The following is a 229,268-nucleotide window of genomic DNA, read 5'->3' as shown; positions in this document are numbered from 1 at the left end:
GGGATCACCTGACCAACCGGACGAATCAACTACGCGAAACACCCTGGCCTCCGACCCAAGACGCGATCGCGCCCGCTCCTTCCTCCTGGTTCGCAGCGCACGGCTCAAAACCGGTTACGTCAGTGGTATCGCGTTGTAACAGTCTCGGCGGAGGCTCATGGCGCACCTCCGGTCTCCTCAGTAACTCGCACCCCCCACGTGACCGGGTTGATCGAACGACCGCTCCCCGGCCGGCGCGCGCCCCGGGGTGCGGATGAGGAGGAATTGATGGCTGCAGAGCAGTCCCCAGGATCCCGCCGTACCTTCCTGAGATCCGTCGGCGTCGCGGGGGGCGCCGGAGTGCTGTACTCGGCGATGGGCGCACTCGGGCTCGCCCCGGTGCCAGACGTGCGGGCGGATGAGTATCGGGCGCCCCAGCGAAGCGACTTCGCGCTCACCGGGCGTGGCGGCAAGAAGGTGCTCGTGCTCGGCGGCGGCATAGCCGGCCTGGCGACGGCGTACGAGCTGGGCAAAGCCGGTTACGACTGCCAGATCCTGGAGGCGAAGGACCGCCCCGGGGGCCGCAACTGGACGGTCCGGGGCGGCACGACGCTGACCGACCTCGACGGGCGTACGCAGACGGCGTCGTTCTCCAAGGGCCAGTACATGAACGCGGGCCCGGCCCGGCTGCCGCAGTCCCACGTCACACTCGAGTACTGCCGCGAACTCGGCGTCGAACTGCAGGTGTTCACCAACCAGAACGCCAACGCGTACATCTACCACGAGAGCAGTGCCGCCCTCGCGGGCAAGCCCATGCGCTGGCGCACGGCGAAGGCCGACGTCTACGGCTACATCTCCGAGCTGCTCGCCAAGGCCACCGACCAGGGCGCCCTGGACGCACGGCTCACCGCGCAGGACAAGGAACGACTGATCGCGTTTCTGCAGAGCTTCGGCGCCATCAAGGGCAAAGCCGACGGCTACGCCTACACCGGCACCGACCGGCGAGGCTACTCCGTCGAGCCCGGCGCGGCCTTCGATGACGGCACGGTCCTCGGCCCGGTGCCGACGCTGTCGGACGTCATCGCCAGCGGCGTGGGGCAGCGCTTCGCCTTCGAACTCGGCTACGACCAGGCCATGCTGATGTTCCAGCCGGTGGGCGGCATGGACGCGATCCCGTACGCCCTGGCCAAGGCGATCGGCCAGAACCGCATCACCTATGGCGCCAAGGCGCTGGAGGTCAAGGACCTGCCGGACGGTGCCGAGGTCACGTACAAGGACGTCGGCGGCCGTATCCGCACCAGGCGCGCCGACTTCGTTGTCGCGGCCATGCCGCCGATGGTCATGGCCCGCCTCAAGCACAACCTGGGGACCGACATCACCGCGGCGCTGAAGTACGCCGTCCCGACCCCCGTCGGCAAGATCGGGCTCGAGTACCGCAGCCGATGGTGGGAGACGGACGAGCACATCTACGGTGGCATCACGCCGACCGACACCGACCTGGCCACCATCTGGTACCCCTCCTACGGCCACCAGGGCCGCCGCGGCACACTCATCGGCTACTACCACTTCGGTGCCGACGCCGTCGCGTACAGCGATCTGCCGCACGCCCAGCGCCTTGCGCGGGCGGTGAGCCGGGGCGTGAAGATACACGGCGACAAGTACCGCACCGAACTCGATCACTCCTTCAGCGTGGCCTGGCACCGCACGCCTCATATCGAGGCCGGCTGGGTGGACTGGCCCTCGCAGACCGGTTCCGAGTACAAGCTGCTCAACCGGCCCGCCGGGCACGTCTACTTCGCCGGCGACTGGCTCAGCCATGTCATCGCCTGGCAGCACGGCGCGTTCACCTCGGCCCGCAAGGTCGTGACCGACATCCACGAAAGGGTGATGGCCGCATGAAGCGACGCACGAAAGTTGTGGTCGGTACGGCCCTGACTGCCTCGCTTCTCACCGGCGGCACCGCGCTCGCCGAGGGCAGAGGCTGGTGGCCCGGTCCCAAAGAGGTCCGCGCCATGCTGCCCGAGGGCCAGTCCAACCCGGCCATCGCCACCGGAGTGGCGACCGGCGGTGAGGTGGCGATCTACCAGAGCAGCGGCCTCGGCCCGACCGCGCTCAACCCGTCCGCTCCGGCCGGCTCACCCGAGGTCTACACCGACCCGGCCCTCACTCAGGGCGCCACGGGGGTCACGGTCACCGAGGCCCAGGCACTGGTCGTCCTGCGCAACATCAAGACCAACCTCGAAGCGGTGGGCCTGACCCTGGCCGACGTCATCACCATGAAGTGTTACCTGATGAAACCGCCCGGCGTCGAGACCGCCGACTACGCGGGATGGAACCGCGCGTACCGCCAGTACTTCGCCAACATCGACCTCACCTCGAAGGAGGTCGTCCCGGTCCCGATGGGCACCTCCGCCCTCAAGGCACCGCTGGTCGCCAACAAGGCCCGGCCCGCGCGTGCCACGATGGAGGTGGCGTCGCTGGCCGTCAAGGGCTGGCTGGTGGAGGTCGAGGTCACCGCCGCGTACAAGGCGCGCTGACGGGCACAGACCCGCGGGGCAACCGCAGCGAGGGGCCGGGCCCCTAACCGGGCGCGGCCCCGAAGCGACGCTGCCCCTGCCGGGCGGCGCCCCCAGCCAGTCGTCGAGGGCGCTGCCGGCCGCGCGGGGCGCGGACACTCACGGCGAAGCACCCGCTGCGGGAGCGGCTGCGCATCATGTTGATGCTGGCGCTCTACCGCGGCGGCCGGCAGGCCGAGGCGCTGGGCGTCTACACCGACACCCGCACACGCCCCGGCCCGACCAGGGCAGGGGAGCGGCCCGTGACCGCTGATGGATGCAGACCGGCCAGCGTGTGGCCGATCTGCGCCTTCACTCCGTCCTGGTATCGGCGCGGGTCGAGAATCGGGGGAGCGTTGGCACCCGATCCGGGAGGGACCGCGTTGACCGACTTGCACCAGCTCTTGAGGCCGCTCGACAGCTACCCGGACGATTGCCCCCGCCGCGCCAGCGCGGCGACGTCAATCTGGTGGGCCTGCTCAGCGTCGCCGACGACCTCGCCACCAGCCTGTCGGCGCTGAAAACCCGGGTGCAGCCCTACGACCCGAAAACCGCGCTCGTCAGCCCCCAGAAGGCGCGCGAGAAGACGGCACCACCGGCTGCGTCGCCCACATCGTCGAAGCCACCCGCCGGACCGTGGCCGACCCGGCCGGCCGCAAGGTGCTGCTCGCCTTCAGCCGTGACGACGAAGGAGAGGAGACGCCACCAGCCGCGCAGAGGCGCTGTCAGTAGTCATAGAGTGCGATGCGTACGTTCTTGACGCCACTGTTGGCGCCGAACCCTGAGACTTGCACCGACTCGCCTCGGACCAGGAGGGCACTCTGCGATCTCTCGAAGGAGCCGCCGACCTTGGCATCGCCGGTTACCTCGAGCGTGTGCCATCCGCTGCCCGAGCAGGTTCGCGTGATGCTGCCGGTCAGGCTGTAGCCGTACCAGCCGGCGGTGCCGTCGCTCCAGTAGGTGTAGTTGCCGGTGAACTTGGCGCAGGCGCTCGTGCGGGTGATGCTGCTGGCCGGGGCCGCCTGAGCGGTGGTGGCCAGGGGGGCTGTGAGTGCCAGGGCGGCGCCCCCGGCCACGGCCAGCGCGGCAATCTTGTTGCTCATGTGACTCCCCTTGTCTTCTCTTGAAAGGTGATGTGGGCCGAACGGTAAACGGGAACCGAGCCGTCCTATTGGCCACTTCTGTGATGGAACAACCGTGCATCGCCGGGCTTGGCGGAACCTTGTCGGTGGTGGTTTTGATTCCGGTTCCTGGGCAGCCACTGCGGTATTCGACGACCCGTCAAGGGCCGGCCTACCGCTGGTGCGCCCGGAGTGCTCGGCGGCCAATGTCCATGCCACGGCGTGGTGTAGACGCATGGCCTCCGATATCGGTCCACGTACTGCTGGGCAGAGACGACTTCCGTGTCCCGCGCCAACAACTCGGCGCTTAGGCCAGTACGTCGTGGCTGAGGACTGTTTGACTGCTCAGCTCTCAGAATGCCGGGCGCGATGGCGCGCCGCCTTGTCATTCCGCGCAGAGTTATTGCCGATTCGTGCACGCTGCGGGCGGCAGGTTCCTGTAGTCCCGTGGCGGTATCCCGTAGGTGGCCCGGAACAGGCGGCTGAAGTGGGTCGGGGGTGAAGCCCCAGCGTTCGGCGATGGCGTGGATCGGGTGGGCGTTCAGGTGGGGGCTGGCCAGGTCGAGTCGGCAGCGTTCCAGCCGGCGGTGGCGTATCCAGGCCGCCGGCGACGTGTCGTCCTCGGCGAGCAGCTGCTGGAGGTGGCGCAGGGAGATGTGGTGGGCGTCCGCGATCGCCTGGGGAGTCATGTCCGGATCGGCGAGATGGTGCTCGACGAACGCGTGGAACTGGGCCCGCAGGGCACTCCTGCGGGCCTCCGGCGTTAGAGCCTCCTCAGCCTCCAGGCAGCGGGCGAGTGCGGACGCCAGGAGATCCAGGGTGACCGACGCGAGGGTGGGGACGTCGGCCGGGTGAACTCGTCAGCGCGCGCGTTGAGGTCGGCCAGTCAGCGGGTGAACACCCCACCCATGCCACGGCGCCCGCTGATCGGGACAGCGAGCAGGCGCTGGACCACCTTCGCCGGTAGCGGCAACAGCCCGCGCGGACACTGCACGGTCACATGCGACCACCTGCCCGTTCGAGCCAGTCGACCTGAACCTGACCGATCCGACCAAGGGCTACCTGAACCTCGTCCTCTACACCGAGGCGCGCCTCGGTGTCGCCTCGGGATCGCTGAACGCCGAGGTGTCCATCGAGGCGCCCCAGAGCCGTACACCCCACTTTCAGGAGTGGCTGAGCAGGCTGGTGCGCTGTGAGCCGAACGCGATGCATGCACGCTCGTTAGCAGGCGCAGATCCCGGCCCTGTTCCACCCGCGCGTCACGGAGGACAAGAACAGCCCGTCGGCCGTCGGCGGCTCGGGCTGTGTGTGCCGCCGGGCCTCTACGACCCCGAGTTCGGGCTGCCCGTCGTCGGCGAGCACTTCAAACACGTCGGCGAGGGAAGCACGGACCAGTGGACCTACCAGACGTACGCTCCGCTCGATCAGCGTCCTGACGACACCTTCAGCTCCTTCATCACCGGCCGCGGCCTGTTCTGGGCCCGGACGGAGAGCTGACCGACGCCACGCGCTGACGCCCACGGACCCGATACCCGTGAGCATCAGCGCCTCACCCTGCCCCTCTCCGTCACCTCCAAGACGTGCGCGTCGGCCGCGTCCCGGCAGGCGCTCCGGCGACTCCGTCACCCGTCCCGCGAGACGGGGCGCGCCGCCGGCCCGGCGTACCGGGCGGTGTGCCCGCGCCGCGCACGCTGTCGACCACGGTCGGCACCCAGACAATCGCGGAGCGTGAGCGTCGGGCTACGGGGCGCTCGCCATTTTCCGCTGCCGTTCCCCATCGGTGTGTGCCTTGCCCATCAGCGAGCCTTCTTCCTGCTCGTAGTGGGACAGGGCGAGGCCGAGGCAGAAGAACGTGGGCGCCCACTCACCCACGAAGATGCCCCACCGGTCGGCACGGTCGAGACCGGTACCGGGTTCGGCACGGAGGGAGGCGGCCCAGGTGAAGACCGACAGGCCAATGGAGGCGACGGCGGCGGTGTAGGCGTGCTCCGAACGCAGGCCGATGTCGTGCAGCTTCTTGATCACGGCGGTGCTCCTTCGGGAGTGCCCCCCTTATGTCCACCCTCGTATGCCCACGCTTCGGCGAGTGACGCAGGACGGGGCCAGGACGCGGGCCGCTTCTTCGCCGGAGCCTTCTTGGCGGTCGTCGTCATCGCTAGGTCTGTGTTCGAGCCGCACACGATCACCGGACACGGACTCCTCTGCGCTCACGGTCCGGTGACGGCTGACACGGGGGTCTGTTCGCGCAGGCACCAGTCGAGCGCGGCCGGCCATGGCCCGTATCCGTCTGCGGGGGTGATGTGGCCGGCGGCGGGCAGGACGTCGCACTCCAGGTCGATCGCGGCGCTCCACGCGCGTGCGTCAGCGGGCGCGTATGGATCGGTCGCCGAGACGACCACATGCGGCGGCTTGGCCGAAGCGGCGGCGAGGAGCTCACGGTCGATGCGCTCGAGCTTGAACTCTTCATTGCCGTTGGCCACGGTGAACGCTTGGTCACCGAGCGGGGACACCAGCAGCACCCGGGTGACGCGTAGGTCCTCAGGCAGGGTCTGGGCTGCGCGCAGCCACAGGGCGCAGCCGAGGGAGTGACACACCACGACGCGTTCCTGGTCGCCGAGTTGGGCCAGCTCGGCGTGCAGGAGATCGATCCATTCACTCATCGACGGCTGCTCCGGCGTGGGGAACTGCGGATAGAGCACCTGCTCGCCCCGCTGGCGCAGGGCCTCGGTCAACCACCACAGCCAGTGGTGCCGCGGGCGACGGTGCTGCACGCCGTGCACCATGAGGAAGCGCCGCGCCGGCGGAGGCGAGCTGGGTATCTCGGTCATCAGTCTCCTTCGCCCCGGCCCTGATCTTCAGCTTGTCGGTGAACTGGTACGGCCACTGTACGGACCCATGGGTGATCCTCTTCCCTTGGCATAGCTGCTGACCAGCCCAAAAGAGGAGAACTGCCCGCGAATACATGAGGATTGGCCGCGAGGCCACTAGCCTCGATCTTTCGTAAGGGTCCGTCGACGGAGTCGGCGGACCTTTTCGCTTTCCGGGACGGGTGGTGGGCTGACCGGTCGTCGGCCTCTGAGCCTGTTGCGCGAGCTCGGCAGTTGGCCTGACCTGATGATGTGGAGTCCTTCCTGAGACAGCGGGGCGACCGTTCCTCACGCGTCCAGGCGTCGATCGACGTCGTGCGGAGGAACGGCCGCCGGCCGAACCGTTCGGGAGCCGTCTCATGCGCAGCGGGATGTGCCGGGCCCCGGACCGGCACGGGAACTCCGTCAGCCCACTGTGGGGGCAGCCGCTGTCGGGCGGGCACAGACTGGTGCCCTCGACGGCGACCGTCCGCGGGCCCAGCCGGATGGCGCCGGGGTCTGTGGCGGCAGGGACAGGCGATCGGTCTGCTGCAGGGTGCCCTTGCCGGCGCGTGTCCACCGCTCGCGCCGACGAGCAATTCAGGCCGCTCGTGCTGAGTGATACCGGCCGCCCGGTGGGACTGCGTGGTGTGGCCACCTCCTGGTAGTCCTCCAGCCAGGCTCGGGGTGTCGTCGATCACCTCTTCCCCGCCCACCGGCCGTGGCGCGGGACCATGATCCGGTGTTCAGCGGGGCGCGGCGGGGGAGATGCCCATTCGGCCGTTGCGAGCGGTCAGGTTGCGCGCCGGGTGGTACGGCGGGGGATGAGGGTGGGGGCGAAGGTTCGGGTTTCGGCGGGTGCTCCGGTGATGAGGCCGATGAGTTGGTCGACGGCTGCCGTGGCGATGGCATCGAAAGGGACGCGGACCGTCGTCAGCGGTACGGGCAGACGGGCTGCCAAGGGAATGTCGTTGTAGCCCACCACCGAGAGGTCGTCGGGGACGCGCAGGCCCGCGCGCTGGACAGCCGAGAGGACACCGATGGCTGTGTTGTCGTTGACCGCGAAGACCGCTGTCGGTCTCGGTGCGAGGTCGAGCAGGTGGCGGCCCGAGTTCTCGCCGCTTTCCATGCTGAAACTGGAGGGCAGGATCAATCGTTCGTCGACAGGGATGCCGGCTTCCCGTAGTGCGTCCTCGTAGCCGGCGCGGCGGCCCAGTGCGCTCGAGGCATAGACAGGGCCCGCGACCAGGGCGATGTGCCGGTGACCGAGGTCGATGAGGTGGCGGGTGGCGAGATAGCCGCCCAGGCGGTCGTCGCCCACCGCGGCCGGGCTGCCGCCGTGGGCCCGCAGTGCCAGGACGTGCGCCACGCCCTTGTCCGCCAGTTCCTGGCAGAAGCCGCCGTCGGTACGGGCGGTGGTGAGGATCAGGCCGTCGACGCGGCGCTGGAGCAGGACGTCGCCGCTCTCGTGTTCGCGGGTAGGGTCATCGTGTGTGGTGGCGACGAGGGTGTGATAGCCGCGTTTGAGGCCGGCGGTGGCGATCTCCTCGTAGAGCATGGCCATCACGGTGTCGGTGAGCCGGGGTACCAGCACGCCGATGGTATTGGTCTGTTGACGGCGGAGGTTGGACGCCACCGGGTTGGGCGCGTAGCCGATGGTGTCGGCGACCTCACGGATCCGTGCGGCGGACGGGCTGCGGTAGAAGCGGTGCTCGCGGTTGAGGGCGCGTGACACCGTGGAGGGGCTGACGCCTGCGGTCCGTGCCACGTCGGCGATGGTCGGCGGTTTGCCCCCGTTGGCCGCAGGCGCGGAGTCCCCGGTCTCGGGCCTGTCCATCGTCCTGGTGTCCCCTCCGTCGGCTCCTCGACGCGACAAGCCTATCTACTGTGCAACCCGGAGAGGAAACGATTGCACGAAAGGGTGTGCGCGACTCTCGACGGGTGCTCGTGTGCCGCCCGTGGGCGGCACAGGGCGGTGTGGCGATCGCTCAGGGTGACAGTTCCTCCAGGACTCTGCCCTTGGTTTCGATGGCGAAGACCGTTGTGACCAGGCCGCCGATGAGTGCCACGGCGGCGAAGGCGGTGAACACATAGCGGATGCCGAGGTCCGCGACGATCCAGCCCACCATCAGCGGACCGATGGACGACCCCGCCCGCAGCCACGCACTGCCGAAGCCGGTGCCGATCGCACGTAGCCGGGTGGGGTACAGCTCGGCGGAGTAGAGGTACAGGGAGAAGGCGATGGTCTGCAAGATCGCGTAGGCGATGGGGGCGAAGACGACGACCTGGGTCGCGGTGGTGGCGCCCAGCGCCGTGAGGACGAGGAGCGGCACGGTGGTGACGAAGAAGGCGATGGCGTACCACCGCTTGCGGCCGACCTTGTCGATCAGCAGCGCGCAGATGACGGAGGCGATGACGCCCACGCCCGAGGTGATCCAGCCATAGGCGAGGCTGGTCTCCAGAGGGAGATGAAATGCCTGCTTGTAGAGGGTGGGCAGCCAGGTCACCAGGCCGTTGTTGATCATGTAGACACACACCCACAGGACCCAGATCATGAGGGTCCGCTTGAGGTAGATGCCTTTGAAGAGCTCGCGCCAGTCCGACCGGGCCGCGGACAACGTGTCCACCGGGCGGACGACCGGCTCGGGGAGCGGCAGGCCCTGTTTGGTGGCGTCGGCCTCCAGTTTCCGTACGACGGTCTCGGCTTCCTCGTGGCGGCCCTTGGCAGCGAGCCAGCGGGGGGACTCGGGCATCAGCCAGCGCAGCGGGATGGCCAGGGCGGAGGGGATGAGACCGACGACGAACAGGGCCCGCCAGCCGAACACCGGGGCCAGGAAGTAGGCGGCGATCCCGGCGAACATCAGGCCGGCGGGGAAGATGACCTCGTACATGAGGAAGAAGCGGCCGCGCTTGCGGGCCCCGATGAACTCGTTGATATAGGCGCTGGCCACCGGTACCTCGCCTCCGGTGCCGACGCCCTGCACGAATCGGAAGATCATCATGGACGCGCCGCTCCAGGCGAAGAGGCACGCGATGTCCATCGAGACGAACAGCACGATGGTGATGAGCAGGGTGTGCAGGCGGCCGATCTTCTCCGCCAGTGCTCCGAAGACGAGTGCGCCGACGAGCTGGCCGAGGTATCCGGCCGAGAGGATGAAGCCGACCTGGGAGGAACTGAGGTTCCACTCATCCACCAGTTGCGGCATGGCGAACGCGATGGCAAGGACGGTATAGGCGTCGAAGAAGGTGGCGCTGCCGACGATGACTCGGATCAGGGTCAGGCGGCGTGTGACGGGAAGTCGTTCGAGGCGGGCTACCAGCGCGGCGTTCGCGGCCTTCGCTGCTCCTCCGTCGGCGACAAAGGTTGTCATGTCTGTCGTTCCTCGCCGGTGAGGGGATGCCGGCCGCGGGGAGCGGTGCGGGCCGGCGGATGGGGACACAGGATCGGCAGCTCCTGCTGCCGATCCTGCCAGGCCCGACGGAGAGGCTCCGGCCGGGCGGGGACCATGGGCCCCTGCGACCGAGCGATGGGGAGCGGACTCGGCCAGGCAGGGGGGGCGGAGCGCCGGTCAGATGAGCTGGGCCTGCTTCAGGGCGAACTCGATTTCGGCGGCGGCCCGCTCGCCGAGCGGCTGGAGCGGCTGGCGCACGGTGGCGTCCCTCAGGACCCCGCGGGCCTTGAGGCCGATCTTGAGCGCGACGGTGCCCTCCATGTGGGATCCGCGGTGGTAGACGGCCTTGGTCACCGGCAGCAGCCGGTCGTGGATCTCCCGGGCCTTGGCATAGTCCTTGGCCTTGCCCGCGGCGATGAGCTCGACCAGCGGCTCGGGGGCGAGGCCACCGTAGCCGACCAGGGCGCCGTCGACGTCGAACATGGTGTGCAGCAGGTATTCGTCGTGGCAGGTGAGGATCTGCAGATCGGGGAACTGCTCACGCAGGACCGGGATCTCCGTGTCCCAGCGGCGCATATTGCGCACGCCGTTCTTGGTGGCGACGGTGCCGGGCTGGGCGGCGATCTCCAGTTGGGTCTCCAGGTCGTAACTGGCCTTGGTGGCGTCCGGGTACTGGAAGAGGATGTTCTGCAGGCCGGACTCCTCGTGGATGGCTCGGTAGCGCTCCTGTGGCGCACCCTTCTGGAACCCGAAACGCAGCCAGCCGTGCGAGGGGTATACCAGCGCGCCGACCGCCCCGGCGTCCGCCGCCCGCTTCGCCTCCAGAGCCGCGGTCTTCGTGCCCTCGGTGGTAATCCCCGCGATGATCGGCACCCGACCCTCGACCGCGTCGACGAGCGTGCGGATGAGCGTGACCTGCTCCTCCGGCGTCAGGTACGTCCCCTCGCCGGCATGCCCCAGACACACCAGCCCCTTCACGCCCCGCACGGAGACCAGCCAGCGCGCGAGATCGGCGTTGGCCGCGTGGTCCACCTCGCCGTCGGCTGTGAACGCGGTGACGGGGGCGGGGACGAGGCCCCGCAGATCCATGGGACTCATGACACACTCCTTGTGCAATCGATGACGGAATCGATTGCACAACTGTCGTCGGTCGTACGTCAAGGGGTAGGACACCGCAACATGGCGCCCGCGGTTGTAGGCGCACGCCGACGGGGGCACCGGCGGCCTCGGCGGCGAGGAACGAGTCGAGTAACGCCGTGGGGCCCCAGCGGTGGGCATACTCGCGCGTCCGGGGGACGAATGCCGCCCCGGCCTCGGCCAGCTTGCGCGGATCCACGTCGGACAAGGCGGCCACCGTCGGGCGCGGTCCGATCCCGCCGACGAGAGTCTCGGCGATGTCCACACCATGACCGGGCGTCGCGCGGCCGGACCCGGATCCGGTGTCCATACGTTGACGGTCAGCCAGTCGGCTCCGGCCGGAGCCACCTCGGGGCCGAACGGCTCCTGCGGAGGGGGCGTCCGGGCGGCGCCCCGGCCGACCACCTGGTGGCGGGGAAGAGGCTGCGGCGGGCGACTGGGGAGGTGAGACGTGGCATCAGGCGTCGAACCGCACCCCGCCGAGCCACGCGACCTTTTCGGGGTCGTGGTGGTCGAAGATGTGGCTGCGGCCGGTGTCCAGGCCGGCGATGCGTGTCATCTCGTCGTCGGTGAGCTGGAATTCGAAGACGCCGATGTTCTCTGCCATGTGTTCGGGCCGTACCGACTTCGGGATGACGACGATGCCGAGCTGGACGAGCCAGCGCAGGGCGATCTGGGCGACGGACTTGTCGTATGCGCGGGCGATGTCGCTGAGCACGGGGTTGTCGAAGAAGCCCCGGCCGCCTTCTCCTCGACGATGCGCAGCACACCGGGCCGCACGGTCGCCTTCTTCGGCCGGCGCCGTCCACGGGCAGAGCCGGTGCCTGCCACCCGTGCCAGTGCGTACAGGTGGTCCCGCTCGGTGTCGTCCAGGCGCAGAGCCTGGGCGAGGGCGTCCAGGACGCTGTCGGAGGCCCCGGCGAGGTTGCCGCGCTCCAGGCGTGTGTAGTACTCGACGCTCATCCCGGCCAGCATCGCGACCTCGCCCCGCCGCAGCCCGGGCACCCGCCGCTGCCCGTACACCGGCAGGCCCGCCTGCTGGGGTGTGATCTTGGCGCGGCGGGACTTGAGGAATGCGCTGACTTCGGCCTGATCGTCCATGGTTCCCAGCGTAGGAAGACCAAGCGGCCGGTGGGGGTCCCTGTCGGTACCCCTCGCAGGCGAGCCGCGAAACGTGGCCGTGCCGTCTCGGCAGACCACGGCGGGCGGGAGGTGACTGGCTGAGCAGATCGAACACCTAACGGTGACGGGGGCGAGTACGGCGTACGTCGTCGCTGATGGTCTGCGGCTGCTTCTGCGTTTCGGCCCAGGTCGCCAGCAGGGTGAGACCGTCAGCGCTGGCCGTGCCGGGGTCTGCGGTGTAGGTGGTGATGGTGACGTGCGGGTCGCCGGGCAGCGCGAAGTCGTCGTACGCGAGGTCCATCGTTCCGACGGCCGGGTGGTGGACGGTCTTGCGTCCGCGTGAGTGGCGGCGCACGTTGTGTCTGGCCCAGCGGGTGCTGAAATCGGTGCTGCGGGCGGAGAGCTCGCCGATGAGGCCGGTCACCTGCTTGTCCAGCGGGTCACGCCCGGCGGTCGCGCGGAGTACCGCGACCAGCAGATTCTTCGCCTCGTCGATGTCGGCGTAGAAATCCTCGGCACGCGGGTCGAGGAACACGTACCTGGCGAAGTTCGGTGGCTGCTGGCCCATGGTGAAGAGGTCGGCGTACAGAGCGTGGCCCAGGTCATTGGCCGCGAGGAGGTCGAGACGGCCGTTCTGGACGACGGCGGGCACACTCATGGAGTCGAGGACCTGCTGCACCGACGCGGTGATCGGTGAGGTGCGCTTGGGGCGCTTGCGGCGTGAGCCGGGCGCTACGTTGCGGGCCAGGTCGTACAGGTGGGCACGCTCGTCGTCGTCGAGTTGCAGCGCTCGGGCGATCGCGTCGAGGACGCTCTCGGACGCGCCACCGAGCTGGCCGCGCTCCATGCGGGTGTAGTACTCGACGCTGAGGCCGGCGAGCATCGCGACTTCCTCGCGCCGCAGTCCTTGGACGCGGCGGTTGCCTCCGACATGGGGCAGCCCGGCCTGCTCGGGTGTGATCCGCGCCCTGCGGCTCATGAGGAAGCCCCGGATCTCCTGCTGAAACTCCATGCCTTCAAGGCTAGGACGCCTGTTTCCGTTGTGGGGGTCCCTGAGAGTGCCTGGCAGGCATCCGCGAGGCGAGGCACGGTGACTGGGCAACCCAGAAGATCTGTGCGAAAAGGAATGTCTGCCAAGTGCGTGGAGCTGTCATGTATGCCCCGGGCGATGTCCGGGTGGAAGAGCGCGAGAACCCCGCGATCGTCGCGCCGACGGATGCGATCATCCGCGTGTCGGCGACGTGCGTCTGCGGGTCGGATCTGTGGGACTACCGCGGCATCAACGAAGTGACACAGCCGACCCCGACGGGTCACGAGTACGTCGGCGTGGTCACCGAGATCGGCGACGAAGTGAAGAGCGTCGCGGTCGGTGACTTCGTCGTCGGATCGTTCTTCGCGTCGGACAACACCTGTGAGATCTGCCAGGCCGGCTACCAGTCACGGTGCGCGCATGCCGAGTTCGTCGGCGCCGGCGGGGCGCAGTCGGAGTACCTGCGGGTGCCGCTGGCCGACGGCACCCTCGTTGCCACCCCCGGCATACCGGACGACGACCTGATCCCCTCGCTGCTGGCCGCCTCCGATGTGCTGGGAACGGGCTGGTTCGGCGCCGTGGCCGCTGAGGCCGGGCCGGGCAAGACCGTGGCCGTGGTCGGTGACGGAGCCGTGGGTCTGCTCGCTGTCCTGGCCGCGAAGCAGCTGGGTGCCGAGCGAATCATCGCCATGTCGCGGCACGCGTCGCGGCAGAACCTCGCCCGCGAGTTCGGCGCGACCGACATCGTCGCGGAGCGCGGCGACGAGGGCGTGGCTAGGATCAAGGAGCTCACCGGCGGGTACGGCGCCCACAGCGTGATCGAGGCCGTCGGCACCCAGGAATCGATGATGCAGGCCATCCGCTCCACCCGCGCCGGTGGACACGTGGGATACGTGGGCGTGGCCCACGGGGTTGAGCTGCCGGGCGAGGAACTGTTCTTCGCCGAAGTGCATCTGCACGGCGGCCCCGCTCCCGTGCGCCGGTTCCTGCCCGAGCTGATCCAGCTCATCTGGGACCGCACGATCGACCCGGGCAAGGTCTTCGACCTCACCCTCCCGCTCGATCAGGCCGCAGAGGGGTTCAAGGCGATGGACGAGCGCCGTGCCATCAAGACTCTGCTGAAGCCCTGACCCCTCATTCACCGGTTCCAGCCGTCCTCGCCCGGGACCTCCAAGCGCCTGGGCAGGTTGCGGAACCCCCTCTTTGATTCGACAGGAGAACATCATGAACCCCACCTACGACTTCTCCGGGCAGGTGGCCCTGGTCACCGGCGCCGCCTCGGGCATGGGCCTGGCCGCCGCCCGCGCCTTCGCCGACTCCGGCGCCGCCGTGGTCCTGGCCGACCGCGACCCCGATGCCGTCCGCAAAGCGGCCGAAGAGATCACCGGCAGCGGCGGACGGGCGATCGGTGTCGTCTGCGACGTCACCGACGAACAGCAAGTGGAAGCGGCGGTGCGGCACGCGGTGACGGAGTACGGCCGCCTGGACATGGCGTTCAACAACGCCGGCATCCAGGTGCCGCCGACCGACGCGGCCGACGAGACGGCCGACTCCTTCGACCGGGTCAACGCCGTCAACCTGCGCGGCGTCTGGGCGGCGATGAAGCACGAACTCCGACAGATGCGAGAGCAGGGCGGCGGCGCCATCGTCAACTGCTCGTCCCTGGGCGGGCTCGTCGGACTGCCCGAGCGAGCGGCCTACCACGCCTCCAAGCACGGCGTCATCGGCCTGACCGGCAGTGCGGCGGTCGAGTACGCGCCCCGGGGCGTGCGCATCAACGCTGTATGTCCCGGCGTCATCGACACCCCGATGGTCGCCGACATGGTCGAGAACCAGGCCGAGGCCATGGCAGGGATCATCAAGGAACAGCCCATCGGCCGACTGGGGCGAGCGGACGAGGTCGCGGCAGCCGTCCTGTGGCTGTGCAGCCCCGGTGCCAGCTTCGTCGTCGGAACAGCTCTCCCCGTCGATGGCGGCTTCACCGTCCACTGATGCGAGTCTGCCGTCATAGCGTAGAGACGTGGCCGCAGCGGAAGTTGGGGCTCGTGTCGAAGCGGAGGCAGCGGGATGTGCGTGGGGGCTGTCCGCCGTCGGACAGGCACTTCCTGTTCGCCGACTGCGGATGCCCCGTGAAGTGCCCCTTGGAAGCAACCGCCATCCCGAGCGTGTCCGGTGGCCCTCTGACGGGGTCCGGAGGCTCGGACACAGCTCCGTGGCAGCTCGCAGACGGCACCAGGCCCCATCGGTCGAGCACCATCCGCCGCCGCGCCCAAGGCATCGACCGGCGCGGCATCGGGTCAAGCGGGAAGCACGGATCGCGCCACATGCGGGAGCAGGGCAACGGCGCGATCGTCGGCGGCTACACCGCCCAGTAAGCACCACCTGGGCCGGTCCGTCACCTCAACCGTCTACACACCGGGTGTCGCCAAGAACCCGCTTCACGCTCATACGGCCCCTGAAGTCCGTATCAGCCTCCTGGCCTCCAAAGGCATCCGGCCATGCCCTCTCCCGCACGGGCGCCACCGCTGTGCTGTTGACCCTCTCCACGACACGAAGGTCTCCCCACATGCCCACCGATCCCGTCCCGCACGAATCCGCTGCCATACCCGCCGAGCCGGAGTCGCGTACAGCGCCGACCCGGCGCACCTTCATCGCCACCGACCTCCTGTCGCAGCCCGAAGCGGCAGCTGCCGCTTCGGCGCCCTCCAGCCGCCTCAACGTAACCGTCACCACCTTGTCCACCCTCAGCCGCCCCTGGCGCCGCGGCGGTCGAGGCGGCCGATGGCCTGGGCTGTGGCACTCTGACCGTCAGCCAGCTCGACCCCACGCCGGAGGCCCGGGGCGTCCGGGTCCGGGGTGTCGGGGCTGGAGGCGTCCACGGCTACGCGGCGGGGGTGGCGGCGTGGGTGTGCTTGAGCCGCATCCGCGCGGTGACGAGGTCCGGGCCCTCGAAGTTTGCCCAGAAGGCGTGGGTGACGACGGTGATGGTCGGCTCCTGCTGCCGGTGCCGCAGCCGATGTACCTCCTTCTGGTCCTCCTCGGACCAGCCATCGGTCGCGGGGCGCTGCCGCGGGCGCCAGATGTCGGGGTCACTGAATCCCGGGTGCGGCTCAACGGACCACGGAAGGCCCTCGAGGAGCGCGGTGAGGGCGGCGGCGACCTGGTGGAGTTCGTCCTGCGCGGCGAGCAGGTCCGGGGGGAGGTCGTAGGCTCTGGCCATAGCCGGAACCATACGCCCGTTCGATTCTTGTGGGCGGTGAACCGGCGCCCGGAGTGGCAGTCATTGGGCCTGAGCGCTCGGCCTGGCCCGTGAGTGCTTCAGGTGGCCCGGCTGAGTGTGAGAGGTGGCCTGGCCCTCCGCAGGTTGGTCACGCGTCGGGGCGCCCCGGGTTGAGGTCGCTGACGGCGATGTTCACCGCGTCGGCGGTGGCGCTGAGGTGGGGGTGTAGTGGCCGCCGCCGTGGCGCAGGGCGTTGGCCGCGAGTTCGGAGACCACCAGGGCCAGGGTTTCCGCGGTCTCGGGGGCCGGGGCCGGGCCGGGGCTGTCGGTGAATGCACGGGCGACGTCGCGGGCGCGAGGGATGCCGGCGGGGCTGTCGTCTTCAACGACGACAGGGGGCCTGGGGGCTGTCGTGCTGGTTGTCGTCGTGTCATTCACGCGCTCACACCCCGCCTGGGTCGGTTGTGCCGCCGGGCTGAGCTTGTGCCCGCTGGGCCATTCTGCAACCCCGGATGGCACTCTTCCGGGTGCGTACGAGGTAGAAGTCCCATCGCTGGCTGTTGAGAAAATCTGTCATGGCGAGAGTAGACATGGATGTGTGCAGGGGTTAGTGTTTTCTCGTACCCAAGAAGTCGAAGAGGGCACGGCAGAGATGAACTGCCGTGCGAGCAGGTCGAGCAGGACGCGGAACGGCAGTGGAGTGGCGGGGCCGGACAAGGGGGTTCCTTCACTGGCTGCCGGGCCGAGCGGCCCCAGGGGCCGCATGCAGTGCCCGTGATATCCAGCAGTACAACCGTGTAACCGAATGAGGTAAGGAGCAGACGCCATCAGGATCGCCCGGGCGAGGCAGAACACCGCTCGGGTACCGCAGACCCCGGATTGGAAGGTGGTCCCCGGTCACGCAGCCGCGATCCCCGCGCCTCCGCCCTCCCAGGCGGACCAGCGGAACAAGAAGGCCGGCGCGGTCAGCTGGCAGATGGTGTTGAAAGCTCGGGGCCCGGGTGCCAGTACGGCACTCGGGCCCCTCGACGCGTCCCTATGGAAGAAGAGGTCTATGCCCCCTCGCAGTACCCGCCCCGTCGACAAGCTCGACGACGACGACTACCCCGCCTACACCATGGGCCGGGCCGCCGACATGCTCGGCACCACCCCCGCCTTCCTCCGCGCCCTGGGCGAGCACCGCCTGATCACCCCACTGCGCTCCGAAGGCGGCCACCGCCGCTACTCCCGCTACCAGCTGCGCATCGCCGCCCGCGCCCGCGAACTCGTCGACGCCGGCACCCCTGTCGAAGCCGCCTGCCGCATCATCATCCTCGAAGACCAACTCGAAGAAGCCCAGCGCATCAACGAAGAACTGCGCACCCGCGGCGCCACCTCGTAACGGCGTCTCGAGACCGGCCTGCCCAAGCTGATCACCGCTGCGCGCACGACCTGACCCGCGACGGCGGACGTTGCCCCCCGGCCGGGCCTACAGCGTGAACCAGGCCCATCCGCCGCACCGTGGTTCATGAGCCTTGCATCACTTGGCCAACTCTTCACACCCCAACGCATGGCCGACCGGCGGGCCGGGCCAACTATCACGCTCAGTCGGGCAACCTGAAGCACTCACGGCCAGGTCGAGCGCTCAGTCACGTAATTGTGGCTGAGTGCTTCGCCTGGCGACCGGCCGAAATGGCGGATTGAGCGCCCGCAGCCTGGAATTGATCACATGATATCCGTACTTGTAACGCTATGAGTTCGACCTCAAACAGCTCATGGCGTCAGCGGCATGCCGCTGACGTTTTCTCATGGACACGTCCAGGGGTGTGCGACGATCACGAGGTGGCCACACCTACCCCTCCACCGTCCGATGCGCCGCGCTCGCCCATGCGTCCCGCGTCGGCCATGTCCGTGCTGGCCGCGCTGCTGGACCGCTCAGTGGAACAGATGGTGGAGGCCGCGACAGACGTCCGCCTGTTCGACCGGGAAGCTATTCGCGCGGCATCGGATGTGTGGGACAACAACCTGTTTCCACTGTTCTGGGCCGTAAGCACATCCAGCGCCGGTGAACGCGAGCGACGGGCGATGACCGTACTGGAGTGGATGGCCGGTCTCGGCGAGCGGCGGCGCACGTGGATGACCGAGCAGGCCGCGATCGCCGGGTACGCGATCGAGTCGCTCTTGCCACCGACCAAGCCGCACACCCCAGGCCGCGACTACCGCGGACACGTCATGACACCGCAATACCGGCTTACGCGCCAGAACGTGGATGCGCTGGTCGCCGACTACGATCTGGCGACGGCGTCCGTCCGCCACCTCCAGGTAGAGCGTGCCGGTACTCGCCTGACCGCTTTTCTCCAGTTTGTCGCTGATCGCACGTTCGCCGTCGATGAGCCCGCGCCGCCTGCCCTGCTGAACGTGTGGCTGGATGGCGTCACAGACATCTCCTTCGACCTTTCCGACACGCTGGGAGTGATCCTGGAAGCAGGAGTGCCGGAGATCGGGATTTTCCTGGGTCCGGGCGGTCGGCTCCGCGCCGCCGGTGGCGAGTATCGCCTGGACGACCGCTCATGGCACCTGTCGGCCGCCGGTCGACGCGCGGACGCGGTCACTCCTCCCCGCACCAGCCGGTCGGGCCGTCCGCGTCGGCCGCCAGGCGGAGACCTGGGCTCCGACGCGCACGCTGCCGCCGTACTTCTACGCCACGCCATGTGGGAACTCCGCTCGGTGCGTTACGCCGCCCGCGCCGATCACGTTCCTGTGCTCAAGCTGTGCCGAGCCTTCTCAGGAGCGGGTGAAGCGATCCTGGCCGCCGGGGCGCAGCGCGGCGCCCGCCGCCGTGAGGCGGCCTTCCGCGACGTGGTCCGAGCCTGGGCCGGCCGAGGCGGCCCGGACCTCACCCGCTGGTTCGCCGCTGTTCTCAGGGAACACTCAGGCCGCCCGGAGATCATCGAGACACCCCGGACTCCCGAACGAAGACCTCCCTCCCTCGCCGGCGGCTCGCCCGTGTTCGGTATGCCCCCGCAGGCAGGTCTCGTCATGGCCGCCTGGACGGCAGCGCACACCGACTACCAGACAGAGCGTCCGGCCGCCGCGCAGCTCCAGCTCGCCCTGCCGCCCCGCATCGACGAGAACTCTTCAGGGCCCTGGCGACTGCGTACCCTCGGCTGTGCCGATCCCGATACCTTCCACCTTCGCACCGATGCCTTCCAGGGCCCCGGCTCGCTCGTCCAGGTGGGGGCGCCCACTGGTGCCTGCAGCCTTGACCTGTGCCAGGGGGCCTTGCTCGTCGCGGCCGGAGCCGGCTGGAGTGCGTCCGTGAGCTGACCCTCGCGTGGTGCCGCCATCTGCTCAGCCGGTTTCATGGCGGGCCAGGAGCTGGCGGACGTCGAGGTTCTCGCCCTGCGCGACTTCCAGGGCGTTGCGGAGCTTCGTCACCGCTCCGGCGGATCCGCACCCACATCCTCAGGCTTGACCTGCTGACGCAGCCACGAGCGCGTCGCCACTGTGCGTAGCCACGCCTTCGGGTAGGCGATCGACAGGCCGGGAGCACATATCTGAGTGAAGGCGGCCTGAGCGGCATCCTGCGCCTCCGCCTACGAGGCACCCTGCAGCAGCAGGAAGCGCACCAGGGCCGGGAACTGGTCCTGGTGGAGCCCTTCCGCGAGTTCCCGACCGGGCAGAGAAACCGCAACCGTCTCCAGCGGTTCAGCAGACGACGCGACAGCCCACACCTGGTGCCCCTGTGCGGACTCCTGTATCGCCCCTCGGGAGGCAGCCGAACGGACGCGCTCGGTCAGCCCCGCCTCGGCGATACGCGCCAACTCCACCTGCTGCTCCAGCCATCGGTGAGCGAGCTTCACCACACCGCTGACCAAGCTGGCGAGAACGGTCATGACCGCTCCCACCAACGCCGGATCCACACGGAAAGTGTGACTCGCGCAGGTCGGAGCGGGCGGGGCCCGTCACAGCCATGGTCGGGTGCATCCGCCAGGTTCTGGCCACGCTGGTATGAACAACGAGGAAAAAGCTCCGCGGCTGCCCCTCGACGGGCGACGACGCTCACGAGGGCCGTGAGAGGCATCGCCACCATGCCGACGTTGAGGGTGCCGATGAGCCCGAGCTGGCAGACAGCGCCGGCGGCGACGAGTGGGCCGATGAAGCGGTGGCGAGGCTGCGTTCCCTCGTCGCCTAATCAGGTGTGCTGACGCCGGCTTCGGGGACGACGGCACGTGCGGCGGGACTGCCGTAGACCACATACGCCAGCCAGGTCGGGTCCCCTCCCTGGTCGCGGATGGCCTGCCGTGCTTGCAAGGATGCCTGCCCCAGTGTCCGACCCCGCGTCACCAGTCGGTTGTAGAAGGTGTCAGCGAACGTGAGCGCCGAATCCGAGCGCACCGGCCACAGCGTGCCGATGAACGCCCCGGCTCCGGCATGCAAGAACTGAGGTGCCCACCCCAAGCTCGTCGCGAACCAATCGATCTCGCCGGCGCTGCGGCACGCGTTGAAAAAGATCAGCGGGTGCGTGGTCCGCAAGGCACCGGACTGGGCTGCGTAAGCGAGATCAAGCGGGTCGAAGGGGCCATCGGCCATGGTGACGCGGGAGCCGGAACTGGTGAAGGTGTTGTGGCAGGCGAAGTGCAGCAACCCGGCCGCCCCCTGATCGATGAGGTCGCTCACCACGCTGCGTTGAGTCAACGTGCCGAAGTCGGCGACGGCCTTCCCCAATCTGTCGCGCAGGGCAGCCACTTCACGTTCCGCCTCCGGCGGTGAGCCCGGGGGGACGACGAACGCGGCCCGGTGCAGCGGCAGTTCACGTACTCGCTCCTGACCGAAGACCCGCCGCACCACGGGCAGCCATTCGGCGAGGAAGCCATCCCCTTCCTGATCGCGGTCGCGCGGATACAGCAATTCCCACGGCACCGCATCGTGCTCACCGAGCACGGTCAGTGAGGTGATCCGGTCGGCCTCCTCCCAGAACTGGCGTCGTACGGCGTCCGGTACGGCGCTCGCCCACAGCTGCACGCCGAGGTTGCGCAGTCGCCGATGCGCATGGGCCTGGTCTGTAGCCCCGCCGGGTCCGGCCGCCGCAGCAGTGCGACGCAGCTCGTCGTAGATCAGCTCACGGGCACCATGGGCATTCCCGGCCACGAGGCGGAAGGACTCGGGCGCGTAGGTGGTCTCGCTGAGCAGCTGGAAGCTGTGGGCCCCATCGGATCCCTTGAGGACCTGCAGGGTCACCTCACCCGGGTCGAAGGCCAGTGTGGTCAGCGGTGCGCTACGGGTCGGGCCGTCGCGGGCGGGCGTGTCGGCCTGTACGGAGATCTGGGCTCGCAATTCGCCCAGGAAGGTACCGCCACGAAAGGCCCGCACGGTCACGGTGTGCAGCCCCGGCGCCGTGGTCCGCAGACCGAAGCGCACCACATCCGAGTCTCGGCCTGGCATCACGGTCACCTCCTGCTGCAGATCCCCCAGCGCCAACAGCCCCGGCGCGTGCACGGCGATGACCAGCCGTGCCCCCTCAGCTGGAACATGGAACTCGCGCAATGCCGCACCGGCACCCCCAGCGCCCCGGGTCACCTGGACCTGCAAGGGCACCTCCCGGCCCGGTGGTGCCTGCTCGGCGAGTTCAGCCGTCAACCTGTGCGGTTCACCAGGTTCGGTCTCCGGCATGACACCTTGGCCGTCAGGAAGAACGGGACCGTAGCTGCCCAGGGAGCCGCTGGGCCAAGTGCCGCTGCCGGCCCCGCCGGAGGAAACGGCGGGCGGTTCCGCCCTGTGCGTGTCGGGAGGGACCTCTGATGAATGCGCCCACTCATACCGGTCATCCCTCGTGGTACCGGCTACCGCCGCGTCGCGGACATGGCGTTCCATGCTGTACCGCACAAGCTCCGCTCGCTGGTGCAGCTGGAGCCTGCCGATCGCGTTCTGGACGTGGTTCCGCACCGTACGATGCGCGATGACCAGACGCTCGCCGATCTGCTCGTACGTCAGCCCTTTAGCGAGCAGGCGTAGTATCTCGGTCTCGCGATCAGTCAGGCGCGGAGCCGTCGGCTCCAAGGCAACCGAGACGGTGGGCTCGGAAGCGAGACGGCGGTACTCGCCAAGGACGAGGCCGGCAAGGCCGGGCGTGACGACCGGGTCCCCGACGGCCGTGCGGCGCACGGCGCCGACCAGCTTCGCTCGCGATGCCGACTTCGCAAGGCACCCGATGGCACCAGCCATCACCGCCTCCAGCACGTCCGCGTGCTCCCCGCCGGCCGACAGAACGAGGATCCGCAGTCTGGGATGGGCCCCGACCAGCTCCCGGCAGACGTGGACGCCCGACTTGGCGGGCAGGTTCAGGTCGAGTACGACGACGTCAGGGGTGACGTCCTGAGCACGGCGCACCGCCTGTTCGCCGTCGCTCGCTGTGGCGACCACGTCAAAACCGGACTCGACCAGATCACGGGTGATGGCATCACGCCACATGGGATGGTCGTCAACGACCATCACCTTTACGCTGCGTGCCACGGCTTCGGCCCCTTTCCTGTTGGTGAGGTGTTTCCGGCCGGCCGCTGACCGTCACCGCGGAATCGGCGTCGGCCGATGACGGTCATCTTCGGGCTGTTCCTATTGATCGGCCATCGCTGTGCTGATCTCCGATGCCACCGACGGCAGGTCCCAGTAGGAGGAGTGCGTCCACACGCCAGTGCTTGCCGGGTGCGGCACACAGATATCCACGGGAGCGCTGCCGTCGTGGAGCTGGAACACCCCGGCGGCGACGAAGGCCAGCATGTCGAGTGGTTCCCAAAGGTTCGTCCAGCGGGCCAGCGAAGGAGGCAGGACGACCGGCCGATTGCCCGAGTAGGGCAGGATCTGACCGCCTCGGGGGTCGCATGCGTGGAGGAACGCCGCCTGGGAGCCGAAGGTCACCAGTGAGGACGTCCACAAGGGGGTGGCTGCGGTGGCCATGTCGACCGCGATGACTCCGCCAAGGCTGTGGGCGGCCACTCGCACCGGACGGTCGGATGTGCGCCCGAGGGCGGGGTCCACGCTGTCGATGGACTGTCGCACCCGGGCGTGGATCGCCTCCCGGTGGCGCTGGTAGACCAGAACGTCCCCAAGAAACCGTGTGGTGCCGGGCCCGAACTTGGTGCGCAGCGCGTTGTTCAGGCGTCCTGCGGCCGCCTGGATCGCGGCCCCGGCGACCCGGTCCAGGTCGCGCAGCCGATTGCGCACCATCCTCCGCAGCCGCCCCTCGCCTTCGCCGCCCGCGCGCAGTCCATCGTACGAACCGGCTCCGTCAGCCCAGAGGCCGGCGGCCTCGATGAGGGCCTCGGCCAGGGACCGGCCTGTTTCGAAGAGCAGGATGGGGTCGTCAGTACGCCGTAGCCACTCGGTCGTGCGCCATTCCTCGGCCAGGTATTCCAGGATCTCGTCCGCGTCGCCGTGGTGTGGACCATCCCGCAGGCCCGAACCGGCCTGCTGCTCCGCGCTCGCGAGTCGCTCACGCACGGCGGTTTCCACCCGTGTCCACTGGTCGGGTGCCTGGGGGTCCGAGGCCGGCGCCGAGGCGAGCGCCGGCTCTGGTACGACGGCGCTCGGTTGTTCGTTCACATCCCGCAGTCCGCCGCTCTTCCGGGCGCCCGGCAGCGTCACAGGGCGGGTCGGGAGCGCCGCTGTGACGAAGCGGTCGTCGGCTCCGAGATCGCCCCAGTAGACCGGCACCATGTCGAGGCCGGAGGCGGTCTGCAAGTCGGCGACCGTTGCTGCGAAGCCCTCCTGGTCGCGGTTGGCCACCCCATGAATGACGAAGACGGGATCATCCATGCTCTGCCGCTCCTTGACGAGTTGACGCCGGTGCTGCCAGGAATGGTGAGGGGGCACGATCTCGCAGCCCTTCCGGCGTGTTCATCCAGCGCGCCACCCGTCCAGCCGACGTGTTGGGAACCGTGCGATGGTTTATGGCCCGGACAGCACGCCCGGAGGTATCCACAAGCACGCTGCCGAAGAGCCCCGGCACGAACACAACAAGGTCATCCCCCATGCCCGAACTATCCCACGAACTGACCGTGCTGGTCGGCTTCGACCAGGACCTCGCGGCCGAGGCCACCCGCACCGCCAACCGGATACGCGGCCTGCTCGCCCAGTTCCACCCCAGCCTGGAGCGCGTCCTGGGGCCGCGCCTGGACCACCCCGCAGCGACCTGGCTGCTGGAACGCCACGGGTCTCCGACTGCACTGCGAAAGGCCGGGCGACGCGGGCTGGTCGAGGTGATCCGGCCCAGGGCCCCGCGCATGGCCCAGCGGCTCATCGACGAGGTCTTCGACGCGCTCGACGAGCAGACCGTCGTCGTCCCCGGGACCGGCACGCTCGGCCCTCGATTCCGGGGGCGCGGTCAGGACCGCCGCCACCTTGCTGGTCACCGTCGGCGACGGCTCCGGCTTCCCCACCGCTGCCCATCTGGCCTCCTACGCCGGCCTCGCCCCTACGACCAAGTCCTCCGGAACGTCGATTACGACCGGTGGGCCATCACAGTCCGGGAGCCCGGCGACGACGGGTTCTTCCCTCGTGGCGGCCCGTCTTCTCCGTACCGGGTGGCGGAGGCGGAAGCGGTGCCACGAGTTGGTGGGAAGCCACGTATATGACGGCTTGAGTGCGGTCCCGCAGACCCAGCTTCGCCAGGATCCGGGAGACGTGTGTCTTGACCGTCTCGTCGCCGATACCCAGGGCGCGTGCGATCTCCGTGTTGCTGTGTGCCTGGGCCACGAGCATCAGGACCTCGTGCTCGCGGGCCGTCAGTCTTTCAAGCTCGGTGGAGGACGCGGGCGGCGCGATGCTGCCGGCGAAGCGGGAGATGAGACGGCGCGTGACCGAGGGATCGATGAGGGCATCACCTCTGGCGGCGATGCGGATGGCCGCTATCGTCTCCTCGGGAGGGACGCTCTTCAGGAGGAATCCGCTGACTCCCATGTGGAGGGCGCTGTAGACGTAGCCGTCATCGTCGTAGGTGGTGAGCACGATGACTTTCGTGGTGTTGCCCGGCCTGCCGAGGATGCGTTCCGCCGCGCGCAGTCCGTCCAGTCGCGGCATGCGGATGTCCAGGATGGCGACGTCGGGTGTCAACCTGATGGTCTCTTCGACCGCCGCCTGGCCGTCGGCCACTTCCGCGACACAGCACAGGTCGTCCTGGGTGCTCAGGACCGCTTTGAGTCCCGAGCGGAACATGGCGTGATCGTCGGCCAGGAGAATACGCAGACTCATGTGCCGTCCATGGAGAAGGTGGCGGATATCTTCCAGTCGGCTCCGCCGTGTACCGGTCCGTACGAGACGAAGCCGTTGAACATGCCGACCCGGCTGCTGATGCCCTCGAGGCCCCGGTGTGGGGAATCCTCCACGAGTCGCCCCGCGGCGGCGATCGGGTTGACCGCGGTGACCGTGATGCGCGAAGTGCCGTAGCGCAGGCTGATGTCCACGTGGCCGTCGCCGTGGCGCAGGGCGTTGGTCAGCATCTCCTGCACCACACGATAGACGGCGATGTCCAAGGACCCTTCCAGTTCCTGCCGGGCGCCCTGGACGCTGACGTTCGTCTCGAGGCCGGCGGCTGACACGGCCTCAATGAGTTGGTCGAGGTCGCGCAAACCCGGTTGCCGTGCGCCTTCAGCTGGGCTGTCGTGCAGGAAATCCAGCAGACGGCGCAGGTCCAGGAGGGCCGCTCGGCTGGAGGTCTCCACCGCCGTGAGCGCCGTCGACACCGGTGACGCCTCCTTGACGGAGAGTCCCAGACGGGCGGCTCCGGCATGCACACCGATGGCGCTCACATGATGGGCGATGACGTCGTGGAGGTCCCGGGCGATGGCACTGCGGTCCTCGGCGATGGCGTTCGCAAGATCTTGCCGTGCCATCTCCCGCTCCCGGACGGCCCGTTGTTCCAGTTCGGCGATATGAGCGCCGCGGGCGGTGGTGTAGCGGCCGACCAACCAGGCGAGGAGGGTCTCTTTCACCGCGCTCAGCAGGATGGAGCGCCATTCGGTGAGATCGGTTGCGCCGCCGAGTGTCCTGGCCCCGATGGATCCCGCGGCCAGGTAGAGGAGAGCCAGGACGGCCGGTCGGCCGTTCAGCCAGGCTCCGGCCCGATAGGCCGCGATGAGCAGTCCGGCGTCGTTCATGTCCGGCGGTGGGCTGCCGCTGGGCAGTACCAGGGCACCGGCCACGGCCAGTGCCGCCTGGGCGAGAGCGACAACTCCCGAAAGACGGGCTGAACTCGCGAGTGCCGCATCCACCAGGGCGATCCCTGTCAGCAGGCACCAGTAGGACACGGGGGGATACACATGCGAACCCTCGAAGGAGAAGCTGAGCGTATCCGCGAGCAGGCAGAAGCCCGCCACCATGAGGGACTGCCGGGTCAGGGACCCACTCGGGTCCCGATTCGAAACGGACAAGGCCCCTCTCTCAGGATGTCCGCATGCCCGCACCGCGGGCATGCCGGAAGGCGGAGTGTGCGGTCGGAATGCCACCTTGTACGGGGCCGGTCGAACCAGGCATGCACTTATGGTGCACGAGCGCCACAGAAAAGCCTTCCTGCGCCCGGGGGAGGCGCTGTCCCCCGCGCGGGGGACCTGACGTGCCTCGGGTGCGTGATGACACCGCGGGGCGGCGGTTTTTAGTGTCTGCCGCGTGAACGACAACGCACCCCCCGTATCCGTTCGCGGCAGATGCGCCGGTCGGAATGGCCTTGGCATGTCATGCGCGGCGCGAGTGTTCGCACGAGTGGCGGCCGCCGTGCTCTGTGTCCTGGGCCTGTCCGTCACCGTGGAATCCCCCGCATGGGCGGATTCCACGGCCGGCGGCGACCTGCAGGTTGCGCAGACGCTCGGCGACCGCGACCTGACCTTCATCCTGCGGCGCGTCACCGGGCTGCCGGGCCCGCTGCATGTGGATGTGCTCACCCATCAGGGCACTGCCGCGGGGACCCTGCGCCTGGGCACCGTTCCCACGGGTGCGTCGGCGGATCGGGCGGAAGGTGCCTCGGCGGGAACCACCACCAGCAGCGCCTCGGTCAAGCTCGACAGTACGCCGGGGTCCCACAGCGCCGCCCTGGACATCGATCGAGCCGGCCCCTGGGAGCTCGTCGTCGACGACGGATCCCGCACGGCGCGGATTCCCTTCATGGTGCCGGGCCAGGTCACGTCTCCGCCGGAACTCGCCGTGTTCGGCGGTTTCGTGACCGCCGGTGTGCTCATGCTGGTGACCCTGTTCGTCGCTGTACGGGCCCGGCGTGGAGTCTGGGTACTGCTACCGGCAGGAGGTGTCGTGGCCGCGCTCGCGGTAGCCGTGACCGCCGCGCTGCTGTCCACCTCCTTGCCTCTGCCGCCCGAGCCGGGCGGGCAGGTGGATGCCACGAACGACAACGTCAGCGATCCCTATTCGGTCGTCCGGCCGGTGACGAACGACTACTCCCGGCCGCCCGCCTCGCTCGAGATGGGTTCGTACCCGGCCAGGGCGGCGGAACGGGGGACGCTCCGGTTGAGCGTGACCGACGGTGCCACCGGCCTGCCCGCGGACGATCTCGTCGTCCACGACGGTGCCCTGATGCATCTGCTGGTCATCGGACCGACCGGTGAGCTCTGGCACCTGCACCCCGTACGCACCGCGCCCGGCAGCTACGAGGTCCAGCTGCGGCTGCCCGCTGCCGGCCACTACGCCGTCTCTGCGGAGTTCGCCCGCCGCGGTGGCGGAGTCCAGCAGGTGCGCTCGGCAACCGGCCTGACCGTCGCCGACGGCTCCGCCCGCGACGACGCCCCGGCCCCGCGCGCCGAGCTCGCCCCGCGGGGGCCGGGAACGCGGACGATCGACGGTGTATCGGTGCGCCTGTCGGCGCCCACGCCCACAGCGGGAGAAGCGAGCACCCTGACCGCGCGCGTCGGCGACACACCGACGCTCCAGCCCTGGCTCGGCATGGTGGGCCACATGATCGTGGTCGGGCCGATCGACAGGGCGGACGCAACCAGCCCCACACGTATGGGACGGGCCGCCCAGGACGCACCCGTCTGGGCCCATGCGCACTCCATGGGCGGCGATATGAGCGGCCACTCCGCACCCGACGTGGGAGGCGGCCCGGCCCACGACAAGGCGGCCATGCGGCACGGGACGCACGCCAACGGGGGAGCGGCGAAGACGAGTTCGATGAGCGGGCTGATGCCCCTCAACGGCGACAGTCCTGCGGACGAGACCGTGGCCGCCTACGGGCCGGACGCCTCCTTCGTGTACACCTTCTCCCGCCCCGGCTACTACCGCGTGTGGATACAGGCCGAGCGCGACAGTGCCATCCTGACCATCCCCTACCTCCTGCACGTGTCCCCGGCGGGAGGAGCGAAGTGAGCGCCCGCACCGCCTCCCGTACCCCCATGGTCCGGTTTCTGTATGGAGTCGCCGCCGCGCTGCTGACGGTGTCCCTCGCCCTGGTGGCCGTCGGTTTCCTTCCGTCCTGGACGGACGACGCGGTCTCGCTGACCGCGGGCAGCGCCACCGACGAAGTGACACTGACCGTGGCCCGGCCCCGCACCGGCGCCACGGACGTCGATATCCGCCTGACTCCCCGCCGAGGAAAGCGAAGCGGACGTCCGCCCACCATCACCCTGCAGGCCGTCATGCCCACTCACGGACACGCGACGCCCGCGGCACACGCGCGGGTTCAAAGCCCGGGCAGCTACTCCACCGCCGTCCACATGATGATGCCGGGGCGCTGGACCTTCCACGTCAGCGTCGACTACGGCACACGGAGCGACCAGTTCGACTTTCCTCTGGCGATCTCCGGCTGAACAACCGACCACGCAAACGCCAGTAACCGCTCGCACGGTCATGAGAAAGGCATTCCCGTGAGCACAGCACTACCCGTCACCGGTGGCAGGGCATCCCAGTCATCCCTCGCCGTCAAAGTCTCCCGCGACGGCAGGACCGGCCCCATAGCCGCCAACACCGTCCTGGCCGGGACCATGATGTCCCTGTTCGGTATCAGCTGGGACATCCAGTGGCATGTCGATGTCGGCCCGGACACGTTCTTCACGCTCTCCCACCTCATGCTGTACTCCGGCAGCGCCGTCGCAGGCATCGCCAGCCTGGCCATGGTTTTGATCGCGACGGCCGCCCAGCGTGCCGGCCAGTCCGTGGACCGGTTCCCCGGCGGCACACCCGTACGCGTCCTCGGCGGGGTCTTCCGGGCCCCGCTGGGCTATCTGATCACCGGCACGGGGGCCGCCCTGTTCCTTCTCTTCGGGCTTCTGGACCTGTGGTGGCACTCGCTGTACGGCTTCGACGCCGTGCTGGACTCTCCGCCCCACATCGGGCTGTTCCTCTCGATCTCCTTCTCCATGGTGGGGAGCGTCATCGTCTTCGCCGCGGAGCGCGACACCCGGTGGGGCCGAGCAGGTGTGATCCTCAGTGTCCCCGTGCTCATCGTCTTCAGCCCCATCACCACGAAGGCATTCGGCGCACTGCCCCTGCCAGTGGACCCCGATCTCGTCGGGACCATCTTGTTCTCCACCCTCCTGCTGATCCTGGGGACGCTCACCATCGGCCGGCGGATCACCGCACTGACGATCGCCGCGGCCCTCGGCGTCCTGCAGTTCATCCTGTGGTGGTTCTCCCCCTGGGCAGCCCGCGTCTACGCCGATGCGACCGGTCTGCCGCTGCGTGACAACCTCGGCGACGATCCGCCCGAGCTGCCCTCCGGGATTCCGGTATTCATGCTCTTCGCGGCAGCGGCCATCACAGCACTGCTGTGGCTGAGCAAGAAGCGGGGCTGGTCGGGCCGGATCGCGCCGCAGATCATGGGCGCCGGAGGCGGAGCCGTGATCGGACTCTCCCTCCCCATCCAGAGCGCCCTGCTCGGCGATTCCGGCCCGACATCGGCCGAACTGCTGAAGATGACGGCCGCCGGTCTGGTGACGGGCGTCCTCGCGGGCTACCTCGCCGCTCGACTCGCCGTCCTGCTGCGCGAGCACTCCACCGCATCAGTCACGAAGGGCCGATGACCCATGCGTTCCTCACGTTCACCGCTCCTCCTCGCCGTGGCCTTCGCATCCGGGTGGGTGGGAGACCACGCACGCCGACTGGCGCTGGCCGCGGCCGCCGCACTCGCGCTGGTGGCGGTGTCGACCGCGCCGGCTGCGGCGTACGCACCGGTCGGCGTGGTCCATACCGAGCGGGTACAGGCAGGGCCCTACACGGTCACCGTCGGGTTCTCCGAGTGGCCCCTGCGGGCCATGCAGTCACTCGACTTCACGTTCGTTCCGGCCGATGGCATCGCGGGAAAGTCGGGCAGGCTCACCATCGACGGGCCCGGCCTCGACGCCGAGGACCGGGAGACCCCGTTGAGCAGGCACCCCCGCAAACGGGATGTTTGGGGCCTGGACGTCCAGGCCCTGCCGGAGCCCGGCACATGGAGCTTCACCTTCGACATCGACGGCCGGGCCGGCCACGGCCGCGGCACCCTGCGGAACGTCACGGTGCTCGACCAGCCGGGCCCGCCCCTGGCCATCAGCTGGACCGTCTGCGCCATCCCGCTCGTCGGGATGCTCGCCTACCTCGCTGTGGGCTGGCGGCGCAACAAGCCCTCCGAGAGGGTGGCCGCACTCGTCTGATCCGCTGTCCGTAAAGTCAACGCGGGCCTCGCGCTCTTCGCGGCGGGCGGCGCCACTGGCGGAGTCCGTCCAGGGCGGTGGAGCGGTGGAGCGGTGTCAGGAGTAGAGCTGTGCTCGCCGGTCTTCGGATCGACGGTATGGCGCAGGCGCGGCCACATGGTGTCGGCCGACGGGCCCAGCTTCATCTCCGGCCGGCTGTCACGGTCCCGGCCGATCCACAGGAAAACCTGCCGTGATGGGCCGGTCCGTGTCGGAGCCAGATGGATCGAGTCCTCCGGGCTCTGGATCCCGGGGGCAGGCTGTTTGACCGTCATCGGCGTGTAGAGCCGGGCCACGCCGACGTTGTCCGGGCGGCGCGCACGAACTTTGCGTCGGTTCCCGTGGTCAGCCCGCCGTGGCCGGGACCAGGAGGTCGCCCGGGATGCCCGCCTTGTCCGGGGCGTAGTAGTCCTTGATACCGGCGACCCAGACGGCCACCTGGATCTGGTCCAGGTCCGAGGGGCCGAAGGCGTCGAAGAGTGCGTCGATGTTCGGGCGCTTGAAGCCGATCGCCCTCATCAACGCGACGAACGCGGGGCGTTCGATGAGTCCGTCGCCGTCCGGGTCGCCGAGCGCGGCGAGCGCCTCGGCGAACACACCGATCGTCGAGTCGAAGCGCTCGGGTGAGAGCACGCAGGCCACATACTCTTCGTAACTGATCTTGCCGTCGTCATTCGCGTCCAGTTCCGTGGCGAGGGTCGTCCAGTACCGGCGGAATGCCGCGCGCATCGCGTCCTTCGCTGCCTCGTCCGCGTCGGGCGCGGCCTCGATGACGTTGTTCGCCATGAGGTCGAAGTCACCGGCTTCGAGGACGCCGTTGCCGTTGGCGTCGAAGAGGGAGAAGACGTGTGCGACCCGCTGGGTGGCCTCCGTGCGCATGAATGTTGTCACCCTTCTTCGATCCGTGGGCTGTTCAGGGCGGTTGGGCGGAAGACAGGAACATCCGCCGTGTTTGGTCGCGGCCGGAAGTTCGTATCCGGCTGCCTTGCTCACTATTCGGCCGACCGCTTGCTCATACGGTGGGTATTCCTCTTTATTCACTCGAAAGATGGAATCGCCCTGAAACTTGTGTATGCCGGAGAACTGGTGGCCGTTGTTCGAGAGGGCGACGAGCGGCGCCGGCTGATCAATCTCGCCTACCGGCTGCTCGGTTCGCCGGCCGAGGTTGAGGACGCCGTGCGGGAGACCTGTGCCCGCTGGTACGCGATGTCGGTGATCGCCTACGGCGGCGGACTGATCGCTCGGCCCGCTCATCGCTTTGCGGCGGGCGGCTGAGGGCAAGCCCCAGACACCGCGTACGCGAACAGCACGGCGATCCCGGCCCACCACGGAAGCGGGAAGTATCCGGCGCGGGGCGCGCAGTGGGCGACGACCTGCGGATATTCGATGAGGGTCTGCTGGGCGGCGAAACCGGCGGCCGGAGTGACCCGCGGCAGCCACTGTGACAGGCCGTCGGACAGCGGCGGGAAGGAGGCCACAACGTACTGGACCGCGATCGCCAGGACGACGACGAGGATCGAGCCAGGTGCGCCGGAGCAGGGCGCCGAGCGCGAGGGCGAGCACGGCGGCGAGGGCGAGCACGGCGGCCGTACCGACGACGACCGGCTTCGTCGCGAGCCCCGGCGGGTGACCGGCGCGCCGCGCTCCAGCCCTCGGCGGAGGGGTGCCCTTGAGAACGACACTGTCGCTCGCCGTCGGCGGACTCGTAGCCGGTGATGGCCTCGCCCGACCGCGTCAGCCGCAGCCATCGATGATCCCGGCCTTCGTCCACGGCACCAGGCCCGGGACGATCTGGTCATGGTCCGGTGGCGGGTAGGTGATCGTGCCCGTCACAGACGGAGACCGGCGATTAGCGTCAACAGCCGCTCGATCGATGGCGAAGGGAGCGCGGCGATCACCTTCGCCACGGCCTCCGTGACGTGGCCGTCGGCCAGCGTCTCCAGCAGCACGGCTGGGCGGCCACTTCTGCGGGCTGTACGGGCGCGACGGCCCGAACCTCGCCTGCGCGCAATGCGGTCAGCCGGTGGCCGCCCGTACAGACGACTGTTCGCTGTGGCAGTCGATGCGGTTCGCCCCGGACGCCGTACGTGCCCTGCCGGACAATCAGCCCACCGGCTGGACCACCGATTGGGAATGGCGGAAGTGGCAGGCCGTACCCGCCGGCCGCCCCGGATGGCAGCTCGGACCCACGATGGGCCGCGGCCGTGGGGGCCGCACCGGCACACCTGCTGGCAGCCTCGGAAGGCACACCCATGGCTCTTCCCAACGGCCCGATCACGGATACGTTCGGCCACGCACTCGATACGCTGCTCCCCGCTGCCACGCCGGCCAAGACCGTGGCGCCGGCCGGGCCGGGCCTTCCGGCCCGGGAATCGGCGCGCCGCATTTCGCTGGTGCCGCAGCACCCACAGACGGGGAAGAGATGGCTCGCGTCCACTACCGCCAAGACCGTACCCATGCCCGCTGATGCATGGAAGCAACTGGCCTGTCGTGGCGAACCACGCCTGCTCCCGGTGACAGGTGGACTGCCTGATGGTGTTCAACGCGACGATCCGCTGCCGCGGCATCCGTGGGAGCCACTTCGGCCCGACTGGGGCGTATTCCTCCACACGCCGGCACGGATCCCCGCTGTCCGGGAACCGTGGCTGCGCAGGATCTACGACCGGGTGCAAGACCGCCCGTACGCTCGCCCGTTCTCGCAGGAGCCGAGGATCCGGCTCCTGGCGCGGAGCAGGGTGCCGGTGAGGGCGGCGGCCACGGTGTCGGGATGGATGAGGACCGGGAGGAGGGAGCCGGCGCCGGCGGGCTGGCGGCGCAGGACTCCGCGCCGTCTCTCAGTGGCCGTAGGGCGGCTCGAAACAGCCGGTCTCCATGACTGGCCCGTTGGTCTTGACCTCGAAGTTCGTCTTCTGCACGAACGCCGTGACGCAGGCGTCGTCGTGGACGCGAATGCCTATCAGGGCTCCTTCGGGCGTGACGTTGTGGTCGACCTCGTAGCGTGGATACATCTCCCGTACGGTGAGCGTTCCGCCGAGGCGCTCTCCCTTCGGCCCGGTCCGCTCCGCTTCGTACCCCAGTTCAAGTAGTGCCGCGCGCACGCTCTTGGGGTCCCACCTCTTCTGTTCCCAGAGTCGCTTGAGCACGGGCTCGATGCGGTCGGCTTCCTTCCGCGCGTCCCTGGCACTGGCAGCGGACATCTCGCCGGAGCGACGGTAGGCATTGTTGTCGCCGTGGTGCGGGGCACCGTCGACGGTCCCGGGCTCCACGTAGGGGGAAGCGCCCGGGGAACTGGGACTGGAACTCGGGGATGTGGTCGAGGAGCCGGCCGCCACGTCCGTGCCGCGCTGTTCACCGCAGGCGGTCAGAGACACGACAGCACCCAGGAAGAGGGCGGTCGCAACGAAGTGTCTGCACGCCCCTGGCGTTAAGGTCCGCATGCGCATGACTCTGCCATGGCGTGGACGGCTGCGCTGGGATCCGGAGCTGCTTCGCGGAAGCACACGCCCTTTCGACCGAATGCCTGCCGACGAAAGACCGAAGCTGTCCTGGCCTTGATGCCGGAGCGGCCAGGTCGACGAGCTCGCTGCTGGGCAGGATGCGGTGGCCCCGAGGTGGCAGATCTGCCGCTCCTCGGGGCGGAGCGTGGTGAATTGGGCGGGAGAGGCTGTGGTGCGGCCGTTCGCGGTGGCCCACCAGCGGCGGGCCCATCTCACCGTCGCTTTGCGCCGGTTCCTTGATGTCGTGGATTCCGTGTATCGCGGGCGTATGGGAAATCGCATACGCCACCGCAACGGCCCTCCGTCCCCAATAGGGGTATGAACCACAACGCATCCCTGTCAGCACCGTCAGTACCGCCCCGCCGCACGCGCAGGAGCGTGCTTCTCGGCCTGGTGATCCTCGGCATGGCGGGCGCTGTGTTCGTCGTGCGGCGGCCGCTCATGATGTCCGCTCCGAGGTGCATGGCCGGGCGGTGGCACGGCTGCTTCGATACGTTCAATGGTGTGGTGCTCATGACGTTGGTCGCGCTGCCGCCCGCCGCGCTGGTGGTGTGGGCTCTGGCGCGGCGTCGGCGTGCCGTCGGCGTCACATCGGCGTGGCGGATGTCGCTGGCCGAGGTGGGCATGGTGCACGGGACGGTGCCGTTCCTGTGGCTGACCCTGATGCCGGGTGCCGAGGTCGGCACCGTCCCGCCGCGGGTGAGCCTGGTGCCGCTGCGGGACCTGGTCACGATGGGACCGCTCGGGATCGTCGGCAACCTGCTGGTCTTCGCGGCGCTGGGGTTCTTCGCCCCGATGCGGTTCGCGGCGCTGGCGTCGGTGCCGCGGATCCTGGCGCTCGGGGCGGGCTGCTCGGCCCTGGTCGAAACCGCACAGTACGCCCTGCGGCTGGACCGGGTGTCCTCCGTGGACGACGTCCTGGTCAACACCGTCGGCGCCGTGCTGGCCGCGCTGGCGTCGCGCCGCTGGTGGCGCACCACGGCGGAAGCGCCGTCCGATCAGCCCGGCCCCGCGCCGGTACCGGCGGGCTGAGTCGCGTGTCCGGTGTGCACACGTCGTCGCATACGCCGGCGATAATTTGCATACGTCGGCGATACGTTGTGCTGCCTAGGCTTCAGACATGCGCGTGCTGATCGTGGAGGACGAGCCCTACCTGGCCGAAGCCGTCCGTGACGGTCTGCGGCTGGAGGCGATCGCCGCCGACATCGCCGGCGACGGCCACTTGGCCCTGGAACTGCTCAGCATCCACTCCTACGACCTCGCGGTCCTCGACCGCGACATTCCCGGCCCCTCCGGCGACGAGATCGCCCGGCGCATCGTCGCTTCCGGCAGCGGCATCCCGATCCTGATGCTCACCGCCGCCGACCGGATCGACGACAAGGCTTCCGGGTTCGAGCTCGGCGCCGACGACTACCTCACCAAGCCGTTCGAGCTGCGGGAGCTCGTCCTGCGGCTGCGGGCGCTCGACCGCAGACGCGCGCACGCCCGGCCCCCGGTCCGCGAGATCGCGGACCTGCGGCTGGACCCCTTCCGCCGGGAGGTCTTCCGCGACGGACGCTATGTCGCGCTCACCCGCAAGCAGTTCGCCGTGCTCGAGGTCCTCGTCACCGCCGAAGGCGGTGTCGTCAGCGCCGAAGAGCTACTGGAGCGGGCCTGGGACAACAACGCCGACCCCTTCACCAACGCCGTCCGCATCACCGTCTCCGCCCTGCGCAAACGACTCGGCGAACCATCGCTCATCGTCACGGTGCCCGGAGTCGGCTACCGCATCGACACCGGCATGGACACCACCCACCCCGGCGGCACTCATGCATAGACGCCCAGGGCTCAGTGCCCGGCTGAGACTCACCATCAGCTACGCCGGATTCCTCCTCCTCGCCGGTGCTCTCCTGCTGGCCGTGGTCTGGGTATTCGTGCTGCGCTGGCTACCGACCGGCGACCCCAGATCCATCCAGAGGACGTTCGGCGCGGTGATCATCACCGGGCCCAACCGCTCCGACCTCCTGCGCGGCTTCGCCCCCGCCGCGGCCACCGCGCTGGCCTTCCTCCTGGCGTTCGGCCTCCTGGGAGGATGGATCCTCGCCGGCCGGATGCTCGCACCACTCACGCGGATCGCCTACGCGGCACGGATGGCCGCGAACGGGTCACTGTCCCACCGGATCCGCATGAAGGGCCGCCAGGACGAATTCCGCGAACTCGCCGACGTGTTCGACACCATGCTCGAACAACTCGAGTCCCACGTCGCCGAGCAGCAGAGGTTCGCCGCGAACGCCTCCCACGAACTGCGCACCCCGCTGGCAATCTCCCAAGCGCTCCTCGACGCCGCCCGCAACGACCCCACGCGGGATCAGGGCGAACTCATCGAACGCCTCCACACCGTCAACACGCGGGCGATCAACCTCACCGAGGCCCTCCTGCTGCTCAGCCGCGCCGACCGCGGGAGCTTCACCCGCGAGCCCGTCGACCTCTCCCTCATAGCCGAAGAAGCCGCCGAAGGGCTGCTTCCCCTCGCCGAAAGGCGCCAGATCACGCTCGACGTCACCGGCGAGACGGCACAGACCATCGGCTCCGCCGCGCTCATCCTGCGGATGGTGACGAACCTCGTACAGAACGCCATCGTCCACAACCTCCCCGCGGGCGGCACCGTAACGGTCCACACCGAAGCTCGGCACGACACGAGCGTGCTGCGGGTCGAGAACACGGGCCATCCGCTCCCATCGGAACGAGTACCGGCCCTCACCGAACCCTTCCAACGCGGAACAGAACGCCTACGCACCGACGAGCATGCCGGCGTCGGCCTCGGGCTGGCCATCGTGCACAGCATCGTCCGAGCACACGACGGCACCCTCGACCTCACGCCCCGCCCCACCGGCGGCCTCCTCGTCACGATCCGACTACCCGGCACGCCGCAGGCGGCGTCCCCGCGCAGGGCCCACTACCGGTAAGTCTGCCCCATAGTTCGGCAGCCCGTTGACCGGGAAAAGTGTTCCGCTGTTGACCGAATGCCGAAACAGTAGCGGGAGCGAAGACTCAGTAACCGCCAGTTCCACAGGACAAAGGGAACAAGAGGAGACTTGCATGCCACCTGCTGCTTCCACCCGTCTGTCCGTTGTCATCGATACGGACCCCGGGGTGGACGACACCTGGGCGATCTTGTTCCTGGCCGCCCAGCCGGACGTCGAGATCGTCGCCGTTGGAGCCGCGCACGGCAACGTGCCCACTGCCGTGGCGGCCGCCAACGCCTTACGTGTGCTCGACGTCGTCGGCCTGGATCAGGTACCGGTTGCCGTGGGCCATCCGGCTCCTCTTCAGCAGCCTTTGCAGACAGCAGAGTTCGTCCACGGCGCGGATGGCCTGGGTGGCAAGGCGGGGCCTCCGTCACCGCGACGGGTCAGCGCGGAATCAGCAGCGGAGCAGCTGGTGCGCCTGGCCAGGCAACGGCCGGGAGAACTGACGTTGCTCGCCCTGGCGCCGCTGACCAACATCGTCCTCGCCCTGCGGATGGAGCCGAACCTCCCTCGACTCCTGCGCCGTGTGGTGTTCATGGGAGGTGCGTTCCACGTGCCGGGCAATGTCACTGCCTGGGCCGAGGCGAACTCCGCTCATGATCCGGAGGCAGCGGAGGAGGTGCTGCGCGCGGGGTTCGACCTGATCGTGGTGCCGCTGGACATGACCGAACACGCATGGGCTGACGCATCCTGGCTGAAGCGGATCGCGGATGCGGCCGCCCCGGCTGCCCGCTTCGCGTCATCGGTGCTCGAGACCTACGTTGCCCTCTACAGTGACGCTCACGGCACCGTCGGCTGTGTCCTGCACGACCCACTGGCTGCGGCCATCATGGTCGAGCGGAGCGGTCGCTGTCGCCGGAGCCCACTTCGCGAGGCTGCTGGGCCTGGTGTTCACCGCCGTCGTACCGGCGAAGACCTCTGCGGACGTCCTGGCCAGGATCGAAGGGGAGGGCGGACGGTGGCAGGTGGGCGAGCAGCCGCCTGCGGCGGTGCAGGAGGAGGCGAGGGCGTTGGCCGAGCAGCTCGGCGGCCACTTCCTGGACCACTTCAGCGACGCGGAGCGGGCGGTGGCCGGGTGTGGTGAGCCGACGATCGCCGACGAGATCTTCGATCAGATGAGCGGGGAACCGCACCCCATCCCGGAGTGGATCGTCACCGGTGCCGGAACCGGGGCGACTTCGGCAGCGATCGGACGCCACCTGCGGCGACACGGTCATCCGACGCGGCTGGCCGTGGTGGACCCGGAGAACTCCGCCTACTTCCCCGCGTGGGCGAGCGGGTGTGGCGACTACACCACGGGGATGCCCTCGCGGATACCTGGCATCGGTCGCCCACGCACCGAGCCCGGCTTCCTGCCGGCGGTGATCGACTTGATGATCCCGGTACCGGACGCGGCGTCCATTGCGGCCATGCGGTGGCTTCGCACTGCTGCCGGGATCGAAGCCGGACCGGCGACCGGTACCAACTTCTGGGGAACGTGCCACCTCGTGGCACGGATGCACCAAGCGGGGATGCGGGGCAGCGTCGTCACCATCATCGGCGACGTCGCTGATCCGTACCGGAACACCCACCTCAATACGGAGTGGGTGCGTGCGCAGGGCCTCGACCCCGCGCCGTACGAGGCCGACATCGAGCTGTTCGCCCGCACCGGGGACTGGCCGGTCAAGTAGCGACCCGCGTGACGGCCGGGCGCGGATGCCCCTCAGACCTCTATCCCGGCTGGATTGGATGAGACGGAGACTGACTTCGCCGAGAAGGGTCATCACGGAAAGCGAGCCAGAACCGAATCTGGTGAACAGAGCCAGTGGCGCCGTGGCTGCGGTTGCGGGTGCACAGCGTGCAGGCGCGGACGGGCGGCTGCCCGGCTCGAGCCGGCCAGTGCGCGGCGGCCTCGGTGCTGTGGGCGTTGTCCTTGGGGGCGAGGCGGGGCAGGGCGCGGGTTAGGTGGGGGAGTGGGGTGCGGGCCAGGACGGCGAGGTGGCAGGCGCGTCCGACCTGGAGCAGCGCGGTGGTTTTCCCGGTACCGGCGGGGTCGGTGACGATCAGGGACGGACGTGCGGTGGCGGCCGAGGGTCATCAGGGTGCGCACGTTCCTGGCGAGCGCGTCGATGGCCGGGGTGCGCACCGTGACGAACCGCGAGTGATAGGCCAGGCGTTCGGCGAGGTTGCGCGGCTCTGTCCCGCGAGGGGGAGGAACTGCCACCGGCGTGGCGGCGAAGGCTTGGGAACCGTCCCAGGTGGTCACCGACTGCTGCCGCGCCTCAGTGGCGTCTCCGGCGGTGCTCGCCGAGGTACCGGGAGGCCGGTCCGCAGCCGATGGGGAACTGGTGGTGGGCACCCCGCCTGTGCCCGGTGGGTTTTCACCATTGCTCGGCCTCTGCTTCGGCGTCCCACAGCCCGTACCCGCCTGCCTCGGCCGGCCGCACGCCCGCGCCCTCCGGCTCGCTCGTGTCAGTCTTGGCCGTCGCGTCGATGTCGATGAGGTCGTCAAGGCTCTCGCTCCAGTCCGGAGCCGGGGCCGGTGCGGTCTCCGTGTCGAGGGCGCGCCGCTGGCCCGGCAGATCGGGCAGCTGTGCTGCCGTACTTCCGGAGCGGGGGTTCTCCGGCGGCGGGTGTTGTGCTGCGGCCGGCGGGGTGGCGGGTGCGGCGCAGGAGCTGGTCGAGGGCGTCGGCGAGGTCGGCTTCGTGCGTCTCGCGGTCCCCGCGTTGTCCGACCTCGGTCTGGATGTAGCGCCGGAGGGCGTCGTTGAAGGGCTGGTGGACGTGGTCGCGGTGGATCCAGCCGATCTCGTGGAGCTGTCCGTCGGTGAGGCGGACCCAGATTTGGCGGTCGTCGTGGGGGTTGTGGTGGACCTCCCACTTGCCGTCTTTGCTGGCGATACCGGAGCGCTGGCCGCGGTGGGGGTCGAGGACTTCGTGGTTGTAGGTGCGGTAGTCGAGGCGGATGCCGCGTTCGGTGATGGACTGCCAGCCGAATTTACCGACCGTGGGAGCTCGTGTTGCGGCTCTGACCTGCGGTTATTCATAGAGTACATGTCCGTCACGGTCGGGTGGGGTCGTTGTTGTAGCTCGTCTGGGTGGTCTCAAGCGACGGCCCGTCCACCGGAGCGGTGGACGGGCCGTGGGGCGGTTGCTGAGGCAGGATCACATGGGCAGTCTGGGCCTCTCCAGTATTCCGTGTACGTTCCCCGTGTTGCTCGAGATCATGACGCGGAGCTGACGAGGCGTATGTCGGACGAGTGGATGTTGTTCTGGACCAGCCAGGGTGGAGCTTGGGCTGACCTGGAGGAGCGGGGAAAGCGGCTCGGGTTGCGAGATCGACAGCCGATCACGGTCTGGCCCGAGTACCGGGCGGACCCCGGCTCAGCGAGTTCTTCCGTCGTTCGAAGTTCGCGCAACGCTCGCTGGGTACCCAGGAGTCGTACGCGCTGGACCATCGGCTGCTGTTCACTTTTCTGTGGCAAGCGCTGCGGGAGAAGTTGGCGAAGATCACCCAGGAACGTGACGACTTCAGGGCGAGCAACGAACAGTTCGCCCGCGTCGTCCACGTCTTGGAGGTCGAAAACCAGCAGCTCCGCGCAGCCGCCGCCGAGCCGGACAACGCTCGCCCATCGCACCGCCCCACAACGTGATGTGCCGGTAACCCGGGGGACGGACAGGACCATCCCCTGGCGCGGGCTTCCCAGGGGGTGGCACGGACAGTCAGCGGAACAGGCGGAAGAACCCGCGCACCTGCTTGACCAGCGACTCCGGCTGCTCCAGCGCGGCGAAGTGGCCACCATGCGGCAGCTCCTCGAACCAGCGCAGGTCGGTGAACCGCAGCTCGGCCTCCCGCCTCGACGGGCGGGATATGTCGCGCGGGTAGACCGACAGCCCGGATGGCGCGGTCACCTTGTCCCGGAAGTTGGCGAAGCTCTCCCAGTACAGGCGCGCCGACGACGTGGCCGACGCGGTGAACCAATAGACCGAGATCTCGTCGAGGATCGTCTGCCGCGACAACGCGTCCTCGGGATGGCCGTCGTTGTCCGTCCACGCCCAGAACTTCTCGGCGATCCAGGCGGCCTGTCCCGCCGGGGAGTCGGTGAGGCCGTAGCCGAGCGTCTGCGGCCGGGTCGCCTGGATCGCCGAGTATCCCCGGCCGGTGCGCTGCATCTCCTTCTCGGCCTCGAGATTCGCCAGCTCCGCGGGCGTCGGGTCGTCGAACGTGCCCGCCGCCACGGATCCCAGGTTCAGGTGCACGCCGGCGACCCGCTCGGGCGCCACCTCGCCCAGCACCGCGGACACCGCCGAACCCCAGTCACCGCCCTGCGCGCCGTACCGTTCGTAACCCAGCGAGACCATCAACGTGTCCCAGGCGCGCGCGGTGCGAGTGATGCCCCACCCGGTCGTCGACGGCTTGTCACTCCAGCCGTACCCGGGCAACGACGGCGCGACCACGTGGAACGCGTCCGCCGGGTCACCGCCGTGCGCGCGCGGGTCGGTCAGCGGGCCGAGGACCTCCAGGAACTCGAGCACCGAACCCGGCCACCCGTGCGTGAGCACGAGCGGGAACGCGTCCGGCTCCGGCGAGCGGACGTGCAGGAAGTGGATGCCCAGTCCGTCGATCGTGTCGCGGTACTGCGGGAACACGTTCAGCCGCTCGGCGAACCCGAAGTCGTAGTCCTCGGCCCAGCTGCGGCAAAGCTCCTGCGCATACGCCAGCGGCAAACCCTGTGACCAGTCGTCCACCGGCTCGCGCTCGGGCCACCGTGTCCGTCGCAATCGTTCACGCAGGTCCGCGATCTCGGCTTCGGTGATGCTGACCTCGAATGGCTCGGCGGACATGGCAAGGCTCCTTACTGGTCAAGGCGCTATCGGATCAGATGCAGGTGGACCGTCATCGCGGGCTCCCACGGGTGGCGTCGGGTTCGGGGCGGCGGTCGGCGGTAGGGCGCCGGGTCAGGCTGAGGACGAGTCCGGCCAGGGGGAGTGCCGCGAGCACGGCGAGGGCCACCGGCACCGGCACGATGCCGGACAGACCCGCGACAGCGGCCGGACCGATCCCGCCACCCAGGGCGTTCATGAAGTTGAGCAGGCCCTGTGCGGTGTCGCGGTCGTCCGCGGCGACCAGGTCCGGCGCGAGGCTCACCAGTACGGCTTGGGCGCCGGCGAACCCGCACACGGTCAACGCCGTGCCGACGACAATCGGGATCGGCCCGGTGGAGATCGCGACCACGAGCACGCCGACGACGGTGAGTGCCGCAAGCCCGGCCGACACCTGCCAGCCGGCGAACCGGTCGGTCAAGGTGCCGACCAGCCGCCCGGCCAGCACCGAGCAGGCGGCGGCCGGGACCAAGAGCACGCCGGCTTCCAGGGGGCCACCGCCCGTGGCCTGCTCGATCAGGGACGGGGCGCGGAACAGCACCCCGTAGTAGCCGGCGAAGACGGTCCCGCCGATGAGCCCGGCCGCCAGGAAGCCGCGGGATGCGATCACCCGCCGAGGCACGAACCCGTCGGGCGTGCTTCGCACGCGCCACCACAGTCCCACGGCGGCGAGCGCCCCGGCGCTAGCCACGACGAGCGTGACCGGAGCGGGCAGGCCGACCGAGTGTGCCTGCAGCAACGTGATCAAGGAGCCGGCGAATACCGACAGCACGGCCGCGCCGACGATATCGAGTCGCCCGGTCGAGCCGTTTCGCTCGCCGCTACCGCTCCGCGTCAGCGCGCGCCTACTCGGCAATGCGGCCAGCAGGAGGGGCAGCGCGAGGACCGGGATCGCGAGCACGGCACGCCACCCGAGCCATGCGGTCACCGCCCCGCCCAACAGTGTCCCGCACCCCGACGCCGTCGCGCTGGCGGCCGCGATGATTCCCAGGGCGCGGATCCGTTGCCGCCCGGGAAGGGCGGTGGCCGCGGCAAAGACGGCGATCACGGTCGCGCCCGCCCCGGCGCCGCCGATCAGCCGGCCGACGATCACGACGGACAGTGTCGGCCCGGCTCCGGCGAGCGCGGAGCCCGCGGCGAGCGCCACGACCCCGGCGACGAGGACCTGGAAGGGGCTCCAGCGGACCAGCAGCCGACCCGCGACCGGCATCGCGAGCGCGGAGGTCAGCGACCACGCGGCGAGAATCCATGCGGTGGCCCCGAACGGCACCGCGAGTGCGCGGCCGATGGCCGGCAGGGCCACCGACGGCGCTCCCAGTGCCACGTACATCGGCAGCACCAGCATCCCCAAAGTCAGCCCCAGCCGACGCCCGTCCGGGGCGTCGGCTCGCTCCGGTGCCGGGGCCCCTCCAGACGGGATCGTCTGCGGCGTCGTCCCCTGCCGGGTATGTTGTGACATGCTAAAGCTCCTTTGGGTGTAACATTACGAGGCAGTGAGGAGATACGTCAAATGCAGGATGCGTATTACAGCCCATCGGTGGTCCAGACCGCCGTCGACCTGGCCAACACCTTGAGGCCGATCAAGGGAGAGGACGCGCTCGAGACCGTGGAGCAGCTCCGGGACTTCCTTGACGACCATCCCGCGGCTGAGCCTCCGAGTTCGGCCGCGAACCAAGGGACCGGTCCGCGGCATCTCACCCGCGCCGACCTGGCGGAAGTCCGCGCGCTGCGCGAGACGGTGCGTGAGGTGCTCGAACGGGCGAACGTGGACGCGGTCGAAGCCGCGGCTCTGATCAACGACGGTCTGCGTCGCAGCCGCGCCACCCCGGTACTGCGCCACGAGGATGACCGCTGGTGGACCGAGGTGACCTCCGACACCGACCGCTGCTCGGCGCACCTTGCCGCGACTACGCTCAGCGCACTGGCCTCCGTGATCGCCACGCTCGGTCCCGCTCGTCTCGGCGTATGTGCCGGGCCGACCTGCCGGGCCACTTTCGTGGACCTCTCGCGCAACGGCTCGAAGCAGTACTGCACCCGAACCTGCGCACACCGGGCCAGCGTCGCGGCCTACCGGAGCCGGCGCAGCCCGCGTTGAGCGCCGGCACCTGACCCTGCCAGGCCGGCTCCGGGGTTTCGTCCGAGCCCGCCTTCGGCGAACTCGTTCGGGCCTCCGAGGGCGTTCCTCGTGATGCGATCTGCATCGCAGCGAAAGCCGCAATGCAGGCCCGGGACCGCAAGATCTCCGTTCCGATCGTCCAGGACGCAGCGCGAGCCTGGTATCAGTCCGACAAGGCGCGTGCTCTCCGCGCGTATCCCGAGCCGGACCGACTCCTGAAATGGCTCATCGACGATGTCATCCGAGCCAACGCGTAGAAGGCGCATAGGTTCCTCGTCAACGAAAGCGACGTCGACAACCCCGTTCTTCTCGCGCTCTTCGACGCCCGAGGAAACCCAGCGGCCGATGTCGAGATCGTCGATCCAGAGCTTGAAGCCCTTGTGGAACCACTTGTAGCTCAGCGGCCGATGGCCGTCGCGGTCGCGGATGTTGGTGGGGAACAGCGCCATCTGGGCGCGTTCCTCAGCGGTGCGCGTTTGTCCAGTTCATGGTCGGAGCGTAGAAAGCTCCTGGAGGCGATGACCATGTGGGCCGTCTAGCGGCGGCCTCCTCCCCGAGACGTGGGGTAGTAGCTGCGCCATTGGACAGGGTGGAGGCTCCCAACGGGTAGGGACAGCGCCCCGAGGTAGAGCTCGATTGATCCGGCCAGGCCCCAAGAACCGGTACCTGATGCAGCGGGACGCACGGAGGGTCCGTGCCCGACTTCCGGGACGGACCCTCCGCATAGCCGCCACCGGCATCGACTTTGATGGCGGATCTGGCGCAAACCGTCGACACCGGCCTTTGCCACCGCTTTGCCTTCGTGCATGCTGGTTCCGAGCCTGGTAGCCGCCGGCCGGACCGCGTTCAAACGGGTCTGCATTGCTCAACGGGGGAAGCGATGATCGAGACGGTGTTCCGGACCGAGGATGTGCCCGCAGCCGACCGGTTCGAGGCGTGGCGTGAGCAACTGGCCAGGACGCATGCGCCAGTGGAAGTCACCCGCCGCGAGACTGCGGATTACCATGCACACCAGCGCGTTTTCGAACTCGGAAGCGTGGTCGTGTGGCCGACTGGCATGCAGCCGATAGACCTTCGACGGACACCGAAGCTCATCCGGCAGTCGGACCCCGAGATGTACCACCTCTCGCTGATCACTCATGGGTCGGTGGGGTTCGCGATGAGCGGCCGGGATGCCGTGTACCACCCGTACGATCTGCGTACCAACGATACGTCGCGGCCGTTCGAGATCCACATGGACGAGCGCCAGGACCAAGTCACCTGCGTGGGCGTCGAAGTGCCCAAAGCCCGATTGCACTTGCCCGCGCGCCAGGCCCACCAGGTGATCGGCCGACGGCTCACGGGACGCCACGGGTTCGGTGCCCTGCTGGCGGGATTCCTCACCAACCTGGTCAAGGACACCAGCTCCTACACAGCCGCCGATGGCCCTCATCTGGAGACCGTCCTGGTCGACCTGCTGTCCGCGCTGCTCGCCCGTGAAGTCGACTCCGCCGAGTCGCTGCCGCCCGAGAGCCACAGACGGACCCTCGTGCTGCGTATCCGGGCGTTCATCGGGCATCGCCTGCATGACCCCGACCTGACGCCGGGCACCATCGCCGCCGCGCACAACATCTCGGTCAGCCACCTTCACAGACTCTTCCAGGGCCAGGACGACACGGTCGCTGCCTTCATACGCCGAGAGCGCCTGGACCGTGTCCGTCGTGACCTTGCCGACCCTGCCTGGTACGCAACCCCGCTTCACGACATAGCCGCGCGCTGGGGTTTTCAGAACTACGTCAGCTTCACCCGAGCCTTCCGCGCCGCCTATTTACTCTCCCCCAGCAGCTACCGACAACAAGCCCGCAGGGCGGCGTAGACGGAAAGTCAACTGATCACGCACTGATAGCCAACGACAGCAGCGGCGACAACAGGGCGGGCTGAGACTCTTCGGCGTCTCGTCCTCCACGGTGTGCCGGGTTATCCAGCGCTGGGGCCGTTGCCCGCGCTGGAGCCCGTCTCCCGCCCGGCCGATGCCCCCGAGCGGATGTGGATCGTGGACGGCACCCTCATCCCGGTCCGCGACCGGAAGGTTGCCGCCTCCAGTCGCGACTACCGGTTCTCCGCGAACGTCCAGGTCATCGTGGATGCGGACACCCGGCTGGTGATCGCGGCCGCGCGTCCGATGCCGGGGACCACGGCGGACGCGCATGCCTGGCGAGCATCCGGGCTGAGCGAGCACTGCCAGGGTGTGACCGTGCTCGGTGACGGCGCCTAGCTCAACTGCGGGATGGCGGTGCCGCACCGCAAACGTCCCGGGCGACCTCTGCTGAAGGGCGAGGAGGGCGGCAAAGCCGAGCACCGCAGGGTCCGTGCCCGCGTGGAACACCTCATCGGCCGGATGAAGAACCACAAGATCCTCCGCGACTGCCGCCAGCGCGGCGACAGCCTCCATCACGCGGTCCAGGCCGTCGCCCACATGCACAACCTCGCCCTGGCCTCATGAGCAGACAGCCCCGCTCACGGGCTCTGACCTGCCCGAGAGCAGCCTTGTGCAACACCCTTTAGTACGGCTGAAGGGGTTGGACTATCCGTCGTGTGCTTCGAGGTCGGTCGCCAGCGTCTGTTGGGTGGCCGCCCACGACGCCAGGAGCGCCAAATTGTCAGCGGTCGGTGTGCCCGCGGGTGCGGTGTAGACGTTGAAGTGCAGGCCGGGTTCGGCGGGCAGTTCCAGGGACTCGACGTCCAAGTCGAGCTGGCCCACGATCGGATGGCGCACACGCTTGCGGCCGGACCGGTGCAGCCGCACGTCCTGAGATGCCCACCGCTGCCGAAATAGCTCACTGCACGTTGACAGTTCGCCGACTAGGGCGATCAGCTCCTCGTCGTGCGGATTGCGGCCGGCTTCCATGCGTAGCTTCGCGGCCACGGCACCGGCAATTTGGTCGTAGTCGACAAAGAAATCTCTGGCCGCCTCGGGGTTCAGATAGACGAACCGCGCTGTGTTCGCGGGCCGTCGCGGGTCGGCCAGCACCGGTGAATACAGCGCGCGAGCGAGTTGATTCATGGCGAGCACGTCATAACGGCCGTTACCGATCCAGGCCGGCGCATCGGAGATCGCGTCGAGCACCTGGTGCAGCGTCGAGCGCACCGTCACGGCATGCCTACGCCGGCGTGGGCCGCTGGGCGCCCTGGATTGGCGCGCGAGGTGGAACAGGTGGTCGCGCTCGGCCTCGTCGAGTTGCAAGGCAGAGGCCAACGCGTCGAGCACGCCATCGGAGGCACCGGCGAGGCTGCCGCGCTCCATGCGCACGTAGTAGTCGACCGATACCCCCGCCAGTAGCGCCACCTCCTCGCGGCGCAGACCTTTGACCCGACGGTTGCCGCCGTAAGCGGGCAGGCCCGCCTGCTCGGGTGCGATGCGGGCGCGACGCGAGCCGAGAAACTCCCGGATCTCGGTGCGTAGATCCATCGTGGCCATCCCCTTACCGTAAGCCCGTCCCGCAGTCTAAGGGGTGCCTGATGCGGTCGTCGCGATGCCGCCGTCTACCGGAATGATGGTGCCCGTGAGGTAGGACCCAGCCCGGCTAGCGAGAAACACGGCGATACCCGCCATGTCGTCGTCGCGGCCGAGCCGGCGCAGAGGGGTCGCCGCCGCGATCGTGTCGCCGATGGCATCGAGCGTGGACGCCATCATCTGCGACGGGAACACTCCCGGTGCTACCGCGTTCACCGTGACGTGCTGTGGGCCCAGCTCTCTGGCAAGCACTCTGGTGAGTTGATGGAGTGCCGCTTTGCTGCTGGCGTACGAGTAGTTGGGCGACTGGGCGACGTGGATGGCGGCGATACTGCCGATGTTAATGATCCGCGCGGGATCACCGACGGTGCCCGCCCTGCGAAGGGCGGGGAGCAGCGCCTGCACCAGCCAGAACGGCGACTTGAGGTTGAGGTCGATCACTGAGTCCCATGCCTCGTCCGGGAACGTCTCCAGCGGCTCGCGCCACATCGCTCCCGCGTTGTTGACAAGGATGTCCAGGCGTTCCGAGTCGGCCTTGACAAGATCAGCGAGGCGCTGACACTCGTCGTGCCTGGACAGGTCGGCGGGGATTGCTCGAACGTCGCCGAATTCGGACAGTAGACGCTGTGCCTCCGCGCACGTGTCTGCCTTGCGTGAGCTGATGACGACGCGGGCACCCGCCTGGAGAAGGCCGCGCGCTATCATCATTCCAATGCCCTTGGTGCCGCCAGTGACAAGGGCGTACTTCCCACTCAGATCGAAAAGTTCTGTGTGAGTGGTGAATTGGTTGTCCGCCATTGGTCTCCGTCCCTTCTGTCGTGGAAGAATGCGCCGACACGGTCGCGCATTCGGGGCAGCTGAATTGAACTGATGGGGGTAAAGCTGCAGTGCGTGTCCATGGAGTGTTGTCGGCGCTTTCGACTCAACCAGGTTGGCAGGCGTTTTGGACGTCTGGGAGACCCTGGTGATACAGGTACTGCGAGAGCCCCCCTTGCCTGGTGCGCTGACTCACCCCGGATCCACCGGCTTGATTCCCCGTTGATCGTTTCGGGGTCGTGCAGGCCGTGTATGGGCAGAGTTGCGGATTCGGGCATGGGGTGGCCGCTGGTCTGCCCAGCTCTTCCACTTTGTCCACAGGTCTCGGGCCCTTTCGGGCAGGTGCAGGGTGAGACGGCGGGCGGAGCGGGCCAGGCGGGCGGGCACGTTGATCAGGCGGTCACGGATGGTGGCGGTGGTCGCCTTGGCATGGAACGCGGAGGCCAGGGTGCCGGTGGCGCGGGTCAGGTTGTGTGCCAGGGCCGCCAGGGCGAGCCACGCGGCATTGGCCTGGAAATGACCGGACGGCGCGTGGGCGAAGCCGCTGTTCTTGACATCGGCGATCACCTGCTCGACGACAGTGTGCCTGGCGATGATCACCCTCGGCTATCTCGGCGTCGGAGATCCAGCACTGGCCCTTCTCGTCCCAGACCGCTTGGGGGTATTCGATCGGTGTCCAGGCGTCCTCGTCGATGCGGGCGATGGTGGCCTTGACGGAGGCGTTCATCCGCATGGTGACGGAGAAGCGGGCACCCGGGACCCGGCAGGCGTTGATGATGTCGGCGCCGTAGAACGCGGAGTCCGCCCGCGGCACCAGCAGGCCGCTGGTGCCGCAGGCGCGTGCGGTGCGGATGGTCTCAGCGACGAACGCTGCCGCCCCGCGCGTGGAGTTCGAGGGTCCCTTGCGCAGCCTGGTGGTGGCGATCACGTGGGCGGACAGGGGTGTGGAGACGACGCCGAGCAGTGCATTCAGGCCCTTGACCTTGCTGTATCCGTAGCCAGCGCCCTGTTTGGCATAGCCGTGGGTGCGGCGGATGGTGTCGTCGATGTCCACGTTTGCGGCCTGGTCCGCGCCGGGCAGCAGCGGGGTGCGACGGGCCAGTTCGGGCAGGAACCGGCGGGCCACGGCGTGCGGTTGCTTCACATGCCCGTGGGTGAGGGAGCGCAGGAACGACCCCAGCGTGGACGGGGCCCGCACTCCGGAGAACAGGCGGCCCATCGCACCGTGCCGCAGCCGGTCCATGTCGTCGATGCTGTCGGCGCCCGCGGCCATGCCGCCCACCAGCGACATCGGTTTCGCCGCAGGGAAGGCGCCGGTGCCGTCGCCACCCCCGGCGCACCAGCTCGATTCGGCGAGCCGTAGGCGCCCCGGAGCGACGGGCCCATCGAGCGCGCCCATGCCCGACGTCATCGGATGCTTCCGGAAATTCTCGGCTGTTGTTCGTTCCTGTGTGGATGGCTGATTCCGCATCACATCGCTGACCTGAGGGCTGTTGGATCGTGTTGGACGTGCGGTGTCAATGCGCTGAGGGAGTGGTGACCAGCGAAAAGGATCTAGAAAAGTTCCGAAAGTTTTCAAAAGGTATTCGGCGCCCCTGATGGCCAGCGCGTTCGGTAGCGGGCGGGCGCCTGCGGCAAGACCGCCGGTCATCGTGGCGTGGGGAATCGCGATGGGCGGGCAGGGGCGGATTTCGGACGCCGAGCGGGAAGTGCGCCCGTCTCGGAGTGCCTGGGAGCGCCTTGAGCCAACCGTGGGCACAATATTGTCGGCTGTCATGGTCATGCCTAACCTCAGGGGTGAATCTCGTGATCACCAGGAGGTGGTTGCACCATGACCGCAATCAGAACCGTGCTGGCGGCTGTCGCCGGCGCCTTGGCACTTCTCGTCTCTGGTCTCGTCTTCGCGCCGCAGGCAACGGCGGCTTCGCTCGTGGAGGTGACCAGCTTCGGCAGCAATCCGGGCAATCTGCGCATGCACGTGTACGTGCCGGACTCCCGCCCGGCCAAGCCGGCGATCGTGGTCGCCATGCACGGCTGTGGCGGCTCGGGACCGGGCTTCTACCAGAGCAGCGAGTTCGCGTCGCTGGCCGACCAGCGTGGCTTCGTCGTCATCTACCCGACCGCCACGAAGCAGACGGCGATGAGCAACTGCTTCGACGTGTGGTCCGATGCCTCCAAACGTCACAACGGCGGCAGCGACCCGGCCTCGGTCATCTCGATGGTGTCCTATGTGGAACAGCGCTACAACGGCGACCCGCAGCGGGTCTTCGTCACCGGCAGCTCGTCCGGCGGCATGGAGACCACCGCGCTGCTGGCCGACTACCCGGACGTCTTCAAGGCCGGCTCGGCGTTCATGGGCGTCCCCTTTGGTTGCTTCGCGAACGAGGCCGACTTCCCGCCGTGGACGAGCAAGTGCGTGGGTGGGAACATGCACAAGACGGCACAGGAATGGGGCAACCTGGTCCGGCAGGCGTACCCGGGCTACTCCGGCACCCGTCCTCGCGTGCAGCTGTGGCACGGTACCAACGACACACTCGTGCCTTTCCAGCTCATGCAGGAAGAGACCAAGCAGTGGACGGACGTCTTCGGGCTGAGCCAGACGCCGACCTCGACGGACCAGCCGCAGCCGAGCTGGACGCGGCAGCGCTTCGCCGGGACCGACGGCGCCGTGCGGCTGGAAGCCATCAGCGTCTCGGGGGCCGGGCACCAACTGCCGATGGGTGGCATGGCCGCGGCAGCCGTGCAGTTCTTCGGCCTCTGAGTCTGTTGCGCGAGCTCGGCAGTTGGCCTGACCTGATGGTTTCGAGTCCTCCCTGAGACAGCCAGGCGGTCGTTCCTCACGCTTCGAGGCGTCGATCGACGTCGGTGCGGAGGAACGGCCGCTGGCCGAACAGGGTCTGACGCACGCCACCGCTCAGGCACTCTGGGTGATCGAGGCGACCCTGGCCCTGAGCCCCTTCGCCCGACTGGACACGGACGACCTGGTTCACCTGGTGAGTCTTTTGGGGAAGGCCCTTGAACCGGCGACCGACGTGAGGGTCAGGAGAACTACTCGCGCTGGTCGTCGGCCGGAGTCCACGGCGAAGCGCGTCTGGCACGTCGTTCGGGGCCGCCCTCGGGTTCCGCTGCGCTTGCCGCGGTATCGCTCCTACGACCCCTCACCGGGCCGGTACGCCGGGCAAGCCGCACCGCGGCGAGACTCCTGACGAGTCCGCCCTGCCCGCCGACTACCGCGAGATCCTGGCGATCGTGCGGGCCGCCGACGGCCCGGTCCAGGTCAGCCGGCGATCGCCGAAGTCTCTTCGCGGGGCGGCGCTGTTGAGGCGCGCACCATGAGTTCGGTGGCGAGTTCGATGTGGTGGGACTCGACCTTTTCGCCGTTGGCCAGTCGGAGGGCGGTGCGCAGGGCGGCACTGCCCATCTCCCGTAGTGGCTGGCGCACGGTGGTCAGTGGTGGTGAGGCCATCTGGGCGAGGCTTGTGTCGTCGAAGCCGACCACACTCAGGTCTTCGGGGATGCGCAGGCCTCGGGCGCGGGCGGTCTCGATGACACCGAGGGCGATCTCGTCGTTGCCTGCGAAGATCGCCGTCGGTGGCTCTTGCAGGCCCAGGAGCGCCGCGGCGCCGAGCAACCCGGTCTCGTACGTGAATTCTCCGGGCCGGACGTAGGCGTTGGGTACCTGCGCTCCTTCCGCTTCCATGGCGGCGCGGTAGCCGTGCATGCGTGCCTGATTGCATACGGCCATGGTCGGTCCGCCGAGATAGGCGACGCGGCGGTGGCCCAGGGAGAGCAGGTGCTGGGTGGCGGCCAGGCCGCCGGCGAAGTTGGTCGCCCCGACGCTGTTGACCCGGCTGTCCGGCAGGTGCAGTGGGTCCAGCACGACCAGCGGCAGCCCGGCCCGGGCCAGTTCGTTCAGATGCGCTGTGGTGTACACGCTGGTGACCGCGATGACGGCGCGGCGCCCGGCGGAGACCAGGTCCCGGGCCCAGTGTGGGGCGCGGGACGCCTTACTGATCACCACCGAGGCCCCCAATTCGTCGGCGGAGTCGATGATGCCTTCCAGGGTCTTTGCCACGTACGACTTGAGGCCGCCCTTGAACTGCACCTCGATGGTCGGGCTTTCGATGGCCTCGGTGTGGCGGAACACGGGCGCGAGGTAGTGGTGCTGATGCAGCAGTTCCTGCACCCGGGCGCGGGTCTGCGGCGCCACGTCACCGCGACCGTTGACCACTTTGGACACGGTCGCGACGGAGACCCCAGCCGCTTGGGCGATGTCCGCCAAAGTGGTGCGCCTGGTGTTCGGTCGCATCGGTTCCTCCCAGCTGTACGTCCACCGGTGTGGTGAGCCGCCGGTCGGTCGGCAACGCGGGTGGAACCGGTCAACCGTACGGCAACCCGGCACGAGCTCGTACGGGGAGGTGCCGACGAGCCCCTCGCCCTCGACGCGTGCGACGATCTGCCTGATATCGCGTCCGGTGAACGCGGTCCGATCGGCTTCGGGACCGCGTGCTGCGGCTCGGCAAGCACCGCGGCGCTCTCCACCGCGGTCACCGGCGGCTTGCGTACACCCGGGTGAGGTGACCGGGACCATGCCGGGCGATGTCTGCCGGCGGAACGCTCCCGGGTTTCCGCGAACACATCCTGCCAGGGCGCCACTCGCAGACTCTTGGCCTGTCCGTCGCCGCTTTCGGCCACGCGCCCCAGGCAGTTGCCGACTCAGCGGCTGCCGAGTTGCGAGACCTTGCCCACCACCGTCGTCTCGGCCAGGAGGGCATCGACCCGGTCCGGCATGGGCGGCACCGGGACCTGCCGGCGCGGCATGACCTGCACCGACAGTCGTCAGTCGCAGCCATCGCATCGTCCCCCCCCCCCCCGCACTCAACCAGCCTGTTTCGAAACAGTTTCGATCCCTGTCAGGGTTTCTCGAGGGTTCCTTCTCGCCCGATACTACGCAGCTGGATGCTGCCCGACAATGTGTCTGCACATGCCTTGACAGTGCGTCAGTTCGAAACCTAATTTGCACGAACGGAGCTCGAAGAAGGGTGTTTCGAAAAGTTTTCACTATGGCTGGTGACAAGTCGGTGGCTTCCGAGTACGGAGAAAAGACATGGCGATCCCCCTCTCTCGACGTACCCTCCTCGGCCTGGCCGCCGGAGTGCCGGTCTCGGCTGCGCTGGCGGCCTGCGGCTCGTCCGGCCCCAGCAAAAGCGGTGGTGGAGCCACGTACTGGTACCTGAGCGGCCAGCCGCAGGAAGGCGTCAGAGCCGGCGCGGTGGACGCGTTCAACAAGGCCCACCCCAAGGAGCAGATCAAAGACACCACCTTCCAGAACGACGCGTACAAGACGAAGATCAAGACCGCCATCGGTGCCGGGCAGGCGCCCACCATCATCTGGGGTTGGGGAGGCGGGACGCTGCGCACCTACGTCAAAGCGGGCCAGGTCGAGGACCTCACCTCGTGGTTCGACGAGCACTCCGAGGTCAAGAAGCGGCTGTTCCCGTCCTCGTTCGACGCGGCAACCGTCGACGGCAAGATCTACGCGATGCCGTGCGAGACCGTGCAGCCGATCATCCTCTACTACAACAGGAAGGTCTTCGACCAGGTCGGCGTGAAACCACCGAAGTCCTGGGATGACATCATGGCGCTGGTGCCCAAGTTCAACGCGAAGGGCATAGCACCGTTCTCCCTCGGTGGCCAGTCCCGATGGACGAACATGATGTGGCTGGAGTTCCTGTTCGACCGCATCGGCGGTCCGGAGGTGTTCCAGGCCGTCATCGAGGGCGAGAAGAACGCCTGGTCCAACCCGCACGCCATCACCGCGCTGACCAAGGTGCAGGAGCTGGTCAAAGCCCACGGGTTCATCAAGGGCTTCTCCTCGATCACCGCGGACTCCAACGCCGACCAGGCGCTGCTGTACACCGGCAAGGCCGCGATGATGCTGCACGGCTCCTGGTCGTACGGCATCCAGCAGGCCGACGGTGGGGACTTCGTCTCCAGCGGCGCGCTGGGCTACATGACCTTCCCGCCCGTTGAGGGCGGCAAGGGCGATCCGAGCGACACCGTCGGCAATCCCGCCCAGTACCTGTCCATCTCCTCGAAGGCGAGCGCCAAGCAGAAGGAGATCGCCAAAAACTTCTTCGCCACAGGCGTCCTCCAGGACGCCGAGGTGAAGAAGTGGGTCGACAACGGGTCGGTTCCGATCCGGCTGGGCACGGAAAAGGCGCTGGCCGCCTCCAAGAGCGCCGATTTCCTGCAGTTCACCTACGACATCGCCAGCAAGGCCAAGGTGTTCGGCCAGTCCTGGGACCAAGCGCTCAGTCCGACGGCCGCCGAGACTCTGCTGGACAACATCGTCAAGTTGTTCCAACTGTCCATCTCACCACAGCAGTTCGCCCGCAACCTCAATGAGGTCACCGGCACATGAGCTCACTCACCGGCCATCCGCCGCGTCGCGAGCCGCGCAGCATCCTGCCGTGGCTGGCGACGCCGGCGCTGGTGGTCTTCGTCGGCTTCGCCGTGATTCCGCTCGTCGGTGTCTTCGCGCTGAGCTTCACCACGTGGGACGGGATCGGCGCCATCCACCCGTCGGGGCTGACCAGCTGGCGTGCGGTGCTCACCGACCCCGGGCTGCCGCACGCCCTCTGGGTGACGTTCCTGGTGATGGCCGTGTCCTGGGCCGTTCAGACTCCACTGAGTATTCTGCTCGGCACCTTCCTGGCCGGCCGCCAGCGCTACCGTGCGGTGCTGGGCGTGGTGTACTTCATCCCGCTGACGCTCAGCTCCGCGGCGATCGCGATCGCGTACAAGGCCCTGCTGGACCCCAACTTCGGGCTCGGTGCCGGGCTGAAGCTCCAGGTGCTCAGCCAGGACTGGCTGGGGCGGCCCGGGCTCGCGTTCGGGGTCGTCATCTTCGTCGTCTCCTGGCAGTTCGTCCCGTTCCACTCACTGATCTACCAGGGTGGTGTCCAGCAGATTCCGACATCCCTCTACGAGGCCGCGCAGTTGGACGGAGCCGGACGGATCCGGCAGTTCTTCAGCATCACGCTGCCTCAGCTGAAATACACCATCATCACCTCGTCCACGCTGATGGTGGTCGGGTCGCTGACCTTCTTCGACCTCATCTTCGTCCTGACCGAGGGCGGCCCCGGAGACGCCACCCGGGTCCTCGCACTGGACATGTACAAACGGGGATTCCAGGCCAGCCTGATGGGACCGGCCAGCGCCATCGCGGTCATCCTGGTCCTGGTGGGTCTGGCCCTCGCTCTGCTGCTGCGCCGGCTCGGGGGCCGGGACGCCGGTGCGAGCCAACTCGAGGGGGTCTGACGTGTCCACCACGCCGACCGGGCCGCGACGACCGCGGAAGGGCACCCACCGTGAGCGGCAACGCCACTCCCGTCAGACGGCCCGCCGGCGCAACTGGGCCGGCGGCCTGGCCGGATGGCTCTGGCTCATCGTCGTCGCCGTACCCCTGTACTGGACCCTCATCACCAGTCTCAAGGCCCAGAGCCGCTACTACGCGAGCAACCCGCTGGTGCCTTCCGGCGACCCCACACTGGACAACTACCGGCTGGTCATCGAGTCCGACTTCCTTCGCTACTTCGTGAACAGCGTCGTGGTTACCGTCGGCGCCGTGGTGCCGGCGGTCGTGTTCTCCTTCATGGCCGCCTACGCGATCGTCCGTGGTTGGCGCATGCGGGTCCTGCGTGCGATGAACGGGCTGTTCCTCACGGGTCTGGCCATCCCGCTGCAGGCGACGGTGATCCCGGTCTACCTGATCATCATCAGACTGCGTCTGTACGACAGTCTGCTGGCGCTGATCCTCCCGTCGATCGCCTTCGCCATCCCACTGTCGGTGCTGGTGCTCGCCAACTTCATCCGCGATGTGCCCAAAGAACTGTTCGACTCGATGCGGGTCGACGGCGCCACCGAATGGACGGCACTGTGGCGGCTGGCGGCACCGCTCACCCGACCGGCCATCCTCACCGTGACCATTTTCAACGCACTGACCATCTGGAACGGATTCCTGCTGCCGCTGGTCCTCACTCAGAGCCCTGACCGTCGGACCCTGCCGCTCGCACTGTGGACCTTCCAGGGCCAGTACGGGGTCAATGTCCCTGCCGTTCTCGCCGCCGTCGTCCTCACCACACTGCCCGTCCTGGTCCTGTACGCGTTCGGCCGCCGCCAGCTGCTGAGCGGTCTGACCGCCGGATTCAGCCGTTGATCGACGCCGACGCCGACGCCGACGCCGACGCCGACGCCGACGCCGACGCCGACGCTGTGGCCGGTGGCCGGATGTACTGCTCGTCTACCTGTTCGCCCGCCGCGCCCTGGTCAAGGGTCTGATGGGCGTGGGAGGAAAGTGAACGCCAACGTGGCCGTCGAGAACACCCCCGAATTCTCCCTCTGGAACGACCCCACCGTTTCCGTCACCGCGAGAGTCGACGCCCTGATCGACGCGATGACCCTTCAGGAGAAGACCGCCCAGCTGTACGGAGTGTGGGTGGGCGCCTCCGACCAGGGCGGTGAAGTGGCACCCCATCAGCACGACATGGAGGAGGCCGTCGATCTCGACGCCCTCCTGCCCACCGGACTGGGCCAGCTGACCCGGCCCTTCGGCACGGTCCCCGTCGACCCCGCCCTGGGTGCGCTCTCCCTGGCCCGCACCCAGACGCGTATCGCCGCCATGAACCGGTTCGGCATCCCCGCTCTCGCGCATGACGAGTGTCTGGCCGGCTTCGCCGCCTGGGGAGCGACGGCCTACCCCGTTCCGCTGTCCTGGGGCGCCACCTTCGACCCGGACACGGTGCGGCGCATGGGCGCCGCCATCGGCCGCGACATGCGTGCCGTCGGTGTCCACCAGGGACTCGCGCCCGTCCTGGACGTTGTGCGCGACGCCCGCTGGGGCCGGGTCGAGGAGACCATCGGCGAGGACCCGTACCTCGTCGGCACCATCGGAACGGCATACGTGCAGGGCCTTGAGTCCGCCGGGATCGTCGCCACCCTCAAGCACTTCGTCGGCTACTCGGCCTCCCGCGCCGGTCGTAACCTCGCCCCCTCCTCCGTGGGCCCGCGTGAACGCGCCGACGTTCTGCTGCCTCCCTTCGAGATGGCGATCCGTGAAGGCGGCGCCCGGTCGGTGATGAACGCCTACACCGACACCGACGGCATCCCCTCCGCGGCCGACGAGGATCTGCTCACCGGGCTACTGCGCGACACATGGGGCTTCGACGGCACTGTCGTCGCCGACTACTTCGCCATCGCCTTCCTGAAGACCCTGCACGGCATCGCAGCCGACTGGGCCGGCGCCGCCGGCACGGCGCTGCACGCGGGCATCGACGTCGAACTGCCCAACGTCAAGACGTACGGCGCGCCCCTGGCCGAGGCCGTCGCCGACGGCCGCATACCGGAGGCGTTGGTCGATCGCGCCCTGCGCCGGGTGCTCACGCAGAAGGCGATGCTCGGCCTGCTCGACCCGGACTGGAACCCCGTACCGGCCGCGCTCGACGGGGCCGACCTGGACGACCCGGCCGCCCTGCGCGGCCGGATCGACTTGGACGGCCCGGAGAACCGCGCGCTGGCCCGCATGGTCGCCGAGGAAGCGGTCGTGCTGCTGAGCAATGACGGCGCCCTGCCGCTCGCGAGGCCGCGCCGCATCGCCCTGCTCGGTCCCAACGCCGACGAGCCCACCGCCGTACTGGGCTGCTACTCCTTCCCTCAGCACATCGGCGTCCGCCACCCCGGGACCCCACTCGGCATCGAGCTGCCCACGCTGCGCGACACTCTCGCCGCCGAGTTCCCCGACGCCGAGATCACGGTCGCCCGCGGCACCGGAATCGACGACGGAGATCTCTCCGGCATCCGCGAGGCCGCCCAGGTGGCACGCGAGGCCGACGTCGCCCTGGTGGTGCTCGGCGACCGCGCCGGGCTCTTCGGGCGGGGCACCAGCGGCGAGGGATGCGACGCCGAGGCGCTGGTGCTGCCCGGTGCGCAGCAGCACCTGCTCGACACCCTGCTCGACCTGGAGACACCCGTGGTCACCGTCCTGCTCGCGGGACGGCCGTATGCCCTCGGGCGCGCCGTGGAGGAGTCCGCTGCGATCGTGCAGTCCTTCTTCCCGGGTGAGGAGGGCACGCACGCGATCGCCGGGGTGCTCAGCGGCCGTACCAATCCCTCCGGACGTCTCCCGGTCAGCGTGCCGCGCGGCCCGGGGTCCCAGCCGGCCACGTACCTCGGGGCGCGGCTCGCGCACGCCAGCGAGGTGTCCAACATCGACCCGACCCCCGCGTTCGCCTTCGGCCACGGCCTGTCCTATACGCGGTTCGACTGGGCAGACCTGACCGTGGACGTCCAGGAGGCTCCGACGGACGGCGAGTTCACCCTCACCTTCACCGTCCGGAACTCGGGTGGACGGTCCGGAACCGAGGTCGTCCAGCTCTATCTGCATGACCCGGTTGCCTCCGTCGTCCAGCCGGTGCAGCGCCTCGTCGGCTACACCCGCGTCGAACTGAAGCCGGGCGAGGCCCGCCGCGTCCGTGTCACGGTCCCGGCCGACCTCGCTTCCTTCACCGGACGTGACGGTCGGCGCGTCGTCGAACCGGGCCAGCTGGAGGTGCGGTTGGCCGCCTCCAGCGCGGATCCGCGCCTGACGGCCAGGGTCACGTTGACCGGAGCCGAGCGCCACGTGGATCACACGCGGCGCTTGCACGCCACGTTCGGGCAGGAGCCGGTTGCTCGGGCATGAACCGGGCGTGCGCAGCGCACGTCGCGGCAGCGGTGCGCACACGGGACCGCGCGTCCGGCAACGGGGCCACCCGCCAACGCCGTCGGCGCGCCGGGCGACCGGTCGACAGCCGAGCGTCTGGACACGATCGAGCGCGTCGTGATCGCCCTTGCCCGCGCGCAGGGCATCGACCCTGACACCGCTCCCTGACCCAGCCGAACGAGGTCGTCACCTGACGGGCGCGTCTGCGGGGAGCCGGAACACCTGACGGGCGTTTGCGAGAGGCGTGCGGTGGAGTGGTCGTTCCCGGGCTGCCCACGTCCCAGCCGGACGCTCTTACTTCAAATCGGCGAGGAGGCCGTCCAGGGCCTTCTTGAGGGCTGCGGCGTTGGGCGGATCGAACCAGGTGGTGCGGATGCGCTCGTTGTTCCCTTCAGGTGTCTCGTGGTCGCCGGCGAGTTGGTGCAGAGGGCGGGTCTCGTCGCGCAGGGAGCGACCGACGTTCTGGAAGAGGCCGCGCACATACCGGTCGGCGGCGTCGGGGGCGATGCCATGGCCGGTGGCCCACGCGGTGAGCGTGGCGAGGTAGGCGTAGTGGGCGGTGAGCGTCCCGGTCAGTGCGGAAAAGACGTTGAAGGCGCTCTCGTCCGCGACGGGGAGCGCTCCGCCCAGCTGTTCGAAGAGAGAGTTCACCACCGGGTGCGAGGGGCAGGTCACGGTGACGGAGCGGCGCTCGCGCACGGCGGGCAGCGGGATGGCGCGGACGATCGGGGCGCCGGTGGCGAGGGTTCGGCGCAGGTCGTCGGTGGCGACGCCGGCCATCAGGTTGACCACGGTCTTGTCGTCGTCCATCTTCAGTCCGGTGAGTGCCTCGTGGTGGTCCTGGCGGCGCACGGCGATGATCACAACCTCGGAGTGGTCCAGCACTCCCTGGTTGTCGGAGCACACATGGACGCCCTCGAAGCGCTCGGACAGTTCGGCGGCGGTGCGGGCCCCCCGGGGGGACAGGAAGACGTCTGGCGACGCACCACCCCCGTTGCGCAGGCCCTCGACGATGGCCCGGCCGATCTCGCCCACTCCGATGATGCCGATGCGCTGCACTGTGCCTTCCTCCTTGGTGGCGGTGGTCGTGACCTGTGCTGACGCGGATCTGCGCGGTCGCGATGGTTGCCGTCGGCTCCTCACGTGCGGAGTTGCCGTCGGCTCCTCATGTGCGGAGTCGAACGGAGCCGGCGTCACGTCAGTCTCCGCCTTCGCCACAGCGATGTCACCGCGACGAAACCCGCCACGCAGGGGACCATCCCGGCCCAGCCCAGCTCCGGCGGCAGTCCGGTCGCGCCGGAGGTGTCCTTGGTCAGCAGCCCGGCCAGTCCGACGCTGGTGCCGAGCATGAACATCACGGTCGCGGCGGGGCGGGCCCACCGCTTGCCTGCCTTGACAGCCCAGGCCGTCGTGAGCCAGGCAAGGACGCCGAGCGCTCCGATGACGGACAACACGACCAGGTAGGTGGTGACGGCGGAGTCGACCCGCGCCTGGGGGTAGCTGGGATAGCCGGCCCGGATGTGGTCGGCCAGCAGATGGGTGGTGCCGCGGTCGACGTACGTGGCGATCGTCGCGAGGACGGTGAGCGCAAGGCCCGCGTACATCGCTCCGAGCGGCCCTCGTGCAGGGGGTGGTTTCGTCATCAGGGTGCCTCTCTCCTCATTGGTCGATATTGGTCGATCAGGGCGTTGCCGTGGTCGCTGTATCGGGCCCCCTGGGCCCCGGTGCCGGGGACGGTGGCGTCGATGTCGCCGAGGTCGGTGGCGGTCAGGTGCAGGTCGAGGGCGGCCAGGTTGGCCCGCGGGCGGGGGCGGCGGGAGCTGCCGGGGATGGGGATGACGTCGCGGGTGACCGGAAGTCGCCGGGTTCGTCGCGCGTGGTGGCGTGGACGGCTCCGGTGACGCCCGAATCGGGGGCCACCAGCGCGGTGGGCGCGGCCTCGTGCGGGTCAGTGGGGCCGTAGGTGCCGGTCATGCTCATGCAGCCAGGCCGGTCGGGAGACCGGTGGGCCGTCGGGTCCAAGGGTGTGGTGCATCGTTCCTCCGTCACTTCGCCAGGGCCGCGCGGAGGAACGCGAGGATCTCCGCCCGGGCGGCCTCGGCCTGTGGTTCCACGCCGGGCATGGCGAGGAACGCGTGCTGTGCTCCCGGGTATTCGGAAAGCCGCACGGGGGTCCCTGCCCCGCGCAACTGCTCGGCGTAGCGGCGGCCGTGGTCGGCGACCGCGTCCTGGGTGGGCACCACCACGAGCGCCGGGGCGAGCCCGCTCAGGTCGTCCGCGTACAGCGGCGAGAATGCGCTGGCGTCGGCTCCCGGGGGGACGGCGAGCCGCTGGAAGAGCCGCAGTTGCGGCAGGGCCCGGGTCGGGCTGTATGCGTACTCGGCGATCGAGGGGTAGTCGAACATCGTCTCGGTCACGTCGACTGCGGGGTTGACCAGCACCTGCGCCGTGAGCTCCAGGCCGGCCTCCCTGGCCCGGATGGCCGTCAGCGCACTGATCAGCGCGCCGCAGCTCTCACCGAAGACGGCCGCGCGTGCCGGGTCGACGCCCCACTGCGCGGCGTGCCGCATCACGTGCTGGAGCACGTCCCAGCCGTCGTCGGCGGCGTTCGCGAGCGGGCTGCCGGGGGCGAGGAGGCGGTGCTCGACCGAGACGACGAGGGCGGGCAGCCCCGCGGCGAGGTGGCTGTTGGTCCAGTCGCACTGCACCGCCGTGCCCACGAAGCTGCCTCCGTGGACGTGGACCACGAGTGGCAGGTCGGTTCGGGCTGCGGCTTCGTCGTCTCCCCTCCGGGCCGGCCGGTGGACCCGTACCGGTAGGTCGCGGCCGGGCAGTGCGATTTCCCGCCAGACGATCACGGCGCCGGCGTCCGGCTCTCCGAGGATCGTCCGCGCCGCGCTGGAGGCCCGGAAGCGGTTCTCCGCCTCGCGGTAGGCGCGCAGTTCTTCGGTCGTGATCGCCGAGAAGTCCGGCTCCGGCGGCCGTGTCGCGGTAGTGGTCTCGCCCATGTGTCCTTCCCCCCTCCCGGCCGGATGCCGGGTGTGTCGTTGTGTCCGGACAGTGCGTTGCCCTCATTATGCACGCGGCGCGTGCAACGCCAAGTGCATAGGTTAGGCTGAGTCCGGACGAGAGGGGCGGGATGACTGGCCGAAGGCGATGGTCGACCGAGGAGATCCTGGACACGGCGGCGGAGCTGCTGCGCACGAGCGACGCCGAGTCGTTCAGCGTGCGCAAACTCGCCGCAGCGCTCGGGACCGACTCCTCCAGCCTCTACCGTCACTTCCGCAACAAGACCGAACTGCTGCGCGCGGTTGCCGACCGGATCCTGCTGGCCGCCATGGACGGCTACCGCCCCGAGGGCGACTGGAAGCAGCGCATCACCGCCCTGGCCCTGCGCCTGCGCGAGGTATTCGGCGAGCAACCCCAACTCGCCGCGGTGTGGGGACGCTATGCGTCCGGCGGCACCGGATCCCGATGGGTCATGGAGGAACTGCTGCAGGCCCTGCGCGCCTCCGGCCTGCCCGACGAGGAGGTCCCGGTGCGGTACCACCGCATCGTGATCCTCCTCGCCGCGCTGATCGCCTCCGAGGCCGGTATCAGCACCATCGCCCCCGAGGAGTACGAACAGGGCATGGAGCATTTCCGCGTCGCGGTGCTCGGCGCCGACCCCGAACGCTTCCCCGCCCTGGCCCACTTCGCCCGCGACATCCGCCCCCTCGGAGTAGACCGCCGCGCCGCATTCGAGGAAATCCTGGCTTCCCAACTCGCCCACATCGAGGCCCAGATCCCCTGAGGTACCAGATCACGAGTGCGATTGACGTGCCGGATCACGCGTGCCATGCGGTCGGGGCGCGCCGCTGCCCCAGGCCCGGTTGCCGGAGTCCGGATGCGGGAGAGGAGTGGCGGCCGTGGATCTCCTCATCCGGACACCCGGCGGTGAAGACGCGCTATCCGTTGGGCCTGATCAAATCAAACTGACATTGGTTCAATATGGTTCTCGCTACCGATGCACGGCCCCTCGCTTCCGGTGTGCCGATCTACTCCGGAGAGCACGCCACGACGCCCGTCGCAGTGGTACCGGCATGATGCGCACTGGGCGGGAGATCCGGGTCAGGACATACCCGGCCGGCGGCGTCAGCCCGGACGACTTCGAGGTGGTCGAGGTCCCCGTGGCCCGGCCCGGGCCGGGGCAGGTGCTCGTACGCAACACGTGGACATCGGTGGACCCCGGCCTTCGGCTGCGGCTACGTTCCGACGCGCCCTCCCGGCGGAGTCGGGAGGGACGGCCACCCCGCGTCCCATGGGGCTGCCGGTGGCCGCTGACGCACGCCCTTCGTGAGCGCCCGCCGGTGGTGTCAAGATCCCGCGCGCGGTCCCATCGGCATCCGCTATGCGGCCATGGGCCTTTCTGACGTGCCCTTCTTCCCGGGTCGTGCGGGGACAGCAGACCAGGTCCATGCCGGTGACCCGGCCCCGGGCCACGATGCCCGGGACCTCGGTACGGAACCGGAAGGTGGCTCCGTGGCGTACGGCGGCCGTCATGAGGTTGTGGGCCGCCGGCTGTGGATCGTCCACGAATCCGCAGTCGGGGGTCCAGCAGCCGGTCAGCTCACCGGTCGGCTCGTCGAAGAACGCCTCGTCCGGATGGCCGTGGGCGGGTGGTACCGGCCGGTGTCCAGCAGCGGCAGGCGCTCGTCACGGCAGGAGCTGCTCCGTCCAGATGCACTTGCCCTCAGGGGTGTAGCGCGCGCCCCACCGATGGGCGAGGGTCGCGACCAACTGGAGTCCGCGACCTCCCTCGTCGGTGTCGGCCGCACGCCGGATCCTGGGGGTGGCGGGGCTGCCGTCGGACACCTCGCAGATCAGGGTGCGGCTGTGGAGCAGCCGCAGTCCGACGGGGCCCTTGGCATGCCGGACCACATTGCCCACGAGCTCGCTCACCAGGAGTTCGGTGGTCGTGGTGAGCGAGCCGATGCCCCATACGCCGAGCTGGCCGCGCACCAGGTCCCGGGCCTGACCCGCCGCCTGGGGGTCGTCGGGCAGCGCCCAGGAGGCGATGTCATCCCCGGACATGGGGCGCAGCCGGGCGATGAGCAGGGCCGCGTCGTCGTTGGTCCGCTGCCCCGCGGGCAGCAGGGCGGCGAGCAGGGTGTCGCACAACCGCTCCAGTACGACGCCGCCCGGCGGGGTGTGGCCGAGCGCGGCAGCGATGTTGCGGGCGAGATCACCCATGCCGTGTTCGATGTCGCGGCCGGGTGTCTCCACGAGACCGTCGGTGTAGAGCACGAGCAAGGAGTCTCCGGCCAGGGTGAGTTCGCACGTGTCGAACGGGGGAGTGGCGGCTCCCAGGGGCGGGGCGATGGGGAGTTCGGGGAAGGCCACGGTGCCGTCGGCGCGGACCACGGCGGGCGACGGGTGTCCGGCGCGGGCGAGGGAACAGATCTGGCTGGTGGGGTCGTACTCGGCGTACAGGCAGGTGGCGTAGAAGTCGTCGCCGAGCCCGCTGACGAGGTCGTTGAGGTGGGACAGCAGCTCATCCGGGGACATTTCGAGGTCGGCCAGGGTACGGACGGCGGTGCGCAGCCGCCCCATGGTGGCGGCCTCGGACAGGCCGTGCCCCATGACGTCCCCGATGACGAGAGCGACCCGGCCGCCCGAGAGCGGGATGAGGTCGTACCAGTCGCCGCCGACCTCCGCGCTCTCGCTGACCGGTAGATAGCGTGCCGAGGCGGTGACGGTGGGCAGGGCGGGCAGGCTGCGGGGGAGCAGCTCGCGCTGGAGTTCCTGGGCGTGGCGGTGCTCGGCGTCGTAGAGGCGGGCCCGCGCCAGGGCCTGGGCGAGGAGCCCGCTGAGGGCGGTGAGCAGCGTGCGCTCCTCGCCGGTGAGGACGCGGGGATGGCCGAACGAGACCGAGCAGTAGCCGATCGGCTCACCCGAGACGATCAGCGGGAGGAACGCCCAGGCGTTCTTCTCGGAGGCCGCGGGCAGATGGCCGAGTTCGGGAAAGCGCTCGACGAACTCCTCCGGTGAGGCGATGAAGAGGGGAACGGCGGAGCGGAGGGCCTCGGTCAGCGGGTTGATGCGCGGATGCCCGGGCGCCTCCAGCAGCTTGATGAAGTCGTGGGTGTACCCCCGGGAGCCCACCGTCTCGAAGTACGCCCCCTTGACGCGCTGGACCAGCAACCCGGTGGCCCCGAACAGCGGCAGCGCACGGTCGGCGAACGCGTCGACGACGTCCTGCACGGTGGCCGCCGCGGCAAGGGCGCCGGCCAGCTCCTCCAGCCGGTTGGCCCGCTGGCCGAGAGCCCGCTCGGCATCGCGTTCGCGGGTGGCGTCGCTGATGTGGACGCTCAGTCCATCGGGAACCGGGTCCAGCCGGATGTGATGGGAGCCCGCGGCGGTGGGCCACTGTGTGTCGAACCCCAGGGGCAGGCCGTCGGCGACGGCCTGCCGGCACGCCGCCTCCAGCCCCAGCGCGCGCAGCTCGGGCACCGCCTCCCACAGCACCGCGCCGAGCGGCGGGGCCGAGGGGGCGAGCAGATGCTCGGCCTCCTGGCTGAGATAGCTGACGCGCCAGGCGCGGTCGAGGGTGAGGACCCCTTCCACCGTGGGAGGCGGTACAGGTTCGGAGGGCGAGGAGGCATGGCGGCCCGTGATGTCCTGAAGGGTGCCGACCATGCGGTACGGGGCGCCGTCCTCCCCGAGGAGCGGACGGCCACGGGCCTCGACCCACCGGAAGCGTCCGTCCGGCCGGCGGACCCGGTACTCGACGCCGAAGGGGCTCCCCGCACGGATCGCCCGTTCGCCGGCGGCGAGTACGCCCGGCAGATCCTCCGGGTGGACGCGGCTCATCCATGCCTCGAAGCGGCCGTCGTACGGGCCCGGGGCGGCGCTGAGGATCGCCAGCGCGGTGTCGTCCCAGGTCATGGTGCCGGTGGCGACATCCCAGGTCCAGGCGCCGATGCCGGTCCCGGTCCGGCTCCCCTGGAGGCGGGAGTGCGAGGGCCGGGGCCATGGGGCGGCCACGCCGCCCGGAACGGCCGGTCTGCTCAGCCGGTCCGAGGCCCATCGGGCCACGGCCCGCAACAGGGACCGCTCCCGCGCCCCCGGTCCGTCCGGGGTGGTGACGAGGACGGACAGCGCCCCCTGGGGCCCTCCCGGTGTGGTGATGAGGGCGGCGGTGAGCCCGGTGCCGGCGGAGAAGGTCCGGGGCCGTCCCCCGCTTCCGGCGTCGGCGGGCAGCGGGCTCCAGGCGGCCGTGCCGCCGCGCAGCGCGAGGGCGGGGGCGACCCGCTCCTCGCAGCGGATGCTCTGCCACGCCTCGGCCTGCGCTTCGGAGAGTCCGCTGTGGGCCGCGAGGTAGAGGTGTCCGCTTCCGGGACCGCCCAGGTGGACCATGCCGCCCAGCCCGGCGAGTCCCGCCACCGCCTGGTCGAGGGCGATGCGGAGCGCCTCGCGGCCACCGGTCTCGTCGCCCACGGCCCTGAGCAGGTCGAGCCGCCCCCCGTAAGGGCGCTCGCCACTCATCGCTCACCTGCCACCTGCGCGATCTCCCAGTGCCCGGGAAATGGCTGCACACTGTAGAGCGGCATATGGTACAAACACCATAATATTCATGATAGGCCCTACTGCGCCACCGAGCGGAGGGCGGTGCGCGGTATGGCTGTGGCGAGGGTGATAGGGCCCGCCGCCTGGGTTCCGCGCCCGGGCGTTGAGCAGGAGTCGATGCGCAGGCAGCAGGCGTAGAGCACGAGCAGCAGCGCGTATGCCCGCTTGCGGTACGTCGAGGCCCGGTGGTGGCCGCGGGCGGTGACCAGCAGGGTGGTCCACTCTTCCTCGGTGTAGCCGGGGGTGGGTGAGTAGTCCGGATCGATGTACGGCCGTTGCGCCGCGTCGAAGGGGTTCTTGAGTGATTCGTCGTTGACTTTGCCCACGTAGGTGGAGAAGGAGGAGGCCGCCGACAGGGCGTTCGCCCGTGAGGCGTCCGAGTACGGCTTCCCGGTCCGGGCCAGCTCGCCGCGGCGGCCGCCCTTGACCCGCACCCAGGTCGGGGTCTGCTCCAGGCAGAGCCGAAAGGTGTCGGCCAGCACGAACTTCACCTGGAGCGGGTGGGTGCCGTGGTCCCGGGCGAACTCCTCGACGATGCGGAAGCCGCGGGCGTACGACTTCTGCGTGTTCGCCGAGCGCTGGTGAGCGACCCACCCGGCTGCGAGCGTCGGGAGTGGATTGTCCTCGCCGTAGATGCTGGCGAGGAAGTCGAACAGCTTGCGGGCGTGCTCCGGCCACCTATCGCGTGGGTCGCGCCGCAGAGCGGCGAGGGTCGCTCGCGGCGCGCGCAACCTGCTTGCCGGGCATGTCCGGTGATTCGACGGCGCCCGGCGGGGCGGGTTCGCTCATGGTCACGGTCGGCCCTCCGACGCAGCCGGCAGCTCGCCGGTTTCTGGGCCGGGGGCGGGGCGGCGCAGCTGAAGCAGAAGACCACCGGGCCGTCGCTGGCAGCCGCCGGTGCTGACCGCTGCCCAGTTCTCCCTTCCACAGCTGCCGCCGCCGATCCGCCTGGAACTGGCCTATGCGGTCCAGCAGCGGGACGTGCTGGGCTCGGCCATCCCCCCGTTTCCAATGCGGGCGCTCGTCAACGAAGCCCTGGCTACTGAGTGCTTCGGCGATACGCTCGGCAGGAGGCGTCGTGCTGACGATGTCACGCTCGGCCACCCGCACACCTCCAGAGAAGTCGACTCACATGGGACGGAACGCGAGCTGCGGCATCCAGGCTCACTGGGCGCGGCAGGTCCTGAGGTAGCTGAGGAACGATGCCTGCAGCCCGGTCACATGCGTCTCGTGCATGAGTGCGCTGGTGACAGATCCGCCGCGTGAGGTGAGGCGGTGGAGGAACGTGGCCGCGTTCTTCGCGAGATTCTGGTAGACCGCCAGGTCTCCGAGGATCTCCTGCTCGTTGAAGGTCACGTGCAGCTTGGTGTCGGGCAGGGTGTCACCCATGGCTTCAAGCCGAGCGAAGACCTGACTGTCCGCATTGACGATGCCGGGGCTGCCCGCGCCGATGCTCTCGAAGAAGGTGCTCTTGGTGAGCCAGGCGTAGAGACTGAAGAGCCCGCCGTAGGAATAGCCGAAGAGGCCGTGACCGCTCGGGGCTGTGCCGTAGTCGCGTTCGATCCGCGGGTGCAGGTCGTCGGTAAGGAAGTTCAGGAACATATCCCCGCGGCTGTCGCTCAATTCAGCGAGGTAGGCGTCGGCTTGCTCGCGAGTCGTCACACCCCTTTCGACCCCCGTCTCCACCGCATCGATGTACTCCTTCGCGATGGGTTCGCCGGGGGGCACGAGGTCGCGGTTGCGCAACCGCTCCCAGTGCTCTGCTTCCTCGCCTGCGTAACCCACGCTGACTTGGATGTAGGGCTGAATCGACTGCATGGGGTCCAGTTGCGTGACGATGAGTGGGGCGGTCATGCCCACGGCCCAGTTGCCGTCGAGCACGTACACGACAGGCGCTGGCGCCGCGGCAGGGTCGTAGTGTGGTGGCGTGGTGACCCAGACGCCGTAGTCGTGCCCACCGCTGGAGCGTATCTCGAAGTAGTCGGTGTGGGCGAGGCAGCCCTGCCACATGGCGCTCATCTGAGGTCCTTCACGATTTGGCCGGCCTGGATGACGAGGACGGCGTTGGTGGGGTCGGAGAACAGTTCCGGGTCTTCGAGCGGGTTGCCGTTCCAAAGAACGAGGTCTGCCTGCGCGCCGGGAGTGATGACACCCACCTGGCCGGACAGGCCGAGGATCTCGGCGTTGGTCCGGGTCGCCGCCACGAGCGCTTCCATCGGCGTCTCGAGGGCTGCGCGCAGGCTGAGTTCTTTGCCGCGACGGTCCTGGGCCGGACCGATGAGATCGGAACCCAGCCCGATCCGTACTCCTGCGTGCTTGGCGACAGCGAGCGCCTTCGTCATCTGCTCGTGTACGCCCTTGGCCCGGTCGCGGGTCGATTCGGCGAGACCGGCTCCGGCGGTGTCGTGCAGCAGTTGCTCGACGACGGCGAACGTGGGCACGAGGGCAACGTCGCGAGCGGCCATCAGGGTCGCTGTGGATTCGTCGAGGCTAGTGCCGTGCTCGACACAGCGCACCCCGGCCTCGACCGCATTTCGTATGCCCTCGTTGTTGTGGGCGTGGACGGTCACATAGGTGTTCCGCGCCGCAGCTTCCTGAACTGCGACAGCGATCTCTTCGACGGTGAACTGGGTGTCGGTCAGTCGATCATGTGCGCCCACCACTCCGCCGGTCACGCAGAGCTTCAGGAAGGAGGCTCCGCGACGGAAGGCTTCGCGGACGTTGTGCCGCAGCTCGTCCGCGTTGCCCGCCATCATGGAGAGGGCGCACAGGCCCGGGATGTGGTGGCTGCTCCACAGCTCGGTGGGTTCCCATTCGGCTCCGTAGTAGCCGTGCCCGCCGATCTGGCACTGAACAGGTCCGCACGACAGGACGCGCGGCCCTCTGACCTTGCCCTTCGCGATCGCGGTGACGACACCGCCGTCGATCCCGCCGGTGTCGCGAACGGTGGTGAAGCCGGCGTCGAGCGTCGCGCCGGCCGTGGCGAAGATGTCCGCCGCGATCTCGGCGGCGCTGATCTGAAACGAGAAGTGCGGCTGGATCGGGCTCGACAGGCCCAGGTGGACGTGAGCGTCGATCAGGCCGGGCGTCATCGTCAGTCCCTCGGCATCGAGACGCTCGCCGTGCGCGCTGGAGGCACCGAGGCGGGTGATGCGGCCGTTCTCGATCGTGAGGCCGAGCTTGCCGGGGTCGCGCCCTGATCCGTCGATGACCGTCGCGCCGGCCACATGAGCAGGTCTCATCGTCGATCCTCCGCCGTTGCGAATCCTCTTTTCCAATGGATAAACTGCGGGAGTGATCCTGTCAACCTCGCAACGCAACGGCAGCGCGCGCGAGCGACTCCTGGTACGGCTTCTCGACGCCTTCGGTGAGACCCTTCCCCCGCCGGAGATGTCGCTCCGTGAGATCGCCGCCCGAATCGAGACCAGCCACGCCCTGTTGCGATACCACTTCGGGTCGCTCCCGGGCGTCTTGGCCGCCATGCTCACGGCCCAGCGATCCCGTGACAACGAGGCACTTCTGGAGGCCGCCCAGCAGGGCACCTTCGACGATTTCGTTGTGGCGATCTGGCGTGCTTACACCCGGCCGGAGCAGCTGTCGCGTGTCCGCGGCTTCTTCTACGTCGTCGGACTGGCCGCGTACGCCCCCGAGGACTTCCGTGAGTTCGTGGAGTCGATCGACGACCTGACCGTGATGCTGTCCTCACTCGCGGAACGCGAAGGGCTCGAGGCGAAGGACGCGCGGGAGGTGGCCACCGTCACCATTGCCGCGATTCGCGGCCTCCTCCTGCAGGAACTCCTCACTCCCGGAACCCGCTCGGAGGACGCGGTCACCTTGATCTTGCGCATGCGCGAGGGCCGACCCGCTCCACGATCACGTCCGGAACGTTGAGCGGCCTTCGGCCCCCACAGCTGAGCATCGGCGCACATGCGCGACAACGGTGGGGTACGGCGACGGAAAGTGACGACAACAGTCGCCGGAACATGGCCTCTTACCCGCGTACGGTGCGGACAACGGCGGAGCGGCGACCCGCCGCGCCGCCGCGGGAACCGTCTGGTCCGGCGATAAGAAAGTGAGTTGAAACGTGACTGAGAGCACAGACGTAGTCGTCGTCGGGGCCGGGGTCATCGGATCCTCCATCGCTTTCGAACTGGCGTGGAGCGGCCTGCGGGTGGTCGTCGTCGACAAGTTCGGCGGCGCAGGCAACGGCTCCACCAGCGCCTCGAGCGCCGTGGTCCGCTTCACCTATCCCACGATCGCGGGCGTCAATGCTGCGTGGGAGTCCCTTCACTGCTGGGAAGCATGGCGCGACCATCTCCAAGCACCCGCCGGCGAACCCCTCGCAGCGTTCAACCGCTGCGGCGTCACCATGCTGGACGTGGACTTCGCACCCTGCAGCCTGTTCACGCGACACTTCGACAAGGTCGGTGTTGCGTACGAGAAATGGGATGCACAGGAGCTGTCCGAGCGGTTGCCCGCTTTGGACACCGGCCGGTACTTCCCGCCCCGCCCCGTGGATGACGACGAGTTCTTCGCCGACGCGTCCGCTCGGCTCGGTGCTCTCCACACACCCGACGGGGGCTTTATCGACGACCCGCAACTCGCCGCGCGCAACCTTGCTACGGCGGCCCAGCGGCACGGAGTCGCCTTCCGGTGGAAGACTCCCGTCACCGCGGTGATGCGGCGCGGGGGACGCGTGCGCGGGGTGCGCCTCAAGGATGGAACCGAACTGTCCGCCGGGGTGGTCGTCAACGCGGCCGGCCCATGGTCGGGACAACTGAACCGGCTCGCCGGAGTCGGCGGCGACTTCACCGTCGGTCTGCGGCCGCTGCGCCAGGAGGTGCACCACGTAGCGGCGCCCGCCGGCTACCACGACGCCGGCGGCGACGGGCACGCACCGGTGCTGGTCGATATGGACCTCGGCACGTATATACGGCCCGAGGGCAGGGAGTTCCTGCTCGTCGGCGGCACGGAACCCGAGTGCGACCCGCTGGAATGGCTCGACGATCCGGACGACGGGAGTCCCACTCCGACCGTGTCGCAGTTCAGGACGCAGGTGACGCGGGCGGCCCGCCGACTGCGCGGCCTGCGCGTTCCCAACAAGCCTCGTGGTGTGGCAGGCGTATACGACGTGACCGACGACTGGACCCCCGTATACGACCGAACCGAACTTGCCGGCTTCTACGTGGCCATAGGCACCAGCGGCAATCAGTTCAAGAACGCCCCTCTGGTAGGCCGCCTCATGACCACCCTGATCCACGGTGTCGAAGGCGGGCACGACCACGACCGGAGTGCGCTCACGCACACCTGCGAACACACCGGCCAAACCATTGACCTCGGTGCGTTCTCACGCCGACGTCGGCCGGCCCCGTCCACGGGCACAGTCCTCGGCTGACGCTGGCCGCTGAGCCGGGTTCCCCGTCGAAGAGGATGGCTCGTACCCGGCGGTCGACCACCTGTGCAAACCTGTCGCGGTCCGGGCCGCCGGGGGCCGGTCAAGCGCGCTCGCGGCCATCCGGCAGCGCATCAGCCGCCTGACGGGCGAGAAAGCACACCCAGCTGAAGGAGCCCACCTGCATGGACCCTACATCGTCTCGGCCGACCTGGTGCCGGGTAGCCGGTCAACGTTGCCGCGCATCATGGCGACTTTGCACAGCCGCAACGCCGACATCCACGAGGCGAGCTTCCGGCGCAGGCCCGCAGGCTCCGTCTTCAGCGCCGTAGTATGCACAGATCCCGAGCGCCTTGACCATCTCGTTGCGGCACTGAGCAGGCTCGTGCACGTCACGGGGGTGACGGCACGGCGAACGCCGCAGGTTCTGCGGCAACCGTAGCAACGTTGCCTAGCTGCTGCCCGTGCTCAGAACACCACGTCCGGCGCTTTCATCGATGTCGGCAAGCGGGCATGCAACTCTGCCATCTTCAGGCCGAGATGCGCGGCCAGTCGGTTATCGCCGACATCCAGTCGCAGTCCAGTGAGCTGCTCAACGCGATGCAGCCGTTTGTGATGAGCCACCACTTGACCCAGGGTGCCCGTGGTGCGGGCGACCTCGGCAGCGCGGCGGGCTTCCTCGTAGGAAGAGTGGGCCTCCGTGAGGCGTGGGCGTGGCCCGCCTACGCCTATCCAGCACAGGGCGGCCCGTCCCAGGCCGAGTTCTGCGACCAGCTTTTCGCGTAGCAACTCGACGGCCCGGTCGCCGATAGGGCCATCGGAGCCTGACCTGCGGCTACGCCGGAAACCGGTACTTCCTGCCCGTGCTCGTCCCCATGAAGCGTGAGCTGCACCGGCTGATGGCCTGGTGGGCTGTCCTGTACGCGCTGTCCATGCTCGCCCGCTACCAACCCGCAGCCTGGGGCACGCTCATCAGCGTCGACAAGAGCCAGCACGCAGTCCCGATCGAACGGCTTCTGGAACGCGCCATCAACCATCTACCCGTGCTGATCGCGGACACCATCACCGAGGTGAGCACCTGACCCGGGCAAGCCTGGACCGGCGGCGCGGGCAAGCCCAGGACCGCTCTACGCGGCCGGGTCTACGGCGCCGACCACGACCACCCGAGCCCGAGTTCGAGTCCGGACCAGCGCTACGTTGAACTGGTCGGCGGGCCGTTGAACGGCCTGCTGCTCGACCTCACCGGCTGGACACAGGACGAGGTCGACACCGGCGTCGCGCTCCACCGAGCTGGGGCAGTTCGGCGCTGGCGGCCGGACCATGTACGACCCGCGCCCCGGCGACCCGGACCGCTGGGACTGGCCGCACGCCAGGACGGTGCACCGCCACCGCCCTGCTCCGTCCGGCCCCGGCCGACTTCGCACAGGAGATGCTCGACTTCGGCTGACCCGACGACAGCGGGGCCGGACAGTATCACCCTGCCCGGCCCCGCAGCCCGTCCGTACACGGCTACGTCCACCGCATCCCCGAAGCAGGTTGTTCCTCCATCGTTCCCGGGAGAGTGTGGCGGCCCGAGCGTGCGTCATCGCTGTGCTGCGCGCTCAGACCGCCGACGTCACAGGACGTCGAAGACGGTTACGCTCCTGTCCTCGGGGTCGACGGGCCCGGTCCATGAAGGCTCTGGCAGGGGCCACTCGGCTTCCGTTTGCGAGGGGCCCGCACAACCGGCAGCCCTCCGGTGCTGTCCGTGGCACGGGGTGTACGCCTCTGGTACGGGCTGAATCCGGGGGAGGCGCCGTTGCGGCTGCGCTTCTTTCCGCCGCCGGGACCGCGCAACGGCGGGAGGGTCGTCGGTATGCGCTTAGGCCGTGAATCGAAAGTGGATCTTGAGCTGTGAATGATCACGGTTCATGGCACGGGGGGATCTCACGGACGAACAGTGGGCGGTGTTGGAGCCGTTGTTGCCGAAGGGGACGAAGGTGGGGCGGCCGCCCGTCTGGCCCCGACGGCAACTGATCGACGGCATACGGTTCCGGGTTCGGACAGGGGTTCCGTGGAGGGACGTACCTGTCGAGTACGGGCCGTGGGGCCGGATCTACGACCTGTTCCGCCGATGGCAGCGGGACGGCACCTGGCACAGGGTCCTCACCCGCCTCCAGCCCCTGGCCGACGCGAGGGGTGCCATCACGTGGGACCTGAGCGTCGATTCCACTGTGTGCCGAGCCCACCAGCATGCTGCCGGAGCCCGGAAGCAGGGTGACCTGCAGAAGGAACCGCCGGGCGGTGTCTTCACCGAGCCCTGTGATCACGGCCTGGGACGCTCGCGCGGTGGGTTCACCACCAAGCTGCACCTGGCCGTCGAGCAGGTAGGGTCAGAAGCCCATGTCGATCGTGGTGACGGCTGGGCAGCGTGGGGACTCGCCGCAGTTCGAACCGGTGCTCAAGAAGGTCCGCGTGCCCCGCATCGGGGCGGGTCGGCCGCGCGTCCGTCCCAATCGAGTGCGCGCTGACAAGGCGTACGCCTCGCGTAGGAACCGCTCCTACCTGCGCCGCCGGGGGATCCGCTGCACCATCCCCGACAAGGTCGACCAGGCTCGTAACCGCAGGAAGCTCGGCTCCCGTGGCGGTCGGCCGCCACGTTTCGACCCGGTTGACTACCGCGAGCGCCACGCGGTCGAGTGCGGCATCAACCGCCTTAAGAGGCACCGAGCCGTCGCCACGCGATTCGACAAGTTGGCGGTCCGCTACGAGGCGACCGTCCTCGTCGCGGCCATCAACGAATGGCTGTGACCAGAGCTCGTGATACACGCCAACAAAGAGTCCGCAAGCGTGGAACTGCGGTCACTCCCCGACTGTGTCGAGGAGGATCTGCGCCAGTTCGCGCGGCTGGGAGAACATCGGCCAGTGGCCGGTGTCCATCTCGATCAGCCGCCAGTGCTCGCTGACCAGTAGCTTTGTCACGTCGTCGCTCGGCTCGGGGTCACCGAGCGTGCACTTGATGTACGTCGCCGGGAGGCCACTGAGCGGCCGTTCCAGCACGGCGGGTTCGGTCAGCGTGGCGCCCGGGTGCGGCGTCGAGCCGCGAACGATCCGTGCGATCTGCTCATCGGTGAGACCGTGGCCCTCGAAGTGGGCCGCAGGCGCGACCGGCCAAAATCCCCCGTTCTCGGCGATCGATGCCCTCACCATCACCCCGCCGTCCGGCCAGGAGGAGACGAACGGTTCGCCATCGGCCGGAACACTGGAGTCGACGAAGACCACGCCTGCCAGCCGGTCGCCGACCCGCTCGGCGGCCTGACCGACTGGGATGCCCGAGTAACTGTGACCTACCAGGACGACGTCGCGCAGATCCTGACGCTCGACCTCGTCAACGATGTCCTGAACGTGGGTCTGCTGCCCGGCCGGCACACCTTGCTTCTCGGCGAGACCGGACAGCGTCAGCGGGTAGACGCCGTGGCCGGCCACTTTCAGATGCGGCACCACCTCATCCCACGCCCACGATCCGAGCCGCGCACCTGCAACCAGCACGTAGTTCGCCATGGCCGCACCATAGCGAAGCGACCCAACAGCCGCTTCCAGAAGTACTTTCGATACACTGGATACCCGCCCGCGTACGCGAGGGAAAAAGTCACCCGTCCGGACGTCGATGTCGGCGGTGCTCCAGAACGCCCCGGGCGCTGTCACCGGCCGTCGGTAGCGTGACGGCCGTGATGGTGGGCACTGAAGACACCCGGCTGGTCGTCCTGCGCGGCAACAGCGCCTCGGGGAAATCGTCCGTTGCGTCCGGCCTCCGCGAGCGGTTCGGCCGCGGCCTGGCCCTGGTCGGCCAGGACAACCTCCGCCGCATCGTGCTCCGCGAGCGGGACAGGCCCGGAGCGGCGAACATCGGCCTGATCGACCTGACGGCCCGCTACGCCCTGGACGCTGGCTATCACGTCGTCGTCGAAGGCATCCTCTACGCCGACCGCTACGGCGACATGCTCGCCCAACTGCGCGCCGACCACCGCGGCCAGACCCACGGCTACTACCTGGACGTGCCGTTCGACGAAACCCTCGCCCGGCACGCCACCAAGCCGATCGCCGATGACGTCAACGAGACGCAACTGCGCGACTGGTACCGGCCGCGCGACCTGCTGCCCGACGGGCTCGAGACCGTCATCGGCGCCGACAGCGCCCTGCACGAGACCGTCGACCGCATTCTGCTCGAGACCGGCTTGGCCCACTTGCCCGCACTGGACTGCTGACCTGGGCACCGATGGTTCCCCCAACCGGGGCATCAACTGGGCTCCCAAAGTAGGGGCGTTGTACCTGCGCGCTGCGTCCGGGCTGGCCGGAAGCAACTCCGAGTTTTCCTGCGCAAAAAGATCGCTCCAGCCCTTCGTCGCGCAGCCGCTCAGGGGGAGGCATGGACCGTACTGGCCGTGTCAAGCGCCATCAAGTGCCTGGCATCGCGTCCTGGCCTGGCTCATCATCGTGGGATGGCTGAGCAGATGGATCTGCCGCGGCTGCGGAGCCTGATCGAGGGCGTGCTTGCCACGCTGTACCAGCGCTACGGGCATCAGGATTTGCCGACGCTGTGCGAGCGCCTCTGCCTCCCACCGCCTCCTCCCAAGGACGGCACCTCAAAGCACGAGCGTTTGGCGGCCGGCCTGGGGGACTGCCCGGACAACCGCCTAGCAGCTGTTGCTGAGGCCATCATCGAGAGTGAGCCGCTTCTGACGGCCGAACGCATTGAGCCTCCGCCAACTTGAAATCACAGGTCAAAGGGCTGGCGTGACCGGCTCTCGGAGTGCTTGTGCTGGTCGTCGGCGGCAGTCTGCGGAGTAGATCGTTTGCCAGAGCTGGAGGGTTCGCTGATTCCTGCTCGCTGGGGTCAGGCGGCCTTCTAGCATCCGAGGCATGGATCCCGAATTGTTGGAACGGATCACCGCGCGGCGTGCAGAGCTGGACGAACGTGAGGAACTGCTCGCCAAGGAGTTGGCGGAGGTGCGGGCCGAGCGGGACGAGCTCGCCGTCGCGGAGCGGGTTCTTGAGCAGGTGTGCGAACAACTCGCCGACGAACGCGCCTCGGGCGCGCCGGCGCCCGGGCAGGTGGGCGGACGGACGGTGATGCTGATCCCGCACCGAACGCCGGACATGGAGGAGACTATGCTCCCGCCGGACTACCAGCGCATTCTCGCCGCCGTGCGGCAGGCGGCCGGACCGGTCATGGCCCGGCAGGTCGGCGATGCCCTGGGAATCGATGTCAGCGTGCGGTCCAAGCTGGAGCCGCTGCGCGGGAAGCTGGTCAGACTCGTCGACCGTGGCTGGCTGCGCAAACTGCCCGACGGCCGCTTCACCACCCGCTTGTGACTTGGCCTGCCGCCTGCGATCGCGCGGCGCGGGCGTAACCACGGTGCCCCCGGCGGCCGTTGGATTTGTGTGACGAAAACCAAAAAGCACGCCGAGGACACCTGCCCGTTTGTCTACCAGTGCCGCTTGCCGCTGTCTACGCGAACCGTCAACCACCTCGCCGATCTGCTGCGATGTCACCTGAAAGTAATCCGGTCCAGGTGGCGGATCCTGCCGCCTGGCAAGATCGCGGTGATCGTCCTGGCCGTGCTGCGCCACGACCAGCACCTGGCCGACATGGCCGGCGGCAACAATGTGTCCGAGTCCATCGTCCGCCGCTGGCGCGACGAGTTGATCGCCCTCCTCGCCGCGCAGGCATCGCGCCTGGACCGCAGCCTGAAGAAGGTCGCCAGGCAGGGCGGGGAGGTGGTACTGATCGACGGCACTCTCATCGCCACCCAGCGCCGCACCGGAAAAGCCGACCGGCGCAACTACTCAGGTAAACACCACCGGCACGGCCTGCACTTCCTCGCTCTGACCGACGAGCGGGGCCGGCTGATCTGGATATCCGCCGCCCGGCCCGGCCGCACTCACGACATCACCGCCGCCCGCCACGATCACATCCTGGCCCACCTGCGCGCCGCCGGCCTCGGGGCCTTGGCGGACCTGGGCTTTCGCGGCCTGGACAACGACGTACTCGATCCTGTGATCGTCACCGGCTACCATGCCAGCCGCACCCACAAGCTCACCCCCGGCCAGAAGACCGCCAACCGGGTCCTCGCCGTCGGACGGGCACCGGTCGAACACGGCTTCGCCCACCTCAAGAACTGGCGGATCCTCACCAAGCTCCGCACCGACCCCGCCCATGCGACCCGCCTCCTGCGCGCCTTGCTCGTCCTGACGGACTTCGAAGTCAATCGCTGACGGATCTGCTCAGCAGACAGTCACCACGACAACTTCGAGTATCCCGGCACCGGGCATTCCAGCCCTTTGCCAGTAACTCATTGAGCCGACCACAGACGGTCCCCTCGAACTGGAGTGCGTCAGGGCTGAATGTTCTCCAGGTCCTCGAGGAGGCTGGAGTGGGTCGGCTGCCACCCGAGGGCATCGCGGGTGTGGGCGCTGGACGCCGGCTGGTCCATGGCGAAAATCGGGCCGAACGGGCCGAAATTGTCCTGCGGAACCTCCTCGACCGGCAGGCCCAGTCGCCGGCCGATGACTGTGGCGATGTCCCGCACCGCGTCGCCCTCGTCGCCGACGGCGTGCCAGGCCGTCCCGGCCGGCGCGGACTCAAGGGCCAGGCGGAACAGGACCGCTGCGTCGAGCGCGTGCACGGCCGGCCAGCGCTGGGTGCCGTCGCCCGGATAGCCGACCACCCCGGTGCGGCGCGCCTGATCGGTCAACAGGCCGGCGAATCCCCCCTTGCCCTCGTTGTGGACCGTGCGCGGCATACGGACAGCCGTGCTGCGCACACCGCGCGGGGCGAGGTCCAGCAGCGCGTTGACCGAACGGCCCCGACCGCCCACCGGTCCGTCGGTCGGCAGCGGATCGGCCTCGGTGGAGGCGCGTCCCGGCACCCAGGGCGTGCCGGAGACCGTGACGATCGGGCGGTCGCTTCCGATGAGTTCCTGCCCCAGCACGGTGAGAGCGGCGCTCTCCTCGGCGATGGCCTGGGCGAGTGCGTCCGGACTGCTGTAGTCGCGTCCGAACGCCAGACTGATCACGCCGTCGCACTGCGCTGCGCCGGACCGCAGGGCGTCGAGGTCGGCTAGGTCTCCTCGCAGCACCTTGGCGCCGGCGCGCTCAAGGACCTGCGCGGAGCCGTCCGAGCGAGCCAGCGCGAGAACGGTGTGGCCGTTGCCGAGCAGTTCGGCGACGACGGCGGAGCCGATGGTGCCGGTACCGCCGGTGACGAAGACATGCATGAGCTCTCCCTGAAAGTGATGGGACTCTTGTCCCATCACTGACTCTACACGTGACGGGACAAGAGTCCCATCACCTATCCTGGTCTCATGGCTAGATGGCAACCAGGGGCGGCCGAGCGACTCGTCGCTGCGGCCGTCGACCTGTTCACCGAGCAGGGCTACGACGCCACCACGGTGACGCAGATCGCCGAGCGCGCCGGCGTCACCAAGAGCACCTTCTTCCGGCACTTCTCCGACAAGCGCGAGCTGCTGGTCGCCGGCCAGGAGACGCTGAGCAGGCTGCTCGCCGACGGCATCACCGAGGCCCCTGCGAGCGCCAGCCCGCTCCAGGCGGTAGCAGCCGGTCTCGAGCGCGCGTCGAGTGCCATGGGACCGGCGAACCGCGAACTCGGCCCCCGCCTCAAAGCAGCCGTGGCAGCCAGCACCGAACTACAAGAGCGCGACGCCCTCAAGAGCGTCGGCCTCGCGGCCGCCATGACAGCCGCGCTCATCGCCCGCGGCGTCCCCGACCCGACCGCGCACCTCGCGGCCGAGCTGGGAGTCCTCGCGTTCAAACGGGGATACGCCCAGTGGTCCGAAAGCGATCGTGATGGCACCGAAGGGCTCGCGCCACACGCACTGGCAGCCTTGGAAGACCTGCGTGCGGCAACTGCATCGCTGGGCTGATCGACGCCGCTCGGCTGTCGCCAGCCGGGCCCTGTCGGCGCCACGGGCACTTCGCCCGTCGACCGCCTCCGGGACGCCCTGCTCGTCCTGACAAACCTCGGAGCCGATCGCTGACAGATGACCTAGTGCGCAGACAGACACCCACGACCAGCGTGAGCACCCCGAGAGCCGGTCACGCCAGCCCTTTAACCCGCGGCTTCAAGTTGGCGGAGGCTCATTGAACTGCAGGACGTCCTGTGGCTCGGACACCACTACGTGGAGATTCCCGGTCGTACGAGGCGCGAGCTGGCCAAGGGCTTCGACCTGTCCGATCACCTCAGCTATCCGGACCGCTTCCTCGCTCTGCTCGGTCGGCTGTGGGATCTGGGCGACGACTTGCTCGGCGGGTGGGGTACCCCTACCAACAGCCTGCGCGACGAGAGCGAGCGCCACGTGATCAGGTTCCCGGATGACTGGTCGACCGAGTACCTCTTCGAGAGGCTCGGCGCGTTCGAAGCACGCATCCCCGCTTCGGATACTTCCTTGAGGGACTGGCCTCCTCTGCTGTCCTTCCCGACGAGCAGGCACAGCACCGCTTTGTCGAACTGGCCAATCACCATCTGCAGCCCTTGGGAGCGCAGCTGCGCCGGGAGGGGGAAGCGGATGGTTACCCCCTGTTCCATCTCATCCAGCCCGGGCGTGGCATCGCCCGCCGACCGCGCAATCTCATCTTCGCCACCCTGGGAAAGCCAGATATCCGCTTCACCAGCGCTCTCGACAACGACATCGAGGTTGCAGAACGCGCCGACCAGGTCCTGGTCTATGACCGCCCCGTCGGCAAGGACGGGCTCCTCTGGGGTGACCTGTTGTCAAAACTCCTAAACCATCCGCCCGACAGTCACTCCTGAGCAGCAAAGGATACCGGCCACACCGCTGCATAGCGGATGGTTCTGCCCTGTACCCATGGCCCGCTCAACCGGATCTGGTCTTCAGCTCAGTCGCCAAGCCTCCGCCATGGGCACAGCCGGCCCGCTCCATAGCCGACTCCAACGCCACGACAGCCGTGATCCCCGAGCTGCTGCGCCGCACCGATCCCGGCATCCGTGAGCAGCTGGAGTCGCTGCCCGTCTCCGCAGTGATGAGAGGACAGCGAGGTGTCAGTGGAAACACCAGGCAGCCGAATAGCCGACCTGTGGCCGACTCACGGTCGGAGGGAACTTCAGCCAGAGCTTCGATGTGTGGCCACACGCCGTGTACTCCTTGCCAGTCACGACGTCGCCGCACATCCTCGTCCCTTGGAGGATGCGGTTGATAAGAGGCGCATCGGTCGATGGCTTTTCACGCATGGGAACTGTCGCGTCCGCATATCCGCACAGGGTCTCGAAGACCGAGGCCGGTGCGCTCGTACCCCGGTTGTCCCCCGGCACCGCGGCCTGCTGTGCACTGTCCATGCGCGAGCTAGCCACGGCCGGGGCGATGAAGACGCTGGACAGCGCCGCCGATAACGCACAGGTGGCGGCTACTTGACGCAGTCGTGTCACGTTGCACTCCAATGATCGAAGGCGAATGAGGGTGCAGTGCAGGTTCAGGGAGCTCCCTGGCGCTCTTCGCGACTGTAGCCAGGTTGTCCTGTCGGCAAAAGAAAGTCTTTTACACCGCGTGCACACCTCTTTGACATTGCGTCTCCGTATCTCCAGGGCCAGCTAACCTGCGCGTGTCACTTGCCACGGTGCCCGCATCTTGAGCGGGAACGCGAAAGTGCCTTCTGAGCTGGGACGATGAGGCCACGCGGCACCGGGTACACCCCTGGAAGAATCGCGGTGGATCTGGCGGTGATGCTCGCCGACGGCGGCGAGGCCATCACGGACCTGGCTCTACCGCGCGATCAGGCCGAGGTGTTCGGTCCGGTGGCCTCCACTGCGACCGCCTGGCGGCTGCTGGCCGGCATCGATCCTGCCGCCCTTGCGGCACTGCGGGCGGCCCGCGCCGCCGCCCGCGAAGTCGCCTGGATGCAGGCCGCCGACACCGGTCATGGGACACCCGCGGCCCCCGCGGGCGGACGCGACCTTGCGGGCCTGGTCCTGGACATCGACGCCCCACTCGTCACCTGCCACTCCGAGAAGGAGCAGGCGGCGGCCACCTATAAACGCGGCTTCGGCTACCATCCGCTGCTGTGCTTCCTGGACAACACCGGAGAAGCCCTGGCCGGAGTGGTGCGGCCGGGCAACGCCGGGGCCAACACCGCCGCCGATCACGTCGCCGTTCTCGAGCAGGCCCTGGCCCAGATCCCCGACGCCCACCGCCACGGCACCGCCATCCTCATCCGCACCGACAGCGCCGAAGGCGCGAAGGCATTCCTGACCCACCTGCGCCGCTTGCGCTCGCGCGGCATCCACACGTTCTTCTCGGTCGGTTGTCCCGTCACTGAACCGGTCCGCCGCGCGATCCGCGCCCTGCCCGAGCGCGTCTGGCATCCCGCGCTGGAGCAGGACGGCTCCCCGCGCACCGGCGCGGAGGTCGCCGAGCTGACCGGCCTTGTGGAACTGGACGGCTACCCCGCGGGCACGCGGATCATCGTGCGGCGTGAGTACCCGCATCCCGGCGCCCAACTCTCCTTGTTCGACCTCGACGAGGGCATACGCCACCAGGTCTTTCTCACGGACACCCCGTATGGCGAAGGCTCATTGCAGCACCTGGAAGTCCGCCACCGGGCGCACGCCCGCGTCGAGGACCGCATCCGCTGCGGCAAGACCACAGGTTTCGGTCGCTTCCCCTCGCGGCACTTCGCCATCAATGCCGCCTGGCTGGAGTTGTCCCTGACCGCCCTCGACCTGCTCGCCTGGATGCGCACTCTGTTGCTGGAAGGCGAACTGGCCGCCGCGGAGCCGAAGAAGCTCCGCTACCGGCTGCTGCACGCAGCTGCCCGCATCACCCGCGGCGGTCGCCGCCTGCACCTGCGGATCTCCGCGACCTGGCCTTGGCGAAACGAGCTGACCAGCGCATTCACCCGCCTCACGGTCCTGCCATGGCCGGCCACCTGAACCGCGGCACTGTCCCTGCCCACCCACGACCCGAGGAACTCTGGAGAACCCGACCAGCGCGTCGGGCCCCGGCCATGCCCGCCCGGCCACGAGCAACCGAAACCACCGCTTCACCGCGATCCGACCAGCTCAGCCACCCGCAGCGAAACAGGGAGGCTACTGATCTTGAATTCGTGACGTAGGTCAGCCGTCCATGACCAGGCGGGTGCCGGCGAGGCAGCCGTCGACCACATCGGGGCGGTACTGGATCTGGTTGAGCCTGCGCTTGACGGCCCTGGTGATCTGGCTCAGGTCGGCTGCCGCGAGGTCGCCTATCTCGCGCTTGACCAGCGACCAGACGCCCTCCTGCGGGTTGAGGTCCGGCGCGTAGGGCGGCAGTTGGAAGACGGTGAGCCAGTCGGCGTTCGCCGCGATGAACTCCCGCAGTGGGGTCGTCAAGTGGATGCGGACATTGTCCCAGACCAGCACGATCGGTCGTCGTGGTGGTTCCCACGGCCTCCTTCGCGCCAGACTCGCTCCAGGCCCGGCAGTCGTTGCGGTTGCCGGGCAACGGCTGGCCGATCACGACCATCAGGCGAGTGTCGGCGTCGATGACGACCTGGTGATTGGTCGAATACCGATAGTTCTTCGACTGCTCGGCGACGCTGTGATCGCGGGTGGGAACCAAGGTGCCGTCGACGATGAGCACAGTGTCCTTACGGAACCGTTTGCGAGGCTTCAGTGCCAGCAGCGGGCCGAGGTGATCGATGATGCGGTCCGCCGCTGACTTCGACGCCCTGAACAATGGAGCCAGTTGGCGAATGGTCAAGTTGGTGCGCCAGTACGCCGTCACCAACAGCACCCGGCCCTCCAACGACAGGCCCCAGGGCCGCCCCCGCCGCGGCGAGTCGGCGCCGTCGCGCCGCAGCACGCTCACCAGCTTGCCGAAGGCGCGAGGGCTCAGCCCGGTGAACGGGGCTATCCAGGAGGGCTCCGACGCCGTGATAACACCAGCCACCTCAAGATCATCCCACGGCGACCCGCCAGTTCAGTGCGTCGGTGACAGTCGGGGGCTCGTGGGGTAGGAGCACCCGGACGGTCCGCAGACGCAGACGAGGGCGGGGTTGATGGAAAACGTAGGGCGGTGTCTGGACGGGGGCGGGGATGCCGACGACCCGTGGTCGGGGGTGGATGCCGCCCGGCTGGCACGTGCCGCGAAGGAACAGGCTGAGCGAACGGTACCGGGCATCCAGGACATGAGGTCCTACCTGGCCTCCCAGGTTGGTGATGTCTCACATCGGGAGGTTCTGGGCCCCCTGCTCGACGGGCACGGGGCCAGCGGTGTCGTCGTGCGGCGCGGCGTGGTACTCGCCTCCTGGGGTGACCCAGAGCGGACGGAGATGGCCTTCAGCGCCACCAAGAGCGTGCTGTCCCTGGTGGCCGGGCTGGCCTTCGACGACGGACTGCTCCGGCTGGACGAACCCGTGTGCCGTTCGGTCGACCTGCCGCAGTTCGGCGGCGCACACGCGCGGAAGATCACCTGGCGGCATCTGCTGGACCAGTCCAGCCAGTGGGAGGGCGAGCTGTGGTCCAAACCGACCTGGGCCGACGCCCAGAGCACTCGTGAGGGAACGGAGTCAGCCGGCGGACCGCCCGGAGCGGGCTGGGCCTACAACGATGTCCGAGTGAACCTGACGGCCCTCGCGCTCACCGTCCTGCTCCGTCGGCCCCTTCCGGAGGCGCTGCGCGAGCGGATCATGGAGCCGATCGGGGCCTCGTCCGGGTGGTCCTGGCACGGTTACGCCGACTCCGCGGTCGAGATCGACGGCCGCCGCATCGCCGTAGTGTCCGGCGGCGCACACTGGGGCGGCGGACTGTGGATCAATGCTCTCGACCTGGCCCGGATCGGGCAACTCTGCCTGCGGAACGGGCAATGGGGCGGGCGCCGGCTGCTGTCCGCCGCGTGGATCGAGGAGATGTGGCGGCCCTGCCCGGTCAAGCCCAACTACGGGCTCTCCTGGTGGCTGAACGACCACCGCACGGTATGGTCCAAGGCCCCGTCCACCGGGCGCTGCGCCCGCGGAAATGGCGGCGGCCACCTGCTATGGGTCGACCCGGCACGGGACCTGGTGGTGAGCTCGCGTTGGGGAGCGGGTGTTGCGTCGCTTCTCGCTGAAGTGTCCGCTGCGATTGAGCTAATGCCGCCAGCCTGAACACGTCCCTGGCAGCTCCGCCATGCATCTCACTCCCTTCGGAGATCATTTACGGGACATCCCTGAGGACGGGGTGTCGGTAAGAACGCTGTCACCAGCCGCAAACGGCGGGCGTCACGTGCGGCGACGTGCAGCGGGGTCGCGTTCCGTGACGTGTCGGGCGAGTGCGTCGACTCCGGGGCGGGCGTACCGCTCCAGAGAGCGGACGGATGCGTGGCGGGAGCGGGCCGGCAGCATCGGCGTGGACGTACCGCCCTCGGCGTCGTGCGTCAGGGCACTGTGGCGTAGCCGGTGGAGTGTAAAGCCGTCCAGGTCCTCGATGTCCTCGGGCGAGGCAAGGGGGTTGGCCAGCAGCCGGGTGTTCTCCTCGAAGATCTCCTCAGACCGCGGGTAGGAGAGCCGAGCCGACCGGTCTCGGGGCACATATCGAGCGTCGCTGTCCCGGCCGGAGCCTTGCGGCCTCTGAGAACAACGGGCCGCGGGTGCGGCGGGCGATGAGGCGGGGCAGCAACTGGGCGGTGCTGGACTGCCAGTGAATCCACTCCGTCGCCCCGCCCCTCGCGGTGATCTTCCCACGCTTGTCTTGCGGGTACAGGTCTTCCACGTTCAGACACAGCACCTCGTCGGCCCGTGCGGCGGACTCGTAGAGCATCCTCCGGAACGTCTTCTCCCGCAGGGCTGCGTCCAGGCGCCACAGGGCGGCGATCTGGTTCTCGGCGAGGGCCTTGGTGCGGTCGGGCGGCGCCGGCCGCCGCTCGATGCCGATCGTCGGATCGTGCTCGATCCAGCCCTGACGCTGCCACCAGCCGATCGCCTTGCGTGCGATGGACAGTTCGCGGTTGACGGTGTCGGCGTCCATCTCCGTCTGCCCGCGCTGCCGCCAGTTCGGCCAGGATCTCCGGCAGTGCCGGGTCGTCGATGGCGGCGACGGGGAAGATGGGCGGCTCCGCGCCCCGGCGGGCGGGTCCGGTCGGCGCCGGTTCGCCGGTGAGCATCCCCCCCCGCGTCGTGAGCGAGATCCGGTAGATCCGCGCGGAGGACTTCGCGGTGCCCGCGCCGGTGAGGTACCGCTCGACCGCCGCGGTGCATGACGCGGGTGGGGCGGGCAGGGGCACCACCCGGGCATGCGGCACGCGCAGCGCGCCCCCGCTCCCGGGTTCGGTCACCGGTTCGATCGCCATGCCCGCCCCGCCCTTCCGGTCCTGCCGCGGTAAATGCGTACACCTCGTCCCGGCGGCCGGAGTGGCCCGCCGCAGGTCGCGATGATCACCGCAGGGGCTCTGCCCCAGTAAATCCGGCATTTACCGCGACGGCGGCCCAGGCCACGAATCAGGGCGGTGGCACCGGTGCGCGGCTCTGCTGCTACGGGGACGCCGGTTGCGTGTCGGAGCGGTTTCCGGTGCGCCACGGTGACGTGCATCTGTCGGCCGGGTCGTCGTTCGCGTCGGCCCGCGCCTGCCCGGCGTCCGGCTCAGACCGGGAGCGGCAGACCGGCGGCGTGGAAGAGCCGGTCACGGGAGGCCGCGGCCTCGTCGAAGACGGCGTCGCCTCCCTTCAGCACACCGTTCTCCTTGAGGACGTCACCGGCCACCACGACCAGGTCGACATTGCCGGCGTGGCCGCCCGCGACGATCGTGGCCGCGGCGTCCGTGGCGGGCAGCATGTTGGCGTGATCGAGGCGGATCATGATCAGGTCGGCCTCCTTGCCCGGGGTCAGGCTGCCGGTGCGGTCGTCGATCCCCGCGGCCCGTGCGCCCTCGATGGTCGCGAAGGACAGCAGGTCGGCGGCGTCGAACGTGGGCAGGCCGGGAACACGGTCCATGGGCCCGGCCGCACCGGCGAGGATCAGCTGCTGGTAGGCGAGGGTCGCCCGCATGACGCCGAACATGTCACCGCTTACGATCGTCTCGGTGTCCACGCTGAGGCTCGGGCGGACACCGGCGGCCAGCAGCCGGTTGGTGGCCGGCTGGCCCAGGCCCGGCATGAAGACCTCGAGGGCGCCGGCCACGGACGCGGTGGCGCCGCGTGCGGCCAGCATTCTCAGCTCCTCGTCGGTCGACGTGCACAGATGGATGAACGTCATGTCGGAGGCGAGCAGCCCGGCCTCCTCCAGTTGCCGTACGGCCTGCTGCTCCGCCCCCCACTCGCCGAGGCCCACGTGCATGCTGATGCGCAGGCCCAGTTCACGGGCGAGCCGGATGTCACGCTCGGACACATCGGGGGTGGACAGCTCCGGTCCGCGGAGCATCGCGTTGAGGGTCACCCGCGCCGAGTCGTCGGAGAGCACCTCGTCGCGGATGCGCCGAATGTCGTCGGGGTGGGTGCGGTCGCTGCCGAACTGCCACTGTTCGGCCTCCGTCGACGGCCAGCCGTGGTCGAAGACGGCGCGGATGCCCGACTCCCAGTGCGCGGCGATCGCCGCGTCCGAGTGCTCGGGGCTGTTGCTGATGTGCGACTCGTCCCGCACGGTCGTCACCCCGGAGTCGAGGGACATCAGGTCCGCCGCCAGGTTGCCGATGTGTACGTCCCGCGGGTCGAAGTACTGTCCGAGGCCGATTTGCACCTGGCTGCGGTACTCCTGGTAGGTCCAGGCGGGGCCGAGGTTGCGCAGCGCTCCCTGCCAGTTGTGGCGGTGGGTATCAATGAAACCGGGCAACACGGCGTTCCCTGTGCCGTCGATGACCCTGGCCCGGTCATCGGACAGGTCCCGGCCGATCTCGAGGATCCTGCCGTCGGCGACGAGGATGTCGCCCACGAAGTTGCCGAGCTTGTCGTCCTGCGTCATCAGGTACGCGCCCTTGATCAGGATGCGTTCGTTGTTCTGCGGCTGGTTCTGGGACACCTGTGGTTCCTTTCGTGCCATGGGCGGCACTGTGTTGCTTCTCCATCGAGAGAGGGATGGTGGGTCGGGTCCGCGTCCGGTCCGGCGCGGACGTGGATTACTTCGCGGTGGTGTCACGAGGGCGCCGGGAGGCAATCCAGACGGCGCCAAACGTGAGCAACGCACCGAGGACGGTGAGGACGGAGGGGGACCGACCGCCCGAAGGGACCAGGAAGTCCAGGGCGATCGAACTGGCGAGCTGCCCCGCGATAGAGGCCATGCTCAGCAGCAGGACACCGATCCGGCGCACCAGGAACGCCGAGGCGCCGATGAACACCACGCCGCACAGACCACCGAGGTAGACCCACAAGCTGGTGGGCAGCGGGTTCCCCGCGGTCCCCTGCACGAGTGTTTTCACCCCCCAGGCTGCGGCGAGGAACACCGCACCGACAAGGAAGTTGAGCCAGGTCGCTGCGAGCGGCGAGCCCGACGCGGCCGTCGTCGCTCCGTTGAGGGCCTGCTGCACACCGAGGAGGAAGCCGGCGGCGATGGCGGCGAGGGCCGGCAGGATGATCGTGGCCGGCGCGAGGGTGTCGGCGAAACGGGGCAGGGCGGACATGATCGCGGCCACCAGGATGACGGCCGCTCCCGTGAGCCGGGCAGCGCCCGGGCGCTGCCGCAGGCCGCCGCCGATACCCCGGCTGTCCACGATCAGACCGCCGAAGGTCTGACCGGCGATGGCCGACACTGTGAACACGGCGATTCCAGTGACCAGCGCGGCGGTGGACTGGGCCAGGGCGAACGTGCCGCCGAGCACACCGGCCAGCAGGTACCGGCGGGGGAGCCGACCATCCCGTGAAGCGCCGGCCAGGCGGCGCAGCGCGCCGCGCAGCCCGGGGGAGAAGAGCGCGAGGAGGGACAGCAGGACCAGTCCGCCCGAGAAACTGATCGCCGCCGCGGCGATGCCGTCGTCGAGGCGATGACTCAGCTCGCCGTTCAGACGGGCCTGTACCGGCACCACCATGCCGGCCGCGATGGCTGCCGCGACGGCCGGCGAGCCGCCGCGAGGCACGGATGGGCGGGACTGTCCCGCCGACTGGGGACCGGGCCCAGCAGGACGGCGATGACCTGACCCGGTTGGAGCGGTGGGAGTACTCATGTCGGAGTTCCTTCAATAAGGGTTGCGGCCGCGCAGGTCCCGGTCGGCCCGGCCGCCGATGGCCGGTCGGGCCCCGCCTGCGGCGGGGCCCGGGGCGCGGGCCGCTCTCAGAAGTCCGTACGCGCGATGTCGTCGAGGACCGACGGTCCCGTGGGGGCCCAGCCCAGGACACGCCGGGCCGTGTCGCCCGAAGCCTGCTGGTCAAGGAGAAGGGCCTCGCCGAGCAGGCCGAGCCGGTCGAGCGTCTGCACGACGGGTTCGGGCTCGACGCGTCCGGCCAGGCCGACAGAGCGGCTCACCGCTTCGGTGATCTCCCGTACGGTCGGGTTCGTACCGCCGGCGCCGATGAAGTACGAACCGGCCGGGGCCTTCTCCAGCGCGAGCACGTAAAGCTCGGCCAGGTCGTCCACGTGCACGGTGCTCCAGTGCTGGTCACCGGGACCGATCATGGTGAGCGCCGGGGTGTTTCCGGTGGTTCGAGGACCGGCGGCGACGAGGTTCAGCAGACCGCCGCCGTGGCCGTACACCACTGCCGGTGCGATGACCGAGGTCCGGACGCTCCGCGCGTCGCGCACGAGCTTGTCGAGCGGCACCCGCCAGGCGGTCAGTCGCGGGGCGTTCATGCCGGACGACTCGGTGATCGCCGAACCGCTGCCGTGCAGCCAGACGCCGGTGGTGTGCACGAACGGCCGGTCCGTGTTCCGCAGCGCGTGCAGGAAGCTGGTGACGGCGACCTCGTCGACGGTCGCGCTGGTCTCGTCGCCCGGCGACGCCAGGTGGATCACGCCGTCGCTCGCAGTCGCGAGTTCCTCCAGGGCGTGGCCGTCTGCCAGGTCGGCAACCGCAGGCTCGGCGCCCTTGGCCCGCACCAGCTCGGCCTTCTCGGCTGAGCGGACCAGGGCAGTGACCTGGTGGCCGCCGGAGATGAGCCGATCGAGCACCGCGGCTCCGATGTAGCCGGTGCCGCCGGTGAGCAGTACGCGCATGGTCATCCTCTTTCGCTGACGTTTCCTGGTCCGGGCGTTGGCCCGCACGACAACAGTCGCCCTGCCCGGCTATCGTGTCCAACGAATGTTTTCGAATACTCGATCGGACATACCGATGAATGGGGTGAGTGTGGACCAGAAGCGGCTGGAGTACTTCATCACCGTCGCCGAGGAGCTGAACTTCACGCGGGCGGCCCAGCGGCTGCACGTCACTCAGTCCACGCTCTCGGCCGGCATCAAGGCCCTGGAGCACGAACTCCGGACCGAACTGCTCCTCCGCTCCACGCGGTCGGTCAGACTGACGGAGGCCGGCTCGGCGTTCCTCCCCGAGGCACGGACCGCGATCGAGGTACTCGACCGGGCCCGGGCGGCAGTGGAGCCGCCCTCCACGGGGCTGCGCGGCAGCCTCACCGTGGGCGTCCTCAGCGGGCTGACGGTGATCGACGTACCCGCGCTGGCCGGTGAATTCCACCGCCGTCATCCCGAGGTCCGGTTGCGTACCGAGACCTCCCAGCGGGGAACCTCCGGGCTGATCGAGCGGATCAAGGAGAGCCACGTCGACGTGGCCTTCGTAGGAGCCGACATCAAGGACGAACACCTCAGCTCGAGGGCCATCAAGAGGTACGAGGTGCAGCTGCTGGTCCCCGCCGATCACCCACTGGCCCGCCGGAAGAGTGCGCGGCTCAGAGACATCGCCGGGGAATCCTTCGTCGACATGCCCGCCGGTTTCGGGCAACGCCAGATCGCGGACGACGCGTTCACGAAGGAGGAGCTGTCCCGGCGGGTCCTCATCGAGGTCTCGGACATCACCACGATCGCGGACTACGTGGCGCACGGCCTGGGCGTGGCGCTGTTGCCCCCGGACTTCGCCGCGGCGGCCGGGGACGCCGTTCGTACCGTCCCCCTCGCGGACGCCCGACTGGCCTGGACGCTCAGCGTGGTCGCCTCCGCGACGCGTCCGCCGACGCGGGCGCTGCATGCCTTCCTCGACCTGATCCCACACCACATCCGGCGCGACCGCGTGTTCTGAACGGACGTCCCCGGCCGTGTCCGGATCACTTCCCGAAATCCACCGGGCTCGCGTGGGCGGGGCGTGCTCATGACCGGTGACCCGGTTGAAGGCGTTCATGGAGATCGCGATCCAGATCACCGCGCCACGAGCCCGGGGCAGCCACGCGTCGGGGTCTCGCCACGCGAGACGCCTGTACGCCCCCCGCTCGCAGTGCTGCGCAGGTTCATGTGCTCTCCACGGTGGATCGCGCCGCCTGGTCGGCCGGGGCCCGAGAGCCTGGTATGGAGGCCCCGGCGAGGTTGAGGCGGGTGCCCATATCGAGGTTCACCTCGCCGTAGGGTCGGACGTGGGACCAGAAGAGCGGAGTGAGGCCGCGACGGGCGTCGGGGGTGAGCAGGGCGGCCCACTCCGGTACACCGAGCACATCCTGGACTCTTGCCCCGGTCTACCCGGCTGGCCGCCGCCACGAAGAGCAACTGTGGTCGGCGTGCTGCTGGTAGGTGCCTCCAAGCACGAGCGGGCTCCCTCGACCCGGTGGGGTGCGGAGCGAGCAGGTGGTCAGGGTGGCGGGGCGGCGAGGTTAGATGTTGCGGGGCCGGACGTTGATGGCGGTCGACGGGCGCCGCGGGTTCATGCCTGTCGCGTGCTGGGGTCAACGTGGATCTGCGTGAACCCTCGGTCCAGGAGAGCTGGGCGGTTCGCGTGCCCCTCTGATCGCAGCCACTGAGTGGACACGGCGTCCAGTACGGCGGTGGCGGCGTTGGTGAGCAGGTCCGCGGTGTATGGGTCGATGTCGGCCCCTGGCCGGTTCTGGAGCGCGCTGCTGACTCGCCGACGCCATTCCGCTCTGCGTTGGTGGAGTCGTCCGACCAGTGCGGGTGTGGCTTCGATGAGGCGCAGGGTATCGAGTACCCGCTCACTGGCATGGATCTCTTCCTGCCACGCCCGCAGCACGTGATGCAGAGAGTCCCAGGGAGCTTCGTCCGCTGGTCGTGCCGCGATGTCGGCGACCACCTTCTCCCCGGTGAGGTCGACGCCGTCGAAGACGACGTCTTCCTTGGTGGGGAAGTAGCGGAAGAAGCTGCGCTTGGTCATGCCGGCTGCTTGAGCGATGTCCTCGACGGTCGTCTTGTCGAACCCCCGGCGAGCGAACAGGCCGATGGCCACTTCGGCGAGCTCTGCCCGCACCGCTCGGCGCGTCCGTTCGCGCAGTCCCTCTTCCATGCACCCAGACTACTTTGCTTCACTCAATGTCTATACTGTCACTGGGTGACAGTCGAGGATGGAGTGGTGGCAATGGAAGGCCAGACCGTGCTCGTGACCGGTAGCACCGGAGGCATCGGCAAGGAGACCGCACGGCGACTGGCCGAGCTCGGCGCCGACGTCATCCTCGTCGGCCGCGACAAGACCCGCGCCAACGCCGCCGTAGCCGAGATCCGTCACACCAGCGGGAACGAGAACGTCACGGCGATCACGGCCGACATGTCCCGGCTCCGCGATGTCCATCACCTCGCCCAGGAGGCCGGCACCCGCACCGGTGGCGTGGACGTGCTGATCAATAACGCCGGGGCCACCCGCTCTCACCGCGAGCTGACCGAGGACGGCATCGAGACCGCCTTCGCGGTCAACGTGCTCGCGCCGTTCTGCCTCACTCACTGGCTGATGCCGGCTCTGGTGGCCTCGGGATCGGCTCGGGTCATCAACATCACCGGCGGCATCCCGCGGGGGCGGATCGACCTGGACAACCTGCAGGGCGAGAAGTCATACGTCGGGCTGTCGTTCTACAACCAGACCAAGCTGGCGCAGATGGCGATGAGCTACCGCTTCGCCCAGGAACTCACGGCGACGCCGGTGACGCTGAACGTCGCCTACCCTGGGCACGCCTACACCTCGATGAACAAGCACCTCACCATCGGCACCTACCCGCCACTGGCCCGCCCGATTGCGCCGCTCCTACGCCTGACGATGCCGGTCATGTACGGGCATCGCGCGCTGCTCAAGGCCACGCGCTCCAGCGTGTACCTCGCATCCAGTCCCGAGGTTCGGGACACCAGCGGGACCTACTTCAACAGCAAGGCCACCCCGGCCCCGTGGCCAAGAGCAGTCCTGGACGAAACCACTCGCAACACGATCTGGGATCTGTGCGAGAGACACCGCAACCGCCTGACCACGACGTGACGCCTGGCACCGACGAGAACAGGCGCGTTCATGGCACATCGCAACGCCCCACCGGCTGTGGCGCTGGGACGGCCACACCTACCAGCCGTTCGACCGCGGCAGCGACCCCGACCGAAGGGCCGCCGAGGTGTACGGCCGGCCCTACGACGCGGCCGTCACCCGGATCACCGACGGCGCGCCCTCCTCGAGCCTGTCGTGTCCGTCGATCGTGGTGGACATGCTCGACTCCCTGATGCTCGAACCGGGCCACCGCGTCCTCGAGCTGGGCGCCGGGACGGGCTGGAACGCGGCCCTCCTCACCTGGCGCGCAGGCCCCGGGCGCGTGGTCAGTGTCGAGGTGGACGACGAACTGGCCCGGCAGGCCAAGGAACACCTCGACGCGGCCGGCGTCGATGCGGCGGTCGTGGTCGACGACGGCGCCGGAGGCTGGCCGCCCGGCACGCCGTACGACCGGGTGATCTCCACGTACGCCGTCGATCAGGTGCCCTGGGCGTGGGTGGAGCAGACGCGGCCGGGCGGGAGGATCGTCACCCCGTGGGGGCGGCTGGGGCACGTCGCGCTGACCGTCGCCGACGACCACCGCCCGGCGGTGGGGTGGATGCAGGGGCTGGCCACGTTCATGCCCGCCCGCGGCACACCGTCCGCGAGCAGCTGGCCGCACGTGCGCGGCACCGGCCCCGCCGACGACGAACGCCCCTTCGCACGGGACCCGCACCCGCTGAAGGACGACGCGCACCTGATCTTCGCCCTGCGCATCCACCTCCCCGACGTGCAGATCAGCACAGGCATGGACGACGACGGCGTGAACGTGTGGGTCCACGACGGCGTCGCCTCCTGGGCCACGCTCACCACACTCCCCAATCGGCAGGCCCGCGCGTGTCAGGGCGGGCCGCGACGCCTGGCCGACGAACTGGAGCCTGCCTGGGACTGGTGGCTGGCCGAGGGACAGCCGACCCTGTACGACTTCGGCATAACCATGGAACCAGAGCGCCAGTACGTGTGGTGCCGGGATCCGGCAACGGGGCCCGCGCTCGCCGCGTGCCTACGGTCGCGCTGCTGTGTAACGGCCCCGCTGCTGGTCGGCTTATCCCTGCACGCGTGAGCGCGGTACTGGCCGCTGGCGCGGGAGTTCGCCCTGACCCAAGACCGGCCTCGGGTCCCGCGTACAGGTGAGCTCTTACGCCCGGCCGCTCCTCCAGGGACCGCAACGCCAGTAGGTTCCTTCGTCACGGTCGCCGATGCATGCCCTGACGTGGACGAGGGTCCCTTCGGGAACGTTGTAATCCCGTCCATTTGCAGAGCCAGATCGCTTGTCGGACCACACCACAACTTCCGGAGCGGAGTCTCCTCGCACGTCGCCGAGCAGGACGCCGTGCCGGTTGTCCAGGCCGCACACCTTGCGGATGCTGAAGTGGTCGTTGGTGTGCGTGAAGCGTCCTTGCGCGCCGATGGGGCAGTGCCTGTAGTCGGATCCGGACTTCGAATAGCTGCTGTTCGTTCCCGCCAAGGCGGGGGACGTCAACAGGCCGAACGCAAGAAGACCTGCTGCACCTACGGTGAATAAGCGAGCTGGCCAGCGGTGGTTCATGGAAACCCTCCCCCTTTTGGTCTGTCGCTTTGCATGCTCCCGTAACGTCAAGAGATAGTAAAGTGAGCGTTTTGGACATCAAGCGTGGACCGCCGCGGGCCTGACGACGTCGTCATGCGGCTGCCCCTCACCCGTGCGGCCCCGACCGGGCCAGCCGCGATCGGCGCGGCGACCTCGTGGCGCCCGCATCGATCACATCCGGGGCCGGGCCCGGCGCCCGGTGAGCGCGATATCGTGGACGGCCTGATGTCTGCTCGTTTTCATGATCTGGCAGGAGCGCCCGCGTGCCCGAGGACCCCATAGCTCACAGCGAACTCGCCGCCCTGACGCGGCGTTTCGAAGAGGTCGAGCAGAAGACCGACCGCGAGTTCGGGATCATCAAGAGCGACCTGACGGCGGTGCGTCTCCAGGTCGGGAACCTCGATCAGAAGGTGGACCGGCTGGAGAGCCGTATCGAGGAGCTCGGACAGAAGATGGACCGGAACCAGGCCCAGATCGTGGAACTGCTCACGCGGCTGGTCGGCCAGGACCCTAACGCTGGCTGAACGCGTTCCTTGGCAGGGCCCGGGACCCGGCCGCCGGGGGTCGGGCCTTCTTCCTGCGGCGGCCGCGGCAGTGACGGATGAATGGCTGGACTGGGCTCGCGGGGTGATCCGAGCTGTTCCACGGTCCCTGCTGGCCGGGGGAACGCCCGTGGCCACCACACAGTGCGCCTCCCGGATGCCCGCTGGGAAGACCTCGCCTGCGGGACGGCCCGGGTCGCGCAGCTGCTGCGGCCCGGCCGGCGCCCGGCCCGTCGGATGGCAGAACCGGGCATGACCTTCATCACGCCGGGCGTGGCGGCTGCCGGTATCAAAGCGACAGGGGGCGTGGACAGTGCGCTGGTCGGGCGGTACCGGCCTGTGCGCGTTCCCGGCTGGGCAGTAGGGGAGACCGCGCGGAGGCGTACCGCCGGTTGCTGGACGCCTCCACTCGCTCGTCCAACTACGCGTACCAGTTCGCCTACCTGAAGCGCGAGGCCGGACGCGCCGCGCACAAGCTTCTGCTGGGCCAGATCTGCCAGGTGTGGGAGGTCAGCAGCGAGCTCATCAGCGCGCTGCACATGGTCCGGCTGTGCGGCAGCGTCCACGTCAGCGCCGCGGCGGAAGCCCTCGTCTCAATCACGGTGAGTCGACGCTCGTAGCATCGGGTGAGGCGGTGGAAGGCGTTATGTCAGGCGTGGGTGCGCTCCACGTGCCACCGTCGACGTTCCTGAATCGGTCCTTTCTCTCTTTTGCGTGCAATCCGGCCGCGCAAGTCGCGGCCGTCGAGCAGGGTGCGGGCTGTGTCGGAGTCGTAGCCGGCGTACAAGCAGATCTGTCGGGTGCGGTGCAACGCGGCAGGATCTGTCCCGGCCCCGTGGGCGGGTGATCAGGGGCACAGCCCGTCGTCGGGCCGCGGGGACGGTCAGGCTGCCGGCGCGAATGCGGTGATGGCGTCGACGAGGTCGGCCGGGGCTTCCAGCGGGATCAGGTGACCGGTGTGGGGGACCACCACGAAGTCGGCTTGGGAGAGGTAGGGCACCAGGTTGTCGCGGAGCACGCCGACGGGCTCCACCTGGTCGTGTTCTCCGGCGACGACGAGAGCGGGCACGCTGACCATGCGCGTGTGCTCGGTGATGTCCTGCGCGATGCCGCGCAGCGGCCACTCGGTGCGGGCGGCGTCGGTGACGGTCCGCGAATCGGTCACGATCTGCGCCTTGACCGGAGCGGGCAGCTCGGTCGCGGTGAGGACGTGATCCCGTGCCCCGGCCACGGACTCGGCGGAGTCGTAGGCGTGCGACAGGGCTTCCTGGTACTCGGGAGTGACCTGTGCGGCGGGCTTCGCCGGGCCGGAGCCGACGAGAACGATGCCGCGCAGGCCGGCGGGCCGGGTGGCCGCGACCAGCTGTGCGACCTTACCCCCCATCGAATGCCCCACCAGGACGTAGTCGGTGACCCCCGCATCCGCGAGCACGGCGAGCGTGTCGTCGGCGAGCTGACCGAGCGTATAGGGACCGGGCAGAGCGCTCGACCGGCTCCACCCGCGGAAGTCGACCGTGAGCACGTCACGGCCCGCCAGGCGGTCGACGACGAGGTCCCAGGTGCGGGCAGAACCACCCCAGTAGTGCAGGAACACCAGAGTCGGCCCGGTCCCCGGCCGATGGTCGTAAGCGGGCAGAAGCGTCTGCTGCGTCGTGTTCATGATGGCTCTTCCGGTCGATGTTCTAGGCGATTGCCCTGTGTATTCATTGAAACTTCTGCACCCGGACGGGGCATCGGCGTGACTGGTCGCCCGATGGTGAAAACTGGACACGTGAGCGTGATCCGGCAGATGACCTACCAGCCCGCGGGACGCCGCGCCGCCTCGGTCGAGACGATGACGTTCGGCCGCCTTCGCGAGCTGAACGACGGCGGCACACAGCGCGCCGACTTCCACGTCCTTGCCGTCATCGACGCCGGACCCGGCTCAGTCACGGTCGATTTCCACCTCCACCCGCTCCAAGATCGGTCCGCGGTGTGGATTCCACCCGGCGCGGTGCACCGGTGGGACGACATCGCCGAAGTAGCAGGGCACCTCGTGCTGTTCGTGCCGACCGCGCCGGTCACCCACACCACCCGAGAACTCGTCGCCTCCCCGGACCTGGTCGCGCACTGGAGCATCCCCGACGCCGACTGGCCCTTCGTCGACACGGCGCGCAGCCATCTCCTCCTCGAAGCATCCGTCCCACCCAGTGACTCCTCGACGGAGCTGCCCGAAATCCTGCTCTCCGCGCTCATCACCCGGCTGCACCCACCGCACGCCGAAGCACGGCTCACACATCCGGTGTTCCGGTTGTTCCGCTCCAGCGTCGAAGCGCACTTCCGGCAACACCACGACGCCGGCTACTACGCCCGTGCGCTGGGATACGCGCCCCGCACCCTCTCACGAGCGGTGCAGCAGGCCACCGGCCGCACCGCGAAGGCGTACATCGTCGAACGGATCACCCTGGAAGCCAAACGGCTCCTCGCACACGACCGCCTCACCGCCGCCCGCTGTGCCGACGTACTCGGCTTCCCCGACGCATCCAGCTTCTCGGTGTTCTTCCACAGGGCCACAGGCAAACGCCCGGGCGCGTGGCAGGCGACGGTGGCCGCCGAGTGAGGAGGTGCCCACGAGAACACTCACATCTGATCACGTGGCGTCACAACCCCGTGATCACCGAAACTCCGTGCTCGCAGACCTGGTGCGCGCCGTTCTGAGCAGACTCGACCCCACCACCCGCAACATCGACTGATACCCGGCAGAGCCGACGACTTCTGCAAAGCCGTGGCCGTCCTTCAGGGCCATGAGGACACCCTCATGGCCCAGGCACCACCACGCGGAAAGCTGGCGCCGGGGCCGTCAACGGCCTCTTCGAACTCCCCATCGACGGCCAATGGTGCGCCCCACTGGCGGTCTTGGGGTTCTCCCCGGTGGGCGCCAGATATCTCCCCGCCTCCGGGTCGGTTCGGTCAGCTGAAGAGCTTCACCCGCTGTCCACTGGTGGCCTGGGTGAGCCGGTAGCTGTCACCCTGCGTGACGACGATGTGAGCGTGATGCATGAGCCGGTCGACCGTCGCGGTGGCCACGGTTTTGGACATGATCTCGTCAAAGCCCGAGGGGTGGAGGTTGCTGCTGACCGTGATCGAGCGTCGCTCGTAGGCGGCGTCGATCAGGCGGTAGAAGCCCTCTGCGGCGTCCCCGATGGTGCGGCGAGGGCCGGGCGAGCGGTTTCGTCCTGGACACTGGCCCGGGTCGGCTGGGCGATCGTTGGTACGGGTCTGACTCCGGCCGCACACAGCGAACGGCTCGGCATGACCAGTTGGGAGTCCTGGCGCCGTCCTGCGCTGGACACACCCGGATGTCACTTGTCCCCTCGTCGCTCGTCGTAGTGACAGCGGGCGGCTTCGACCGCGTCGAGGTGATCGACGGCCCATTCCAGTACGGCGTGCACAGGGGGCCGAAGGGTCCGGCCCAGGGGGGTGATGCGGTATTCGATCGCCACCGGATCCGTGGACACGACCACTCGCTCGACCATGCCGTTGCGCTCTAGTCGTCGCAGGCATGTAGTCAGTGACTTCGGGGTGACAGCGGGCATGTGCTGCCGGAGTTCGTTGAAGCGTCGGGGGCGGTCGCACAATGCGGCCAGTACCAGCAAGGACCACTTGTCGAAGAGTTGGTCGAGCAACTGCCGGCCGTTGCCGTTGAGCTTCACTTCGGGCACGTCGGTCTCCCTCGCGATACCTGATTTCGTTGAAGTATATCCGTACTACTAGATATACATCAGAAACCTAGCCTGACGTCGAAAACGGGAATCATGACTGACGCATACTCGACCCTCAAGATCTCTCTCACCAGCGGCGTGGCGCACGTCGTGATCGACAACCCTCCCATCAATCTGCTCGATGCCGCCCTGATGACGGACCTGGACCGGTTCGCGGACGCCATGTCCGGCGACCACGACATCCGGGTGATCGTTTTTGACAGCGCGGACCCGGACTTCTTCGTCGCGCACGGCGACATGACGACCGCCGACGATCCCGCGGCATTCATTGCGCTCCCCATTGCGCCCGAACAAGACCAGTCCCTCAACCCGATGATGCGGCTCCACGAACGCATCCGGTCGCTGCCGCAGATCACCATCGCCAAGCTGCGCGGACTGGCACGCGGCGGCGGTGCGGAACTGCTGTCCGCGATGGACATGCGGTTCGCATCGCTCGAGCGCGCCGGAATGGCCCAGATGGAGTGCCGGCTGGGAATCCTCCCGGGCGCGGGAGGCACTGCATACCTGCCCGGTCTCGTGGGTCGCGCACGCGCCCTGGAGATCATCCTTGGCGGGCAGCTGATCGATGCCGCGACCGCGGAACGGATCGGATGGGTGAACCGGGCCGTGCCGGATACCGACCTTGACCACGTCGTCGACACCCTCGCCGCCCGCATCGCCGCTCTGCCGCCCGGCGTCGCCCGCGCCGCGACCGAAGCGGTCGACACTGCGGCCGAGTCGACCACTCACGGCCTGCGGAAGGCCAACGCGCTCCTCAGCGGACTCTTCAGTGAGCCCGCTGCAGCCCGTCTTGCCAAGGCTGCACTGGCCGCCGGCGTGCACACCCGCGACGGAGAGCGCCACCTTGAGGCTCTTGTCGACGACATCACCTGAGAACTCCTACCGGGATGCCTTCAGGCGTCGCCAGCAGATGAGTGCGCACCCGAGGGTGAGGAAGGCTTCGTGGATGTCGTTCGCGTATCTCCCAGCGGATGCGCAGGCGGCGGAACCAGTGCAGGTGGGCGAAGGCACGGTCGACGACCCAGCGCTGGGTGCCCAGGCCGGAGCCGTGTTCGGTGCCTCGGCGGGCGATCAGTGGTTTCACGCCGAGTTCCAGACCAGGCGGCGGTACTTGTCGTGGTCGTAACCGCGGTCGGCCAGCACCGCATCCGGGCGGCGCCGGGGCCGGCCGCGCTTGCCCCGCACCGGCGGCACGTCCCGCAGCAGCGGGATGATCTGGGTGACGTCGTCGCGGTTCCCGCCGGTCAGGGTCGCGGCTGGCGGGATACCGGTGGCGTCGGTGATCAGATGGTGCTTGCTGCCCGTCCTGCCCCGGTCGGCGGGACCTCGTCCGGCCTTGGGCCCCCTTTTAACGCCCGGATGTGGGAGCCGTCGACTGCGGCGCGGGAGAAGTCCAGGGCCTTGGCACCGCGGAGTCGGGCCAGCAGGACCTCGTGCAGCCGGGGCCACACGCCGGCCTCGGTCCACTCCGCCAGCCGGCGCCAGCAGGTCATGCCCGAGCCGAAGCCGAGCTCCTGCGGCAGGTGCTCCCAGGCGATCCCGGTGTGCAGGATGAACAACAGGATGCCCTGGAACACCAGCCGGTCCGGATGCCGCTTGCGCCCGGGATGCCGGACCCGGCGCTCGATCCTGGGCAACAACGGCTCGATCACCACTCACAACTCGTCATCGACTTCCCACGGTTTCGGCCGCGCCACTCCACAGCTCCGGATCATGCGTCCCGGAGCGATCCAACCACCTCGAAGATCATTTCGTTAGGAGTTCTGAGAGGCCATCTCATGTGGCGAGTCTGTGGTAGCAGATGAGGGTGCAGCTGGCGGGGTTGGTTGCACTCGCTCAGCCGGCCGAAGTGTTCTGTGTCGCCTCGAGTGCTTCGATGAGGGCTCGCTGCCTGAGGTTGCCGCCGAACAACTGAATCGTGGTGGCGGCTAGGATGTCATCCCTGCCGATGGTCCGCCCGTCCCCCCTGCGAGTGGACAGAGCCAGGAGGGAATCCTTGAGGAACGGGGGTGGGGCCGGTTCGCCCGACATCACTGGGATGACCGTACCGAAACGTTTGACTCCGCCCTCGCGGACGACCATGGCCGCGTCCTGGGCGAGGTCCGTCAGGAACACGCTCGCGATTCCGTCCAGGTCGCGGACCATCGCTGGGACGGCCCTCGCCCCCTGGCTCCGCAGCAGCTTCTTGACCCCAGCCTCGAACCTGTGGGCGCCGGCCACAGCACTGGGTTTGCGCGACCTGCTGCGCTTACGAGAAGGCACGATGACGCCCTCGGCGTCGTACAGGACACCGGTCAGGCCTTGAAACGTCGGGCTGTGGTCGTACCACTTGTTCCCCACCTCGAGCTCGACGTTCCGGTCGATCGCCGAGAGAAGGTCCCCGGGAATCAGCTTCTTCCGGGCCTCCTGCGCCGCTCTCCTCGCGCCGTCGATGATCTCCGTCAGCACTGTCCGTGTCACCGACGCGGCGGCCCACGCGGCCGACCGGGAGACGTGCATCGAGGTCACGTCCCTGAACACCGCCTTGACGAGAGAAGGCTTGAACGGCAAGACATCCATGACCGAGGCGGTCTCGGGACCGCTGCGCTCAGGGCGTGCGGGCTGTGTGGTCATCGGAAGAAACGCTCCCTGCTGTCGGAGTTGTCAAAGGCCCACACTTCACCACGCAGACCCGCTCTCTTCCCCCATCCTCCCTCGAAGTGGCACCCGGTCCCGCCTCCGTCGAAGTGGCACCCGGTCCCGGCCTGTCGCAGACGACGACGGCCTGCCGGACGATCGCGAGGTTCGTGATCGACGCCCATGCGCTGGCCCGCGAGGCGGCCGAGCCGCCGGGCCGCGGTGGACGAGATCTTCCGGATGATCGAGGCGGCCTGGCAGGTCACCCGCCCGGCCGGGGCGGAAGAACCCACCGGCCCGGCCGGACGGTAGCCGGGAGTGCGGCCCGGCCGGGCCACGGTCGGGGGGTGCGGTTGTGGATGCCGTCGGGGTGCGTGTCACCAACAGACGGGCAGCGTCTTAAGGCTCCGGACGATCATGGCGTTCCGCCAGGAGAGCCGGTCGGGCGTGGTGTCCAGAGCAAGACCCGGAGCGCGTTCCAGGAGCTCGCGCAGGGCGATCCGGCCCTCCAGCCGGGCCAGCGGCGCGCCCAGGCAGTGGTGCAGGCCGTGCCCGAAGGCGAGGTGCCCCTGGGTGTCGCGGCGGATGTCGAACGTGTCGGGACGGTCGAAGCGCTCCGGGTCACGGCCAGCGGAGGCGAGCACGACCACGACGCTCTCGCCCGCCGGTACGACGGTGCCGTCCTGGAAGGCGACGTCCTCCATCGGGTAGCGGTAGGTCGCGTGCTCGACCGGCGCCTCGTACCGCAGCATCTCCTCGACGGCGCCCTCCATCAGCCCGAAGTCGGCGCGCAGAGCGCTCAGTTGGTCCGGGTGGCGGAGCAGCGCGCAGGTGCCGCCGCTGAGCAGCCCCACGGTCGTCTCGTAGCCCGCGGCGAGCAGCAGATATCCCATGCCGACCAGTTCGTCGGTGGAGAGCCGGTCACCGTCCTCGTCGCTGGTGCGGACGAGCGCGCTCAGCAGGTCGTCACCGGGCCGGGCCCGTTTGGCGGCGATCAGCTCGCCCAGGTACCCGGTCATCGCCTCCAGCGCCGCCAGTTGGCGCTCGGGGTCCTGCGCGCCGCTCAGCGTCTCGCACCAGGAGCGGAACCGCTCGCGGTCCATGAACGGGACACCGAGTAGCTCGCATATGACGATGAGGGGCAGCGGCGCGGCGAAACTCTCCACGAGATCGGCGCGGCGTTCCGGGCGCGCGAGCATCGCGTCGAGCAGTTCGCCGGCGATCTCCCGGACGCGCGGCTCCATCGCGGCCGTACGGCGGGCGGTGAACTCGCGTGCCACCAGCTTCCGCAGCCGGGTGTGGCGGGGCGGGTCCATCTCCAGCAGATTGTGGTAGAGCGCCGGCGGCGGACCGCCCTCCGCCGTCGGCTGGGTGGCGCGCGGGGTCGTCTTGGCGAGCCGGCGGTCGGCCAGCGCCTGCCGGGCCGCCTCCAGCCCGACGACCAGCCAGCCGGTGCTGCCGTCCCGCAGCCGCACGCGGTGCACGGGGCCCTGCGCGCGCAACGTCTCGTAGAGGGGGTACGGATCGCGCGCGAAGTCCTCGCCGAGCGCTCCCAGATCCAGCGGTGCCTCCGTGGTCATACGCGTACCCCTCACCGATGCGGCGTCAGACGGTCTGTGTGGTGCGTGTGTCACCCTAGAAGGTTCATGAAGATCTTCATGAGATCACCTCCCGCTCGTTCGCCTCGAAGCGGCGCACTATTGTCAATATCCTGTTAAATGCGGCAGGTGTTGGGCGTATGCAGCCAAGGCCGCGCGGTGGCGGACCCCTACGACCGCGCCATGGATCTGGGCCACGGTTGGATCCGCTACAGCGTCCGTCCGCTGGTCGATCCCGAGGTCCTGATCACCGACCTCGACTACTACAGCCCACTGGGGTAGGGGGTTCTCGTACGCGTGGCTGCCGACGACGACGCCTCCCAGAGCGAACCCAGCGCCATGGTCGACATCGCACGCCTCGCTCTCCGCCGGGCCAAGGAAGACGTCTGGCGCCGCCGCCCCCAACCCCGCTCCTCTCCTCCGCCCACACCCCGCCGAGGGTGGACGGCCCCCGAGCCGATCATCCTGCGTGCTGCTCTCGACGAGCTGATCACCCAGAAGATGGGCTGGCTTTCCACTACTGCCGCTGCCGTGATCGCGGTGTGGCCTTCGATCGTCGGTGAAGAAGTCGCCCGCCACGTCACCGCAGTCGACGTCGAACCGGATACCGGCGCACTCGTCATGCGTAGGTCAAGGGTTCGATTCCCTTAGGCGGCTCCGTGGGAAACCGCAGGTCAGTTATCTGACCTGCGGTTTCTTTGTTGTGTTGTGGCTCACGGTCCCGACGGCCCGAGCGTGGCCGCGCCCCTGCTCGACGACTCGGACGTGACGTCAATCTCGCATGAGCACGGCGACATGGACCGTTCGCGGTCAGGGGGCGTACGTCCTCCCACACGCACACCGCCGGGTCCTCACGTGTCGCCCCTCGTGGCCTGTGGTCGTCGTCCGGCAGGCCGGCGGGGGCGGGACGGGTGGGGGCGTGAGGTGGACGAAGCCCACCTCGGCGAAGAGGTTCAGGAGGCCCTGCAGGAGTGCCTTCGCCGACCTGGTGTACGGCGTTCCGCGGGCCGTTCCGTGTCCGGCGCCGTGGTCCTCGGGGGGCGGGAGCCCGAGCCTCGCGCATGCGTTCATGCCGCCGCTCCGGTTGGGGGAGAGGAAGGACGGGACGTGGACGAGGCCCGGATGAAGTCCGCCAGGCGGTCGATGCCGGTGCGGATCTCCTCGCGGGTCAGGGAGCTGAAGCCGAGGCGGATGACGCGGGTGCCGCCGTCGCCGACGTAGAACATGCTCATGGGCGCCCAGGCCACGCCGTGGTCGCGGGCCGATCGCTCCAGTGCGGCGAGGTTCGCCTCGAAGGGGACTTCGAGGAGGAGGAAGAAGCCTCCGGCGGGGACGTTCCAGCGTACGCCGTGGTCCGCGTGCGAGGCGGGCGGGAAGTGCGCGGCGAGGCACTCCAGGGTCAGGTCGAGGTGGCCGACGTAGAGGTCCGCGAGCCTTCGGGTGGCCTTCCGCATGCTGTGGCCGCACTCGGCGAGCAGACCGCCGATCATGGCCTGGGAGACGCCCGCGGTGTTGACGGTGACCATGCTCTTGACCTTGGCGAGTTCCTCGGCGAACGGCCGGGAGGTGCCGTCCGGGGTGACGACCTGCTGATCGGCCACCAGGTAGCCGACCCGGGCGCCGGGGAACGCCGTCTTCGCGAAGGAACCGAGGTACATCACCGAGCGGTCGCGGTCGAGCGCCTTCAGCGTCGGGAGTTCCTCGCCCGCGCGTCCGAAGAGGCCGTAGGGGTTGTCCTCCAGGAGCAACAGACCTTCCTCCTCGGCGACTTCGAGCAGGCGTCGGCGGGCGCGCTCCGGCAGGGAGTGGCCGGAGGGGTTGGCGAAGTCGGGCGTGACGTAGCAGGCCACCGGACGCTTCCCGGCTGCGCGGACCCGGCGGGCGACCGCGGCGACGTCCTCCGGATCCAGCCCATGCTCCCGTTCCCGGACCGGCTCGACAGCGATGTCCAGCACTTTCGCGGCGCCGGTGATGCCGACGTAGCACGGTGAGACGGTGAGCAGGACGTCGTCCCGTGAGCTGAACAGGCCGCGCAGGGCGACCAGGATCGCCTCCTGGCATCCGTGCGTGATCAGCACGGAGCCGGGGTCCACATGGATGGATTCGTCCGTCGCGAGCATGCGGGCGACATCCTCGCGGATGACGCCGGCCGTGGGGCCGTACTGGAAGACCGCCCGTTTGACCCGTTGCTCCGGGACGTCGCGGTCGCGTAACTCGGCCACGAACCGGTCCAGGTAGCGGTGCAGGTCCGCGAAGTCGAAGTACTCCTCGTAGGGTCGGCCCGAGGCGAAGGAGACGGCCCCGGGGTAGCGGAACGCGGTCTCGCTCAGCAGCCTCATCGAGTCCATCACCGGATCGCTGACGCTGGGGTGCAGCCCGGCCGGGTCGAGGCCGGCGGGCGGCTCCTGGGCGATTGAGGGAGTCGTGCGTGATGGCGTCATGGATGTTCGCCTCTCGGGGCTGAAAGTGAATTGCAGGCCATATGGCCGCTGGGTTCTTCCGGAATTTGCGATGGTCAGGCGCGAAAGTGCGAGGCTGGTTAATCGACGGGCATTCAGCAGGTCGGCGCGACCTCGGGAGAGAATGCGCACGAGCTGTAGTTGAATTCCAGGGAGCGGTCGCAGTTGAGCACCGCCGTCTGAAGCTGCTGGAGTCGCGGCGAAGGATCGAGTCCCAACTCGTCGGTCATCCGTTTCCGCAGTTTCTGGTACACCTTCAGCGCCTGTACGCGCCGGCCCGCACGGTAGAGCGCCAGCATGAACTGGCTGTGCAGGTTCTCGTTCAGTGGGTGATTCCTGGTGAGTTCGGTCAGTTCCCGCAGCACGCCGTAGTGCTGGCCGAGGCACAGTTCCGCCTCGATCCGGCGCTCCAGGGTGATGGTGTGCGACTCCTCCAGCTCGCGTACGAAGGTGTCCAGCATCGGCCCGGGGCGAATGTTGCACAGCGCGTTGTCGCGCCACACCGCGAGTGCGTCGGCGAAGGCGTGTGCGGCCCGCACGTATTCCCTGTTGAGCAGTGCGCTCTCGCCCTCGGCGGTCAGGTCGAGGTAGCGGGTGAGGTCGATGTCCGCGGGGTCGACCGAGAGCTGGTAGCCGCTGGCCCCGGTGACCAGGATGTCCGTCGCGTGCGCTCCCTCGTTCCCGGCGAGGGCGGACTCCAGCAGCTTCCTGATCTGCATGACGTACGTCTGCACGGTGTTGGCGGCGCTGCGCGGCGGAGTGGTGCCCCACAGCTCCTTGGCGATGGCGGACGAGGGCACGTGCCGATTGGAATTGGCGATGAGTAGCGCGAGCAATTGCCGCGGCTTCATCGCGGACGGAATGAAGGTATTTCCGTTCGCTGTCGCTGTTAAGCTTCCCAGTATCTCGATTTGCATCGCGTAGCGTTCCCCCCAGTGCTTGAGAATCTACCCAGCAGCTCTCGTTATACGTTGATCGAGTGCGGTGAGTCAAGGGCCGCCTAATGCAGTCAGAGGACAAAGAGGCGTATGGGGGTTGGGGTGGCATCGATGGTATCGGCTCGCTGGACCGGCATTTGGATAAACCATTCGGCGCCAATTTGGCCGAAGAGCGTTTTGGTCGATGGCGAAACTCGTGGGGTGGATTGGCGGTTGCATGGCCGGGGCCATGGGTTCGGGAAATTCACGCCTCGGAGGTGCTGATTCGGCCCGGGATGGCTGGATGTCACCGGTCCGGGCGGAGGATCGTGCCCGTCCGGGCGGAGGGTCCGCCGGTCGGAGCGGGCCCGGCGGGCCGGGGACCGGGAGGGCCGGGGTCCCGGAGGTGGGGGACGGCCGTGTCCGGTGTGCCGTCCCCCACCGGGTCAGCCGACCGTCGCCTCGAAGAGGGCCATCGAGCCCTGGACCGTGATGCGGTGACGCGGGAATCGTTTGGACAGCTCGGTGTCGAGCTGGGCGAAGGAATCGTCCGCGTTGTCCATGTCCTTGTCGCGGTTCAGCTCTCGCAGGGCCCTCGGCGCCAGCATTCCGTGGCGCACACCGTGGGCCAGTACGGTGCTTCCGAAGACGCGTCCGCCCGGTTCCACGTAGGGCAGTACGTGGTCGAAGGCCACCGCCTTGTGCGCCATGCCGCCGGGCAGGCAGTGCAGCAGCAGGTTCATGCCAACCGAGTCGAACCGCAGATCGCCCAGGTCCAGCGGCTGCAGCACGTCCCTGCGGAACCAGGTCGGCCGGTGCCTCGCCAACCGGGCCGACGCCGTCCGCAGCACCTCGGGGCTGAGGTCGACCAGGGTGAGTCGCGGGGTGTCCGTGGGGTAGGTGCAGCGGCGCAGGAAGTACCCGGTCCCGGGGCCGATGTCGAGGTGCCGCGCGCCTACGTTGCGGTCGTACTGCCGGGCCATGCGCCGGCGCGAGCAGTGCCACACCGCCGGGCAGACCACGCCCAGGATCCACAGGTCGTAGACGGCGAGCATCCGCCTGCTGTAGCTGTGCACGCCCGCCAGCACCCGCTCCTGGCTCGGTCCCTGCCCGGTCTCCTGACCCTCCGTCACCGTCCCGCACGCCCCTCCGCGTACTCCTTGGCGAGCCGGAGGTTGCTCATGCTGTTGTTGGTGAGCACTCGGCGCAGGTAGTTCCGGGCGTCCTGGACGGTCGTGCCCTCGCCCAGCACGCCGAGCGCCGACTCCTTGACCGTGGCCGTGTGCCGGGTGCTGGCGATGACGCCCTCCGGCGTCTCGGTGAAGGCCCAGTGGCCCGTGTGGGCGGTCAGCAGGACCGGGAGCTTGGTCTGCTTGTAGACGATCTTGCGGTGGGGCAGGCAGATCCGCACCGAACGGGTGGAATGCCGGTGCGCCCCGTCCGGGTCGGAGGTGTCCATGTCGAAGAACTGCACCCCGGGCTCCGGCTCCTCCAGGGTGAGGGCGGCGACGTGCGGCATCCGGTCGGGCCACTTGTCCGCCTCCAGCAGATAGGCGTACGCGTCCTCCACCGATCCCGCGATGAACAGCGGATCCTCGAAGGTGAGGGTGCGACGGTGGATGTCGTCCCGGTTCTGCGCCGCGTGCTTGAGGGTCCTCAGATAGGCGAGGGAGCCCTGCTGCAGTTTCTCCCGCTGCCGCTCGGCCAGGGCGGAATCCTCCTCCAGGAGGACGAACTCGTGCTCCATGCGTACGTCCACGGCGGCGCCCCCGTCGGCGGCCTCGAAGGTCCAGGCGCCCCGGACCTCGGCGAACGGCGGGGCGGGCGGCTCGTGGGTGAAGGCGATCGTGTCGTCCTCGTCCCACCGGCGCATCAGCCAGTGCCGAACGGACCGGTCCCCCGCCAGCGCCCACTGCCGGACGAGACTCTCGTTGCCCTTCCGCTCGACGTACTCGGCGTGCACCGCCGTGGGGTGCAGGTGCGACCAGCCCTCGACGTCCTGGATCAAGGCCCGGACCACCTCCACGCCCGCCGCGACGCGGGTGCTCTCCTCGATCCGGTGAACGGTACGACTCACCATGCGTTCCTCCGTGTTCGGCTGTGTGCGACGACGTTCGGCCGGGTGCCGCTGGCACCACGCCCATCGTGTGGGCCGGGTGCTGGAACGCCGGTGTACCGGCGATGAAAGCCACGGCCCGCCGTACTCGATCGGCCTTCCAGCGCCGGCCGGGACCGTGGGAGCCGACCGAACCGGGTGGCCCCCGTGCGGGGCCCGTGCCGCCAGGCGGAAGGAACCTCACATGTCCAGTGCGCCGTTGCTCGACCAAGCGGTCTCCGACCAGCTCTACGTGGAGGTCCAGCGGTTCTACGCGGCCCATCTGCAACTCCTCGACGACGGTGAGGCCGAGCGGTGGGCGGCCACCTTCACCGAGGACGGGACCTTCGAGGTGCCGACACTCGGGGAGCCGGTGCGCGGCCGGGCCGCGCTGGCCGCCGCGGTGCGGCACGGCGCGGCCGAACGCGAGGCGGTCGGCGAGGTGCACCGGCACTGGCACGGAATGATCCACGTCGCCGTCCGCGAGGACGGTGCGCTGGACGTCCGCTGCTACGCGCTGGTCTTCGCCTCGCCCAAGGGCGGCCCGTCGACGCTGCACCGGGTGTGCGTGTGCCGGGACGTGCTCGTGCGCGAGGCCGACGGGCTGCGGGTGCGCAGCCGGTACGTCACCCGGGACGACCTGCCGGTGACGTGACCGAGCCGTACCGCGGTCGCCGCAGGAGACGTCGTGTTCGACACGAAGGAGGCCCTGGATGGGGCGTGAACGCATATCCGTTCTGATCGTCGGCGGTGGCTCGGTCGGGCTGGCCGCCGCCGCCTTTCTGGCCGGCCGGGGGGCCCGGCCGGTCGTCGTGGAGCAGCGCGCCGGGCTGTCCGGGCACCCCCGGGCCACGTCGATCGGTCCCCGCGCCTGGGAGGCGCTGCTGAGTACCGGCCGCACCGAGGAGTTCCTCGCGGTCGCCGAGCGGCGCAGCGAGAGCCGTCCGCCGATCAAGGCGCGGACGATCGCCGAGTACGACCCCACCGCGGCCGGCCCGCGGGCGGACGTGTCCCGGGAGTTCCTGGACGCGATCGAGGGCTTCACCCCGGTCGCCGACCTCGGCGGCTGCGGCCAGCACCGGATCGACCCGATCTTGCTGCGAGCGGCCGAGGAGACCGGGGGCGAAGTGCGCTGGCGAACCAGGATGGTGTCGCTGCGTCAGACCGCGCACGGTGTCGCCGTGACCGTCGAGGACACGGCGACCGGACGGACGTCGGTCGTCGAGGCGGAGTACGTGCTGGCCGCCGACGGGTCCGAGAGCGCCGCCCGGGCACAGGCCGGCATCGGCCGCAGCGGGCAGGGTGTCGTCGGCGGCCTTCACGTCAACGTGCTGTTCCGCGCGGACTTGGGCGAACTGATCGCCGGGCGCGGCTTCTTCTCGCCCGCGTTCATCACCCATCCAGAGGCGAGCGGCATGCTGATCGCGCTCGACGAGGGCGACCGCTGGTGCTACCACATCATGGTGCCGCCCGACGGGGACGCCGTACCGGAGGACTACGCCGAGGAGCGCTGCCGGGAGGTGATCCGCACCGGGCTCGGCGTGCCGGACCAGAAGCTGGAGATCCTCGGCATCGCGCCGTGGCGGCCGACGGCGTGGCTCGCGGACCGGTTCCGCGAGCGACGGGTGTTCCTGGTCGGCGACGCGGCCCGCACGCTGCCGCCGGTCGGTGTCTTCGGTCTCACCACCGGCATCTGCGATGCCCACAACCTCGCCTGGAAGCTGGCGGCGGTGCTGAGCGGGGCGGCGGGGACCGGCCTGCTGGACAGCTACGAGGCCGAACGCCGGCCGCGGTCGGCCTTCTTGCTCGACCAGGTGCTGCTGCGGATGCGCCACCCGGAGCTGCACTGGGGCGGAACGCCCGCCGAACGGGCGACGGCCGGGATCATGGAGCACGCCATCGCCCACCTGTGTGACCTGTACGACTCGGCCGCCATCGTCGACCCGCGCACCGAGCCCCTGTCCTTGGTGGACGCCCGGACCAACCTCGACGGCTCGCCCGGCACCCGGGTGCCGCACGTGTGGCTGGAGCGGGACGGGCACCGGCTGTCCACCGTGGAGCTGGCGACCGGTGGTTTCACTCTGCTCGCGGGGCGGGACGGCGGCCCATGGGCCCAGGCCGCGCGGGCGGCCGGGAAGGAGATCGGCGTCCCGGTCACCGCCGTGACGCTCGGGTCGGATCCTGGGCTGCCCGTCGCCGGAGCCCGCTGGGAGGACGTCGCCGGCATCACCGAGCAGGGCGCGCTGCTGGTCCGGCCGGACGGGCAGGTCGCCTGGCGGTGTGCGGGGGCCGGGGCCGATCACGGGCGGCACGTGGAGCGGGTGCTGCGGCGGATCCTCGACCGCTGAGTGCCTTACCGGGACACGGCCGGGGCCCGTACGCCACCGGGGACGGTGGACGTACGGGCCTTGAGGTCCGGGCGCCGGGCGGTGCGGCCCCGCTCAGGCCGGCGCCGCACCCGCCTCTGCGCGGCGCCGACGGGCCTCGAGGCGGACCAGGATGACCGACGGGACCAGGACCGCGGCCGTGATGGCGACGATCCACCAGTGGGTGTGGCCGACGGCGGACGCGGTGTCGGCCGGGGTGTCCGGGGCCGTGGCGATGCGGTGCGCGAGCAGCGCCGTCAACACCGAGGTGCCGCAGGAGCCGCCGATCCGCTGGAGCATGTTGAAGATCGGCATGGCGTGCGGGATCTGGTCCTTGGGCACCATGACCAGGCCCGTGGCCAGCGCCGGTGTGGTGGTGAGGCCGATGCCGCAGCCCCGTACCACCTGGACGGCGGAGAGCCACCAGTAGCTGTCGTGCTCGTCGATCAGTGCCAGCGGGATCGTTCCGACGATGGTGACGACCAGTCCGGTCAGGATCACCCGGGCGCCGCCGATCCGGTCGGTGAACCAGCCGGCCAGCGGCAGTGCGGCCACCGTGCCCAGCGCCAGCGGCGCGGTCAGCAGGCCGGTGTCCACCAGTGACTCGTGCCGGGCCCGGAGGTAGTACTCCGGCAGCACGATCATCGCGCCGAACAGCGCCACGCCCATGCAGAAGATCACCACTGCGGCCGAGGAGAACGCGGCGTCCTTGAAGAGCCGCAGATTGAGCAGCGGGGCGCGGGTGCGCAGGGCGTGTACGGCGAAGCCGGTCAGCAGCAGGGCACCGACGATCACCAGGACCACCGGGAGCGCGCCGGTCGAGCCGCCGCCCTCGCCCAGCTCGGAGACGCCGAACACCAGCGCGGGCAGGCCCGTCGTGATCAGCGCCAGTCCCGGCCAGTCCATCGGCAGCACCTGCCGCTCGGCCTCCCGCGGCAGCCAGCGCAGGCCGGCGGCCAGGCTGATCACCGCGACTGGCACGTTCACCAGGAACATCCACTGCCACCCGAGACCGTCGGCGAGCAGGCTTCCGAAGAGGGTGCCGAGCACCGGGGCCAGGTAGATCGGGATGCTCAGCACGCTCATCATCCGGCCGAGCCGCTTGGGGCCGGCGGCGACGGCGAACAGGATCTGCCCGGCCGGCACCAGCAGCCCGCCCGACAGGCCTTGCAGCACCCGGAACGCGATCAGCGCCTCGATCGAGGTCGCCGCCGCGCACAGCGCCGAGAACGCCCCGAAGAGGGCGACGCACACGAGCCACAGCCGGGCCGCCCCGTACCGCCTGCTCGCCCAGCCGCTCACCGGGATCATCGTGGCCTGCGCGATGAGGTAGCCCGAGGCGATCCACTGGGTCGTGGCCAGCGGGGCTCCCAGCTCTTCGCCGACGCTGCCGAGGGCGACGTTGACCACCGTCGAGGTGAACATCGACATGACGCCGCCCAGCGTCAGGATCACCGACAGGCCCCACAGCGCGGGGGTGATCCGCTCGTCCTCGGACGTCGTCGCCCTGTCCGTCCGTGTCGGTTCGGTCTTCGCCATCCGGTTTCGCCCAGCCCTCTCGACATCGCGCACCTGCGAAGTTGACGTCGCCAAGAAATTAGCGCCGTTAAGATCTTAACGCCGCTAATATTGAGGTCGGCGCGCCGCTTGTCAAGCGCGGCCGGGAGAGATGAGGGTGTACGCATGGTGGTGCGGCGTGAGGGCTACATCCGGGCGGCCCTGGAACTGCTCGACGAGGTCGGGCTGAGCGGACTGACCCTGCGCAAGCTGGGCAGCCGGCTGGGCGTGCAGGGGCCCGCGCTCTACGCGCACTTCCGCAGCAAGCAGGACCTGCTCGACCAGATGGCCGAGGCCATGCTCGACGACGAGCTGGCCCGCCTGGACGAGGCGCAGTACGAGGACTGGTCCGAGTGGCTCGCCGACCGCGCCCGCGTCATCCGCCGCGGCCTGCTGTCTCACCGGGACGGCGCCCGGTTGCACGCGGGGTCGCGGCCGACCGACGACTCCTCGATGCTGCCGCTGATCAAGCCCCTGATGGCGGCCGGTTTCAGCAAACAGGACGCGGTGCACGCGGTGCTATCGGTCAGCCGTTACACCCTCGGCTGCGCGATCGACGAGCAGCAGCGCCCGGACGAGGAGGCACCGGCCGAGTCCGGCGAGGACGCCGAGGCGTCGTTCGAGTTCGGGCTCCGCGCGCTGATCGGCGGTCTGCGGGCCGTCGTCGAGCCGTAGGGGGATGTCTCGGCGATCGTGCCGGGCCCGTAACTGAACCGAAGGCCGGGCCCGGCCACGGCAAGGGGCGGACGCCGTGCGTCCGCCCCCGGGATGCTCCGCCGTCACCCCGTCGGCAACGGCAGCCTGCTCAGCGCCCGCAGGATCGTCAGCGGGCCCTCCACCAGCTGCCGGTACACCTCCGCCGAGGGGGCCGGCCGGCCGGGATCGAGGACGACGGTCCCAGTCGTCGTCACCGTGGACCCCTGTGGCGCCGGGGCGACCAGCCAGTGGCCGGTGTGCTGGGCGAGCCCGTCCGGCAGGGCCAGGGACTTGAAGACGACCTTGTGGGGCGGCAGCAGCAGCCGCGCTGTCCGGCCGGGGTGCGACTCCCCGGCCGCGTCCCGTTCGGTGTATTCGAGGAAGTGCACGCCGGGCGCCTTGTCCTCCGTGCGGGCCCGTATGGCCCCGGGGACGAGCCCGGGCCAGCACTGCGGGTCGGCCAGCACCCGGTAGACCTCGGCCGGATCGGCGGCGACCGACAGGGCACCGGAGAACGACAGTGTCCGGCGGTCCAGCTCGGCGAGGCCCTCCGCGCACTCGGTGAGCCGGGTCAGCTGGACACGGGTCCGGTCGTGGAACACGGCCGCCATGTCCTCGGGGCTCACCCGCGCGTCCTCGGCCAGCTCGAACGCGTGGACGGCCTCGACCCTGGTTCCGCCGTCCGGCCGGGCGTCGAACGACCACGAGCCGCCGAGCCGGGCCACCTCGCCGACGGCACCCTGCTGCTCGAACTCCATGCGCAGCGCGCCCGGATCCAGGTGCCGACGCGACACCCAGGTGCGGATGGTCTCCTGGTCGGTGATGCCCCAGTAGCGCACCACATCGTCATTCCCGTCGCGATCGAGGGGCTCGGTGTGCAGGATCCACGGGAACAGCCGGGGCCAGGTCTCCAGACCGGTCAGCAGCTCGTAGACCGTGCGGGCCGGTGCCGCGACCGCCGCCTCGGCGACGGCCCGCCCGGTCCGCGCCGCGCCGGTCACCGGGCCGTCCCGGCGACGATCATGTGCAGGTAGGCGTTCACCGGGCGGATCTCCTCCACCACGAGGCCCGCCCGCTCGACGAGCGCCAGCAGATCGTCCCGGGTGTGTTTCTTGCCGCCCACGTTGAGCAGCAGGAGCAGGTCCATCGCCGAGGTGAAGCCGGCCTCCGCGCCGGCGTCGACCAGGTTCTCCACGATCACCACCCGGGCGCCCGGACGGGCGTGTTCGACGACGTTGCGCAGGGTGGTCACCGTCGAGTCGTCGTCCCATTCGAGGACGTTCTTGAGCAGATAGAGGTCCGCCTCGACCGGGAGGCCGGCGCGGCAGTCGCCCGCCACCAGCTCGCAGCGCCCGGCCAGCGGACCGTCGCCGGTCAGCCGCGGATCCGGGTCGGCGACGACCGACGGCAGGTCGAACAGTACGCCCCGGACGCCGGGAGCCTTCTCCAGCAGCGCGGCCAGCGTCAGGCCCTGTCCACCCGCCACGTCGACCAGCGTCTCCACCCCGGTGAGGTCGAGCACCGCCGACAGCTGACGCGCCGACAGCGTGCTGGCCTGCGTCATCGCCAGGTCGAACACCCGTGCGGAGTCCGGCGCGTCCTCGTGCAGATAGGCGAAGAAGTCCTTGCCGTGCAGGGCGTGGAAGACGTCGCCGCCGGAGCGGACCGCCTCCTCCAGCCGGGGCCACACCTCCCAGGTCCACGGCTCGGTCGCCCACAAGGCCATGTGCCGCAGGCTGCGCTCGGTGCCGTCACGCAGCAACCGTGAGGTCTCGCTGTGCGAAAAGCGTCCGTCGGCTTCCGCGACGAAGACGCCCCGCTGGGACAGGGCGCGCAGCAGTCGCCGGAGCGCGTGCGGGTCCGTCCCGGTCCGCCGGGCGAGCCACTCGGCGGTGGCGGGCGTGTCGCCCAGCGCGTCGGCGACGCCCAGCCGGGCGGCGGCACGGATCGCGGCGGGCCAGGCCGCGGCGAGGAACAGCTCGCGCAACTCCCGTACGGCCGCGGGCACGGCGGGGACTGTGCTCTGACTGGTCAGCGTCATGACGAACACCTCTCGCGGTGGGTCGGAAGGGGCACGTGCGCGGCCGTCACAGTCCCGCCACGCCGTTCTCCCGGACGACGGTGAAGGGGGCCGGCTCCGCGGAGGCGTGCGCCTTGATCTTCTCGACGCCACGGCGGAAGCCCTCGCCGCTCAGCGCGTGGCGGTGCAGTTCGGCGCTCTCCCACTCGGCCGTCTCGACATATACGTTCGGGTCCTTGGCCGAGCGGTACAGCCGGTGCCGGCGGAAGCCCGGCTGCGCCGACATGTAGGCGTTGATCTCGCCCAGGACGCGCTCGAACTCCTCGGTGTCCCCGGTCACGGTGAACCGGTTGATGAAATGGAACATTCTCGTCCTTCCATGGGTGTGGGGACCGTCAGGGACGGCCGGGATCGGTCAGACGGGCGCGCAGTTCGTGGCGCGGGACCTTCCCGGTCACCGACCGGGGGATTTCCGGCACGAACGACACGCCGTGCAGGTGCTCGTAGTAGGGCAGCCGTGCGTTGACGTACGCGGTCAGCGCGGTCTCCTCGACCCGGGTCCGTATGACCACGAAGGCGTGCGCGACGGCACCGTGCAGTTCGTCGGGGCGGTCCAGCACCACACAGTCGGCGACGGCCGGATGCGTGTGCAGCACGTTCTCTATGTCGCTGGGCGCGACCAGCCAGTTGTCGTGCTTGAACACGTCCTTGATGCGGTCGACGACGAACAGGAAACCGTCCTCGTCGACGCGGCCGACGTCACCGGTGGCGAACCAGCCGTCGGGGCCGATGTCCTCGCCGCGCTCCCGGCCCAGGTAGCCCAGCATCAGCTGCGGGCCGCGCACCTGGATCTCGCCCGTGGCCCCGCGGGGCAGCGCGGCCCCGGTGTCGAGGTCGACGATCCGGCAGTCGGTGCCGGCCGTGAGCACCCCGCACGAACCGGGCCGGGGGCGGTCCAGGTCGCCGAGGTGGGTGGAGGGGGAGGCCTCGGCCAGCCCGTACCCCTGTACCACCGGTGTCCCCAGCCGTTCGGCGAGCAGGCCGGCGGCCCGGGCGGAGAGCGCCGAGCCGCCGGAGAGGACCGCCCGCAGGGTGGGCACCGACACGCCGGGCAGCCGTGGGTCGGCGGCCAGCCGGGCCAGGCGGACCGGCAGGCTGTAGTAGTGGGTCGCGCCCGACCGGGCAGCGGCCCGGAGCGATTCGATCGGGTCCTGGCCCGGGTGCAGCACCAGGGTCGCGGCCGCGGTGACCGCGATGTTCAGGTGCATCGGGTGGAAGACGGGCAGGTGGTCGAAGAGCACGGAGTCGGCGGACAGCCGGTGCGCGTGGGCCGTCTGGGCGGCGTTGACGGTCAGATTGCGGTGACTCAGCCGTACGGCTTTGGCGGGGCCGGTGGTGCCACTGGTGAACTGCAGGCAGGCCAGGGCGTGCCCGTCCGTCAGGTCGTGCGAGACGCCCGACGAGTGGTGTTCCACCAGCTCGTCCAGGGTGGGTGCGTCCTCCCGGCCCGTCTCGCGGTGGGTGAGGACCAGGGCGCGCAGATCGGGCAGGCGGTGACGCAACGCCGTCAGCCGCTGATGGACCCGCGGCGCGACCACCGCGGTGCGTGCCCGGGAGGTACGCAGCTGCTGCACCAGACGGTCGTCCGGCAGCAGCGGGTTGATGATCACGCCGACGCTTCCGGAGCGGGACACCGCGTAGTACGCGACGGGGAAGGCGAGGTCGAGCCGGTTGGTCAGCGCGATCGTCTCGCCGGGCCCGCCCGTGTACGCCCGCAGCGCCGCGGCCAGCGCGGTCACCCGGGAGTCGAGGGCGCTGTAGGTGAGTTCGCCGTCGGGGGAGCGCAGGGCCGACCGGTCGGGGGCCGTGCGTGCCGCCCGGGTGAGCAGGTCGTCGAGGCGGGGTCCGCCCAGCAGCCCGCCGAGGGCCTGGAGCGGCGGGCCGCTGAGGACGTGGTCGTCGGTGCCGGATCCGCTTCCGGCCGTCTCGGCGGTTCCGGTGGACCGGGCGTTCCCGGCAGTTCCCGCGGTCCCGGCGTCGTACGGGCGACCCGATGCCATGTGTGTCCCTTCCGGTAGCCGTCGTTTGCCGCGTCACCACCCTCGGACCTGGCGCTGGAACGGTGGTCCACATCGGGGGGCGGGGACTTCACCGGGGCTGGGCCGGGGGTTCAGCGGCCACGGCGAGGCTGGTGGAAAACACCGGCCGGGAGGAATCCAGTTGGACACGGACACCGTGGAAGTTCTTGTCGTCGGCGCGGGCCCCGTCGGCCTCACCGTCGCGTACGAACTGCGCCGCAGGGGCGTCGGCATACGCGTCGTGGACAGGGCGGGCGGGCCCGCGACCACAAGCCGGGCCACCGCGACCCATGCCCGGACCCTGGAGATCTACGACCAGATGGGGACGCTGGGAGACCTGCTGCCCCGGGGACTGCGCGTCGGCCACTTCTCGATGCATCGGGGCGGCCGGATGCTCGCCCGACTCGGCACCGATTACTCCGAGCTGCCGACCCGCTTCCCCTTCACCCTCCAGGTGGACCAGGTCTTCACCGAGGAGGTGCTGCGCGAAAGGCTGTCCGGGCTGGGCGTGGACGTCGAGTGGGACGCCGAGGTCACCGGGCTGGAGCGGCCGCGGGGAGCCGACGCGGTCGAGGTGCGACTGCGGCACGGGGACGGACGGGTGGAGGAGAGCACCGTGCCCTGGCTCGTCGGTGCGGACGGGGCCCACAGCTTCGTCCGCGCACGGCTCGGCATTCCGCTGCTCGGCGAGTCCACCGAGACCTGGCTCGTCGCCGACGCCGTGCTGGACGTGGACCTGCCCAAGGACAGCCTGCACTGGCTGCACACCGGGCAGGGCACTGTGCTGCTGGTGCCGTTCGCCGCGTCGGGCAAGTGGCGGCTCCTCGACACCGCCGACGTCGACCGCACCGAGGACCCGCAGGCCGTCGCCGAGCGGTTCGCGTCCAAGATCGGCCGGGCGCTGGGCCGTACTGTCAAGGTCTCGCCGCCGAGCTGGGTGTCGGTCTTCACCATCCAGCAGCGGATGGTGGAGACCATGCGCGCCGGACGCTGCTTCGTCGCCGGCGACGCCGCCCACGTCCACAGCCCCGCTTCCGGGCAGGGCCTCAACACGGGTGTCCAGGACGCCTACAACCTGGGCTGGAAGCTGGCGCAGGTGGTGCGCGGCGAGGCGCGGGAGGAACTCCTCGACAGTTACGGGGCCGAGCGCGTGCCCGTCGGGGCGGTGCTGCTGGACTCGACGCGGACCGCGACCGCGCTGATCGCCCTGCGCAACGCCGCCGCACCGGTCCTGCTTCCGCTCGGACTGGGCGTCGTACGGCGGGTGGCGCCGCTGCGTCGCCGGATCGAGCGCAAGATCCTGCGGGGCATGTCGGGACTGGCCCTGCACTACCGCGACAGCCCGCTCACCGACCGCACGCCGCCTGCCGCCGGGGCGCGGGACGTCCTGCCGCGGCCCGGGGACCGGGTGGGCTGTTCGGCCGGGGCTGCACGCACCTCGCCCGGCTGGCGGGCGTTGTGCGAGGAACTGGCCGACCCGCGCTGGCTGTTGCTCGCGTTCGGCGCGGGATCGTCGGGATCGCCGGAGATGAGCGAGGCGTTGACCCGGGTTCAGGAGGACTTCCGTACCGTCCTTTCGGTCCGGTCCGTGACACCGGACGGTCCGGGCTCCCTCCCCGACCCCGACGGTTCACTGCGTGCCGGGCTCGGAGCGATGGTCGGCGAGTACCTGCTGATCCGGCCCGACGGGTATCTCGCCGCACGGGGCCGGCTCGCCGGCAGCGGGACGTTGACGGCCCGGCTGGCCGCGTTCCACCTCGTACCGGGCGGCTCCCGCGTCCTGCCCGGGCAGGCACCGCGATGACGGCGTACGACCGCGACGAGCACCTGAGCGGCAAGGTCGCGCTGGTCACCGGCGGTACCCGTGGTCTGGGCCGGGCGATCGCGCTCCGGCTGCGGGAGGCGGGCTGCCGGGTGGTGGTCTGCCACCGCCGGGACGGGCCGGCCGAGCCCCTCCCGGACGGCGTCACGGCGGTACGCGCGGACGTCACCCGGCCCGGCGAGCTGGTCCCGCTGATCGAGGCGGTCGGCCGCGAGCACGGCCGGCTCGACTTCTTCGTGCACAACGCGGTGGCCTTCCACTCCATGTCGGCGTCCGCCCTGGACGCCTCAGCCTGTGCCCGGGACATGGAGGTCGCCCTCGGGCCGTTCGTCCACGGCATCGCGCCGCTGGCCGGACTGCTGGCGGCCACCCGGGGCCGGATCATCGTGGTCTCCAGTACCGGAGGCAGATCCGTGATCCCGGGATACGTCAGCCTCGGCATGGCCAAGGCGGCTCTGGAGCACCTCGTCCGTCATCTCGCCGTCGAGCTCGCCCCCCGCGGGATCGCCGTCAACGCGGTGGCCGGAGGCAAGCTCGACGAGGGCGGGGGCGCCGACGACGCCGTCAGCGCGCGGGTCGCCGCCCGGACGCCCGTGGGGCGCCTGACCACCCGGGCGGAACTGGCCGACGCGGTGAGCCTGCTGTGCCATCCGCAGGCGGGCGCGCTGCACGGCCAAGTGATCACGGTCGACGGCGGCCTGAGCCTGCTGGCCTGACCGGCCCCATCCACCACAGCGTCCCGAACGCCGACCGAAAGGGGTGCCCCCCCATGCGCATCATCGACCTGTCCACCGCCGTGGACGCCTCCGGCTGGGAGCCGGATCCCGTCAAGCACGAGATCATGTCCCCCGCTGAGGGCGGCAGGCACATGGCCGCGGCCATGGCCTCCGCGTTCGGCATCGAGTTCGACCCGGCCGAACTGCCCGACGGGGAACTGCTGTCGCTGGACACGCTCACCCTCACCAGCCACACCGGCACCCATGTCGACGCGCCCTCGCACTACGGCAGCAAAGCCTCGTACGGTATCCCGAAGCACATCGACCGGATGCCGCTGGACTGGTTCGTCGGCGACGGCGTCCGGTTGGACGTCTCCGACGCGCCGGCCGGCACGATCGGCGTCGACCGGCTCGACCGCGCCTTCGCCGAGATCGGGCACCGCCCCCGGCCGGGCGAGATCGTCCTGCTGCGGACCGGGGCCGACCGGCACGCCGGCAAGCCGGAGTACTTCACCGACTTCACCGGCCTGGACGGGCCCGCCACCGAGCTGCTCCTCGACCTCGGCGTGCGGGTCATCGGCACGGACGCCTTCAGTCTGGACGCGCCCTTCGGGCACATGATCAAGACCTATCGGCGTACCGGCGACAAGAGCGTGCTCTGGCCCGCCCACTTCACCGGCCGGCGGCGCGAGTACTGCCAGATCGAACGGCTCGCCAACCTCGACGCGCTGCCCGCCCCCACCGGCTTCACCGTGCTCTGCCTCCCCGTGAAGATCGTCGGCGCCGGAGCGGGCTGGACCAGAGCCGCCGCGCTCGTACCGGACGCCTGAGCCGTCGAACGCACCGCCCGCACCAGGACGGACCATCCCCGTACTCCCTGAGAGGATCACCATGACCACGACCGACAGCGCGGTGACCAAGCAGGTCCTGCACGAGATCTCCCGCGGATACCTCAAGACCGCTCTGCTGCGCACCGCCATGGAGTTACGCCTGTTCGACGGCGTGGGCGAGGACGGCACCGAGGCCGAGGCGCTCGCCGCCGGGCGCTCGGTGGACCCGCGGGCCCTGCGCATCGTCCTCGACGCCCTGGTAGCCATCGGCCTGCTGCGCCGGGACGCCGGCCGCTACACGCTGCCGCCCGGCGGCCGCGAGTACCTGCTGCCCTCCGGGGAGCACTACTTCGGCGGCGCGGTGCGCCTCGGCGCGAGCGACTGGGAATGGAGTGCGCAGGGGCGGCTGGCCGACGCGGTCCGCAAGGGCGGCACGGTCCTCACCGAGCACTACCTGACCCCGGAACTCGACTACTGGGAGGACTTCGCCGAGCACACGACCTGGTTCAACAACGGCGCCGCCGAGGTCCTCGCCGACCAGCTGGTGCCCTGGGCGCGGGAGCGGGACGCCGTCGACGTCCTGGACGTCGCCGCCAGTCACGGCAGTTACGGCTTCACCTTCGCCCGCCGCGAGCCCCGGGCGAGGATCTGGTGCCTGGACTGGCCCAACGTCCTGCCGTACACCCGGCGCAACGCCGAACGCCTCGGGCTCGCCGACCGGGTGCACCTCGTCCCGGGCGACATGTTCACGGTGCCGCTCACCGGGCCGTACGACCTGGTGCTGGTCACCAATGTGCTGCACCACTTCGCCGAGGAGACCGCCGTACGACTGCTGACCCGGCTGTCCGGGGCCGTCAAACCGGGCGGGCGGATCGCGGTGGTCGGACACACCTTCCGCGAGGGCGAGGACCCGGCCCGCAACCCGATGCCCTTCCTGTTCTCGGTCAGCATGCTGGCGCAGACCCTCGACGGCGAGACGCACTCCGTCGAGGCCTACGAGCGAATGCTGGCGGCGAGCGGCTTCAGCGGCACTCGGATGTACACCGGACAGAAGGCGCAGCACACGGTGTTCCTCGCGGAGAAGGCATGATGCCCGCCGACGCGGCCGACCGCCGCGTCGTCATCACCGGCCTCGGTGTGGTGGCGCCCGGCGGCACCGGCGTGAAGGAGTTCTGGAGCCTGCTCGCGGAAGGCCGTACGGCGACCCGGCGGATCACCTTCTTCGACCCGTCGCCATTCCGTTCCCGCGTGGCCGCGGAGATCGACTTCGATCCCGAAGAGCACGGTCTCGGTCCGCAGGAGATACGGCGGATGGACCGGGCCGCGCAGTTCGCCGTGGTCGCCGCGCGGGAGGCGCTGGCCGATAGCGGGCTGCCGGGAGGGGACGGCGACCCGGGCCGTACGGGGGTGACCGTCGGCAGCGCGGTCGGCGCGACCATGAGCCTCGACCAGGAGTACCGGGTGGTCAGCGACGGCGGCCGGCTGGAGCTGACCGACCACACCTACGCGTCGCCACACCTCTACCAGCACTTCGTACCGAGTTCCTTCGCCGCCGAGGTGGCCTGGCAGGCGGGCGCGGAGGGGCCTGCGACGGTTGTGTCCACCGGCTGCACCTCGGGCCTGGACGCGGTCGGGTACGCGGCGGAGCTGATCCGGGAGGGGTCGGTCGACGGGATGATCGCGGGGGCCACCGACGCACCGGTCTCGCCCATCACCCTGGCCTGCTTCGACGCTATCAGGGCGACCACGCCCCGGGAGGACGACCCCGAGCACGCTTCGCGGCCCTTCGACGCCACCCGCAACGGCTTCGTGCTGGGGGAGGGGGCGGCGTTCTTCGTCCTGGAGGAACTGCAGGGCGCGCTGCGGCGAGGCGCCCGGATCCGCGCCGAGATCGCGGGCTTCGCCTCCCGCTGCAACGCCTTCCACATGACCGGACTGCGCCCGGACGGCGTCGAGATGGCCGAGGCGATTACCAACGCGCTGGACCAGGCCCGGGTGAACCCCGAGGACGTCGACTACGTCAACGCGCACGGCTCCGGCACCCGGCAGAACGACCGGCACGAGACGGCCGCCTTCAAACGCAGCCTCGGCGCGCACGCGTACCGCACCCCCGTCAGCTCCATCAAGTCGATGGTCGGCCACTCCCTCGGTGCGATCGGCTCCATCGAGATCGCCGCTTCGGTGCTGGCCATGGAGCACCATGTGGTGCCGCCGACCGCCAACCTGCACACCCCCGACCCGGAGTGCGACCTGGACTACGTCCCGCTCACCGCGCGCGACTGGCGCACCGACACCGTGCTCACCGTCGGCAGTGGCTTCGGCGGCTTCCAGAGCGCGATGGTGCTGACCCGGCCGGACAGGAGGCGGGCATGAAGGCGCCCGTCGCCGTCACCGGGCTCGGGGTCGCGGCGCCCAACGGGCTGGGCGCCGCCGATTTCTGGGCGGCGTCCCGCGCCGGGAAGAGCGGCATCGGCCGCGTCACCCGCTTCGACGCGAGCGGCTACCCGGCCGGGCTGGCCGGTGAGATCACCGGGTTCGTGGCCGAGGACCATCTCCCGGCCCGGCTGCTGGTGCAGACCGACCGCATGACCCAGGTCGCCCTCGCGGCGGCCCAATGGGCTTTGGACGACGCCCAGATAGAGCCGGACGCCGTGCCGCCGTACGAGGCGGGCGTGGTGACCGCGAGTTCCTCCGGCGGGTTCGAGTTCGGCCAGAACGAGCTGCGCAAGCTGTGGAGCAAGGGCAGCCGGTATGTGAGCGCGTACCAGTCTTTCGCCTGGTTCTACGCCGTCAACACCGGCCAGATCTCGATCCGCCACGGGCTGAAGGGGCCCAGCGGCGTGGTCGTCGGCGACCAGGCCGGCGGTCTGGACGCGCTGGCCCAGGCCCGGCGGCACATCCGCCGGGGCAGTCGGATCATCGTCTCCGGCGCGGTGGACGCGGCGCTGTGCCCCTGGGGCTGGATCGCACAGCTCACCAGCCGGCGCATGAGCACCGCGTCGCGGCCGGACCGGGCGTACCTGCCGTTCGACCCGGCCGCCCGGGGCCACGTGCCGGGCGAGGGCGGCGCGATCCTCGTCCTGGAGGACGCGGCCGCCGCTCGCGCCCGAGGTGTCCGCCGCTACGGCCTGATCGCCGGATACGGCGCCACTTTCGATCCGCCGCCCGGCAGCGGGCGCCCGTCGGTTCTGGAGCGGGCGGTCCGGGTGGCCCTCGCCGACGCGGGCGTGGGGGCCGAGGACGTCGACGTCGTCTTCGCGGACGGCGCGGCCGTGCCCGAACTCGACCGCGAGGAGGCGCGTGCCATCGGGGCCGTGTTCGGCAGGCGGGGAGTGCCGGTCACCGTGCCGAAGACGATGACCGGACGGCTCAACTCCGGGGGCGCCCCGCTGGACGTGGCCGCCGCGCTGCTGGCCATCCGGGACGGCGTCATCCCGCCGACCATGAACGTCTCCCCGGCCCCGCCCCATGGACTGGACCTGGTGACCGACGTTCCGCGTATCGTGCCGGTACGGACCGCGCTCGTCGTCGCCCGCGGTCACGGCGGGTTCAACGCGGCGCTGGTGGTCCGGGCCGCCGACGGGCCATGAGGCCGGAACCACGACACATGCCGAGAGGGGAGCACCATGTCCGAGCAGCAGTTCACCCTTGAAGACCTGGAGCGCGTGCTGCGCTCCGCCGCCGGCGCGGCCGACGGTGGCACGTTCGACGCGGACGCCCTGGACCAGGCGTTCACGGATCTGGGCTACGACTCGTTGAACCTGCTGGAGGCCGTGGCCAAAATCGAGCAGGACTACGGGATCGCCCTGGACGACTCGGTGATCGGCGAGGCCACGACACCGCGGGCCCTGGTACGCGCGGTCAACGAGCAGGGGCGGGCCGGCGCTCCGTGACCTCCGCCAGGCGGCGGGTGAGGACCGGCAGTTGGGTCCGGCGGGTCCACGCCGTCTGCGGCGTTCTCCGCGCCACCGTCGATGAACGGCACATCGCTGCGGGTGGCCTCCACGAGGCTGTCCTCGACCGCCGCCAGCGCGGCCCGCAGATCCGGTTCCCGTGTGTGGTTCCCGACGACGATCACCCCGGGTTTCCCTTCACAGAGTCCGACAGGAGGGGCAGTAATGTCTCATATATCGCTCGGGTTCGGCTCAGGGCTCGGCCGGGACCGTGGCCCGGATCCGGCTTCCCTGCCCCAGGCGGCTGTCCACGAGCAGGGTGCCGCCCACCTCCCGGGCCCGTTCGCGCATCGACAGCAGCCCCAGATGGCCGGGGAAGGCGCCCTGGGAGTCGAAGCCCACGCCGTCGTCGGCCACGGTCAGCGTGACCGTCCCTTGTAGAGGTGGCCGAGCAGTTCCTCGGTGGCCTCGGAACCGTCGACCGGGGGCGGGGTGCCGTCGAGCACTCCCTGCCAGAACTCGCCGACGAGGTCGACGAGATGCTCGACGAGTCCCTCGTCGCGCTCGGCTCGGTGAATCAGCAGCCGGTTACCGCCGAGCAGGGCGGCGACGTGCGCGTGCCGGTAACCGGTGACAGCGAGGTACCAATGCGTCTGCAACACCGGTCCGTCTGGCACGCCGAGCAACCACTCGTCGAGCTGATACGCGCTACGGGTCTTGATCTCCAACAGGCTGGACGGCTGCGCGTCTTCGTCGAGCACGTACCGGTCGACGTTGGCGAGCATCCAACGGCTCGATGTGCGCGAGCATGCCCGGACCCGTGACAACGGTGAGGCCGGACCGCTCGGAGAACACGCGGGCGATCGTCGGCTCGTGCGCCAGTCCCCAGAACGCAGCCTCGGCGAGTTCAGGATTCTGCGGGCGATCGAGTGGCAGCTCGCCGCGTTTGTCGAGGTAGATCTCGTGCGCCGAGGTGTACTTGCTCATCCCGAGAACTGCGGCGATATCAGGGCCGCCGACTCCCGCACGCCGCACGGTGAGTCACTGTTCGCGGTCGAGGTTCGGCGGGGCGCCGGCGCGGCCGACGGTGGCACGTTCGACGCGGACGCCCTGGACCAGGTGTTCACGGATCTGGGCTACGACTCGTTGAACCTGCTGGCGGCCGTGGTGGCCGGACGGCTCTGGAGCGGGTGACACGCCTTGACACTCGGCCAGTCGCCGAAACGCTTTGACCTGCATGTTCTGTGCTTCCGTGGCACTGGCTGACACCCCCCAACATGAACGATCTTGAGCTCGTAATGCGCCCCGACTCAGCTGCATGGGCGACCCAGGCCCGCCTGCTGGCTCCCATGCTCATCCCACGCCTAAACATTGAAATCGGCGGCGAAACACTGACAACGATCCGTCTTCTCCCGCTGCCCCGCCTGAAGCCGTCGGCCAAGGCAGCCCCCTGCGTTCCGGCGCCACAGCCGACGCCTCGGTGGGCACGCCGCTCCAAGACGAGGCTGTACAGCCGCCCGCCAAGGGCACCCCTGCCTCCAGACCTGGCGCTGCTGGCGGCGGCCGAGAGACAGAGCCGACAGGCCACTCGCGAGCCCGAACACCTCTTCCCCGGCCTCCGCAGCGGACCGGTGCTGCCCGTGGACCGGACGCGCGCCCGTGCTCTCCTGCGAGCCCGGGCGCAGCGCCAGCCCTCGGAGTGAAGCATCCGAACGCGGCACAACAGTAAGTCACCACCCCGCTACGCTTGCCGGGTTGGCATGCGCGGGGCCGCGTGCTCCGTCGGCGAGAGGAGGTTCACATGGGAGAGGACGAGACCGAACCGGTCCGACAGCCCAGCGATTTACATGCGGAGAAAGCGTCCTGCGCGCGATGCTCCGCTCTGCCGAAGCGATCGCGGACATCGTGGAACTCCTGCACGGCCGCGACTTCTACCGCCCCGCACACGAGCTGATCTACAACACCATCCTCGACCTCTACGCCCGCGGCGAGCCCGCCGACCCCATCACGGTCGCCGCACAGGCCGAGATCTTCGCGGCCACCACCCGCCACCGCGACGGCCTCCCGCCCTCCTACTCCCTCGGCGAGGTCATGGAGGAAACCCTCGACGAAATCGAGGCTATCGGCAGCCGCAACGGCCCACTCCCCGGCATACCCACCGGCTTCACCGACCTCGACTCTCTGACCGGCGGCCTGCACCCAGGACAGCTGGTCGTCATCGCCGCACGCCCCGCGATGGGCAAAACCACGCTCGCCCTGGACTTCCTGCGCTCCGCCACCATCCAGCACAACCTCCCCGGCGCGCTCTTCACCCGCGAAACCCGACGGACCGACATCTCCATGCAGCTGCTGGCCACCGAAGCAGCAGCGCCTCGGCGGCCTTCCGCGGGTCGCCGAGCTGGTTGCCGCTGGCCGCCATCCGTGCCTCGTGGATCGGTGTGAACAGCGCGTCGTAGTCGGCGATGGTCCGCTCCGCGCGGGTCATCGACCGGCCCGCCCAGTCCGTACGGAACGAGCCGGGCTCGACGGCCGTGACATGGATGCCGAACGCGGCGACCTCCTTACGGATGCTCTCGAGCATGCCCTCCAGCGCGAACTTGCTGCCGCAGTAGGCCGACATCCCGGGCACCGCCATCAGACCGCCCATGGAGGTCACCGCCATCAGGTGGCCCGCGCGGCGCTCGCGCATATGGGGGAGGACGGCTTGAAGTGTCGCGGCGGCCCCGTACACATTGGTCTCGAACTGTGCCCGGGCCGCCGACAGCGGTGTCTCCTCGAAGATCCCCTCCAGGCCGTACCCGGCGTTGGCGATGGCCACATCGAGCGGGCCGACGGCCGCCTCCACCTCGTCGATTTGGCGTGGAGGGCCGTCCGTGTGGCGCGCTTGCCCCGGAGCAAGGGGCTCGTGAACCTAGGGTCGGCAGCCCCCTGGCTACCTCTGTGCGCGGCGCAAATGCTGAAACCGGTGGCGCCTACCCGGCTCCCCGGGGCGACCGGCCGACCAGGGCTGACTCGCCCCGTAACCACGGCGGGAGGCCGGATGTGCCCGCGCGTACCACTGGCCCGCCCCGACCGATTGCTTCTTTCGTCCCTTCCAGGAGACAGTCATGCGTGTTATCACCCAGCACACCGTCGGCGGCCCGTCGGTACTCGAGATGGTCGAGGTGGACCGCCCGGAGCCGGGCTACGGGCAGGTGCTGATCAAGACTCGCGCGATCGGGGTCAACCCGGTTGACGGGCACGTGCGCTCGGGGGAGTTGCCGATGCTCGGTGAGCCGCCGTTCACCGTGGGCTGGGACATCGCCGGGACCGTCGAGGCCGCCGGGCCCGGTGTGTCGGCCTTTGCTCCCGGCGACGAGGTGCTGGGCATGCTCGCGCTTCCGGGGGCGGGCAGCACCTACGCCGAGTACGTCCTCGCCTCGGTCAACGAGATCGTCCACAAGCCCGCCGGGCTCACCATGGAGCAGGCGGCCGGTCTGCCGATGGCCGGCCTCACCGCCTGGCAGAGCCTGGTCGGCCTCGCCCGGATCCAGCCGGGGCAGCGTGTGCTGGCGCACCGGGCCGCGGGCGGGGTGGGCCACCTGGCCGTGCAGATCGCCAAGGCCCGCGGCGCCCACGTGATCGGTACGGCGAGCGCGGCCAAGCACGATCTGCTGCGCCGCCTGGGGGTGGACCAGCCGGTCGACTACCGCTCCCAGGACTTCACCGAGGTCGGCCCGGTGGATGTGGTGTTCGATCTGCTCGGAGGGGAGTACGGCGAACGTTCCGCTCGCATCGTCACTCCAGGTGGGGTGCTGGTCAGCGCGTATCCCCAGGACACCGGCGTCACTCCCGAACTGATCGCAGAGCTCGGCATCCGGCACGCCCTCACCATCGTCAGCCCCTCCGCGCCCGACCTGGCTCAGCTGGTGGCTCTCGTGGCGGCCGGACGGCTCACCGTCCATGTCGACCAGGTGCTGCCACTGGCCGAGGCCGTCAAGGCACACGAGATCATCGCTTCGGGCACGGTCACCGGCAAGCTCGTCCTGATGCCCTGATGCCCTGATGCTCTGATGTCCTGATGTCCTGATGTCCTGACGCCCTGACGCGAGACGTCGCGCGGTGCCGGTACCGGGAGCGCGCCTGTCCGCTCGCGGCCTTGCGCCCGCGACGGTACCGGCGGCCCTCACCGGTGCCGGGAGGGCCGCTGCTTCTCCGCCGACCACCATGGCCGCCGGGCATCCGTCCGCGGCCCCACGCCCGCCCTCCACGAGGGCCGAACCGCAAGGAAAACCTCACTGTGCGTGCTCTGGAAGTCACCACCTTCGGAACCCCCGGCGTACTGCGTCTGCTCGACCGTCCGGACCCCGAGCCCCGCCCCGGCGCGGTGCGGGTCCGTATGCACGCCACCGTCGTCAACCCGGTCGACTCCTGGATACGCCGGGGCACCATGGCCCACCGCACCCCGAACCTGTCGTTCCCGTTCACGCTCGGCTTCGACATCGCGGGCACCGTGCTGGACGACACCCACGGGTTCACCGCCGGGCAACGCGTGATCGGGCTCTACCCGTGGCTCGTCGAGGGCACAGGAAAGGGAGCGAACGCCGAGATCGTCCATGCCGACCCGCGCTGGCTGGCACCGCTGCCTCCGTCCCTGGACTGGGCGGCGGCCGCCACGGTCCCGCTCAACTCGCTGACCGCCCGCCAGTCGCTTGATCTGCTGGGCGGTGCCCCCGGCGAGACAGTCCTGATCACCGGCGCGAGTGGTGCCGTGGGCAGCTTCGCCGCCCAACTCGCCGCGGCCGATGGTGCCAAGGTCGTGGCGGTGGCGTCGGCTGACGATCAGGCGTACGTCTCCGCCCTCGGCGTCCAGCACGTGCTGCCCCGCGACGAACCGCAACGACTCGTCGACGCCGTCCGCAAGATCGCACCGAACGGCGTCGACCGGGCGTTCGACGCCGCCCTCATCGGCGCGCCGCTGCTCGGTGCCGTGCGCGACGGCGGCGGTTTCGTCTCGGCCGTCGAGGCCGTCGCCCCCGCTTCGGAGCGCGGCATCACCGTGACCGGCGTGCACGCCAAGCCGAACGCCACCCAGCTGACCGACCTCATCCGCCGCGTCGCGGCCGGAGAACTCACCACCCGGATCGCCGACGTCCTGCCCATTGAACACGGCGCGGAGGCGCACCGCCGCCTCGAAGCGGGCGGTCTGCGCGGCAAGCTGGTTCTGACTTTCTGACCGCCGTGGCACACAAGCGTCCCCGCGCCACGACGTAGGTTCTCCCGCGCTCCCGCGCATCCACTGCCGCGCCTGATGTGCCGCCGGTACCCGCCCGTGCACGCAGGCGGGTGTGAACCGCGCTGACACCGGCGCTTGCGACGTACCGCGACTGCTGGCGGCGAGCACGTCCCGCCGCCAGCGGTCGCGGTGTGTCCGTGCCATCAGGGGGCGGTGCTGCTGGGCCTTCTTCGGTGGCCGGGTGGCGGCCATGTGTGTAGCCGAATTTCCGTCCTCACTGGGAGGCTGCTCGGTGGGAAGGCGGGGGACATGGCCGGTGCTGTCACAGCCTTCGAACAGCTGCTGGCCGACGAGCTGCGGGTCCTCGGCCCCGACCACCCAAGCACCCTCAGCGCGCAAGCAGACCTCGCGACCTATCGTGGGGAGGCGGGGGATGCGGCGGGTGCTGCTGCGGCCTATGCCGAATTGAACGAACACACGTTACGGGTACTTGGCCCGGACCACCCCCCTGACCTTCACCATCCAAACCAAATTCTGCCGGTTAGCGGAGGTGGAGGACCGGGTGGGCGCTGCCGCTGTTTTGGTGCAGTCGCTGGCCGGCACGAAACGGGTGCTGGGTCTCGACCACCCCGACACCGTCGCCCTCCGAGCCAGCATCGCCGGGCTACGCCGCAAGGTGAAGGATGCGGATAACCCGGCCGCCTACGAGCCCGCCTCGCGTACTCGCTATCCGCCCTCACCACCTGCTGTGGAAGGCAGGGCGCCGAAACGAAGCTGACGCGAGGACAGTTCGCCGATGGCTCGCGGAGAATCCGCTCCCACCTGATTCTCATAATTGACCAGTTGCGAGAGTTCTGCGAGAACCCCGGAGCCGATCACGTTTCCCCAGGTCGCCATTTGCAGAAGCCCTCTCAAAACTCGGGCATTGTGCGAGACAGTTCTGACACACTTCCCAGGTGAACCTGACGCCCGATGAAGCAGCAAACGCGGCAGAGCACAACGAGTATCCGAAATGTGAGCCGGGAGCTCGTGCCGCGCCCGGAGCGGGAAGACCGCGACGAAGTACCACACCGCCCGCTTCATCCTCGTCCCCGCGTTCCGCGAGGAGCTGGAAGTCCTCGTGCCGAGGACCGCGGCCCGGGGCGGTCGTGGAAGCCAGGCCCGCCCGTCGAGCAGGCCCCGGCGCCGCCAGTCGCCAGGCCCATCCGGATCGGGTACGCGCCTCGACCGCCCGGCAGTCCCTCGACGCACAACTCGACTCCCTCACCGAGGCCGGAGTGACGCGCATCTTCTCGGAGAAAATCTCCACCCGCGCCACCAGGCGCCCCGAGTTGGAGGCCGCCGTGAAGCTCGCCGGGGAGATCCGCTCCTCCGGCGTTGCCGTCACCCTCGTCGTCCACGAACACAAACGACTCGGCCGCGGCATCGAACTCGCCATGCTCGCCGAGGAGCTAAAGGCAAGCGACGTCGGCCTTGAATTCCTCACCGGGGAGCTCAAAGGCGCGCACGACCCCTCCGGGATCGTGTTCACGGTGCTCGCCGCTGTCCGGCACGGAGCGCGAGTACATCCGCGACCGCACCCTCGAAGGCCACGAGTCCGCCCGCAAGCGCGGCAAAACCATCGGCGGCGCGGGCGTCACAAACGAGTCCATGCTCTCCATGGCCCTTCACCTACGCGACCAGGAGATGAGCCTGCGCGATATCGCCAAACGGCTCGTCATCACCACGGGCGCGAAGAAGGGCCAGCGCCCCTCACCCGCCACCGTCATGCGGATGCTCCGCGAACACGGCGAACAGGCCGCCACGACGGCAGCCACGTGATCACCCGGCTGGTTTGCGGCTGGTGTCTGAGCTAGGACTCCAGGGCCGACACGGCGCATCAGGGCGTCACAGAGCTCGCCTCGGCACTCGCGTGCGTGTTGAGCCATCCGCTCGTGGCGTGAAGTTCCACCCTCCGCAGGGTGTTGTGAAGATCCTCTACCAGGCCGCTTGCCTCCCCATCGCCCTGGCGGTCTGGTTCTCCACCCTGCGCAGGGCGGTGCCGAGTTGTTCTACATCTTCCCCTGCCATCCTTGAGCTCAGGCTGTGGCGATGAGGTCGAAGGTGGATTCGATGGAGTTGAGCTGAGCGACGATGTGCTGACCCACTTGTCGCGCGGAGGGGCCGCAGCATGCGGGGCGACCGTGCCGGTGATGAACCGCCGGAACTCGGTGAGCTTCTCGGCAAGGATGGCCCGCTCGTATGCCTCCAGCGCGGCCCGGTCGGCGCCGAGCTGGTAGCCGCTGGCCCTTGTCCAGATCAGCGGCGGCCAGCCGTTGGCGGCGATGATGTCGCGCAGGCAGGCCAATGCGGTCCGAACCTGGCTGGGGGAGAGTTCGCTGGCGCGGACGTCAAGGATGTGGCGACGACAGAACGTTGCAGTTCTCCTGAGTCCTCACACATCAGAGCACCCCTTCGCGCTGACCGTGGGCGGCCTGCGGGCCGGCTCACCTCCGCTCGCGCGGAGAAGGAGGTGAGCCTGAATTCGCGCGAATCTCCACCCCCGGGAATTCGTGCTCTCCGCGCGAGCGGAGGTGAGTACTTGTTCCTGAATTCCGTTCATGGCTCGGAATCGCGGTTGCCGACCAGATCACTCCGTTAGGGGCAGGCACTCGGCGAGCAGGTCGACGACGTCGCGCCAGGCTCGCTGCGCGTGCCGTGGGTGGTAGCCGACGCCGGGGACTGCGGGGTGGTCGACCGGCGGGTGGTGGAAGGCGTGCAAGGCGCCGCCGTAGACCACGAGGCGCCAGTCGACGCCTGCGGCCTGCATCTCGGCGGCGAACGCGTCCCGTTGCGCGGGCGGCATGATCGGGTCTTCCGACCCGACCCCGGCCCACACTGGGCAGCGGATGCGCGCCGTCTCGCCCGGTCGGCCCGTGGTCAGTGCGTTGACTGTCCCGATCGCGCGCAGGCTGGCGCCATCACGCCCGAGTTCCAGCCCGATGGCGCCCCCGGTGCCGTAGCCGACGGCGGCGATCCGGTCGGGGTCGGTCCGCGGTTCGGTGCGCAACACGTCGAGCGCCGCGTGGCCGATGCCCCGCATCCGGTCGTGGTCGGCGAGCAGCGGCATGCAACGGGCCAGCATCTCCTCGGGGTCGCTCAAATAGCGCCCGCCGTGAAGGTCGAAGGCCAGCGCCACGTATCCCAGCTCGGCGAGCGCATCGGCCCGGCCGCGCTCGACGTCACTGAGCCCCGGGCCCTCCGGTCCGAGCAGCACCGCGGGCCCGCGGTCGACGCCGGCCGGGAGCGCGAGGTGCCCAATCATCGTCAAACCGTCGGCCGGGTACTCCACCGTACGCGTCGAAATCGTCGTCATGAGACTGGACTGTAGTGATCGTCAAGCCCGGTCCGGCCGGTGTTCTGCCGCCGGCAGAACAGCGCGGGTGTCCCTCTGAAATACGGCGAGGGCTCACAAGAACCGTCACAACCCCCGTTCCCACGGCGGCACTGTCGGATCAGGCCCTCGGGGAGTATCGGAACGGGAATTACTGACTTTGTTGGCGTGATGTCGTCATGGTGAGTCCGGTTCCTGCGAGACATCCGTCGATGAGGTTGCTGCGGTACTGGATCTGGCGGAGACCGTGTCGGAGCGTGCTGATGAGGTGGTCGGGATCGGTGAATGCGGTGTTGGTCTGGCTGCTGCGTCGCAGCAGGGACCAGATGCCCTCGACGGGGTTGAGGTCGGGTGCGTAGGCCGGCAGGAAGTAGCAGGTGATCCAGTCGTGGGTGTCGATGAACTCCCGCAGTCGGCGATCTTTGTGGACGTTGAGGTTGTCCCACACGAGCACAAGGGGTGCGCCGAGTTGCTGGTGTGCGGCGATGAGCAGGTCGCGGTAGTCGGTCCAGGTGGAACTGCGTCTGCCGCCCCGCTTGTGATCGACATGCCGCTTGGGCCGGTAGATCAGCCGTGAGCGTTCACCCGGCTTGTAGCAGGCCAGGGCAGCGACGGAGAAGCGGCGCTGGGAGCGTCCCCGGACCGGGATGACGGGTGTGCGTCCGCGCCGGGCCCAGGTCCGTGCGGTGGGCGGCGTCATCGAGAAGCCGGCCTCATCTTCGAAGCACAGCCAGGCATCGAGCGCCGCCACGGACCTTCCACCTGCGGCCAGGTCTCCTTCACCCAGCCGGCCACGGCCTCCTCATCACGCTCCAGAGCGCGCCGGGTCGGGACTTGGTGGCTGAAGCCGTGCCGGTGCAGCATCTGCGCGATCGCCGACAGTGTCATGTTCTTGTGGAACCGGCGCCCGATGAGCGTCTTGATGCGTGTCAGTGTCCATGTCTGGTCCGGCCAGCCGTGCGCGACCGGCCCCTTGGCGAGCTCCTGCTCGAGCACGGTGAACAGGGCCTCACTCAGCTTGGGCCGTGAGACGGGCCCGGCAGACCGCAGCCCCTCGGTGCCGGCGTCGTGCCAGGCCCGGCGCCAGCGCTGCACCGAGCGCACACCCACCCGTAAGTCCTTGGCGACCTCGGCGTTGGAGGCACCGGCAGCGAATCGTTCCGCGGCCTCCAGCCGGGTCCGCTCGCGAAACGCCTGCCGTTCAGGCGTCAGCCCACCACCCTGCGGATACCTCATACAACCGGCATACCGCGACGATCACACATCGTCAGCCCCCAACGACATCACGCCGCAAAGGTCAGTAGACGTTCCTGTGGACGCCTCGCCGTATCTGTTTGTCCGTCAGCAGTGCGAACCACAGCTCGACCTGGTTGAGCCAGGAGGAGCTGGTATGCGTGAAGTGCACATGGAAGCGGGGGTGCGCGGTCAGCCATCGCTGGATGGCCGGGGTCTTGTGCGTGGAGGCGTTGTCGCCGCAGATCAGGTGCACGTCCAGGTCGGCGGGTACCTCCTTGCCGATGCGGACGAGGAACTTCTTGAACTCCACGGCCCCGGTGTCGGCGGTGGATCTGGCCGATCACCTCGCCGGTGGCGGCGTTCAGCGCGGCGAACAGCGTGGTGACGCCGCCGCGCACGTAGTCGTGCGTACGGCGCCCTGGGATGCCCGGCATCATCGGCAGCACCGGAGCCGACCGGTCCAGCGCCTGGATCTGCGTCTTCTCGTCCACACACAGCACCAGCGCATGCTCGGGCGGGGCGAGATACAGACCGAACACATCGCGGACCTTCTCGATGAACTGCGGATCCTTCGAGAGCTTGAAGGGGCCGCAACCTCAAGGACGAAGACGTCGCCCGCCTCTCCCCGCTCAAGGACGGGCACATCAACCTTCTGGGGCGCTACCTGTTCAACATCAAGGCCAGCGGCCCCGGTCAGGGCCTGCGCCCCTTCCGCGATCCGGACGCCTTCGAGGACGACGCGGACGACGAAGGCTGACGAGGACTGCACCTGGGCTCGCCGCGCGGACCGCTCTCGGCCTCTTCGGACGTGGGGCACCCATCGTTCTGATCAGTTGGTTGGCTGAGTTCGCGGCTCATGCCTGGCGGTTTTCCGGGTTGGGCGTATGGATGCCGTTTTCGAGCGTGCGGATGACAGCGGAGACGATGCCGTGCCTCGGCAGCCCGCAGGCATCGGCGTCTTGGTACCCGGTGTACACCAGCGACCAGAGCACACGTTGGATCCAGGCGGGAGTGACGTCCGGGTCGAAGGCGCCTTCGGCTTGCCCGCGCTTGATGAGAGTGATCACCGGGTCATCGAGAGGCTCCGGTGTGTCTGCTGCGCCGCGGCTTTCCAGAACGCGCGGATCGCCGAACAGGAATACCAGCCGGTCGCCGACCGCCACCATCGCGGTGACCAGCCTGCGCATCGCCTCGATGGGGGAGCCCTGGTCGATGGCCGCGCCGGCCACCGACTCGTCGATCGCCGCGATGGAGTCCTCGATGGCTGCGCTGATGAGCCCGGTGCGGTCGGAGAAGTAGCGGTGCAGTGTCGTGCGGCCGACACCGGCGGCGTCTGCGATATCCGCCAGAGTCGCGTGATAGTCGCGGCCGAGCACGGAGGCGGCCGCGCTGAGGATGGCGCGGCGTGTACGACTGCGTGTTCGTGCTCCCGCGGCCTCGGGCCCAGGCTCCTTCATGCCGGTCACTGTACTACCGGGCCCCGATGATGGACATTGCTGATCATTAATGGAACATCAATGTTCCATCCGGTGATACGTTTATTCCCCTGGTGATCTTTTGCTCAGAGGAGGTACGACGATGGCTCGCAGAGACCGACGCCACCCTGAGAGCGTGGCCGGAGACTGGTTCGTCGACGACCGCTGTATCGGCTGCGGGGGTTCGGTCTCGCTCGCGCCGACGCTGTTCGGGCTGGCAACCGACGGTGAGCACTTCGTCATGACCCGCCAGCCAACCACCGAAGACGAGGTCCTGCAGGCACAGCTCGCCGCCGAGGTGTGCCCGTCCCGGTCGATCGGCACCGAATCCGGCGTGACGTGGCGGCGACACCACCCCCTGGAGATCGCACCCGCCACTTGGCGGACGGGCTCGAACTCGCCCAAGACCGCAGGCGGCAACGCCTTCCTCGTGCAGCGCGCCGCGGGCAACCTCCTCGTCGACGCGCCGCGCTTCACCCAGTCGCTACACGCCTGGATGGAGTCGCTCGGCGGGATCGCGGCGATCTTGCTGACGCACCGCGACGACGTCGGCGACGCCGAGCGCTACGCCGATGCGTTCGGCGCTGAAGTGGCCATCCATGCCGCCGACGCTGACGCCGCCCCATTCGCAGACCGGATTCTGACGAGTGCCGAGACCTGCGAGGTCGCCGCCGGCGTGCTGGCGATCCCCACACCCGGGCACACCGAGGGACACCTCATGTACCTGAATGACGACGGCACCCTGTTCACCGGCGACTCGCTCGGCTGGGACCCCTACCGTCATGACCTCAACGCAGAACCGTCTGTGTGCTGGTACTCCTGGCCCACCCAGGTCGACTCACTCCAGCGGCTCGACGGCTTCAATTTCGCACGGGTCGTTCCCACCCACGGCACGATGAGTCCGACGCTCGAACCGGGCGACATGCGCCGGCGGCTGCGGGCGCTGGTCGCCCGCCTGCGGCGCGACCTGGCGGACGAGTAGCACGCCCCACTACACAGGTTCGCAGCGCTGACGCGAACCCCTGCACCTGCAGCGGGAGGTGGGGACGGTCGGACGGTCCCCGCATTGCCGGACGACGCCAATCCCGGCGGCGACCACACCGATCGGCACAGTCCCACTCGCGTGGCGATCTTCAAGAAACCTCGTTTTTTGAAGATCGCCGGGTGAGGCTTCCGGCGCCCCCGCAGAGCCTTCGAAAAACCCTTCAAAAACCTGGCTCTGGTGGACGCGCTCGTCGCGCGGGACGCTGACGCCGCGTCCCGTCTTCCGGCCCAGCACATCGACCGAACATCCGCTTCTCTGCGGGCCGTGGCACAGAGCGAGACCGAACACGCCGGATGCAGGGAAACCCCTCCGAGCTGCCCCTTCGTCGCGCTCAGCGTCAGGCGTACCCACCCGGCGCCTCAGCTCTACACTCGGTCACGTGACCGAATGTGAACTCTCCCGGCTGTCCACCGGTACCGAGTACGGCTCCCTCCTCGCCGGCTTGCGCAGGCTCTCACCGTGGGCCACCGGTCGCCCACTCGCCACCCGGGATCCGCGGGCCGATGAGATTCCAGCGGCTCGGGCGCCATGGTGTTCTGTGGGCGCGGCGATCGCGGAGAGGTGTTCCGCCGATCCGTCCCGGACCGCGCTGTCCGACGGTGTGGCAGAGGTCGGTTACGGAGAACTCGGCGCGCGGGTGAACGCCCTCGCGGCCGCCCTCGTGCGCCGCGGCATCACGAGGGGCGAAATCGTCGCACTCGTTTTCGACCGAGGTGCGGCGTTCGTGGTGGCGCTGCTCGCCGTGTGGCGGGCCGGCGCCGCGTATCTGCCGCTGTCGCCGTCACATCCGGAGGAGTGGCTCACCAGCGTTGCCCGACAGGCAGGAGTGGCGCTGGTGGTCGGCGCCCCGATCCCCGGCTTTCCGCATGTGGACGATGGGTCCGAGGACGCCGGACCGGTCGAGACCCGGATCATGCCCGGGGACCAGACCAGGCCCGGGGACCTGGCGTATGTCGTCGCCACCTCCGGGTCGACCGGCACACCGAAGCTGGTCATGATCGAGCACGGCAGCCTGGTGAACCTGGTGCAGGCGCAGCGCGAGTACCTTGGCGGAATTCCGGCGCGCTCACGCGTGCTGCAGTTCGCGCACCCGGCTTTCGACGCGGCCCTGTTCGACGTCCTGATGGCGCTGTCGAACGGCGCGCGGCTGGAGCTGCTGGGCGGCGCACAGTTATCCGGCGATCCGCTCGCGGACGTGCTGACCGGTCGGCGCATCACCCACGCGGTGCTGCCGGCGGCGGTGCTGCGCACCTTGCGGCCGGGCCGGTACCCCGACCTGGACGTGCTGATGAGCATCGGTGATGTGTGCCTGCCGGAGACCGCCCGCCAGTGGGGTGCGCACCACCGTTTCGTGAATGGCTATGGCCCCACCGAGACCACGATCTGCGCCACACTGCACACCTCGGTCGGTGCGGAGAAGACCCGGGTGCCGATCGGGCGCCCGATAGCGGGCTACCACGTCGTCATCCTGGACGAGGAAGGAAACCCGGCTCCGCCGGGCACGGTGGGCGAAATCTGCATCGGCGGAGTCGGCGTGGCCCGCGGCTATCTGGGGCAGCCGGGGCTGACCGCCGAACGGTTCATCCCGGACCCGGCGGGCGGCAGACTCTACCGCAGCGGCGATCTGGGACGTGTGCTGGCCGACGGGACGATCGAGTTCCTCGGACGCGTGGACGACCAGGTGAAGGTGCGTGGGGCGCGGATCGAGCTCGGCCAGGTGGAGGGCGCGCTCGCGGCGTTACCCGGTGTGCGCGACGCGCTGGCAGTGGTCGACCGGCGGGGTGAGCCACGGCTGCTCGGATACGTGATCGCCGACACCGACGTCGAGCCCACCGAGCTGAGGGCGTCGCTGGCGCGCACGCTGCCCGCGTACCTGGTGCCCGACCAGGTGGTCGTGGTCGACCACTGGCCGCTCGCCATCAGCGGCAAGGTGGACCGGGCCGCCCTGCCCCAGCCGGGTCGGGCGACGCGTGCGGCGGACGCGCCGCGGGACCGGACCGAGGCCGAGGTGGTCCGCGTCGCGGCGGAACTGCTCGGCGCCGAACGGGTCGGGGTGCACGACAACCTGTTCGAGCTCGGAGGCAACTCGCTCTTCGCCACGCAGCTCGTGGCCCGGCTGCGGGCACGCCTGGGGGTCGAGGTCCCGCTGCGCACGGTGCTGGCCTGTGGCACGGCGGCTGGGATCGCGGCCGGAATCGGCGGCGATGCCCCCGATCGCGGGCCCCGGCCGGGCGCGGCGCCCGAGCCCTCGTCCGGGCAGCGACGCGTGTGGCTGATGCACGGGCTGAACCCGGACGCCCGTGCCTACCATTCACAGTCGGTGTTCCGGCTCGCCGGGGAGCTGTCCCTGGAATCGCTGGAGGCGAGCCTCACCGAGATCGTCCGGGCGCACGACGTGCTGCGCAGCCGGTTCTTCGAAGTCGACGGCGAGCTCGCCTGCGTGGTCGAAGCACCAGGACCAGTCGCGCTGGAGGTCCGCGACCTGAGCGGCTCCGAGGACCAGGGCCAGGCCCTCGGCACGGTGGTGCGCGAACTGCTGGGCGCGCCGTTCGCCCTGGCACACGAGCCGCCGTACCGTTGGGCACTGGTGCGGCTCGGCGCCGAGGAGCACGTCTTCGTCTGCGTGGAACACCACCTGGTGCACGACGGCTGGTCGTTCCATGTGTTCGTGCGCGAGCTGCTGGACGGTTACTCCGAACACCTCGCACACGGCAGAATCAGCCGACCGGCGCCGCCGATTGGCTACTACGACTACGCGCGCTGGCAACGGGAGTGGCTGGAGACCGAGGAAGCTGCCGCACAACGGACGTTCTGGCGCGAGGAATTGACGGGTGCCGAGACCGTGCTGCGGCTGCCGCGCCGCAGTGGGGCACGCGCCACCGGCTTCCGGGGCCGCGCCCCGCGACTCGAGATCGACGGCGAGTTGACCCATCGCCTCAAGGATCTCGCCGAACGCGAAAACGTCTCCCTGTTCACGACCCTGCTGGCCGCGTTCTTCGTATTGCTGCACCACAGCACGGGATCCCACGACCTGCTGGTCGGGTCCGCGGTGGCGAACCGGCGATGGCAACAGACCGAGGACGTACTCGGCATGTTCGTCAACACGGTGGTGTTCCGGGGGAGGTTCGAGGGGGATCCGACGTTCACCGAGTTCCTGCGGCGGATCCACGAGCGGTCGTCGGCCGTGTACACACACCAGGAACTGCCCTACGACCTGATCTTCGCGGAGTCGCCGGCCGGACACGGCCACGGGGCGCGCCCGCTGGTGCAGGCGATGTTCAACTTCCACGACTCGCCTCTGGGACCGCTGCGGCCGACGCCGCTGGGCGTCACCATCGTCGAGGGTGTGGGCAACGGCTCGGCCAAGTTCGACATCTCCGTCGTCGCGGTGCCGCGATACGCCGAGGCCGGTCATATCTCACGGCACGCCGGCGACCTGATCGCGATCCCGCGATCGGCCACACCGGTGATGCCCAGCTCGCGCTCCGCGCTGCAGGGCATCACGCTGGCCTGGGAGTTCGACACCGACCTGTTCGACGACTTCTTTTGCGCGCATCTGCTGACAGCGTTCGAAACGCTGCTCCGGTCGATCGCGGACGCGCCCGGAACCCCGGTGTCACGGCTTTCGCTGGTGGACGACCGGACCCGTGCGCAACTGCTCGCATGGGGACGGGGCAGGTATGCCGAGCCGCCCTCCTGGTGGGTGCCGGATCTGGTCGCCCGCTGGGTGCGGACCACCCCGGACGCGATCGCCGTCGCGGGCCCTCGTCCGCTGACCTTTGCCGAACTGGGGGCAGGGTCCGATCGGGTGGCCCGGTATCTGCGAGCGTGCGGGCTCGGCGCCGACGATGTGGTGGCGGTGCGCATGGGGCGCTCGCCGGAGGTCGCCGTGGCGCAACTGGCCGTGATGAAGTCCGGCGCCGCGTATCTGCCCTCCGATCCGGAGCACCCGCCGGCCCGGCTGGGCGCTCTGATGGCCGACTGTGGGGCGAGGGCGGTTCTGACGACCGCCGCGCTCGCCGCCGATGTGCCCGAAGGCGCGATCGCCGTGGTGCTGGAGGACGTTTCCGACACCGGTGGCGACCTGCCCGCAGGCGCCGGCACCGACGCCTGCTACGTCATGTACACCTCGGGCAGTACCGGCCGGCCCAAGGGCGTCGTGGTCGAGCACCGCTCGGTCGCGGCACGCCTGCACGACGACGGTGTCACCGGCCTCGCCCCCGGCGACACCCTCCTCGCGGTCACCAGCCCCGCGTTCGACGTGTCCGTACTGGAGGTGTGGGGCCCGCTCGTGGCCGGCGCGACCGTGCGGTTCCTGCCGTCCCCCTGGCATGTGGCCGACGTGGCGCGCGAGCTGGACGAGCCCGCGGTGAGCCATGCCGCACTGTCCACGGCGGTGTTCCACGAACTGGCCGCCGAGGCGCCGGAGGCCGTCCGCGGGCTGCGGAGCCTGGTGGTCGCCGGTGACGTGATCTCGCCGGAGGCGCTCAGGGCATTACGCGCCAGGGGGATCACGTCCGTCTGCAACGCGTATGGACCGACGGAAACCACGGTGATCGTCACCGGGATGCCGATGGACGAGTGGCGCCCGTCCGACCAGCCGGGTGTGCCGATCGGGCGCCCGTTGCCGAACACCTCGGTATATGTCCTCGACGAGCATCTGCGGTTGGTACCCCCCGGAGTGGTGGGAGAGATCTGCGTCGGCGGCCCGGTGGTGGCGCGTGGCTATGCGCGGCCGGAGCCCGGGTTCGTGCCGAACCCCTTCGGGAAGGGAACGCTCTACCGCACCGGCGACCGGGGCCGCTGGCTCGACGGCGGGGTGCTCGACTTCACCGGCCGTGCCGACGGCCAGGTCAAGATTCGCGGATTCCGGGTGGAGCCCGCCGAGGTGCGCGCGGCACTCCTCGCGCTGCCCACCGTACGTGACGCGGTGGTCGTGGCGGACCTCCCCGCGGACAGAATTGTGGCGCACGTGGTGAGCGAGGAGACGGGCACCGCCGTCCGCCGCGCGCTCGCCGCAGAGGTCCCCGGCCACCTGGTGCCGAGCGTGATCGTGCCGCATGAGCGGTTCCCGGTCGCCGTCGGCGGGAAGGTCGACGTGTCCGCGCTGGGAACGCCGCCGCCACAGTCGGTCGAACCGGCCGCCCCGCGGACCGCGCTGGAGACCCTGATCGTGGACCTGGCCACCGACGTGCTGGGCGTCCGGCCGGGCGTGCACGACAACGTATTCGAGCTCGGCATGCACTCGTTGCAGGCGATGCGGCTCGCGTCCCGCATCGCCGCCACGACCGGCCGCATGGTCGGGCTCGGCCTGGTGCTCGCCCAGCCGACCGCGGCCGGGCTCGCCGCCGCGCTGGAGTCGTCGCCCGCCGAGGCCGAGAAGATCACCAGGATCCCGCGGTGAGCACCTCCTTCCCGCTGTCGGCCGCGCAACGGGCGGTCTGGATGCGGCACACACAAGACCCCAGCGGGCACCGGCAGAGCACCCTGCGCACGTTCGTGGTGACCGGCCCCCTGGGCGTGGCAGCGCTGCGCACCGCGGTCGAGGCGCTCGTACGACGGCACGAACCGCTGCGAACCGTCTACCTCGACGGGCCCGTACAACAGATCCGTCCTGACATGCCGACGGCGGTCCGGGTCGTCTCCGGACCGCCGCGGCCGAGCGCCTTCGACCTGGCCCGCGGGCCCCTGTTACGTGTTTACGTCCGCCCGATGGGCCCCAACCGGTACGAGGTCACGTTCTTAGTGCATCTGCTGGCGGCCGACGGCTGGTCGTTGGGGGTGTTCTTCACCGACCTCGCCGCCTGCTACGGCGCCGCGCTGCGCGGCGAGTCGGCCGCCCTGCCCGAGCTCGCCGTCCAGTACGTCGACTGGGCGGCATGGCAGACCAGGCAGCTGAGCCGGGAGCGCACCAGCGAACTGGTGCGCTGGTGGCGCGGCGCTCTCGACGGTTACGGGAGGCCGCTGGACGCGGGGGCCGGTGCCACCGGTGAACCGAGCCGGGGCAGACGCCGGGCCGTGGCGCTGGGCACCGTTCTGGTGCGCGCGATCCGCGACCTGGCCGCCGCACACGGCCACACCGCGTTCACGGTGCTCGCGGCGGCGTGTGCGATCGCTCTGACCCGGCGCACCGGCCAGGACCGCGTGCTGCTGGGCCTCGCGGTCGCGGGCCGCGACCACCCCGAAGTGGCCGGTGTCCTCGGCTTCTTCGCCACCCTCACGGTGCTGCCGGTGGACCTCACCGAAGACCCGGGATTCGGTGCATTGCTGGCGCGTGTGGCCGAGGCGACGGCGGCCACCTACCAGCACCGCGACCTGCCGCTCGACGAGATGACGGCCGCGCTCGGGGACGACCCCACTCACATGCCCTTGGTGCAGGCGGTCTTCGCACACCACCCGCCGGGCAGCACGGGCACGCTCCACCTGGACGGCTGCGAGGTCGCCGAGGTCCCGGTACACGACACGGCCAAGTTCGCACTGACCGTCCGCGTCGATGACACCCCCGACGGTGCCTGTACGGTCTGGGCGGAGTACGACACCGCCCGCTACCACGAGCGCCAGATCGATTCACTGCTCAAGGCCTACCAGGCCGTCCTGCGTGCGGTCGTCGCCCGGCCGGCGACACGCGTGTCCGCGCTGCGCGCGCTCGTCCCACCATCTGGAGGAACCTTCCGTGGCTGAGCTTCCCACCTACCCGCTGGCCAGGGATCCGGAGCACCCACTCGACCCGCCGCCCGAGTGTCACGAGCTGCGCGCCTCCGCGACGCTCCCGCGCGTACGGGCGTGGGACGGCAGCACGCCGTGGCTGATCACCCGTTACGACGACGCCCGCCACGCGCTGGTCGACCGGCGGTTCACCATGGACGTCACCTCGCCCGGCTTCCCTCACACGTCGCCGTCGTCACGGTTACGCAGCCAGGAACCGGTCTTCTTCCCCTCCCGCCCCGAAGAGCGGTACGCGGCAGCCCGGGCGATCATGGCCAAAGAGTTCACCCCGCACCGGATGGCGGAGCTGCGACCGTATCTCCAGCGCACGGCGGACCGGGAGATCGACGCCCTGCTCGCCGGACCGCGTCCGGCCGACCTGGTCGAGGGGTTCGCACTGCCCTTCGCCATCAAGGTGATCTGCGAGTTCCTCGGCGTCCCGCTCGCCGGCCGCGACCGCTTGCACGAACTCAGCCGCGTCCTCGGCTCCCGCACGGCGCCCGCCGAGCAGGTCACCTCGGCGCTGTCCGAGATGACCGCGTACTTCCGCGCCCTGGTCGCCGATCCGGGCGACGGGCTCATGGGCCGGATCGTACGTGCCCACGTGGCGACCGGTGAACTGTCCGAGGAGGACGCGGCGGCCGACTTCCAGGGCCTGTTCTTCACGGGCCACGGCCCGACCGCGTACATGATCGTGATGGGGGTGGTCGCACTGCTGCGCCACCCCGAGCAGATCGAGGTGCTGACCGGCACCGACGACGAGCCCGTGCACACGGCGGCGATCCAGGAACTCCTGCGCTACATCACCGTGTCGCACAACGCGCGGCAGCGCGCCGCCACGGACGACATCGAGATCGGCGGCACACTCATCCGCCGAGGAGAGGGCGTCCTCATCCAGATCGACTCCGCGAACCGCGACGAGACCGTCTTCCCCGACCCCGGCCGCCTCGACCTGCTCCGCACCCCGTCGCGACGGCATCTCGCGCTCGGACTGGGGATGCACCACTGCACAGGGCACGCCTTGGCCGGCATCGAACTGGACGTCGCCTACACCACCCTGTTCCGCCGCCTGCCCGATCTGCGGCTCGCCGTGGATATCGCCGAAGTACCGTTCAAGTTCGACGAAAACCTCGTCGGTGCACACGCCTTGCCGGTGACATGGGGCCCAGCCCCTCGGCTGTCATCCGCCCTGGTCGAAGGCCTGCACCAAGACTAGCGGTCGTCGGCCTCCTCGCTCGAATCGGGTGCTCCCGCGCAGCCGGTGTCCCAACGGGAGTGATCGTGGGGGCCACGGTCCGCCGTCCCGGGGCAGGACCGTGGGCGAGCGTCGTGGGCGAGGAGGGCGAGCTGGACGGCGTTCGTCCTGCACGGCGTCTTCCGGTGACCGGTTCGCCGAGATCGCCGACGTTCTCGGCCGGATCCCCGCGGCCTGCAAGCAGCTGGCGGCCTCCGCCCGGCGGCGGGTGAGCGTCGCGCGCGCTCCGGTGACGGCGACCGGGACCGTGGCCTCGTTCGACGTCTCCGACGGGCGCGTCACCCGGATCCGGGCGGTCCGCAACCCGGAGAAGCTGCGGCCGTGGGTGCGGTTGCGTCCGAGCACCTCGCAGACCATTCCGTCAGGAGTTCTCGGGGGCGGCCTGCCAGGGGTGTCGGCGGGCCGCCCCCGTGGCAGGCCGTCGGAGGTTCGAGGCATGCCATCGGCGTGTTCTTCAGAGCCGACGCAGCTTGGTGGTGAATACATAGCCGGCGACCTGGTCGCCGAGCTTTGTCCCGTCCTCGGCATCCCACGGGAAGTGGACCCCCAGCCAGACCCGGCTGTAGGCGTCCTCGCGGGCCGCTGAGCTGAAACTCTCGAAGTGTCGCTTCTTCACCGGAGACTGCGGCTCGTCGGTGGTCATGTCGAACGCGATGGTGTCATTGTCGAAGTACCGCCGCATGATGCCCGCCCAAGCCGCCCCGAACGTGGCATGTCCCGACGCCCAGGCCGGGAAGCATGGGGTGACGTTCACACCCTTCTGGTTCTTCAGCAGCGGCTTCCACTCGGGGTCCAGTCCGCCCTCGCGGATCGCCGACACCGGGCGCCACAGATCGATGGGCGTCAGGTATTTCACATCACGCACGGCGATTCCCGCGTCCGCCAACGCGATCGAGACCAGAGCGAACAGCCGTGCGTTCTGGTAGGTGTTCAGGCCGCGAACCGTCGCGATGTCCCGGGTCGCCTGCAGCAGCTGCCCCGGAGGCTTGTAGGTGCCGTCCAGGTCATTGGCCCAGAACCAGGCTGCGGCCTCCTGGGTCGCGGTGCGGTTGACGACGGGCGTCCTCGCCGTCGGCTTGTCCGCTCCCGCCGAACGCGCCGCCTCGACTTGGGCCTTGTACGCATCGCTGGCCAGGAGTTTCTCGTAGGTGCCGTAGAGGCCGGGGGTGTCGGGACGGAACTGCGATCCGGAGGTGAGCGCGAACGGCTTGACCAGGCCCCAGTACGGTGTCACGGCCTGACTGTGCTGTGCGCAGGAGGGGTCCGGCATGTCGGGGTAACTGGTCGGCCGCCATGCTCCCGGCTCGAACGTGCCCGCGTAGACACGGTCGTCGTCCGAGCCGTCACCGTTTCTGGCGTCCATCATCTGCGTCACCATCTTGTTGACGACGGTGACGTCGAGGATGTCGAACTCGGTGGGCTCGGTGCCGAACCGCTCCCGGAACTTGGCGTCGAGGAATTGGGTCTGGTTCTTGCCGTACAGCTTGAGCAGGATGTTGTACGCGGTGCGGCCGATCACCCGTTCTTCCTCGTCGGGTCCTTCAAGGATGCCCGCGTACTTCTCGGCGTGGATATAGACCTCAGAGGTGATCTTTCCCTTCCATCTCAGCTGGTAGGAGCTCTCCGCGTCGTAGATCGCGGCGTTCAGCATCGCGGCCGAACGCGCCATCGGACCCGGGCCTCCGCCCTCGCGTCTGATGACCTGCAACAACACGTCGTTCCAGTAGTGCACGGGATCAGCGATGGGGCGCGGGGGAAGAGCGGCGTAAGCGGGCTGGGGAGCGACCGACAGGACACTCCCGGCGGCGGCGAGAACGGCCGCGGTGGACAGAACCTTTCGCCACGCCGCCCTCCGGCGGCGGATCATTCCATGAGGCAGAGGCATCGCACGGACTCCTCGTGACGAACGCTGGGGAAGCCACCCGGTCCGGGGCGGCGGCGAGAGCATCCCGCGCCCCGCACCCGGTCCACAGGCCGTACCGCACGGAATGGCTCATACCGGGCATGCGCATGCCCGAAAACCCCGCCGCCCTTGGGCCAAGCCGGGAATGCGATCGGCGTTCGACGATCCCTGGACGTGCCACAGACCTCAGTAGGCTTGTGCGCTCCGAGGAGAGGAGCGCAGCGCATGAACTTATGCCTGAAAGCGATCAGCCGTGATGAGCATGTGGCCTTCGTCCGATCGGGTGCCTCCGTGAGCCATCTGCAGGTTCCCTCGTGGGGGAAGGTGAAGCCGGACTGGCAGGCGGAGAGCTTGGGCTGGTTCGACGAGAGCGGCCGCCTCGTCGGAGTGGGACTGGTGCTGCTGCGGCTGGTTTTGTTCACGAGTAGCGACGGCGGTTGTACACGGGTTTTGGGAGTCGCCTGGTTCCACGGTCGGGTGATGTTCACGAGTTTTGACGTCACTGGGGTTCTTGCCACGGCAGCATCGAGGTGCTCCTTGTGAAAGGCCCTGGTCATGCCGCAGATGTCGAAGGTCGAGCTGTACGCCGCGATCCGGCGCGACCACCGCGACGGCATGGCGATGAGGGAGATCGAGCGCAAGTACAACGTGTCGTGGCGGACAGTCCGCAAGGCGGTGGACTCGGTCTGGCCGGAGCCGAGGAAGAAGCTACCGCCGAGGCCGTCGGCCTTGGATCCGTACAAGGAGGTGATCGACGGGATCCTGCGGGCGGACCTTGACGCACCGCGCAAGCAGCGGCACACGGTCACTAGACTCTTCCACCGTCTGGTCGAAGAGCACGGCGCCGCTGTGTCGTACCCGATGGTCCGCCGCTGCGTCGCGGACCGGAAGCCGCAGATCCTGGTGGAGTCGGGCAAGGCCCCCATTGAGGCGTTCGTCCCGCAGACCCACCCACCCGGCATGGAGGCCGAGGTCGACTTCGGCGACGTGAGCGTGCGGCTCGCCGGCGAACTGGTCACCTGCTACCTGTTCTCCTTCCGGTTGTCGTACTCGGGCAAGGCCGTGCACCGCGTTTTTGCCTCTTGCGGCCAGGAAGCCTTCTTCGAAGGGCACGTGCACGCGCTGCGGACGTTGGGCGGCGTCCCTCGGAGCAAGGTCCGCTACGACAACTTGAAGGCTGCTGTCGCCCAGGTGCTGGGGCTGAGCCGGGCGAGGGTGGAGAGCGGCCGGTGGATCGCCCTTCAGGTCGCACTTCGCCATTGAGAGCTTCTACTGCCAGCCCGGCATCGAAGGCGCACATGAGAAGGGCGGAGTCGAGGGGCAGATCGGTTACTTTCGCCGCAACCACTTCACCCCGGTGCCGGAGGTCGACTCCCTGGCGGAGCTGAACGAGCTGGTCGAGCAGTGGGACCGGCACGACGGACGGCGCCGGATCGGGTCCAGACCGCGGACGATCGACGAGTACTTCGAGGTCGAGCGGCCGCTGCTGATGCCGCTGCCCGAGGAGCCGTTCGAGACCGGGCGGGTGTTCACGCCGCGCGTCGACCGCTACAGCCAGATCGTGGTCCGCACCAACCGCTACTCGGTGCCGGTGCGGCTGATCGGCAAGCGGATCAGGGTGCTACTGCACTGCATCTCACCTGGTGGTTTACGACAGGAACGTGGAAGTGGCCCGGCACGAGCGGCTATCGCGAAGGGCGGCTGCCGCCTGGAGCTGGACCACTACCTCGAAGCTCTGATCCGCAAGCCGGGCGCCTTCCCCGGCGCCACCGCGCTGGAACAGGCCCGCTCCGCAGGCAAGTTCACCCCGGTCCACGACGCGTGGTGGGCGGCAGCCGTCAAAGCTCACGGCGATACGGAGGGCACCCGGGCCCTGATCGAGGTGCAGCACGGTCTCGGTGTCGTCGGCCGGGGCGAGGGCGGCCGCGGCTGTGTGCAGCCAGTCGGGGGCGTGGCTCTGGTGTCCGATCCAGGAGGGTTCGAGCGGGTGCAGTGCGGGGAGTGTTTCGGTGACCGCGGTGCGCGGGGTGTGCGGGTTGCCGGCGAGGTCGAGCAGCGCGGCGATCCGGCGGTGCTGGGAGTTGCGCTCCAGGAGGCGGACCGGGCTGAGTAGATCGGTGCCTTCGGTGATGCGGGACAGTCGGGGGCTGGGCGGTGCGGAGACGACGGTTGGCTGTTCCAGTGTGGTGAGCAGGGCGCATGCCTTGGCCAGGTGGTTGGGGTTGGCGCTGAGCTGGGCCAGGTCCTCGGCCACGGTGGTGATGGTGTTGCGGTGTTCGTTCCTCGGCGTGCGGGGCGGGGTGAGCAGGCGGCCGCGGCGCACGCATTCGTCGGCGGCCGCGTGCAGTTGCTCGGCCGCGACGTCCATGACGCTGGGGTTGCAGCGGACCCGTTCGGCCATGCGGTGGAGCCGGTGGCGGGCGCTCACACTCGGCTTGGGCGGGCCGGCCATCTCCGGCAGACACAGGGCGGGCAGACAGGCCCGCAGCAGATCGGGGCCGAGTGCCGGCGCAGGTTCCGGCGGTTCGGCAGGGGCGTCCTGCGTGCCGCGGGAGAGATAGTCGCCGGCCGAGGCCGTCATGCGGGTGCGGTGTGCCTCCAGTTCGGCGTGATCCAGCACCGCGTCGAAGAGGGCCGGGGGCATGGGCGGGAACGGCTCGGGGTCGACGTGGTAGCGGTTGGGGTTCCAGTCGTCGACGACCCGCTCGAGTTCGGTGCTGTGCAGGTGCGGAAGCAAGCTGATCGCGTCGTCGACCTGGCCGGGATGCCGGGCCAGGCCGATGATCAGGTCCGGTGTCGGGCGGTGGGTATGCAGGATCACGGGCAGGTCAGCGGCCGTGACCACGCCCTGGTCGGCGAGGTCGGCGACCTGCTTGTCGTCGGCCTGTTCCAGGACGCGCCGGCGCAGCGCCGGGTCGGCTGCGCGTTGCAGGAGGACGGGAAGCGCGGCCGCGAAAGCCTTCTTGCGCCACTCCTCGCCACGGTTGTCGACGCCGCCCAAGGCGCGACACTGCGTGACCGTGCGGTCACCGCATAAGTCTGAAGGTGACGGTACCGATCCGTGGGGTGTGGACGCGCGCCGCTGGAGAGGCTGGCACTGGGACCTCCAGGGTTCTCGTCCGAGTGCTGTCGCCATGGCTGGCACCGGGCGCGAGGCCGCAGTGTTGGTTGTCGGGTGCCAGCCGGAGCCTTTCACGCGGCAGCGGGACCGGCTCTTCGCCGGGTCCGTGTCCTGCTCTGTGGAGGCCGGTGAGGTCCCGGTGGTCTCCGGCTCATCGCTGACCTCGACGCCGCTCTCGGCGGCCAGCGTGTTCGAAGTGGGCACAGAACGATCGTCGAGGGTGATGGTGACCGGCTCACCGCTGCGGGTGAGGCTGGCCAGGCTCTCCTCGATCCGCTCATACAAGGTGGCGGAGAGCTCCCGGCCCCCGTCGCCGTCACTGGCGGTGTGAGCCGCGACCAGCAGCTCGACCAGAGGCGCGACCCCGTGCTCCGGCTCACCGGAGCGCGGCCCGGATGGTGCGACAGGCCATCATCAGGTGGTCGGCGATCTGCGTCGTATAAGTGCTGACAGTGTGCCGAGGCGGAGGCGCGGTCGACGGGCACCCTGCTACGACGTAGGCAAAACCGTCCGCCGCGAGAAGACACTCATCGCTCTGCAACGGTTGAAGGGCTGAACGTCGTCACCCCCGCTCCGCATACTGATGGCATGGAATTTGCCGTCTTCATGACCTTGCCCGGACTGGTCATCCTGCTGACAGTCGTGGCCTTCGCAGATCAACTGCTTCTCCGTGCCGGACGGGCCGGACTGCTGCCCTGGCGGAACAGTGTCCGGCAAGGTCAGATATCGGCGACCGGGTTTGAGCAGCTCCACGCGAGCTTTTCACCCGGGAAGCAGAACGAACTCAAGGAGCGGCAGTCAGCACTTCTCATGAGGGATGACGAGGAAGATGGGGCGCCACCGAACCGAACAGAGGTAGACCTGGAGGCAGGGACTGCGGTCGTCCGGGTCCCTCGGGCCGATCAGTAACAGGCCCCCATCAACGTCAGACCTTAAAGAACAAGCTGAGTACCCGTACTCAGATCCCCGTCACTGTTTCGTGAAACGGTGACGAGGTGGCGAAGAGCAGAACATCCCGCGGAGTGAAGGGCACGCTCGTGTCGGCCGCGGCGGCCATCGTCTGCTACTGGGTGTGGGCCTCCCTGCTGGAGTGGGCGGACGACGTAGCCGAGGCCAGTGGGCACGCGATGGGCGCCGGGTGGTTCGAAAGCCTTCTAGCGTTGATCACGAGCTTCCTGCCGATGCCGGTTCTGTTGTGGGTGGGGATGCGGCTGCTGGGTGAGCGGGGCAACCATCTGCTCGTCCTGGTCGGGGCCGCGGCATGGTTGATCATCGGTAACCACGTGGCTGACGACTTCGTCAGCGCCACGGCCACTGCCGCGCTCCTCGCCCTCTTTGCGGTGCCTCGGCGGTCTGCTGTCTCTGGTTGAACTTCCGGGAGAGTGAGCGGCCGGGGACAGTCCTCCTGAAGGGCGGGTGCGGGCGCCTGCCCAGTCGGGCGGCACCGAGCCGTCCATATATACACGCAAGGTCGCGCCCGAACTCACTGGCCACGCCCGGGCGGTGAAGTTCGGTACGGACACCGGCTGCCTGGACGTCGTCCCCGACGCCCCGGCCTACGGCACCAAGCTGCGCTGGAGCGCACCGAAGCTGATCGCGACCGCCAACGCGAAGGTGCCGGGCGCGAACGTGCGCACCCTGCATGTCCTGCCGTCCGCACCTGGCCCTGGAGAAGGTCATTCACCATCTATGGGATGAAAGCCTTCAGAGCAGGGCAGGGACGAGCGTCACATACGGGTCCTGACCTGCATAAACGCCCTCTTAGAGGACCTTGAGCAGGCGTTCGGCCAGGTGGGCTGCCGATGCGGGGTTCTGTCCGGTGTACAGGTTGCGGTCGACTACCGCGTAGGGCTTCCACTTCTCGCCCTTGGTGAAGTCGACGCCGAGTTCGATGAGCTCGGTCTCCAGCGTCCAGCGGGCCCTCTTGGCGAGGCCGACCGCCTCCTCTTCCTCGTTGGTGAAGCCGGTGACCCGGTAGCCGGCGAAGGGCGATTTCCCGTGGATCCGGGTCGCCAGCATCGCCGCCGGGGCGTGGCAGACGATGGCGAGGGGTTTGCCGGAGGACAGGGCCGCCGTCAGCAGGCGGCCGGCGTCGGCGTCGACGCTCAGGTCTTCCATGGGCCCGTGGCCGCCGGGGAAGTAGACGGCGTCGTAGTCGTCCAGTCGGGCGTCCGCGAGGTGGATCGGGCGCCGCATCACCTCCGCGGAGCGGATGATCGCCTCCAGGTCGAGCGCGATCTGCGCACTGCCCGCCATATCGGGTCGCAGGCTCATCATGTCCACCGTCGGAACGGCCCCGCCGGGGGTGGCGACGGTCATCTCGTGGCCCGCCTCGGTGAGGGCTTTGTAGGGGGCGGCGAACTCTTCGGCCCAGTAGCCGGTCGCGTACCGGGTGCCGTCCTTGAGTGTCCAGTACGGCGTACCAGGCTCGCCTCACGATCACCCAGGTGTCCACGAGCCCGAAGGATCGAACAATGACCGAGCGCTACGACCCCTACCGCGCGCTTCCTCCAGTGCCGGGGTTCGCACTCCGCAGCACCGATATCGCCGACGGTGAGACCCTGGCCGTCGCCCAGCGCAGCACCCTGTTCGGCCGGCCGGGCCAGGACCGCTCCCCACACCTGGCCTGGGACGGCCATCCGGCCGGGACGCGGAGCTTCGCGGTCACGTGCTACGACCCGGACGCGCTGACGGTCAGCGGCTTCTGGCACTGGGCTGTCTGCGACATCCCCGCCTCGGTGACCGAGCTGCCCGCCGGCGCGGGTGACGCCGGTGGCCAACACCTGCCCACCGGCGCCAAGACGCTGGCCAACGACGCGGGCCGGCACGGCTACCTCGGCGCCGCGCCGGAGCCGGGAGAAGCCCCGCACCGTTATCTCTTCGTCGTTCACGCGCTGGACGTCCCCACGCTCGACGTCTCCACCGACGCGACGCCCGCCTGGCTCGGCTTCCGGCTCGTGGCCCACGCCCTGGCGCGAGCCACGCTCACACCGGTCTTCGGTATTCCGGCCTGACGCGGGTGCCCTGGGGTTCACATCGGTCAAGCGGGCGGGGTGCCGGTTCCTGGGCGCGGGGACTCTCAGCTCGGTCGGACGCGGCCAGGTTGCCGATGGGCCGTCAGATATTAGCGTCGGGCGCATGGACTCATCGACGCGGTTCGCGCTGACCGAGCACTCGCCCGCTCACTGGCGCGTGACGTTCGACAACCCTCCCGTCAATCTCGTGGATTCGACGATGACGAGTGAGCTGGACGCCGTCTTCGCACGCGCCGAGCGGAGCGGTGTCGCGCTGTTGCGAATTTCATGGAAGTGGCGCCTGGCGCCTTGATCTTCTTCGGTGGATCAAGCGCCGTGAACGGAGGCGGCCGCCGCAGCCGGGCACTGGCCAGTGCGCTGCGCCGCCGACAACCTCGCCCGCCTGAAGCGGTCGACACGATCGACGAGCAGCTTGCGCTATGAGGCGATCGCGCTGGCCGCAGTTCTCACCAACTCAGGAGCCGACGGCCGTAGTGTCCATTCGGCGCGCGCAAAGCAGCGACAGGCAGTTCTCCCACAGGGCTTCGAGATGCTGGGTGTTGTTGTACAGCTTGGCGAACAGCACTTGGCCCTCGAGCTGGGCGACGACCGACCGGGCGGCCTCCCGCGGGTCGCGAACGGTCGCCTCCCCGCGCTCTCGGGCCTCGGTGATGACCTTCGCGACCATCTCCACCTGGTCGTCGAAGATCTGCTGCAGACGCATGCGGATGAGCTCGGTCTGGTTGCTCTGTTCCAGAGTGAGGTTGCCGAACATGCACCCGGAGACGGTCCCGCAGCTCTGCTGACCCGCGCGCAGACAGGTCTCGGTCTCCTCGAACAGCAGGCGCAGCCGCGACAGCGGCTCCGCGCCGTCCCGCAGGACCCGGGCCCAGTCGCCGCGCTGGGCCTCCCAGTGCTCGTCGAGTACGGGAAGGGCGAGAGCCTCCTTGGACTCGAAGAAGTAGTAGAAGCTCCCCTTGGGCACACCGGCGGCCTTGCAGATCTCGGCCACGCCCAGTGCGGAGTAGCCGCGCAGCTCCATGAGCGACTGCGCGGCGGTGAGGATCTTTTCCTCGTATCGCTGGTGCGTCCCATGGTGTGAGCGACCGGTCATCTATAGCGCGGCGTCGCCGCCCCTCTCCCCGGCAGCGCATGTGCCTCACGAGGCCTGCCGCCTCGCCGCAGCTGACACCCGGGCGCACCATGCCGATCGCGATCACCGCCGCGCCGACGTGCGCTGGGAGTCCGGGTCTCTCAGGTGCGAGGAAGCAGGTCCCGGCTCAAGCCCTCGTTGCCTTTGACTCCTTTGCTCGGCCCCCTACGATCGAAATAGTTGACCGGTCGTCCAATTACTTCGCCGGTCGCGGCGTTCCCCGATCCGACACGGAGGCAGGACACAGCATGCGTAACAACACCCTGGGCGCGTACGGGCCGCAGGTCGGCGTCATCGGCCTGGGCGCCATGGGGATGAGCTTCGCCTACGACATGGCCACTCCACGTGACGAAGCCACCTCCGTCTCCGTCATCCACCAGGCCCTCGACCTGGGCATGACCTTGATCGACACCGCCGACGTCTACGGCCCCTACACCAACGAGGAACTCGTCGGCCGGGCCTTGGCAGACCGGCGCGACCGCGCGGTGATCGCCACCAAGGTCGGCTTGGAGTGCATCGACCCCACCGGCGGCCCCGGCGGCGCCCCGCTCGTCAGGCCCAATGGCCGACCGGAGCATGTCCGTGCCGCCATCGACGCCAGCCTGCGCCGCCTGGGCACCGACCATGTCGAGCTCTACCAGCTCCACCGCGTCGATCCCCAGGTCCCGATCGAGGAGACCTGGGGTGCCATGGCCGAGGCCGTCGCCGCGGGCAAGGCCCGCCACCTGGGCCTGTCCGAGGTCACCGTCGAGCAGATTCAGCGCACCCAGGCCGTGCACCCGGTCACCACCGTGCAGTCCGAGTTCTCGCTGTGGACCCGCGACGTCCAGGCCGAGGTCCTGCCCTACTGCACGCAGCACGGCATCGGCCTCCTGCCGTACTCGCCTCTGGGCCGCGGCTTCCTCGCCGGCCGCTTCACCTCCTTCGACGAGCTGCCGCACAACGACCAGCGGCGGCGTCTGCCGCGCTTCCAGCAGGACAACCTGCGGGCCAACCTCGACATCGCGGCCAAGGTCCGCGACGTCGCCGACCGGATCGACGCGACCCCCGCGCAGGTCGCCCTCGCCTGGCTCGTCGCCCAGGGCCCGCACGTCGTCCCCATCCCCGGCACCAAGACCCCGCAGTACCTCGCCGACAACGCGGGAGCCGCGAACGTCCAGCTGTCCCCGGCCGACCTCGCCGACCTCAACGCCATCCCCGCCCCTGTCGGCGCCCGGTACTGACCACCCCACCCCGGCCCCAAGCGCCCGCGCGTGCCACCGCTCGCCGCTTGTGCTGCTCTGCGGGAAAGGGGCCGCCGGACCGTCTCCGGACATCCGAGGTCAGCAGACGCCAACCCAGCAACGACCACGAGGGCGCGACCGGACGCCCTGCTCTTGTGGTGTGTCTGACGGGTCGACCTCGTTTACAGACCCGCCTGTTCGGATCGCCCCGTGACCGGCGGCCGACGACAAGAGAGGACGCCAGCCAGCAACATGAGCACGTTCACCGGGATCGCTCACATCGCTATCGTGATACGCGACACGGCTGCCAGTGTCGACTGGTACCGGCGCGTGCTCGGATTCGAGCCCGTCGGCGAAGTCAGGTCTGGGCCAGTCGAGGCGGGGCATCCCCGGCAGATCATGCAGCACGCCGACAGCGGGCTCGTCTTGGCCGTCCACGAGCCCCTGCGACGCAGCGGCGACATGTTCGATCCGTCCCGCACCGGGCTCGACCATTTCTCACTCACCGTTTCCGACCGGGCCGCCCCGGACAGTTGGGCCCGGCGCCTGGACGATCTCGGAGTGCTCCGTTCGCCGGTGCGGGACGCCGGATACGCGGAATTCATCTCCGTGGCCGACCCGGACGGTATCGCCTGGGAGCTGTGGGCCACCAAGCCGGAGCGCTGAGTAGACGGCCGAGGAAAGACAGTGTGGGCGGACATCCCGAAATAAGAGCTCGCACAGATAGGCGTGGGGTCATGGCCGCCGGCCGGAGCGGTCGTGCCAGCGGTGGGTAGGCCAGGCGCGGCAGATGAGGCTACGCACGGTGATGATGGCGTCAGCGAAGTCAAAGAAGGCGTCGATGACGCTGGCCTGGCATGCATCAGCCACCGCACCGGTCCCCGACTCTACTTACCCGGGGCGCCGGTGGTGGCCGTTCACTGAGCGGTTCGGAGTACGAGCAGGCCGCACACAACTCGGCGAGCGGCCTGCTTCACTCGTGCGTTGTGCTGCCTGCCGTCAGCTCCCGCCGGCCGTGCTGCGGTGTCTGCGCGCGATGGACACTGCGTTAGTGCCGGCCGGCCGCGACCGCGAGACCGACACCCGCGACGACGGGAGTGCTGCTCGATGTGATCGCGTGGCCCCATATGCACTGCCTAGCGGGGCGATCGCGTCTCACGCACGGGTGCCTTGCGCGCCGGGGCGCTGCTTCTCGGCGTCCACAACGGTCCGCTCCAGCACGGCGGTCCAGTTGATGACCGTGCCGGGCTTGATGCCGTAGGCCTGCTTGACCTGGACAGCGCGGCTGCCGAGATAGGCGTACGTCTTGGGGTCGAAGATCCACTCGGTGCGGTCGCCGCTCTTCTGGTCGACGTGTGCCAGGGCGATGCCCTCGCGTCCCGCGGCGTCCTTGGCATGCTCCACCACGACAACCCCGGGGATCTTGGCCGCGGCACGGTAGAGCGCCGCGTTCAGCTTCGCCGGTGCGAGCTCCTCGTTGAGCAGGTCGCCGACCGTGGTGAATGCCTCCTGGTCCGGGGAGTTCCCCTGGCCCTTGGTCTCCTTGTAGATCTTCTTCAGCAGGGCGTCCGGGTCTGTGGGCAGCGTCTTGAGGTAGTCGTAGGAGGGGGCGCCCAAGCTGGGCTTGACGTTGCTGTCGAGGGTGATGCCGCCCTTGGGCTGGTAGCCGGGCTCGTCCAGCCAGCCCTGCTTGCCGTCGGGGGAGTTCCATGCCTCACGGATGTGCAGGGGCTGGACCCAGACCTTGGAGTCGTCTGTGTCGGTGTGTGAGACGGCGAGGTCGGAGACCTTGCTCTTGATGTAGATGTACTGGCCCGGGCCGGGTTCGGGCGTCTTGCGGGCCGAGGCGGCGGCGGCGATGTGCTCGACGGTGGAGGCGAGCTGGGCGGTGCTGCCGGGCTCGATGCGGACGACCGGCGCTTCGACCGGGGGCGGGGTGGCCGCGACCGGGTCGCTGCCCCCGGAGTTGGTCAGCGAGGTGAAGGCGAATGCGCCGGCCAGGGCGGCGGCGGTGACCGGGACACCGATCAGCAGGACACGGCGTGCCGGGCGGCGGAACGGCGCAGGGGCGGGCGCGGTGGACTGGATCTCGTTCATCAGGTGCTCCTCAAGAAGCAGTTGACGGTCGAGCGACAGGTGCGGGTCTCCGGGCGCCGGCAGCACACGGGCCAGCTCCGCGTCGTCCAGCGACTCCTCACGCCGCAACTTCTTGCGGATCATTCGGACCCCTCCTCGCACGACTCGTGTGACCGGGCCGCAGAAGTGCGGCCGCCCTGTACTTGTCCGGTGCGCGGCAGCGGTTCCCTGCGTCTCCTGAGTTCTTCCTCGGCCAGCTTGCTCAGCCGTCCGCGGGCGCGGGACAGGCGCGAGCGCACGGTGCCGACCGGGACGCCGAGCACGGCCGCCGCCTCCGCGTAGCCGAGCCCGGACCACACACACAGCGTGAAGACCTCGCGCTCACTCCGGCGCAGCTTCTTCAGCGCCCGCTGGGCGGCGGCCAGCTCGTCGGCATCGGCTATGCGGCCGACGAGTTCCTCCGCGAAGTCCGGGACTGTTTCCCTGGCCGGCAGACGTTGCAGGGCCTGCTGGTGCCGCCGCGCCGCGCGGGTGGTGTTGCGCAGTACGTTCACGGCGATGCCCATCAGCCAGGGACGCGGGCTGTCGCCCTCGTCCCGCAGCTTGGCGCGCAGTCTCCACGCCTCCAGGAAGGTCAGCGAGACGATGTCCTCGGCGAGGGTCCAGTCTCCGGTCACACGCACCGCGTGCCGGTGGACCAGTCGGGCGTGGTCACGGAAGAGCTGGCGGAACGCCTCGGGGTCGCCTGCCCGTATCCGGGTGTGCAATGAGTAGTCCACGTCAAACTTTGTCCAAGCGGCGGGGCAGGTTCCCGTGGCGTGCGTCACACAGCCCGGAGACATAGGGCTCTCCCGACTCACGCATTGCGTTCACCGTCTCCGTGAGCTGAGACGCTGATCAGCCGTGCCATCCGAGATGTGTGGGAAACCGCGTTCCCCGAGCTGGCCGCCGCCCGCCCGGCAGCCGCAGCGTGAACCTCAGCGACCTGCACCGCAGGCTCCTCTCCGACGTCCTGGCCATCGGTACCCCCACCCGCTGGCATCACCGGCGGATACGCCGTGCTTGCCCACGGCCTCGTCGACCGGCTCAGCCAGGATCTCGACGTCGCTACGGAGAACCCGGCCCCCCATGGCGGAGATCACTCACACCCTCACCGTCGGGCCTCTGCGGCATGCAGGCCAGCACGGAGTGGCCGCGCAGGGCACTGACCGATTCCGTGGTGCCGTCTGGTACGTGGTCGATGAGCCGGCAGAGGTCTGGGTGGTGCCGAGCATGGCGATCAGGCGCTGGCAGGTGTCGGGGTGGGGCCCGTTCTGTCCTCTTCCATGGTTGCGGCGGTGGTGGTGCGGTGGGCGCGTTCGATGGCCTGGCCCCAGTACGTTCCGGCGATCATGAGCACGGCGCCGAGGGAGGCCCACACGGTGAGTCGTTCGCCGCCGAAAGTGATCCCGATCGTGACGGCCCAGATCGGTTCGGTGCCCAGTAGCAGGCTGGCCCGGCTGGCGGAGGTGCGTTGCACGGCCCAGGTCTGGGCGAGGAAAGCGAACACGCTGCAGAACAGGGCCAGATAGATCAGCTGCGACCACGTGGTGGCGCTGCTGTGGGCCAGGTCGGGCAGGTGAGTGAGGGCGGGTGCCAGGAACAACGCCGAACCGACGACGGTCTGGGCGGTCGTCAAGTGGAGCGGGTCCATGGGCCGGCTGGCGGTGAGCCGTCCGACGAGCGCGACGTGCCCGGCCCGTACGACCGCGGCCGCGAGCATCAGGGCGTCGCCGAGCCGTGGCGCGTGCAGCCCGGTACTGGAGGTGAGCAGCCCGACGGCCAGCACGCACAGGCTGGCGGCCTCGAAGAACGTCCAGGGCAGTCTGCGGTTTCTCGCGGTCCGGTCCAGCAGCGGCGTCAGCACAATGGTCAGGCTGATGATCAACCCGGCGTTCGCGGCGCTGGTGTGCGCGACCCCGTAGGTCTCCAGCGCCAGAACGGCTGCCTGTGTGACTCCCAGCAGCGACCCGGCGCGGACCTCCGCGCCGGTCCAGCGGCGCGCCCGGTGACGGGAGGCGACGAAGGCTCCGCACGCGAGCGCGGGCGCCTATTGCAGCGCTCGATCCCCGTCCCGCTCACCGAGCGCGCTGGGCGCCGGGTGGTGCTCACTGAAGCCGGGCAAGCCCTGGCCCGCGCGGCCATCGAGGTGGAGACGGCCCTGGCCCGGGCACGACACACCATCATCGACTTCGCCGAGCAGCCCGACGGCGACGTCTCGCTGGCAGCGTTCCACAGCGCGGCCTCCGCGTTCTTCCCCCGGCTGCTGCGCAACCTCGCCGGGCCGGGTCACCCACGACTGACCCTCGCCGACGAAGATGTCGCCCAGGACCGCTTCCCCGTCCTCACCCGTGACTACGACCTCGTTCTCGCCCACCGCCTCGACCACGGCCCGCCATGGCCGCGCACCGTCACCGCCAGCACCCTGCTGCGAGAGCCGCTCGATGTCGCCCTGCCGGCCGGGCACCCGCTGGCCTCCAAAACACTGCTCTTGCCGCATGACGTGGCCGACCAGCCCTGGATCACCGTCCACGACGGCTTCCCGCTCATGTCCACCATCGAAGCCATCGCCAGTGTCGCCAACCGACGCCTCGACATCACCCACCGCATCAACGAATTCGCCGTGGTCGCCGAAGCCGTAGCCGTCGGCGGCGGCCTGGCGCTGATGCCACGCTGGACAGCCCGCGAGCACCCGAACGTCGTCCTGCGGCCGCTGGGCGCAGTCCACGCCCGACGCCACATCGACGTCCTCCACCGACCGGAACGCATCGCACGACGGGCCGTCCGAACCATCCTCGCCGAGTTGCACCAGGCCGCCGCAGAGATCCAAGGCCAGGACACCCATACGTCTCATCCCGGTGCCGGCACCTCCACACCCTGGCTCTGACGTCGTCATTCGGCCCCGCCCGGACGGCTAGAGCTGGCCCCGATTCGTGAAGATCCGTGACGGCTTCAAGTGGCTCCTCCTGGTGACCGCCGCCTGGTCAAGGCCAGCTGCGCCGCGGTGGGCCGCAAGCCTCAAGCGCCAGGCGTACGTAGGCGCAGCGCTGCCACAAGGCCCAGCGTGCCCGATTGTGGTACGCACCGCCGACCACCGGCACAATCAAGATTCGCCCAAGGTTCTCCCACACCCGTTCCAGCACGCTGCCACCACAGCAACCGGACCCACACGAAAGCAGGCACACATGCGCACGACACGCACCGCCCTCACCGTCCTCGCCCTCTCGGCCGTTGTGCTAACAGGCACGACCACCGGCGCCGCCGCCACCGACAGCTTCTCAACCAGCCGTGCGGCCGCGGCTCCGTGCACCGTGCCCGACGCGTTCTGCGCCACCAGCGGCAGCGGCGACCAGCTCGCCCTGCACTGCGGCGAGTCCGCATTAGAGCCTTGGAGCGGCGTCGGATACTGGGACAACCGCCTTCCCGGAGGCGGCATAGTCAAGATGTTCGACTACTACGGCTCCGTGAACCATGTCGCGCCCGCCGACTCCGGTCCCACCGAGATCAACTGGAGCCTCGTCTGGGCGCTGCGCGCCTACTGCTGACACCTGTTCGACGTGCGGCGCGTGCGAGAGCACTGCGAAGTCAGCAGGAGCTGCGTCAGAACCCTGCGACATGGGCCGGAGGCAGCGCCGAAGCCTTCGAAACGCAGGGCGCCGCCTCACGGTGCGAGCTCGGGTGGCTTCGACGTTGTTCAGCGGCCCCACCAAGACGTCCCAGCTGGCCCCAAAATGTGAAGTGACGGCTTGAAACGGCCCCATTCGGGCCTGGCCTTGACCAAGCGGCGGTCACCAGGAGGAGCCACTTGAAGCCGTCACGGATCTTCACGAATCGGGGCCAGCTCTAGCCGTCCGGGCGGGGCCGAATGATGACGTCAGAGCCAATCCAACCGGACCGACCGAGGCCGGCGGATGACCTGAGTGGGTATCAATGTGCGCAGGACTTGGGGTGGTCCAGGTACTTCCAGGTGTCGAGCCCCACCTGCCCGTCCACCTTGATCCCCGTGCATTTCTGCATGGTCTCCACGCCTTTGAGCGTGTCAGGCCCGAATACGCCGTCGATCTCGAGGGGATAGCCGTAGACGTGGTCCAGCAGGCACTGAAATGGAAGAGGACGGCTACAGCACGCGCCTGACCGAAGCGTTCGCCCGCTGACCCGCCCGTGGCCCGTAGCCTGTCGTGGCCTATCTAGGGGACTTCCTTGCTCAGGACACGTGTCATCCGCGCGCCCACCTCGCGGCTGAGTCCGCCGTCGCAGGGAATGCCGAGGGCGAGCGCGAGTTCCCTGCCGTGCAGGTCGGTGAGAGCTTCGGTGAGGTCGGCAAAGGCCGAGGCGGCTTCGCGCCCCCGGCCGGCCGCGGTCGCGGCGGTCAGCAGCCCGACGACCGCTGCGGGCCACCAGCACAGGCCGAGCAGGAGGTAGGCCGCGGCCCATGCGTGCAGGCGGGCGGCCGAGGTGAAGGCGGTGCGTGCGGCGGTGAGCTCGGCGCGGGTGCCGTCCTGTGCGAGCAGCCAGAGGTGCGGCCAGGCGACGGTGAGGTCGAGGCGGTAGGCACGCCACACCCGGTACTCGGGGGCGGTGATGCGGTCACCTGCCCAGAACGGGTGGCGGGGCGGAGCGTGGGCGATGCGGGTACGGGCGGCGTGGTGGCGCTCGGCGGACTCGGTGAGCGGTCCGGCGTCGTCGGAGCCGGCGAGGGTGGCCCGTCCCGCGGCCACCAGGGCTGCCTGGTAGGCGCGGTCGGCATCCTGCCAGCGCCGTCGGCGCCGGGCCGTCAGCCAGCGGGTGGCCGGCCCGCGCGCGTCGGCGAGCCATGCCTTCTCGCACCATGTGCCCGCCGCCTGAACGGCGGCCCCGATGGTCGCGGCGCCGGCCAGGACGGCGAGCGCGACCACCGCGATGGCGCCCGGGCTGTGCGCGCCGGGTCCGGTGGCCAGGGCGTCGAGCCGGGCGCGCAGCCGTTCGACGTCGTTCCAGTGCTGTTGCCCGAGAGTGACGGCGCAGGTCAGCGCCGCCAGATAGATCAGACCGGGAATCGCCAGGAGCGCGATCCAGCGTTCGGCGAGCCTGCCGCCGAGCGTGGTGAGGAAGGCGGTCATGGCCGCAGGGGCAGCTCGCGCAGCGGCTGGCCGAAGACGAGGCAGCGCGGCGGCCGGTCGGCGTCGACGGCGGGCGCCTCGACCCGTGCGCAGTGGCTGAGCGGGCAGGCGAGCGCATACAGCGGCGGGTGGCCGTTTCCGGCACGTGGGAGGGGGTGGTACGAGCCGGAGGTGGTGCGGTAGGAGCCGAGGCCGGCGCTGTGTCCGGCGGCCAGCAGCAGTTCCTCCACCTCGTCGAAGCAGTCCTCCAATTCCTCCGGCGGCCGGCCGGCGCGCACCTCGGTGAGGATGTGGTCGACGAGCCTCCGCATCGTCTCGTCGGCGGTCAGCTCGACCGGTGTCGTCATCAGCCTGCGGCACAGTTCCCCGAGCCGCTCGTGGCCCGGTCCGGATTCACTCACCGATGCCTCCCTCCGCCGGTGTGTGTCAGCATAACGACCCTGCGCACCCGGGCAGTTGGATACTGTGGAGCACTGTCAGGGCAATCGGGGGACAGTCATGGCGTACGAGGGTGCGGCCACTCCGGCGGATCCGACGGAGCTGGCTGGCGCGCAGTTGCGACGGTTCCGCCACACGCGCGACCGGAGGGACCTGGACCAGGCGGTCGAGTGGTTCCGCGCCGCGTTGCGTGAGGCGTCGGAGGGACCCGCCCGGCGCTCCTGCTCGGCGAACCTCGCTACGGGCCTGTGGGTCCGGTGGCAGGCGTCCGGCGACAGGCGCGACCGGGACGAGCTGATCACGCTGGCCGGTGAGGCCGCGGCGACCGGGCAAGCCCGGGAGCAGGACCTGCTGTTCCTCGGGGTCGCGCTGCGCAGACGTTTCGGAGAGGAACGGCGTCGGGAGGACCGGGACCGGGCCGTCGAAGCGCTCCTGCGGGCGGCGGACGTGCCGACGGAAGAGAGCCGCAACAGGGTGATGGCGCTGGACCATCTCGGCCAGTTGCTCATGGAGCGGTTCGAGGAGACGGGTGCCTCGAGCGACCTGGCGGGGGCCGAACACGCCTTCCGCCGGGCGCTGAGCCTCATGCCGTCCGGTCACGCGGCGCGCCCGGCGGTGCTGCACGCTCTCGCGGCTGTCAGGGAGCGTTCCTTCGGCCTGACGGGGGACCCGCAGTCGCTGTGCGAGGGGCTCGACCTGCGGCGCGAGGCGCTGGCGGAGAGTCCGCCCGGCGTTGCGCATCGTGCCATCGTGCTCGACGGTCTCGGCGCGGCGCTACGGACCTGGGTGGGCCTCTCGCCCGACGAGTCCGCCGTCGACGAGATGCTCCGCGTCACGGGGACGGCCCTGGCCGAGGCCCCTGAGCGGGCGGACCACCGGGAACGGCTAGACGCGCTGACCGGCCGGGGCGTGGCGCTCCGGCTGGCCGCCGAGCACGGCGGCGGTACGGCCATGCTGCGTGAGTCGGTGGACTTGCTGCGCACAGCGGTCCGGCACACGGACCCGGCCGACGACCGCCGGGTGCTCAGGCTGAACAGCCTGGGAAACGCCTTGCACCGGCTGGGTGAACGGACCGGTGACGCGGGCCTGCTGGACGAGGCCGTGGAGGTGCTGCGGGGAGCCGTGGCCGGCAGCGAGCCCGTGCGGACCGACAGTCTCGTGCCCAACCTCGCCGTCGCGCTGCGCGAGCGCTACCACCAGACCGGCGACCTGGCCGCTCTGCGCGAGGCCGCCGACCTGGCCCGGCAGGCCGTCGCGTCCTCCACCGTCCCGCTGGACTCCACGAGCCACCTGGCTGTCCTGGGGGTGATCCTCCAGACCTGGTACGACAGGACCGGGGACAGCTCTGCGGCGGCAGAGGCGGTGGCCGCGGCCCGCGCGGTGCTGGGCCGCACACCGGAAGACAGCCCGCAGTGGATCACGCGGGCGAACCACCTCGCCAACGCACTGCACGCGCTGCACCGGTCGGCCGGCGACCCGGCCGACCGGGAAGAGGCGATCTCGCTGCTGACGCGGGCCGCCGACGCCACCGAGTACGGCGACCCGCGACTGCCCGTGCTGCTGCACAATCTCGGCAAGGCGCTGCTCCGCAAGGCGCGGGCCATCAGGGATCCGGCCGTGCTGGACGAGGCGGTCACCACGCTCGGCCGATCGGTGTGGGCGCCTTCCGCCGGGGAGGACGTGCGGGCGAACCATCGGATGACGTACGCGAGCGCCCTGTTCACCCTGCACGAGGTCACCGGTGATCCGGGCGTGCTACGGGCGGCCGAGGACGCCTACCGGCAGGTCGCCTCGGTCGGTGCTCTCCCGGTCGACAGCCGGATCGCAGGGGCCCGCGACTGGGGCGCGGTCGCGGCACGCGGAGGCCGCTGGCACGAGGCGCTGCGGGGATACCGGCTGGCGGTGGAGCTGCTGCCGTTCAGTGTCACGCGGCGGCTGGGACGCACGGACCAGGAGCACCGGCTCACGCGGGTTCAGGGGCTGGCCGCCGAGGCGGCGGCCTGCGCCGTCAACGTCGGAAAGCCGGAACTGGCCGTCCAACTGCTGGAGCACGGCAGGGGCGTGCTGTTGTGGCAGGCCATTTCGGCACGCGGTGAGCGGGAACGGCTGCGCGACGCGCACCCGGAACTGGCCGCCGCCTTCCTCCGCCTCCGCGACCGCATCGACGCGCTCGCCGCTGAGGAGGCGGAGGGGGAGGGGCTGCCCGACGAGCGGCACCGGCTGGCCGCCGAGTGGGAACGGTTCGTCACCCGGATCCGCAGCCTGCCCGGGTTCGCCGACTTCCTCGCCGAACCGACGTCGGCCGATCTACTGGCCTGCGCCGATCGCGGGCCGGTGGTGCTCGCCTACTGCAGCGGGTACCGCAGTGACGCGCTGATCCTGCGGCCGGACGGGGTGCTGGTGGTGCCGCTGCCCGAGGTCACTCCGGCCACGCTGGCACAGCAGGTGGCCCGACTGGACGATGCCCTCGCGGCGGCGGCCGACCCGGCCCGGGAACAGCAGGCCCAGCGGACTCTCCGCGCGGTGCTGGGCTGGACGTGGGACCACATCGCCGAACCGGTCCTCGCGCGCCTCGGTTTGTTCGACACGCCGTGCGGTGACGACTGGCCCCGGTTGTGGTGGTCGCCGGGCGGGGCGCTCGCCGCGCTGCCGCTGCACGCGGCCGGCCACCACGACGGACACCGCTCGGTCCTGGACCGGGTGATCTCCTCCTACACGCCGACCGTGCGCACCCTCGCGTACGCCAGGGCCCGGGCGGCGGGGCCGGTGCCACCGGGCCGGCTGCTGGCCGTGGCGCAGCCCGACACCCCCGGCGCCCGGCCGCTGAGGGGTGCCCGGCGGGAGGTCGCGGAGCTGGCCAAGCTCCTGTCGTTCGATGCGCTCACGGGCCCCGAGGCGACGCTCGCGCGGGTGGTGCGGGCGCTGCCGGAGCACCCCTACGCGCACTTCGCCTGTCACGGGGTCGGTGACCCGGACGATCCGTCGAACGCCCGCCTGCTCGTCCACGACCACCAGCTGGAGCCGTTGACGGTCCGCCGGATCTCCCGGCTGGACCTGCCGTGGGCGCGGCTCGCGGTCCTGTCGGCCTGCGAGACCGCGCGGGGCGCCGAGCGGCTGGCGGACGAGTCCATCCACATCACCTCGGCGTTCCAGGTCGCCGGATACCCCCACGCGATCGGCACCCTCTGGCCGGTCCACGACGCGGTGGCTGTGCGGGTGGCCAGGAATCTGTACCGTCACCTGCGCGACGGCTGGTCCGCCGACGCACCGGGCCTCGACACGGCCCGCAGCGCCCTCGCGCTGCACCACGCCGTCCGCGAGTGCCGCGCCGCATTCCCCCGCACGCCCAGCCTGTGGGCCGCCCATGTGCACTCCGGACCCTGACGGCATGCGGGTCCCCGGTGGAACGGCAAGGGAAAGGAGCTGATGCGACATGGCCCGATGGTGGCGCGGCCCTTCGAGGTCCCCCGGCGACCCTGCCGAACCCGAGCCGGGACCCGAGCCCGACACCGAGCCCGAGCCCGGTCCGGAGTCCGGCCCCAGGCAAGGTCCGGAGTCCGAGTTTCCGACGGCGGCCGAGTTGGTCGCCACGCTCACGGGCCCGGACGGGACCGAACAGGAGATCGTCCGCGTCCCGATCCCCGCGGACCGGCACTTCGGGATGAAGGCCAACGCCCTGCTCGAGCGCCTCGGGCCGGAACATCCCGAGACACTGGCCGCCTTCCGTGACTACGCCCGTGTGCTCGCACGCGTGAAGGAGCGCCGCGAGGAGGCCCGTGAACGGCTGACGGATCTGCTGCTGGTGCAGTCGCGGGTGCTGGGCTATGTGCACGAGGACACCCTCACGACCGCCGATGACCTCGCCGGACTGCTCCGGACGACAGGACAGCTCGGCAGGGCGGAGGAACTGTGGCGGAGCGTGTGGAACAGCCGGGCCGAGCTACTGGGCCAGGACCACCCCGATACGCTGCGCAGCGCGATCAGGCTCGCCGAGGTGCTGGAGGACCTGCGGCGGGTGCCGGAGGCCACCGCCCTGCGTAGAGACGTGTGGGAACGCCGCAGGCGCGCCCTCGGGCCGGACCACCCGGACACCCTGTCCGCCGCCAACGGCCACGCGATCTCCCTGATCCACGCGGGCCGGTTCGAGGAGGCCGAACGGGAACTGAGAGACCTGATCGGCAGGTCGGAGCAGCGCGGGGAACGCGACGACGACACCCTGCTCGAAGCCAGGGGCAACCTCGGCGCGGCCCTGTGCCGCCTGGGCCGCCTCCAGGAGGCCGAGGAGGTGCTGCGTGCGGTTCTGCTCGAGCATGAGCGAGCCAAGGGCCCGGATCACGACGACACACTCGCCGTCCACAACAACTTCGCTGCCGTGCTGCACGCCATGGGCCGCTACTCGGACGCCGCGGCCGTGCTGCGCGAGGTCGAGGCCCGCACTGCACGGCTGCACGATGAGACCCACCCCGACACCCTCAGGGCCCGTGACAACCTGGCCAACGTCCTTACCGACACCGGGGAACGACAGGAAGCCGCTCGACTGCTGCGAGCCTGCCTCGACGGCTACCGACGGGCGTACGGCCCCGGCCACCCTCTGGTCCGCTCGGCCACCGAGCGCCTCGACCGGCTGCGCGACCACCCGGCCTAGGTCTGCTGTGCGGACAGGTTGGTGACGCGGCTGGCTGGGGTGTGGCCGCTGATTCCGGTGTGGGGTCGGTGGTAGTTGTACCAGTCCAGCCAGCCGGGAAACGCGGCCTGGCGTTCGGCTTCTGAGGTGTAGGGCCGCTGGTAGGCCCACTCGTCCAGCAGGGTGCGGTGGAAGCGTTCGACTTTGCCGTTGGTCTGCGGCCGCCAGGGGCGGGTCCAGCGTGGGCTGATGCCCAGGTCGGCGCAGGTGTCGCGCCAGGTGTTCTTGCTGTAGGCCCAGGCGTTGTCGGTCAGCACGCGCTCGATGGTGACGCCTTGGGCGGTGAACCAGGTGGTGGCCCGGGCCAGGAAGGCTGCGCAGGTGGCGGCGGTCTCGTCGGGCAGTTCTCGGTGTATTCCAGGCGGGAGTGGTCGTCCAGGGCGGTGTGCGGGTAGGCGTAGCCGGTGCCGGTGCGGTTCTTGCGGCCGGCTGCCCGGCCGAGGGTCTTGTGGCCGCCGCCGTCGGGGATACGGCCGAGTTTCTTGACGTCGATGTGGACCAGTTCGCCTGGCCGGGAGGGTTCGTAGCGGCGGATGGGTTCGCCGGTGGCCCGGTCCAGCGTGGCCAGAGGTGGCTGGCCGTGGCGTTGGAGGATGCGGTGTGCGGTGGAGGAGGCGACGGTGGTGCGGGCGGCCGGCCGCAGTGGGCCGATGTGGTGTTCGCGGCGCATCCGCAGCACCTGTTCCTCCACGGTGGCGGGTGTCCGGCGTGGTGAGTGGTGGGGGCGGCTGGAGCGGTCGTTGCAGGCCCGCTGTCCCGTGGTGGCGGTAGCGCCTGGCCCAGCGGGCCGCGGTGGTGTGGCTGACCTGGAAGCGTTCGGCCGCCCGCCGCAGCGGCCATCCGTCCTCGACGACACACCGGGCCAGACGCAGCCTGCCAGTGGGGGTCAGCGGGGCGTTACGGTGGATCAACGAGGGCCTCCTGGGCATCGGTGCAGACTTCGCAATCCACACCGAAACCAGAGGCCCTCACCCCGTTCAAGCACCCTCACGGCGCGTCGCCCGTCACCAACGTCCCCGGACAGCACAGCTGGGCCGTTCATCGACGTTGATTCCCGACGCGAGTTGCCGACACTGCCCACCTGCGGGTTTGTGATCACGGGCGCGAGTGTCGACAGACGTCGTTTGCCGACACGCACATCGAGTTCTGCGCGGCCGGCGTAACCGACTGCGCCCACCGCCTGCCGAGCAAGCGGCCGGTTCAGCCTGCCAGCTGCTGCAACCATTCGCGCAGCAGAGCCGTCTCCGTGTCTCGCAGAGGTACCCCGGTGCCCGCAGCCGGGGGCTCGGTGGTGAGCGCGGTTTCAAGTGCGGCATCGAGGGCGAGTGCGCGCGAGGCCAGGTCGGACCCGGATGAGGCGGGCGAGTCCGTGGTGACCGAGGCGATGACGGTGTCCCGCAGCCGCGTCGAAGTGGTCAGGTCCCGATCCGAGGGCTCTTCGCCGATCAGCGCCAGAGTGGCGCCCGTCGTCGCCGCATGGATGACGCGGGTCGCCTGCTCCACCGGAACCCGAAGGCGCCCGGCCTCGGCCGCCCGGCCCAGCAGTCTCACCAGCAGGGCGTGCGCCTCGTCCGCGGCCGGGGGCCGCCGCCCGGGCCGCGCAGTGCCATACATGAGCACGTAAAACGCGGGGTGCCGCAGTCCGAAGTCGACGTGCAGGTCCCAGCCGCGGTAGAGGTCGGCCACCGGGTCGTCCGGGGTCAGCGCCAGTGCCTCCCGTTTCTCGGCCAGGTACGTCTCGAATCCGTAGGCGGCCAGCTCGGCCAGGAGTCCGTCCTTGTCGTCGAACATCCGGTAGAGCGCGGGGGCCGTGATGCCCGCGGCTGCGGCGACCGCGCGTGTGGAGACCGCTTCGCTGCCGCCCTCCTCCAAAAGCTTGGCGGCCACCTGCAGTACCTGGCGTCGCGCGGCGCGTCGTCCCTCGTTCATGGAACAATGATATCTCATTTTGCGTATCGCCGCCTTATCGGTGATACTGTTTAAAGCGGAACGATGATCCACGCTGATGGTGGTCGGCGCCGGCCCGCGACACCTGGGCAGGCGCCGCACCCCGGCCGGGGCCGTGTCCCCCACTCGTGGAGCAGTGCGGCCGACCGCCTCAGCGGGCAGCTCATCGTCTGCCGGCATACCACCGAACACGCCGCCATCGCGGCAGGAGAGGAACACCCGTGTCCGATATCTCGATCGTCATCGCGTCGCATTCCGGCTACGGCCACACCGCGCAGATCGCCACGGCCGTGGCCGACGGCGCGCGCTCCATCGCCGGGACGCACGTCCACCGCGTGGACGTCGCCTCCCTCAGCGACGCCGACTGGGAACTGATGGACGCCGCGGACGCCATCATCTTCGGTACCCCCACCTACATGGGCACCGCGTCGGGGGCGTTCCACGCCTTCGCCGAGGCCACCAGTAAGCGGTGGATGACCCGCGCCTGGAGCGACAAGCTCGCGGCGGGATTCACCAACTCCGGCTCCATGAGCGGCGACAAACTGCACACCCTGCAGTACCTGGCGCTCCTGGCGGCCCAGCACGGAATGCTCTGGGTGAGCCTGAACCTCCTGCCGGGCTGGAACACCACCACATCCGGCCCCCAGGACGACAACCGCCTGGGCTTCTACCTCGGCGCCGGCGCACAGAGCTTCAACGACACCCCCGCCGTCCACGACGCAGACCTCAACACCGCCCGCCACCTCGGCCGGCGCGTCGCCGAACACACCCGCATCCACCGCGCCGGACTGACCGCCGCAGCGCACTGACACAACGGTCCGCCAGAAATTGCCTTCCAGTTTCTATCCGAGGAGTGAGTCATGCAGCATCGGACACTCGGAAGCCAGGGCCTTGTGGTCTCGGCGATCGGCTACGGCGCGATGGGCCTGACGATGGCCTACGGACCCACCGACGAGGAGGCCGGCGTCGCCGCCCTCCGCCGCGCGCACGACCTGGGCGTCACCTTCTTCGATACCGCCGAGATGTACGGCTGGGGCACCGGATCCAACGAGATCCTGGTCGGCAAGGCGGTCAGGGACTTCCGCGACGACGTGGTCCTGGCCACCAAGTTCGGCGTCGACATGTCGGTACCGCCCGAGCAGATCGGCGGACCTCTCAACAGCCGGCCCGACAACATCCGCAAGGTCGCCGACAACAGCCTGCGCTACCTCGGCGTGGATCACATCGACGTCTTCTATCAGCACCGCGTCGACCCCGAGGTGCCCATCGAGGAGGTCGCGGGCACCGTCAAGGAACTGATCGACGCGGGCAAGGTGAAGTACTTCGGCCTCAGCGAGGCCGGGCCCGAGACGATCCGCAGGGCGCACGCCGTGCAGCCGGTCTCCGTCCTGCAGACCGAGTACTCCCTGTTCGAACGGGACGTCGAGCAGCTCTTCCCCACCCTGGACGAACTCGGCATCGGCTTCGTCGCCTACTCGCCCCTCGGCCGCGGGTTCATCACCGGCACCGCCAAGCCCGCCGGCCAGTACGAAGGCAACGACCTGCGCAACGTCGACCCGCGCTGGCAGCCGGGCAACTTCGAGAAGAACATCGAAGCCGTCGACCGGCTCGCCGAGCTCGCGGCGGCCAAGGGTGCCACCGTCTCCCAGCTGGCCCTGGCCTGGCTCCTGACCCGTGGCGAGCACATCGTGCCCATCCCCGGCACCCGCAGCCCGAAGCGCATCCAGGAAAACGCCGGCGCCGCCGACCTCACCCTCACCGACACCGACCTCAAAGCCATCGACGAGATCCTGCCTCAGGGCGGCTTCGGCGCCCGCTACACCGAGGGGCACGTGCCCACCTGGATCTGAGACCCACCCTGGGACAGATGCACTCGGACACCAACGGCGGCACACGGACCCGGTAAGGCCCGGATCACCGGAGCCTTGGAATGCCGGCCACGGCGAGAGGCGCCCGAAGCCGTTGGAGCTGGCTTCGGGGCACTCTCTTCGACGGCGCCGAACACTCAGCTGGGCATCGTCGCGGTGGGCTCAGGGAAACGCGGCAGGGGCACTGTGATCGATAGCCCCAAGTCGAGCCGCTTGTCCATGTCGAGGCGGAAGGTGCCGTAGATCTCCCTACGGTGAGGTGAACCTCGACATGGGTGCCCGTCTGCATCTCGCCGCGGCCACTGTTCCCGGGCCTCGTACCTCGGCGGACGCCAGGCAGCTGGCCGGTGAGGCAGGCACGTACCGATAGGGGTCGACCGAAGTGGTGGCTACGTACGGTTTGCGTGGTTGGCTGGAGCTTCTGCGGCGTCGAGCGCATCTTGTGGGCGGTGGTTCTTCCCGAGCAAGGTGCCTATGAGGACAGCACCGAGCGTGAGGAGGGCGGCAGCGACGGTGAGCGCGAGTGAGAAGCCTTCCGTCGCGGCGTGCAGGGGGTCGTCCTGTGCCGCCAGGGCGTCGCTGCGGCGCGAGGCCAGAGCGACAAGCACCGCCACCCCCACGGCGCCGCCGACTTGTTGAACGGAGCTCAGGACGGCCGAGCCGAGTCCGGCGTTCTCCTCGGTGGTGCCCGTGAGCGCGGCGACGGTCAGGGCGGGCAGACTCAGTCCGCATCCGAGGCTCGTGACGAGCATGCCGGGCAGCACGCCGGAGGCGTAGCCGTCGCTCGGTGCCACGCCGGACAGCAGCAGCAGTCCGGCCGCGCTGATCAGGAAGGACATGACGAGGGCCGGGCGCACGCCGAGCCTGACCACCGCTCGGGAGGAAAGCCACATGCCCGCAAGGATGCCGGCACCGTAGGGCAGGTAGGCGAGGCCGGCCGTGAGTGGGCGGTAGCCCAACACGGTCTGCAGGTGCACCATCAACAGGAAGGCCATCGCGTACATGGCGGCGGAGAACAGCAGGGTCGTTCCATTGGCGACGGCGCGGATGCGGAAGGACAGGAACGACAACGGCACCAGCGGCTCGGCGGTCCGTGTCTCGGCCGCGACGAAGGCGACGGCCAGGGACATGGCCAGAACCAGAGGCCCGACAGCGGCCGTGTCGCTCCAGCCCGACTCCCCGGTCCGGAGCAGTCCGTAGACCAGGGACACCAGGGCACCGGTGCCGAGTACCGCACCGGGTACGTCGAGGCGTACCGCGCGCCCGGCCCGGCTCTCGGGGACCAGGCGCGGGAGCAGCACAACGGCTGCAAGGGCCACCGGCAGGTTGATCAGGAAGATCCAGCGCCAGGATGCCAGGCCGGTCAGCGCGCCGGAGATCACCAGACCCATCGTGCCGCCCAGACCCGCGATGCCCCCCCAGATGCCAAACGCCTTGGCGCGCTCCTCGGTACCGGGGAATAGCAGCGTGATCAGTGCCAGCGCGGCCGGGCTGGCCATGGCCGCGCCCGCGCCCTGGACGAACCGTCCGGTCACGAGCTGCCAGGGCTCCTGCGCGAGCCCGCAGATCAGGCTCGCCGCACCGAACAGCGCCACACCAGTCAGGAAGACGCGTCTACGGCCCAGCAGGTCGGCCATTCGGCCGAACAGCAGCAACAGCCCGCCGAAGGCGAGGAAGTAAGCGTTGACGACCCAGGCCAGGCCCGCGGTGCTGAAGCCGAGATCCTCCCTCATGCTGGGGAGCGCCACGCTCACCACGTTGTCGTCCAGGACGAGCATGAACTGTACGAAGCACAGCACTACCAGGGCCGGTCCCCGGCGCGCAAGGGCGTTGGCAGTGGCTGTGGTTGGTACCGACGTCATGCCGAGCGTCCTGTCCTCGTGAACGGCCCCTGTGAACTGCGGTAGCGCCCATGGCGCGGTGAGTGATTGATCGGCATGCGAATGACGCTATGCACTGGCTGCGCTGACCGCGATGCGCTACCAGGCCATGTCGTATCGCATTGAGGACATAGGCTGGGGGTCATGACCAAGGCCGTCGTGGGAGCCGTCCCGCCCGGGGTGGGTGCAATCGTCGTCGGGAACTTTCCGTTGGCGTATGGGCAGTGGTTCATCCCGCACAGCCATCCACAGCACCAGTTGGTCTGGGCGCGGAGTGGTGTGCTCGGCGTCGCCGTCGACGATGCCTACTGGGTCCTGCCACCCACACGGGCGCTGTGGCTGCCGGCGGGAGTGGTCCACCGGACCGGCGCGACCCGCGAGGCGGTGCTGTGCAGCCTCTACTTCGAACCAGACAGATGCTGCCTGGACTGGGCGGACCCCACGCCGGTCGGCGTCGACGGTCTGTTGGCCCACCTCATCGCCTACCTCAGCCGCGAAACCCTCCACGATGGCCCGCGGCTACGGGCCGAGGCGGTCGTCCTGGATCTGCTGCGCCCCTTGTCGGCCACCCCCATCGATGTCCCGCACCCCACCGACGACCGCGTGCGCGCTGTGGCCGACGCGCTGCTCGCCGACCCCGCAGACTCACGGAGCCTTGAGGCGCACGCACGGGCCATCGGGGTGAGCCGACGCACCCTGACCCGGCTGTTCGTCCACGACACCGGCATGCACTTCGACCGCTGGCGCACCCATGTGCGGTTGCGTGCCGCGCTTCCCCTGCTCGCCGAGGGCCAGCCCGTTTCCCGGGTCGCACACACCGTGGGATACGCGACACCGAGCGCCTTCCTCGCGGCGTTCCGGCGAACCGTCGGCACTTCCCCGGGGCGCTACCTCAATGGCGACGCTTCGTTCCAGGCATCTGCTACGAGCGCCGCCGATGAATGACTACTGCGGGATTCGGACCCTAGGAAACGGGGGAGCGCGGTGCCCCGCCGCGACCGCCTGCGGACGGCAGGCCGGAGCAGCCGAGCCGAGGCCGTCAGCGCTCCCAGCTGCATCCAAACAATGAGCCGGGCTCATCTATCGACCGATTGATGAGCAAGATCGGAAAGTGGCGGCGCGCGGCCGAATCGATACCGGATCACGCCCATGAAACGGTGTCGGAAAGTCGGTATCCTCAAGAACTCGAGGAGCACCCTTTTCTGTCCGATCTGGCGGGTGCAGCCACCCCAAGACGACGACACCGCCGATCTCCTCGCCCCTGTGCCGGCCGTACGGACCGGCGGCCTCGTGGGATACGCACGCGTGTCCACCAAGGGGCAGTTGCTCGACCGGCAGATCCACGCACTCACCGAAGCAGGGTGCATCCGGATCTTCGCCGACAAGAAGTCCGGCAAGAACGCCGAACGCGAGGAACTGTGGACGGCCCTCGACTACCTGCGCGAGGGTGACACACTCGTCGTCCCGTCGCTGCACAACAGCGCAGCTGCTGTGCGTGGCATCTGCGGGACCGACGTCGACATCGTGGAGGGCGGCTACGGTTCGCCGCCACCGGGCCAAGATCGCCTGGTGATCGGGCATGAGTCACTCGGTGAGGTGATGGAGGCCCCCGCGGGAAGCGGCTTCGCACCGGGCGACCTGGTCGTGGGCATCGTGCGGCGTCCCGACCCGGTGCCGTGCCCGCCGGGCTCGCACGGTGAGTGGGACTTTTGCCGCAATGGCCAGTACACCGAGCGAGGGATCAAGGAGCGGGACGGGTTCGGATCCCAGCGGTGGCGGATTGAACCGGAGTACGCAGTCCGGCTCGATCCGCAGCTCGGCGACTGCGGGGTCCTGCTGGAACTCGCCCCTGACTCGTGCCTTGGCCGAGGCTTTGGTCGATGTCCTGTGGTTCATCGACGGCAGTGAAGACGAGCAGATGGATCAGGACGAAGCGGTCAAGGTCATGGAGGGCGTCGCCCACGTGGTCAGCACGCTGCCGAGTGATCAGCAGCAGGAGCTGATCGCCCTGCTCGGGGAGATGGCAGCTGCCGAGACTAACCCCCCTCGCCGTGAGTTCCTGGAGGAGTTCCCGGAGGGCTTCGGGCTCATCGACGATCTGTCCTGAAGGATCTCAGCTTGCCGCGCAAGGCCGGCACCAAACTGTGCCGCGGCGGGTGACCCTCCACCCAGACTCATCACCATGAACTCGACGATGTTGGATAGCGGCATGGTGAGACGCAAGAAGGAGAAGAAGAAGCGGCCCGCCTGGGGCATTCCGAAGGGGATCTTCCTGTTTGCGACGCCGGAGGGCTGGCGCACCAGCGTCCTCACCGAAAGCGGAAATCTCTGTGGGCGGCTGGACGTGCCGATCAACACCGACCCGCAAGACGCGCGGGCTGCGGCAGCGGTGATGGTGACGGAACTCGCGCGCGACTTCCACGACACCGACGTGGAGGTGAGCTGGGATCCGCCCCAGGAGCCCTGGTCATGGACCGCCCAGGTCACCCCCGCCGCCGAAAACGAACCACTTTCGCCGGACGCTGAAGGCTGAACGACAAGCTCAGGAGTAGAGCAGGACGCGCTTGCGGAGGAGTTCGAAGCCGGCTCGGCCGAACATCTGGCGCTTGAGCATCTTGATCCGGTTGACATGGCCTTCGACGACTCCGGAGTTCCACGGCTGCGAGAGTCCGGCAGTGACGGCGTCGAGGTCGCGTTCCAGGTGCCGGGCGAAGCGCTGGAGGCTGGGCAAGTCGGCGTTGGTTGCCGCTTCGATCCATGCCGGCAGTTGGTGGCCTTGCAGCTGGGTCAGCATGTGGGCGAAGGAGCGCACATGCTCGGCGAGTGCGTCCAGTTCGGGGCAGTTGGCCAGCACGGCCTTGAGCTGGAGCCGGTCGCTCTGGGCCAAGGCGTCGGGGTGGGTGAGGATCCAGCGGGTGACGGCGCGGGCGGTTGGCGGCCGGGGGCTGACCGGCTGGGGCTTGCCGCGTAGGTTCCGGCTGACGTAGGCGCGGACGTTTCCGTAGCCGTCCGGGTAGCCCTGCGCCTTGATCTCCTCCCACAGTTTCCAGGCATTGGTGCAGCCTTCCTGCCATCTCTGGTCGAGGTAGGGCTTGTAGGCGTCGAGCTTGGTGGGGCGACTTTGCCACTGGCCGGTGAACAGCCGCTCCGGCTCGGTGGCGCGGGAGAAGCGGAGAACGGTGTTGAGGCCCATGCCGAGCTGCCGGGCGATGGCTCGCTTGCTGTGGCCGGCGGCCAGCAGGGCGTGGACAGTGGCGTGCTTGGCGCGGGTGCGTTCGGCGGATCGGTGTCCCGTTGGCCACGGCGAGGATGCGGGCGATTCCGACACCTGGTCTGGCTCCTGCGGTGACTCAGGTGCGGGCCGCAGACAAGCGCGGTGCCGGTAGACGCACTTCTCGGCGGCTTCGCCGAGGTTGTGCCAGAGGTGCCATCGGTCGGCGACCTGGAGGGCTTGCGGGGCGCCACGGGTGGCGCCCTCCGCGTAGAAGAGGGCGCGGTCCCGGCAGATGATCTCGATCCCGGGTCGCTCGGACAGCCAGGCCGCGAGGGTGTCCGCTTCCCGGTCCGGCAGGAGGTCCACGGGCCGGCGTGTCTCGACGTCGACGAGTACGGTTCCGTAGATCCGGCCCTTGCGCTGGGCGTATTCGTCGACGCCGAGCACGCGGGGAGTGGCGGTGGGCGGATCCGGCAGCGAGGTGATCAGCCTCAGCAGGGTGTTCCGGCTGACTCGGACCCCGAAGGCGTCCGACATTCGGGCGCCGGCCCGTCCCGCGAGCGCGAGACCGACCGAGACGAGCGTCGATCGCAGCCGTTCCGTCCGGCGAGCGAATCGACGGGTGAGGCCGGGCACCTGCTCGGCAAACGTCTGACGCGGGCAGGAGCCCTCCGCGCAGACGAACCGGCGCACCCGCAACGACATGACGACGAGCTTGCCCGACGTGGGTAGATCGCGGGGAAAGCGCAGGTAAGAGCCGTGTATTCGACTCGACCAGCACCCGCAGCCCGGACAGGCCGCCTGCTTGGCCGTGGACCGGGCCTCCACTCTTACGACAGCGTCTGCCACGTCGACCGACTCCACCGACATGTTCTCCACCGACCCGAACAGCAGCTCGTCCAGCTGCGGCCGCACGTTGTTCACGGCGCAGAACTGTCGATGCCCTCATTCTCGGGCAGGTCGATTTTTGGGCGATGTCACCCGCCCTCGAACGACGACCAACCGTCACGCTGCGTACGCGACCACAAGAAGTGGACCAGAACCGGAAGTGGTTCTGGATCAACTTCTGTGGTTGGTTACGTTCCGTGGACGACGATTGCTTTCGAATCGTCTGTTGGCCTCGCTGCGCTCGAAGCAAGCGGGAGAAGTAGCTGAGAAGCTGCCTTCATGATGGACAAGGCCAAGGCTGGTGGAGTTCAAGGTCAGACGGTTTGCCCGGGAAAGTACGCGCGCGTCGAGAGGGAGAGACGGTTCCTGCTAGGTGAGACTCCAGCACCGTCGTCGGTGACGGTCACCCGTGTGATCACCGACCGGTATCTGGTGGGAACACGTCTGAGGCTTCGACGTGCTGAGTTCTCAGACGGAGGCTGCGAACTCAAACTGACTCAGAAGGTGCCGATCTCTCGTTCAGGCGCTATCCAGGGCATGATCACGAATACATACTTGTCGCCGGCCGAGTACGACCTGCTCGCCTCGCTGCCGGCCGCGGTGCTGTCCAAGACGCGTTTCAGTGTGCCTCCCCTGGGCGTCGACGTCTTTGACGGCCCGCTGCAGGGCTTGGTCCTAGCGGAGGCTGAATTCACCACTGATGAAGAGGCGGAGTCCTTTGTTCTTCCTCCGGAGTGCGTGGCGGAGGTGACCAACGATGCTCGCTTCACTGGAGGGTGCCTTGTCGAGGCATCTCGGTCAGAGGTGCTCAGGTGGCTGACGGAGTACGGGATTCGCCCAGAGTGACATCAACGGACGGCGCTCTCCACTGGTGAGAGCCTAAGACGTCGTTTCTTTTGGTTGAGGTTCGTGTTGTTGACCGGCCAGGTTGGTGTCAGTGCGGTGTGAGAGCCTCCGGGGCATGAGCTACGACCTTGCTGTCTGGGAAGGTGAGAGGCCGGCAGATGACAAGACCGCCGGCCGGGTCTTCAGCGACCTGTACGACCGCTACATCGACCGCGAGGTGGAAGAGCCTCCGTCGGAACGTATAGCGGCTTACGTGGCCGCACTGCTTGAGCGGTGGTGCGACATCACCGAGGACGAGGAGGGCACCTCGCCCTGGTCGACCGGTCCGTTGATCGGCGAGGCCAGCGGTCCGCTGATCTACTTCCCCATGCGGTGGAGCATGGCCGAGGAGGCGTCGGCCTACGCGGCAGCTACGGCGGAGTCCATGGGACTGGTCTGTTTCGATGTGCAGCAGGACAGGCTCAGGCCGTAAGCAGGGTCGTCAATCGGCGGTAGCCGATGAGGGCTGCAGCTACGCCGACGAAGGCGAGGAAGTGTTCGGCTTTGCGTTCGTAGCGGCGGTGCAGACGTCGGCAACCGGCAAGCCAGGAGACCGTTCTTTCGACGACCCAGCGGTGGCGGCCCAGCCGGGTGGAGGACTCGATGCCCTTGCGGGCGATGCGTGACGGATTCCGCGCCTGCGGAGCCATCGGTGCAGGTGGTCATAGTCGTATCCCTTGTCGGCATGGAGCTTGGACGGGCGCCGGCGGCGTGGGCCGCGTTGAGAGCGGATGGGCGGGATCCCGCGCACGAGCGGTTCCAGACCGAGGCTGTCGTGCGTGTTGGCGCCGGAGATACCCAGGGACAGGGGCAGCCCGTTCCGGTCGGTGATCAGGTGGATTTTCGATCCCGGCTTGCTGCGGTCGGTCGGATTCGGTCCGGTCAGTGGCCCCCTTTTGCGGCCCGAATGCTGACGGAGTCGATCGCGCACCGCGACCAGTCCAGTTCGCCCCGAGCGCCGAGCTCGTCGAGGATGACGCGGTGAAGCTTGGCCCAGACCCGGTCCCGGCTCCACTGGGCGAAGCGCCGGTAGACCGTCGGCCAGGCCGGACCGAACACCGGCGGCAGCTGTCGCCAGGTGCAGCCCGAGGTAGCCACGAAGATGATCGCTGCCAGGCATTCACGGTCACCGGCCCGCCGTCTCCCGCCGCCTTGCGGGCGTATGACCTCCGGCGACGGGACCACCCTCCGGAACAGCACCCACAACTCGTCCGGCACCAACCGCTCCACCAGATCCGTCATGCACGGTTCAACGAGCCATCACGCCATTAGAAACGGCATCTTAGACTCCAGCAACTCGACTCCACGTAAGTCGGGGCACATCAGAGTCCCTATCGAACCCGGAACGGTTCACTCAGGCCCATCTACACCGCTCCGACCGAGGAGGCCGCGCTGGAGCGGTTCGTGGAGTTCACCGACGCATGGGGCGGGAAGTATCCGGCGATCGTCTGGCTCTGGGATGCGGCCTGGGCGGAGTTCGTGCCCTTCCTCCGGTTCGACGTGGAGATCCGCAAGATCGTCTGCACCACCAACGCGATCGAAAGCATCAGCGCACGGATCCGCAAGGCAGTCCGGGCCCGGGGACACTTCCCCACTGACCAGGCCGCGCTCAAATGCGTCTACCTGGCCGTCATGAGCCTGGACCCGACCGGCACCGGACGCAAACGCTGAACCATGCGCTGGAAGGCCGCACTCCAAGCCTTCGACATCACCTTCGACGGCCAGCTCACTGCCGGACGACGCTGAAGAAAACCGACCGAGTTCCACCGTTCGCTACCCAGACCCCCGGCTCGTCGCCATGGACGGCACCCTCAGCCAGGTCGGGTACCTCGGGCCTGTCACGGTGGAGACCATGGACCTCCTCGTGGGGCGCAAAAAGCTCAGCTCCGTCGGCAGCGGCGGTCTGCCGGCGACCGCCGCCATGCTGGACTTCTGCGCCGCTCACGGCATCACGGCGGACATCGAACTGCTGCCGTCCTCGCAGGTGAACGAGGATCTGGAGCGCCTGCGTCGCAACGACGTCCGCTACCGGTTCGCCCTCGACATGGCCGACCTGGACTGAACGCCAAGACCAAGCGGGTATCCAGGGCGCCGCTCAGACTGATGTCACGAAGACGCGTCGAGGGAGGCCAGCAGGGCCAGAGCATCGGCCGAGCGGGTGCCGGGCTCGGCGTGCAGGAGCATCATCTCCAGCTTGCTGGCCCCCACCACCTGGAACTTCTCGACCAGGAGTTCCAGGGAGCCGACCTGTGGATGCTGTATCCGGAACATGGCCTCGGCTGCGGAACGCACATCGTGGCGTGCCCACAGCTGACGGAACCGGTCGCTCTTGAGGGACATCTCCCCGATCAGAGCTTGGAGTCGCTCGTCGTCGGTCTGTGTGCCGACTGTGGCGCGCAGGTGGGCAACGGCGACGGCCGTGTAGTGCTCCCAGTCGGCGTGGTACTCCTGGAGCGCCTCGTCGGTGAAGAGGGCGCGCAGCCGGTTCGTCCCGGGCGCCAGCTCCGGTGACAGCACCCGAGCCAGTCGGTTGGCGGCCAGGACATCGCTGTATTGATTGAAGACGAACGCGGGCACGTTGAGGGTCCGCAGGAGCATGTCGAGCCCCGACGGCAGGCGCTCGTCGGGAAGGTCGAGGCCGCGGCGCGGTTTCGGGCCGACGAGCGACAGCAGGTAGGCGGTGCCCTCCGCATCCAGCTGGAGGACCTGGGCGAGCGCCTCGAGTACCTGGGCCGAGGGGTTGCGGTCGCGGCCTTGCTCCAAGCGCAGGTAGTACTCGGCGCTGATGCCGGCCAGCATGGCGACCTCCTCGCGGCGCAACCCAGTCACCCGGCGCAACCCGTGCCCGGGTGACAGGCGGGCATCGTCAGGGGTGACCTGTTCGCGTCGTGCACGCAGGAAATCTCCGAGGGCGTTATCCACAATGGCAGGCTATGCGGTCGCAATCGATTCTGGGTGTCCCTGTCACTACCAGGAACGCCGGGGAACTGGCAGTCCTACTTCGTGCCGGTGAAGCTCATGGATATGACAATGCAGACGTGGTTCATCACTGGTGGCAACAGCGGGTTCGGGCGTGAGCTGGCCGAGCAGCTCCTTTCGCGGCGACCGGGTAGCCGGGACGGTACGGCGGGAGGGCTCGGTCGACGATCTTCGCGCCAGTACGGCGACCGTTTCTGGGTCGGCCACCTCGACGTCACCGACCTGCTGCGGGTCCGCGAGGTCGTGGACGCCGCCTTCGGGGACCTCGGTCGTATCGACGTCGTTGTGATCAATGCGGGTTACGGCCTGTTCGGAGCTGCCGAAGAGTTCACCGACGAGCAGGTCGTCCATCAGATCACCACCAACCTTCTCGGCTCGATCCAGACGGCGCGGGCTGCGCTACCGCACCTGCGTGCCCAGGGCGGCGGCCGGTTGATCCAGACCTCCTCGGTCGCAGGGCTCGCCGCACACGCCGGTGCCTCGCTCTACCACGCGAGTGAGTGGGGTGCGGAGGGCTTCACGGGGCTGCCCAGGAGGTCGCACCGTTTCGGCATCGAGGTGACTCTCGTAGAGCCCGGAGGAGCGCGGACCGCCTTCAGCGGCAGCAGCCTCCAGCTGAGTGAGCCCTTGGCCGCTTACGACGGGACGCCGGCTGCGATGGTGCGCGCCTTCCGGAACACCCAGACAGCGCCGCGCAGAAGCCGGCCCCCATGAGGCTCGTCCTGGGTAGCGACTCGTACCAGGGAGTCACCGCTGCGCTGCGGGGCCGGCTCGCTCAGGTCGAGCCTCAGCAGGCGAGCTCGGCTGAGACCGACGCCGACACCTGAGCACAGCAGCGGCACGACCGCTCACCATCCGTACCTGTCGACGCATCGCCGCGCGATACACCGACACCCCCTACCGAGTGGAGCGAACAGCATGGACACGATTGACGCCGAGACGACAGCAGGGACGGTCAGAGGAGAGCTGCGTGACGGGATCGCCGCATTCAAAGGCATCCCCTATGCAGAGCCGCCGTTCGGCGCCAACGCGTTCAAGCCGCCCGTGCCGCGCGCTCCCTGGGAGGGCGTACGTGACTGCACCGCCTACGGGCCGGGCTGTCCCCAGCCGTCCTCACCCATTTTCGGGGGCCTGAGCACAGGCGAGGACTTCCTGTCGGTCAACGTGTGGGCGCCGGAGGGTGCGACCGGCATGCCGGTGATGTTCTGGATCCACGGTGGCGGCTTCCTCATGGGCTCGAACGCCGGCTCCGGCTGGGAGGGGAACACCTTCGCCCGGGACGGAGTGGTGCTCGTCAGCTGTAACTACCGGCTCGGCGCTTTCGGATTCCTGCACGCCGGCCACCTGGACGACGCCTACGCCGAGGGATCGGGAGCCTACGGTGTGGCTGACCAGATCGCCGCCCTGCGATGGACCCGCGAGAACATCGCGGCCTTCGGCGGCGACCCGGACAACATCACCATCTTCGGCTCCTCGGCGGGCGGCACGTTCGTCGGTGAACTCCTTGGCTGTTCTTCTGCACAGGGACTGTTCCAGCAGGCCGTCTGCCAGAGCGCCGCAGCGGCTCCGCTGTTCGGCTTCCCCGCCCACTACGCCGAAGCGATTGCCGAGGCGATGTTCGACAAACTCGGCGTGCCCGCCGGTGACCTGCACACCGTCGACTCGGCGCGGATCCTGCAGGCGCAGACCGAGTTCATGGTCGAGAAGCAGCGCGGAGAACACCCAGAGTGCGGACGCATGATCCCGTTCGTCCCGCTCACCGGCGGCGACCTGCTTCCGCAGTCCCCGTATCAGGCCCTGACCGACGGCGTCGGGACAGACGTCAACCTGGTGATCGGGACCAACCGTGACGAGTGCACCCTGTACGCGCTGATGGAGGAAATGGGCGCTGCTGAAACAGGCATGTCTCCCGGCGGCTGGGACGCCGACCCGGCCGTGCAGCAGGCCATCCTTGACGTCTACGAACGGAGCCAGGAACCGGGGTCTGTGATCACACCGCAGGTCTCGATGGACACCGACCGTGCCTTCCGCGTCCCCTCGCTGCGTATCGCCGACGCCCACCACCGAGCAGGCGGAACGACCCGCGTCTACCAGTTCGCATGGCGCAGCCCCGCCTTCAATGGACGTGTAGGAGCATCCCACGGCATCGAAGGCCCGTTCGTGTTCGACGACTTCTCCCTGCCGATCACCAAGACGCTGATCGGCGACGAGATGCCCCAGGACCTGCTCACAGCCATGCACGGCTCCTGGATCTCCTTCGCCACCACTGGCGACCCCTCCGCCACCGGTGTCATCCCTGTCTGGCCGACTCACAACCCGGACACTCGCCCCACCATGGTGTTCGACACCAAGACCACCGTCGCCGAAGACCCCGACGGTGAGCGCCGCGCCAGCTGGGACGAAATCGACCTGAGTCTCTACCGGTAGTTCGTTAAATCGGGTGGTGGCCTGGGTTGACGGCAAATCATGTTGGTCGTAGGCCGGTAGTAGGAGTCAACTGCCTTGCCGGGGGGGGGTGCCTTGTGATGCTCTGGCTTTGCTGGGGTGGGCGCGGGTTTACCACTTGTCGGCTTCCTCGTGTGCGTCGTAGAGCCCGAATCCGGTGGCCGCTGCGGGGGTGTCGTCGTCGGGGAGGTCGTCGAGATCGTCGATGCTGTCGTCTTCGCTTTCGGTGTCTTGCTGCCCCTGCCTGTCGGGGCTTGGGCCCCTGCCGTCTTCCGGATGGTGGGCTGGGTGAGCTGACCCCGGTTTCGTGGAGTCCCTGATGTGAAGCTTCCCCTTGATCGTGGACACCTGGAGACTGGGACGAGGTTCCAGAGGTAGTAGTGCCAGGTGGGTAGTCAGTACTCGAAGCGGTATTCGGAGGAGTTCAAGCGGGACGCGATCGCGTTGGCCCGCTCCTCCAGCAAGACGATCACGGAGGTTGCGCGGGATCTGGGGGTGAGTCCGGAGAGCCTAGGTTGAATCTAAGGCGGCCTTCTTCGCCAGGGACAGCGACTGGTGAACGAGATGTACCAGTTCATCGCCGCGGAGAAGGCCGTCTACCCGGTGACCCTCCTGTGCCGTGTCCTGGGCGTGGTCCGCTCCTCCTTCTACGCCTGGCTGGAAGCCGAACAGGACCGGCGGGCACGTGAGCGTGCCGATGAGGCCCTGGCCCACGAGATCACCCTGATTCACCTGGCCTCGAAGGGCGCCTACGGCGTTCCGCGGGTACACACCGCGCTGCGGCGACTGGGTCGGCCGGTCAACCGCAAGCGGGTGGAACGGATCATGCGCGAACGCCGGATCACCGGTGTCACACGCCGAAGACGCCGCTTGCTGACCCGGCCCGATCGGCAGGCCAGGCCGGCGCCCGACCTGATCGGCCGGGACTTCACCGCAACCCGTCCCGGCATCCGGCTGGTCGGGGACATCACCTACCTGCCCATGCGTGAGGGCCGGCTGTATCTGGCCTGCTGGCTGGACCTGGCCACCCGCGAGGTCGTCGGCTACGCCATGGCCGACCACCACCGCGCCGGGTTGGTGATCGACGCTGTGCGGATGGCTCACGGCCGCGGCAGCCTGGAACCCGGCTGCATCACGCACAGCGACCGCGGAAGCGAATACACCTCGGCTCAATTCCGTGCTGAGACAGGCAGGTTGGGCTTCGCCAGGGCACGGGCCGGACCGGCTCCTGCTTTGACAACGCCGCAGCCGACAGCTTCTGGGCCGTGCTCAAGGAAGAGTTCGGCACCCGGGTATGGCCGGACCGGGCCACCGCGCGCGCTGATGTCTTCGCGTTCATCGAGACGTTCTGCAACCGGCGCCGCCTGCGCAAGCATCCAGTGTTCGGGTACCTCACACCCCTGGAGACGCGACAGCTGTTCCGCAACGACCAGACACTCGCAGCGTAGAAGAAGAGTGTCCAGGATCACGGGGGAACTTCAGTGAGGCGTTCACCCCAGGATCCGGACCCTCCTCGCCTCACCGCTCGGCGATCGTGTACCGGCTCCCGCTCTCATCCGGCGTCCAGCAGGCAACCTGCAGACAGCTCCCTCATGGGCCGTCATCGACCGCTACCCGCACGGCTTGTCGACGGACTTCATCCACGCATTCCATCAGGGCGATCGCCTCTCGCCGCCTGTCGGCCTCCGCGCTCCCGTCGCCGACTTCGCCCCCGCGCACCGCGCCCGCGAAGTCCTGGAGGCAGAAACGCAGCTGATCCGACGCCGGCATTGTGAACCGTTCCTCGTGGTCCTGTTCCTCCAGCACCAGCACCGGCTGGTGAGCCGCGGGCGGAGTGAACGCGCGCGTCACCGACAGCCGGCCCCGGTCTCCCCACAGCGTGTACGACGACGCGTACGCGTGCTCGAAGCCGAACGTCACCTGGACCAGTACCCCAGAAGGCGAGATCAGCAACGCCTGCCCGGACAGGTCGAGCCCGTCCGAGTCACGGGTGCGCAGCGTCGCCCCTGCCACCCGGGGCACAGCCCCCAGTAGCAGCGCTGCGGCGCGCAACGGATAGACGCCCACGTCGAGCAGTGCCCCGCCCCCGAGGCCGGGTGCGTACCGGATATCGTCAGCGGGCAGCGGCGGAACGCAGAAGGACGCCTGGAACGTGGTCGGTGTGCCGATCCGTCCGCGCCGCACCAGGTCCGCGGCGAACGCGTGCTGCGGATGGTGCGGGAACATGAAGTTCTCCCGCAACACCAGACCGCGCTCTCGTGCCAGGGAGCACAGCTGGCGTGCCTCGTCGGCGTTCACCCCTATCGGCTTCTCGAGCAGGACGTGCTTGCCCGCGCGCAGCGCGCGGTCCGCCCATGCGCGGTGCAGCGCCGTCGGTGTCGAGATGTACACCGCCTCCACGTCCGGGCGGTTCAGCAGCGCCGCGTAGTCCGTCTCCGCTGCACAGCCGAACCGCTCGGCGAAACGGCCCGCCTTGTCCACGGATCTGCCGGCGACGGCCACGAGATCGACCTCCGGCGTGCTCACCGCGGTGGGCAGCACGCGCCTGCGGGCGATCGACGACGTGGCGAGCGCCCCCAGCCGCAACGGCCGGACTCCGGCCGTGCTCACAACGCCCGCAGCGCCGCCACCAGGGTCCTGGCCTGCACGTTCACGTGATGGTTGTAGCGGAGCAGTTCGTCCAACTGGCATGGTGTCACCCAACGGAAATCGTCCGGTACGGCGGGGAAGTCGCTCTCCACCTCGATGATCAGGTAACGGCTCTGGGCGTTCCGGAACCGGCCGCCTTCCTCCGACAGGACCACGTCGTAGGCGGCGCCATCGGCGCGGGCCAGTGCCTCGGCGAGATAGGGCGGCTGGTCGGCCGCGGGCAGATGGGCGTAGTTCTCCGGCACGCACTGCACCGTGGGGCTGAGCTCGACCACGTCGAGGAATCCCGGCTCCGCTCGCGCCCGCAGCAGCGCGTGCGGTACACCGTCGACACGGCGGACGAACAGGGCCACGACTCCGGTGCCGTGCGGTTCGAGCAGCGGCTGGGACCAGGAGGGCACCTCACGCCGACGCGAGGAGACATCGACCGCCACCACCTTGAAGTACAGCGCCCGCTCATGGGCCACCTCGTCCGCGGTACGGTGCCAGCCCGCGGTCTCCGCGAGGCCGATCGGCACCACCTCGACCTCGTGCTCGGCCCGCCGCCGCGTGATCCAGCTTCGGATTTCCCGGTCCGCGTGGAGCGCCCGCCCGGTGTCCTCCTGCCGCCAGTCCGGAAGGCAGGACAGGACGGTCCGCGCGTCCATGTTGATCAGGTTGTCCTGCCGCAGCAGCGCGTGGACTTGTCCCAGCGTCAGCCAGGCGAAGTCCTCACCCGCCTCGGCCTCGGGGCCGACCTCCACGACCATGTTGCGGTTGCGCTTGCGCAGGAACCACGAGCCCTGTTCCGACTGGAGAACGTCCGCGACGACGGATTCGGGTGCCGCGCGGCTGAAGAGCTTCAGATAGGGGACGGCGGAACCACCGTGCACCCGGGAGTAGTTGCTCTTGGTCGCCTGCACCGTCGGCGACAGCTGCACGCCGTTGACGTTCCCCGGCTCGGGCTTCGCCTGCATCAGCAGATGCGGCACACCGCCGAAGTCCCGCAGTGCGATGCCGAGAAGGCCGATCTCCGGCTGTCGGATGATCGGCTGCGACCATGCGGGCACCGGACCGAAGTCCGATCGCACCCGCAGCCCGTGCACCGAGAAGAACCGCCCGCTCGCGTGCCGCAGATCGCCCGTCCGTTCGTCGAAGCCCCAGCCGCGCAAGGCGGCGAACGGCACCCGCTCCACTCGCTGCGCGTGCTCGCGACGACGTCTGTCGAGCCACGCCAGCACCTCCGGGTTGCTCATCACCCCGCCGTCGACCGCGGCGGCGGAAGCGGCAAGCCTCGACACGCTACGGGGCTCCGCGGTGCGGGACGGCAACATCAGACCTGTCGCGGTCATCGACTCCGCCTCTACTCGTTCCGGGAAACACAGCCGCCGAGCGCTCGGCGATCCGCGGGCCGCGTGGTGCACGACATCGGCACCGCGCCGCCACCCAACTGTGGGTACGAAGGGCGGATCGTGCGGCGGCTGTTGCGCAGCAAGAGTGCCACAGGAGGGTTTGCCTGGCACCGGTTCAGGGTGTGACGGGACCTGTAACTGTGGCTCTCGCGGACGCCCCTCCCGCCGGGGCGCGTGAGGATGGTGGCGTTCAGGTGGCCTGTCCACCGCAGGACGGCATGAGAGGCAGAGACTGGCGTGAATCCTTTCGACGACCCCGACGCCGAGTTCTTGGTGCTGGTCAACGACGAGGGGCAGCATTCGCTGTGGCCCGCCTTCGCGGACGTGCCCGACGGCTGGCATGTCGCCCACGGCAAGGACACCCGTGCAGCGTGTCTGGCGTACATCGAGGAGAACTGGACGGATATGCGGCCCAAGAGTCTGATCGAGGCGATGGGCGGCTGAGCCGTCCTCGGCGCGTGTTACGGCATGAAGGGGATAGTCCTCGCGGGCGGGAGCGGTACCCGGCTGCATCCTTTGACGCATGCGGTGTCGAAGCAGATCCTGCCCGTCTACAACAAGCCGATGGTCTACTATCCGCTGTCGGTGCTCATGCTCGGCGGGATCAGGGAAATCCTCGTCATATCGACTCCGCGCCATCTGGACCTGTTCCGTGTGCTCCTGGGGGACGGCAGCCAACTGGGGATGTCGATCGAGTACGCCGAGCAGCGTGCGGCGAACGGCATCGCCGAAGCCTTCGTCATCGGTGCGGAATTCATCGGGGACGAGCCCGTGGCACTCGTGCTCGGGGACAACATCTTCCATGGTCCCGGTTTTTCGAGGATGCTGCACCGGGAGGCAGGCAGCATCGACGGCTGCGTGCTCTTCGGCTACCCGGTCAAGGACCCGGAGCGCTATGGCGTTGGCACCATGGACGAGCGGGGTCGGTTGATCCACCTGGAGGAGAAGCCGGTGGAGCCCACGTCGAATCTGGCGATCACCGGACTCTATCTCTATGACAACGACGTCGTGGACATCGCCAAGAATATCCGGCCGTCCGAGCGCGGTGAGCTGGAGATCACCGACGTCAACCGGGTCTATCTGGAGCGCGGGAAAGCCAGGCTGATCAGCCTGGGCCGCGGCTTCGCCTGGCTCGACACCGGAACGCACGATTCGCTGCTCCAGGCCGGACAGTACGTCCAGCTCCTCGAACAGCGCCAAGGAGTGCGGATCGCCTGTCTCGAAGAGATCGCCTTCCGCATGGGGTTCATCGACGCCACGGCCTGTCACGAGCTCGGCGAACAACTGCGGCACACGGACTACGGAAAGTATCTCATGGACATCACGGCCGAAAACCGCTGAGGGGAAGAACTCATGCGCATAGTCGTGACTGGCGGCGCGGGCTTCATCGGCTCGCACTTCGTCCGCCAGGCACTGACAGGGGCGTACGAGGCCCTGGTGGACGCGGAGGTGGTGGTGGTCGACAAGCTCACCTACGCAGGTAACGAGGCCAACCTGGCGGAGGTTGCCGCCAGTCCCCGGCTGCGCTTCGTGCGGGGTGACATCTGCGACGCGGCGCTCATCCACGACCTGTTGCGCGGGGCCGACCAGGTGGTCCACTTTGCCGCCGAATCGCATGTCGACCGTTCCATAGCGGGCGCCGAGGAGTTCGTCAGGACCAATGTGCTGGGCACACACACTCTCCTCGAGGCGGCGGCCGCAGCCGAGGTGGCGAAATTCGTCCACGTCTCCACGGACGAGGTGTACGGCTCTATCGACCAGGGTTCCTGGACCGAGAAAGAACCACTCGATCCCAACTCTCCCTATTCCGCGTCCAAGGCATCGTCCGATCTCCTGGCACGGGCCTTTTACCGCACCCATGGGCTTCCCGTGTGCGTGACCCGGTGCGCCAATAATTACGGTCCCTACCAGCATCCGGAGAAGGCCATCCCGCGGTTCATCACCAACCTCATGGATGGTGAGCCGGTGCCGCTGTACGGCGACGGCGCGAACGTGCGGGACTGGTTGCATGTTGAAGACCACTGCCGGGGCGTCGCCCTGGTCGCGGAAAGGGGCCTGGCGGGGGAGGTGTACAACATCGGCGGCGGTACGGAACTGGCCAACCGGGAGCTCACGGAAAGAATACTCGAATTGCTCGGTGCCGACTGGTCGATGGTACGGAAGGTGCCGGACAGAAAGGGACATGACCGTCGCTATTCGCTGGACATCACCAAGATTTCCGGCGAACTCGGCTACCAGCCCGCCGTGTCCCTCGAGGAGGGCCTGGCGAATACCGTGAAATGGTATACGGGGCGGCGCGATTGGTGGGAGTCACTGAAGGCGAGCGGATAGTGGGTGGGCGCGCGGAAGGAAACGCTCGAAGCTGAGGGAACCTCTCGTCCACGAGCGGACAGGAACACCAGAGAAGGGAATGACAAGAGCCATGGCGTTGCCCGCTACCGGTGAGAGCCGGTGGTTCCGCAGGTTCCATCCGAACCCGGAGGCCGATATCAGCCTGGTGTGTCTGCCGCACGCCGGGGGAACCGCGAGTTTCTACTTCCCGCTCTCCGAGCTGCTGCCTTCGGCCGTGGAGGCCCTGGTCGTCCAGTACCCGGGGCGACAGGACCGGCTGAGTGAACCGTGCGTCGAGAGCGTCCCCGAGATGGCCCAGGCCGTCTTCGACGTGCTGAAGCCGCTCGCCGCCGAGCGTCCCGTCGCGCTGTTCGGCCACAGCATGGGCGCCGCCGTCGGATTCGAGCTGGCCATGCTGCTCGAACGAGAGCTGGGGACCACACCCCTGGCGCTCTTCGCCTCCGCCAGGCCCGCGCCTTCGCTCCAGCGCGGCCGGGACATCCACCGTCTCGACGACGCCGGGCTCGTCGCCGAGCTGCGACGGCTCAGTGGCACCGACGCGCGGATCCTCGACGAACGCGAACTGCTGCAATTGGCCCTGCCGTCGATCCGCAGCGACTACAAGGCGTCCGAGACCTACCAGACAGAGCCCGGCACGGCACTGCGGTGCGACATCGTCGCACTCACCGGCGAAGCCGACGACCACGTCTCGGTCGAGGAGGCGGCGGGCTGGCGGGAGCACACCGCGGGCGGCTTCGACCTGCGGGTTTTCCCCGGGGGCCACTTCTATGTCGCCGAGCACGGGACAGCGGTGGCCGCGGCGATCACGGACACCCTGAGTGCGGCGCGGACCCGCGGCGGACAGACCATCGGCTGAGGGAGAACCCGACGATGCGTGTACTTTTCGTGACGCTCTCCGACAGGTCACATCTGCTGTCCATGGTGCCGCTCGCGTGGTCCCTGGCCGGCGCGGGCCACGATGTCCGAGTCGCCAGCAGCCCCGCGCTGGTGGACGCCATCAAGAGCATGGGCCTGACCGCGGTCTCCGTCGGCGAGGACCACAACTTCCACGAGATGCTGGCGCGGAACCGCGGCTCGCTGGAGAACCCGCTTTCCGACTGGTCCAACCCGACCCTCGAGGCACACTCGTGGGAGCAGGCGCTGGCGAAGCTCAGAGTCAGCGTCATGTTCTCGCACCAGGTCTACAACGACCCCATGATCCCCGACCTGGTCGCGTATGCCCGCCGCTGGCGACCCGACCTGGTCGTCTGGGAACCCCTCAGCTACGCGGGGCCGGTGGCGGCGCGCGTCGTCGGCGCCGCCCATGCCCGGCTGCTGTGGTGCTTCGACAACCACTCCGCGATGCGCGGCGTCTTCCTCCAGCGCCAGGCTGAACGCCCGCGGGAGCGCCGTGAAGACCCGATGGCCGACTGGCTCGGCAAGCACCTCAGCCGCTACGGCAGCTCGTTCGACGAAGAGGTCGTGGTCGGCCAGTGGACCATCGACCAGGTACCCACCAGCCTCCAATTTCCGTTGACGGTGGAGCGGATACCGGTCCGCTACCTCCCCTACAACGGCCCCTCCGAGATCCCGGACTGGCTGCACGAGCCACCCGAACGCCCGCGCGTCGTCCTGACTCCCGGCATCTCCGCGCGTGCCGTGGTCGGCGGCACCCTCCTCCCGATCCCCGACATGATCGACACGCTGGGCGACATGGACGTCGACGTGGTGGCCACGCTGCCGCCCGACGAAGCCGAGAAGCTCGGCAAGGTCCCCGGCAACACCCGTATCGTCGAATTCGTCCCCCTGCACGCCCTGCTTCCCACTGCCTCGGCCGTCGTCCACTACGGTGGCTTCGGCTCCTGGAGCACGGCACTCGCCAACGCCGTACCCCAGTTCATCCCCACCATCCGCTACGCCGACTGGTGGAACAGAGCGACAAGCCTGTCCGAGGCCGGTGCGGGACTCGCCGTTCACGCCTCCGAGCTGACGGCCGACGTCCTGCGCGACAGCGTGCAACGGCTGGTCAAGGACCCCTCCTTCCAGAGCGGAGCGGAGCGCCTGCGCCAGGAGAACCTGAACGCGCCCACCCCACACGATCTGGTACCCGTACTGGAAAACCTCACCGCGGAGCGTCGCCGATGAAGGTACGAGAGCTGGCGGTGTCCGGCGCCTACGAGTTCGTACCCGACGTTCACCGCGACCAGCGCGGCGCGTTCGTCGCCCATTACACCGAAACCGCCTTCTCGGAAGCCGTGGGGTATCCGCTGCGCCTGGGCCAGGTCCACCACAGCTTCTCCCGGCGCGGGGTCGTCCGCGGTGTGCACTATGAGGACGTACCGCCCGGCCAGGCCAAAGTGGTGACCTGCCCCGCCGGGGAGCTGCTCGACGTGGTGGTCGATCTGCGGGTCGGTTCCCCCACGTTCGGCCGCTGGGACAGCACCCGGCTGAACCCCGACTCCTGCCGTGCGGTGTACCTGGCGGAGGGACTCGGGCACGCGTTCATCGCCCTGCGGGACAACACGGTGGCCGCCTATGTGACGTCGGTGGAGTACGACCCGGCCGCCGAGCACGAGGTCGACGCCTTCGACCCGGCGCTCGGGCTGCCCTGGCCCGGCGGCATGGAGTACCTGGTCTCCCCACGTGACCGGGACGCGCCGACGCTGGCCGAGGCCCGCCGCGCCGGCGTGCTGCCGTCGTACGAGGCGTGCCGGGCGCTGCACGTGGACAGGGGTGACAGGGCACGGTGAACGACGTGATCGATGCGTACGCGAGCTCCGCCGTCGTCATCGGCGGCACCGGATTCCTGGGACGGCACATCTGCACGGCGCTGGCCGCACATGGATATGACGTCCTGGCCGTGGCGAGAAAACCCGTTCAACCGACTCCCGGGGCCCGCTTCCTTCCGCTCGACGTGGCATCCGCGACGGTCGGGGACATCGCCGAGGCCGTGGGCTCCGCCGATCTCGTCGTCAACGCGGCGGGCGACATCGGGGCGGACGACGAGGAACGGATGACGGCCGGGCATGTCCTGCTCGTCGACCAGCTGGTGCGCGCGGTCTCGACGCTCCGCCGACGGCCGAGGCTGCTGCAACTCGGCACCGTGCACGAGTACGGCCCCGTCCCGGAGGGCACGGCCATCGCGGAGGACCACCCGACCGCCCCTGGCAGCCTCTACGCGCGCACCAAGCTGGCCGGCAGCCGAATCGTCCTGGAGGCCACGGAGGCGGGGCGCGTGGACGGCTGCGTGCTCCGCCTCACCAATGGCTGCGGACCCGGCGCCCCGCTGCACGGCTTCCTCGGCCGGCTCGCCGCCCAACTGCGCACCACCAGCGAGGACGCTCCGCTCACCCTGACCGTCGTCGACGACCAGCGCGACTTCGTCGACGTACGTGACATCGCCGAGGCCGTGGTGCTGGCGGCGGGCACACGGGCGACCGGGCGCCTGATCAACATCGGTTCAGGGACCGCCACCAGCATGCGGGAACTCGCCGGAATTCTCGTCTCCGTGTCGGGGGTGCCCCCGCACCTGGTGCGGAAGGGTCAGGCCCCGGTACACAGCAAGGGCGGCGCGTGGACCCAGGCCGACATCCGGCTCGCGCGCGGGCTGCTGGGCTGGTCCCCGCGGGTGCCGCTGGAGCGATCCCTCCGCGACTTGTGGGCCGCCTCGTGACTCGTCCGGCCTGACGCGGCGCGGCCGCTACCTGGATGGTGTGCTGTCGAGGAGGCGCAGGCCGACCGTCATGGGAAGCTCCCGGTGCGGCTCGAGCGAATCGAAGGAGTGCGAGTGGTGTCCTTCGGCCACCGGCTTGCGGGTCAGGAAGGCCAGCAGGTCTCGTGTGGCGGGCTTCGACGTGTCGGCGGCGTACAAGGTCGAGACGCTGTGCTTGCTCTCATGGTCGACGATCAGGCACGTGTCGAGGAAGTCACGGTGCTGCGCCTTGGCGCGAACCAGGTCGGCGTCCGTGTCGTGCCATCGGGTGCCGTTCACCTCGCGCATGTCGTGCAGGAACGTGACGGCGCTGTCGCCCGTCATGTTCTCGCTGCCCAGGTAGGTCGTCATGGTGTGGTCGACGCCGTCGCTGTGCACCCCTTCGAGCGCCGGCTCACCGATCAGGTCACCGTCGGTGATGGTCCTCACGTTGAGCAGAGTGCAGATCCACTGGTCGCTGTCGTAGTCCAGTTTCGGCCGGTGGGTGACCGTCACGCCTTCGAAGACCATGAACTTGAAGACGAGAAGCGCTTGCAGGGCGGTGTTGAGCTGTAGGTCGTTCTGAATCTCGTCGAAGTTGCGCACCTGGCCGGAATCGTGCCGTACGAAGTCGTCCTCCATGGACAGCATGAACGGCTGGAATTCGAGCCGCCGCACCCGCATGGCACACGGGTCGAAACCGAAGCGGCCGGTCCTGGTCTTTCGGAACGGGAGGGTCGGGTCGCTCTTCAGCCCGTCGCTGACGGTGGTGAGACTCTTGAGGTCGTCGTCTGTGGCGCCCAATCCCTTGACGATCCTGGTGAGCTGAGCGCCGGGGACGAAAGCGAAACGATCGCGGATATAGGTCGAGCGTATCTCTGTAATCTCGGAAACCACGGCGTCATAGTTCGGCATACCTTTGTGCCCTCCATGATGATACGGCGGATTTATTGGCCGAGGCCGACGGCCGCTCGGGTGTGATGCGCAAAGTCTGGGTGATGTACCAGGTCTGGGAAGCCGCTCGGCGGACCGCGGTTCACCGGATGACGGGATCGGCGAGCCGGTACCAGAACACTCGGCATGCGCTGCCGTCACATTTACCATCCGACGGCCCGGTGGGCAATGGGCTGCGAAAGCCGATGCCCATAGGACGGTGCTGTAACGGCGGTGATCGCCGATGTCACCGACGGGTGTGGCGTCGGACAGTTAAGGGCAGTTGATGCCGGGTATATCGAGAGCATGAACTCCACGCCGGGCTTCTTCTGAATTCGTTTCCGTTCGGCCGCACGCCCGGTGCTGGAGGTTTCCCTCGATGACCACTGTCGGCCTGTCTGGAGAGGGCCTCGCCGGAGACGCTGTCGACCCGGACACGGCGATAGCCGTGATCGGCGTCTCCTGCCGGTTCCCGCGGGCGGAAAGCCCGCAGCGGCTGTGGGAGCTGTTGGCGTCGGGCGAAAGCGCCGTCACGGAGGTCCCACCCGACCGCTGGACAGATCAGGGCTCCGACGGAGCACCTCGGTGGGGCGCCTTTCTCGACCGGCCGGCGGACTTCGACGCGGGCTTCTTCGGCCTTTCCCCCCGCGAGGCGCCTTTCGTCGACCCGCAACAGCGACTCGTATTGGAACTGGGCTGGGAAGCCCTTGAGGACGCCCGCGTGGTCGCCAGTGAGGTCAGTGGCAGCCGACTGGGCACATTCGTCGGCGTGAACGCGGACGACTACGCGAAGCTGCTGACTCGTCACGCCGAAGCACTCGGCGCCCACCACACCTTGCCGGGCATTCAGCGCGGCATTATCGCCAACCGGCTCTCCGCTTTCCTCGGCGCCAGTGGCCCGAGCCTCACGATTGACTCCGCACAGTCCTCCTCCTTGGTGGCCCTGCACCTGGCCTGCGAGAGCCTGCGGTCCGGGGAGTCGGAACTGGCCATCGCGTGCGGCGTCAATCTGCACCTGATGCCGGAAAGCGTGCTGCTCGCCGCGAGCTGGGGCGGTCTCTCGCCGGACGGCCGCTGCCACACGTTCGACGCCAAGGCCAACGGATATGTGCCGGGCGAGGGCGGAGGCGCCGTCGTGCTCAAGCGTCTGAGCGCCGCGCTCGACGATGGAGACCGCATCCTGTGCCTGGTGCGTGGCAGCGCGACCAACAACGACGGCAGGGGTGAGACGCTCACCTCTCCGACGGTGGGCGCCCAGGCCGACGTCCTCACCCGGGCCTACGAGCATGCCGGCCTGTCCCCGGCCGCCGTCCGCTACGTCGAGCTGCACGGAACCGGAACCCCGGTGGGCGACCCGGTCGAGGCCGCCGCACTGGGAGAGGCCATCGGCCGTCGGCGTCCGGTCGGCCGGCCGCTCGCGGTCGGGTCGATCAAAACCAACATCGGCCACCTGAGCGGCGCGGGCGGTATCGCCGGGTTCATCAAGACCGTCCTGGCCGTCAAGCATCGACTGCTGCCCGCCAGCTTGAACTTCGAGACACCGAACCCCCGGATTCCTCTGGACGAACTCAACCTCCAGGTGCAGCGGAAACTCGGTCCGTGGCCCGGGGACCCGGCGCCGGACGAGCCACTCGTCGCGGGGGTGAGCTCCTTCGGGATGGGCGGCAGCAACTGCCATGTCGTGCTGTCGGACTGGCGGCCGGAACCGGCGGACGAGCACACCGGCGGGCGTACCCGAACCGGTCTGCCGGTCGTGCCCTGGATCGTCTCCGGCTACTCCGAGCAGGCGCTGCGCGGACAGGCGCGCCGCCTGGCCGGATTCGTCGAGGGCGCCGGCGACATGGGCGTGGTCGATGTGGGTTGGTCGCTGGTGTCGTCGCGGTCGTGTTTCGGGCATCGCGCGGTGGTGATGGGTGCGAGCGGGGGTGAGCTGGCCGAGGGGTTGTCGGGGCTGGCTGAACGGGGCGGTGGCTCGGGCGTGGTGTCGGGTTCGGTGGTGGACGGTGATACGGGGGTGGTGTTTTCGGGGCAGGGCGCGCAGCGAGTCGGCATGGGTGAGGGCTTGTCGGGTTTTGGCGCGTTCGCCGCGGCGCTGGATGAGGTGTTGGGCGTCTTTGACGAGGTCGCTGGTGGTGTGGCCGCTGACATAGAGCTCTCGGAGGAGCTTCAGGAGGTTTTCGGGGTAGGAGGGGAATTCTCAGCTCGGCTGCGGGAGGTGATGTCCGGAGGTATTGACGGGCTGACCGGGACGGGGTGGGCGCAGCCGGCGTTGTTCGCGTTCGAGGTGGCTTTGTGGCGTTTGCTGGGTTCGTGGGATGTGCGGCCCTCGGTGGTGGCGGGGCATTCTCTGGGCGAGTTGGTGGCGGCCCATGTGGCGGGTGTGTGGTCGTTGCGGGACGCGGCTCGGGTGGTGCTGGCGCGTGGGTGGCTGATGCATGGGTTGCCGAACGGTGAGGGCGTGATGGTGGCGGTGGGAGCTGGGGTGGATGCGGTGCGTTCGGGCGACGGTGTGGAGGTCGCGGCGGTGAACGGTCCTGAGTCGGTGGTGCTTTCGGGGACGGTGGCGCCGGTGTTGGCCGAGGCGGGGCGTTTGGAGGGGCTGGGGGTGAGGACGCGGCGTCTGGCGGTGTCGCATGCGACGCATTCGGTGTTGATGGAGCCGATGTTCGAGGCGTTCGGACGGGTTGTGGGTTCGGTGGGGTATCGGGATCAGTCTGTGCCGGTGGTGTCGAGTGTCACGGGACGGGTGGCTGCTCCGGGGGTGTTGCAGGATCCGGAGTACTGGGTGCGCCAGGTGCGCGGGACGGTGTTGTTCGCCGATGCGGTTGCCACGATGCGTGAGCACGGGGTGGCGACCTTTCTGGAGATCGGCCCTGACGCCGTTCTCACCCCCATGATCAAGGAGTCGGTCCGGGCCTGGACCGAGGACGAGCGGACGCATCCCGACGTCGTCGCTGTCCCGTTCTGCCGCAGGGATCGGGACGAGACGCATACCGCGACCACTGCGATGGCTCACCTATGGGTGCGCGGCGAGGAGGTCGACTGGGAGCCGTTCTTCGTGGGGGCGCGACAAGTCGACCTGCCCACCTACGCGTTCCAGCGCGAGCGGTACTGGATCGAGAGCCAGTCGTCACCGGAACGGACGGGCGCCGAACCCACTCGTAAGGTCCCGGAGACCGACGGGACCGGGGTGGTGACGGCCTTGGACGCGGGGCGGGTCGACGGACGCCTCGCCGCCGTTCTGGCCGGGCTGTCCGAGTCCGAACAACGTGACGCCATCCTCGACGCGGTGTGCGACCAGGCGGCGTCGGTCATGGAGTACACCGGCCGGGTCGATGCCACGCTGACGTTCAAAGACCTCGGCTTCGACTCGCTGATGGCGCAGGAGCTGGCCGATGGTCTCGCCGCACGCACTGGTCTGGCCCTCGCCGGCCGGCTGGTCTTCGACTACCCGACCCCGCGCGGTCTCGCCCACCACCTCTACGAAGAGATCACCGGAAAGCGACGGGCGGCTGTCACCCGCGTCGCGAAGGCGACGGCGGAGCCGTTGGCCATCGTGGGCATGGCGTGCCGCTACCCCGGCGGGGTGAGCACGCCCGAACAGCTGTGGCAGCTGGTCGTCACCGGCGAGGACGCCATCTCCGGGTACCCCACCGACCGGGGCTGGGACCTGGACGCCCTCTACGACCCGGACCCCGGGCACTGGGGCACCAGCTACACACGGAACGGCGGCTTTCTCACCGGAGCCGGTGACTTCGACGCGGAGTTCTTCGGGATTTCGCCGCGTGAGGCGCTGGCGATGGACCCGCAGCAGCGGCTGCTGCTGGAGACGTCCTGGGAGGCACTGGAGCGAGCCGGAATCGATCCGCGATCGCGCCGCGAGTCGGCGACCGGCACCTACATAGGCGCCACCACCCACTACTACGGTCCACGTGCTCACCAGGCCGCTGACGGCTTCGCCGGTTATCTGCTGACCGGTAACACGCCGAGCGTGATGTCCGGCCGCATCGCCTACGCGTTCGGACTGGAAGGTCCGGCCGTGACGGTGGACACGGCGTGTTCGTCGTCGCTGGTGGCGCTGCATCTGGCCGGTCAGGCGCTGCGTTCCGGCGAGTGCGACCTGGCCCTCGCCGGCGGCGTCACGGTCATGGCCTCCCCGGACATGTTCATTGAATTCAGCCGGCAGCGCGGGTTGTCGGCGGATGGCCGGTGCAAGGCGTTTTCGGCGGGCGCGGATGGTACGGGGTGGGGTGAGGGTGTGGGTGTGCTGGTGGTGGAGCGGTTGTCGGACGCCAGGCGGAACGGGCACCGGGTTCTTGCCGTGGTGCGTGGTTCCGCGGTGAACCAGGATGGTGCGTCGAATGGGTTGACGGCGCCGAACGGGCCGTCGCAGCAGCGGGTGATCCGGTCGGCGCTGGCGAGTGCGGGGCTCGGTGCGGATGAGGTCGACGCCGTCGAGGCGCATGGTACGGGGACGAGGCTGGGGGACCCGATCGAGGCGCAGGCGTTGCTGGCCACGTATGGGCGGGACCGGGGCGGGCATCGGCCGTTGTGGCTGGGGTCGTTGAAGTCGAATATCGGTCATACGCAGGCGGCCGCGGGTGTGGCCGGTGTGATCAAGATGGTGTTGGCGATGCGGCACGGGGTGTTGCCGAAGACGTTGCACGTGGAGGAGCCGACGCCGCAGGTGGACTGGTCGGTGGGTGGGGTGGAGCTGCTGACCGAGGCGCGTCCGTGGGCCGGGGGTGGCCGTCCGCGGCGGGCGGGTGTGTCCTCGTTCGGGATCAGCGGCACCAACGCACACGTCATCCTGGAAGAGGCCGAAGAGGCCCCGGACATGCCGGAAGCGCGGGCGAAAGAACCAGATGGCGCCCCCGCTGTCATGCCCTGGATCCTGTCGGGGAAGAGCGAGGCGGCGCTGCGCGGGCAGGCGCGACGGCTCGCGTCCTTCCTGGAGGCGCGGCCTGAGGTGTCGCCCGTTGACGTCGGGATGTCACTGGTCACCTCACGGTCGCTCCACGAGCGGCGCGCGGTCGTGACGGGCGGCTCGCGGGAGGAACTCCTCAAAGGGGTGAGGGCGGTGGCCGAGTCCACCGCGACGAGCGATGCGGCGCGAGACGGCGGAATCACCGCCCGCCCCGTGTTCGTGTTCCCGGGGCAGGGGTCGCAGTGGGTGGGAATGGCTCGGGAGCTGCTGGCGTCCTCGACGGCGTTCGCCTCGCGGATGAGCGAGTGCGCGGTGGCGCTGTCCTCGTTCGTGGAGTGGTCGCTGCTGGATGTGCTCGACGACGCCGATGCGTTGGAGCGCGTGGAGGTGGTCCAGCCGGCACTGTGGGCGGTCATGGTGTCGCTGGCAGAGGTGTGGCGCTCGTACGGTGTCGAACCGGCGGCCGTGGTGGGCCACTCGCAGGGGGAGATCGCGGCCGCGGTGGTGGCGGGCGGCCTGTCGCTGCGGGACGGGGCCCGGGTGGCGGCGTTGCGCAGCCGTGCGATCGGCACCGGGCTGGCCGGGCGCGGCGGGATGGTGTCGGTGGCGGCACCGGTCGACGAAGTGCGACGGCGTATCGAGGCGTTGGGCGGGGCGGTGGCGGTGGCGGCGGTCAACGGGCCGTCGTCCACGGTGGTGTCGGGCACGCCGGAGGCGCTGGACGTACTGCTGGCGCGGTGTGAGCGCGACGGAACAAGGGCCAGGCGTGTCGCGGTGAACTATGCCTCGCACTCCTCGCAGGTCGATGAGGTTCGCGAGCAGATCCTCGCCGATCTGGCGCCGATGGAGCCCCGGACGTTCGCGGTGCCCTTCTTCTCCACGGTCACCGGGGAGTGGCTGGGCGGCGAGCGCGGCCCGGACGCCGAGTACTGGGTGCGCAACCTGCGGCAGACGGTGCGTTTCGAAGAGGCGATCCGGGCGCTGGCCGGTGAGGGTTTCGGGGCGTTCGTGGAGTGCAGCGCGCACCCGGTGCTGACCGCGAGTGTGCGGGAGACGCTGGCGACCGCGGGAAGGGACGCCGTGGTGGTCGGGTCGCTGCGGCGCGACGACGGCGGTGCGCGACGTATGCTCACGTCGCTGGGCGAGGCGTTCGTCCACGGTGTGCCGGTGGACTGGACGCGGGCGTACACCGGGTCGGGGGCGCGGCGCGTGGATCTGCCCACGTACGCGTTCCAGCACGAGAGGTTCTGGTGGGAGCCGGACGCCGCACCGGCGCCGGAGGGCAGCGTGGCCGACGCCGCGTTCTGGCAGGCCGTGGAGGACGGCGACGCGGAGTCGCTGGCCCACACACTGGAGGTCGACGACGAGTCGGTCGCGCATGTGCTGCCCGCGTTGAAGTCCTGGCGGCAGCGGCAGCTCGTGACCTCGACGGTGGACGGCTGGCGTTACCGCACCAGGTGGGTGCCCATGGGCACGGCACGTCAGCCGACGCTGTCCGGCACCTGGCTGCTGGTCGTCCCGGAGGGCCGCGCCGGGGAGGCCGTGGGGCCGACCGCGGCCGCGGTGCGGGACCACGGAGGCGACGCGGTCACGGTCGAGCTGCCCGCCGGGGCCGTCCGCGACCGGATCGCCGACATGCTGCGAGGTGTTCGGGCGGAGGGCGGCGAGTACCGCGGTGTGTTGTCGCTGCTGTCCCTGGCTGACGGGCCGCCCACCGGAGCCGGTGTCTCCCGGGCGGGCCTGACCGGGACGCTCGCCCTGTTCCAGGCGCTGGGCGACGCGGGGGTGGACGCACCCCTGTGGTGCCTGACCCGCGGTGCGGTGGCCGTCGCGGACAGGGAACAGGTCGGCGTCCCCGCCCAGCGGATGGTGTGGGGCCTGGGCCGGATCGTGGCCCTGGAGCACCCGGAGCGGTTCGGCGGTTTGGTGGACCTGCCGGAGCGGTGGGACACGCGCGCGGGCCGCCTGCTGGCGGCGGTACTGGCCGGTGCCGAGGGCGAGGACCAGGCCGCGATCCGTCCCTCCGGGATGTTCGCCCGCCGCCTCGCCCGCGCCACGCGTCCCGGCCCGGGGGCGGTGTGGCGCCCGCGCGGCACCGTGCTGGTGACGGGTGGTACCGGTGGTCTGGGGGCGCGGGTGGCCCGCTGGCTGGCCAGGTCGGGTGCCGAGCACGTGGTGCTGGCCGGCCGCCGTGGACCGGACGCGCACGGCGCCTCCGCGCTGCGCGAGGAACTGGAGGCCACCGGCGCGCGGGTGACCGTCACCGCCTGCGACGTGAGCGACCGCACGGCACTCGCCCGGCTCCTCGATGACGTATCCGACGACGGCTGCCCGCTGTCGGCGGTGGTCCACACCGCGGCGGTCCTGGACGACGCGGTCGTGGAGCGGCTGACCCCCGGGCAGATCGACCGCGTGCTGCGGGTGAAGGCCGACGGTGCCTGGTACCTGCACGAGCTGACCCTCGGCATGGACTTGGACGCGTTCGTGCTGTTCTCCTCCGTGGCGGGCACCCTGGGCGCCTCCGGACAGGGCAACTACGCGCCCGGCAACGCCTACCTCGACGCCCTCGCCGAGCACCGGCACGGCCTCGGCCTTCCCGCGTCCTCGGTGGCCTGGAGCGCTTGGGCCGAAGAAGGCATGGCCGAGGGCGGTATCGGCACGGTGGCGCGCCGGCACGGCCTGCCGGAGATGGCCCCCGAACTGGCGGTGTCGGCACTGGCGGGCGCGGTGGCCGAAGGTGAGCCCAACGTCGTGATCGCGGACGTCGAATGGGACAGGTTCCATGTGGCCTACACCGCCACCCGCCCCAGCCCCTTCCTGGCCGACCTGCCCGACGTACGCGGGCTCGCCCACGCGGCCGGTCCCGGCACACACGCGGCGGCCGCGCCCGACGGCCTGGCCGGCAGGCTCGCCGGACTGGCGACCCGGGCCGAACAGGAGACGGCGACGCTCGCCGTGGTACGTGACCACGTGGCGTCGGTACTGGGCCACGTGGGAGCCGACGCGGTTGATCCGTCCCGCGCGTTCAAAGACCTCGGCCTCGACTCGGTGACCGCCATCGAGCTGTGCAACCACCTGAACGCGGCGACCGGCCTGCGCCTGTCGCCCACCTCGGCCTTCGACTTCCCGAACGCCCGCGCGCTCGCGGCCCACCTGCGCGCGGAACTGCTCCCCGAACCGGAGGCGGCGGCTGCCTCGCCCGTGGCCGCCGAACCGGCGACCGACCAGGACCCCGTGGTCATCGTCGGGATGAGCTGCCGATTCCCCGGTGACGTCCGGTCCCCCGAGGACCTGTGGCGGATGCTCGATACGGGTGGGGAGGGAATCACCCCGTTCCCCGCCGACCGCGGCTGGGACTTGGCGGCCCTGTACGACCCGGACCCCGGCTCCGACCGGGCTGGGACGTCCTGTACCGAGGAGGGCGGTTTCCTCCACGACGCGGGCGACTTCGACGCCGACTTCTTCGGGATTTCGCCGCGTGAGGCGCTGGCGACGGACCCGCAGCAGCGGCTGCTGCTGGAGACGTCCTGGGAGGCGCTGGAGCGGGCGGGCATCGACCCCTTGGCGCTCAGGGGCACCGGCACCGCCGTCTTCGCCGGGACGAACGGCCAGGACTACCTCGCCCTGAGCCCCGAGGTGCCCGAGGCGGCGGCGGGATACGTCATCACCGGCAACACGGCCAGTGTGCTCTCCGGCCGGGTGTCCTACGCGCTGGGCTTCGAGGGTCCCGCGATGACGGTGGACACGGCATGTTCGTCCTCGCTGGTGGCCCTGCACCTGGCCGTACAGTCGCTGCGCAGCGGCGAGTGCACGCTCGCCCTCGTCAGCGGAGTGACCGTCATGGCCACGCCCGGCCTGTTCACCGAGTTCACCCGCCAGGGCGGGCTCGCTCCTGACGGGCGCTGCAAGGCGTTCGCGGCGACGGCCGACGGTGCCGGATTCTCCGAGGGCGTGGGCGTACTGGTGGTGGAGCGGCTGTCGGAGGCCCGGCGCCAGGGGCACCAGGTGCTGGCGGTGGTACGGGGTTCGGCTGTGAACCAGGACGGCGCCACCAACGGCCTGACGGCGCCGAGCGGCCCGTCGCAGCAGCGGGTGATCCGGGCGGCGTTGGCGGACGCGGGGCTGACCGCGGCCGAGGTCGATGTCGTGGAGGCGCACGGTACGGGTACGACGCTGGGCGACCCGATCGAGGCGCGGGCGCTGCTGGCCACGTACGGTCGTGACCGGGACGGAGACCGGCCGTTGTGGCTGGGCTCGGTGAAGTCCAATATCGGGCACACCCAAGCCGCCGCGGGCGTGGCCGGTGTCATCAAGACGGTGCTGGCCATGCGGCACGGGCTGGTGCCCCGGACCCTGCACGTGGATGAGCCGTCGCCGCATGTGGACTGGTCCGCGGGCGCGGTGAGGCTGCTGGCCGACCCCGTCGAGTGGCCCGAGACCGGCCGACCGCGTCGGGCGGGTGTGTCCTCCTTCGGTGTGAGCGGAACGAACGCCCACATCATCCTGGAACAGGCACCGGCACAGGCACTGGAACATTCACCGGAACAGGCGGCTGCGGAGGCCGAGGCGGACGACGAGCCCGTGCCGAGCACCTTGGCGGTCGCTGCCGGTGGTATCACCCCCTGGGTGCTGTCGGCGAAGTCCGAGGCGGCGGTCCGGGACCAGGCAGCGCGGTTGCTGTCGCTTGTCGACGAGGGCGCCGGCCCGGACGCGGTGGCAACGGACGATGTCGGTTTCTCGCTGGCGGCCACCCGCGCGGTGTTCGACCGTCGCGCGGTGGTCCTGGGCGCGGATCGTGCCGATATGGCGCGCGGCCTGGCCGCCCTGGCGGAGGGACGGGAGGCCCCGGGCGTGGCGCACGGTGCCGTCATCGGCTCCGACCACAGAGCGGTGTTCGTCTTCCCCGGCCAGGGCTGGCAGTGGGCGGGGATGGCGGTCGAGTTGCTGGATTCGTCGCCGGTGTTCGCGGAGTGGATGAGGACATGCGCGGCGGCGCTGGCGCCGTCGGTCGACTGGTCGTTGCTGGATGTGGTGCGGGGTGTCGAAGGGCCGGAGCGGATTGACCGGGTCGACGTGGTGCAGCCGGTGATGTGGGCGGTGATGGTGTCGCTGGCGGGGACGTGGCGTTCGCTGGGTGTGGTGCCGTCGGCCGTGGTGGGGCACTCGCAGGGGGAGATCGCGGCCGCGGTGGTGGCGGGCGGCTTGTCCTTGGAGGACGGCGCGCGGGTGGTGGCGGTACGCAGTCGCGCGTTGCGGGCGCTGTCGGGCCGTGGGGCGATGGCGTCGGTGAGTCTGCCGGCGGGAGCGGTGGAGGAGCGGTTGGCGGCGTGGGGTGAGCGGTTGTCGGTGGCGGCGGTGAACGCGCCGGCGTCGGTGGTGGTGTCGGGTGATGTGGAAGCGGTTGAGGAGTGGCTGGCGGTGTGTGGGGCGGAGGGGGTGCGAGCGCGTCGGGTGTCGGTGGATTACGCCTCGCACTGTGCGCATGTCGAGGCGATCGAGGCCGAGCTCGAGCGGAGTCTTGCCGGGATCGCTCCGCGGTCGTCGTCGGTCCCGTTCTATTCGACGGTGACGGGCGGTGTGCTGGACACGGTGGAATTGGACGCGCGGTACTGGTATCGGAACCTGCGCGGGAGGGTGCGGTTCGACGAGACGGTGCGGGTGGTGCTGGGCGAGGGCTTCCGTGTGTTCGTGGAGGCCAGTGGGCATCCGGCGCTGGTGATGGGCGTGGAGGAGACGGCCGACGACTGTGGAGTCGGCGTCGCGGCGGTGGGGACGTTGCGCCGTGGCGAGGGCGGTCCGGAGCGGCTGTTGGCATCCGTGGCCGAGGCGTTCGTGGGCGGCGCCGGGGTGGATTGGCCGGCGGTGTTCGCGGGATCGGGAGCGCGGCGCGTGGACTTGCCGACGTACGCGTTCCAGCGTCGGCGGTACTGGCTCGACTCGCGCGGTGCCGCGGAATCCGGTGCTGCGGCCTCGGTGGGGTTGGAGCCGACGGAGCACCCGTTGCTGGGGGCGGCGGTGCCGCTGCCCGAGTCGGACGGGTTCTTGCTGACGGGGCGCTTGTCCCTGCGCACCCAGCCGTGGCTTGCGGAGCACATGATGCTGGGGCGGGTGGTCGTGCCGGGGTCGGCATTGGTGGAGATGGCCTTGCGGGCGGGGGAGGAGGTGGGGTGTCGCCGGCTGGAGGAGCTGACGCTGGAGGCGCCGTTGGCGCTGGCTGACGAGGGCGCGGTCCAGGTCCAGCTCGTCGTCGGCGGGCCGCGGGAGGAAGACCGGCGGGAGTTGAGCGTGTACGCCCGTGATGGCGGCAGCGATTCGTGGACGCGCCATGCGCGGGGTCTGCTGAGCGTTGGTGGTGAGGCGAGCGGCTCGGGGGATGTGAGCGGCTTGGGGGATGTGAGCGCATGGCCGCCGGTGGGAGCGGAAATGGTCGACTTCGCCGGGACGTATGAGCGGTTGGAGGATGCGGGGCTCGCGTATGGGGCGGCGTTTCGCGGGTTGCGGTCGGTGTGGCGCCGGGGGGAGGAGGTCTTCGCGGAGGCGGAGTTGCCGGAGGGGGCGAGTACGGATCGCCTGGGGATGCATCCTGTGCTGCTGGACGCGGCGTTGTATGCGTGGTTGGCATGCGTGGACGCCGCCGGGGACGGGGTGCGGTTGCCGTTCGCGTGGAGCGGTGTGTCCGTGCGTGCGGCCGCGGCCGCGGCTTCGGTGGTGCGGGTGCGGCTGGCGCCGGATGGCGAGGGCGGGCTGTCGATGGCGGTGGCCGACGCGGCGGGGATGCCGGTGGTGTCGGTGGATGCGCTGGTCATGCGACCGGTGCGGGAGGCGGAGTTCGCGGTCCCGGAGGGGGCGGGGGAGGGCCGGTACCGAGTGGAGTGGGCGCCGGCCGCGTTGCGCGTGGCTTCGGGGGGCGGATCGTGCGCCGTGGTGGGCGAGGACGTCTTCGGGTTGGCCGAGACGTTGGGGGCGGAGCTCTTCAAGGATCTCGCCGCGCTGAGCGAGCACGCGGTGCCGGATGTGGCGGTGGTGTGCGTTGATTCCGCCGTCGGCGAGGTGGCGTCGGCCGTGAGTGGTGCCGAGGGCGGGATTCTGGATGTGGTGCGGGAGTGGTTGGCGGAGGAGAGGTTCGCTCGGTCGCGGTTGGTGGTGGTGACGCGGGGTGCGGTGGCCGTCGAGGCGGGTGAGGACGTCCGCGATCTGGCGGCGGCCCCGGTGTGGGGGTTGCTGCGCTCCGCGCAGCCGGAGAATCCGGGGCGGTTCGCGTTGCTGGACGTGGACGATTCTGCGGCGTCGCTCGATGTCCTGCGTCAGGCCGTCCTGGCGGGAGAGGGACAGGTGGCCGTACGGAACGGCGAGGTGTTCACGCCGCGACCGGCCCAGCCGAAGGGACGCGTCCGTCGGCCGGTCCCCGCCCACGCCGAAGCCTCCCGTTCGGAAGGGGCGCCACTGGTACAGCGTCTGTCGGGCCTCGGCCACGGGGAGCGACAGCGGGTACTGCTCCGGACGGTCCGGGAACACGCCGCGGCCATCCTCGGCCTCGGGGAAGCGGGAGCCGTGGCGCCTGATCGCGGCTTCCTCGACCTCGGCTTCGTCTCGCACACCGCGGTGGACTTGCGTAACCGGCTGAACGCCGCCACCGGGTTGCGACTGCCCACGACCCTGATCTTCGACTACCCGAGCCCGGCCGCGCTCGCCGAACACCTCGGAAAGGAACTGGCACCTCCCGACGCCCCGGCATCGGACGGCCCGACACAGGCCGGCTCGGCGCAGAAGGACCCGGTCACCATCGCTGATCGTTTGGAGTCCGCGGCGGCCGAAGACCTCTTCAGCTTCATCGACCAGGAATTCGGACCGTCCTGAGCGCAGGCTCTCGCACGCCGTACACCAACCGCACGCCGTACACCCAAGCTCCCGAAGCTCAATCCCGTGAGGTATTGATGTCGGACCACGAAAAGCTCCTCGGCTACCTCCGACGGGTGACCGCCGATCTACATGAGACCCGACAGCGCCTTCAGGAAGTGGAGGCGGCGGCGCGCGAGCCGATCGCGATCGTCGGGATGAGCTGCCGCTACCCCGGGGGTGTGCGGACTCCCGAGGAGTTCTGGGAGCTGCTGGCCGGTGCACAGGACGCGATCACGGCCTTTCCCGAGGACCGTGGCTGGGACGTCGACGCCGTGTACGACCCGGATCCGGACCGGCCGGGTACCTCCTACACCCGCGAAGGCGGTTTCGTCAGCGACGCGGGGGACTTCGACGCCGACTTCTTCGGGATTTCGCCGCGTGAGGCGCTGGCCATGGACCCGCAGCAGCGGCTGCTGCTGGAAACGTCGTGGGAAGCCATCGAACGGTCGGGCCTCGATCCCGCGTCGCTCAAGGGAAGTCAGACCGGCGTCTTCATCGGAACCGTCACCCCGCACTACGGTCCGCGCCTGCACAGGGCCACCGACGGTGCCGAGGGGCACCTGATGACCGGCACTGCCCTCAGCGTCGTGTCCGGACGCCTCGCTTACACCCTCGGGCTGGAGGGTCCCGCGGTGACCGTGGACACGGCCTGCTCGTCCTCGCTGGTGGCCCTGCACCTGGCCGTACGGTCCCTGCGCCAAGGCGAGTGCTCCGGCGCGCTGGTCGGCGGCGTCACGGTCATGTCCACGCCCGGTACCTTCATCGGCTTCAGCCGGCAGCGCGGGCTCGCCCCGGACGGCCGGTGCAAACCCTTCTCGGCCGCCGCGGATGGCTTCGGGCTCGCCGAAGGCGCCGGCGTGCTGTTCCTGGAGCGGCTGTCCGACGCGCACCGCGACGGCCATCCGGTGCTGGCCGTGGTACGCGGCACGGCGGTCAACCAGGATGGGGCCAGCAGCGCGCTGTCCGCGCCGAACGGTCCCTCGCAGCAGCGGATGATCCGGGCGGCGTTGGCGGACGCGGGGCTGACCGCGGCTGAGGTCGATGTCGTGGAGGCGCACGGTACGGGTACGACGCTGGGCGACCCGATCGAGGCGCAGGCGCTGCTGGCCACGTACGGGCAGGAGCGGGACGGAGACCGGCCGTTGTGGCTGGGCTCGGTGAAGTCCAACATCGGGCACACCCAAGCCGCCGCGGGCGTGGCCGGTGTCATCAAGACGGTGCTGGCCATGCGGCACGGCGTGCTGCCGCCCACCCTGCACGTCGATGAGCCGTCGCCGCACGTCGACTGGTCGGCCGGCCACGTCCGGCTCCTCGCCGAGGCCACCCCCTGGCAGCAGGGTGAGCGACCGCGCCGGGCAGGTGTCTCCTCGTTCGGCATCAGCGGCACCAACGCGCACGCCATCATCGAGCAGGCGCCCCACCCGCTGGAGGGCGAGGCGGACGGCGCATCGGATGACGACGCCGTACCGCCCGCGGTGGCTTCGGCATCGCTCCCACTCGTCCCGTGGGCGTTCTCGGCCAGGTCCGCGGCGGCTCTGCGCGGCCAGGCCGCCCGGCTGCTGGACCATGCGCGAAGGCATCCGGAGGTCGCCGCGGTCCACACCGGCCTGGCCCTCGGGACCACCCGGACCGTCTTCGACCACCGTGCGGTGGTCCTCGCGCCGGACCACGCGGGCGCCGTACGCGAGCTGGAGAAGTACGTCGCGGACCACGACACTCCGGGGCTCGTCGCGGGCATCGCACGACACGGCACCGCGGTGGCGCTCGTCTTTCCGGGACAGGGATCGCAGTGGGCCGGGATGGCGGCGGAGCTGTTGGATTCCTCGCCGGTGTTCGCGGAGCGGATGGGCGAGTGCGCCGTCGCGTTGGCGCCGTATGTGGACTGGTCGCCGCTGGACGTCCTGCGGAGCACCGACGGGGACGGCTGGTTGGGCCGGGTGGACGTGGTGCAGCCGGTGCTGTGGGCGGTGATGGTGTCATTGGCCGAGCTGTGGCGTTCGTACGGCGTGGTGCCGGCGGCGGTGATCGGTCACTCCCAGGGGGAGATCGCGGCCGCGTGTGTCGCGGGCGGGTTGTCGTTGAAGGACGCGGCACGCGTGGTCGCGCTGCGCAGTCGGGCGTTGCGGGCGCTGTCGGGCCGGGGCGGCATGGTGTCCATCGCCCTTCCCGTCGCCGAGGTGCGGGAGCGGCTGTCCGCGTGGTGCGAACGGCTGTCGGTGGCGGCGGTGAACGGGTCCTCGGCCGTGGTGGTGTCGGGTGACGCCGACGCGCTCGAGGAACTGCTGGTGCGGTGCGAACGTGACGGAGTACGGGCACGCCGGGTTCCGGTGGATTACGCCTCGCACTCCGCGCATGTGGAGGCGATCGAGGACGAGTTGCTTCGCGACCTCGCGGGGATCGCTCCGCGGTCGTCGGCGGTGCCGTTCTATTCGACGGTGACGGGCGGGGTGCTGGATACGGCGGAGTTGGATGCCGCCTACTGGTATCGGAACCTGCGGCGGACGGTCCGCTTCGATGAGACGGTACGGGCTGTGCTGGGCGAGGGTATCCAGGTGTTTGTGGAGGTAAGCGCCCATCCGGTACTGACCATGGGGATCGAGCAGACAGCCGATGACCACGGAACGCGGGCGACGGTGGTCGGGTCACTGCGTCGTGACGAGGGTGGGCCGGCGCGGTTCTTGAGGTCTGTGGCCCAGGCGTACGTGGGTGGCGCCGACGTCGATTGGCGGGAGGTGTTCGCCGGTACCGGTGCGCGCCGCGTGGACCTGCCCACGTACGCCTTCCAGCGTCGCCGCTACTGGCTGGAGTCCGAGACCACTGCGGCCGATGACGTGTCGTCGGCCGGGCTGGCCTCGGCCGGGCACCCCTTGCTGGGGGCCGTCGTTCCCTTGCCCGACTCCGATGGTCTGCTGTTGACGGGCCGCCTGTCGCTTCGTACCCATGCCTGGCTCGCCGACCATACGGTGCTGGGCCGTGTCGTCCTGCCCGGCACGGCGTTTGTCGAACTGGCGTTGCGAGCGGGAGACGCCGCCGGATGTGATCGGCTGGAAGAGCTCACGCTCGAGACGCCGTTGGTGCTGCCCGAAGAGGGCGCGGGCCAGGTGCACCTGGTCGTGAGCGGGCCGCAGGAGGCGGGACACCGCGAATTCGGCGTATACGCGCGCCGCGACGACGCGCCGAGCGAGTCATGGACGCGTTACGCGCGAGGCACACTGACCGCGCTGAGCTCGGCAGCGCCCTCCGCGGATCTGAGCGTCTGGCCGCCGACCGGCGCCCAGGCGGTCGAGACCGCGGGGCTCTACGAGCGGCTGGCGGCCACTGGGCTCGCGTACGGCCCGGCGTTTCGTGGACTGCGGGCTGCCTGGCGCCGGGGCGATGAGCTCTTCGCCGAAGTGGCGCTGCCGGAGGACGTACGAACCGAGGCGAGCCGGTTCGGGGTACATCCCGCGTTGCTGGACGCGGCGCTCCACGTCTGGTCGGTCCACCACGATACGGAAACCGATACGGAAACCGGGGGAGCCCGGTTGCCGTTCGCGTGGAGTGGTGTCTCGTTGTACGCGATCGGGGCTTCGGTGGTGCGGGTGCGGCTGGCGCCGGCCGGCGATGGCGCGGTGTCGGTAGTGGTGGCCGACGGTGCGGGGGTGCCGGTGGCGTCGGCGGATGCCTTGGTGACGCGTCCGGTGGGGGAGCGGGAGTTCGCGGCCGCTGCCCGCGTGGCGGAGTCGTTGTATCGCGTGGAGTGGGTGCCCGCGCCGCCGGCCGCGGGGCCGGAGGTTGGAGTACAGGGGTGTGCGGTGGTCGGGGAGGATGATTTCGGGCTGACCGAGGTGTGGGGGGCGGAGGGGTTCGCGGATTTCGATGAGGTGGGCGAGTGCGTGCCCGATGTTGTGGCGGTATGCGCTTGTTCTGTCGGTGATCGGGGCGTCGTGTCCGGGGTGAGCGCGGCGGTTGACCGGGTTCTGCGCCTGGTACAGGGATGGCTGGCGGAGGAGCGGTTCGCCAGGTCGCGGTTGGTCGTGGTCACGCGGGGCGCGGTGGCGGTCGAGGCCGGTGAGGATGTACGTGATCTGGCCGCGGCCCCGGTGTGGGGACTGGTGCGCTCGGCGCAGGCCGAGCACCCGGAGCGGCTGGTCCTGCTGGACGTGGACGACGCCGGCGCTTCGCTGGACGCCCTGCGCGAGGCGGTGCTGACCGGGGAACCCCAGGTGGCCGTGCGCGGGGGTGAGGTACTGGTGCCGCGCCTGGCTCAAGGCGCGGCGAGTGGAGTGTCGGTGCCCGTGGCGGAGGGGCGGCCATGGCGGCTGGAGCCTTCGAGGGAGCGGACGCTGGAGGGGCTGACCCTGGCGACGGCTGAGGACGCGGCTCGTGAACTGGGTGAGTTCGAGGTCCGCGTCGCCGTGCGCGCGGCGGGACTGAACTTCCGCGATGTGCTCATCTCGCTGGGCATGTATCCGGACCACCGGGCGCTGATGGGAAGTGAAGGAGCCGGTGTCGTGGTGGCCACCGGCCCGGGGGTCGAGTCCTGCGCCGTCGGTGATCGCGTGATGGGCCTGTGGACCGGCGGTTTCGGGCCGCTGGCGGTGGCCGACCACCGCACCCTGACCCGGATCCCGGACGGCTGGTCGTTCGCCGAAGCCGCGTCCGTTCCGGTGGTGTTCGTGACGGCGTTGTACGCGTTGCGCGAGCTGGCGGGTGTGCGGCCCGGTGAGTCGCTGCTGGTGCACTCCGCGGCCGGTGGGGTGGGGATGGCGGCGGTGCAGCTGGCGCGGGTGTTCGGCCTTCGGGTCTTCGCCACTGCCGGCCCTGGTAAGTGGGACGTATTGCGCGGTCTGGGAGTTGACGGCGCGCATCTGGCGTCGTCGCGGTCGCTGGAGTTCGAGCAGCGGATCCGCTCGGTATCGGGTGGTCGTGGTGTTGATGTCGTGCTGGACTCCCTGACGGGTGAGTACGTCGACGCCTCGCTGCGGCTGCTCGGCGAGGGCGGGCGCTTCATTGAGATGGGGAAGGCGGACGTGCGGTCCGCCGACGAGGTGGCGGCGGCGCACCCCGGTGTGACATACCGGGCGTTCGACCTGATGGAGGCGGGGCCGGAGCGCATCGGGGAGATGCTCACGGAGATCGTCGGCCTTTTCGAACAGGGTGCGCTCAAGCGATTGCCGACGCGGGTGTGGGATGTGCGCCGGGCGGGTGAGGCGTATCGGTTCATGCGCGAGGCGCGGCATGTGGGGAAATTGGTGTTGAGCGTTCCGGCCGCCTTGGATCCGGAGGGGGTTGTGCTGGTGACGGGGGCGGGGGGCGTGTTGGGCGGTTTGGTGGCTCGGCATCTGGTGGCCGAGCGTGGGGTGCGTCACTTGCTGCTGGTCAGCCGACGTGGCTCGGCGGGCGAGGGCATGCCGGAGCTCGAGGCGGAGCTGACGGGCATGGGGGCGTCGGTGACCGTCGCCGCATGCGATGTGGCGGATCGCGACGCCCTGGCGGAGGTGCTGGCGCGGTTGCCCGGCGGGCGTGGTGTGACGGGCGTGGTGCATGCCGCGGGGGTGTTGGACGACGGGACCGTGGCGTCGCTGACGCCGGAGCGGGTTGACGCGGTGCTGCGGGCGAAGGTGGCCGGGGCGTGGAATCTGCATGAGATGTCGCGGCGCCACGATGTCGCGATGTTCGCGTTGTTCTCGTCGGCCGCCGGTGTATTGGGCTCGGCGGGGCAGGCGAATTACGCGGCGGCGAATACGTTTCTGGATGGGCTTGCCGCGCATCGTCGTGCTCTGGGTTTGGCCGGCGTGTCGTTGGCGTGGGGCATGTGGGCCGAGCGTTCAGGCATGACGGAGCACCTCGGCGAGGCGGATTTGTCGCGGATGGCGCGGGTCGGTGTGGTGCCGTTCTCGTCCGACGAGGGGTTGAGGCTTTTCGACGCGGCGCACGCCCTCGCGGAGAGCCTGGTGGTACCCGCCCGGCTGGAAACCGGTGCCCTGGCCGCTTCCGGCACCGCGGTACCCGCCATGCTCAAGGGGCTCATACGACGGTCGATCCCCGCACGACGCACCCCCGTCCACGCCGATGCGCTCCGCCCGGCCGACAAGGCCACCGAATGGCGGCAGCGGTTGCTCGGCATGAGTCCCGCCGACCGCGGCCACACCGTGCTGGAGCTCATCCACGCGAAGGTGATGGCCGTGTTGGGGCACGCCACGCCTGACGCGGTCGAGTCCGACCGGGCGTTCAAGGATCTCGGTCTCGACTCGCTGACCGCCGTCGAGCTGCGCAATCTGCTGAGTGCGACGACCGGGCTGCGCCTGCCCGCCACGTTGGCCTTCGACTACCCGAACAGCAAGGCACTGAGCGCGTACATCCTGGCCGAACTGGCGGGGCAGGCCGACGTCGACGTCGCGGCGGCGACGCGCTCCCCGGTCGGCGGAAGCGATGGCACGTCCGACGACGACCTCATCGCGATCGTCGGGATGAGCTGCCGCTACCCGGGTGGCGTGATGTCTCCGGAGGAACTGTGGCAGCTCGTCGTCTCCGGTGGGGACGCGATCGGCGGACTGCCCACCAACCGTGGATGGGATCTCGACGGCATCTACGACCCGGACCCCGACGCGCCCGGCAAGACGTATGCGCGTGAGGGCGGGTTCCTCTACGCCGCGGGCGAGTTCGACGCGGAGTTCTTCGGGATCTCACCGCGTGAGGCGTTGGCGATGGACCCGCAGCAGCGTCTGGTGCTGGAGACCTCGTGGGAAGCGCTCGAACGCGCCGGGCTGGTCGCGTCGTCGCTGCGCGGCAGCAGGACAGGTGTCTTCGTCGGCTCCCACTACCAGGAGTACGGCCCGCGGCTGCACGAGGCGGTGGAGGGCTCCGAAGGCCACCTGATGACGGGGAGCGCGGCCAGCGTCCTGTCCGGGCGTGTGGCGTACGCCTTCGGCTTCGAAGGGCCCGCGGTGACGGTGGACACGGCGTGTTCGTCGTCGCTGGTGGCCTTGCATCTGGCGGTGCGGTCGCTGCGTCAGGGCGAGTGCGACCTGGCGCTGGCCGGCGGTGTCGCCGTCATGCCGAATCCCGGCCCGCTCATGGCTTTCAGCAGGCAGCGCGGTCTGGCACTCGACGGGCGGTGCAGGGCGTTCGCGTCGGGCGCGGACGGGACATCGCTCGCCGAGGGGGTGGGGGTGTTGGTCGTGGAGCGGTTGTCCGATGCCCGGCGGCGGGGGCATCGGGTGCTGGCGGTGGTGCGTGGTTCCGCGGTGAATCAGGATGGTGCGTCGAATGGGTTGACGGCGCCGAATGGTCCGTCGCAGCAGCGGGTGATTCGGGCGGCGCTGGCGGACGCGGGGGTGTCGGCGGCGGAAGTCGACGCGGTGGAGGCGCATGGTACGGGGACGAGGCTGGGGGATCCGATTGAGGCGCAGGCGTTGCTGGCGACGTATGGGCGCGAACGGGCGGGCGGGGGCCGGCCGTTGTGGTTGGGGTCGTTGAAGTCGAATATCGGGCACACCCAGGCGGCGGCTGGTGTGGCCGGCGTGATCAAGGTGGTGCTCGCGCTGCGACACGGTGCGCTGCCGCCCTCGCTGCACATCGACGAGCCGACGCCGCACGTGGATTGGTCGGCCGGTGGGGTGGAGCTGTTGCGGGACGCGGTGGAGTGGCCCGCGCAGGGAGGGCCGAGGCGTGCGGGTGTGTCGTCGTTCGGGATCAGCGGGACGAATGCGCACGTGATCGTGGAGCAGGCTCCGCAGGAGGAGCGTGTGGAGGCGTCAGAGGCGTCAGAGGCGTCAGAGGCGTCAGAGGCGTCAGCGGATGACGCGGGTGTGGTGGCGTGTGTGGTTTCCGCGCGGTCGGAGGTGGCGTTGCGCGCCCAGGCGGAGCGTTTGGCGGAGTTCGTGCGGGCTGATGACGGTCTGTCGCCCGTGGAGGTGGCATCGTCACTCGTGACGTCCCGGTCGGTGTTCGAGCACCGTGGTGTGGTGTTGGCCGCAGGGCGTGATGGGCTGTTGGCGGGCCTGGCGGCTTTGTCGTCGGGGAAACCGGCGGCTGGTGTGGTGCGCGGCGCCGTTCTTCCCGGGACGTCGGCGGTGTTGTTCTCGGGGCAGGGCAGCCAGCGCATCGGCATGGGGCGGGAGCTGTACGAGAGCTTCCCGGTGTTCGCGGAGGCTTTCGACGCCGCGTGCGCGCGGTTCGACGCCCTGCTGGACCGGTCGTTGCGGGAGGTGGTGTTCGGGGACGTGGACGCGTTGGCCCGGACGGAGTTCACGCAGTGTGGATTGTTCGCGGTTGAGGTGGCTCTGTTCCGGCTGGTGGAGTCGTGGGGTGTGCGGCCGGATTTCGTGGGTGGTCATTCGTTGGGGGAGGTGGTGGCAGCACATGTGGCGGGGGTGTTGTCGTTGGAGGACGCCTGTGCGTTGGTGGCGGCTCGGGGCCGGTTGATGGGGGAGTTGCCTGGGGGCGGGGTGATGGTGTCGGTGCGGGCGGCGGAGGCGGAGGTGTTGCCTCTGCTGGCGGCGTATGCGGACGAGGTGAGCGTCGCGGCGGTCAACAGCCCCGGGGCCGTCGTGCTCTCGGGAAGGGAAGCGGCGGTGGCCGAGGTGGTAGGGGTGCTGGCGGAACGGGGCGTGGAGGCGAAGCGGCTGAGGGTGTCGCACGCCTTCCACTCGCCGTTGACGGAGCCGATGCTCGCCCCGTTCCGCGAGGTGGTGGACGGGCTCTCCTTCCGCGCGCCGCGCATTCCGGTGGTGTCGAATGTGACGGGCGCGGTGGCCTCGGCCGACGAGTTGTGCGCGCCTGATTACTGGGTGCGGCATGTGCGGGAGACGGTGCGCTTCGCCGATGGGCTGGCGGCCCTGGCCGGGCAGGGAGTGACGACGTTCGTCGAACTCGGTCCCGACGGTGTGCTTTCCGGAATGGGGCACGAGTGCCTGCCCGACGCGGTGTTCGCGCCGGTCCTGCGGAGGGACGTGGACGAGACCACCTCCGTCGTCGACGGGCTCGCCCAGGCGTACGTGCGGGGCGTGGCAGTGGACTGGGCGACCGTCATCGCTGCCGGCGGCTCGTCGCCGCGGCGCGTGGACCTGCCCACGTACGCCTTCCAACGGGAGCACTTCTGGCTGCGCTCGACCGCCGGGACCGCTGCGACGACGGCCGGTGACGCGATGCCCGGGGGCCTGGCGGACGCCGGTTTCTGGGAGGCGGTGGAGCGCGGTGACGCGAGCGCGCTCGCGAGCGAGCTGTCGGTCGAGGACGGGGACGGTGCAGGTGAGTCGCTGGCGGCGGTGCTCCCGGTGCTGTCGGCGTGGCGGCGGCGTCGGCGGGAGCTGGAATCGGTGGACGCCTGGCGCTACCGGGTGGCGTGGTCGCCGGTGGGCGGTGGGACGGGCACGCTGACGGGGGCGTGGCTGGTGGTCGTCCCCCAGGGGCACACCGGGGATGCGTGGGTGTCGCACGTCGTGAAGTCGATGGAGGAGCGCGGGGCGTCCCCCGTGGTCGTGGAGCTGACGTCGGGCGCCACGGACGGCGACGCGGTGGCCGGACCGTTGCGCGCGGCGCTGGCACGGGCCGGCGACGCGGGAATCGTCGGCGTGCTGTCGCTGCTGGCGCTCGCGGAGGGACGGCACGCGGTGCATGGGTCGGTGCCGCTGGGGGTGGCGTTGACGCTGGCCATGGTGCAGGCGGCGGGTGAGGTGGGGGTGCGGGCCCCGGTGTGGTGCGTCACGCGCGGGGCCATGTCGGTGAACGGCGCGGAACGGGTCCGGAGCCCGGAGCAGGCCGGGGTGTGGAGTCTGGGACGTGTGATCGGTCTCGAGACGCCGGAGCGTTGGGGCGGGGTGGTGGACCTGCCGGACGTGCTGGACGGGTGGGTCACGGATCGCCTGGCATGGGTGCTCGCCGGCGGCTCGGGCGAGAGCGAGGTGGCGGTCCGGGGCGCGGGTGTGTTCTGCCGCCGTGTGGTGCGGGCCGCCGCGGGCGGACACCGCGGTGCGGGGTGGCGGCCCTCGGGGACCGTGTTGGTCACCGGCGGTACGGGAGCGTTGGGCCGTCACGTGGCGCGGTGGCTGGCACGCGCCGGCGCCGAGCGCTTGGTTCTCGTGTCCCGCCGCGGCCCCGGTGCCGACGGGGCGGACGACGTGCGCAAGGAACTGGAGGGGCTGGGTGCGCGGGTGGAGTTGGTGGCCTGCGATGTGGGCGACCGGATGGCCGTGGCTGAGCTGGTGTCGGGCGTGGCGGCGCAGGCGCCGTTGACAGGAGTCGTTCACACGGCCGGGGTCCTGGACCATGGGGTGCTGGAAGGGTTGACCGTGGAGCGGTTCGAGGAGGTCTTGCGGTCGAAGAGCGAGGCGGCGTGGCATCTGCACGAGGTGACACGGGACTTGGGACTCTCGGCGTTCGTGCTGTTCTCCTCGTTCGCGGGCGTCGTGGGTTCTGCCGGACAGGCGAACTGTGCGGTGGCGAACGCGCTTGTGGACGCGCTGGCCGAGCAGCGGCGGGCTGAGGGGCTGACGGCCACCTCGGTGGCGTGGGGGCCATGGGCCGACGAAGGCATGGCTGTCAGCAGCAGCGAGGTCAGCCGCAACGTCCGGCGCAGCGGTCTGGCCCCGATGGATCCGCGGTCGGCACTCATGGCGATGGAGCGGTCACTGGCGGAGGGCGAATCCTCCGTCGTCGTCGATGCCGACTGGCCTCGCTTCATCGGTGCGTTCGAGGCCCGCCCCCTGGAACGGTTGCTCAGCGGCATCCCGGAAGTGCGGCAGCTCATGACTGACGTGGCCGACGACACCGGCGTGGCGCGGGCCGAGGGTCCGGCCGCGCTCGCCAGGCGGCTCCAATCCCTGCCCGAGACCGAACGGAGCCGGGAGCTGCTGGAACTCGTGCGCGCCCATGCCGCCGCCGTGCTGGGGCACACCGGCGTGGACGCGATTGTCCCCGGCCGCCGCTTCACGGAGGTGGGATTCGACTCCCTGACCGCCATGCGCCTGCGCAACCGGCTCGGCGCGGCCACGGGCATCCAGCTCACCGCCGCGACGGTGTTCGCCCACGCCACGCCGACCGCTCTGGCCGACCACCTGCTCGCCACGTACGCGGCTCCCCCCGAGCGACCGAGGCCCCGGCTGCGGCCACGAGACCGGGCATGACGGCGTCGGTCGCGACCGACGCGGGCTGAGACACGTCGTGTAACGGTGGCTCTCGCCGATGCCGGGCTCACTGCCGCGCGGTGATGATGGCAGAGACGTGGAGAACCCTTGCCCACCGGCGAACGATATGAGAGGCAGCGAAAGGCGTGAATTCTGCTGTTCAGTCAGATTATGACGTAGTGGTCGTCGGGGGCGGTCCTGGTGGATCCACGCTTTCGACACTGGTAGCCCTCCAGGGCCATCGGGTGTTGCTCCTGGAAAAGGAGGAGTTCCCGCGGCACCAGATCGGCGAGTCGCTGCTTCCCTCCACCGTGCACGGAATCTGCCGCCTCCTCGGAGTCACGGATGAGCTGGCGGATTCCGGCTTCATGAAGAAGCACGGAGGCACCTTCCGGTGGGGGCTCAACGCCGAGCCCTGGACCTTTGATTTCTCCGTTTCCGAAAAGTTCTCGGGCCCGACCTCCTACGCCTACCAGGTCGAGCGCATGAAGTTCGACAAGATCCTCCTTGACAATGCCCGCGGCAAGGGTGTGGACGTCCGTGAACGCAGCGAGGTCGTGGGCGTTCTCGAGGAGGAGGGCCGGATCTGCGGTGTGCGGTACGACGACGCCGAAGGCGTCCGGCGGGAGGTCCGCGCCCGGTTCGTGGCGGATGCCTCGGGAAACAAGAGCCGCATACACAAGCGGATCGGCGGTGCGCGCAAGTACTCGGACGTCTTCCAGAACATCGCCCTCTTCGGCTATTTCACAGGCGGAAGGCGAGCGCCCGCCCCCTGGACGGGCAACATCACCTGCGCGTCCTTCGATCTCGGCTGGTTCTGGTACATCCCCCTCTCCGATGAGCTCACCAGTGTCGGTGCGGTGCTGAGGCGTGAGGCGCTGGCACGCCTCCAGGACGGTCCCCGGGACAAGGTGTTGGAGGGCCTGATCGACGAATGCCCGCTCATCGCCGACTACCTGTCGGAGGCGGAGCGCGTCACGGAGGGGCCGTACGGGCAGGTCCGCGTCCGCAAGGATTACTCCTACATTCAAGAGAATTTCTGGCGACCCGGCATGGTACTGGTCGGCGACGCCGCCTGCTTCATCGACCCGCTCTTCTCCTCCGGCGTTCATCTGTCCACGTACAGTGCCCTGTTGGCGGCCCGATCGATCAACACCACACTGCGCGGCGCCATCGACGAGGCTCATTGCTTCCGCGAGTACGAAACCCGTTACCGCAGCGAGTACGACGTATTCCACGACTTCCTGGTCGCCTTCTACGACCTACAGAATGATGAACACGCGTACTTCCGTAAAGCGAAGAGCGTCATCGGGAGTTCTGCCCCGGCGGCGGCGTCATTCGCGGAACTGGTGGGCGGCGGCGCGTCCAATGAGGAGGCACTGATCGGTGCCGCGCCCTCCTTCAGCCAGGAACGCAGGGCGGATCTGCTGGAGCGGTCGCGGAAGATCCACTGGCAGGGATCCCGGGTTCAGGTCCAGGCGCTCTTCGGGGAGAGCGTGGGGGACGCTCCCCTGTACGAGGGCGGTCTGGTCGAATCACCCGACGGCATGCACTGGGCTCGCCCCGAACAGCCCGCTTCCTGAGGCCCCATGTGCTGACCACTCACCAGGTTCAGTGGCTGTTCCTCGGCCTCGTCGCCGTCCTCGTTCTCGGCAGGCTGTTCGGCGCCGGGGCCCGTCTCCTGCGACAGCCTGCGGTGGTCGGGGAGATCCTGGCCGGAATCCTCATCGGGCCATCGCTGTTCGGGGGTGCACTCGCGGATTTCCTGTTCCCCGCGGACACGCGCCCGCTGTTGGCGGCGTTTGCCAACGTCGGCCTCGCCCTGTTCATGTTCGTCATCGGTTATGAGCTGCCCTTCGACGAATTGCGTGACAAGGCGCGGGTCGCCCTTCGGATCTCGCTCTGTTCCGTGGCGGTGCCCTTCGTCCTCGGTGTGCTGCTCGCGCTGTACCTGGTCCGCGATCACCACGTGCACAGCCAGACCGGTTTCGTGCTCTTCCTGGGCGCGGCGATGTCGGTCACGGCGTTCCCGGTGCTGGCGAGGATCTTGACCGACTACGGACTGGACCGGACCCGTCTCGGTGGCATCGCCCTGGCCGGCGCGGGGATCGGCGACGTTCTGGCCTGGCTGCTTCTCGGCCTCGTCGTGACCGTCAACGGGGGCACCGGTCAGGCGCGGTTGCTGCTGGTGCCCCTCGGCCTGATCGCGATGGTGACGTTGGTACGCCCGCTGCTGCGCCGGGCGTTCACCGCGGTGGAGGGGAGCGGGGGCACGACCGGCCCACTGGTGGCCGTCATGGCGGGGCTGATGCTCTCCTGCTGGGCCGCCGAGTGGGTGGGGATCCACTTCATCTTCGGGGCCTTCCTCTTCGGTACGGTGACACCCCGCACTGAGCGGGCGGATGCCAAGTCCGAGCTCACCGGACACATCGAGTCGATCAGCGGTGTTCTTCTACTGCCCGTGTACTTCGTCCTGTCGGGACTGCGGGTGGACCTCTCCGGGATCGGCTTCGCCGGACTCGGGGAACTCGTCCTCATCCTGCTCGTGGCACTCGCCGGAAAGTTCCTCGGTGCCTTCGCGGGTGCGCGGCTGAGCGGGATTCCCATGCTCCAGTCGACGGCCCTGGCCGCATTGATGAACACCCGCGGTCTCACCGAGATCGTGCTGTTGACCGCGGGTCTCGAACTGGGCGTGATCGACGCTTCTTTCTACTCCCTGATGATTCTCATGGCTCTGGTGACCACTGCCATGACCGGGCCGATGCTGCGCTTCCTGGAGCGGCGCGCCGGTGGGAACGCGCGACAACTCGGAGAGTTCGAGTACGAGCGGCAAGGCTTCCGCGGGTTCGTCGCCGGGTAGCGGTCGAGCGCGGTGCTGATACCGGCCCGGAGTGCGAGTATCACGGCGACGCGTCCGCGGAGGACGCGTCGAGGTCGATCTCGATGCCGGCGACGGCGAGCAGACGACCCGTGCCGGAGTCATACATGGTCATGTCGGCGATCTCGATCCGCGGCTGCGCCGTGCTGCGCCACCTGCGCACCGTGATGGTGAACACCGCGCCTGGGTCGGCGTTGCCGAAGTACCCGACCTTCTGGTCGACCACCTTGCGCCGCAGGAACTGCTCGTCGCCGCGGCCGAGCGACCGCCACACGCGCAGCAGCGCCGTGTCGAAGATCGAGAAGTACGAGGCGAAGTACACCAGCCCGGCACCGTTGAGGTCGCGCACGACGTCCAGTGTGTACTCGGACGTGTGGGCCGGCCCGGCCGCGACGAGGCCGGGCGGCGCCGCCGAGTAGAAGCTGCCCGCCTCGCGGGCGCGTCCGACGAGGGTGCGCGGCGAGTAGGAGTTGGGCAGCCGGGGGAGGCCGCCGTAGGAGAAGTCCGACGGCGCGACCTGGGACAACCGCCGGTTGCTGCTCGGGCGGCTACGAGCGATCCAGCGGTTGAAGTTCTCGGCGTAGAGACAGTCCGGATGGGGGCGCTCGTACAGCTCCGCGGGATCCAGCGGTGCGTCGGCCAGGCCCAGCCCCGCCGGCGCGAGCCGGTGGAGCGTGATCACTGACTGGCTGCCGAACTGGAACACCCGGGAGGTCACCTGGAGTTCGTCGCCGAAGCTGAGGCCGTGTGGATGGACGACGTCCCCGCCGCGTACGTGGAAGTAGTAGAAGGACAGGTAGGCGGGCTGCCCCTCGGAGGTGCGGGCCGCGTGCACATTGGTGCGGCAGGCGGCAGCCACCGCCTCCCAGGTCCAGTCCCCGATCTGGCCGAAGATGAGTGATCCGCCACTGCACATGCCCGGGGCGACGACCACGTGGCGGGACAGCGAACTGTCGTCCACCTCCCGGTCGGGCCGCGTCGTAGTGCTCCGATGCACCGTTCCCTGCCTTTCTGATCGGGCTGAGTGAGCCATGTCGCGGGGTTGGCTCACCAGGGGCTGCCTGAGCCATTCGGCCGATGCGGCGAGGAAGGCGTCGTTGTCCTCGGCGCGGCCGACCGACACGCGCACGCCCTCGCCCGGAAACGTCCGCACGGCGATGCCCCTGTCCGTGCACCACCTGCCGAACTCGGCCGAGGCATCGCCCAGCCGGAGCCAGAGGAAGTTGGCCTGGCTGGCCGGCACGTCCCGGCCATGGGCCACCAGGGCGTCCCGGACGCGACCGCGTTCCGCGACCGTGGCGTCGACGCGGCGCAGCAACTGGTCCTCGAGCCCGAGGGCCGCCACGGCCGCTCGCTGCGCGATCCCGTTCACCGCATAGACGAGGCAGGCTTTGCGCAGCTGCTCGACCACGCGGGGATCGCCCACGAGGTAGCCGACCCGGAGGCCGGCGAGTCCATACGCCTTCGAGAACGTGCGCAGCACTACGAGATTCGGGTGCGCCTCGCCGAGGTGCAGGCCACTTGAGGCGGCCGGCTCGCGCGCGTACTCGTAGTACGCCTCGTCGAGGGCGACCAGGCAGGTCGGCGGGGTGCGCGCCAGGAACTTCCGCAGCTCCTCCCTGGCGACCACCGTGCCCGTCGGATTGTTGGGATTGCAGATGAGGACCAGTCGGGTGGCCTCGGTGATCCGGTCGGCCATGGCCGGGAGGTCGTGCGCCTCCTCGACCAGGGGCACCCGCACGGAGCGCAGGCCGGCGAGGTCGGCGAGAATGGGATAGAGCTCGAACGACCGCCAGGCGTAGACGACCTCGGTGCCGGGGTCGCCGACGGATTGCAGCAGCGTCTGGAGGAGCGCGACCGACCCCGCGCCCACCACGACCCTGTCCTCCGTGACCCCGTGCGTTCGCGCGATCGCACGCGTCAGCTCGCCGCACCCCGGGTCGGGGTAGCGGTTCACCGTCGAAGCCGCCGCCGCGATCGCTTCCACGATGCCCGGCAGCGGGCCGTGGGGAGATTCGTTCGCCGACAGCGGGCGCGTGCGCGCCGCTGCCGCATGCACCCCTTCGGTCGGCTGGTACGCGGTGAGACGGCCGAGGACCGTGCGGAGTCGAGGCAAGGACAAAGGGGCTCCCAAGCACGCGAGGCCATTGCGTCGTGATCTGGCAGGTGATCCGGCGGTATCTGGCAGGTGATCCGGCGGTCGCGGACACGGACTCAGGGGCGCCCCTCGGCGGCCTCGACTCCGGCGTGCGGCAGCCGCTCCTCCAGCAGACGTACGACGTCCGCGACCGTGGCGGCGTCCATCAGCTCGTAGTCGTGGATCTCGACGCCGAGCCGGCCGCGCAGCAGCGCCGCCAGTTCCACCGCCGTGAGGGAGTCGAGACCCACCTCCTCGCGGCCGGCCGTCGGCACGACCTCTTCCTCCCTCATCTGGAGGTCGCCCACCAGGATGCCTTTGAGTACCTCGTACATGGCTTGTTCCTCTTTCGCTGTCACACCTGACCGGAAGCCCGCGACGCCCCGGCGGGCCGACCGCTGTTGGCCCCCTCCCGTAAGGCGAGTGCGACGTCCACGATGAGGTCTTCCTGGCCGGCCACCGCTTGGCGCTCGCCCAGCTCGAAGAAGACGTCGCGCGGGTCGACCCCCTCGCGCCGGGAGATGTCGAGGACCCGGTTCTTGAATCCGGAAAACACTCCGGACAGGCCACTGACGACACCGACGGAGTCGATGGCCGGCGGGGCGGGCATCAGCTCGCGTCCGGCGATGTCCGCCGCGTCCAGGAGACCGTACAGATCGATGCCCGTGGCGAATCCCATCCGCTCCAGCACGGGTACCAGGACCTCGAGCTGGGTGTTGCCGGCCCCCGCTCCGAAGCCCCGGGCGCAGGCGTCCACGATGCTCGCCCCCGCCTCGACCGCGGCGACCGAGTTGGCCACGGCCATGCCGAGGTTGTTGTGACCGTGGAACATCACCGGTACGTCGACGGCGTGGCGGATGGCGCCGATACGCTCCGCCACGTCTGCCGGGAGGAAATGACCGGAGGAGTCGAGAATCCCCACCCCGCTCGCCCCGTACTCCACGAGCCGGGCGCACTCCTCCGCCAGTTGCCGGGGGCTGGCCATGTGGCTCATCAGGAGAACGCCGTGCGCTTCGACACCGGCGTCGCGGAGGAATCCCAGATGCCGCTCGGCGAGGTCCCCCTCGGTGCAGTGCGTGCCGATCCGCACCACGTCGACGTCGTGGGCGATGGCCTTCTTGAGGTCCTGGACGGTGCCCCATCCGGGGATCATGAAGACGCCCATCCTGCTGTTCGGCAGGGCCTCCCGCACGACGGACAGCATCTCGTCGTCGCCGAGCCGAGCCTGGCCGGCCTGGAGGGAGGACGCGCCCAGGCCGTTGCCGTGCCCCACCTCGACCACCGGAACACCCGCTGCGTCCGCGGCGGCCGCGTACCCGCGCAGTTGGTCGGGGCCGAGGTTGTGGCGGACCGCGTGATGTCCGTCGCGCAGGGTCGGATCATGGACGAGAACCGGCTTCCGCCCGCCGCTCTCCGTGTCTGCCGTCCGGATCACGACATCACCGCGCCGGCAGCCGGGAGGTGGGACGCCGCGTACAGTTCGGCGACGTGCAGCGCGGCGGAGTTGATGATGTCGAGGTTGCCCGCGTACCGCGGGATGCGGTCGCCGGATGAGGTGACCTCGATGGCGATGAGGGCCTTCCCGTCGTCCACGACGCACGCTGCGACCTCGAAGCCACCGGCGAACGCCCGGACCTGCTCCGTCGCGGTCGCCACGGCCGCGCGCACCGATTCCGCGGTCAGCTCTTCCCCCAGCACGGACATGGCGACCCGGAAGGTCGCCGGCGGCCTGGCGGGGCTCACGTTGAGGATCCCCTTGACGTCCTTGACCCCGGTGAAGTCACGGACCGCGTCCTGGGTGGTCTCGATGTACTCGTCGAGATTCAGCCGGGTGGACCGGCCCACGCTCAGACTGGCCGCGGTGGTCACCACCTCGACGTAGTCGACCCGATGCTGCCGCGCGATCGCGTGCAGGATCGGTATCGACGCCTGACCGCCACAACTGATCATGTTGATGTCGCCGTGGTCCAGGACGTCCGCCCCGTTCACGGTCGGCACCACCATCCGCCCCACCTTGCTCGGCGTCAGATCGACGAGCATCGCCCCGAGCGGCCTCAACCGCTCCGCGTGCTCGGCGTGCGACACGGCGTTGGTGGCGTCGAAGACCACGTCGAACGGGTCCGGAGCGTCGACCAGGGACTGGACGCCGCCCGTCGCGGTCGGCAGCCCGAGCCCGGCCGCGTGCCGCAGACCTGGTGTGTCGTCGTGGCGTGCCACGACCAGCCGGCAGTCGAGGGAACGCGAACGCATGATCTTGGCCGCCAGGTCGACTCCGATGAGGCCGGCGCCGAGCACCGCCGCGGATAGTCGTCCGCTTCTCTCCCTGGCTGTACTGCTCATGGCTGTACCGCCCTTCCTTGTGAGCAGACCCGCCTTGACGAGCCCGGGTACGGCGTTCCGGTCGGAAGGACGGTTGCCTAGGGGCCGTCCACGTGCAGAGTGATGGAGCCCAAGCGGTCGAACTCGGCGACGAACGTGTCCCCGGGACTCATCGGGACCGCGGCGTGGAGCGCCCCCGTCATGATCAACTGCCCGGCGTCCAGGGACACCCCGCGCTCGCCGAGCACGTTCGCCAGCCATGCCACGACGGCGACCGGATCTCCCAGGGCCGCGGCGCCGGCGCCGGTGGCCACGATCTCGCCGTTGCGGGAGAACACCATGCCGATCAGACGGGGGTCGCAGCCCGCGGCGGAGACGACGGGCCGGGCCAGAGCGACGGCACCGTTCGACGCCAGATCGGCGATGGTGTCGGCGAGCCCGATGCGCCAGTTCTCGATCCGGGAGTCGACGATCTCCAGCCCCGCCATGACCTCCGCGACGGCTCCGCGGGCCTGCTCCGGCGTGACGCCGGGACCCGTGAGGGGCGCACCGAGACGGAAGACGATTTCGGCCTCCACCTTGGGCGCGATGAACGAGTCGCACGACACGGTCGCCCCGTCGGCGTGCACGGTGGACGCCAGCACGGGGCCGTAGTCCGGCGTGTCGACGCCGAACATGTCCTGCATCGGAGCGGACGTGAGGCCCGCCTTGTACCCGACGACGCGGTCGCCGTCCGCGACGAGCATGCGCACGAGTTCACGCTGGACGGCATACCCATCGTCCATGCCCAAAGCGGGGTCCGCGTCGGTGAACGGCGCGATGGGTACCCGCTTCGCGCGCGCCTCGTAGAGGGCCCTCGCCCTTGCCACGGTGTCTTCGGCCGACATCCTCACAGCGCTCCCGTCCTATCCGGCGGCCACGAACATCCGGCTGCCGGGCATCCGCAGCGGTGTGCTGGTCACGTCGGAGAACCCGGCCCGACGGAACGCGGCGTGCCATTCCTCCTCGGGCGGCAGCCGTACGTCCATCGAGCTGGAGTGCAGGTACGTGAAGAGCGCGCTGAAGCTCCGCTCCCTCGGATCGGCGACGTAGGGCACCGCGTCGGTCACCACGAGACACCCCCCGTCCGCGATCGACGCCCGGCAGGCGCGGAGAACGCCGTCGAGCACATCGGGCCTGCTCACCACGTCGTGCATCACGAATCCCGCATGCACGACGTCCGCGTCCCGGACCGGCGAGTGATCTTCCACGAGCGATTCGATCGGACGGTTCACCACGTCGAGACGATCGCCCACCTCGGCCCGCCGGGCGGCCCGTTCGGCCTCCTCACAGGCCGCCGCGCTCAGGTCCAGGGCCAGTCCGGTGCTGTCCGGCAGCGCGGTCAGCAGGTGGATCAGCAGCCCGCCGGCTCCCGCGCCGAGATCCACGATCCGCCGCGGTTTGCGGCTGGTGATCTCCGAGATGACGCCGGGATAGAAGCCGTACGACCCGATCCAGCGGGACGAGACCGCCACCCGACGCCCGTCCCGCTGATACCGCGCGCCTGCCGCCGTCGGCTCGCAGAGGAACGACGTCGCGTTGTCGATGTACGGGCGGTTCGCGTTGAGCGCCCAGGATAGGTAGCCGGCCGCGTACCGGCGGTCGGCCATGTCGGAGCAGGGCAGGAAATGGTGGGGGTCCTCGCCCCGCTCCACCAGTCCCGCGCAGAGCAGTGCGTCGAGAAACGCCGTGGCACCGGACTCCGGCACATCGGCGGCGGCCGTCACCTCGTGGAGAGTGAAGGGCGAGGCCCGGTCCAGGAGGGCGGAAAGGCCGAGGCTCTCGGCGATCTCAAGGAGAGCGGCGTCGGCGGCCAGATCGGCGGCGGTCTCCCTGGAGTCGGTCCTGTTCATGCGTCGCTCCCGAATCGAGGAGGGTACTTCTCGAAGTAAGGCGTCATAAGGCGTCCCGCGCATGCGAGCCGGGTCCATGTGTCATCATTCGGTGACCCGCGGCCAACGACATCGGTGACGACCGCCGTTACGGTCGCACCACCCCACGGCCGGACACCGGCGGGGCATCGCCGGGACCTTTTCCGGCCGGGCCCGGGTTTCCTGCCGAGAGCTCTTCCGCGTGCCCTCCGCGAGAGGCGGCACAAGCGCCGCCCGTGGCCGACCCGGCTGACGGGACGACAGGGAAACCGCGGGGGCGAGCCGTAACTGTGGCTCCTACCGATGCCGTGAACAGGCGTGTCCCTGGAGCATCGCCCCGTTGGAGTGGATGCACGGTTTGGTTGGCGCCTGGATCCCCGACCACCGTCGGGATCGCGACTGCCCGAAGTCCGTCACAGTCGTTCTCCTTCCTTCGTCGGATGCTCCCGCCCGTAAGGAGTTCTTGTGATC

The 229,268-nt window shown here is 69.5% G+C and carries 182 protein-coding genes and 40 pseudogenes (1 of these 222 cut by a window edge); 120 read left to right on the top strand and 102 right to left on the bottom strand.

Annotated elements, in window-relative coordinates:
- Positions 1-267 precede the first annotated feature (267 nt).
- From ACZ6TD_RS01575 to ACZ6TD_RS01565, 3 genes and pseudogenes are all read left to right on the top strand, one after another.
- Positions 268-1,878 carry a flavin monoamine oxidase family protein gene (locus ACZ6TD_RS01575; protein WP_471349321.1) on the top strand — a complete coding sequence of 537 codons (1,611 nt, stop codon included), beginning with the start codon at positions 268-270 and terminating at the stop codon, positions 1,876-1,878.
- Positions 1,875-2,516, top strand: coding sequence for a Rid family hydrolase (locus ACZ6TD_RS01570; protein ID WP_471349319.1), 642 nt, complete (start codon positions 1,875-1,877; stop codon positions 2,514-2,516). The genes ACZ6TD_RS01575 and ACZ6TD_RS01570 overlap by 4 nt, the downstream gene beginning before the upstream one ends.
- Before the next feature lie 137 nt (positions 2,517-2,653).
- Positions 2,654-2,761 (top strand): annotated as a pseudogene (locus tag ACZ6TD_RS01565) (BTAD domain-containing putative transcriptional regulator); the annotation flags it as partial.
- 498 nt (positions 2,762-3,259) lie between these two features.
- Here the strand turns inward: ACZ6TD_RS01565 and ACZ6TD_RS01560 are convergent.
- Complete coding sequence (locus tag ACZ6TD_RS01560) at positions 3,260-3,637, bottom strand: hypothetical protein (RefSeq protein ID WP_471349316.1); 378 nt, start codon at positions 3,635-3,637, stop codon at positions 3,260-3,262.
- Between the two features lie 563 nt (positions 3,638-4,200).
- Between ACZ6TD_RS01560 and ACZ6TD_RS01555 the strand changes: the two genes are divergently transcribed.
- Positions 4,201-4,422, top strand: a complete 222-nt coding sequence (locus tag ACZ6TD_RS01555) for a hypothetical protein (protein ID WP_471349312.1) — start codon at positions 4,201-4,203, stop codon at positions 4,420-4,422.
- 541 nt (positions 4,423-4,963) lie between these two features.
- Positions 4,964-5,152 (top strand): hypothetical protein, encoded by a 189-nt coding sequence (locus ACZ6TD_RS01550; protein WP_471349310.1) that lies wholly within the window; start codon positions 4,964-4,966, stop codon positions 5,150-5,152.
- Positions 5,153-5,395: 243 nt separating this feature from the next.
- Here ACZ6TD_RS01550 and ACZ6TD_RS01545 read toward each other — a convergent pair whose 3' ends face one another.
- From ACZ6TD_RS01545 to ACZ6TD_RS01510, 8 genes and pseudogenes are all read right to left on the bottom strand, one after another.
- The gene (locus ACZ6TD_RS01545) at positions 5,396-5,680 is read right to left on the bottom strand and encodes a hypothetical protein (RefSeq protein WP_471349307.1); all 285 of its coding nucleotides are present in this window, start codon (positions 5,678-5,680) and stop codon (positions 5,396-5,398) included.
- Positions 5,681-5,862: 182 nt separating this feature from the next.
- Positions 5,863-6,483, bottom strand: a complete 621-nt coding sequence (locus tag ACZ6TD_RS01540; RefSeq protein ID WP_471349305.1) for an RBBP9/YdeN family alpha/beta hydrolase — start codon at positions 6,481-6,483, stop codon at positions 5,863-5,865.
- 811 nt (positions 6,484-7,294) lie between these two features.
- Positions 7,295-8,269: a LacI family DNA-binding transcriptional regulator gene (locus ACZ6TD_RS01535; RefSeq protein ID WP_471349302.1), complete on the bottom strand. Its 975-nt coding sequence runs from the start codon at positions 8,267-8,269 to the stop codon at positions 7,295-7,297.
- A 220-nt stretch (positions 8,270-8,489) separates the two neighbouring features.
- Positions 8,490-9,872 (bottom strand): MFS transporter, encoded by a 1,383-nt coding sequence (locus ACZ6TD_RS01530; protein ID WP_471349300.1) that lies wholly within the window; start codon positions 9,870-9,872, stop codon positions 8,490-8,492.
- 198 nt (positions 9,873-10,070) lie between these two features.
- A complete protein-coding gene (locus tag ACZ6TD_RS01525; RefSeq protein ID WP_471349297.1) occupies positions 10,071-10,991 on the bottom strand; it encodes a dihydrodipicolinate synthase family protein in 921 nt (306 codons plus the stop codon).
- Positions 10,992-11,487: 496 nt separating this feature from the next.
- The gene (locus ACZ6TD_RS01520; protein ID WP_471349295.1) at positions 11,488-11,748 is read right to left on the bottom strand and encodes an aldo/keto reductase; all 261 of its coding nucleotides are present in this window, start codon (positions 11,746-11,748) and stop codon (positions 11,488-11,490) included.
- A gap of 32 nt (positions 11,749-11,780) precedes the next feature.
- A pseudogene (locus tag ACZ6TD_RS01515) lies at positions 11,781-12,131 on the bottom strand (helix-turn-helix domain-containing protein); the annotation flags it as partial.
- Between the two features lie 136 nt (positions 12,132-12,267).
- A complete protein-coding gene (locus ACZ6TD_RS01510) occupies positions 12,268-13,164 on the bottom strand; it encodes a helix-turn-helix transcriptional regulator (RefSeq protein WP_471349293.1) in 897 nt (298 codons plus the stop codon).
- A gap of 125 nt (positions 13,165-13,289) precedes the next feature.
- Here ACZ6TD_RS01510 and ACZ6TD_RS01505 point away from each other — a divergent pair, with 125 nt between their 5' ends.
- Both ACZ6TD_RS01505 and ACZ6TD_RS01500 read left to right on the top strand, forming a co-directional pair.
- Entirely contained in the window at positions 13,290-14,312 is a 1,023-nt protein-coding gene (locus ACZ6TD_RS01505) for a zinc-dependent alcohol dehydrogenase family protein (protein ID WP_471349291.1), read from the top strand.
- A gap of 94 nt (positions 14,313-14,406) precedes the next feature.
- On the top strand, positions 14,407-15,174 hold the full coding sequence (locus tag ACZ6TD_RS01500) for an SDR family NAD(P)-dependent oxidoreductase (protein WP_471349288.1): 768 nt from the start codon (positions 14,407-14,409) through the stop codon (positions 15,172-15,174).
- 889 nt (positions 15,175-16,063) lie between these two features.
- Here the strand turns inward: ACZ6TD_RS01500 and ACZ6TD_RS01495 are convergent.
- Together ACZ6TD_RS01495 and ACZ6TD_RS01490 are read right to left on the bottom strand one after the other, a co-directional pair.
- On the bottom strand, positions 16,064-16,402 hold the full coding sequence (locus ACZ6TD_RS01495; RefSeq protein ID WP_471349286.1) for a hypothetical protein: 339 nt from the start codon (positions 16,400-16,402) through the stop codon (positions 16,064-16,066).
- Between the two features lie 192 nt (positions 16,403-16,594).
- Complete coding sequence (locus ACZ6TD_RS01490; protein ID WP_471349285.1) at positions 16,595-16,840, bottom strand: hypothetical protein; 246 nt, start codon at positions 16,838-16,840, stop codon at positions 16,595-16,597.
- 616 nt (positions 16,841-17,456) lie between these two features.
- On the opposite strand from ACZ6TD_RS01490, the gene ACZ6TD_RS01485 reads away from it, so the two are divergent.
- Both ACZ6TD_RS01485 and ACZ6TD_RS01480 read left to right on the top strand, forming a co-directional pair.
- Positions 17,457-17,783, top strand: coding sequence for a MerR family transcriptional regulator (locus ACZ6TD_RS01485; RefSeq protein WP_471349283.1), 327 nt, complete (start codon positions 17,457-17,459; stop codon positions 17,781-17,783).
- Between the two features lie 503 nt (positions 17,784-18,286).
- Complete coding sequence (locus tag ACZ6TD_RS01480; RefSeq protein ID WP_471349280.1) at positions 18,287-19,708, top strand: hypothetical protein; 1,422 nt, start codon at positions 18,287-18,289, stop codon at positions 19,706-19,708.
- Positions 19,709-19,977: 269 nt separating this feature from the next.
- On the opposite strand, the gene ACZ6TD_RS01475 is transcribed toward ACZ6TD_RS01480, so the two are convergent.
- From ACZ6TD_RS01475 to ACZ6TD_RS01460, 4 genes and pseudogenes are all read right to left on the bottom strand, one after another.
- Positions 19,978-20,277: a hypothetical protein gene (locus ACZ6TD_RS01475; RefSeq protein ID WP_471349278.1), complete on the bottom strand. Its 300-nt coding sequence runs from the start codon at positions 20,275-20,277 to the stop codon at positions 19,978-19,980.
- A gap of 295 nt (positions 20,278-20,572) precedes the next feature.
- Positions 20,573-22,255 carry a CHAT domain-containing protein gene (locus ACZ6TD_RS01470; protein ID WP_471358749.1) on the bottom strand — a complete coding sequence of 561 codons (1,683 nt, stop codon included), beginning with the start codon at positions 22,253-22,255 and terminating at the stop codon, positions 20,573-20,575.
- Positions 22,235-22,873: pseudogene (locus tag ACZ6TD_RS01465) on the bottom strand (response regulator transcription factor); the annotation flags it as partial. The pseudogene ACZ6TD_RS01465 and the gene ACZ6TD_RS01470, both read right to left, overlap by 21 nt.
- 120 nt (positions 22,874-22,993) lie before the next feature.
- Positions 22,994-24,193 carry a hypothetical protein gene (locus ACZ6TD_RS01460; RefSeq protein WP_471349275.1) on the bottom strand — a complete coding sequence of 400 codons (1,200 nt, stop codon included), beginning with the start codon at positions 24,191-24,193 and terminating at the stop codon, positions 22,994-22,996.
- 221 nt (positions 24,194-24,414) lie between these two features.
- On the opposite strand from ACZ6TD_RS01460, the pseudogene ACZ6TD_RS01455 reads away from it, so the two are divergent.
- A pseudogene (locus tag ACZ6TD_RS01455) lies at positions 24,415-24,880 on the top strand (transposase); the annotation flags it as partial.
- Positions 24,881-24,895: 15 nt separating this feature from the next.
- Here ACZ6TD_RS01455 and ACZ6TD_RS01450 read toward each other — a convergent pair.
- Together ACZ6TD_RS01450 and ACZ6TD_RS01445 are read right to left on the bottom strand one after the other, a co-directional pair.
- Positions 24,896-25,627: a response regulator gene (locus ACZ6TD_RS01450; protein ID WP_471349272.1), complete on the bottom strand. Its 732-nt coding sequence runs from the start codon at positions 25,625-25,627 to the stop codon at positions 24,896-24,898.
- Complete coding sequence (locus ACZ6TD_RS01445; RefSeq protein ID WP_471349270.1) at positions 25,624-26,847, bottom strand: sensor histidine kinase; 1,224 nt, start codon at positions 26,845-26,847, stop codon at positions 25,624-25,626. The genes ACZ6TD_RS01450 and ACZ6TD_RS01445 overlap by 4 nt, the downstream gene beginning before the upstream one ends.
- A gap of 274 nt (positions 26,848-27,121) precedes the next feature.
- Between ACZ6TD_RS01445 and ACZ6TD_RS01440 the strand changes: the two genes are divergently transcribed.
- From ACZ6TD_RS01440 to ACZ6TD_RS01425, 4 genes are read left to right on the top strand one after another with little or no spacing between them, the layout of a single operon-like run.
- Positions 27,122-28,744: a hypothetical protein gene (locus tag ACZ6TD_RS01440; protein WP_471349267.1), complete on the top strand. Its 1,623-nt coding sequence runs from the start codon at positions 27,122-27,124 to the stop codon at positions 28,742-28,744.
- Positions 28,741-29,184, top strand: a complete 444-nt coding sequence (locus ACZ6TD_RS01435) for a hypothetical protein (RefSeq protein ID WP_471349264.1) — start codon at positions 28,741-28,743, stop codon at positions 29,182-29,184. Before ACZ6TD_RS01440 ends, ACZ6TD_RS01435 begins: the two co-directional genes overlap by 4 nt.
- Positions 29,185-29,241: 57 nt before the next feature.
- A complete protein-coding gene (locus tag ACZ6TD_RS01430) occupies positions 29,242-30,396 on the top strand; it encodes a hypothetical protein (protein ID WP_471349261.1) in 1,155 nt (384 codons plus the stop codon).
- 57 nt (positions 30,397-30,453) lie between these two features.
- Entirely contained in the window at positions 30,454-31,005 is a 552-nt protein-coding gene (locus tag ACZ6TD_RS01425) for a hypothetical protein (protein ID WP_471349258.1), read from the top strand.
- Between the two features lie 384 nt (positions 31,006-31,389).
- On the opposite strand, the gene ACZ6TD_RS01420 is transcribed toward ACZ6TD_RS01425, so the two are convergent.
- Complete coding sequence (locus ACZ6TD_RS01420; RefSeq protein WP_471349256.1) at positions 31,390-31,923, bottom strand: EF-hand domain-containing protein; 534 nt, start codon at positions 31,921-31,923, stop codon at positions 31,390-31,392.
- Between the two features lie 174 nt (positions 31,924-32,097).
- Between ACZ6TD_RS01420 and ACZ6TD_RS01415 the strand changes: the two are divergent.
- Positions 32,098-32,256: pseudogene (locus ACZ6TD_RS01415) on the top strand (sigma factor); the annotation flags it as partial.
- Between the two features lie 1,622 nt (positions 32,257-33,878).
- On the opposite strand, the gene ACZ6TD_RS01410 reads toward ACZ6TD_RS01415, so the two are convergent.
- Positions 33,879-34,481, bottom strand: a complete 603-nt coding sequence (locus tag ACZ6TD_RS01410; protein ID WP_471349254.1) for a hypothetical protein — start codon at positions 34,479-34,481, stop codon at positions 33,879-33,881.
- 378 nt (positions 34,482-34,859) lie between these two features.
- Here ACZ6TD_RS01410 and ACZ6TD_RS01405 point away from each other — a divergent pair, with 378 nt between their 5' ends.
- The 5 genes and pseudogenes from ACZ6TD_RS01405 to ACZ6TD_RS01385 all read left to right on the top strand — a co-directional run bounded on the left by ACZ6TD_RS01405 (position 34,860) and on the right by ACZ6TD_RS01385 (position 39,219).
- Positions 34,860-35,573, top strand: coding sequence for a VanZ family protein (locus ACZ6TD_RS01405; protein ID WP_471349248.1), 714 nt, complete (start codon positions 34,860-34,862; stop codon positions 35,571-35,573).
- An 88-nt stretch (positions 35,574-35,661) separates the two neighbouring features.
- The gene (locus ACZ6TD_RS01400) at positions 35,662-36,357 is read left to right on the top strand and encodes a response regulator transcription factor (RefSeq protein ID WP_471349245.1); all 696 of its coding nucleotides are present in this window, start codon (positions 35,662-35,664) and stop codon (positions 36,355-36,357) included.
- Positions 36,350-37,486 carry a sensor histidine kinase gene (locus ACZ6TD_RS01395; RefSeq protein WP_471349242.1) on the top strand — a complete coding sequence of 379 codons (1,137 nt, stop codon included), beginning with the start codon at positions 36,350-36,352 and terminating at the stop codon, positions 37,484-37,486. The genes ACZ6TD_RS01400 and ACZ6TD_RS01395 overlap by 8 nt, the downstream gene beginning before the upstream one ends.
- 133 nt (positions 37,487-37,619) lie before the next feature.
- Positions 37,620-38,333 (top strand): annotated as a pseudogene (locus ACZ6TD_RS01390) (nucleoside hydrolase); the annotation flags it as partial.
- On the top strand, positions 38,260-39,219 hold the full coding sequence (locus ACZ6TD_RS01385) for a pyridoxal-phosphate dependent enzyme (RefSeq protein ID WP_471349240.1): 960 nt from the start codon (positions 38,260-38,262) through the stop codon (positions 39,217-39,219). The pseudogene ACZ6TD_RS01390 and the gene ACZ6TD_RS01385, both read left to right, overlap by 74 nt.
- A gap of 286 nt (positions 39,220-39,505) precedes the next feature.
- Here the strand turns inward: ACZ6TD_RS01385 and ACZ6TD_RS01380 are convergent.
- Positions 39,506-39,794: pseudogene (locus tag ACZ6TD_RS01380) on the bottom strand (TniB family NTP-binding protein); the annotation flags it as partial.
- A 242-nt stretch (positions 39,795-40,036) separates the two neighbouring features.
- Positions 40,037-40,495: a hypothetical protein gene (locus ACZ6TD_RS01375; RefSeq protein ID WP_471358746.1), complete on the bottom strand. Its 459-nt coding sequence runs from the start codon at positions 40,493-40,495 to the stop codon at positions 40,037-40,039.
- Between the two features lie 533 nt (positions 40,496-41,028).
- Here ACZ6TD_RS01375 and ACZ6TD_RS01370 point away from each other — a divergent pair.
- On the top strand, positions 41,029-41,181 hold the full coding sequence (locus ACZ6TD_RS01370) for a hypothetical protein (protein WP_471349238.1): 153 nt from the start codon (positions 41,029-41,031) through the stop codon (positions 41,179-41,181).
- Between the two features lie 70 nt (positions 41,182-41,251).
- On the opposite strand, the gene ACZ6TD_RS01365 is transcribed toward ACZ6TD_RS01370, so the two are convergent.
- Entirely contained in the window at positions 41,252-42,373 is a 1,122-nt protein-coding gene (locus ACZ6TD_RS01365; RefSeq protein WP_471349235.1) for an epoxide hydrolase family protein, read from the bottom strand.
- A 52-nt stretch (positions 42,374-42,425) separates the two neighbouring features.
- Positions 42,426-43,757 carry an MFS transporter gene (locus ACZ6TD_RS01360; protein ID WP_471349233.1) on the bottom strand — a complete coding sequence of 444 codons (1,332 nt, stop codon included), beginning with the start codon at positions 43,755-43,757 and terminating at the stop codon, positions 42,426-42,428.
- 165 nt (positions 43,758-43,922) lie between these two features.
- Between ACZ6TD_RS01360 and ACZ6TD_RS01355 the strand changes: the two genes are divergently transcribed.
- Positions 43,923-44,507, top strand: coding sequence for a CGNR zinc finger domain-containing protein (locus tag ACZ6TD_RS01355; protein ID WP_471349230.1), 585 nt, complete (start codon positions 43,923-43,925; stop codon positions 44,505-44,507).
- Here ACZ6TD_RS01355 and ACZ6TD_RS01350 read toward each other — a convergent pair.
- Positions 44,480-44,977: a hypothetical protein gene (locus tag ACZ6TD_RS01350; protein WP_471349227.1), complete on the bottom strand. Its 498-nt coding sequence runs from the start codon at positions 44,975-44,977 to the stop codon at positions 44,480-44,482. The genes ACZ6TD_RS01355 and ACZ6TD_RS01350 overlap by 28 nt on opposite strands.
- A 431-nt stretch (positions 44,978-45,408) precedes the next feature.
- On the opposite strand from ACZ6TD_RS01350, the gene ACZ6TD_RS01345 reads away from it, so the two are divergent.
- Both ACZ6TD_RS01345 and ACZ6TD_RS01340 read left to right on the top strand, forming a co-directional pair.
- Complete coding sequence (locus ACZ6TD_RS01345) at positions 45,409-46,383, top strand: AraC-like ligand-binding domain-containing protein (protein WP_471349224.1); 975 nt, start codon at positions 45,409-45,411, stop codon at positions 46,381-46,383.
- A 67-nt stretch (positions 46,384-46,450) separates the two neighbouring features.
- Positions 46,451-47,010: pseudogene (locus ACZ6TD_RS01340) on the top strand (transposase family protein); the annotation flags it as partial.
- An 81-nt stretch (positions 47,011-47,091) separates the two neighbouring features.
- Here the strand turns inward: ACZ6TD_RS01340 and ACZ6TD_RS01335 are convergent.
- From ACZ6TD_RS01335 to ACZ6TD_RS01320, 4 genes and pseudogenes are all read right to left on the bottom strand, one after another.
- Positions 47,092-47,985 carry a helix-turn-helix transcriptional regulator gene (locus ACZ6TD_RS01335; RefSeq protein WP_471349220.1) on the bottom strand — a complete coding sequence of 298 codons (894 nt, stop codon included), beginning with the start codon at positions 47,983-47,985 and terminating at the stop codon, positions 47,092-47,094.
- 27 nt (positions 47,986-48,012) lie between these two features.
- Positions 48,013-48,819 (bottom strand): SDR family oxidoreductase, encoded by an 807-nt coding sequence (locus tag ACZ6TD_RS01330; protein ID WP_471349218.1) that lies wholly within the window; start codon positions 48,817-48,819, stop codon positions 48,013-48,015.
- 210 nt (positions 48,820-49,029) lie between these two features.
- Entirely contained in the window at positions 49,030-49,404 is a 375-nt protein-coding gene (locus ACZ6TD_RS01325; protein ID WP_471349215.1) for a transposase, read from the bottom strand.
- Positions 49,405-49,558: 154 nt separating this feature from the next.
- Positions 49,559-50,080 (bottom strand): annotated as a pseudogene (locus ACZ6TD_RS01320) (transposase family protein); the annotation flags it as partial.
- 588 nt (positions 50,081-50,668) lie between these two features.
- Between ACZ6TD_RS01320 and ACZ6TD_RS01315 the strand changes: the two are divergent.
- Complete coding sequence (locus ACZ6TD_RS01315; protein WP_471349212.1) at positions 50,669-51,598, top strand: extracellular catalytic domain type 1 short-chain-length polyhydroxyalkanoate depolymerase; 930 nt, start codon at positions 50,669-50,671, stop codon at positions 51,596-51,598.
- A gap of 76 nt (positions 51,599-51,674) precedes the next feature.
- On the opposite strand, the gene ACZ6TD_RS01310 is transcribed toward ACZ6TD_RS01315, so the two are convergent.
- Positions 51,675-51,827: a hypothetical protein gene (locus ACZ6TD_RS01310; RefSeq protein WP_471349210.1), complete on the bottom strand. Its 153-nt coding sequence runs from the start codon at positions 51,825-51,827 to the stop codon at positions 51,675-51,677.
- Positions 51,828-52,114: 287 nt separating this feature from the next.
- Positions 52,115-53,146, bottom strand: coding sequence for a LacI family DNA-binding transcriptional regulator (locus ACZ6TD_RS01305; RefSeq protein WP_471349208.1), 1,032 nt, complete (start codon positions 53,144-53,146; stop codon positions 52,115-52,117).
- Between the two features lie 804 nt (positions 53,147-53,950).
- On the opposite strand from ACZ6TD_RS01305, the gene ACZ6TD_RS01300 reads away from it, so the two are divergent.
- Genes ACZ6TD_RS01300 through ACZ6TD_RS01280 form a run of 5 tightly spaced genes read left to right on the top strand, consistent with a single transcriptional unit; the run spans position 53,951 to position 59,578 of the window.
- Complete coding sequence (locus tag ACZ6TD_RS01300; protein WP_471358744.1) at positions 53,951-55,261, top strand: extracellular solute-binding protein; 1,311 nt, start codon at positions 53,951-53,953, stop codon at positions 55,259-55,261.
- Positions 55,258-56,160: a carbohydrate ABC transporter permease gene (locus ACZ6TD_RS01295; RefSeq protein WP_471349203.1), complete on the top strand. Its 903-nt coding sequence runs from the start codon at positions 55,258-55,260 to the stop codon at positions 56,158-56,160. The genes ACZ6TD_RS01300 and ACZ6TD_RS01295 overlap by 4 nt, the downstream gene beginning before the upstream one ends.
- A 1-nt stretch (position 56,161) precedes the next feature.
- Positions 56,162-57,058, top strand: coding sequence for a carbohydrate ABC transporter permease (locus ACZ6TD_RS01290; RefSeq protein ID WP_471349199.1), 897 nt, complete (start codon positions 56,162-56,164; stop codon positions 57,056-57,058).
- A complete protein-coding gene (locus ACZ6TD_RS01285; protein ID WP_471349196.1) occupies positions 57,055-57,180 on the top strand; it encodes a hypothetical protein in 126 nt (41 codons plus the stop codon). Before ACZ6TD_RS01290 ends, ACZ6TD_RS01285 begins: the two co-directional genes overlap by 4 nt.
- Before the next feature lie 16 nt (positions 57,181-57,196).
- On the top strand, positions 57,197-59,578 hold the full coding sequence (locus ACZ6TD_RS01280) for a beta-xylosidase/alpha-l-arabinosidase (RefSeq protein WP_471349194.1): 2,382 nt from the start codon (positions 57,197-57,199) through the stop codon (positions 59,576-59,578).
- Positions 59,579-59,893: 315 nt separating this feature from the next.
- Here ACZ6TD_RS01280 and ACZ6TD_RS01275 read toward each other — a convergent pair whose 3' ends face one another.
- The 3 genes from ACZ6TD_RS01275 to ACZ6TD_RS01265 all read right to left on the bottom strand — a co-directional run bounded on the left by ACZ6TD_RS01275 (position 59,894) and on the right by ACZ6TD_RS01265 (position 62,607).
- On the bottom strand, positions 59,894-60,658 hold the full coding sequence (locus ACZ6TD_RS01275; RefSeq protein WP_471349191.1) for an NAD(P)-binding domain-containing protein: 765 nt from the start codon (positions 60,656-60,658) through the stop codon (positions 59,894-59,896).
- Between the two features lie 134 nt (positions 60,659-60,792).
- A complete protein-coding gene (locus ACZ6TD_RS01270; protein WP_471349188.1) occupies positions 60,793-61,242 on the bottom strand; it encodes a hypothetical protein in 450 nt (149 codons plus the stop codon).
- Between the two features lie 402 nt (positions 61,243-61,644).
- Complete coding sequence (locus ACZ6TD_RS01265) at positions 61,645-62,607, bottom strand: alpha/beta hydrolase (RefSeq protein WP_471349186.1); 963 nt, start codon at positions 62,605-62,607, stop codon at positions 61,645-61,647.
- Positions 62,608-62,738: 131 nt separating this feature from the next.
- Here ACZ6TD_RS01265 and ACZ6TD_RS01260 point away from each other — a divergent pair, with 131 nt between their 5' ends.
- Together ACZ6TD_RS01260 and ACZ6TD_RS01255 are read left to right on the top strand one after the other, a co-directional pair.
- Complete coding sequence (locus ACZ6TD_RS01260) at positions 62,739-63,392, top strand: TetR/AcrR family transcriptional regulator (RefSeq protein ID WP_471349184.1); 654 nt, start codon at positions 62,739-62,741, stop codon at positions 63,390-63,392.
- Between the two features lie 289 nt (positions 63,393-63,681).
- Entirely contained in the window at positions 63,682-64,011 is a 330-nt protein-coding gene (locus tag ACZ6TD_RS01255; protein ID WP_471349181.1) for a hypothetical protein, read from the top strand.
- 61 nt (positions 64,012-64,072) lie between these two features.
- Here ACZ6TD_RS01255 and ACZ6TD_RS01250 read toward each other — a convergent pair.
- The 5 genes and pseudogenes from ACZ6TD_RS01250 to ACZ6TD_RS01230 form a co-directional block, all read right to left on the bottom strand.
- Positions 64,073-64,174: pseudogene (locus ACZ6TD_RS01250) on the bottom strand (NAD(P)/FAD-dependent oxidoreductase); the annotation flags it as partial.
- Positions 64,175-64,294: 120 nt separating this feature from the next.
- Entirely contained in the window at positions 64,295-67,126 is a 2,832-nt protein-coding gene (locus ACZ6TD_RS01245; protein ID WP_471349178.1) for a SpoIIE family protein phosphatase, read from the bottom strand.
- 98 nt (positions 67,127-67,224) lie between these two features.
- Positions 67,225-67,938 carry a hypothetical protein gene (locus tag ACZ6TD_RS01240; RefSeq protein ID WP_471349176.1) on the bottom strand — a complete coding sequence of 238 codons (714 nt, stop codon included), beginning with the start codon at positions 67,936-67,938 and terminating at the stop codon, positions 67,225-67,227.
- Positions 67,939-68,371: 433 nt separating this feature from the next.
- On the bottom strand, positions 68,372-69,226 hold the full coding sequence (locus ACZ6TD_RS01235; RefSeq protein WP_471349174.1) for an alpha/beta hydrolase: 855 nt from the start codon (positions 69,224-69,226) through the stop codon (positions 68,372-68,374).
- Complete coding sequence (locus ACZ6TD_RS01230; protein ID WP_471349172.1) at positions 69,223-70,449, bottom strand: metal-dependent hydrolase family protein; 1,227 nt, start codon at positions 70,447-70,449, stop codon at positions 69,223-69,225. The genes ACZ6TD_RS01235 and ACZ6TD_RS01230 overlap by 4 nt, the downstream gene beginning before the upstream one ends.
- Before the next feature lie 52 nt (positions 70,450-70,501).
- Between ACZ6TD_RS01230 and ACZ6TD_RS01225 the strand changes: the two genes are divergently transcribed.
- Together ACZ6TD_RS01225 and ACZ6TD_RS01220 are read left to right on the top strand one after the other, a co-directional pair.
- The gene (locus ACZ6TD_RS01225; RefSeq protein ID WP_471349170.1) at positions 70,502-71,098 is read left to right on the top strand and encodes a TetR/AcrR family transcriptional regulator; all 597 of its coding nucleotides are present in this window, start codon (positions 70,502-70,504) and stop codon (positions 71,096-71,098) included.
- A gap of 193 nt (positions 71,099-71,291) precedes the next feature.
- Positions 71,292-72,602, top strand: a complete 1,311-nt coding sequence (locus ACZ6TD_RS01220; RefSeq protein ID WP_471349167.1) for an NAD(P)/FAD-dependent oxidoreductase — start codon at positions 71,292-71,294, stop codon at positions 72,600-72,602.
- A gap of 465 nt (positions 72,603-73,067) precedes the next feature.
- On the opposite strand, the gene ACZ6TD_RS01215 is transcribed toward ACZ6TD_RS01220, so the two are convergent.
- Positions 73,068-73,388 (bottom strand): hypothetical protein, encoded by a 321-nt coding sequence (locus tag ACZ6TD_RS01215; protein WP_471349165.1) that lies wholly within the window; start codon positions 73,386-73,388, stop codon positions 73,068-73,070.
- 86 nt (positions 73,389-73,474) lie between these two features.
- On the opposite strand from ACZ6TD_RS01215, the gene ACZ6TD_RS01210 reads away from it, so the two are divergent.
- The 3 genes and pseudogenes from ACZ6TD_RS01210 (at position 73,475) to ACZ6TD_RS01200 (ending at position 75,389) form a co-directional block, all read left to right on the top strand.
- Positions 73,475-73,681 (top strand): YaaC family protein, encoded by a 207-nt coding sequence (locus ACZ6TD_RS01210; RefSeq protein WP_471349162.1) that lies wholly within the window; start codon positions 73,475-73,477, stop codon positions 73,679-73,681.
- A 45-nt stretch (positions 73,682-73,726) separates the two neighbouring features.
- Positions 73,727-73,961, top strand: a pseudogene (locus tag ACZ6TD_RS01205) (hypothetical protein); the annotation flags it as partial.
- 548 nt (positions 73,962-74,509) lie between these two features.
- Positions 74,510-75,389: pseudogene (locus tag ACZ6TD_RS01200) on the top strand (IS5 family transposase).
- 51 nt (positions 75,390-75,440) lie between these two features.
- Here the strand turns inward: ACZ6TD_RS01200 and ACZ6TD_RS01195 are convergent.
- A complete protein-coding gene (locus tag ACZ6TD_RS01195) occupies positions 75,441-76,139 on the bottom strand; it encodes an alpha/beta fold hydrolase (protein WP_471349160.1) in 699 nt (232 codons plus the stop codon).
- Positions 76,140-76,309: 170 nt separating this feature from the next.
- Between ACZ6TD_RS01195 and ACZ6TD_RS01190 the strand changes: the two genes are divergently transcribed.
- The 4 genes from ACZ6TD_RS01190 to ACZ6TD_RS01175 all read left to right on the top strand — a co-directional run bounded on the left by ACZ6TD_RS01190 (position 76,310) and on the right by ACZ6TD_RS01175 (position 78,854).
- Complete coding sequence (locus tag ACZ6TD_RS01190) at positions 76,310-76,843, top strand: P-loop NTPase family protein (protein ID WP_471349158.1); 534 nt, start codon at positions 76,310-76,312, stop codon at positions 76,841-76,843.
- Between the two features lie 234 nt (positions 76,844-77,077).
- A complete protein-coding gene (locus ACZ6TD_RS01185) occupies positions 77,078-77,350 on the top strand; it encodes a hypothetical protein (protein ID WP_471349155.1) in 273 nt (90 codons plus the stop codon).
- 148 nt (positions 77,351-77,498) lie between these two features.
- Positions 77,499-77,951, top strand: a complete 453-nt coding sequence (locus tag ACZ6TD_RS01180) for a hypothetical protein (RefSeq protein WP_471349152.1) — start codon at positions 77,499-77,501, stop codon at positions 77,949-77,951.
- 69 nt (positions 77,952-78,020) lie between these two features.
- Complete coding sequence (locus ACZ6TD_RS01175) at positions 78,021-78,854, top strand: transposase family protein (RefSeq protein ID WP_471349149.1); 834 nt, start codon at positions 78,021-78,023, stop codon at positions 78,852-78,854.
- Positions 78,855-78,973: 119 nt separating this feature from the next.
- Here the strand turns inward: ACZ6TD_RS01175 and ACZ6TD_RS01170 are convergent, their stop codons facing one another.
- Positions 78,974-79,855, bottom strand: a complete 882-nt coding sequence (locus ACZ6TD_RS01170; protein ID WP_471349146.1) for an SDR family oxidoreductase — start codon at positions 79,853-79,855, stop codon at positions 78,974-78,976.
- A gap of 87 nt (positions 79,856-79,942) precedes the next feature.
- Here ACZ6TD_RS01170 and ACZ6TD_RS01165 point away from each other — a divergent pair, with 87 nt between their 5' ends.
- A complete protein-coding gene (locus tag ACZ6TD_RS01165) occupies positions 79,943-80,521 on the top strand; it encodes a TetR/AcrR family transcriptional regulator (RefSeq protein ID WP_471349143.1) in 579 nt (192 codons plus the stop codon).
- Positions 80,522-80,776: 255 nt separating this feature from the next.
- Positions 80,777-81,408 (top strand): annotated as a pseudogene (locus ACZ6TD_RS01160) (AbiJ-related protein).
- Positions 81,409-81,657: 249 nt separating this feature from the next.
- Here the strand turns inward: ACZ6TD_RS01160 and ACZ6TD_RS01155 are convergent.
- Positions 81,658-82,041 (bottom strand): hypothetical protein, encoded by a 384-nt coding sequence (locus tag ACZ6TD_RS01155; protein WP_471349139.1) that lies wholly within the window; start codon positions 82,039-82,041, stop codon positions 81,658-81,660.
- 237 nt (positions 82,042-82,278) lie between these two features.
- Here ACZ6TD_RS01155 and ACZ6TD_RS01150 point away from each other — a divergent pair.
- Positions 82,279-83,541, top strand: a pseudogene (locus tag ACZ6TD_RS01150) (IS1380 family transposase); the annotation flags it as partial.
- A 183-nt stretch (positions 83,542-83,724) separates the two neighbouring features.
- On the opposite strand, the pseudogene ACZ6TD_RS01145 reads toward ACZ6TD_RS01150, so the two are convergent.
- Positions 83,725-84,015, bottom strand: a pseudogene (locus ACZ6TD_RS01145) (transposase); the annotation flags it as partial.
- A pseudogene (locus ACZ6TD_RS01140) lies at positions 84,002-84,538 on the bottom strand (transposase family protein); the annotation flags it as partial. The pseudogenes ACZ6TD_RS01145 and ACZ6TD_RS01140, both read right to left, overlap by 14 nt.
- 238 nt (positions 84,539-84,776) lie before the next feature.
- Here ACZ6TD_RS01140 and ACZ6TD_RS01135 point away from each other — a divergent pair.
- Entirely contained in the window at positions 84,777-85,733 is a 957-nt protein-coding gene (locus ACZ6TD_RS01135) for a serine hydrolase domain-containing protein (RefSeq protein WP_471349136.1), read from the top strand.
- Positions 85,734-86,112: 379 nt separating this feature from the next.
- Here ACZ6TD_RS01135 and ACZ6TD_RS01130 read toward each other — a convergent pair whose 3' ends face one another.
- The 4 genes from ACZ6TD_RS01130 to ACZ6TD_RS01115 all read right to left on the bottom strand — a co-directional run bounded on the left by ACZ6TD_RS01130 (position 86,113) and on the right by ACZ6TD_RS01115 (position 90,699).
- Positions 86,113-86,592 (bottom strand): hypothetical protein, encoded by a 480-nt coding sequence (locus ACZ6TD_RS01130; protein ID WP_471349134.1) that lies wholly within the window; start codon positions 86,590-86,592, stop codon positions 86,113-86,115.
- Between the two features lie 612 nt (positions 86,593-87,204).
- Entirely contained in the window at positions 87,205-88,596 is a 1,392-nt protein-coding gene (locus ACZ6TD_RS01125; RefSeq protein WP_471349131.1) for an amidohydrolase family protein, read from the bottom strand.
- 76 nt (positions 88,597-88,672) lie between these two features.
- Positions 88,673-89,578: a DMT family transporter gene (locus ACZ6TD_RS01120; RefSeq protein WP_471349129.1), complete on the bottom strand. Its 906-nt coding sequence runs from the start codon at positions 89,576-89,578 to the stop codon at positions 88,673-88,675.
- Between the two features lie 242 nt (positions 89,579-89,820).
- Positions 89,821-90,699, bottom strand: coding sequence for an NAD-dependent epimerase/dehydratase family protein (locus tag ACZ6TD_RS01115; RefSeq protein ID WP_471349126.1), 879 nt, complete (start codon positions 90,697-90,699; stop codon positions 89,821-89,823).
- Between the two features lie 124 nt (positions 90,700-90,823).
- Between ACZ6TD_RS01115 and ACZ6TD_RS01110 the strand changes: the two genes are divergently transcribed.
- Positions 90,824-91,729, top strand: a complete 906-nt coding sequence (locus ACZ6TD_RS01110; RefSeq protein WP_471349124.1) for a LysR family transcriptional regulator — start codon at positions 90,824-90,826, stop codon at positions 91,727-91,729.
- A 205-nt stretch (positions 91,730-91,934) separates the two neighbouring features.
- Here the strand turns inward: ACZ6TD_RS01110 and ACZ6TD_RS01105 are convergent, their stop codons facing one another.
- A complete protein-coding gene (locus ACZ6TD_RS01105; protein ID WP_471349123.1) occupies positions 91,935-92,135 on the bottom strand; it encodes a hypothetical protein in 201 nt (66 codons plus the stop codon).
- A gap of 206 nt (positions 92,136-92,341) precedes the next feature.
- The gene (locus ACZ6TD_RS01100) at positions 92,342-92,935 is read right to left on the bottom strand and encodes a TetR family transcriptional regulator (protein WP_471349122.1); all 594 of its coding nucleotides are present in this window, start codon (positions 92,933-92,935) and stop codon (positions 92,342-92,344) included.
- A 45-nt stretch (positions 92,936-92,980) separates the two neighbouring features.
- Here ACZ6TD_RS01100 and ACZ6TD_RS01095 point away from each other — a divergent pair, with 45 nt between their 5' ends.
- From ACZ6TD_RS01095 to ACZ6TD_RS01080, 4 genes are all read left to right on the top strand, one after another.
- Positions 92,981-93,889, top strand: coding sequence for an SDR family NAD(P)-dependent oxidoreductase (locus tag ACZ6TD_RS01095; RefSeq protein WP_471349119.1), 909 nt, complete (start codon positions 92,981-92,983; stop codon positions 93,887-93,889).
- Between the two features lie 127 nt (positions 93,890-94,016).
- Positions 94,017-94,991 (top strand): methyltransferase domain-containing protein, encoded by a 975-nt coding sequence (locus tag ACZ6TD_RS01090; protein WP_471349117.1) that lies wholly within the window; start codon positions 94,017-94,019, stop codon positions 94,989-94,991.
- A gap of 770 nt (positions 94,992-95,761) precedes the next feature.
- Complete coding sequence (locus ACZ6TD_RS01085; RefSeq protein ID WP_471349113.1) at positions 95,762-96,022, top strand: hypothetical protein; 261 nt, start codon at positions 95,762-95,764, stop codon at positions 96,020-96,022.
- Between the two features lie 410 nt (positions 96,023-96,432).
- Positions 96,433-96,660 (top strand): hypothetical protein, encoded by a 228-nt coding sequence (locus ACZ6TD_RS01080; protein ID WP_471349110.1) that lies wholly within the window; start codon positions 96,433-96,435, stop codon positions 96,658-96,660.
- Positions 96,661-96,923: 263 nt separating this feature from the next.
- Here ACZ6TD_RS01080 and ACZ6TD_RS01075 read toward each other — a convergent pair whose 3' ends face one another.
- Positions 96,924-97,700 (bottom strand): alpha/beta fold hydrolase, encoded by a 777-nt coding sequence (locus ACZ6TD_RS01075; protein ID WP_086880688.1) that lies wholly within the window; start codon positions 97,698-97,700, stop codon positions 96,924-96,926.
- A 111-nt stretch (positions 97,701-97,811) separates the two neighbouring features.
- Here ACZ6TD_RS01075 and ACZ6TD_RS01070 point away from each other — a divergent pair, with 111 nt between their 5' ends.
- Entirely contained in the window at positions 97,812-98,639 is an 828-nt protein-coding gene (locus ACZ6TD_RS01070) for a helix-turn-helix domain-containing protein (protein WP_471349107.1), read from the top strand.
- Positions 98,640-98,989: 350 nt separating this feature from the next.
- Here ACZ6TD_RS01070 and ACZ6TD_RS01065 read toward each other — a convergent pair.
- Positions 98,990-99,217, bottom strand: a pseudogene (locus ACZ6TD_RS01065) (ATP-binding protein); the annotation flags it as partial.
- Positions 99,218-99,381: 164 nt separating this feature from the next.
- Complete coding sequence (locus ACZ6TD_RS01060) at positions 99,382-99,741, bottom strand: winged helix-turn-helix transcriptional regulator (RefSeq protein WP_471349104.1); 360 nt, start codon at positions 99,739-99,741, stop codon at positions 99,382-99,384.
- A 93-nt stretch (positions 99,742-99,834) separates the two neighbouring features.
- Between ACZ6TD_RS01060 and ACZ6TD_RS01055 the strand changes: the two genes are divergently transcribed.
- Positions 99,835-100,674, top strand: a complete 840-nt coding sequence (locus ACZ6TD_RS01055) for an enoyl-CoA hydratase/isomerase family protein (protein ID WP_471349101.1) — start codon at positions 99,835-99,837, stop codon at positions 100,672-100,674.
- A 6-nt stretch (positions 100,675-100,680) separates the two neighbouring features.
- On the opposite strand, the pseudogene ACZ6TD_RS01050 reads toward ACZ6TD_RS01055, so the two are convergent.
- Positions 100,681-101,456, bottom strand: a pseudogene (locus ACZ6TD_RS01050) (IS5 family transposase).
- 181 nt (positions 101,457-101,637) lie between these two features.
- Positions 101,638-102,414, bottom strand: coding sequence for a hypothetical protein (locus tag ACZ6TD_RS01045; protein ID WP_471349099.1), 777 nt, complete (start codon positions 102,412-102,414; stop codon positions 101,638-101,640).
- Positions 102,415-102,527: 113 nt separating this feature from the next.
- Between ACZ6TD_RS01045 and ACZ6TD_RS01040 the strand changes: the two are divergent.
- Positions 102,528-102,729: pseudogene (locus ACZ6TD_RS01040) on the top strand (TetR/AcrR family transcriptional regulator); the annotation flags it as partial.
- A gap of 65 nt (positions 102,730-102,794) precedes the next feature.
- On the opposite strand, the gene ACZ6TD_RS01035 reads toward ACZ6TD_RS01040, so the two are convergent.
- Positions 102,795-103,997 carry a cytochrome P450 family protein gene (locus ACZ6TD_RS01035; protein ID WP_471349095.1) on the bottom strand — a complete coding sequence of 401 codons (1,203 nt, stop codon included), beginning with the start codon at positions 103,995-103,997 and terminating at the stop codon, positions 102,795-102,797.
- Positions 103,998-104,135: 138 nt separating this feature from the next.
- On the opposite strand from ACZ6TD_RS01035, the gene ACZ6TD_RS01030 reads away from it, so the two are divergent.
- Together ACZ6TD_RS01030 and ACZ6TD_RS01025 are read left to right on the top strand one after the other, a co-directional pair.
- On the top strand, positions 104,136-104,297 hold the full coding sequence (locus ACZ6TD_RS01030) for a hypothetical protein (RefSeq protein ID WP_471349092.1): 162 nt from the start codon (positions 104,136-104,138) through the stop codon (positions 104,295-104,297).
- Positions 104,298-104,312: 15 nt separating this feature from the next.
- The gene (locus tag ACZ6TD_RS01025) at positions 104,313-104,666 is read left to right on the top strand and encodes a hypothetical protein (RefSeq protein ID WP_471349089.1); all 354 of its coding nucleotides are present in this window, start codon (positions 104,313-104,315) and stop codon (positions 104,664-104,666) included.
- A 416-nt stretch (positions 104,667-105,082) separates the two neighbouring features.
- Here the strand turns inward: ACZ6TD_RS01025 and ACZ6TD_RS01020 are convergent, their stop codons facing one another.
- The 4 genes from ACZ6TD_RS01020 to ACZ6TD_RS01005 all read right to left on the bottom strand — a co-directional run bounded on the left by ACZ6TD_RS01020 (position 105,083) and on the right by ACZ6TD_RS01005 (position 109,471).
- On the bottom strand, positions 105,083-106,456 hold the full coding sequence (locus ACZ6TD_RS01020) for an aminotransferase-like domain-containing protein (RefSeq protein ID WP_471349086.1): 1,374 nt from the start codon (positions 106,454-106,456) through the stop codon (positions 105,083-105,085).
- A gap of 113 nt (positions 106,457-106,569) precedes the next feature.
- Positions 106,570-107,274, bottom strand: a complete 705-nt coding sequence (locus ACZ6TD_RS01015) for an AfsR/SARP family transcriptional regulator (protein ID WP_471349082.1) — start codon at positions 107,272-107,274, stop codon at positions 106,570-106,572.
- A 563-nt stretch (positions 107,275-107,837) separates the two neighbouring features.
- Entirely contained in the window at positions 107,838-108,524 is a 687-nt protein-coding gene (locus tag ACZ6TD_RS01010; RefSeq protein ID WP_471349079.1) for a class I SAM-dependent methyltransferase, read from the bottom strand.
- Entirely contained in the window at positions 108,521-109,471 is a 951-nt protein-coding gene (locus ACZ6TD_RS01005) for an aromatase/cyclase (protein WP_471349076.1), read from the bottom strand. Before ACZ6TD_RS01005 ends, ACZ6TD_RS01010 begins: the two co-directional genes overlap by 4 nt.
- Positions 109,472-109,691: 220 nt before the next feature.
- Here ACZ6TD_RS01005 and ACZ6TD_RS01000 point away from each other — a divergent pair, with 220 nt between their 5' ends.
- Both ACZ6TD_RS01000 and ACZ6TD_RS00995 read left to right on the top strand, forming a co-directional pair.
- Entirely contained in the window at positions 109,692-110,141 is a 450-nt protein-coding gene (locus ACZ6TD_RS01000; RefSeq protein WP_471349072.1) for a nuclear transport factor 2 family protein, read from the top strand.
- 58 nt (positions 110,142-110,199) lie between these two features.
- A complete protein-coding gene (locus tag ACZ6TD_RS00995) occupies positions 110,200-111,834 on the top strand; it encodes an FAD-dependent monooxygenase (protein WP_471349069.1) in 1,635 nt (544 codons plus the stop codon).
- 93 nt (positions 111,835-111,927) lie between these two features.
- On the opposite strand, the gene ACZ6TD_RS00990 is transcribed toward ACZ6TD_RS00995, so the two are convergent.
- Positions 111,928-113,391 carry a DHA2 family efflux MFS transporter permease subunit gene (locus ACZ6TD_RS00990; protein ID WP_471349067.1) on the bottom strand — a complete coding sequence of 488 codons (1,464 nt, stop codon included), beginning with the start codon at positions 113,389-113,391 and terminating at the stop codon, positions 111,928-111,930.
- Positions 113,392-113,535: 144 nt separating this feature from the next.
- Between ACZ6TD_RS00990 and ACZ6TD_RS00985 the strand changes: the two genes are divergently transcribed.
- Positions 113,536-114,084: a TetR/AcrR family transcriptional regulator C-terminal domain-containing protein gene (locus ACZ6TD_RS00985; protein WP_471349064.1), complete on the top strand. Its 549-nt coding sequence runs from the start codon at positions 113,536-113,538 to the stop codon at positions 114,082-114,084.
- Positions 114,085-114,188: 104 nt separating this feature from the next.
- On the opposite strand, the gene ACZ6TD_RS00980 is transcribed toward ACZ6TD_RS00985, so the two are convergent.
- From ACZ6TD_RS00980 to ACZ6TD_RS00965, 4 genes are read right to left on the bottom strand one after another with little or no spacing between them, the layout of a single operon-like run.
- The gene (locus ACZ6TD_RS00980) at positions 114,189-115,106 is read right to left on the bottom strand and encodes an SRPBCC family protein (RefSeq protein ID WP_471349060.1); all 918 of its coding nucleotides are present in this window, start codon (positions 115,104-115,106) and stop codon (positions 114,189-114,191) included.
- Positions 115,103-116,146, bottom strand: a complete 1,044-nt coding sequence (locus ACZ6TD_RS00975; protein ID WP_471349057.1) for a methyltransferase — start codon at positions 116,144-116,146, stop codon at positions 115,103-115,105. The genes ACZ6TD_RS00980 and ACZ6TD_RS00975 overlap by 4 nt, the downstream gene beginning before the upstream one ends.
- A 46-nt stretch (positions 116,147-116,192) precedes the next feature.
- The gene (locus ACZ6TD_RS00970) at positions 116,193-116,492 is read right to left on the bottom strand and encodes an antibiotic biosynthesis monooxygenase family protein (protein WP_471349053.1); all 300 of its coding nucleotides are present in this window, start codon (positions 116,490-116,492) and stop codon (positions 116,193-116,195) included.
- A 28-nt stretch (positions 116,493-116,520) separates the two neighbouring features.
- The gene (locus ACZ6TD_RS00965; RefSeq protein ID WP_471349050.1) at positions 116,521-118,185 is read right to left on the bottom strand and encodes a class I adenylate-forming enzyme family protein; all 1,665 of its coding nucleotides are present in this window, start codon (positions 118,183-118,185) and stop codon (positions 116,521-116,523) included.
- A 160-nt stretch (positions 118,186-118,345) separates the two neighbouring features.
- Here ACZ6TD_RS00965 and ACZ6TD_RS00960 point away from each other — a divergent pair, with 160 nt between their 5' ends.
- The 7 genes from ACZ6TD_RS00960 to ACZ6TD_RS00930 all read left to right on the top strand — a co-directional run bounded on the left by ACZ6TD_RS00960 (position 118,346) and on the right by ACZ6TD_RS00930 (position 125,464).
- Complete coding sequence (locus ACZ6TD_RS00960) at positions 118,346-120,007, top strand: FAD-dependent oxidoreductase (protein WP_471349047.1); 1,662 nt, start codon at positions 118,346-118,348, stop codon at positions 120,005-120,007.
- Positions 120,004-120,741, top strand: coding sequence for an SDR family NAD(P)-dependent oxidoreductase (locus ACZ6TD_RS00955; protein WP_471349045.1), 738 nt, complete (start codon positions 120,004-120,006; stop codon positions 120,739-120,741). The genes ACZ6TD_RS00960 and ACZ6TD_RS00955 overlap by 4 nt, the downstream gene beginning before the upstream one ends.
- A gap of 53 nt (positions 120,742-120,794) precedes the next feature.
- Positions 120,795-121,571, top strand: a complete 777-nt coding sequence (locus ACZ6TD_RS00950) for a cyclase family protein (protein ID WP_471349044.1) — start codon at positions 120,795-120,797, stop codon at positions 121,569-121,571.
- Between the two features lie 61 nt (positions 121,572-121,632).
- The gene (locus tag ACZ6TD_RS00945; RefSeq protein WP_471349041.1) at positions 121,633-122,661 is read left to right on the top strand and encodes a methyltransferase; all 1,029 of its coding nucleotides are present in this window, start codon (positions 121,633-121,635) and stop codon (positions 122,659-122,661) included.
- On the top strand, positions 122,658-123,944 hold the full coding sequence (locus ACZ6TD_RS00940; RefSeq protein ID WP_471349039.1) for a beta-ketoacyl-[acyl-carrier-protein] synthase family protein: 1,287 nt from the start codon (positions 122,658-122,660) through the stop codon (positions 123,942-123,944). Before ACZ6TD_RS00945 ends, ACZ6TD_RS00940 begins: the two co-directional genes overlap by 4 nt.
- Positions 123,941-125,161, top strand: a complete 1,221-nt coding sequence (locus ACZ6TD_RS00935) for a ketosynthase chain-length factor (protein ID WP_471349036.1) — start codon at positions 123,941-123,943, stop codon at positions 125,159-125,161. Before ACZ6TD_RS00940 ends, ACZ6TD_RS00935 begins: the two co-directional genes overlap by 4 nt.
- Before the next feature lie 36 nt (positions 125,162-125,197).
- Entirely contained in the window at positions 125,198-125,464 is a 267-nt protein-coding gene (locus ACZ6TD_RS00930) for an acyl carrier protein (protein ID WP_471349033.1), read from the top strand.
- A gap of 252 nt (positions 125,465-125,716) precedes the next feature.
- Here the strand turns inward: ACZ6TD_RS00930 and ACZ6TD_RS00925 are convergent, their stop codons facing one another.
- The 3 genes from ACZ6TD_RS00925 to ACZ6TD_RS00915 are packed head-to-tail and all read right to left on the bottom strand — an operon-like array spanning position 125,717 to position 126,451.
- A complete protein-coding gene (locus ACZ6TD_RS00925; RefSeq protein WP_471349030.1) occupies positions 125,717-125,881 on the bottom strand; it encodes a hypothetical protein in 165 nt (54 codons plus the stop codon).
- Between the two features lie 2 nt (positions 125,882-125,883).
- Positions 125,884-126,249 (bottom strand): hypothetical protein, encoded by a 366-nt coding sequence (locus tag ACZ6TD_RS00920; protein WP_471349027.1) that lies wholly within the window; start codon positions 126,247-126,249, stop codon positions 125,884-125,886.
- On the bottom strand, positions 126,173-126,451 hold the full coding sequence (locus ACZ6TD_RS00915) for a YqaJ viral recombinase family protein (RefSeq protein ID WP_471349024.1): 279 nt from the start codon (positions 126,449-126,451) through the stop codon (positions 126,173-126,175). Before ACZ6TD_RS00915 ends, ACZ6TD_RS00920 begins: the two co-directional genes overlap by 77 nt.
- Between ACZ6TD_RS00915 and ACZ6TD_RS00910 the strand changes: the two genes are divergently transcribed.
- From ACZ6TD_RS00910 to ACZ6TD_RS00900, 3 genes and pseudogenes are all read left to right on the top strand, one after another.
- Positions 126,428-126,658 carry a hypothetical protein gene (locus ACZ6TD_RS00910; RefSeq protein WP_471349022.1) on the top strand — a complete coding sequence of 77 codons (231 nt, stop codon included), beginning with the start codon at positions 126,428-126,430 and terminating at the stop codon, positions 126,656-126,658. The two genes, ACZ6TD_RS00915 and ACZ6TD_RS00910, sit on opposite strands and share 24 nt — an antisense overlap.
- Positions 126,659-126,741: 83 nt before the next feature.
- The gene (locus ACZ6TD_RS00905) at positions 126,742-127,167 is read left to right on the top strand and encodes a DciA family protein (RefSeq protein WP_471349019.1); all 426 of its coding nucleotides are present in this window, start codon (positions 126,742-126,744) and stop codon (positions 127,165-127,167) included.
- Between the two features lie 52 nt (positions 127,168-127,219).
- Positions 127,220-127,828 (top strand): annotated as a pseudogene (locus ACZ6TD_RS00900) (DnaB-like helicase C-terminal domain-containing protein); the annotation flags it as partial.
- On the opposite strand, the pseudogene ACZ6TD_RS00895 reads toward ACZ6TD_RS00900, so the two are convergent.
- Positions 127,827-128,318, bottom strand: a pseudogene (locus tag ACZ6TD_RS00895) (SDR family NAD(P)-dependent oxidoreductase); the annotation flags it as partial. The pseudogenes ACZ6TD_RS00900 and ACZ6TD_RS00895 overlap by 2 nt on opposite strands.
- A gap of 253 nt (positions 128,319-128,571) precedes the next feature.
- Between ACZ6TD_RS00895 and ACZ6TD_RS00890 the strand changes: the two are divergent.
- From ACZ6TD_RS00890 to ACZ6TD_RS00870, 5 genes and pseudogenes are all read left to right on the top strand, one after another.
- Entirely contained in the window at positions 128,572-129,501 is a 930-nt protein-coding gene (locus tag ACZ6TD_RS00890) for an NADP-dependent oxidoreductase (RefSeq protein WP_471349017.1), read from the top strand.
- Positions 129,502-129,743: 242 nt separating this feature from the next.
- Positions 129,744-130,679, top strand: coding sequence for an NADP-dependent oxidoreductase (locus ACZ6TD_RS00885; RefSeq protein ID WP_471349014.1), 936 nt, complete (start codon positions 129,744-129,746; stop codon positions 130,677-130,679).
- A gap of 490 nt (positions 130,680-131,169) precedes the next feature.
- Positions 131,170-131,457, top strand: a complete 288-nt coding sequence (locus ACZ6TD_RS00880; protein WP_471349011.1) for a hypothetical protein — start codon at positions 131,170-131,172, stop codon at positions 131,455-131,457.
- Between the two features lie 178 nt (positions 131,458-131,635).
- Positions 131,636-132,169: pseudogene (locus ACZ6TD_RS00875) on the top strand (recombinase family protein); the annotation flags it as partial.
- A 160-nt stretch (positions 132,170-132,329) separates the two neighbouring features.
- Entirely contained in the window at positions 132,330-132,500 is a 171-nt protein-coding gene (locus ACZ6TD_RS00870) for a hypothetical protein (RefSeq protein ID WP_471358895.1), read from the top strand.
- A gap of 257 nt (positions 132,501-132,757) precedes the next feature.
- Here the strand turns inward: ACZ6TD_RS00870 and ACZ6TD_RS00865 are convergent.
- From ACZ6TD_RS00865 to ACZ6TD_RS00845, 5 genes and pseudogenes are all read right to left on the bottom strand, one after another.
- A pseudogene (locus ACZ6TD_RS00865) lies at positions 132,758-133,077 on the bottom strand (RacP protein).
- A 231-nt stretch (positions 133,078-133,308) separates the two neighbouring features.
- Positions 133,309-134,034: a dienelactone hydrolase family protein gene (locus ACZ6TD_RS00860; RefSeq protein ID WP_471349008.1), complete on the bottom strand. Its 726-nt coding sequence runs from the start codon at positions 134,032-134,034 to the stop codon at positions 133,309-133,311.
- Positions 134,035-134,203: 169 nt separating this feature from the next.
- Positions 134,204-135,288, bottom strand: a protein-coding gene (locus ACZ6TD_RS00855) for an IS630 family transposase (protein ID WP_471349005.1) whose coding sequence is annotated in 2 segments (ribosomal slippage) — positions 134,204-134,769 and positions 134,769-135,288 — 1,086 coding nt in all. Because the reading frame shifts where the segments join, the coding sequence is not laid out codon by codon here.
- A 67-nt stretch (positions 135,289-135,355) separates the two neighbouring features.
- Positions 135,356-135,872: pseudogene (locus ACZ6TD_RS00850) on the bottom strand (IS630 family transposase); the annotation flags it as partial.
- Between the two features lie 270 nt (positions 135,873-136,142).
- Complete coding sequence (locus tag ACZ6TD_RS00845) at positions 136,143-136,745, bottom strand: TetR/AcrR family transcriptional regulator (RefSeq protein WP_471349002.1); 603 nt, start codon at positions 136,743-136,745, stop codon at positions 136,143-136,145.
- A 154-nt stretch (positions 136,746-136,899) separates the two neighbouring features.
- Here ACZ6TD_RS00845 and ACZ6TD_RS00840 point away from each other — a divergent pair, with 154 nt between their 5' ends.
- From ACZ6TD_RS00840 to ACZ6TD_RS00820, 5 genes and pseudogenes are all read left to right on the top strand, one after another.
- Positions 136,900-137,745 (top strand): 4Fe-4S domain-containing protein, encoded by an 846-nt coding sequence (locus tag ACZ6TD_RS00840; protein WP_471348998.1) that lies wholly within the window; start codon positions 136,900-136,902, stop codon positions 137,743-137,745.
- A 442-nt stretch (positions 137,746-138,187) separates the two neighbouring features.
- Entirely contained in the window at positions 138,188-143,212 is a 5,025-nt protein-coding gene (locus ACZ6TD_RS00835; protein ID WP_471348996.1) for an amino acid adenylation domain-containing protein, read from the top strand.
- Complete coding sequence (locus tag ACZ6TD_RS00830) at positions 143,209-144,489, top strand: condensation domain-containing protein (RefSeq protein WP_471348994.1); 1,281 nt, start codon at positions 143,209-143,211, stop codon at positions 144,487-144,489. Before ACZ6TD_RS00835 ends, ACZ6TD_RS00830 begins: the two co-directional genes overlap by 4 nt.
- Positions 144,482-145,729 carry a cytochrome P450 gene (locus ACZ6TD_RS00825; RefSeq protein WP_471348993.1) on the top strand — a complete coding sequence of 416 codons (1,248 nt, stop codon included), beginning with the start codon at positions 144,482-144,484 and terminating at the stop codon, positions 145,727-145,729. Before ACZ6TD_RS00830 ends, ACZ6TD_RS00825 begins: the two co-directional genes overlap by 8 nt.
- Before the next feature lie 126 nt (positions 145,730-145,855).
- Positions 145,856-145,988, top strand: a pseudogene (locus tag ACZ6TD_RS00820) (RNA polymerase subunit sigma-24); the annotation flags it as partial.
- Positions 145,989-146,222: 234 nt separating this feature from the next.
- Here ACZ6TD_RS00820 and ACZ6TD_RS00815 read toward each other — a convergent pair.
- Positions 146,223-147,653 (bottom strand): vanadium-dependent haloperoxidase, encoded by a 1,431-nt coding sequence (locus ACZ6TD_RS00815; protein WP_471348991.1) that lies wholly within the window; start codon positions 147,651-147,653, stop codon positions 146,223-146,225.
- A 243-nt stretch (positions 147,654-147,896) separates the two neighbouring features.
- Here ACZ6TD_RS00815 and ACZ6TD_RS00810 point away from each other — a divergent pair.
- From ACZ6TD_RS00810 to ACZ6TD_RS00800, 3 genes and pseudogenes are all read left to right on the top strand, one after another.
- Positions 147,897-148,079: pseudogene (locus ACZ6TD_RS00810) on the top strand (peptidoglycan bridge formation protein FemAB); the annotation flags it as partial.
- Positions 148,080-148,226: 147 nt separating this feature from the next.
- Positions 148,227-148,934 (top strand): transposase, encoded by a 708-nt coding sequence (locus ACZ6TD_RS00805; RefSeq protein WP_471348989.1) that lies wholly within the window; start codon positions 148,227-148,229, stop codon positions 148,932-148,934.
- Positions 148,935-149,160: 226 nt separating this feature from the next.
- Positions 149,161-149,235, top strand: a pseudogene (locus ACZ6TD_RS00800) (hypothetical protein); the annotation flags it as partial.
- A gap of 84 nt (positions 149,236-149,319) precedes the next feature.
- Here ACZ6TD_RS00800 and ACZ6TD_RS00795 read toward each other — a convergent pair.
- Entirely contained in the window at positions 149,320-150,672 is a 1,353-nt protein-coding gene (locus tag ACZ6TD_RS00795) for a hypothetical protein (protein WP_471358893.1), read from the bottom strand.
- Between the two features lie 708 nt (positions 150,673-151,380).
- Here ACZ6TD_RS00795 and ACZ6TD_RS00790 point away from each other — a divergent pair.
- The 3 genes from ACZ6TD_RS00790 to ACZ6TD_RS00780 all read left to right on the top strand — a co-directional run bounded on the left by ACZ6TD_RS00790 (position 151,381) and on the right by ACZ6TD_RS00780 (position 152,490).
- The gene (locus ACZ6TD_RS00790; RefSeq protein ID WP_471348987.1) at positions 151,381-151,701 is read left to right on the top strand and encodes a DUF6191 domain-containing protein; all 321 of its coding nucleotides are present in this window, start codon (positions 151,381-151,383) and stop codon (positions 151,699-151,701) included.
- A 113-nt stretch (positions 151,702-151,814) separates the two neighbouring features.
- Positions 151,815-152,162 (top strand): hypothetical protein, encoded by a 348-nt coding sequence (locus tag ACZ6TD_RS00785; RefSeq protein WP_471348985.1) that lies wholly within the window; start codon positions 151,815-151,817, stop codon positions 152,160-152,162.
- A gap of 133 nt (positions 152,163-152,295) precedes the next feature.
- Entirely contained in the window at positions 152,296-152,490 is a 195-nt protein-coding gene (locus ACZ6TD_RS00780; RefSeq protein ID WP_471348983.1) for a hypothetical protein, read from the top strand.
- Between the two features lie 63 nt (positions 152,491-152,553).
- Here ACZ6TD_RS00780 and ACZ6TD_RS00775 read toward each other — a convergent pair.
- A pseudogene (locus ACZ6TD_RS00775) lies at positions 152,554-153,216 on the bottom strand (type 1 glutamine amidotransferase domain-containing protein); the annotation flags it as partial.
- 50 nt (positions 153,217-153,266) lie between these two features.
- On the opposite strand from ACZ6TD_RS00775, the gene ACZ6TD_RS00770 reads away from it, so the two are divergent.
- Together ACZ6TD_RS00770 and ACZ6TD_RS00765 are read left to right on the top strand one after the other, a co-directional pair.
- Positions 153,267-153,806 (top strand): YbhB/YbcL family Raf kinase inhibitor-like protein, encoded by a 540-nt coding sequence (locus tag ACZ6TD_RS00770; protein WP_471348980.1) that lies wholly within the window; start codon positions 153,267-153,269, stop codon positions 153,804-153,806.
- 124 nt (positions 153,807-153,930) lie between these two features.
- The gene (locus ACZ6TD_RS00765; protein WP_471348977.1) at positions 153,931-154,119 is read left to right on the top strand and encodes a hypothetical protein; all 189 of its coding nucleotides are present in this window, start codon (positions 153,931-153,933) and stop codon (positions 154,117-154,119) included.
- A 162-nt stretch (positions 154,120-154,281) separates the two neighbouring features.
- Here the strand turns inward: ACZ6TD_RS00765 and ACZ6TD_RS00760 are convergent.
- A pseudogene (locus ACZ6TD_RS00760) lies at positions 154,282-154,901 on the bottom strand (TetR/AcrR family transcriptional regulator).
- 306 nt (positions 154,902-155,207) lie between these two features.
- On the opposite strand from ACZ6TD_RS00760, the gene ACZ6TD_RS00755 reads away from it, so the two are divergent.
- Both ACZ6TD_RS00755 and ACZ6TD_RS00750 read left to right on the top strand, forming a co-directional pair.
- Positions 155,208-156,182, top strand: coding sequence for an aldo/keto reductase (locus ACZ6TD_RS00755; RefSeq protein ID WP_471348975.1), 975 nt, complete (start codon positions 155,208-155,210; stop codon positions 156,180-156,182).
- Positions 156,183-156,434: 252 nt separating this feature from the next.
- Positions 156,435-156,848 (top strand): VOC family protein, encoded by a 414-nt coding sequence (locus tag ACZ6TD_RS00750; protein WP_471348972.1) that lies wholly within the window; start codon positions 156,435-156,437, stop codon positions 156,846-156,848.
- A gap of 69 nt (positions 156,849-156,917) precedes the next feature.
- On the opposite strand, the pseudogene ACZ6TD_RS00745 reads toward ACZ6TD_RS00750, so the two are convergent.
- The 3 genes and pseudogenes from ACZ6TD_RS00745 to ACZ6TD_RS00735 all read right to left on the bottom strand — a co-directional run.
- Positions 156,918-157,028, bottom strand: a pseudogene (locus ACZ6TD_RS00745) (IS5/IS1182 family transposase); the annotation flags it as partial.
- Between the two features lie 309 nt (positions 157,029-157,337).
- Complete coding sequence (locus tag ACZ6TD_RS00740; RefSeq protein ID WP_471348970.1) at positions 157,338-158,402, bottom strand: CU044_5270 family protein; 1,065 nt, start codon at positions 158,400-158,402, stop codon at positions 157,338-157,340.
- Complete coding sequence (locus tag ACZ6TD_RS00735) at positions 158,399-159,037, bottom strand: RNA polymerase sigma factor (protein WP_471348967.1); 639 nt, start codon at positions 159,035-159,037, stop codon at positions 158,399-158,401. The genes ACZ6TD_RS00740 and ACZ6TD_RS00735 overlap by 4 nt, the downstream gene beginning before the upstream one ends.
- Before the next feature lie 191 nt (positions 159,038-159,228).
- Between ACZ6TD_RS00735 and ACZ6TD_RS00730 the strand changes: the two are divergent.
- A pseudogene (locus ACZ6TD_RS00730) lies at positions 159,229-159,419 on the top strand (nucleotidyl transferase AbiEii/AbiGii toxin family protein); the annotation flags it as partial.
- A 118-nt stretch (positions 159,420-159,537) separates the two neighbouring features.
- On the opposite strand, the pseudogene ACZ6TD_RS00725 reads toward ACZ6TD_RS00730, so the two are convergent.
- Positions 159,538-160,341, bottom strand: a pseudogene (locus ACZ6TD_RS00725) (DMT family transporter); the annotation flags it as partial.
- 3 nt (positions 160,342-160,344) lie between these two features.
- Between ACZ6TD_RS00725 and ACZ6TD_RS00720 the strand changes: the two are divergent.
- Together ACZ6TD_RS00720 and ACZ6TD_RS00715 are read left to right on the top strand one after the other, a co-directional pair.
- A pseudogene (locus ACZ6TD_RS00720) lies at positions 160,345-161,184 on the top strand (LysR substrate-binding domain-containing protein); the annotation flags it as partial.
- A 298-nt stretch (positions 161,185-161,482) separates the two neighbouring features.
- Entirely contained in the window at positions 161,483-161,842 is a 360-nt protein-coding gene (locus tag ACZ6TD_RS00715; RefSeq protein ID WP_471348964.1) for a hypothetical protein, read from the top strand.
- 382 nt (positions 161,843-162,224) lie between these two features.
- On the opposite strand, the gene ACZ6TD_RS00710 is transcribed toward ACZ6TD_RS00715, so the two are convergent.
- From ACZ6TD_RS00710 to ACZ6TD_RS00695, 4 genes and pseudogenes are all read right to left on the bottom strand, one after another.
- The gene (locus tag ACZ6TD_RS00710) at positions 162,225-162,314 is read right to left on the bottom strand and encodes a peptidoglycan-binding domain-containing protein (protein ID WP_471358889.1); all 90 of its coding nucleotides are present in this window, start codon (positions 162,312-162,314) and stop codon (positions 162,225-162,227) included.
- A pseudogene (locus ACZ6TD_RS00705) lies at positions 162,315-162,359 on the bottom strand (hypothetical protein); the annotation flags it as partial.
- A 125-nt stretch (positions 162,360-162,484) separates the two neighbouring features.
- Complete coding sequence (locus ACZ6TD_RS00700) at positions 162,485-163,396, bottom strand: hypothetical protein (RefSeq protein ID WP_471348961.1); 912 nt, start codon at positions 163,394-163,396, stop codon at positions 162,485-162,487.
- Positions 163,393-163,797 carry a hypothetical protein gene (locus ACZ6TD_RS00695; RefSeq protein WP_471348958.1) on the bottom strand — a complete coding sequence of 135 codons (405 nt, stop codon included), beginning with the start codon at positions 163,795-163,797 and terminating at the stop codon, positions 163,393-163,395. The genes ACZ6TD_RS00700 and ACZ6TD_RS00695 overlap by 4 nt, the downstream gene beginning before the upstream one ends.
- 97 nt (positions 163,798-163,894) lie before the next feature.
- Here ACZ6TD_RS00695 and ACZ6TD_RS00690 point away from each other — a divergent pair, with 97 nt between their 5' ends.
- A complete protein-coding gene (locus ACZ6TD_RS00690) occupies positions 163,895-167,218 on the top strand; it encodes a CHAT domain-containing protein (RefSeq protein ID WP_471348956.1) in 3,324 nt (1,107 codons plus the stop codon).
- Positions 167,219-167,414: 196 nt separating this feature from the next.
- A complete protein-coding gene (locus ACZ6TD_RS00685; RefSeq protein ID WP_471348954.1) occupies positions 167,415-168,479 on the top strand; it encodes a tetratricopeptide repeat protein in 1,065 nt (354 codons plus the stop codon).
- Here the strand turns inward: ACZ6TD_RS00685 and ACZ6TD_RS00680 are convergent.
- Both ACZ6TD_RS00680 and ACZ6TD_RS00675 read right to left on the bottom strand, forming a co-directional pair.
- Positions 168,476-169,429, bottom strand: a pseudogene (locus ACZ6TD_RS00680) (IS481 family transposase). The gene ACZ6TD_RS00685 and the pseudogene ACZ6TD_RS00680 overlap by 4 nt on opposite strands.
- Positions 169,430-169,718: 289 nt before the next feature.
- Positions 169,719-170,447 (bottom strand): TetR/AcrR family transcriptional regulator, encoded by a 729-nt coding sequence (locus ACZ6TD_RS00675; RefSeq protein ID WP_471348952.1) that lies wholly within the window; start codon positions 170,445-170,447, stop codon positions 169,719-169,721.
- Between the two features lie 239 nt (positions 170,448-170,686).
- Between ACZ6TD_RS00675 and ACZ6TD_RS00670 the strand changes: the two genes are divergently transcribed.
- A complete protein-coding gene (locus ACZ6TD_RS00670) occupies positions 170,687-171,274 on the top strand; it encodes a flavodoxin family protein (protein ID WP_184945986.1) in 588 nt (195 codons plus the stop codon).
- A 51-nt stretch (positions 171,275-171,325) separates the two neighbouring features.
- Entirely contained in the window at positions 171,326-172,315 is a 990-nt protein-coding gene (locus ACZ6TD_RS00665; RefSeq protein WP_471348949.1) for an aldo/keto reductase, read from the top strand.
- Positions 172,316-172,722: 407 nt separating this feature from the next.
- On the opposite strand, the gene ACZ6TD_RS00660 is transcribed toward ACZ6TD_RS00665, so the two are convergent.
- Positions 172,723-174,195, bottom strand: a complete 1,473-nt coding sequence (locus ACZ6TD_RS00660; RefSeq protein WP_471348947.1) for an MFS transporter — start codon at positions 174,193-174,195, stop codon at positions 172,723-172,725.
- 162 nt (positions 174,196-174,357) lie between these two features.
- Here ACZ6TD_RS00660 and ACZ6TD_RS00655 point away from each other — a divergent pair, with 162 nt between their 5' ends.
- From ACZ6TD_RS00655 to ACZ6TD_RS00635, 5 genes and pseudogenes are all read left to right on the top strand, one after another.
- Positions 174,358-175,158 (top strand): AraC family transcriptional regulator, encoded by an 801-nt coding sequence (locus tag ACZ6TD_RS00655; RefSeq protein ID WP_471348943.1) that lies wholly within the window; start codon positions 174,358-174,360, stop codon positions 175,156-175,158.
- Between the two features lie 204 nt (positions 175,159-175,362).
- Positions 175,363-175,629: pseudogene (locus tag ACZ6TD_RS00650) on the top strand (recombinase family protein); the annotation flags it as partial.
- A gap of 21 nt (positions 175,630-175,650) precedes the next feature.
- Positions 175,651-176,088 (top strand): annotated as a pseudogene (locus ACZ6TD_RS00645) (alcohol dehydrogenase catalytic domain-containing protein); the annotation flags it as partial.
- A complete protein-coding gene (locus ACZ6TD_RS00640) occupies positions 176,075-176,320 on the top strand; it encodes a hypothetical protein (RefSeq protein ID WP_471348940.1) in 246 nt (81 codons plus the stop codon). The pseudogene ACZ6TD_RS00645 and the gene ACZ6TD_RS00640, both read left to right, overlap by 14 nt.
- Positions 176,321-176,395: 75 nt before the next feature.
- Positions 176,396-176,746: a hypothetical protein gene (locus ACZ6TD_RS00635; RefSeq protein WP_471348937.1), complete on the top strand. Its 351-nt coding sequence runs from the start codon at positions 176,396-176,398 to the stop codon at positions 176,744-176,746.
- Between the two features lie 9 nt (positions 176,747-176,755).
- Here ACZ6TD_RS00635 and ACZ6TD_RS00630 read toward each other — a convergent pair whose 3' ends face one another.
- Positions 176,756-178,351, bottom strand: a complete 1,596-nt coding sequence (locus ACZ6TD_RS00630) for an ISL3 family transposase (RefSeq protein WP_471348934.1) — start codon at positions 178,349-178,351, stop codon at positions 176,756-176,758.
- A gap of 243 nt (positions 178,352-178,594) precedes the next feature.
- Here ACZ6TD_RS00630 and ACZ6TD_RS00625 point away from each other — a divergent pair, with 243 nt between their 5' ends.
- Together ACZ6TD_RS00625 and ACZ6TD_RS00620 are read left to right on the top strand one after the other, a co-directional pair.
- Positions 178,595-179,161 carry a CYTH domain-containing protein gene (locus ACZ6TD_RS00625; RefSeq protein ID WP_471348932.1) on the top strand — a complete coding sequence of 189 codons (567 nt, stop codon included), beginning with the start codon at positions 178,595-178,597 and terminating at the stop codon, positions 179,159-179,161.
- A 115-nt stretch (positions 179,162-179,276) separates the two neighbouring features.
- On the top strand, positions 179,277-179,633 hold the full coding sequence (locus tag ACZ6TD_RS00620) for a hypothetical protein (protein WP_471348930.1): 357 nt from the start codon (positions 179,277-179,279) through the stop codon (positions 179,631-179,633).
- On the opposite strand, the pseudogene ACZ6TD_RS00615 reads toward ACZ6TD_RS00620, so the two are convergent.
- Positions 179,623-180,442 (bottom strand): annotated as a pseudogene (locus ACZ6TD_RS00615) (IS5 family transposase). The gene ACZ6TD_RS00620 and the pseudogene ACZ6TD_RS00615 overlap by 11 nt on opposite strands.
- A 108-nt stretch (positions 180,443-180,550) precedes the next feature.
- Here ACZ6TD_RS00615 and ACZ6TD_RS00610 point away from each other — a divergent pair.
- Both ACZ6TD_RS00610 and ACZ6TD_RS00605 read left to right on the top strand, forming a co-directional pair.
- Positions 180,551-180,946: pseudogene (locus ACZ6TD_RS00610) on the top strand (transposase); the annotation flags it as partial.
- Positions 180,947-180,977: 31 nt separating this feature from the next.
- Positions 180,978-181,262 (top strand): annotated as a pseudogene (locus ACZ6TD_RS00605) (NAD(P)-dependent alcohol dehydrogenase); the annotation flags it as partial.
- Positions 181,263-181,306: 44 nt separating this feature from the next.
- On the opposite strand, the gene ACZ6TD_RS00600 reads toward ACZ6TD_RS00605, so the two are convergent.
- Positions 181,307-182,122, bottom strand: coding sequence for a helix-turn-helix transcriptional regulator (locus ACZ6TD_RS00600; protein ID WP_471348927.1), 816 nt, complete (start codon positions 182,120-182,122; stop codon positions 181,307-181,309).
- 96 nt (positions 182,123-182,218) lie between these two features.
- Here ACZ6TD_RS00600 and ACZ6TD_RS00595 point away from each other — a divergent pair, with 96 nt between their 5' ends.
- Together ACZ6TD_RS00595 and ACZ6TD_RS00590 are read left to right on the top strand one after the other, a co-directional pair.
- The gene (locus ACZ6TD_RS00595; RefSeq protein ID WP_471358741.1) at positions 182,219-182,893 is read left to right on the top strand and encodes an SDR family NAD(P)-dependent oxidoreductase; all 675 of its coding nucleotides are present in this window, start codon (positions 182,219-182,221) and stop codon (positions 182,891-182,893) included.
- A gap of 204 nt (positions 182,894-183,097) precedes the next feature.
- Entirely contained in the window at positions 183,098-184,606 is a 1,509-nt protein-coding gene (locus tag ACZ6TD_RS00590; RefSeq protein WP_471348924.1) for a carboxylesterase/lipase family protein, read from the top strand.
- A gap of 129 nt (positions 184,607-184,735) precedes the next feature.
- On the opposite strand, the gene ACZ6TD_RS00585 is transcribed toward ACZ6TD_RS00590, so the two are convergent.
- On the bottom strand, positions 184,736-184,972 hold the full coding sequence (locus ACZ6TD_RS00585) for a hypothetical protein (RefSeq protein ID WP_471348921.1): 237 nt from the start codon (positions 184,970-184,972) through the stop codon (positions 184,736-184,738).
- Positions 184,973-185,011: 39 nt separating this feature from the next.
- Here ACZ6TD_RS00585 and ACZ6TD_RS00580 point away from each other — a divergent pair, with 39 nt between their 5' ends.
- Entirely contained in the window at positions 185,012-185,143 is a 132-nt protein-coding gene (locus ACZ6TD_RS00580; protein WP_471348918.1) for a transposase, read from the top strand.
- A gap of 45 nt (positions 185,144-185,188) precedes the next feature.
- Entirely contained in the window at positions 185,189-186,109 is a 921-nt protein-coding gene (locus ACZ6TD_RS00575; RefSeq protein WP_471358738.1) for an IS3 family transposase, read from the top strand.
- Between the two features lie 105 nt (positions 186,110-186,214).
- Here ACZ6TD_RS00575 and ACZ6TD_RS00570 read toward each other — a convergent pair whose 3' ends face one another.
- Positions 186,215-187,210 (bottom strand): Gfo/Idh/MocA family protein, encoded by a 996-nt coding sequence (locus ACZ6TD_RS00570; protein WP_471348915.1) that lies wholly within the window; start codon positions 187,208-187,210, stop codon positions 186,215-186,217.
- Between the two features lie 20 nt (positions 187,211-187,230).
- On the bottom strand, positions 187,231-188,604 hold the full coding sequence (locus ACZ6TD_RS00565) for an NDP-hexose 2,3-dehydratase family protein (protein WP_471348912.1): 1,374 nt from the start codon (positions 188,602-188,604) through the stop codon (positions 187,231-187,233).
- A 297-nt stretch (positions 188,605-188,901) separates the two neighbouring features.
- Here ACZ6TD_RS00565 and ACZ6TD_RS00560 point away from each other — a divergent pair, with 297 nt between their 5' ends.
- The 7 genes from ACZ6TD_RS00560 to ACZ6TD_RS00530 all read left to right on the top strand — a co-directional run bounded on the left by ACZ6TD_RS00560 (position 188,902) and on the right by ACZ6TD_RS00530 (position 194,668).
- Complete coding sequence (locus ACZ6TD_RS00560; RefSeq protein ID WP_182473263.1) at positions 188,902-189,108, top strand: MbtH family protein; 207 nt, start codon at positions 188,902-188,904, stop codon at positions 189,106-189,108.
- Positions 189,109-189,132: 24 nt separating this feature from the next.
- Complete coding sequence (gene rfbA / locus ACZ6TD_RS00555) at positions 189,133-190,005, top strand: glucose-1-phosphate thymidylyltransferase RfbA (RefSeq protein WP_471348909.1); 873 nt, start codon at positions 189,133-189,135, stop codon at positions 190,003-190,005.
- A gap of 12 nt (positions 190,006-190,017) precedes the next feature.
- On the top strand, positions 190,018-190,995 hold the full coding sequence (gene rfbB / locus ACZ6TD_RS00550) for a dTDP-glucose 4,6-dehydratase (RefSeq protein WP_471348906.1): 978 nt from the start codon (positions 190,018-190,020) through the stop codon (positions 190,993-190,995).
- A gap of 91 nt (positions 190,996-191,086) precedes the next feature.
- The gene (locus ACZ6TD_RS00545; RefSeq protein WP_471348903.1) at positions 191,087-191,872 is read left to right on the top strand and encodes a thioesterase II family protein; all 786 of its coding nucleotides are present in this window, start codon (positions 191,087-191,089) and stop codon (positions 191,870-191,872) included.
- A 14-nt stretch (positions 191,873-191,886) separates the two neighbouring features.
- On the top strand, positions 191,887-193,140 hold the full coding sequence (locus tag ACZ6TD_RS00540; RefSeq protein WP_471348900.1) for an activator-dependent family glycosyltransferase: 1,254 nt from the start codon (positions 191,887-191,889) through the stop codon (positions 193,138-193,140).
- Entirely contained in the window at positions 193,137-193,745 is a 609-nt protein-coding gene (locus tag ACZ6TD_RS00535; RefSeq protein ID WP_471348898.1) for a dTDP-4-dehydrorhamnose 3,5-epimerase family protein, read from the top strand. Before ACZ6TD_RS00540 ends, ACZ6TD_RS00535 begins: the two co-directional genes overlap by 4 nt.
- Positions 193,746-193,750: 5 nt before the next feature.
- The gene (locus ACZ6TD_RS00530; RefSeq protein WP_471348895.1) at positions 193,751-194,668 is read left to right on the top strand and encodes an NAD-dependent epimerase/dehydratase family protein; all 918 of its coding nucleotides are present in this window, start codon (positions 193,751-193,753) and stop codon (positions 194,666-194,668) included.
- Between the two features lie 27 nt (positions 194,669-194,695).
- On the opposite strand, the gene ACZ6TD_RS00525 is transcribed toward ACZ6TD_RS00530, so the two are convergent.
- A complete protein-coding gene (locus ACZ6TD_RS00525; RefSeq protein WP_471348892.1) occupies positions 194,696-195,601 on the bottom strand; it encodes a 2OG-Fe dioxygenase family protein in 906 nt (301 codons plus the stop codon).
- A 397-nt stretch (positions 195,602-195,998) separates the two neighbouring features.
- On the opposite strand from ACZ6TD_RS00525, the gene ACZ6TD_RS00520 reads away from it, so the two are divergent.
- The 4 genes from ACZ6TD_RS00520 (at position 195,999) to ACZ6TD_RS00505 (ending at position 222,413) form a co-directional block, all read left to right on the top strand.
- The gene (locus tag ACZ6TD_RS00520) at positions 195,999-208,403 is read left to right on the top strand and encodes a type I polyketide synthase (protein ID WP_471348889.1); all 12,405 of its coding nucleotides are present in this window, start codon (positions 195,999-196,001) and stop codon (positions 208,401-208,403) included.
- 116 nt (positions 208,404-208,519) lie between these two features.
- Complete coding sequence (locus tag ACZ6TD_RS00515; RefSeq protein ID WP_471358735.1) at positions 208,520-219,553, top strand: type I polyketide synthase; 11,034 nt, start codon at positions 208,520-208,522, stop codon at positions 219,551-219,553.
- Between the two features lie 146 nt (positions 219,554-219,699).
- Positions 219,700-221,136 carry a tryptophan 7-halogenase gene (locus ACZ6TD_RS00510; protein WP_471348886.1) on the top strand — a complete coding sequence of 479 codons (1,437 nt, stop codon included), beginning with the start codon at positions 219,700-219,702 and terminating at the stop codon, positions 221,134-221,136.
- 8 nt (positions 221,137-221,144) lie between these two features.
- Positions 221,145-222,413 (top strand): cation:proton antiporter, encoded by a 1,269-nt coding sequence (locus ACZ6TD_RS00505; RefSeq protein WP_471348882.1) that lies wholly within the window; start codon positions 221,145-221,147, stop codon positions 222,411-222,413.
- A gap of 40 nt (positions 222,414-222,453) precedes the next feature.
- On the opposite strand, the gene hisC is transcribed toward ACZ6TD_RS00505, so the two are convergent.
- The 6 genes from hisC to ACZ6TD_RS00475 all read right to left on the bottom strand — a co-directional run bounded on the left by hisC (position 222,454) and on the right by ACZ6TD_RS00475 (position 228,779).
- A complete protein-coding gene (hisC, locus tag ACZ6TD_RS00500) occupies positions 222,454-224,547 on the bottom strand; it encodes a histidinol-phosphate transaminase (RefSeq protein WP_471348880.1) in 2,094 nt (697 codons plus the stop codon).
- Between the two features lie 98 nt (positions 224,548-224,645).
- Positions 224,646-224,903 (bottom strand): acyl carrier protein, encoded by a 258-nt coding sequence (locus ACZ6TD_RS00495; RefSeq protein ID WP_471348877.1) that lies wholly within the window; start codon positions 224,901-224,903, stop codon positions 224,646-224,648.
- Between the two features lie 20 nt (positions 224,904-224,923).
- Positions 224,924-226,003 (bottom strand): 4-hydroxy-2-oxovalerate aldolase, encoded by a 1,080-nt coding sequence (gene dmpG, locus ACZ6TD_RS00490; protein WP_471348874.1) that lies wholly within the window; start codon positions 226,001-226,003, stop codon positions 224,924-224,926.
- Entirely contained in the window at positions 226,000-226,863 is an 864-nt protein-coding gene (locus tag ACZ6TD_RS00485) for an acetaldehyde dehydrogenase (acetylating) (RefSeq protein WP_471348871.1), read from the bottom strand. The genes dmpG and ACZ6TD_RS00485 overlap by 4 nt, the downstream gene beginning before the upstream one ends.
- Before the next feature lie 122 nt (positions 226,864-226,985).
- Entirely contained in the window at positions 226,986-227,774 is a 789-nt protein-coding gene (locus tag ACZ6TD_RS00480) for a 2-keto-4-pentenoate hydratase (protein WP_471348869.1), read from the bottom strand.
- Between the two features lie 18 nt (positions 227,775-227,792).
- Positions 227,793-228,779, bottom strand: coding sequence for a class I SAM-dependent methyltransferase (locus tag ACZ6TD_RS00475; protein ID WP_471348866.1), 987 nt, complete (start codon positions 228,777-228,779; stop codon positions 227,793-227,795).
- Positions 228,780-229,262: 483 nt separating this feature from the next.
- On the opposite strand from ACZ6TD_RS00475, the gene ACZ6TD_RS00470 reads away from it, so the two are divergent.
- Positions 229,263-229,268, top strand: the start of a protein-coding gene (locus tag ACZ6TD_RS00470) for a non-ribosomal peptide synthase/polyketide synthase (RefSeq protein ID WP_471348862.1). It continues 19,131 nt past the right edge of the window; only the first 6 of its 19,137 coding nucleotides appear in the window; its start codon is at positions 229,263-229,265; the stop codon falls past the right edge of the window.

This window comes from Streptomyces yongxingensis (genome assembly GCF_055597465.1).
Note: the sequence above shows the minus strand (reverse complement) of the source record. Positions and strands in the feature narration are given on the sequence as shown.

Coding starts and splice junctions, on each gene's coding strand:
- ACZ6TD_RS01365 (WP_471349235.1), bottom strand. CDS start 42,373: ATGTCCGCCGAGCCATTCGAGGTCAGCATCACCGAAGCCGAGATCGCG.
- ACZ6TD_RS00995 (WP_471349069.1), top strand. CDS start 110,200: ATGGGGCGTGAACGCATATCCGTTCTGATCGTCGGCGGTGGCTCGGTC.
- ACZ6TD_RS01295 (WP_471349203.1), top strand. CDS start 55,258: ATGAGCTCACTCACCGGCCATCCGCCGCGTCGCGAGCCGCGCAGCATC.
- ACZ6TD_RS00935 (WP_471349036.1), top strand. CDS start 123,941: ATGAAGGCGCCCGTCGCCGTCACCGGGCTCGGGGTCGCGGCGCCCAAC.
- ACZ6TD_RS00475 (WP_471348866.1), bottom strand. CDS start 228,779: ATGAACAGGACCGACTCCAGGGAGACCGCCGCCGATCTGGCCGCCGAC.
- ACZ6TD_RS01305 (WP_471349208.1), bottom strand. CDS start 53,146: ATGCGACCGAACACCAGGCGCACCACTTTGGCGGACATCGCCCAAGCG.
- ACZ6TD_RS00915 (WP_471349024.1), bottom strand. CDS start 126,451: ATGAGCAAGTACACCTCGGCGCACGAGATCTACCTCGACAAACGCGGC.
- ACZ6TD_RS00635 (WP_471348937.1), top strand. CDS start 176,396: ATGAACTCGACGATGTTGGATAGCGGCATGGTGAGACGCAAGAAGGAG.
- ACZ6TD_RS01045 (WP_471349099.1), bottom strand. CDS start 102,414: ATGACCACACAGCCCGCACGCCCTGAGCGCAGCGGTCCCGAGACCGCC.
- ACZ6TD_RS01260 (WP_471349184.1), top strand. CDS start 62,739: ATGACTGGCCGAAGGCGATGGTCGACCGAGGAGATCCTGGACACGGCG.
- ACZ6TD_RS01270 (WP_471349188.1), bottom strand. CDS start 61,242: ATGACGAAACCACCCCCTGCACGAGGGCCGCTCGGAGCGATGTACGCG.
- ACZ6TD_RS01255 (WP_471349181.1), top strand. CDS start 63,682: ATGATGCGCACTGGGCGGGAGATCCGGGTCAGGACATACCCGGCCGGC.
- ACZ6TD_RS00870 (WP_471358895.1), top strand. CDS start 132,330: ATGCTCTCCATGGCCCTTCACCTACGCGACCAGGAGATGAGCCTGCGC.
- ACZ6TD_RS01055 (WP_471349101.1), top strand. CDS start 99,835: ATGACTGACGCATACTCGACCCTCAAGATCTCTCTCACCAGCGGCGTG.
- ACZ6TD_RS01135 (WP_471349136.1), top strand. CDS start 84,777: ATGAGGTCCTACCTGGCCTCCCAGGTTGGTGATGTCTCACATCGGGAG.
- ACZ6TD_RS00890 (WP_471349017.1), top strand. CDS start 128,572: ATGCGTGTTATCACCCAGCACACCGTCGGCGGCCCGTCGGTACTCGAG.
- ACZ6TD_RS01170 (WP_471349146.1), bottom strand. CDS start 79,855: ATGCATGTCTTCGTCACCGGCGGTACCGGCACCATCGGCTCCGCCGTC.
- ACZ6TD_RS00665 (WP_471348949.1), top strand. CDS start 171,326: ATGCAGCATCGGACACTCGGAAGCCAGGGCCTTGTGGTCTCGGCGATC.
- ACZ6TD_RS00975 (WP_471349057.1), bottom strand. CDS start 116,146: ATGACGCTGACCAGTCAGAGCACAGTCCCCGCCGTGCCCGCGGCCGTA.
- ACZ6TD_RS00710 (WP_471358889.1), bottom strand. CDS start 162,314: ATGCAGAAATGCACGGGGATCAAGGTGGACGGGCAGGTGGGGCTCGAC.
- ACZ6TD_RS00790 (WP_471348987.1), top strand. CDS start 151,381: ATGGAATTTGCCGTCTTCATGACCTTGCCCGGACTGGTCATCCTGCTG.
- ACZ6TD_RS01445 (WP_471349270.1), bottom strand. CDS start 26,847: ATGCCCGCGGTGCGGGCATGCGGACATCCTGAGAGAGGGGCCTTGTCC.
- ACZ6TD_RS00750 (WP_471348972.1), top strand. CDS start 156,435: ATGAGCACGTTCACCGGGATCGCTCACATCGCTATCGTGATACGCGAC.
- ACZ6TD_RS00755 (WP_471348975.1), top strand. CDS start 155,208: ATGCGTAACAACACCCTGGGCGCGTACGGGCCGCAGGTCGGCGTCATC.
- ACZ6TD_RS01420 (WP_471349256.1), bottom strand. CDS start 31,923: ATGCGCACGGAGGCCACCCAGCGGGTCGCACACGTCTTCTCCCTCTTC.
- ACZ6TD_RS01400 (WP_471349245.1), top strand. CDS start 35,662: ATGCGCGTGCTGATCGTGGAGGACGAGCCCTACCTGGCCGAAGCCGTC.
- ACZ6TD_RS01180 (WP_471349152.1), top strand. CDS start 77,499: ATGGATCCCGAATTGTTGGAACGGATCACCGCGCGGCGTGCAGAGCTG.
- ACZ6TD_RS01460 (WP_471349275.1), bottom strand. CDS start 24,193: ATGGATGATCCCGTCTTCGTCATTCATGGGGTGGCCAACCGCGACCAG.
- ACZ6TD_RS01265 (WP_471349186.1), bottom strand. CDS start 62,607: ATGGGCGAGACCACTACCGCGACACGGCCGCCGGAGCCGGACTTCTCG.
- ACZ6TD_RS00940 (WP_471349039.1), top strand. CDS start 122,658: ATGATGCCCGCCGACGCGGCCGACCGCCGCGTCGTCATCACCGGCCTC.
- ACZ6TD_RS00990 (WP_471349067.1), bottom strand. CDS start 113,391: ATGGCGAAGACCGAACCGACACGGACGGACAGGGCGACGACGTCCGAG.
- ACZ6TD_RS01245 (WP_471349178.1), bottom strand. CDS start 67,126: ATGAGTGGCGAGCGCCCTTACGGGGGGCGGCTCGACCTGCTCAGGGCC.
- ACZ6TD_RS01480 (WP_471349280.1), top strand. CDS start 18,287: ATGTCCGTGCTGGCCGCGCTGCTGGACCGCTCAGTGGAACAGATGGTG.
- ACZ6TD_RS01475 (WP_471349278.1), bottom strand. CDS start 20,277: ATGACCGTTCTCGCCAGCTTGGTCAGCGGTGTGGTGAAGCTCGCTCAC.
- ACZ6TD_RS00920 (WP_471349027.1), bottom strand. CDS start 126,249: ATGCTCGCCAACGTCGACCGGTACGTGCTCGACGAAGACGCGCAGCCG.
- ACZ6TD_RS01395 (WP_471349242.1), top strand. CDS start 36,350: ATGCATAGACGCCCAGGGCTCAGTGCCCGGCTGAGACTCACCATCAGC.
- ACZ6TD_RS00970 (WP_471349053.1), bottom strand. CDS start 116,492: ATGTTCCATTTCATCAACCGGTTCACCGTGACCGGGGACACCGAGGAG.
- ACZ6TD_RS01570 (WP_471349319.1), top strand. CDS start 1,875: ATGAAGCGACGCACGAAAGTTGTGGTCGGTACGGCCCTGACTGCCTCG.
- ACZ6TD_RS01115 (WP_471349126.1), bottom strand. CDS start 90,699: ATGCGCGTACTGCTCACCGGCGGCACCGGCTACATCGGAGCCGCGGTG.
- ACZ6TD_RS00950 (WP_471349044.1), top strand. CDS start 120,795: ATGCGCATCATCGACCTGTCCACCGCCGTGGACGCCTCCGGCTGGGAG.
- ACZ6TD_RS01350 (WP_471349227.1), bottom strand. CDS start 44,977: ATGGCGCTGTTCCCCACCAACATCCGCGACCGCGACGGCCATCGGCCG.
- ACZ6TD_RS01410 (WP_471349254.1), bottom strand. CDS start 34,481: ATGCGGACCTTAACGCCAGGGGCGTGCAGACACTTCGTTGCGACCGCC.
- ACZ6TD_RS00540 (WP_471348900.1), top strand. CDS start 191,887: ATGCGTGTACTTTTCGTGACGCTCTCCGACAGGTCACATCTGCTGTCC.
- ACZ6TD_RS01020 (WP_471349086.1), bottom strand. CDS start 106,456: ATGACGCCATCACGCACGACTCCCTCAATCGCCCAGGAGCCGCCCGCC.
- ACZ6TD_RS00985 (WP_471349064.1), top strand. CDS start 113,536: ATGGTGGTGCGGCGTGAGGGCTACATCCGGGCGGCCCTGGAACTGCTC.
- ACZ6TD_RS00815 (WP_471348991.1), bottom strand. CDS start 147,653: ATGCCTCTGCCTCATGGAATGATCCGCCGCCGGAGGGCGGCGTGGCGA.
- ACZ6TD_RS01210 (WP_471349162.1), top strand. CDS start 73,475: ATGAAGCGTGAGCTGCACCGGCTGATGGCCTGGTGGGCTGTCCTGTAC.
- ACZ6TD_RS00675 (WP_471348952.1), bottom strand. CDS start 170,447: ATGAACGAGGGACGACGCGCCGCGCGACGCCAGGTACTGCAGGTGGCC.
- ACZ6TD_RS01330 (WP_471349218.1), bottom strand. CDS start 48,819: ATGGCGGACAACCAATTCACCACTCACACAGAACTTTTCGATCTGAGT.
- ACZ6TD_RS00965 (WP_471349050.1), bottom strand. CDS start 118,185: ATGGCATCGGGTCGCCCGTACGACGCCGGGACCGCGGGAACTGCCGGG.
- ACZ6TD_RS01345 (WP_471349224.1), top strand. CDS start 45,409: ATGATCGAGACGGTGTTCCGGACCGAGGATGTGCCCGCAGCCGACCGG.
- ACZ6TD_RS01385 (WP_471349240.1), top strand. CDS start 38,260: ATGCGGCCGCCCCGGCTGCCCGCTTCGCGTCATCGGTGCTCGAGACCT.
- ACZ6TD_RS00690 (WP_471348956.1), top strand. CDS start 163,895: ATGGCGTACGAGGGTGCGGCCACTCCGGCGGATCCGACGGAGCTGGCT.
- ACZ6TD_RS00590 (WP_471348924.1), top strand. CDS start 183,098: ATGGACACGATTGACGCCGAGACGACAGCAGGGACGGTCAGAGGAGAG.
- ACZ6TD_RS00845 (WP_471349002.1), bottom strand. CDS start 136,745: ATGAAGGAGCCTGGGCCCGAGGCCGCGGGAGCACGAACACGCAGTCGT.
- ACZ6TD_RS00535 (WP_471348898.1), top strand. CDS start 193,137: ATGAAGGTACGAGAGCTGGCGGTGTCCGGCGCCTACGAGTTCGTACCC.
- ACZ6TD_RS01235 (WP_471349174.1), bottom strand. CDS start 69,226: ATGAGCGCCATGTGGCAGGGCTGCCTCGCCCACACCGACTACTTCGAG.
- ACZ6TD_RS01230 (WP_471349172.1), bottom strand. CDS start 70,449: ATGAGACCTGCTCATGTGGCCGGCGCGACGGTCATCGACGGATCAGGG.
- ACZ6TD_RS00700 (WP_471348961.1), bottom strand. CDS start 163,396: ATGACCGCCTTCCTCACCACGCTCGGCGGCAGGCTCGCCGAACGCTGG.
- rfbA (WP_471348909.1), top strand. CDS start 189,133: ATGAAGGGGATAGTCCTCGCGGGCGGGAGCGGTACCCGGCTGCATCCT.
- ACZ6TD_RS01315 (WP_471349212.1), top strand. CDS start 50,669: ATGACCGCAATCAGAACCGTGCTGGCGGCTGTCGCCGGCGCCTTGGCA.
- ACZ6TD_RS00620 (WP_471348930.1), top strand. CDS start 179,277: ATGAGCTACGACCTTGCTGTCTGGGAAGGTGAGAGGCCGGCAGATGAC.
- ACZ6TD_RS01540 (WP_471349305.1), bottom strand. CDS start 6,483: ATGACCGAGATACCCAGCTCGCCTCCGCCGGCGCGGCGCTTCCTCATG.
- ACZ6TD_RS01525 (WP_471349297.1), bottom strand. CDS start 10,991: ATGAGTCCCATGGATCTGCGGGGCCTCGTCCCCGCCCCCGTCACCGCG.
- ACZ6TD_RS00805 (WP_471348989.1), top strand. CDS start 148,227: ATGCCGCAGATGTCGAAGGTCGAGCTGTACGCCGCGATCCGGCGCGAC.
- ACZ6TD_RS01405 (WP_471349248.1), top strand. CDS start 34,860: ATGAACCACAACGCATCCCTGTCAGCACCGTCAGTACCGCCCCGCCGC.
- ACZ6TD_RS01165 (WP_471349143.1), top strand. CDS start 79,943: ATGGCTAGATGGCAACCAGGGGCGGCCGAGCGACTCGTCGCTGCGGCC.
- ACZ6TD_RS01510 (WP_471349293.1), bottom strand. CDS start 13,164: ATGGAGTTTCAGCAGGAGATCCGGGGCTTCCTCATGAGCCGCAGGGCG.
- ACZ6TD_RS01500 (WP_471349288.1), top strand. CDS start 14,407: ATGAACCCCACCTACGACTTCTCCGGGCAGGTGGCCCTGGTCACCGGC.
- ACZ6TD_RS01450 (WP_471349272.1), bottom strand. CDS start 25,627: ATGAGTCTGCGTATTCTCCTGGCCGACGATCACGCCATGTTCCGCTCG.
- ACZ6TD_RS00715 (WP_471348964.1), top strand. CDS start 161,483: ATGCGCACGACACGCACCGCCCTCACCGTCCTCGCCCTCTCGGCCGTT.
- ACZ6TD_RS00945 (WP_471349041.1), top strand. CDS start 121,633: ATGACCACGACCGACAGCGCGGTGACCAAGCAGGTCCTGCACGAGATC.
- ACZ6TD_RS01560 (WP_471349316.1), bottom strand. CDS start 3,637: ATGAGCAACAAGATTGCCGCGCTGGCCGTGGCCGGGGGCGCCGCCCTG.
- ACZ6TD_RS00480 (WP_471348869.1), bottom strand. CDS start 227,774: ATGTCGGCCGAAGACACCGTGGCAAGGGCGAGGGCCCTCTACGAGGCG.
- ACZ6TD_RS01195 (WP_471349160.1), bottom strand. CDS start 76,139: ATGGCGAACTACGTGCTGGTTGCAGGTGCGCGGCTCGGATCGTGGGCG.
- ACZ6TD_RS01005 (WP_471349076.1), bottom strand. CDS start 109,471: ATGGTGAGTCGTACCGTTCACCGGATCGAGGAGAGCACCCGCGTCGCG.
- ACZ6TD_RS01530 (WP_471349300.1), bottom strand. CDS start 9,872: ATGACAACCTTTGTCGCCGACGGAGGAGCAGCGAAGGCCGCGAACGCC.
- ACZ6TD_RS00955 (WP_471349045.1), top strand. CDS start 120,004: ATGACGGCGTACGACCGCGACGAGCACCTGAGCGGCAAGGTCGCGCTG.
- ACZ6TD_RS00770 (WP_471348980.1), top strand. CDS start 153,267: ATGACCGAGCGCTACGACCCCTACCGCGCGCTTCCTCCAGTGCCGGGG.
- ACZ6TD_RS00655 (WP_471348943.1), top strand. CDS start 174,358: ATGACCAAGGCCGTCGTGGGAGCCGTCCCGCCCGGGGTGGGTGCAATC.
- ACZ6TD_RS00765 (WP_471348977.1), top strand. CDS start 153,931: ATGGACTCATCGACGCGGTTCGCGCTGACCGAGCACTCGCCCGCTCAC.
- ACZ6TD_RS00520 (WP_471348889.1), top strand. CDS start 195,999: ATGACCACTGTCGGCCTGTCTGGAGAGGGCCTCGCCGGAGACGCTGTC.
- ACZ6TD_RS01075 (WP_086880688.1), bottom strand. CDS start 97,700: ATGAACACGACGCAGCAGACGCTTCTGCCCGCTTACGACCATCGGCCG.
- ACZ6TD_RS00495 (WP_471348877.1), bottom strand. CDS start 224,903: ATGTACGAGGTACTCAAAGGCATCCTGGTGGGCGACCTCCAGATGAGG.
- ACZ6TD_RS01360 (WP_471349233.1), bottom strand. CDS start 43,757: ATGCTGGTGCTGCCGATGTACGTGGCACTGGGAGCGCCGTCGGTGGCC.
- ACZ6TD_RS01495 (WP_471349286.1), bottom strand. CDS start 16,402: ATGGCCAGAGCCTACGACCTCCCCCCGGACCTGCTCGCCGCGCAGGAC.
- ACZ6TD_RS00545 (WP_471348903.1), top strand. CDS start 191,087: ATGGCGTTGCCCGCTACCGGTGAGAGCCGGTGGTTCCGCAGGTTCCAT.
- ACZ6TD_RS00660 (WP_471348947.1), bottom strand. CDS start 174,195: ATGACGTCGGTACCAACCACAGCCACTGCCAACGCCCTTGCGCGCCGG.
- ACZ6TD_RS00565 (WP_471348912.1), bottom strand. CDS start 188,604: ATGACCGCGACAGGTCTGATGTTGCCGTCCCGCACCGCGGAGCCCCGT.
- ACZ6TD_RS00595 (WP_471358741.1), top strand. CDS start 182,219: ATGGATATGACAATGCAGACGTGGTTCATCACTGGTGGCAACAGCGGG.
- ACZ6TD_RS00740 (WP_471348970.1), bottom strand. CDS start 158,402: ATGATCCGCAAGAAGTTGCGGCGTGAGGAGTCGCTGGACGACGCGGAG.
- ACZ6TD_RS01035 (WP_471349095.1), bottom strand. CDS start 103,997: ATGACCACGGAGGCACCGCTGGATCTGGGAGCGCTCGGCGAGGACTTC.
- ACZ6TD_RS01030 (WP_471349092.1), top strand. CDS start 104,136: ATGCGGCAGGTGTTGGGCGTATGCAGCCAAGGCCGCGCGGTGGCGGAC.
- ACZ6TD_RS01000 (WP_471349072.1), top strand. CDS start 109,692: ATGTCCAGTGCGCCGTTGCTCGACCAAGCGGTCTCCGACCAGCTCTAC.
- ACZ6TD_RS01355 (WP_471349230.1), top strand. CDS start 43,923: ATGCAGGATGCGTATTACAGCCCATCGGTGGTCCAGACCGCCGTCGAC.
- ACZ6TD_RS00905 (WP_471349019.1), top strand. CDS start 126,742: ATGAACGATCTTGAGCTCGTAATGCGCCCCGACTCAGCTGCATGGGCG.
- ACZ6TD_RS01130 (WP_471349134.1), bottom strand. CDS start 86,592: ATGGACGCCGACACCGTCAACCGCGAACTGTCCATCGCACGCAAGGCG.
- ACZ6TD_RS01185 (WP_471349155.1), top strand. CDS start 77,078: ATGGCTGAGCAGATGGATCTGCCGCGGCTGCGGAGCCTGATCGAGGGC.
- ACZ6TD_RS00930 (WP_471349033.1), top strand. CDS start 125,198: ATGTCCGAGCAGCAGTTCACCCTTGAAGACCTGGAGCGCGTGCTGCGC.
- ACZ6TD_RS01120 (WP_471349129.1), bottom strand. CDS start 89,578: ATGGTGGTGCCGGTACAGGCCCGTCTGAACGGCGAGCTGAGTCATCGC.
- ACZ6TD_RS00860 (WP_471349008.1), bottom strand. CDS start 134,034: ATGACGACGATTTCGACGCGTACGGTGGAGTACCCGGCCGACGGTTTG.
- ACZ6TD_RS00575 (WP_471358738.1), top strand. CDS start 185,189: ATGTACCAGTTCATCGCCGCGGAGAAGGCCGTCTACCCGGTGACCCTC.
- ACZ6TD_RS01190 (WP_471349158.1), top strand. CDS start 76,310: ATGGTGGGCACTGAAGACACCCGGCTGGTCGTCCTGCGCGGCAACAGC.
- ACZ6TD_RS01485 (WP_471349283.1), top strand. CDS start 17,457: ATGCCCCCTCGCAGTACCCGCCCCGTCGACAAGCTCGACGACGACGAC.
- ACZ6TD_RS01575 (WP_471349321.1), top strand. CDS start 268: ATGGCTGCAGAGCAGTCCCCAGGATCCCGCCGTACCTTCCTGAGATCC.
- ACZ6TD_RS01100 (WP_471349122.1), bottom strand. CDS start 92,935: ATGGAAGAGGGACTGCGCGAACGGACGCGCCGAGCGGTGCGGGCAGAG.
- ACZ6TD_RS01125 (WP_471349131.1), bottom strand. CDS start 88,596: ATGGCACGAAAGGAACCACAGGTGTCCCAGAACCAGCCGCAGAACAAC.
- rfbB (WP_471348906.1), top strand. CDS start 190,018: ATGCGCATAGTCGTGACTGGCGGCGCGGGCTTCATCGGCTCGCACTTC.
- ACZ6TD_RS01335 (WP_471349220.1), bottom strand. CDS start 47,985: ATGGCCACGATGGATCTACGCACCGAGATCCGGGAGTTTCTCGGCTCG.
- ACZ6TD_RS00525 (WP_471348892.1), bottom strand. CDS start 195,601: ATGCCGAACTATGACGCCGTGGTTTCCGAGATTACAGAGATACGCTCG.
- ACZ6TD_RS00625 (WP_471348932.1), top strand. CDS start 178,595: ATGATGGACAAGGCCAAGGCTGGTGGAGTTCAAGGTCAGACGGTTTGC.
- ACZ6TD_RS01470 (WP_471358749.1), bottom strand. CDS start 22,255: ATGGAACGCCATGTCCGCGACGCGGCGGTAGCCGGTACCACGAGGGAT.